This is a genomic window from Pseudomonas sp. GV047 (genome assembly GCF_003058245.1).
Lineage (GTDB): Bacteria > Pseudomonadota > Gammaproteobacteria > Pseudomonadales > Pseudomonadaceae > Aquipseudomonas > Aquipseudomonas marginalis.
The window spans coordinates 110,905-273,015 of record NZ_QCWA01000008.1 but is presented as its reverse complement, the minus strand read 5'-3'; the positions used below and the strand labels follow the sequence as shown (position 1 = coordinate 273,015).

General features: G+C 59.6%; 150 protein-coding genes and 3 pseudogenes (1 of these 153 only partly in view). 80 read left to right on the top strand and 73 right to left on the bottom strand.

Annotation, left to right across the window (positions count from 1 at the left end; genetic code table 11):
* The 9 genes and pseudogenes from C8K58_RS21985 to C8K58_RS21945 all read left to right on the top strand — a co-directional run.
* Positions 1 to 222, top strand: a pseudogene (locus C8K58_RS21985) (pili assembly chaperone); the annotation flags it as partial.
* Complete coding sequence (locus C8K58_RS21980; RefSeq protein ID WP_108574310.1) at positions 219 to 890, top strand: chemotaxis protein; 672 nt, start codon at positions 219 to 221, stop codon at positions 888 to 890. The pseudogene C8K58_RS21985 and the gene C8K58_RS21980, both read left to right, overlap by 4 nt.
* A gap of 9 nt (positions 891 to 899) precedes the next feature.
* Positions 900 to 1,619: a TIGR03759 family integrating conjugative element protein gene (locus tag C8K58_RS21975; protein WP_108574309.1), complete on the top strand. Its 720-nt coding sequence runs from the start codon at positions 900 to 902 to the stop codon at positions 1,617 to 1,619.
* The gene (locus C8K58_RS21970) at positions 1,601 to 2,149 is read left to right on the top strand and encodes a lytic transglycosylase (protein ID WP_108574308.1); all 549 of its coding nucleotides are present in this window, start codon (positions 1,601 to 1,603) and stop codon (positions 2,147 to 2,149) included. Before C8K58_RS21975 ends, C8K58_RS21970 begins: the two co-directional genes overlap by 19 nt.
* Positions 2,146 to 2,661: an integrating conjugative element protein gene (locus C8K58_RS21965; RefSeq protein WP_108574307.1), complete on the top strand. Its 516-nt coding sequence runs from the start codon at positions 2,146 to 2,148 to the stop codon at positions 2,659 to 2,661. Before C8K58_RS21970 ends, C8K58_RS21965 begins: the two co-directional genes overlap by 4 nt.
* An 8-nt stretch (positions 2,662 to 2,669) precedes the next feature.
* A complete protein-coding gene (traD, locus tag C8K58_RS21960; protein ID WP_108574306.1) occupies positions 2,670 to 4,775 on the top strand; it encodes a type IV conjugative transfer system coupling protein TraD in 2,106 nt (701 codons plus the stop codon).
* Between the two features lie 90 nt (positions 4,776 to 4,865).
* Complete coding sequence (locus C8K58_RS21955; protein ID WP_108574305.1) at positions 4,866 to 5,597, top strand: TIGR03747 family integrating conjugative element membrane protein; 732 nt, start codon at positions 4,866 to 4,868, stop codon at positions 5,595 to 5,597.
* Positions 5,598 to 6,019: 422 nt separating this feature from the next.
* Positions 6,020 to 6,289: a hypothetical protein gene (locus C8K58_RS21950; protein WP_108574304.1), complete on the top strand. Its 270-nt coding sequence runs from the start codon at positions 6,020 to 6,022 to the stop codon at positions 6,287 to 6,289.
* Positions 6,290 to 6,414: 125 nt separating this feature from the next.
* On the top strand, positions 6,415 to 7,509 hold the full coding sequence (locus C8K58_RS21945; protein ID WP_108574303.1) for a DUF2971 domain-containing protein: 1,095 nt from the start codon (positions 6,415 to 6,417) through the stop codon (positions 7,507 to 7,509).
* 50 nt (positions 7,510 to 7,559) lie between these two features.
* Here the strand turns inward: C8K58_RS21945 and C8K58_RS33140 are convergent.
* A pseudogene (locus C8K58_RS33140) lies at positions 7,560 to 7,797 on the bottom strand (IS630 family transposase); the annotation flags it as partial.
* A gap of 166 nt (positions 7,798 to 7,963) precedes the next feature.
* Entirely contained in the window at positions 7,964 to 9,718 is a 1,755-nt protein-coding gene (locus C8K58_RS21940) for a hypothetical protein (RefSeq protein ID WP_108574314.1), read from the bottom strand.
* Between the two features lie 136 nt (positions 9,719 to 9,854).
* On the opposite strand from C8K58_RS21940, the gene C8K58_RS21935 reads away from it, so the two are divergent.
* Genes C8K58_RS21935 through C8K58_RS21895 form a run of 9 tightly spaced genes read left to right on the top strand, consistent with a single transcriptional unit; the run spans position 9,855 to position 17,319 of the window.
* On the top strand, positions 9,855 to 10,187 hold the full coding sequence (locus C8K58_RS21935; protein WP_108574302.1) for an RAQPRD family integrative conjugative element protein: 333 nt from the start codon (positions 9,855 to 9,857) through the stop codon (positions 10,185 to 10,187).
* Positions 10,184 to 10,423, top strand: a complete 240-nt coding sequence (locus C8K58_RS21930; RefSeq protein ID WP_108574301.1) for a TIGR03758 family integrating conjugative element protein — start codon at positions 10,184 to 10,186, stop codon at positions 10,421 to 10,423. The genes C8K58_RS21935 and C8K58_RS21930 overlap by 4 nt, the downstream gene beginning before the upstream one ends.
* A 17-nt stretch (positions 10,424 to 10,440) precedes the next feature.
* Entirely contained in the window at positions 10,441 to 10,812 is a 372-nt protein-coding gene (locus C8K58_RS21925; protein ID WP_101270206.1) for a TIGR03745 family integrating conjugative element membrane protein, read from the top strand.
* Between the two features lie 7 nt (positions 10,813 to 10,819).
* On the top strand, positions 10,820 to 11,233 hold the full coding sequence (locus C8K58_RS21920; protein WP_108574300.1) for a TIGR03750 family conjugal transfer protein: 414 nt from the start codon (positions 10,820 to 10,822) through the stop codon (positions 11,231 to 11,233).
* A complete protein-coding gene (locus tag C8K58_RS21915) occupies positions 11,230 to 11,871 on the top strand; it encodes a PFL_4703 family integrating conjugative element protein (protein WP_108574299.1) in 642 nt (213 codons plus the stop codon). The genes C8K58_RS21920 and C8K58_RS21915 overlap by 4 nt, the downstream gene beginning before the upstream one ends.
* Positions 11,868 to 12,680, top strand: a complete 813-nt coding sequence (locus C8K58_RS21910) for a TIGR03749 family integrating conjugative element protein (RefSeq protein WP_108574298.1) — start codon at positions 11,868 to 11,870, stop codon at positions 12,678 to 12,680. The genes C8K58_RS21915 and C8K58_RS21910 overlap by 4 nt, the downstream gene beginning before the upstream one ends.
* Positions 12,670 to 14,187, top strand: coding sequence for a TIGR03752 family integrating conjugative element protein (locus C8K58_RS21905; RefSeq protein ID WP_108574297.1), 1,518 nt, complete (start codon positions 12,670 to 12,672; stop codon positions 14,185 to 14,187). The genes C8K58_RS21910 and C8K58_RS21905 overlap by 11 nt, the downstream gene beginning before the upstream one ends.
* On the top strand, positions 14,150 to 14,566 hold the full coding sequence (locus tag C8K58_RS21900) for a TIGR03751 family conjugal transfer lipoprotein (protein WP_108574296.1): 417 nt from the start codon (positions 14,150 to 14,152) through the stop codon (positions 14,564 to 14,566). Before C8K58_RS21905 ends, C8K58_RS21900 begins: the two co-directional genes overlap by 38 nt.
* A complete protein-coding gene (locus tag C8K58_RS21895) occupies positions 14,566 to 17,319 on the top strand; it encodes a conjugative transfer ATPase (RefSeq protein WP_108574295.1) in 2,754 nt (917 codons plus the stop codon). Before C8K58_RS21900 ends, C8K58_RS21895 begins: the two co-directional genes overlap by 1 nt.
* Positions 17,320 to 17,360: 41 nt before the next feature.
* Here the strand turns inward: C8K58_RS21895 and C8K58_RS21890 are convergent, their stop codons facing one another.
* Positions 17,361 to 17,618, bottom strand: coding sequence for a LasR-specific antiactivator QslA (locus C8K58_RS21890; RefSeq protein WP_108574294.1), 258 nt, complete (start codon positions 17,616 to 17,618; stop codon positions 17,361 to 17,363).
* Positions 17,619 to 17,787: 169 nt separating this feature from the next.
* Between C8K58_RS21890 and C8K58_RS21885 the strand changes: the two genes are divergently transcribed.
* The 5 genes from C8K58_RS21885 (at position 17,788) to C8K58_RS21865 (ending at position 22,364) form a co-directional block, all read left to right on the top strand.
* A complete protein-coding gene (locus tag C8K58_RS21885; RefSeq protein ID WP_108574293.1) occupies positions 17,788 to 18,042 on the top strand; it encodes a helix-turn-helix domain-containing protein in 255 nt (84 codons plus the stop codon).
* 108 nt (positions 18,043 to 18,150) lie between these two features.
* Positions 18,151 to 19,107, top strand: coding sequence for a TIGR03756 family integrating conjugative element protein (locus tag C8K58_RS21880; protein ID WP_108574292.1), 957 nt, complete (start codon positions 18,151 to 18,153; stop codon positions 19,105 to 19,107).
* A 32-nt stretch (positions 19,108 to 19,139) separates the two neighbouring features.
* The gene (locus C8K58_RS21875; protein WP_108574313.1) at positions 19,140 to 20,492 is read left to right on the top strand and encodes an integrating conjugative element protein; all 1,353 of its coding nucleotides are present in this window, start codon (positions 19,140 to 19,142) and stop codon (positions 20,490 to 20,492) included.
* Entirely contained in the window at positions 20,489 to 20,797 is a 309-nt protein-coding gene (locus C8K58_RS21870) for a hypothetical protein (RefSeq protein ID WP_108574291.1), read from the top strand. Before C8K58_RS21875 ends, C8K58_RS21870 begins: the two co-directional genes overlap by 4 nt.
* A gap of 10 nt (positions 20,798 to 20,807) precedes the next feature.
* Positions 20,808 to 22,364, top strand: a complete 1,557-nt coding sequence (locus tag C8K58_RS21865; protein ID WP_108574290.1) for a conjugal transfer protein TraG N-terminal domain-containing protein — start codon at positions 20,808 to 20,810, stop codon at positions 22,362 to 22,364.
* Between the two features lie 8 nt (positions 22,365 to 22,372).
* On the opposite strand, the gene C8K58_RS21860 is transcribed toward C8K58_RS21865, so the two are convergent.
* A complete protein-coding gene (locus C8K58_RS21860) occupies positions 22,373 to 22,738 on the bottom strand; it encodes a DUF3742 family protein (protein ID WP_108574289.1) in 366 nt (121 codons plus the stop codon).
* 455 nt (positions 22,739 to 23,193) lie between these two features.
* Here C8K58_RS21860 and C8K58_RS21855 point away from each other — a divergent pair, with 455 nt between their 5' ends.
* Both C8K58_RS21855 and C8K58_RS21850 read left to right on the top strand, forming a co-directional pair.
* On the top strand, positions 23,194 to 23,523 hold the full coding sequence (locus tag C8K58_RS21855; protein WP_108574288.1) for a hypothetical protein: 330 nt from the start codon (positions 23,194 to 23,196) through the stop codon (positions 23,521 to 23,523).
* 131 nt (positions 23,524 to 23,654) lie between these two features.
* Entirely contained in the window at positions 23,655 to 24,617 is a 963-nt protein-coding gene (locus tag C8K58_RS21850) for an ArdC family protein (protein WP_108574312.1), read from the top strand.
* A gap of 129 nt (positions 24,618 to 24,746) precedes the next feature.
* On the opposite strand, the gene C8K58_RS21845 is transcribed toward C8K58_RS21850, so the two are convergent.
* A complete protein-coding gene (locus C8K58_RS21845; RefSeq protein WP_007901093.1) occupies positions 24,747 to 24,944 on the bottom strand; it encodes a hypothetical protein in 198 nt (65 codons plus the stop codon).
* 222 nt (positions 24,945 to 25,166) lie between these two features.
* Between C8K58_RS21845 and mobH the strand changes: the two genes are divergently transcribed.
* Complete coding sequence (gene mobH / locus C8K58_RS21840) at positions 25,167 to 26,891, top strand: MobH family relaxase (RefSeq protein WP_108574287.1); 1,725 nt, start codon at positions 25,167 to 25,169, stop codon at positions 26,889 to 26,891.
* A 183-nt stretch (positions 26,892 to 27,074) separates the two neighbouring features.
* Here mobH and C8K58_RS32335 read toward each other — a convergent pair whose 3' ends face one another.
* The 3 genes from C8K58_RS32335 to C8K58_RS32330 form a co-directional block, all read right to left on the bottom strand.
* Positions 27,075 to 27,521 carry a hypothetical protein gene (locus tag C8K58_RS32335; RefSeq protein ID WP_133822139.1) on the bottom strand — a complete coding sequence of 149 codons (447 nt, stop codon included), beginning with the start codon at positions 27,519 to 27,521 and terminating at the stop codon, positions 27,075 to 27,077.
* Positions 27,522 to 27,680: 159 nt separating this feature from the next.
* A complete protein-coding gene (locus C8K58_RS21830; protein ID WP_108574285.1) occupies positions 27,681 to 28,898 on the bottom strand; it encodes a DNA phosphorothioation-associated DGQHR protein 1 in 1,218 nt (405 codons plus the stop codon).
* Positions 28,898 to 29,365: a hypothetical protein gene (locus C8K58_RS32330; RefSeq protein WP_133822138.1), complete on the bottom strand. Its 468-nt coding sequence runs from the start codon at positions 29,363 to 29,365 to the stop codon at positions 28,898 to 28,900. The genes C8K58_RS21830 and C8K58_RS32330 overlap by 1 nt, the downstream gene beginning before the upstream one ends.
* A gap of 433 nt (positions 29,366 to 29,798) precedes the next feature.
* Here C8K58_RS32330 and dndB point away from each other — a divergent pair, with 433 nt between their 5' ends.
* Genes dndB through dndE form a run of 4 tightly spaced genes read left to right on the top strand, consistent with a single transcriptional unit; the run spans position 29,799 to position 34,847 of the window.
* Entirely contained in the window at positions 29,799 to 30,884 is a 1,086-nt protein-coding gene (dndB, locus tag C8K58_RS21825; protein ID WP_108574284.1) for a DNA sulfur modification protein DndB, read from the top strand.
* Complete coding sequence (dndC, locus tag C8K58_RS21820) at positions 30,881 to 32,509, top strand: DNA phosphorothioation system sulfurtransferase DndC (protein ID WP_108574283.1); 1,629 nt, start codon at positions 30,881 to 30,883, stop codon at positions 32,507 to 32,509. Before dndB ends, dndC begins: the two co-directional genes overlap by 4 nt.
* Positions 32,506 to 34,500 carry a DNA sulfur modification protein DndD gene (gene dndD / locus C8K58_RS21815; protein ID WP_108574282.1) on the top strand — a complete coding sequence of 665 codons (1,995 nt, stop codon included), beginning with the start codon at positions 32,506 to 32,508 and terminating at the stop codon, positions 34,498 to 34,500. The genes dndC and dndD overlap by 4 nt, the downstream gene beginning before the upstream one ends.
* The gene (gene dndE, locus C8K58_RS21810) at positions 34,500 to 34,847 is read left to right on the top strand and encodes a DNA sulfur modification protein DndE (protein WP_108574281.1); all 348 of its coding nucleotides are present in this window, start codon (positions 34,500 to 34,502) and stop codon (positions 34,845 to 34,847) included. Before dndD ends, dndE begins: the two co-directional genes overlap by 1 nt.
* A 321-nt stretch (positions 34,848 to 35,168) precedes the next feature.
* On the opposite strand, the gene C8K58_RS21805 is transcribed toward dndE, so the two are convergent.
* From C8K58_RS21805 to C8K58_RS21775, 7 genes are all read right to left on the bottom strand, one after another.
* Positions 35,169 to 36,059: a hypothetical protein gene (locus tag C8K58_RS21805; protein WP_108574280.1), complete on the bottom strand. Its 891-nt coding sequence runs from the start codon at positions 36,057 to 36,059 to the stop codon at positions 35,169 to 35,171.
* 3 nt (positions 36,060 to 36,062) lie between these two features.
* Positions 36,063 to 37,193, bottom strand: a complete 1,131-nt coding sequence (locus C8K58_RS21800; protein WP_108574279.1) for an AAA family ATPase — start codon at positions 37,191 to 37,193, stop codon at positions 36,063 to 36,065.
* Entirely contained in the window at positions 37,193 to 38,698 is a 1,506-nt protein-coding gene (locus tag C8K58_RS21795; RefSeq protein ID WP_108574278.1) for an FtsK/SpoIIIE domain-containing protein, read from the bottom strand. Before C8K58_RS21795 ends, C8K58_RS21800 begins: the two co-directional genes overlap by 1 nt.
* The gene (locus C8K58_RS21790) at positions 38,698 to 40,761 is read right to left on the bottom strand and encodes an AAA family ATPase (RefSeq protein ID WP_158277084.1); all 2,064 of its coding nucleotides are present in this window, start codon (positions 40,759 to 40,761) and stop codon (positions 38,698 to 38,700) included. The genes C8K58_RS21795 and C8K58_RS21790 overlap by 1 nt, the downstream gene beginning before the upstream one ends.
* Positions 40,758 to 40,955: a hypothetical protein gene (locus C8K58_RS21785; protein WP_108574276.1), complete on the bottom strand. Its 198-nt coding sequence runs from the start codon at positions 40,953 to 40,955 to the stop codon at positions 40,758 to 40,760. Before C8K58_RS21785 ends, C8K58_RS21790 begins: the two co-directional genes overlap by 4 nt.
* A gap of 206 nt (positions 40,956 to 41,161) precedes the next feature.
* Positions 41,162 to 42,079 (bottom strand): hypothetical protein, encoded by a 918-nt coding sequence (locus tag C8K58_RS21780; protein WP_133822137.1) that lies wholly within the window; start codon positions 42,077 to 42,079, stop codon positions 41,162 to 41,164.
* A 989-nt stretch (positions 42,080 to 43,068) separates the two neighbouring features.
* Positions 43,069 to 44,238, bottom strand: coding sequence for an MFS transporter (locus C8K58_RS21775; RefSeq protein ID WP_108574274.1), 1,170 nt, complete (start codon positions 44,236 to 44,238; stop codon positions 43,069 to 43,071).
* A gap of 210 nt (positions 44,239 to 44,448) precedes the next feature.
* Between C8K58_RS21775 and C8K58_RS33135 the strand changes: the two are divergent.
* The 5 genes and pseudogenes from C8K58_RS33135 to C8K58_RS21750 all read left to right on the top strand — a co-directional run.
* A pseudogene (locus C8K58_RS33135) lies at positions 44,449 to 44,574 on the top strand (DUF6124 family protein); the annotation flags it as partial.
* Positions 44,575 to 44,926: 352 nt separating this feature from the next.
* Positions 44,927 to 45,859, top strand: a complete 933-nt coding sequence (locus C8K58_RS21765; RefSeq protein WP_027605334.1) for a chemotaxis protein CheV — start codon at positions 44,927 to 44,929, stop codon at positions 45,857 to 45,859.
* Between the two features lie 75 nt (positions 45,860 to 45,934).
* The gene (locus C8K58_RS21760) at positions 45,935 to 47,050 is read left to right on the top strand and encodes an HD-GYP domain-containing protein (protein WP_108574273.1); all 1,116 of its coding nucleotides are present in this window, start codon (positions 45,935 to 45,937) and stop codon (positions 47,048 to 47,050) included.
* Between the two features lie 132 nt (positions 47,051 to 47,182).
* Positions 47,183 to 49,345, top strand: a complete 2,163-nt coding sequence (locus tag C8K58_RS21755; RefSeq protein ID WP_027605332.1) for a methyl-accepting chemotaxis protein — start codon at positions 47,183 to 47,185, stop codon at positions 49,343 to 49,345.
* A gap of 150 nt (positions 49,346 to 49,495) precedes the next feature.
* Entirely contained in the window at positions 49,496 to 50,935 is a 1,440-nt protein-coding gene (locus tag C8K58_RS21750; RefSeq protein WP_108574272.1) for a glycosyltransferase family 39 protein, read from the top strand.
* A gap of 15 nt (positions 50,936 to 50,950) precedes the next feature.
* Here the strand turns inward: C8K58_RS21750 and C8K58_RS21745 are convergent, their stop codons facing one another.
* Positions 50,951 to 51,439 carry a TIGR00645 family protein gene (locus tag C8K58_RS21745; protein WP_017253710.1) on the bottom strand — a complete coding sequence of 163 codons (489 nt, stop codon included), beginning with the start codon at positions 51,437 to 51,439 and terminating at the stop codon, positions 50,951 to 50,953.
* Positions 51,440 to 51,603: 164 nt separating this feature from the next.
* Between C8K58_RS21745 and C8K58_RS21740 the strand changes: the two genes are divergently transcribed.
* Positions 51,604 to 53,427 carry a hypothetical protein gene (locus tag C8K58_RS21740; RefSeq protein WP_108574271.1) on the top strand — a complete coding sequence of 608 codons (1,824 nt, stop codon included), beginning with the start codon at positions 51,604 to 51,606 and terminating at the stop codon, positions 53,425 to 53,427.
* 6 nt (positions 53,428 to 53,433) lie between these two features.
* Here C8K58_RS21740 and C8K58_RS21735 read toward each other — a convergent pair whose 3' ends face one another.
* Entirely contained in the window at positions 53,434 to 53,751 is a 318-nt protein-coding gene (locus tag C8K58_RS21735; RefSeq protein ID WP_027605329.1) for a hypothetical protein, read from the bottom strand.
* Between the two features lie 299 nt (positions 53,752 to 54,050).
* Entirely contained in the window at positions 54,051 to 56,489 is a 2,439-nt protein-coding gene (locus tag C8K58_RS21730; protein ID WP_027605328.1) for a Lon protease family protein, read from the bottom strand.
* Between the two features lie 268 nt (positions 56,490 to 56,757).
* On the opposite strand from C8K58_RS21730, the gene C8K58_RS21725 reads away from it, so the two are divergent.
* The 5 genes from C8K58_RS21725 to C8K58_RS21705 all read left to right on the top strand — a co-directional run bounded on the left by C8K58_RS21725 (position 56,758) and on the right by C8K58_RS21705 (position 60,617).
* Positions 56,758 to 57,246, top strand: a complete 489-nt coding sequence (locus C8K58_RS21725) for a DUF3015 domain-containing protein (RefSeq protein ID WP_027605327.1) — start codon at positions 56,758 to 56,760, stop codon at positions 57,244 to 57,246.
* 91 nt (positions 57,247 to 57,337) lie between these two features.
* The gene (locus tag C8K58_RS21720; RefSeq protein ID WP_108574270.1) at positions 57,338 to 59,191 is read left to right on the top strand and encodes a DUF4105 domain-containing protein; all 1,854 of its coding nucleotides are present in this window, start codon (positions 57,338 to 57,340) and stop codon (positions 59,189 to 59,191) included.
* A gap of 48 nt (positions 59,192 to 59,239) precedes the next feature.
* Positions 59,240 to 59,545, top strand: a complete 306-nt coding sequence (locus tag C8K58_RS21715) for a chorismate mutase (RefSeq protein ID WP_098480906.1) — start codon at positions 59,240 to 59,242, stop codon at positions 59,543 to 59,545.
* A gap of 147 nt (positions 59,546 to 59,692) precedes the next feature.
* Positions 59,693 to 60,049 carry a hypothetical protein gene (locus C8K58_RS21710; protein ID WP_065938304.1) on the top strand — a complete coding sequence of 119 codons (357 nt, stop codon included), beginning with the start codon at positions 59,693 to 59,695 and terminating at the stop codon, positions 60,047 to 60,049.
* Positions 60,050 to 60,119: 70 nt separating this feature from the next.
* Positions 60,120 to 60,617: a GreA/GreB family elongation factor gene (locus C8K58_RS21705; RefSeq protein ID WP_027605322.1), complete on the top strand. Its 498-nt coding sequence runs from the start codon at positions 60,120 to 60,122 to the stop codon at positions 60,615 to 60,617.
* On the opposite strand, the gene gdhA is transcribed toward C8K58_RS21705, so the two are convergent.
* Together gdhA and ettA are read right to left on the bottom strand one after the other, a co-directional pair.
* Complete coding sequence (gdhA, locus tag C8K58_RS21700; RefSeq protein WP_065938305.1) at positions 60,614 to 61,951, bottom strand: NADP-specific glutamate dehydrogenase; 1,338 nt, start codon at positions 61,949 to 61,951, stop codon at positions 60,614 to 60,616. The two genes, C8K58_RS21705 and gdhA, sit on opposite strands and share 4 nt — an antisense overlap.
* A 298-nt stretch (positions 61,952 to 62,249) precedes the next feature.
* Complete coding sequence (gene ettA / locus C8K58_RS21695) at positions 62,250 to 63,914, bottom strand: energy-dependent translational throttle protein EttA (protein ID WP_027605320.1); 1,665 nt, start codon at positions 63,912 to 63,914, stop codon at positions 62,250 to 62,252.
* A 285-nt stretch (positions 63,915 to 64,199) separates the two neighbouring features.
* On the opposite strand from ettA, the gene C8K58_RS21690 reads away from it, so the two are divergent.
* Complete coding sequence (locus tag C8K58_RS21690; protein ID WP_098480905.1) at positions 64,200 to 68,051, top strand: bifunctional diguanylate cyclase/phosphodiesterase; 3,852 nt, start codon at positions 64,200 to 64,202, stop codon at positions 68,049 to 68,051.
* 142 nt (positions 68,052 to 68,193) lie between these two features.
* Entirely contained in the window at positions 68,194 to 69,447 is a 1,254-nt protein-coding gene (glyA, locus tag C8K58_RS21685; protein ID WP_027605318.1) for a serine hydroxymethyltransferase, read from the top strand.
* Positions 69,448 to 69,630: 183 nt separating this feature from the next.
* Here glyA and yjiA read toward each other — a convergent pair whose 3' ends face one another.
* From yjiA to C8K58_RS21670, 3 genes are all read right to left on the bottom strand, one after another.
* Complete coding sequence (yjiA, locus tag C8K58_RS21680; protein WP_027605317.1) at positions 69,631 to 70,590, bottom strand: GTPase; 960 nt, start codon at positions 70,588 to 70,590, stop codon at positions 69,631 to 69,633.
* A gap of 136 nt (positions 70,591 to 70,726) precedes the next feature.
* Positions 70,727 to 70,924, bottom strand: coding sequence for a YbdD/YjiX family protein (locus tag C8K58_RS21675; protein WP_003176208.1), 198 nt, complete (start codon positions 70,922 to 70,924; stop codon positions 70,727 to 70,729).
* A gap of 15 nt (positions 70,925 to 70,939) precedes the next feature.
* A complete protein-coding gene (locus C8K58_RS21670; RefSeq protein WP_027605316.1) occupies positions 70,940 to 73,006 on the bottom strand; it encodes a carbon starvation CstA family protein in 2,067 nt (688 codons plus the stop codon).
* Positions 73,007 to 73,180: 174 nt separating this feature from the next.
* Between C8K58_RS21670 and C8K58_RS21665 the strand changes: the two genes are divergently transcribed.
* A complete protein-coding gene (locus C8K58_RS21665) occupies positions 73,181 to 73,549 on the top strand; it encodes a PilZ domain-containing protein (protein ID WP_027605315.1) in 369 nt (122 codons plus the stop codon).
* Between the two features lie 4 nt (positions 73,550 to 73,553).
* Here C8K58_RS21665 and C8K58_RS21660 read toward each other — a convergent pair whose 3' ends face one another.
* From C8K58_RS21660 to katB, 4 genes are read right to left on the bottom strand one after another with little or no spacing between them, the layout of a single operon-like run.
* On the bottom strand, positions 73,554 to 74,279 hold the full coding sequence (locus tag C8K58_RS21660; RefSeq protein WP_027605314.1) for a hypothetical protein: 726 nt from the start codon (positions 74,277 to 74,279) through the stop codon (positions 73,554 to 73,556).
* A gap of 16 nt (positions 74,280 to 74,295) precedes the next feature.
* Positions 74,296 to 75,663 (bottom strand): DNA repair protein RadA, encoded by a 1,368-nt coding sequence (gene radA / locus C8K58_RS21655; RefSeq protein WP_024077502.1) that lies wholly within the window; start codon positions 75,661 to 75,663, stop codon positions 74,296 to 74,298.
* A 35-nt stretch (positions 75,664 to 75,698) separates the two neighbouring features.
* Entirely contained in the window at positions 75,699 to 76,238 is a 540-nt protein-coding gene (locus C8K58_RS21650) for an ankyrin repeat domain-containing protein (protein WP_027605313.1), read from the bottom strand.
* 55 nt (positions 76,239 to 76,293) lie between these two features.
* On the bottom strand, positions 76,294 to 77,835 hold the full coding sequence (gene katB / locus C8K58_RS21645; RefSeq protein ID WP_027605312.1) for a catalase KatB: 1,542 nt from the start codon (positions 77,833 to 77,835) through the stop codon (positions 76,294 to 76,296).
* A gap of 287 nt (positions 77,836 to 78,122) precedes the next feature.
* Between katB and mscL the strand changes: the two genes are divergently transcribed.
* Positions 78,123 to 78,539 (top strand): large-conductance mechanosensitive channel protein MscL, encoded by a 417-nt coding sequence (mscL, locus tag C8K58_RS21640; RefSeq protein WP_053137928.1) that lies wholly within the window; start codon positions 78,123 to 78,125, stop codon positions 78,537 to 78,539.
* Positions 78,540 to 78,585: 46 nt separating this feature from the next.
* Here the strand turns inward: mscL and C8K58_RS21635 are convergent, their stop codons facing one another.
* Positions 78,586 to 79,362, bottom strand: a complete 777-nt coding sequence (locus C8K58_RS21635) for a ferredoxin--NADP reductase (RefSeq protein WP_027605310.1) — start codon at positions 79,360 to 79,362, stop codon at positions 78,586 to 78,588.
* Positions 79,363 to 79,741: 379 nt separating this feature from the next.
* Here C8K58_RS21635 and C8K58_RS21630 point away from each other — a divergent pair, with 379 nt between their 5' ends.
* Positions 79,742 to 80,452, top strand: a complete 711-nt coding sequence (locus C8K58_RS21630; protein ID WP_027605309.1) for a LuxR family transcriptional regulator — start codon at positions 79,742 to 79,744, stop codon at positions 80,450 to 80,452.
* A 161-nt stretch (positions 80,453 to 80,613) separates the two neighbouring features.
* Positions 80,614 to 81,738 (top strand): methyltransferase, encoded by a 1,125-nt coding sequence (locus tag C8K58_RS21625; protein ID WP_027605308.1) that lies wholly within the window; start codon positions 80,614 to 80,616, stop codon positions 81,736 to 81,738.
* A gap of 82 nt (positions 81,739 to 81,820) precedes the next feature.
* Here the strand turns inward: C8K58_RS21625 and C8K58_RS21620 are convergent, their stop codons facing one another.
* From C8K58_RS21620 to C8K58_RS21610, 3 genes are read right to left on the bottom strand one after another with little or no spacing between them, the layout of a single operon-like run.
* A complete protein-coding gene (locus tag C8K58_RS21620; protein ID WP_010562540.1) occupies positions 81,821 to 81,988 on the bottom strand; it encodes a DUF2474 domain-containing protein in 168 nt (55 codons plus the stop codon).
* Positions 81,989 to 82,000: 12 nt separating this feature from the next.
* A complete protein-coding gene (gene cydB / locus C8K58_RS21615; RefSeq protein WP_027605307.1) occupies positions 82,001 to 83,008 on the bottom strand; it encodes a cytochrome d ubiquinol oxidase subunit II in 1,008 nt (335 codons plus the stop codon).
* 1 nt (position 83,009) lies between these two features.
* Entirely contained in the window at positions 83,010 to 84,449 is a 1,440-nt protein-coding gene (locus tag C8K58_RS21610; RefSeq protein ID WP_027605306.1) for a cytochrome ubiquinol oxidase subunit I, read from the bottom strand.
* A 318-nt stretch (positions 84,450 to 84,767) separates the two neighbouring features.
* Here C8K58_RS21610 and C8K58_RS21605 point away from each other — a divergent pair, with 318 nt between their 5' ends.
* The gene (locus C8K58_RS21605) at positions 84,768 to 86,015 is read left to right on the top strand and encodes an MFS transporter (RefSeq protein ID WP_108574269.1); all 1,248 of its coding nucleotides are present in this window, start codon (positions 84,768 to 84,770) and stop codon (positions 86,013 to 86,015) included.
* A gap of 62 nt (positions 86,016 to 86,077) precedes the next feature.
* Here C8K58_RS21605 and C8K58_RS21600 read toward each other — a convergent pair whose 3' ends face one another.
* The 4 genes from C8K58_RS21600 to C8K58_RS21585 form a co-directional block, all read right to left on the bottom strand.
* A complete protein-coding gene (locus C8K58_RS21600) occupies positions 86,078 to 88,261 on the bottom strand; it encodes a xanthine dehydrogenase family protein molybdopterin-binding subunit (protein WP_108574268.1) in 2,184 nt (727 codons plus the stop codon).
* Positions 88,258 to 89,247, bottom strand: coding sequence for a xanthine dehydrogenase family protein subunit M (locus tag C8K58_RS21595; protein WP_027605303.1), 990 nt, complete (start codon positions 89,245 to 89,247; stop codon positions 88,258 to 88,260). Before C8K58_RS21595 ends, C8K58_RS21600 begins: the two co-directional genes overlap by 4 nt.
* Positions 89,244 to 89,768, bottom strand: a complete 525-nt coding sequence (locus C8K58_RS21590) for a (2Fe-2S)-binding protein (RefSeq protein ID WP_027605302.1) — start codon at positions 89,766 to 89,768, stop codon at positions 89,244 to 89,246. Before C8K58_RS21590 ends, C8K58_RS21595 begins: the two co-directional genes overlap by 4 nt.
* Positions 89,769 to 89,864: 96 nt before the next feature.
* Positions 89,865 to 90,311: a DUF4879 domain-containing protein gene (locus tag C8K58_RS21585; protein ID WP_065938392.1), complete on the bottom strand. Its 447-nt coding sequence runs from the start codon at positions 90,309 to 90,311 to the stop codon at positions 89,865 to 89,867.
* A gap of 188 nt (positions 90,312 to 90,499) precedes the next feature.
* Between C8K58_RS21585 and C8K58_RS21580 the strand changes: the two genes are divergently transcribed.
* Complete coding sequence (locus C8K58_RS21580; RefSeq protein ID WP_027605300.1) at positions 90,500 to 91,795, top strand: NCS2 family permease; 1,296 nt, start codon at positions 90,500 to 90,502, stop codon at positions 91,793 to 91,795.
* Positions 91,792 to 92,871, top strand: a complete 1,080-nt coding sequence (trmA, locus tag C8K58_RS21575) for a tRNA (uridine(54)-C5)-methyltransferase TrmA (RefSeq protein WP_027605299.1) — start codon at positions 91,792 to 91,794, stop codon at positions 92,869 to 92,871. The genes C8K58_RS21580 and trmA overlap by 4 nt, the downstream gene beginning before the upstream one ends.
* Here trmA and C8K58_RS21570 read toward each other — a convergent pair.
* The 9 genes from C8K58_RS21570 to C8K58_RS21530 all read right to left on the bottom strand — a co-directional run bounded on the left by C8K58_RS21570 (position 92,854) and on the right by C8K58_RS21530 (position 103,649).
* Positions 92,854 to 93,321 (bottom strand): DUF2442 domain-containing protein, encoded by a 468-nt coding sequence (locus C8K58_RS21570; RefSeq protein WP_027605298.1) that lies wholly within the window; start codon positions 93,319 to 93,321, stop codon positions 92,854 to 92,856. The two genes, trmA and C8K58_RS21570, sit on opposite strands and share 18 nt — an antisense overlap.
* Positions 93,318 to 93,746: a DUF4160 domain-containing protein gene (locus C8K58_RS21565; RefSeq protein WP_098480898.1), complete on the bottom strand. Its 429-nt coding sequence runs from the start codon at positions 93,744 to 93,746 to the stop codon at positions 93,318 to 93,320. Before C8K58_RS21565 ends, C8K58_RS21570 begins: the two co-directional genes overlap by 4 nt.
* A 135-nt stretch (positions 93,747 to 93,881) precedes the next feature.
* Entirely contained in the window at positions 93,882 to 95,210 is a 1,329-nt protein-coding gene (locus tag C8K58_RS21560; RefSeq protein WP_108574267.1) for a TolC family outer membrane protein, read from the bottom strand.
* Positions 95,207 to 96,532 carry an HlyD family type I secretion periplasmic adaptor subunit gene (locus tag C8K58_RS21555; RefSeq protein ID WP_108574266.1) on the bottom strand — a complete coding sequence of 442 codons (1,326 nt, stop codon included), beginning with the start codon at positions 96,530 to 96,532 and terminating at the stop codon, positions 95,207 to 95,209. Before C8K58_RS21555 ends, C8K58_RS21560 begins: the two co-directional genes overlap by 4 nt.
* Entirely contained in the window at positions 96,529 to 98,265 is a 1,737-nt protein-coding gene (locus C8K58_RS21550) for a type I secretion system permease/ATPase (protein WP_108574265.1), read from the bottom strand. Before C8K58_RS21550 ends, C8K58_RS21555 begins: the two co-directional genes overlap by 4 nt.
* Before the next feature lie 174 nt (positions 98,266 to 98,439).
* On the bottom strand, positions 98,440 to 99,060 hold the full coding sequence (locus C8K58_RS21545; RefSeq protein ID WP_027605294.1) for a heme acquisition protein HasA: 621 nt from the start codon (positions 99,058 to 99,060) through the stop codon (positions 98,440 to 98,442).
* 103 nt (positions 99,061 to 99,163) lie between these two features.
* Positions 99,164 to 101,914, bottom strand: a complete 2,751-nt coding sequence (locus tag C8K58_RS21540) for a TonB-dependent receptor (protein ID WP_108574264.1) — start codon at positions 101,912 to 101,914, stop codon at positions 99,164 to 99,166.
* Positions 101,915 to 102,065: 151 nt separating this feature from the next.
* Positions 102,066 to 103,064, bottom strand: a complete 999-nt coding sequence (locus C8K58_RS21535) for a FecR family protein (protein ID WP_108574263.1) — start codon at positions 103,062 to 103,064, stop codon at positions 102,066 to 102,068.
* A gap of 63 nt (positions 103,065 to 103,127) precedes the next feature.
* Positions 103,128 to 103,649: an RNA polymerase sigma factor gene (locus C8K58_RS21530; protein ID WP_098480894.1), complete on the bottom strand. Its 522-nt coding sequence runs from the start codon at positions 103,647 to 103,649 to the stop codon at positions 103,128 to 103,130.
* Positions 103,650 to 103,856: 207 nt separating this feature from the next.
* Between C8K58_RS21530 and aroQ the strand changes: the two genes are divergently transcribed.
* Positions 103,857 to 104,306 (top strand): type II 3-dehydroquinate dehydratase, encoded by a 450-nt coding sequence (aroQ, locus tag C8K58_RS21525; RefSeq protein ID WP_010206717.1) that lies wholly within the window; start codon positions 103,857 to 103,859, stop codon positions 104,304 to 104,306.
* Positions 104,303 to 105,151, top strand: a complete 849-nt coding sequence (locus tag C8K58_RS21520) for a shikimate dehydrogenase (RefSeq protein WP_098480893.1) — start codon at positions 104,303 to 104,305, stop codon at positions 105,149 to 105,151. Before aroQ ends, C8K58_RS21520 begins: the two co-directional genes overlap by 4 nt.
* Before the next feature lie 49 nt (positions 105,152 to 105,200).
* Here C8K58_RS21520 and C8K58_RS21515 read toward each other — a convergent pair whose 3' ends face one another.
* Both C8K58_RS21515 and quiC read right to left on the bottom strand, forming a co-directional pair.
* Positions 105,201 to 105,866: a TetR/AcrR family transcriptional regulator gene (locus C8K58_RS21515; RefSeq protein WP_027605289.1), complete on the bottom strand. Its 666-nt coding sequence runs from the start codon at positions 105,864 to 105,866 to the stop codon at positions 105,201 to 105,203.
* An 80-nt stretch (positions 105,867 to 105,946) separates the two neighbouring features.
* Positions 105,947 to 107,848 carry a 3-dehydroshikimate dehydratase QuiC gene (gene quiC / locus C8K58_RS21510; RefSeq protein WP_027605288.1) on the bottom strand — a complete coding sequence of 634 codons (1,902 nt, stop codon included), beginning with the start codon at positions 107,846 to 107,848 and terminating at the stop codon, positions 105,947 to 105,949.
* Positions 107,849 to 108,071: 223 nt separating this feature from the next.
* Here quiC and C8K58_RS21505 point away from each other — a divergent pair, with 223 nt between their 5' ends.
* Positions 108,072 to 109,406, top strand: a complete 1,335-nt coding sequence (locus C8K58_RS21505) for an MFS transporter (protein WP_027605287.1) — start codon at positions 108,072 to 108,074, stop codon at positions 109,404 to 109,406.
* Here C8K58_RS21505 and C8K58_RS21500 read toward each other — a convergent pair whose 3' ends face one another.
* Complete coding sequence (locus C8K58_RS21500; RefSeq protein ID WP_027605286.1) at positions 109,407 to 110,285, bottom strand: DMT family transporter; 879 nt, start codon at positions 110,283 to 110,285, stop codon at positions 109,407 to 109,409.
* Positions 110,286 to 110,484: 199 nt separating this feature from the next.
* On the opposite strand from C8K58_RS21500, the gene C8K58_RS21495 reads away from it, so the two are divergent.
* Genes C8K58_RS21495 through C8K58_RS21485 form a run of 3 tightly spaced genes read left to right on the top strand, consistent with a single transcriptional unit; the run spans position 110,485 to position 112,808 of the window.
* On the top strand, positions 110,485 to 110,898 hold the full coding sequence (locus C8K58_RS21495; RefSeq protein ID WP_027605285.1) for a membrane lipoprotein lipid attachment site-containing protein: 414 nt from the start codon (positions 110,485 to 110,487) through the stop codon (positions 110,896 to 110,898).
* A 44-nt stretch (positions 110,899 to 110,942) separates the two neighbouring features.
* The gene (locus tag C8K58_RS21490) at positions 110,943 to 111,830 is read left to right on the top strand and encodes a neutral zinc metallopeptidase (protein ID WP_027605284.1); all 888 of its coding nucleotides are present in this window, start codon (positions 110,943 to 110,945) and stop codon (positions 111,828 to 111,830) included.
* Positions 111,831 to 112,808 (top strand): hypothetical protein, encoded by a 978-nt coding sequence (locus C8K58_RS21485; protein WP_108574262.1) that lies wholly within the window; start codon positions 111,831 to 111,833, stop codon positions 112,806 to 112,808. It abuts the gene before it with no gap.
* Here C8K58_RS21485 and C8K58_RS21480 read toward each other — a convergent pair.
* The 3 genes from C8K58_RS21480 to C8K58_RS21470 are packed head-to-tail and all read right to left on the bottom strand — an operon-like array spanning position 112,798 to position 114,904.
* Positions 112,798 to 113,427, bottom strand: a complete 630-nt coding sequence (locus C8K58_RS21480) for an HAD family hydrolase (RefSeq protein ID WP_108574261.1) — start codon at positions 113,425 to 113,427, stop codon at positions 112,798 to 112,800. The two genes, C8K58_RS21485 and C8K58_RS21480, sit on opposite strands and share 11 nt — an antisense overlap.
* Positions 113,424 to 114,293 (bottom strand): acyl-CoA thioesterase II, encoded by an 870-nt coding sequence (tesB, locus tag C8K58_RS21475; protein ID WP_027605282.1) that lies wholly within the window; start codon positions 114,291 to 114,293, stop codon positions 113,424 to 113,426. The genes C8K58_RS21480 and tesB overlap by 4 nt, the downstream gene beginning before the upstream one ends.
* A 41-nt stretch (positions 114,294 to 114,334) precedes the next feature.
* Positions 114,335 to 114,904, bottom strand: coding sequence for a GNAT family N-acetyltransferase (locus C8K58_RS21470; RefSeq protein ID WP_027605281.1), 570 nt, complete (start codon positions 114,902 to 114,904; stop codon positions 114,335 to 114,337).
* Between the two features lie 76 nt (positions 114,905 to 114,980).
* Between C8K58_RS21470 and C8K58_RS21465 the strand changes: the two genes are divergently transcribed.
* Positions 114,981 to 115,901: a histone deacetylase gene (locus C8K58_RS21465; protein WP_027605280.1), complete on the top strand. Its 921-nt coding sequence runs from the start codon at positions 114,981 to 114,983 to the stop codon at positions 115,899 to 115,901.
* A gap of 171 nt (positions 115,902 to 116,072) precedes the next feature.
* Complete coding sequence (locus tag C8K58_RS21460; protein ID WP_108574260.1) at positions 116,073 to 117,299, top strand: TIGR03862 family flavoprotein; 1,227 nt, start codon at positions 116,073 to 116,075, stop codon at positions 117,297 to 117,299.
* Positions 117,300 to 117,422: 123 nt separating this feature from the next.
* Here the strand turns inward: C8K58_RS21460 and C8K58_RS21455 are convergent, their stop codons facing one another.
* Together C8K58_RS21455 and yedA are read right to left on the bottom strand one after the other, a co-directional pair.
* Positions 117,423 to 118,760, bottom strand: coding sequence for a DEAD/DEAH box helicase (locus tag C8K58_RS21455; RefSeq protein WP_108574259.1), 1,338 nt, complete (start codon positions 118,758 to 118,760; stop codon positions 117,423 to 117,425).
* A 48-nt stretch (positions 118,761 to 118,808) separates the two neighbouring features.
* Positions 118,809 to 119,705: a drug/metabolite exporter YedA gene (yedA, locus tag C8K58_RS21450; RefSeq protein ID WP_092358242.1), complete on the bottom strand. Its 897-nt coding sequence runs from the start codon at positions 119,703 to 119,705 to the stop codon at positions 118,809 to 118,811.
* A gap of 161 nt (positions 119,706 to 119,866) precedes the next feature.
* On the opposite strand from yedA, the gene C8K58_RS21445 reads away from it, so the two are divergent.
* Positions 119,867 to 120,328, top strand: a complete 462-nt coding sequence (locus C8K58_RS21445) for an Lrp/AsnC family transcriptional regulator (RefSeq protein ID WP_027605276.1) — start codon at positions 119,867 to 119,869, stop codon at positions 120,326 to 120,328.
* 86 nt (positions 120,329 to 120,414) lie between these two features.
* Here the strand turns inward: C8K58_RS21445 and C8K58_RS32755 are convergent, their stop codons facing one another.
* Together C8K58_RS32755 and C8K58_RS21435 are read right to left on the bottom strand one after the other, a co-directional pair.
* On the bottom strand, positions 120,415 to 120,687 hold the full coding sequence (locus C8K58_RS32755) for an acyl carrier protein (RefSeq protein ID WP_027605275.1): 273 nt from the start codon (positions 120,685 to 120,687) through the stop codon (positions 120,415 to 120,417).
* Positions 120,677 to 121,243 carry a hypothetical protein gene (locus C8K58_RS21435; RefSeq protein WP_027605274.1) on the bottom strand — a complete coding sequence of 189 codons (567 nt, stop codon included), beginning with the start codon at positions 121,241 to 121,243 and terminating at the stop codon, positions 120,677 to 120,679. The genes C8K58_RS32755 and C8K58_RS21435 overlap by 11 nt, the downstream gene beginning before the upstream one ends.
* Before the next feature lie 55 nt (positions 121,244 to 121,298).
* Between C8K58_RS21435 and C8K58_RS21430 the strand changes: the two genes are divergently transcribed.
* Positions 121,299 to 121,589: a DUF6124 family protein gene (locus tag C8K58_RS21430; protein WP_092358240.1), complete on the top strand. Its 291-nt coding sequence runs from the start codon at positions 121,299 to 121,301 to the stop codon at positions 121,587 to 121,589.
* Positions 121,590 to 121,634: 45 nt separating this feature from the next.
* On the opposite strand, the gene C8K58_RS21425 is transcribed toward C8K58_RS21430, so the two are convergent.
* The 3 genes from C8K58_RS21425 to C8K58_RS21415 form a co-directional block, all read right to left on the bottom strand.
* Complete coding sequence (locus C8K58_RS21425) at positions 121,635 to 122,246, bottom strand: PolC-type DNA polymerase III (RefSeq protein ID WP_053138038.1); 612 nt, start codon at positions 122,244 to 122,246, stop codon at positions 121,635 to 121,637.
* A gap of 46 nt (positions 122,247 to 122,292) precedes the next feature.
* A complete protein-coding gene (locus C8K58_RS21420; RefSeq protein WP_024077544.1) occupies positions 122,293 to 122,769 on the bottom strand; it encodes an NYN domain-containing protein in 477 nt (158 codons plus the stop codon).
* Between the two features lie 117 nt (positions 122,770 to 122,886).
* Entirely contained in the window at positions 122,887 to 123,630 is a 744-nt protein-coding gene (locus C8K58_RS21415) for a DUF2076 domain-containing protein (protein WP_027605272.1), read from the bottom strand.
* Between the two features lie 180 nt (positions 123,631 to 123,810).
* Here C8K58_RS21415 and C8K58_RS21410 point away from each other — a divergent pair, with 180 nt between their 5' ends.
* Both C8K58_RS21410 and C8K58_RS21405 read left to right on the top strand, forming a co-directional pair.
* Positions 123,811 to 124,470 (top strand): YciC family protein, encoded by a 660-nt coding sequence (locus C8K58_RS21410; protein WP_065925008.1) that lies wholly within the window; start codon positions 123,811 to 123,813, stop codon positions 124,468 to 124,470.
* Between the two features lie 40 nt (positions 124,471 to 124,510).
* Positions 124,511 to 125,599, top strand: coding sequence for an endonuclease/exonuclease/phosphatase family protein (locus C8K58_RS21405; RefSeq protein ID WP_027605270.1), 1,089 nt, complete (start codon positions 124,511 to 124,513; stop codon positions 125,597 to 125,599).
* Positions 125,600 to 125,675: 76 nt separating this feature from the next.
* Here the strand turns inward: C8K58_RS21405 and hrpB are convergent, their stop codons facing one another.
* Entirely contained in the window at positions 125,676 to 128,186 is a 2,511-nt protein-coding gene (hrpB, locus tag C8K58_RS21400) for an ATP-dependent helicase HrpB (protein ID WP_108574258.1), read from the bottom strand.
* A 110-nt stretch (positions 128,187 to 128,296) separates the two neighbouring features.
* Here hrpB and C8K58_RS21395 point away from each other — a divergent pair, with 110 nt between their 5' ends.
* Together C8K58_RS21395 and C8K58_RS21390 are read left to right on the top strand one after the other, a co-directional pair.
* Positions 128,297 to 128,716: a hypothetical protein gene (locus C8K58_RS21395; RefSeq protein WP_027605268.1), complete on the top strand. Its 420-nt coding sequence runs from the start codon at positions 128,297 to 128,299 to the stop codon at positions 128,714 to 128,716.
* Positions 128,717 to 128,725: 9 nt separating this feature from the next.
* Entirely contained in the window at positions 128,726 to 129,619 is an 894-nt protein-coding gene (locus tag C8K58_RS21390) for a cation diffusion facilitator family transporter (RefSeq protein ID WP_098480884.1), read from the top strand.
* Here C8K58_RS21390 and C8K58_RS21385 read toward each other — a convergent pair.
* On the bottom strand, positions 129,616 to 130,653 hold the full coding sequence (locus C8K58_RS21385) for a DUF6515 family protein (RefSeq protein ID WP_092358234.1): 1,038 nt from the start codon (positions 130,651 to 130,653) through the stop codon (positions 129,616 to 129,618). The genes C8K58_RS21390 and C8K58_RS21385 overlap by 4 nt on opposite strands.
* Positions 130,654 to 131,084: 431 nt before the next feature.
* On the opposite strand from C8K58_RS21385, the gene C8K58_RS21380 reads away from it, so the two are divergent.
* Together C8K58_RS21380 and C8K58_RS21375 are read left to right on the top strand one after the other, a co-directional pair.
* On the top strand, positions 131,085 to 131,564 hold the full coding sequence (locus tag C8K58_RS21380) for an Lrp/AsnC family transcriptional regulator (protein ID WP_003194418.1): 480 nt from the start codon (positions 131,085 to 131,087) through the stop codon (positions 131,562 to 131,564).
* Between the two features lie 228 nt (positions 131,565 to 131,792).
* Entirely contained in the window at positions 131,793 to 132,002 is a 210-nt protein-coding gene (locus C8K58_RS21375) for a DUF2788 domain-containing protein (RefSeq protein ID WP_025999909.1), read from the top strand.
* Here C8K58_RS21375 and C8K58_RS21370 read toward each other — a convergent pair.
* The 4 genes from C8K58_RS21370 to C8K58_RS21355 form a co-directional block, all read right to left on the bottom strand.
* Entirely contained in the window at positions 131,997 to 132,632 is a 636-nt protein-coding gene (locus C8K58_RS21370) for a pseudouridine synthase (RefSeq protein WP_027605265.1), read from the bottom strand. The two genes, C8K58_RS21375 and C8K58_RS21370, sit on opposite strands and share 6 nt — an antisense overlap.
* 71 nt (positions 132,633 to 132,703) lie before the next feature.
* Positions 132,704 to 134,176, bottom strand: coding sequence for an AMP nucleosidase (gene amn / locus C8K58_RS21365; RefSeq protein ID WP_024077553.1), 1,473 nt, complete (start codon positions 134,174 to 134,176; stop codon positions 132,704 to 132,706).
* Between the two features lie 113 nt (positions 134,177 to 134,289).
* A complete protein-coding gene (locus C8K58_RS21360) occupies positions 134,290 to 135,945 on the bottom strand; it encodes an acyl-CoA dehydrogenase family protein (protein WP_108574257.1) in 1,656 nt (551 codons plus the stop codon).
* Positions 135,946 to 136,044: 99 nt separating this feature from the next.
* On the bottom strand, positions 136,045 to 138,435 hold the full coding sequence (locus tag C8K58_RS21355; RefSeq protein WP_108574256.1) for a hybrid sensor histidine kinase/response regulator: 2,391 nt from the start codon (positions 138,433 to 138,435) through the stop codon (positions 136,045 to 136,047).
* 277 nt (positions 138,436 to 138,712) lie between these two features.
* On the opposite strand from C8K58_RS21355, the gene C8K58_RS21350 reads away from it, so the two are divergent.
* From C8K58_RS21350 to C8K58_RS21335, 4 genes are all read left to right on the top strand, one after another.
* Positions 138,713 to 139,510: a hydroxymethylpyrimidine/phosphomethylpyrimidine kinase gene (locus tag C8K58_RS21350; RefSeq protein ID WP_108574255.1), complete on the top strand. Its 798-nt coding sequence runs from the start codon at positions 138,713 to 138,715 to the stop codon at positions 139,508 to 139,510.
* Between the two features lie 32 nt (positions 139,511 to 139,542).
* Positions 139,543 to 140,166 carry a thiamine phosphate synthase gene (thiE, locus tag C8K58_RS21345; protein WP_108574254.1) on the top strand — a complete coding sequence of 208 codons (624 nt, stop codon included), beginning with the start codon at positions 139,543 to 139,545 and terminating at the stop codon, positions 140,164 to 140,166.
* 18 nt (positions 140,167 to 140,184) lie between these two features.
* Positions 140,185 to 141,468 (top strand): glutamate-1-semialdehyde 2,1-aminomutase, encoded by a 1,284-nt coding sequence (hemL, locus tag C8K58_RS21340; protein ID WP_108574253.1) that lies wholly within the window; start codon positions 140,185 to 140,187, stop codon positions 141,466 to 141,468.
* Positions 141,469 to 141,694: 226 nt separating this feature from the next.
* On the top strand, positions 141,695 to 142,249 hold the full coding sequence (locus C8K58_RS21335) for a tetratricopeptide repeat protein (RefSeq protein WP_027605258.1): 555 nt from the start codon (positions 141,695 to 141,697) through the stop codon (positions 142,247 to 142,249).
* An 8-nt stretch (positions 142,250 to 142,257) separates the two neighbouring features.
* Here the strand turns inward: C8K58_RS21335 and C8K58_RS21330 are convergent, their stop codons facing one another.
* The gene (locus C8K58_RS21330; protein ID WP_003215457.1) at positions 142,258 to 142,584 is read right to left on the bottom strand and encodes a DUF1820 family protein; all 327 of its coding nucleotides are present in this window, start codon (positions 142,582 to 142,584) and stop codon (positions 142,258 to 142,260) included.
* A gap of 131 nt (positions 142,585 to 142,715) precedes the next feature.
* On the opposite strand from C8K58_RS21330, the gene miaB reads away from it, so the two are divergent.
* From miaB to lnt, 5 genes are all read left to right on the top strand, one after another.
* A complete protein-coding gene (gene miaB / locus C8K58_RS21325) occupies positions 142,716 to 144,044 on the top strand; it encodes a tRNA (N6-isopentenyl adenosine(37)-C2)-methylthiotransferase MiaB (RefSeq protein ID WP_027605252.1) in 1,329 nt (442 codons plus the stop codon).
* A gap of 133 nt (positions 144,045 to 144,177) precedes the next feature.
* The gene (locus C8K58_RS21320) at positions 144,178 to 145,182 is read left to right on the top strand and encodes a PhoH family protein (RefSeq protein WP_053138073.1); all 1,005 of its coding nucleotides are present in this window, start codon (positions 144,178 to 144,180) and stop codon (positions 145,180 to 145,182) included.
* Positions 145,175 to 145,633, top strand: coding sequence for an rRNA maturation RNase YbeY (ybeY, locus tag C8K58_RS21315; protein ID WP_027605250.1), 459 nt, complete (start codon positions 145,175 to 145,177; stop codon positions 145,631 to 145,633). Before C8K58_RS21320 ends, ybeY begins: the two co-directional genes overlap by 8 nt.
* Before the next feature lie 42 nt (positions 145,634 to 145,675).
* Positions 145,676 to 146,515, top strand: coding sequence for an HlyC/CorC family transporter (locus C8K58_RS21310; protein ID WP_005791724.1), 840 nt, complete (start codon positions 145,676 to 145,678; stop codon positions 146,513 to 146,515).
* Between the two features lie 8 nt (positions 146,516 to 146,523).
* A complete protein-coding gene (lnt, locus tag C8K58_RS21305; RefSeq protein ID WP_027605249.1) occupies positions 146,524 to 148,047 on the top strand; it encodes an apolipoprotein N-acyltransferase in 1,524 nt (507 codons plus the stop codon).
* Between the two features lie 74 nt (positions 148,048 to 148,121).
* Here the strand turns inward: lnt and C8K58_RS21300 are convergent, their stop codons facing one another.
* The gene (locus tag C8K58_RS21300; protein WP_027605248.1) at positions 148,122 to 148,883 is read right to left on the bottom strand and encodes a YdcF family protein; all 762 of its coding nucleotides are present in this window, start codon (positions 148,881 to 148,883) and stop codon (positions 148,122 to 148,124) included.
* 97 nt (positions 148,884 to 148,980) lie between these two features.
* Positions 148,981 to 149,298: a hypothetical protein gene (locus C8K58_RS32750; RefSeq protein ID WP_027605247.1), complete on the bottom strand. Its 318-nt coding sequence runs from the start codon at positions 149,296 to 149,298 to the stop codon at positions 148,981 to 148,983.
* Positions 149,299 to 149,559: 261 nt separating this feature from the next.
* Here C8K58_RS32750 and leuS point away from each other — a divergent pair, with 261 nt between their 5' ends.
* The 5 genes from leuS (at position 149,560) to C8K58_RS21270 (ending at position 155,698) form a co-directional block, all read left to right on the top strand.
* Entirely contained in the window at positions 149,560 to 152,166 is a 2,607-nt protein-coding gene (gene leuS / locus C8K58_RS21290) for a leucine--tRNA ligase (RefSeq protein WP_108574252.1), read from the top strand.
* A gap of 88 nt (positions 152,167 to 152,254) precedes the next feature.
* Entirely contained in the window at positions 152,255 to 152,860 is a 606-nt protein-coding gene (lptE, locus tag C8K58_RS21285) for an LPS assembly lipoprotein LptE (RefSeq protein ID WP_027605245.1), read from the top strand.
* Positions 152,861 to 152,899: 39 nt separating this feature from the next.
* Positions 152,900 to 153,937 carry a DNA polymerase III subunit delta gene (gene holA / locus C8K58_RS21280; protein ID WP_027605244.1) on the top strand — a complete coding sequence of 346 codons (1,038 nt, stop codon included), beginning with the start codon at positions 152,900 to 152,902 and terminating at the stop codon, positions 153,935 to 153,937.
* 209 nt (positions 153,938 to 154,146) lie between these two features.
* Positions 154,147 to 154,311, top strand: a complete 165-nt coding sequence (arfA, locus tag C8K58_RS21275) for an alternative ribosome rescue factor ArfA (protein WP_003176285.1) — start codon at positions 154,147 to 154,149, stop codon at positions 154,309 to 154,311.
* Positions 154,312 to 154,372: 61 nt separating this feature from the next.
* On the top strand, positions 154,373 to 155,698 hold the full coding sequence (locus C8K58_RS21270; RefSeq protein WP_027605243.1) for a lytic murein transglycosylase: 1,326 nt from the start codon (positions 154,373 to 154,375) through the stop codon (positions 155,696 to 155,698).
* 68 nt (positions 155,699 to 155,766) lie between these two features.
* Here the strand turns inward: C8K58_RS21270 and C8K58_RS21265 are convergent, their stop codons facing one another.
* The 7 genes from C8K58_RS21265 to mltB form a co-directional block, all read right to left on the bottom strand.
* The gene (locus C8K58_RS21265; RefSeq protein ID WP_108574251.1) at positions 155,767 to 156,687 is read right to left on the bottom strand and encodes an LD-carboxypeptidase; all 921 of its coding nucleotides are present in this window, start codon (positions 156,685 to 156,687) and stop codon (positions 155,767 to 155,769) included.
* Positions 156,688 to 156,842: 155 nt separating this feature from the next.
* Entirely contained in the window at positions 156,843 to 157,844 is a 1,002-nt protein-coding gene (gene lipA / locus C8K58_RS21260) for a lipoyl synthase (RefSeq protein WP_057444888.1), read from the bottom strand.
* A gap of 26 nt (positions 157,845 to 157,870) precedes the next feature.
* Positions 157,871 to 158,518, bottom strand: coding sequence for a lipoyl(octanoyl) transferase LipB (gene lipB, locus C8K58_RS21255; protein WP_027605241.1), 648 nt, complete (start codon positions 158,516 to 158,518; stop codon positions 157,871 to 157,873).
* A complete protein-coding gene (locus tag C8K58_RS21250; protein ID WP_027605240.1) occupies positions 158,518 to 158,793 on the bottom strand; it encodes a DUF493 domain-containing protein in 276 nt (91 codons plus the stop codon). The genes lipB and C8K58_RS21250 overlap by 1 nt, the downstream gene beginning before the upstream one ends.
* 84 nt (positions 158,794 to 158,877) lie before the next feature.
* Positions 158,878 to 160,035, bottom strand: coding sequence for a D-alanyl-D-alanine carboxypeptidase family protein (locus tag C8K58_RS21245; protein WP_027605239.1), 1,158 nt, complete (start codon positions 160,033 to 160,035; stop codon positions 158,878 to 158,880).
* Positions 160,036 to 160,211: 176 nt separating this feature from the next.
* Positions 160,212 to 161,210 (bottom strand): septal ring lytic transglycosylase RlpA family protein, encoded by a 999-nt coding sequence (locus tag C8K58_RS21240; protein ID WP_027605238.1) that lies wholly within the window; start codon positions 161,208 to 161,210, stop codon positions 160,212 to 160,214.
* On the bottom strand, positions 161,210 to 162,111 hold the 3' portion of the coding sequence (gene mltB / locus C8K58_RS21235) for a lytic murein transglycosylase B (RefSeq protein WP_027605237.1). 109 nt of this gene lie beyond the right edge of the window; only the last 902 of its 1,011 coding nucleotides appear in the window; the start codon falls outside the window, past its right edge; its stop codon occupies positions 161,210 to 161,212. The genes C8K58_RS21240 and mltB overlap by 1 nt, the downstream gene beginning before the upstream one ends.

The window sequence follows — 162,111 nt, the reverse complement described above, 5'->3', positions numbered from 1 at the left end:
ACCGCGTCCGTGAGGGTGCTGTTTACTCGGCCCCTGCCCGCGGCCCATTACCGGCTTGGGCCAATCCCTTTGCGCAACGCCCTACAAGTGCTGGCTGGCCCCGCCTGGCAACTTACGACCGACGAAGTCAGCCGTTCGGTCTGCTTCGAACAGCAGAAAACGGAGGCCGGTGTCGCGCTGATCGCAACCGTCTGGCCCCATCAATTGGAGGCGCGGCCATGAAAGCCTCAACGTTTCAAACCCTTATTGTCGGCTTACTTTGCCTGGCGGTCGCCGGTCTCTGCGGTGGTTTGTATAACCAATATCAGCGCGTGGCCGAACTACAGAGCACGAACACCCAACGCCTACAAACTCTGGACACCCTGCAACATGATTCAAGCGCCCTCAAGGACGCCCAGGAGAAACTGCAGTACGCGCTGAAAGACCTGAAGCAGATGGTCGATACTGGTGAGCAACAGGCCAATACCCTCGATCCGATGTTGGATCAGTGGGCGCAAGAGATACAGGAACTGCGCGATGGTCTCGCAGCCCGCGCCACCCAGGCAGACCTGACAGCGCTGCGCGCACGCCTTGAGCACGTCGAGCAGCAGCTTCTGGACCTCAAGACCCAGCCATCACCCCCATCGCCGAGTTTATCCGCGACCAAGCCGAAAAAAACGGCTCGCCCAAAACCCGCCCCGCTCTCGCCACCGTTCTCGGTGTTGGGTGTCGAGTCCCGCGGGGGTGAGCGCTTTCTGGCGATTGCCCCTCCTGACAGTCGCTCGCTCATGGATGTCCGGCTGCTGCATAGCGGCGAGCAGCTCGGCGCCTGGCACCTAAAAGTACTGGAGCCGAACTCAGCCATCTTCGCGGTGACCGCTCAGCCAGATCAGACCGTGCACCTCCCTTGAGAAGTGATCATGAACAGAGCGCTACTGCCCACCGTTGTCTGTCTCGCTTCGTTACTGGCCATGGGCGCTGCGATGGGCGACCCCATCACGGCACAGTCACGGACCCAGGACACGCAGTCTGCTCCGCTGGGGCGCTCTGACTCTGAACAGGCGGCGAACTGGGGTCTGACGGAGCAGGAGTGGACGCGCTTCGAACAGATCCAAGCCGGCCCGCGCGGTTTCTGGAGCCCGAACCTCGATCCGTTGACCGCACTCGGGGTCGAGGCCCAGACCGACCAAGAGCGCCAGCGCTATGCCGAATTACAGGTAACGCTGGAAGCCAAACGCGCCGAGCGCGAGTTGGCTTACCAAAACGCTTACACCGCGGCCTGGGCCAAGCTGTTTCCCGGGCTACTACCGATCCAGGGCATGGCATCTACGTCCCCTACCAGCTCTTCGGCCATGCCGCGTCCGGCTTTGTTTGTGGAGGACCACTGCCCTGCATGCACCGCTGAAGCACAACGTTTGCAAAACAGTGACACGGCGTTCGATATCTACCTGGTGGGCAGCCAAGGCGAGGATGAACGCGTCCGTCGCTGGGCTCGGCAAGCGGACATCGATCCAGCCAAGGTTCAACGCCGGCAGATCACCCTGAACCATGACCGTGGTCGCTGGTTCAGCCTAGGGGCCTCGGGGCCATTGCCTGCCACATTTCAACAGGTGAATGGACAATGGCAACGCCTCGACTGAGTGGTCTTGCGCTGATGCTGACGGTGCTCGCCGTCCAGGCTGACGAACTTCCGCCTCCTGCCTATCAATTGGCGGCGCATGACGCCAACATCCCTTCTACGGTGCTGTTCGCGATTGCCCTGCAGGAGAGTGGACTCCGCGTCCGTGATCGACTGCTGCCCTGGCCGTGGACCCTGAACATCGCCGGTAGTCCTTACCGCTTCGCCACTCGCCAGGCTGCATGTCACGCCTTGCTTCAGGCGCTCGCCCGACATGACCCCAAGCGGGTCGACGTCGGTCTTGGACAAACTAACCTGGGTTACCACGGGCAACGTTTTTCCAGTCCCTGCGAAGCCCTCGATCCCTACCGAAATCTCGCCGTGACCGCTGCACTGTTGCAGAAACATCACGCCGCCACCGGTGATTGGGTGTCAGCGGCCGGACGCTATCACCGCCCGGCAGGCGGAACGCCAGCCGCGCGTTACCGCGCCGGCTTTTCCCGACAACTCGAACGACTGCAGGTTTCCTTCAAACAGGGCACACCACCATGAAGCGAATATCCCTTATCTGCTATGTCATCCTGCTCTTGGCTTCTTTCGCCCAGCCGGAACTGAGCGTAGCTGGGGATCGGCCTAGCGACTTCAACCGACCCCATTTTCAGGTTGCCAGGCCGCCAATCAACAACAAGATCCGGCCTGATCGGGCCATGCATGCGGACCTGTCCACCTTTGCCGATGAAACCTGGATACTGCCCGTCCGCAGCTCTCACTTGAGCCCCGGCCAAATCACGTCTCGCGCCCTGAACATGCCGGGCTTGCGGCCATTTTTTCTGGTCGGTGACGATCCCCAGTCGCTGGCTTGGTTGCGTCAACGTGCGACTGAACTGCAGGAAATGGGCGCGGCAGGCCTCGCCGTCGAAGTGGCCGATACTGAAGCCCTGGCCCGGATTCGAGCAGCCGCTACGGGCATCACCATCCTGCCGGTCAACGGTAACGACATCGCCACCCGCCTGCAGATTGAGCACTACCCCGTCTTGATCACCGCTACCTCATTGGAACAGTGAGTCAGGTCATGGCCGAGCATGCGATGGAATCCAAGCTCCGGCCAGCGGTGGAGCTGTACACGGTAGCGATCTGCGTCGCTGCCGCAGTGTTGTGCGTGTACTCGCCCTGGGCTGTGGCCCTGTCACCGGAGATCGGTCTGGTTGCGGCGCTGGCCTATACCCTGTTCGGCCTTATCCGGCTGCGACAAGCCTGGGAGGTGCTGCGTTATCGACGCAATATCCGTCGGCTGCCCCGCTACGAGCTGACCAGTCGGCAGATTCCGGTCAGCCGCAAGCGTCTGTTCATGGGCCGCGGCTTTCGCTGGACCCGTCTGCACACTCAGCGCCTGGTCGAGGCCCAGGATCCGGCGGTCGCCCACTATGTCGACCAACCGATCTGTTACCGTCTGGCACGTGGACTCGAACGGCGCCTGGAGCACGCACCGTTTCCACTCTCGACATTGGCCCGTGTCATCGCCTGGGACAGTGCCTTCAATCCGTTGCGCCCTTTGCCCCCGGTAGGTGGCTCGCCGCTGTTGCATGGGGTCGAGCCCAAAGAAACGGAGGTCAGTCTGCCACTGGGCGAACGGGTCGGACACACCCTGGTGTTGGGCACTACTCGCGTCGGCAAGACGCGACTCGCCGAGGTGTACATCACCCAGGACATTCACCGCGTCGAACATGAGGTGGTCATCGTTTTCGATCCGAAGGGCGATGCCGATTTGCTCAAGCGGATGTACGTCGAAGCCAAGCGCGCCGGTCGGGAAAAGGAATTCTATGTGTTCCACCTAGGCTGGCCAGAGATCTCCGCGCGTTACAACGCCGTAGGACGTTTCGGGCGTATTTCGGAAGTGGCGTCGCGCATCGCCGGGCAGCTCAGCGGTGAAGGCAACTCGGCGGCCTTCCGTGAGTTCGCCTGGCGTTTCGTCAACATCATCGCCCGCGCTCTGATCGAGTTGGGCCGGCGTCCGGACTACCTGCAGATCCAGCGACATGTGGTCAACATCGACGCCCTGTTCATCGAGTACGCCCAGCAGTTTTTCGCCAAGACCGACCCGAAGGCGTGGGAAGTAATCGTCCAGCTCGAAGGCAAGCTCACCGAGAAGAACATTCCCCGGCATATGGTAGGACGCGAAAAGCGGGTGGTGGCCATCGAACAATATTTGGCGGCAAAACGGGTATTTGATCCGGTGCTGGACGGACTGCGTTCGGCGGTGCGCTACGACCGTACTTACTTCGACAAAATCGTTGCCTCGCTACTGCCGCTGCTGGAGAAACTCACCACCGGCAAGACCGCGCAGTTACTGGCCCCCAACTACACCGATTTAGATGACCCGCGGCCAATTTTCGACTGGATGCAGATTATCCGGAAACGCGGCATCGTTTATGTCGGCCTGGATGCGCTGACCGACGCCGAGGTGGCGGCCGCGGTGGGCAACTCCATGTTCGCCGACCTGGTCTCGGTCGCCGGACATATCTACAAACACGGTATCGACCATGGCCTGCCCCAATCAGACAGAAGTGCCAGCAAGCTTCCCATCAACCTGCACGCCGATGAGTTCAACGAGTTGATGGGTGATGAGTTCATCCCACTGATCAATAAGGGTGGCGGCGCCGGCATCCAGGTGACCGCCTACACCCAGACTCTCAGCGATATCGAAGCTCGCATTGGCAATCGCGCCAAGGCCGGGCAGGTCATCGGCAACTTCAATACCCTGCAGATGCTGCGGGTGCGTGAAACCGCCACTGCGGAGCTGCTCACCCAGCAGTTGCCCAAGGTCAATGTGCTGAGCAAAACCCTGGTGTCGGGCGCCACCGACACCTCCGATCCTGAGGCCAATACGGACTTCACCTCGTCCTCACAGGACCGCGTCAGCAGCACCAGTGTGCCGCTGATCGAGCCTGCGCACATCGTCAGTTTGCCCAAGGGGCAAATGTTCTCCTTCCAGGCCGGTGGTCAGCTCTGGAAAGTCCGCATGCCCTTACCAAAGCCCTCGAAGGACGACGCCATGCCCCAGGATCTGCAGGAACTCGCCCAGCGAATGCGCGCGACCTACAACAAGCAGGCGGGCCAATGGTGGACTACCAGTGGGGGCGGCCCAACCACAAACTTCGATTGGGATCAGGTGGGGTAGTCCGCACCCGCGGCAGGTTTCGATTCGACAGAAAAAGATCCAGAATGCGTCGTGTCGACGCCAACACTGCAACGCGCAACGGAGTGAAAGATGGCGACCTCCATACAGAATACACCGCCACAGCCGATCCAACACCCAGGACTGATTGTCTCAACGATCACCCTGGTGTTACGTATCATTGGTTTGCTGATTGCCTCGCTGCTGTTCTCGATCCTGATGGAGTTCGCAGGTTTGCTACTATTCTGGGGCGATCAAGGCTGGCGACACAGCCAGGCCATGCTAACCAGTGAGTTAGGTTGGCTCAGCGAACACTTCAAATCCTCATTACTCATTCAACAACCCAGGCAAACGATTGTCCAGGCGCTGGATTTTCTCAATCAGTGGTTGTTGGTCAACACTGGTTTTGCTGGTTTTGCCCAGCAAGCGCGTGTGTCGAGCAATGACAACAGTTTCTGGGGCTGGATCAACTCGCTCTACGTGAGCATCGAGGATTTTGTGTTGGCAGCGGTGTATGTCAGCTTCACCTTCGTCGTGCGCCTGACCATTCTGGTTTTGTCGACACCCTTGTTTCTGATGGCCGTGCTAACGGGTTTGATCGATGGTTTGATGCGCCGCGATCTACGGAAATTTGGAGCAGGACGAGAGAGCAGCTTTGTCTATCACCGCGCTAAACGAGCAGTGATACCCCTGTTGTTTGTACCCTGGGGCATCTACCTGTCCCTGCCTTTTTCAGTCAATCCAATGGCCATTTTTTTGCCCTGTTCAGCAATGGCGTTGATAACAACGGTTATCACAGCAACGACGTTCAAAAAATACATCTAATGTTCTGAGTCAGATAAATCGTTCTCTTTAGCTCAATCCATGCTCAGCTCACCATTAACAGAAACAAAGAGACTAAATAAACGCGCTGAGTTTTCCCCACCCACCTTAGCTAAAAACCAATGATCCTCGCACTATTGTAAGTGCTCGCCTATCTGACCAATTGACTGCAACAATGCTATTAATTTTTATCAATCAATTTGGAAGCTTATTTTGTAGATAACCAGGGTGCCCACGCACCTATTACCTAGACCAAAGTAATTAGCTTGGATTTTTTGGCATTTTAGAATCATCATCTTGACCACGAGCATGAATTAATGCCATAGTTTTCTAAAAGTGCGATACAGTTATTGGCACAGAATCGTCTACTCAATTGAAGGCTTTTTGAGTATTAGTAACCATTTGAGTGAGGTCATGGAGGTACCGTGAGGAATCAGAGCCGAAAAATTGAAATCTATCTTAAAGACGGATTCTTTGTTGATGTCATCAAGGCGCGAGATATAGGGACTGTTTTAAGGGCTCTTGAAGGACGTACGAAACCTTCAGAGGTCAAATTCGAAATAGGAGGCGAGCTCTTGAAGGGGGAGTATTTAGAAGTTACTTCCTTTGCAATCGTGCCTCTGGATGAAAGGCGTCAACAATTTTTCAATGAGGGTCAAATTCTTTTGCTTCACAAAGGAATTAATCTTTTTTGATTTTTCGTTAGTGCTTTTCACCCTCCATAAATCCTTGCAAAGGCCTCTGAAGCTAAAGCGCACGTGCCGTTCGGCTTTTATATAAATAAACACAAAGCATTCAATATTAACCGCCCGGAGTAATTATGCCTATTTTCAAATACTACAGACCTAATGCTTACTTTGAAAAAGCCGTTCGCTATAACGAGATCTACTTTGCTGCCAATCATGAACTGAACGACCCCAATGATCTCAAGGCATCATATTATTTTGAGGATGACCCAGAACTTTGGAAATATCTTCTCTCGTCTAAACCAATTAGTCCCGCATGGAATATTCTTCTTCATCTGTCATGCAACGATGAAGAACTGATACTAAGACTGAATGAAATTTTTAAAGACGTGAAGATTGACTCTTTGACTGGATCGGTACGCGAAGCGGTTAAAATTAAGGAGGTTGAGTTACTAGACTTGTTTGAGCGTTCAATTATCGAGCACTCAGCGCCTCCTGACTCCGGCGTAGCAGAAAGCGCATCGAAAAAAGACCGCGCCAGATTGTGTATTCTTATATTGACTGAACTTATAGCTCGGGCAATCAATCATCAATTCTATAGTGTTTCGTTCTCAAAAAACGCCCTCGATTCGATGATGTGGGCTCATTACGCTGATGGATTCAAAGGTTGCGTGGTGATATATGGCGGCCTAGACGGGCCTGAAATCAAACTTCGACACCATCTTATGTCCGATACATATGAGGTTTACCCGCTGCGCGAAGTTAAATATATTGACTCGGACAAGCTAATACCAATTCTAGAATGCGCAACTAAAGGCAAAGCCAAGGTGGAGGAAGCCTTTCTTCAGAAGAACTCATTCTGGAAGTATGAAGGCGAACTGAGAATGTTTACTACCCAAGAGGGAGAAACTCATTATATGGCCGCGAGCGATATTAAGCTTAAAAGTCCTAGACAAAGAATCATGCATCACGGCACGAACTTCATCACAGGGATTATTTTCGGGCCACGAATCGAAGAATCTTATCAGCGCTACATTGAAGCGACTATCGCCGGCAATAGGGAATACGCTGACGAGAAACTCGGATTTTTCTCATTCAACACCGTATTAGAACCACATGGTAAGGTGAAGGTAAGCGCTGCGACCAAGATCATTGATCGAAATCTTGGCAGGAGAGTTTACCAAGGAGAAGAAATGCAGAAGTTGTTGGCTGATCTCCGTATAACTTAACGCGAGTGTGGTGTTTCAGAAGCGCAACTGAAAAATCACTTGCCCAGTGCTCATACTGCATGAGCGACTGAGGCGAGGATGTCATCGATCCTCTTATGCCACCTGAATAGCTTTTCTGCTTGTAAGTTTTCAGGTAATGCTCAATCGATATTTCTAGATTTTTGAAGCCAATGTGCACTTGTCGCTTGATACATCTCGCTCAGCGTTGAGAAAAAAACGCTCGACCAAACTCAACCAAGAGGCAGAGGTCGGTGTGAAGTCAATGTTGTAGCGTGGAGGTGGCCCCAGAATGCAGCGATTTACATTTCCCGTTTCGTGAAACCCAGTGCAATGCGCGCAAGCATTTAGTGCGCGCAGGCCCCTAACTCAATATAACCACCGCCCCTCCATTTATAAAAGACTACTTCACCGAAACTTACGTCCGAAAAACAATAGAAATGAGCGTTACGCAGCATCACCCTCTTTCCAAGATTCGACCCAATGGGCCATTAATTGCCGAAAACCCGTTGATAACACCATCCAAGACAAAGTCGAGCGCCCGTCCGTATCCTTGATGCATACTCGCAGTATCAAAACCTTGAGCCTGCATTTTATTGAGACTCTCTCCCACCGAATCATGGGCATCCGCAATGCGGAGGTCGTTAGCAACGAAGAGCATAGCAATCCCCGTATTTCTAGCATTCCAGCCTTCTGGGTCCTCATCGCACTTGAATGCATCCGATGCCTCTCCCTGCGCGTCCAAGCGCTCTACGATATTCAGCAAGACCTCCAAGAGTTTCAAGCTTGCAAGATTGGCGATCTTTGCTTTGGGAACCCCGGCAACCTGAAGGACTTGCCTAAGAAAACCATTGGGTAGCTTCTGCCAAATCTCATGAATGGATTTACACCTCGCCAAGAAAGCCTGCTGGGTCATGTCTAACGGTGAGACTTGAGCTAGTTTTGCAAGTTGCGGATAGTGCAGCCAGCCATTGTTCTCTACCTCTTCGCGCGAGAAGCCGACTAACTCGACAGGCGACTTCTGAATGCCCAGGATAGCACCCAACCGGGATAGGCTTTCCCCCAGAGACAGCAACTGGACTAGGAGTCGGTCAGTCTTGGAAACGATGTGTTCTTCGGTGTGGTCGAACTGAGCCACCCTGACAGGATCTAGCGAATAGGTTTGTGCGTGCAATATTTCACGATCTGGCTTGCCTTTATACAACTCCCTCACTGACACCCTGATCAAGTTCCGGCCGACTCTACGGCAGTCCGTGAAATGCCATTGGCCTAAATATGACGGACTGCAATACCAGTGACCATATAGGTTGACCGGAGTGCTGTCATAAAAGCTGCTCTGCTCATAGCGCTCGAGAAAACAGTCGTCGAGATAAACGCTTGTACCATCTACCATCCCATTGGCGATTTGACGCGTGACAGCAACGAGTACGCCCGGCCAATTTAGCCCTTCTGCAGTCTGCCCTGGGCAGAGCACGCATGAAACCGATTCGACCGTTGCCCAAACTTGCAACAGCAAATCGCCACCGTCTTCCCGAAGATCAACATCGAACCAATCCTCTGGCTCGCCAAAGGTAATAGACTTTTCCCCATGCATCATGGCGCGTAATTGTGGAGAGTCTTGTAGCAGAGACTGATAATAGAACTGCCGAACACCACGTGCTCCTCGTAGCCACAGGTACTTTCTCAGGTATTCGTTAGACATGAACCAACGGATATTTCGGGATGCCTTGTAATGATACTGACCCGAGACCTCGCCCTCAGCAACTGCAAACTCCGGCAGCCCCAAATCGTCGTAAATCATTTTCTGCTGTTCATTACCAATGCAACGCGGGGTGAGACCCAGCGCCATCCAAACCTTCTCAGCGAGGCTGTATGTGTAGAAGGAACTATTACTCCAGGAGGCGACAATGTAGTCATATCCACACACATCAGGTTTGAAATCCCGCTGGCTGCCTTTTTCACGCACGTCTGGAACACCGTAAGCTACAACCCCTTGGTCGCTATGGAGAAGAGGTTGCGCTCCCTCTCCAGTGTCAGGAACGACCGCCATCAACATGTGTACCGTCTCGCTGTTCGGCCCGTAATCGGTTTCCGTGAAACTGCTCACTTCTACCTTCAGCATCGGATCCGTGCCAACAGGCTCTAGAAGATCGCGCAACCGCTGCGGCAGTAATTCGGCTGGAATTGGAAACGTTCCTACGTAATCAAACATCATCCCTTCTCCTTGATTGTCGCAAACAGCCTATCAGCCCACTCCATGAAAAAGCGACTGATCACGCCTCAGGTTTCTTACGGAACAATTCGATCTTTGACTTGATTCTGCTCCCAGCTCCATATGGGACAGCATCATGCCGACTACCGTCTTTCGCTGCTTACTACTCTCGCTGGCTATCGTTCACAGCAGCAGCTATGCCGCCTCGGCTCATGAGCAGGATCAACTCAGCCTTTTCCAGCGGCAACTCGACACCATCGAACGCCTTGCAACGCAAGCTGAGGCAGTCAGCAGACCTGAGTCCAAAGAGCGTTATCGCTTCGACTATCCCCGTCTGATTCAGGACCTCCAACGCATTCGTCAAGGCGTTCAGGGCTATCTATCCCCATCTCGCGCTCAACCCCGAGATCCCAGTGAACTGGTTGGTGATTACCGCCTTGACACTGCGCCTGGGGAACCCTCGCCATGAGCATGACTGACACTCAGATCGCTGCCTTCCATAACGCCTCCGGCTTTTCTGCGCAAAGCAGTTCGACGCTGTGGCTGTCATTGGTTGTCGTCTTGGCTCTGCTTTGGTGTGCCTGGGTGATGTGGACGGCTTACCGGGGTTGGGCAGCCGGCAGTGTGCGATTTGGAGCCTTCGGTGGCAGCGCCGCGCGCGTGCTGCTCACCTTGCTGATTTTGATGTTCTTCACCCTGTCCTAACACCGGAGATCACCATCATGCTCAAGTACCTTGTCCCCCTAAAAAATAACCTACGTGATCGCGCCAGTCAGCGCCTGATCGGTCTGTTGTTGGTGCTCGGTCCAAGCCTGGCTTTTGCCGAACTTCCCACCATGGAAGCCCCTTCGCGTGGCGAAGGTTCCGGGTTGATCGAGACGATCAAAAACTACGCCTACGACGGCGGCATCCTGCTCGGTCTGCTGATCGCCCTGCTCGCTTTTTTAGGGGTGGCCTGGCATTCGCTGACGGTGTATGCAGATGTGCAGAACCAGCGCAAGACTTGGAAAGACCTCGGCGCCGTAGTCGGCATTGGAGCCCTGCTGGTGGTGATCATCATCTGGTTCCTTACCAAGGCCGCCGCGATTCTGTGAGGTCGACATGAACGACACTATCGAACGCCTTGCCGACGGCACCTTGGTCTTTCTGCCGGAGCGACTCAATCATGATCCCGCCGTATTGCGTGGTTTGACCAATGATGAGATGTGGGTAGCGCTCGGCACCGGCGCCGTCATTGGCCTGCTGCTGGGCGTTCCTCTGGCGATCGCCACCGCCTCCATTGCCGTGGCGCCAACCAGCATGATCGCAGGCATGGCGGTGGTGCTATTTGCCGGTGGCACGCTACTGCGTCGGGCCAAACGGGCTCGCCCCGAGACCTGGCTGTACCGCAAACTCGAATGGATACTCGCCAGCCGTTGGCGCCTGGGGCGCGGCAGTTTGATTCTCCACTCTGGCGCCTGGACGGTTCGCCGTTCGTGTCGACTGCGCCCTGCCCTGTCCCGGTGGCAACCATGAGTCGATTTCGGAACAAGGTGGACGCCCAACAGGCCCATATCTTCAGCCTGCGTCTGGCGGTAATGATCCTTGCCCTGGCCTGTGCCGGGCTCTGGTACGGCTGGCGCTCGGCACCGACCGATCTGACCGTGCATGTACCACCGGATCTGCGCTCGGGCAGCACGCGCAAGTGGTGGGATATCCCCTCAGAGAATGTGTATGCCTTTGCCCTGTACATCTTTGGTCAGCTCAACCGCTGGCCCTCAGATGGAGAGCAGGACTATCGCCGCGCCATCTATAGCTTGCAGTCCTACCTGACACCCGCCTGCAAGGCCTTCCTCGATGGCGACTACGAGTACCGCAAGGCCGCCGGCGAACTGCGCCAGCGGGTGCGTGGCGTCTACGAAATTCTGGGCCGAGGCTACAGCGAAGATCCGGAACTCAGGGTCAAGCAACTCGATCGCGACAGCTGGCTGGTCAAGCTCGACCTCAACGCCGATGAGTATTACGCCGCAGAACCGGTGAAACGGGTGGTGGTGCGTTATCCATTACGCGTGGTGCGTTTTGATCTGGACCCCGAACGCAATAAGTGGGGGCTGGCACTGGATTGTTATCAGGGCACTCCGCAAAAAATCTCCCTGCCTGGAGTTGAGCCATGAAGCGGATTTCTACCCTGGGACTCACCGTCGCACTGATGCTATGGGGAGCTGCAGCGCAGGCCGTCGAGCTGATGCACTGGGAACGCCTCCCCCTCGCGGTCCCACTGGTGATCAATCAAGAGCGGGTGGTCTTTGTCGATGAGGATGTTCGAGTCGGCGTGCCCTCAACCCTGACCGGCAAGCTGCGCGTGCAATCAACCGGCGGCACGCTATACCTGCGCGCGTCGGAAGCCATTGCACCGTCCCGACTGCAACTGCAATCGGTCGCGACGGGCGAGATCATCCTCCTGGACATCGCGGCCACGCCTGGCGATCAACCGTTGGAGCCCGTGCGTATTCTCAAGAATGCTCTGGTGCAAGCTACCGAGACTGAATCGAGCACCGCCCCTGTTCCAGAACGCACGCCGATCCCGGTCGCGTTGACGCGCTACGCCGCACAGAGCCTGTACGCGCCGTTGCGCACCGTGGAGTCCCTGCCCGGTGTACGCCGCGTCCCGCTCAAGCTGCGCACCGAACTGCCAAACCTGCTGCCGACCGAAAACGTGGCCAGCACACCCATCGCCGCCTGGCGACTCGGTGATTATTGGGTGACGGCGGTGAAGTTGCGCAATCGTGGTTCAGCGACGGTGCCACTCGATCCGCGTCGGCTTCAGGCCATTCTGTTCGCAGCGGCCTTCCAGCATGCTTTTCTCGGGCCGGTCGGCAGTGCAGAAGACACCACGATCGCCTACCTCGTCACTCGCGGTGCCGGCCTCGAACACGCCATGCTGCTCCCGCCCGTTGCGCGAGGTGCTGACGATGAAAGCTAACGCCTTGCTCAAATGGTTGGTACCGGCTGCGCTACTGGCCGTAGTGTTGATCATCCTGAAACCCTGGGTCGTGGGTGGCAGCACGCCCTCTCCAGAGCACCCGGTTGATCAGGGCAACCTTCAGTTATCCGTCGAGCAAGCCAAGTCGCTCGGCATTGCGGGTGATACCCCACGCGACACGGTCGCCACCCTGGTCGGCCAGGTGAAAGCCATGCGCAGCGACATGCTCGGTTTGAAGAAACACAACGATTCGCTGCAGACGGAAAACAACCGCCTGCGCGAGCGAGAAAACAGTGTTGATTCGCGCATCCAGACCGCGCTTGGCAGCGTGACTCAACAGGTCGATGAAGGTCGCCGACAAGCCAATGAGGTTCGGCTCAAAGCGGAACAAGACAGTCGCCAGGCTCGCGGTCTGCTGACGCAATTGCAGGAACAGTTGTCGGGGCTAACCGGCAAAGGCAAGGATATGCCGATCGGATTGGGGCTTGAGCCGGGCGACGGTGCTCAGTTCGAAGGGCAGTATTCTGCCAATGATGCACTGCAGTGGATTGAGCCCTCAGATGCTCCGCCCACCGACGCCCGAAGCAAAACCAAGACATCCCCCGCACTGAGTCTGCCTACCGCCTTCAACTCACTGGAGGGCTTGAAAGATAACGCGATTGATCGCAGCCAGAAACAGCTACGTGCAGTCACCCAGGGTGAGCGTGACCTGACACGATCCGCTGATCGTACCGAAGGCGCGAAGCCGGTCTACACCATTCCCGAAAACGCGACATTGATGGGCTCGGTCGCCATGACCGCGCTGATCGGCCGAGTCCCAGTGGACGGCACCGTGAATGATCCCTATCCCTTCAAGGTGCTGGTCGGTCCGGAGAACCTGACTGCCAACGGCATCGACCTGCCGGACGTCGCAGGAGCCGTGATGAGCGGCACAGCCTCCGGTGACTGGACCCTGTCTTGCGTGCGCGGACAGGTCGAGTCGATCACCTTTGTATTCATAGACGGCACCATCCGCACGGTGCCTCAGCCGAAGGCGGTGGCCAGCCGCAATGCCTCCACCACCCAGAGCTCAAACACCGACAAGATCCGTGGTGGACTCGGTTACCTGTCCGATCCGTATGGCATTCCTTGCATCGCTGGCGAGCGCCGCTCGAACGCCCAGCAATACCTCGGCAGCCAGAGCCTGATCACGGCGGCCGGCGCGGGTGTCGCCGCCTTGCTCGGGGATGAGCAGAACAACAGCAGTGTGATCAGTTCGGGCGGCAGTACCCTCGGTGTCACCAGCAACAGTGGCAATAGCGCACTGAATTCAATTCTCAGTGGTGGGGTCAGCGATATTCGCGAGTGGGTCAACAAGCTGTATGGCGAGGCGTTTGCTGCTGTGTACGTGCCACCTGCCGCCCAAGTCGCCCTGCACCTCGACCATGAGATCACCATTGACTACGAGCCCAAGGGCCGGAGCGTTCGCCATGAGAAAGACCATGTTTCGCTGCCTGACCTGGATTAGCGTGCTCTGCTGGATCCTGACGGGGTGTTCCACCGAAAAGGAGACGCTTCTGCCCCATGGCGAGCAAACCATGCTGGACATCTGGAACGGTGCCGGTTCGCAAGGCACTCAGCAGCAACTGCTGGATGCTCGGAAGCAGTTGCGCCGCCCGCTGGCCCAGGCAGATTTCTCCGTGGCTCTCCAGGAACCGTACACGCGCACCGCGGCGAACGAGATCCACAATTTGTTCCCTCGCCTGCCCAATCCCGATCTGGTGCTGTACGTGTATCCGCATCTGAGTGGTACCGAGCAGGCACCGGTCCCGGGTTACTCGACCGTCTTTCCGTTCTACCAACAGGTGCAGTACGCATTGCCGGGTGAACGTCAGGAAGACTTGTAGTGCGTACCGGCGATTCGGGCAAGCGCACTCCCGCGTGGAAAGCCTGGCGCAGCCCATTGCGCCCTCGCGCCACCTTGGCCGATGAAGCCGCACTGTACGCGCGCAACCCCAGCTTCACCGATCACCTGCCGTGGGTCGAGTACCTCGACACCGAGCAGTGTTTTCTGCTCGATGACAATCGCTCGGTGGGTGCGGTGTTCGAGATACTGCCCATCGGCACTGAAGGGCGCGAACCCGATTGGCTGATGGCGGCCCGCGATGCCCTTGAGGATGCCCTGCAGGATAGCTTTGACGAGCTGGATCAAGCGCCTTGGGTGGCGCAGTTTTTCTGCCAGGACGACAACGACTTCACTCCCTATCTGACCCGGCTCACGGGCTATATTCAGGACCGCGCGCGAGGCACGGTTTTCACCGACACGTACTTGGAACTTACTCGCCGACACCTGAAGGCCATCGCCAAGCCAGGAGGACTGTTCGAGGACAAGGCAGTCACGCGCCTGCCGTGGCGCGGTAACAACCGGCGGGTGCGCCTGGTTGTCTATCGCTGGCTGGAGTCTGGCGCTGAGGAAACGGGACTCACCCCGGTGCAATCCCTGCAACAGACTTGCGAGCGTATCGCGGCTTCGTTGCAGGCGTGCGGAGTGCAATCGATACGAGTCGATGGCCCAGGTCTGTATGCCTGGTTATTGCCCTGGTTCAATCCGGCCCCCAAACTTAGCGATGAAGAGCCTGAGGACTTCTACCGCCACGTGGCCTATCCGGAGTCGGGCGACGATGAGTCGCTGGAACTGCCCTTCGATCATGACTTCGCCGAGCGGCTGTTCTTCAACGAACCGCGTTCGAATGTGCAGCGCGGACTCTGGTTTTTCGACGATCAGCCCCATCGGGTGATGGTGGTGGACAAGCTGCGGCGCGCACCGTCGATTGGCCAACTCACTGGCGAAATCCGCAAGGGCGACGCGGTGAATGCCCTGTTCGACCAGTTACCCGAAGGGACGGTGATGAGTCTGACCTTGGTGGTCAAACCCCAAGATGTGCTCGAGGATCATTTGAACCGCCTGGCGCGCAAAGCCATCGGTGAAAACCTGGCCTCGACCCAGACCCGTCAGGATGTCGAAGAAGCCCGCGCGATCATCGGCCGCCAGCACAAGCTGTACCGCGGCACCCTGGCGTTCTACCTGCACGGTCGCGACGAACAGCAATTGCACCAGCGCTCGGTCAGCCTGGTCAACGCGCTGTTGGGCGCGGGGCTGCAACCAGTACGTGAAGGCGATGAGGTCGCCGCCTGCAACAGCTACCTGCGTTGGTTGCCAATGACCTATAACCCATCTCGCGACACACGCAATTGGTATACCCGCCTGATGTTTGCCCAGCACCTGGCGAATCTGGTTCCGGTGTGGGGCCGCAACACCGGTACCGGCCACCCGGGCATCACCTTGTTCAATCGTGGTGGCTCGCCCTTGAGTTTTGATCCGTTGTCACGTCTAGACCGGGCCATGAACGGCCATCTACTGTTGTTCGGTCCCACCGGCGCCGGCAAGTCGGCCACCCTGGTCACCCTGCTGATGCAGGTCATGGCGGTGTACCGCCCTCGCCTGTTTATCGTCGAGGCCGGTAACTCATTCGGCTTGCAGGGCGACTACTTCGCGACACAGGGTCTGTCGGTCAACAAGGTCCAATTGAAACCTGGCGCCTCGGTCAGTCTTGCGCCGTTCGCCGATGCTTGGCGCCTGGTCGAGCAGCCGGATCAGGTGGCAAATCTGTCGATCGATGAGTGGGACGATGAGGTGGTAACCAGTCGCGAAGACCAGCGCGATGTTCTCGGCGAACTGGAAATCACCGCTCGGCTGATGATCACCGGTGGCGAGGCCAAGGAAGAGGCGCGCCTGAGCCGAGCCGATCGCAGCTTGATCCGCGAATGCATTCTTGATGCGGCACAAATCTGCGTCGCCACCAACCGCCAGGTACTGACCCGCAACGTGCGCGACGCCTTGCTGCGCGTCGCCGCTGACCCGCACTTGCCGGAGAAGCGTCGTGAGCGTGCCCAGGAAATGGGCGAGTCCATCGACCTGTTTTGCCAGGGTTTCGAGGGCGAACTATTTGATCGCGAGGGCACGCCTTGGCCCGAGAGCGATGTGACCATTGTCGATCTGGCCACTTACGCTCGCGAAGGTTACGAAGCCCAGATGTCCATCAGCTACATCAGCCTGATGAACACCGTGAACAACCTCGCCGAGCGCGATCAGTATTTGGGGCGCACGATCATCATGGTCACCGACGAGGGCCATATCATCACCAAAAATCCGCTGCTGGCGCCATTCGTGGTCAAGGGCACGAAGATGTGGCGCAAGCTCGGTGCCTGGTTCTGGATGGCGACGCAAAACCTTGCCGACTTTCCCACTGCTGCGCAGACCATGCTCAACATGATCGAATGGTGGATTTGTTTGAACATGCCGCCCGCGGAGATCGAGGAAATCGCACGCTTCAAGAAGCTCACGCCGGCGCAAAAGACCTTATTGCTCTCCGCCAGTAAGGAGCCGGGTAAGTACACTGAGGGAGTCGTGCTGTCGAAGAAGCTCGAAACGCTGTTTCGGGCTGTACCGCCTAGTCTTTATCTCGCCCTAGCCATGACGGAGCCCGAGGAAAAAGCCGAGCGCTGGACACTGATGCAGGAGAACAGCTGTTCAGAGTTGGAGGCGGCTCACCGCGTAGCTGAACGGATCGATAGAGCGCGAGAAATAGAACCCACATAGGGGAATTTATTCAAGCATCGCGCTCTAAAACGAGCGACAGGTTATTGTGATGCGCCTCGAAGCCGCTGCTGAATCCTCAACAAGAATCCGGCTTCAAAAGCATCTTGGCAGTCGCCGACAGGAAATGTCTTGCGGGTTTGCGCCAGCGCCCACCACAGTGGAGTCTCGCCGGGCGTATCCAGCCAAGCCTGGGCGCATTGCACGCCACGTTCGATCATCGGGGAAAATTCGCTGCCCCAAGGCGTCAGAAGACTTGGGCAACCATCCGCCGCCGGAATTGAAATGTAGTTTTCGTCCATAAACACCCTAGATGTCTGATTTATTGTTAGACGTGGAATCCAAACTCGAAAAGCTTAACGACACCAAATGAACGCTCGATAACAGGCCTGAACACCAAATGGCCTAGCTGAATGCCAATGTAGACTATATCCCGTGGATTGAGAGTCCCTCAAGGCGCAATTTGCGCGCATGACTCAAGACTACGAACAGCTTCGTCTGCATCTGTCGGAAAACATCCGCTGGATGCGGCGCCTGAAAAACCTGACCCAAGAGCAACTGGCGCTCATGGCCGAGGTGGATCGCACCTACGTCAGTCAAATCGAACGATGCACGGGCAATCCGTCGCTGTTGGTCCTGTGCAAACTCGCCAATATTCTCGAAATCACTACAGATCAGTTGCTTACGGAACCCGATCTCCTGCGCAACGCCCTTCACGTCAAATAATAGTCTCACGTCTCACAAAGTCGACACACCCACCTTCATTTTTTCTACTGACAGTCTTCCGCCCGAAACCGAACCTGACCTGGCCATTTACCTTATTGAGCCTGGATCATGCCTGCTGTCTGCTCGTCAATCACGCCCCCAAAGCTTCGGCCCTTGGCGCTGAGCATCCTGCTGGCGTGCGGCCCAAGCATGGCGCTGGATACCGGCAGCATCACCTCCTCTGTGCTTTCGCCAAATTGCCTCGCATACAGGGTCGTCGGTATTTGTTTCTGGCTGCTCTGCACGCCCTTCGGATGCAAGGTCAAAACCTCGACCAAGGTTCGTCATTTCATTCCGGAACTGGTGGTCTCGAGCTACGCCACCACCGGTAACAACCCCTGGACCGAGATGGCTGCCCTCTCTGCTCCCATCAGCGGCGCGGAGGGTGGCGGCAACCTGATCACGCCGAACACCCGCCGCGACAACCTGCCCCGCTTCAAGAACGTCGATGGCATTGGCCACCCCGGTGGCTGGATCGCCACGCAACTGGCTTCGCAATCCGGCTACGCCTGCGCCAGCGGCGCGACTGCGTTCATGCCCTACTACCTGAGCACCCTGGACTCACTGGCCTGGCGCCATGGCATACCGGAAAGTGCCTACCCCGAATCGCTCATGCCGGGGATACGTGAAATTGGTCGTCAGGCCTCGGGAAATATGTGGGGCAACGTTTATCCCCGGCAGGGCTTTCTAGTGCAATCCGATGACTTCAAAGCCGCCGCAGTCATGGCGCAACGGGCCGGCGATGTGATGACCCGCAACTGGCAGCCGCATGCGTACTTACCACTCACGCCCGCCAAACGCGACGGCTACTGGCCACCTGGCCCGATCGTTGAAAACGACGTTTCGACCCACACATGGCAATTGCTCTACCCCCAAGTTCAGTCCACGTGCGCCATCTTCCCAAGCGATCCGGTAGAGAGCGCGGATGGTGGCTACGCCTGGTCGCTGTGGCGTCCCTATAGCTGCTGCAAACGTGAGGGGCAGACCTTTCTGTTCAGCATCGACTTTGAAGGAGGTGCTTCGTGAGTCGGCTTCTCGCACGACCATGCTTGGGCGCGATGAGCCTGTTGTTCTTTGGACTGCTTGTCATGGCCATGCATGCCCACGCCGCCGAAGGCGATTACCGTCTGGGCACTCAGGGCGAAGTGCTCGACGACCGAGTGATGTACACCATCGGTGGCGGCTCGGCAGTGGGCTCACCGAGCTCGCTCTACCGACCCAGTGGTATCGGTGTCGGCGGATCCTGGCGAGCAAACATGATGTGCGGAAACATGAGTCTCACTAATACCCTGCAAAACCAGCTGAACGGCGTCACCGAAGGTTTCCAGCAGATCATGGGCAGCATCGTGCAGAACGCGACCCAAGCGGTGATGTCGCTGCCGGCATTGATCATCCAGCGCGCCAACCCCGGCCTCTATGAGTTACTCAGTAATGGGGTGATGCAGGGGCGTATCGACTTCGACCGCTCCAAGCTGACCTGCCAGGCCATGGCCGAGAAAATGGCCGACAAGGTCGGTCAGGCCGGCTGGGGCGCGCTGGCCAAGAACCAAGAGATGCAGGGTAATCTGGAACAAACCGGCGGTGATGCGGTGGCGGCGGTGAGAAACACCGAGGTCCGGAACGGCAACAATGGGCTGTCCTGGGTCGGCGGTTCGAAGGCGGGTGGTGAGGGGCAGACACCCATTCGGGTGACCGCCGACGTGGTGCGTGCGGGTTATAACCTACTGCATAACCGGTCGGTGGATGACAGTGCCTCGATCAGTAGCAGCGATTGCCTGGGTGGGGCTATTTGCCAGACATGGACCTCGCCTCAAGAGGAATCCGAATGGGCCGTTCGCGTGCTGGGGGAGAGCGAAGTCGCGACCTGCGATAGCTGCGAAACCCTAAGGGTGACCGCGGGCAGCGGATTGACGCCACTGATCCAGGAGGCCTACAGCGAACGCCTCAAGGCCCTGCAAGGGTTGCTATCCGGCTCTCTGCCGCCTACTTCAGACAATCTGGCGAAAGCCTCGAGCCCAATGCTGCCGGTGACCCGTGGCGTGATCGAAGCCTTGCGCGACGATCCCGATCAGGATCTGCTGGCGCGACGCCTGGCCAGCGAGACGGCCCTGTCCAGCGTACTCGATAAGGCGCTCCTACTACTGCGCACCCTGCTGGCAGGCAGTCACGAACCGAACATCGCCTCCGCCGAGCCGGCACAGGTCGCCTTGACGAAAAACATCGACACACTGGAGCGAGAAATTCGCCTGCTGCAAACCGAGCTGCAGGTCCGGCAGATGCTCGCCACCAATACCGCCAGCCTGGTGCTCGATCGACATGCGGGTGGTGCCGATGCTTCGCGTACCGTCGAGCAAGGCGACCCTGAGCCGGGCCGACTCAATGAAGCTGACGCTAGGCCAAGTGAGCCATGAAACGCTCACTGCTACTCACTCTGCTTTCAGGTCTGGGGATTGCCGCGATGATGATCCTGACCGCCGCACTGGTCGCCTGGATCGGCCGCACTGCGTTGGTAAGTTTCGAGGCCTGGCAGCAGGCATTCGAATCCGTACGACCCTATCTGCGGGGGTGGCGTACCCTGCTCTACGGCGTCCTCTTTGCGCTCTGGTGGGATCTGCTTCAGCGCTACCGACATCGACCCAAGGACCGACTGCGCGTGAAACGCATCGGGACATTAGGGCTCATGCTCTTTACCTGCGTCGAGCTCACCCGACTTTGAGGTCACCCCCATGATCATGAGCACCAACAGCTACCTGGAGTTTTACCTCTCCCTGCTGGCCTGGGTCATCAACAACGGCCTCTGGAGTGTCCTGTCCGACACCGGGCTGTTCGCCGCGCCCTTTGGTGCAATCATCTTGCAAGAATGGTTGTCGGCCCGTCAGCAAGGCGCGGACGAAGGTAACAAGGGGCTGCTCTCGGTGCCACGGATAGAGAACCGTTTGTGGCTGGCCTACATCGTCGTCTTGTTCGGTTGCGCGCCTGTGTTTCCGTTGAGCCTCTCATCAATGGCGTTCGATGATGCGGCGAGCCAGCGCTGCGGTGTGAGTGTGGCCAAACCGACGGAAACCGCCTGGGGGACGACCTTCAATACCATCGGCGAACGCTCCGCGAACGTGCCGATCTGGTGGTTTCTGGTGCATGCCTTGAGCAAAGGTGTGACCGCGGCGACCACCGCCTCCATCCCCTGTACACCGGATATCCGGCAGATGCGCATGGAGATCGACAGCTCGCGCATCGATAGTCAGGTCCTGCTGCAGGAAGTCGCCGACTTCACCCGCGACTGCTATGGCTATTCCCGTTCTCGGCTATTCACCAACCGTCCGCAGTTGGACAAGGCACAAAGTCATGACGCAGCGTGGATTGGTTCAAGCTATTTTCTCGACACCCCCGGCTACTACGACACGGATCGTTCACGCACACCGCGAGTCAGCTGGCCGTATGACGAACGCCGCGATGTCTCCTTGCCGCAGCTAGAGAACGGCGCGGGCTACCCCACCTGCAAGCAATGGTGGAGCGACAGCGGTGTTGGATTGCGCGAGCGGTTGATCCAGCAGATTGATCCCTCGCTGCTGACTCAACTGAAAGGTTGGTTGACTGGCCGTTCGAGCAACGAGATCGAGGATGCCACCCTGCGCGAACTGGTCAGTCCGCGCCAGCAATCGATGTCCATGTCGCCCGGACAGGTGTACCAGGATTATGGCTCCAGTGCCCGAGGAGGCTCGATCAATCAGGGGCTCAATAACCTGGCCACCAATACCGGGCTGGCACTGGGTTCCTTCAGCAACTTCCCGGCGATGAATGCGCTACGTGCCGCTCTGCCGATGGTGCAGGCCTTCCTCATCATGGGCGTCATCATCAGCTTGCCGCTGATTCTGCTGGTCAGTACCTACCAGCTGAAGACCGTCATGACGGTGACGTTCGCGCTGTTCACGCTGCACATGTTGAGTTTTTGGTGGGAGTTGGCCCGATGGGTCGACTCCAGCATGCTCGATACCCTGTACAACCAGGTTTCGGCTTCCAATCAGGTGCTGTTGTCGCTGCCCACATCCGGTTTCATGGATGGAACCGTCACGGCACAGGTGATCGAGTATGTGATGGGGGCGATGTTCATCGTGCTGCCGATGCTGTTTCTAGGTGCCATGAGTTGGGCCGGATATAGCGTAGGTTCAGGCGTAGAAGGAATGCTCAGCAGGGGAACCCACGCAGCACAGACAGCGAGTTCTAACGGAACCTCTCAGTTGATGAGCGGTGCAAGAATTGTTTCGGGTAAATCGAGCTCAAAATAACCAAGAGGCTACTTCAGAGAACCCCATTTATCGTACCGCTCAGGCCAAGACGTTCTATGCGTTGGATCATCGAGATCGTTTATACCTGGAGTGTCTGAATCTTGAATTTGGATAGCGGCTAATACGACGATTGTGCACATCAGCACAAACAACCAGAAGCTAACAAAAAGAAATGCTCCAAGCAGAGCAAACTTGGCAGTTAGAAAGCTCCCGCGAACAAGTAATTTACCTGCAGGTATACCTGCCGTTTCCGCACGCTCAACCACGCGGGATTCAATCGCTTTCAACTTACGGTAACCACTCTTCACCAACAGACCACAGCCATACGCCCAGCGGTGGGCACGTGATCTCTGAACAGGCTGCTGAGTCGGCATGGTCTCGCCCTCTTCTGAGCGCTTTCATGGTTGAGACAAGAGTAACAGCCTACTACTGAAAACGGCCCGGGCCTGACCGCTTATCAGTTTTTCTGGCCGAAAAATCTTCATTAGAAGCCAGAAGACAAGACCCGTGAAATAGCGTCTCTACAGTCATTGACTCATACAAATCGTCCGGTTAATTACAAGGTACGGATCGCTGTTATCAACAGCACTTTCCCAGGTAGCCAGAACCTTCAAGGCTACATCACTTCGGTGATGGTTCCCCCCAAGTGCGATTAGCGTTCGGTGGCTCGCACGGTGACCGTTTCTACGGTGATGAACGCCTACTGCTCTTCTGAGCGCTTTTCGAGCTTTGCTCGTGAGGTAAGCCCTCTTGATTTTCTTCAGCCCACTGCGGGGAAATCTTTCCCCCGCACGGGACAGGTTTCTTCGCGTTTCAACGGAGACATACCATGCCCAACTCACTTACACCGCAAACACTGAACACCCTTCGGTTGCCCATCGTGTTCACCCCTGGCGCGTGGCAACGCGCAGTACTGCTCGAGCAATCCGATCACGCTGAGAAGCTGCAGGTCGATCGGTTGAGCCACGTACTGCGCGCAGCCTTCGAAGCCCATCTGGCCTATCCAAACAAGCCCTACGTGCTGTTCGAGATAATCCACATTGAACCAACCGATCACTTATACCACGATCCGTTGCTGCAATTGAGTCTGAGCCTACTCCAAGAACCGGGTCAGCCTGGCGCCTTGCTGATAGCGCTTGCAGGAGAACACCAGCGCTAATCGCAATGGGCGGCGCCCACCTCCACATTCGAACGGCATGCAAGACCTGCATCAATCCGGTAAATCACCCAACCGGGGAACCCTCCCCGACGGGCACGGCGTTCCTCCGTTTTTCTCTCGAGGAAAATGCCATGCGAGATATCTACCAAGACGTGACAGACAAGATCGTTAAAGCTTTGAACCAAGGCGTTACCCCCTGGATCAAACCCTGGTCCTCAAGTGGCTCAGTTGACGTCAGTCGTCATCAACCCTTCCCCATCAATGCCATCACGCATCGTCCCTATTCGGGTATCAATTTACCTTTGCTGTGGGCCGAGGCCAGGTTGCAGGGTTTCACTCAAGATCGTTGGCTGACCTTCAATCAAGCCAAAAAAGCGGGTGGGCACATCCGTAAGGGTGAGCACAGCACCCTGGCGGTGCTCTACAAGCCGATGGAGCGCGAGGAACAGACCGAGTCAGGCCAACCCGTACTTGATGAACATGGTCAGCCCAAGGTCGCTCACTTCGGTATTCTCAGGACGCATTTTCTGTTCAACATCGAGCAAACGGAAGGGCTCGAAATGCTCAATGACACCCTGCTCGAGACGGAGCCGAGTGATCCCTTCCAGCCCAACAGCACCGCGGAAAATCTGCTGTTAAGTTCAGGTGCACGCATCGTTCATCGGCCTGCCGACGAAGCCTTTTACCACCCGTCCAGGGATCTCATCCAACTGCCGACAAAGGCACAATTTCACGATGAAAGCGGGTACTACGCCACCGCACTGCACGAGCTGACGCACTGGACCGGGCATCACGCTCGGTTGCAGCGCGAAGGCGTGACTTCAACTTGTCTGTTCGACTCGCCAGGCTATGCCTTTGAGGAGTTGATCGCCGAGATGGGCGCTGCGTTTTTATGTGCCTACGCCGGTATACAGGGGGAGCTGCGGCACGAGGGCTACATCGACTCCTGGCTCAGACTGCTCAAGGCTGACAAACGCGCGATCTTTCGCGCCAGTGGTTACGCCCGAAGCGCGTCGGAGTATGTGCTCAACCTGGAGCAGCAACTGAAGCAGATGGTAATGGATGACTCACGATGCATGAACGATGGAGTTTGATAGTTATCTCACCGCTGCAATCGCATCACAGGGCCCAACGCAAGTTGGGCCCTTTTTCTGACACCCAGAAAACCCATGCCGCGAGGCTCTGATGCAACGGGGCAGGGATGGGCGCACACCCGCAGCCTGTCATTCCGCATCCAGGTTCTGCGCCAGAAAATCCACCAGCTCGAGCGGACTTCGGCTATCGATTACCTTGTAGATCAGATCACGCTTACTGCGCGGCAACTTCTTGACCACGCTCTTCGCCGAGGCCCGGACGGCTTCGTCGGTCCCATGGATACGTGCCGCGAGCAGCAGCACGAGCGTGGCGTCAGTGAGGTTCATGGCAAGCCCCAAAAAAGATGCCCCGCAGTGTACAGACTCTTTTCTCTTCCGTACCAGGTCCCAACAAAACGATGTGTAGCAGTATCGATATTCAGATTGCCGCACAAAGGGACACGAGCCAAAAGGACGGTTAAGGGTTGGAAGGGAATAGGGACTCAAGGGTAAAAGCTCTATCCGAAAAGGCTAAAAGGCCACTGACCGAGTCACTTCCCGGAGGTCACGATGCTCTGTCTGTTTCGCCACAAAAGGCAGAAGCTCCCCCTGCCACCGACCGTGAGCGTCGCCGAAAGTTACCTGCCCATAGAATCGGCCTGCAGCTTGTTAGCAGTGGAGCACCGACGCCAGTTGCTCGATCGCATCTGGCAGTACACCGCCCTCTCCCACGCGCAGTTCATCCAGCTCTATTTAAATCCGATCCATCGCTACGCTGAACAGGTCCAGCAACTCCCAGCCAGCGAGACGCACCACCATGCATATCTCGGCGGCATGCTCGACCATGGGCTGGAGCTGGTCGCTTGTAGTTTGAAACTGCGTCAGTCTTATCTGCTTCCGACCGGCGCCGCACCCGAAGACCAAGCCGCCCAGACCGATGCCTGGTCGGCTGGCATCGCCTATGGCGCCCTGCTACATGACATCGGCAAGATCGCCGTGGACCTGCTGGTCGAACGCCAGGATGGCCGTGTTTGGCATCCTTGGCAGGGCCCTCTGGATCAGCCCTATCGTTTTCGCTATGTCAAAGGTCGCGACTATTACCTGCACGGCGCCGCGGCAGGTTTGCTCTACACCCAGATTCTCGACCGTCCGATCCTCGATTGGCTCTGTGGATTTCCGTCCCTGTGGGCCAGTTTGCTGTATGTCCTGTCCGGTCAGTACGAACGTGCCGGCGTGCTCGGAGAGTTGGTGAAGCAGGCCGACCGTGTTTCCACCGCGCAGAACATCGGCGGCAATCCAAGCAAGGCACTGCAAGCGCCGATTCATTCGCTGCAACACCACTTGATCAGCGGACTGCGTCATCTGGTTCAGCACGAACTGAAACTCAACCAGCCGGGTGCCGCAGGTTGGTTGACTGAGGACGCCCTGTGGCTGGTCAGCAAGACGGTCACGGACAAGCTGCGAGCCTATCTACTGTCGCAATCGATTGAGGGCATCCCCTCGTCCAATATCGCCGTGTTCGACGAACTGCAATCGCATGGGCTGGTCGAAACTACCCCGGAAGGCAAAGCCATCTGGACCGCGCTCGTTGCGCAGGGAAGCTGGCAGCAGAACTTTACGTTTTTGCGCATTCAACCGGCGCTAATCTGGGGGAACGAAGACCGCCCGGAAGCTTTCAGCGGAACGGTGAGCATTGCAGTCGATGACCACCCGACTGACGCACCGATACCTGCACCAGCCCCCAAGGCAGGCGGAACAGGATCGCATCAAAACCAATCGCTGGAAGATCCTATGGCGATGGAGGATGCCGACTACCTCGGAACATTGCTGGATATGTTCGAAATTGGTGAAACCGACGTGCGTGATACAACGTCACAAAATGCTCTCGAAATATCAAATCCCACTTCGGACAACCCTGGTCAGGTTTTCCTAAATTGGGTCAAGGCAGGCATCCAAAGCCACAATCTGATCATCAACGACAGCAGGGCGAAGGTCCACACGGTGGATGGCACTGTGTTTCTGGTAACCCCAGGTCTCTTCCAGCGCTATGTTCGGGAGTTTCCTGGCATCTCACAGGGGGCCGATCAAGAAATTGAAGATTGGCGCTGGGTGCAGAAGCAGTTTGAGAAACTGAAGGTACACAAAAAGCGTGAGAATGGTCTAAACATATGGACCTGCCAGATCCAAGGCCCCCGTAAGAAGGCGAAACTCAAAGGTTATCTAATAAGAAAACCAGAGCTAATTTTCAAAACTGTACCTACCGATAATCCTTTTCTCGTGCTAAACGCAGAGTAGCAAAACGCAGACGTCGCAAGGCTAGCGCCGTTAGTAGTTGGTGCAGAACAAATCGTAATAACGACAAAGGAAAAATTCAGGATAAACGGAACGCATGTAGCTCCTATTAGCGTCCACCTGTCGTCCTAGGAAATGCATATTAATTTCAAATCAGTATTACTGAAATAAATGGCAAAAAAAACTTCACGAACAACGCTTATTTCCAATAGCCAGGACCGCCGCAATTTTTTGTGCGTATTGGAGTCTCGCCTCTGCATCTGGAACCAATCTAAAGTTGGCCTTAATAACCCTAGAAACCTTGCCTGGATTATTCGTCCGTCCCCCGGGGTCGTAATCAGGCTGCCGTGTGCGCTCGTATTGTGCCTTGGCAACAGCTAGCGCATCCTTCGCAGCAGCAACGTCACCTTGCTTTGCAAGTGTTTCTTCGTAGTACGAAGTAGCAGTTTCGCCTTGATCGATAAAAAATTCGACGTCAGCTTTGCGAGTTTTAACACCGCCTGGGAGATGATATTGCACGAAGAGCTCGCAGCCGGCCGGGCGAAAATACCAGGTCCAAAGCCAGCGCCCATCAAAAAAGCAACGTTCACCCTTATAGTTGAACCCTCCACGCTCATGTAGTTTCGCTACCATGCTCCCTCCAACACTTAGATATTGCGTTTATATTCCATAGTTCGGCTATCAAGCTAATTTGTTTTCGCAAGTTCGCTATCGGTCAGTGGCGCGACAGACTAGGTAAGGACTGATTGCCTGGAGGAGCAAGTTGCGCTCCTCCAGGTCCTGATTACTAGCCTATAGCCCGAGAGTGTCAATCAACTCTCTGCGTATCTCAGAGCGCCCAATACCCGACGCCTGATATTTATCACCGTTGGAATCCATTCCCGCGCTTTTCTCTAACAACTTACTGAGAGATTCAATTGAAAAGCTTTCGGCCGAAATAGGTCGCTTAACTGTCAGTATCCGCAAGACATCAAAAAACGCCTGCACACCTACAGTTTTTCGTAGGTATGATCCTTCTCCGGTATGCTGCCAGATAGTGTTGGAGACTGCGTGAAAGAAATTGAACACTATTTCATATATCCCTTTGTCATTCCCCTCAAGGTAGAGAGTTCTTAAAGGCAAATCCGCATAACCAACTAGAGCTTTTCTACCTAAGTTTGTATTGTCCGCCTTCCGGACGGTATTTCTGTCTTCTTGAGGATTTTTAGAAATGAGGCGAAGAATTCCATCCACAACAGTAGCAATCGATACACTAACTGATCCACGTGCATCTTTTTTAGTAGCAAGTAATTCTTTAGTATCTGCAGTCGAAAAAACCGACTCATAAAAAGGCGATGCGGCATCAGTATTCAGAAGTCGAGTCAAATATACCGCTAGCGTTTCCGGAGACCAAAGACTTACGGGCCGCTCATCGACATCGAACCCAAACAATTCATATGCCAACCCTCTATCCACTTTCTTTTGGTTAAAATTTATAGTCGCGAAAACGTAAGCATGGAACGGCGTAGGCAACTCTAGAAAGACAACACAAAGTAATTCCATTTCGCGCTGAGGTGCGTCATCCGGAAGATGCTCAAACGCATGAAGCCTATGCTGGCCATCGATAATCGATGCCTGCGAAAAAGCACCCTGAGGGATGGACAGCGACCAGAACCCCTCTCCTCGATCTTCCACCCGCCATTGTTGAGACGCTTCCTCTACATACAGCCCCTCTTTCGAATAATTAGCCGCCAGAATAATCGCATTCGGAAAGGTCGCATCGGTGGTTTGGATAAACGAGGCAATTTCTTGAAGCCGAGTCTTTTTTTCAACACGCTGCGAGCCAAATATTGAGTACCCTCCCTTTGAGTCAGCTTGTTCCAGATCCAGCCGTCCTCTGATCTCGGCAGGAAGGGAATAAGTAATCTGGTTCAATATATCCGCGCGCAGGGAAAAGGCGTAAAATGTTCCTAACGGTTGTTCAACACGAATTGCGGGGCGAATTATATTGCATTTTTCAGTGGTATTCATTAGTTCAATCCTCCACCAGTGAGTTTACTAGCCAGAGGATTAGCTCCTCCATCTTCAGTCATTGGTGGATTTTCTGGTTGAAATCGACCCGAAAGGATACAAACGCGGTAGGTTAAATATAAAATAACCAAAGTTCCTAGAATTGCCCAACCCATAGCGTAAGGTTTTTCATTACGAAAAAGCGCTATTAGTGCAAACATACCGCCAAAAACACCCATAGCACAGACTTTCATTCTCTGGAGTCGCGTAATTCTCTTCCAATAATCTTCCGGGAGGAAAATATCAGCAACAAACGGGGATAACATTGCGAGAGCGTAAGTCGATAACGACTCTGAACTTATTGGCTTCTCCATCACCAATGGAAAATAGACCCCAATGCCGCCAATGGCAAAAAGTGCGATCGCGAAATAAAGCAGTACTGTTTTCCGCTCATTGCCACTCACCTTGCGTTTTTCTGTGCGCGACACGTCCTCTCCTTTGGAACCATCCCACTCGATGCATCAAGTAAACCATACCCACATTACCCAAGCCAGCTTGATGCATGCTTACGCCGTCCAGTTCGCTGTAATGAACCAGGGGCTCATTGCGCCGGCCCGTTGCAGCACCTCCGTCTGTAACGGACAACACCGCTGACGCTGGCCCGGTGATGGCGCAGTCATGCGGGTATTGGGATGAAACCGAAGACCTGCGCGTGAGTGCTTCCAGCCTAAATTGCCTCACCCCGCTTCAGGCCGAACCTGTTTAATTATTAGCCCCTGAAGTGGTGCGCGTTCGCCCGGCCCCTACGGGCAGAAGCTTGGTATGTACGTCAAAAAATGACATACACACGGTAAAATACGTTTAAAAGCGCTAAAAAAAACGTCATAATTCGGGGACATTTTTCGCAAACTGTAATGAGCTATGACCTCACTTACCGCTAATTATTGCTATTCTTTCCCCGCTGTAAGGGGCATGCAAGCAGGTCGCCCTTTCTACATTGCGACCTGCCCGTTAAGGATCATTCCTAAAATTTTTAGCTTTGATGAGTCCGAGGTTCCGCCCGAGCTACGAGCTCAGCGCATCATCAACAAAGCACGAATCCCTGAAATGGTACGGTACTTGCTAGACAACCCCAAGGATTACGTCTTCTCAGCGCTAACGGCGTCGATTGCTGTCGACGTGGAATTTGAAGAACATGCCGGCTCTTATAACCTCGGCACCCTTAGGGTTCCTATGGACGCACAGATCCTCATCAATGATGGTCAACATCGCCGAAAAGCCATAGAGGAAGCTCTTGAAGAACGGCCCGAGCTAGGGCAAGACAATATACCGGTACTTTTCTTCGTCGATGAAGGGCTTAGACGTAGCCAGCAAATGTTTGCTGACCTCAATAAATACGCAGTCAAACCCAGTCCGTCACTGGCCACGCTATACGACCATAGAGATCCTGAGTCAGAACTCGCACGCAGTTTAGCAACCACAATATGCCCCTTCATTGGCCTGACGGAGATGGAGAGATCCAATGTAGCTGTCAGATCCAATAAATTGTTCACCTTAAGTAGTATTAAACAGGCCACTCGCGCCCTATTGAGCAAAGGCAACCGTGACAGCTACAGCGCATCAGAGTCGGAGTTAGCCAAAAAGTACTGGGAAGCTTTATACAAGTGCATGCCAGACTGGCAGATGGCCATAAAAAAGGAAGTGTCACCGACTCAACTGCGCTTAGAGTATATTCATGCGCATGGCGTTGGCTTACACGCACTAGGGCTTTTGGGCAAACACTTAATTCTTGCTTGCCCTGACACTTGGGAAAACAAACTCCAGAACCTTAGAGGTATAGACTGGAGTAAAACTAATCCGGAGTGGTTGCGTCGCACTATGTCCCATGGAAAACTAAGCAAATCGACAGCTTCCATTCAATTAACATGCAACGCTCTTAAAAAAGCGTTGCAGCTTCCTCTGACGCCGGATGAAGTCGTGCTCGAACAACAGGTTTTACCGCAATGAGTAACCTTAACCAAAATTTCGACCTTGCTGATTACGAAGAATTTATTAATAACGAGATCTTTGCAGGCAAACCTTTGGCAGATTATGTTGCTGAAGTTCAACGCATCTATTGCTCCGACACTCGCCCATGGATCATTGGATATAGCGGCGGAAAAGATTCCTCGGCTGTAATTACTTTGGTCTATCTGGCATTACTCGGACTAAAGCCAGAAGATCGAAAAAAACACGTATTCTTAGTGTGTTCGGATACCCTCGTAGAAACGCCGGTAGTGGTCGACCTTATCCTTGAAAGCATGCAGTTAATAGAGAAAGGCGCTCGGCGAGACGGGCTACCTATCACTCAACACGCCGTGACACCAAAGACTTCAGAAACATTCTGGGTCAACCTACTAGGCAAAGGTTACCCTGCGCCAAGCAGAAGTTTTCGCTGGTGCACCGAGCGAATGAAAATAAACCCAGTAAGTGAGTTCATTAAGGAAAAAGTCAGTCAATTTGAGGAAGTCGTTGTATTGCTTGGTGCCCGCAGCAGTGAAAGCGCGTCTCGAGCTCAAGTGATCGCTAAGCACAAGATTGACGGTACGAGGCTAGCGCGTCATACCACCTTAGCTAACGCTTTCATCTATACACCGATTGATACTTGGGACACTGAAGACGTATGGAAGCTACTTCGAGGAGCTTTTCGATACGCTGGCCTCGATATTGAGGAGTGGGAAAATCCTTGGGGTGGAAGCAATCGCCAGTTATGGACGCTTTATATGCACTCGTCTGGTCAAGGCGAGTGCCCCCTAGTTATCGACGAAAGCACTCCTTCGTGTGGAAACTCTCGCTTTGGCTGCTGGACATGTACCGTCGTCACCAAAGACCGTGCGATGGAAAGCCTTATCCAAAACGGCGAAGATTGGATGCTACCGCTTTTGAAGTTCAGAGATGTGTTGGCGAATACCAGCGATCCGAATCAAAAAGACGTCTTTCGCAATTACAAGCGGAGAACGGGCAAAGTGACCTATCAGTACGCAAAAGAGGGTGCTGACGTTCATGAAACACGAAAGCATGTACCAGGGCCTTACTGGTTAAAGTATCGAAAAATCTGGCTCCAAGAGTTACTTGAGCTTGAAAGAGATATCAACCAAGGTGGACATACCATAAAGCTCATATCTGAGCCAGAACTCCACATTATTCGTCAACAGTGGCTCAGAGATCCGAACGAGCCTGACTGGAAAGATGAACTTCCCGAAATATACCGCAGGGTATATGGATTCGATTTAGATTGGGTTATTGATGACCAGAGTCGATTTGATGCTTACGATGCCACACTCCTCAACGAGGTGTCTTCGATATACGATGTAGAACCAGAGATGGTGATGAAACTAATTGAGCTGGAAATCTCCATGGAAGGCTTGGGGCGTCGCCAGGGTATTTTTGAAAAAATTAGCACCATCCTTAAACAAGATTGGGGGTCACTTGAAGTAATCGAGCAGCACAATACCGCGCTTCAAAAACGACACGAACGCGATATTCATACTGATACTATTTTACGCTTGGAAAATGATTTAAAAATGATTTCCGAGCAGATTGTTGAAGTCGAAAAAACCAAAAGCTCGCGACATGAAGACCTTGTTCAATGATCATTAAGAAGCTAGTACTCCACAATTTTCGTGTTTTTCATGGCACCCATGAAATTCACCTGACCCCGCAAAACAACTCCCAACATCAGAAACCTATTGTTCTGATTGGGGGTCTTAATGGCGCTGGAAAAACTTCAATCTTAACGGCCATAAGGTTTGCGCTTCATGGCAGGCTGGCATTTGATGGAATTCATCAAACCCGAGATTACCTCGCCCACATATCTGCCCTGATCAACCACCGTGCGGATGGAACCTCTAGCCCCGCTGAAGCCAACGTCGAGCTAACTTTCACATACAATAAAGATGGTGAAGAATCAGAGTTCACTGTCGTCAGAAGCTGGAAGCGTGACGCCGCCGACCGTTTAGCTTTACAGCAAAACGGCGTGCCTTTGAAGGAGCTTAATTACGAGCAGTGTCAAGGTTTTTTGAATGAGCTAATTCCACCCGGCATTGCCGATCTGTTTTTTTTCGATGGCGAAAAAATATCGGCTTTGGCAGAGGACTCATCCGGACAACTTCTCAAAACAGCAGTTAAGCGACTCTTAGGGCTGGATGTCATCGAGCGATTAATCACCGACTTAAGCATATTCATAAAGCGGCAAAATTCACTTCAATTAGAAGAAACCGAACAACTTAAGCTGTCCGAACTTGAGGCCGAATGCGACCGATTGCGTTTGAGTATTGAGCAGTTTCGTTTCTCTGCCGACCTAGCAAAGAACCGTCTAGATTTTATCGCTGGCGACATAAGAAAACTTGAAGGCACCTTAGCAGCCCAAGGGGGGGCTTTCGCGCTGAGCAAAAATCAAGAGCAGTTGGTGATTGAAGAACTCTTGAAAGAGAAAGCTGTACTAGAAAGAAATCTTCGACATGAGTGCGAAGGCTCACTTGCCTACGGCCTTGCTCCCAAAACAATGAGAACCCTGCTACGCCAGTTAGACGGCGAAAGTGAATCAAAGAGCGTTACAAACTTCTCAGAACAGCTCGGACTTTTTTTAGAAAAATTCAAAGAAGGTTTGAAATCATCACCTGAAAAAATACAAACCACTATTAAAGAAATGATGGAGTCGCAGCTAAACAATTATTTTTCTTCTAAACCTTCTACAGAGATACTGCTAGATATATCAGACCGTGAGACAGGCATAATAAATCACGCAATCACTCATGAAGCAAAACAGTCCTGGGATCGATTTCATATCGCTAAAGATCGACTCGCTGAAATTGAGCGAGCTCTTGAAGATGGCGCTAGAAATATTGAGCGTGCGCCCGACGACCAACAACTGCTTAACTTATTTACAAAAATAAGAGATCTTGATAAAAAACGCGCAACCGCATACGACGAATACGAGCATCTCCTAAAAAATATCAAGCTTACAATAGTGAAGCAACTCGATTGCGAGCGAAAAATCCGAAAGCTGCATGACAGCGTACGTTCAAATCATGGCACAACGACTGCAGTCTCCAATGCATCCGTCACGATTTCAATGCTTAAGGATTATGCCGAAGCGCTCACCGCTGCCAGAGTCAAAAAGCTAGAGAAAAACTTTTCTGATGCCTACAGCCGCTTGGCGCGTAAGGATGATCTTAAAATAACGGCGCGCATAAGCCCAGACACCTTCGATGTAGAATTGATCGATCAGCAAAAAAACGTTCTGAACCGTAAAGCGCTCTCTGCCGGTGAAAAACAGATTTATGCAGTGGCGGTCTTAGACGCACTTGCAAAAACATCGGGAAGACAACTACCCGTTATAATTGACACCCCACTAGGCCGCCTAGATTCGGTCCACCGTCAAAATCTTGTAGACAACTACTTCCCGTTTGCGAGCCACCAGGTGATTCTGTTATCAACAGACACCGAAGTGGGAGAAACCTACTTCAGCAAACATCTTTCATCGTATGTGTCACACTCCTATCAAATCGAGTTTGACAGCAACAATCTGTCCACACGCATTTTGCCAGGCTATTTTTGGTCCTACGCAGGAGGCCTGAACTAATGTTACCTAACCGAATGCAGCTTGATCGCCAGACAGAAGATCATCTTAAACGCCTCAAAAGCCAAACTGGTTTGACACCGAACGTTACAGCGAGAATCGCTTTTTTTCGATCTGTTGAGTCAGATTTCCTCTACAAAAATGAAATAAAAAAGTTGGATGGCACGCTAGTGCTAGACAAGGTGACCTGGCTTGGCGACACCGCCTCGATAACGGAGCTAGTGTTGAAAATGAAGTATCCAATACTGGACAGTCGCGACCTTATGAAAGCTTGGGCAGCACATGTCGAAGATGGTATTGCAGCTTTGCGCAACCATAAAAGCTTATTGTCTTTCGCAGCAGCTCTTTAAGACGCTCCTGCCCCTTTGTTAGTCAAAGGGGCAGGCAAAGCAGAACGCTCAGATGCCGTGGAAACACACACTGAAACGCCCTTGAAAATTATTGATTAGTGCTGCTTTAGCGTGTCCGTAAAGTAGCAATTGGTTGGCTTTTAGTCTCTTGCATATTCCGAGGTTCCCCACTCTTCGGGGCTGGCTCACTAAAACGTACACGTTTCAGAAGAGCCGTTTCATCGGCAGACAGCTGGATACTCTGGCGATCTCCAAAAAAAGTCTCTCAGTAAACCTTCACATCAACTCTAAGAGCTTGCCAAGTCTTCAGCCACCATAAACTTAGTAAACCGAAAGGTGGTGCTTAGCTTGCTCCAGTACGTTTTCAAATTCTTGCGGTCGACGCCCAAGCGCTCCCTGAAAAGTAGAAAGCGTCCATTTTGACTCATCCCTCAAAGTAAGGGTATGCGTGAGGCGCTGCAAAAGACGCTTGGTATCCACATAACGCAGGTAGATTGGTAACTGTTCGGCTGGATCAGTAGGTAGGTGCTGCTTGATCAAGTTAATCAATGCAGTGACCTCAGTCGCCACGTTGTGGCTCTCTTGATCCAGTGCCTGCAGCTTTTGCGCGATACCGGCTCGGACAACAGGATCGGCGAGGCTACACATGAATCCTGCCGGGATCTTAACTCCCGCGCGGTGACTGGCGGCAAAAAAGGGAGCGGCTTCAAGTAAAAGATCGCAGTCTGCAAGCGTCTTAGCCAGCGCTGAATCAACCTCAACCTGCGACCCCGGCGGCTTGCGGTGACAGGCCTCAATCCATCGACCGAGCAAATCATGGTCGAGCAGATAAGCCTCAATCTCCCAGCGTGAGGATACATGCACACTCCCGTTGGCCGTATGTTGCGTTAACGCCTCGTTCTCGAACTGATACAGAGCCGCCCAATTATGCTCACGAAAAAAAACGTCGCGATCAACAATGCCAATTGTGGGAACACCATCTACGTTGATGCTGTGGTCCACTGCCGTCTGAACGCTCGTACAGCCACCACCAACGACGATGCTGCGTGCCTCAACAAACTCGAACGAGTCAAGCATCGACACGAACCAGAAACGATAGAATAAATCGACATCATCCCTGCCCTCCAACACTACTCGGATCAGGCAAGATTGATGCGCCTCAATCTGTTCAATGGAATCAAACTCATCAAATGACTGGAGTTCAATAGGCATGCTCTACGCCTTAAGTTTTGGTTTGAGCAGAGCACCGCCCTTAACAAGCCCGGGCTCAACAAGTTTGGGAGCCAAGACTCGCAACGAGTCGACCTGGTGAGAGGTCAGTACGAACGAAAGGCCTGGATGCTCCTGCGCCCACTGCTTTATCAACTTCATCAGCCGACGACGCATGACTAGATGTAGATGCTGTTCGGTTTCATCGATAAGCACAATCGTCGAGCCGGTCATATGACTAGCAATACGAACGATGAGCTGCACTAGTTGGCGTTCGCCACTGCTAAGCTGATCGATGCGGTGCACGCCAGATTCCACTTCCACTGGAACGGACAGCGTGGGCCGATCTACTGCCCCTAGTCTCTTTGCCCCTCTGAAAATCAGCCGGTTGACCAACTCCCGGCACTCTTCTTCCCGACCATCGGCAAGCCAGGCAAACCAGACAAAAAGATTATCAATTGATGCATCCCACCTTTCCCCATCGGCACCAAAACGGTGCGCAGCTCGATATGACAAGCCGCTTGGGCGCGTGACCGCTCTTTCTCCCTCAGGTGGTCTGCGGATGCCGCGATCAGATGGGAAATAAAGTACCGATGGATATCCGTTGGCCGAGTCAAATAGTGCTGCTGGCGGCTCGCCAGCGCGCTCGAGTATCGCCTCAGAAAAGGCTAATGCTTCTGGATCAGATTCCGAGCTACGCTCCAATCCAGGGCCGTTGACGCGATTTTTGAACGACAAGAAAATCTGTTGTTCAACGCCCACCCCTTCTAGAGCTTCGGTCGTCCAGCGCTTCAGCAGCCCGGGGCGACCTACAAAAATTGAAAGGAGATAGATCTTAGATCGCGCACCATCATCGAGCGTAACTCGAGCATCAAGCTGCAATCCTCCATCGTTACGATCAATGTCATCAATCCCTGTACCGACATGTTCACGTGCGTCCAGCAAACGCATTCCGGCATAAATTGACTCTAAGACAGTGGTCTTACCGGCCCCATTGGTGCCCATGATCATGAAAATATTCGTCGCCTGCCCCTGTCCGTCTCTTAATAAGAACGACTTTTGCCCCCGGAGGGCGCCCAGGTCTAGCAGGGTTAATTCCAACAATTCAAATCGGGTGGGTCTCAACTTCATGGCCATTACTTACTCCTTGTCGATAATGCGGCCTTGACCTCCGAAGGGCTGACCTTTACGCCGTGAGCGCGCATGGTGGCGCGTCCGGAAAGTTTGATTAGCATGTCGCCACGCATAAGCAGCTTCTCCGCGCCTCCTTCGTCGAGGATGATGCGCGAATCTGTAGCTTTCTGAACCGTCAGGGCAATGCGCGCAGGAACGTTTGCGCGGAGCAGACCAGAAAAAGTTGCCGCTTCCGGACGCTGAGTAGCCAGCACCAAATGGATGCCTGTCGCACGAGCCTTCTGTGCAAGACGGACCAGCGGTTCTTCAGCACCTGTTCTGCCCAACATAAAGTCAGCTAGTTCATCGATCACCACTACTAGCCGTTCCATGGGAACACCTAGTGCCTGGGCCTCCGTGATGTTCCGGACATTGTTTCGGCGTAGCAGCTCCTGACGCTCTTCCATTTCCACTACAACCCCGCGCAAGGCTTCGATACCTTGCCCCATGTCCGTAATAACCGAGCCTGTTCTCAGGCGGGAATAGCTGTTGAAATCGCTGAAGTCGACGCCCTTGGGATCGATCATCAAAAGTTCGGGGGGGCGAGCAGAAATCACCAGGGAAAGCAAAAGAGCATTCAGACATACACTTTTACCGCTACCAGTAGCTCCGGCAACGAATAGATGCGGCGCCTCTGCGAGATCGAAAATAATCGGCTGCCCCAGTACATCGACGCCCGGCGACACAGGCATGGCTTCGGCGCGATTGACTAGGGCCTTTCCAATGGACTGCCAAGCAACTTCATGCCATAACGCACCTGGTCTGGGAACATCCAGTATCACACGCCGCTCACCGAAGTCCTTGGATAACCCGATCCCTGTATTACCCAAGCCCATTGCAAATGCCAAATCATCTAGGCCACGTTTCAAGCGCTCGTAATCCTCAACTCCGGCCAACGTCAACTGAAAACGCGACAGTCTAGGCCCTTCTTGAACATCGGCAGCCGCTGTAGCAGCAATGCCCAACTGCTTCAATCCCTGCGTCAAGGTTGCAAAATCCAAGACGCTCAGGCCATCAGCTACTTCCGGCGCATGCTCGGCACGCTCGGCATTAACGTATAGCTCGTCTAGAAGATAATCGTAGAAACTGCGAGCTGGCGTCCAAGCACCTCGCATGAACTCTAGGCCACGACGAGCGTGTCGCTGTACAAGCTCGACGTAGCGCCGATTGTTGTCGAACAGCTCTTCATCATGAATCACACCCAAAAGAATCCTGAGCGCATCATCGTAATTTTGGCTTTCTTCTTTTCCCATGCCCGTAATCTGCTCGATACTGAGCTCACTGCCACGATCCCCTTTCTTTGTGGATGGAGGGCCATACCTCTCATCCGGTTCCCCCCCAATCTTCAATGATTGAGCGATCGCGAAACGGACAACCCACCAGTAGTGACCGCTAGGTTGATGTAGCCCGTCACGCAGAACGGTTTCAAAAAAAGACTTTTCATCAGGTGAGAAGTACAGGCTAATCATCAGCTTGAAATCCCGTTATAGCGCGCCCTATCGATCTCTTCGATCCTTGCTCGCGTCCCACCATCATTTTTAATCTCGTAACGACGTCGAATACGCTCGCCTAAGTGACAAAGAACGTCTTCGTCCATTTCACTATTAGTTGGCAGCAGTAAAAGTGGCCTTCCGGCCTTTGGGAAGTACTCGCTCATAAGCAAAGCTCGATTTTCTCGATCAATTCTTCCCAAGGGAGTGTCGATCACCACGGGCAGATCCCGACCCGCCTCGTCCCTTAGAGCCCAAAGCATTCCCATAGCAACTAGCTGTCGCATGCCTGCAGAGATGCTCCTACGTGCTACCTCCTCGAGTTGCTCATCGAAGTATTTCATCGCGAACAAGTCATCGAGAGTTACTGATTTGATCAGTTGACTAGGTGCCAGAAGGATTCCAATCCTTTCATTCAGATGCTCCTCCACCGATTGGCGGATGTATGTCCTTCGCCTATCGCGGTATGCCTCGAGGGCACGCCTGACCTTTACACTCAATTGATAGGCTTGGTTCTCTTTTGTCACTGATTCATACTTTTGTTCGCACTGGCGAATGCGCTGCTTGGCTTGCTCTGCGATTTCCAAAGTCTGCCGCTCCTTAACCCTAAGTTCGGCAAGCCTTTCAGTGAAGTCTCGAATCTGCTGATCGAGGTCTGAGATCGTTTTACTCAACGAATCAAACTGATGCCTGGCTTCATCACTGGTGAGCTCGGCTTCATCCAGATCTCGCTGTGCTTGCTCAGTTTCTTGAGCGAGTTGCCTCAGAAGGCGAAGCTTCTCGACATGAGATGACACCAGGCTTGGACCTCGCTCCGTCCATACTAAGTACCGATCACGAAGGACCTTTGCTTGGCGAGGACTCAACGCAGCAAGCAGGGGGCTCACATGTGCACCGACCGCAAGCCCTCGCCGCACCAGCGCTTCTTTAATATCCAAAGAAAAATTTTCGTATTGTGAATTTGTCAGCATGACCGGAGGACTTAAATGGGCCAAGCTACCTTTTAGGGCTTCCGGCAGCTCTCCATGAAGCTTTGCGGACAAAGATAAATCCGTGCTGGACGAAAACTGATCATCCAACAAGTTATAGGCGTCTCGGACCGCCGAAAGGTTAGTTAGCCACGGAGCCTCTGGTGCAAGCAGTTCGGAGAGTTCCGCATCTAGCTTTTCGCTCTGGGAACTTATAACTTCTATCCTGTTGACCATACGACGACGGTCTGACTCGGATATTCCGGTACGCAATGCGTTGCGTTGATCGTCAAGACGTGTCCGCCTACGATCTAAATCGGAGTACTCGGCTTCAATGTCCACCCGTGAACGTTGAAGCAACTCAATCTGGGCCTCGGCCGAGCGAAGTTCATTCTCTGCTTGTACAACCTGACTTTGAGCATCCGCCGGCAAACCTGAACGGCGTTTGCTTTTACCATACCCCTCCAATTCGCGAAGAATGTCTCCGATGAAGGAAAGCTTCAGCAAGCGCTCTATCTCGGCACGCTCCCGCCCCTCCTCTGCATCTGCAAACGATTGGACTTGCTCGCCGTCAAAGAAGTAGAAAGGCACAATTTCGCTAGGAGCCAAGCCTGAGAGGAATGACTCGGCCTCTTCAGGGGCGAGTTGCTCTGCACCTCGACTGACGATCAGCCGCTCTTCAAATCCTGCGGTTGTGTTGGACCTGGAGAAGATACGTTCGATCTTTACTTTCAGCGTTCCTTGAGTCCAACAAAGCATTGCACGTGCATGATCGTCGGCATCGCGTGCCCCTTTGTTGAATACACCATACCAACGGCCCGGCTGGCCTAGAACAAATTGCTTTGCGCTTAATGGAGCCCCACCAAAGCCTACCCTGCGAATCTCTTCGTTATCAGATCCTAGAAACAAGAGTTTGATCGCATTCAGCAGGCTCGTCTTGCCAGCACCATTGCGTCCGGAAATAACGACCATGTTGCGTTCAGCGGTGCAACCGCTTAAATCAATTTGGCTGAGCCCTTCGTATGCGAAGATATTTTCGACTTCCAGCGAAGTGAACTCAATAGGATCGCTCACGATTTACTCTGCCTTAAGGCTGCCTGGTCAAGGATATGACCAACATGGCGAGAGAATTCTGCCTTCGCACCGTAAGTGGAAAAGGTGGTAAATTTTTCGGCTAGCCCAAGCAGCTCTGCAAGCACATCTGGGTCAACGCCAAACTCCGCAGCCGCTTCAGCGATTAGCTCGCGGTCCTTGCTCTCACCGGTCATCCCGCCCCCCTAATCACCATGTCAGAACTGATGGAAATCCCTTTGAAACGGCGTGACACGTGTTATGAAGTAGAGCCGCCAAAGCATGATGCCAAAAGGCAATCTGCGCATAGGATGAACGGCAACCGACTCTGCTGCAAGTCGCCTGAGTGGTTTCCCACGCATGACGATAACCTTGCGTTCAAACAACAGATCCGTGAAAGGGGCTATCGCATCACAGCTCCATCAAAAACTAACCCCACTGGTGCTGTCGAGGGTGAGATTCCAGACGACCCAAACCTTATTAATGCTGGCGTTTGAGGCGGAAAAATGACCAGAGGCGCATCGAGCCTTTGGCGTATATCCCCAAGAACTCGCTCTAGGGCATCGAGCCGCGATGCATTTTCTCTACCTAGATTGATAAGGTCGTTACGCTGCTGTCGTGTATGGGACGGCTCTGCCGTCACCTTCACTGCCATCGGCCCCTCGCTGGAGAACCCCCACTGTACGGTAGCCAGCAGGATACCGCTGAAACCGACAGTCGCTCCCCACTTGAACACTCCCCGGGACGCGATCCAGATCCAAGAATCGCAAATCCGCCCGTCTACATAGGTCCGCCGGAAATGACGCAGTTTGCCCACCGCCAAGTTGTCCTTGAATGTGGGCGCACCGTCGAGGCAAGTACATTGCATATAAGCCACAAGCAAGCCGAAATAGCGCGAAAGAACAACCTCCTTCGCCAGATCGGCAGGGTCATTGACGACACCGAGCTCAATCGCATCCTCTAAAGACTTCGTGCCCTCTGTCACTGCGGGGTAAAGCAATACATGAACCCGACCGTGATCGTCACGCACAAATTCCATTGTCGCGCCACGTTCGGCGAGCAACTTCACCGCAGGCCTCAGGGAGCTATCAAAACACTCCTGTTGATCGTAGGGGCGAGCGCCAAAAAAAACCTCGAGCTGGCGCGAGTTTTTTCCTCCCGCGCGACCGCCAGGGGCGATACATAAGCTGTAGATATCACGCAACTGCATGGCGGCGTCATGACGATTACAAAGCTCATTGAAGCGTTCGGTAGCCGAGTTCAAGAACGTCTGAAACGCGGCGTAGCGCTGCTGGCGAGCGCTGTTGGCAGGTAATGTCACTTATAAGCCCTTTCGATCGGGTATTGATTCATTGCTGATCATCAATAATGCACTGATCGCCGAACAAAAACTCATATCCTAGCGCTCGTTAAGTTGACGAGCTACGCTAGCTACCGCATATCGGCGTAAGGGTTGCCACCCTGCCCCAACAAAACATTCATGCTGTGAACAATGCCGGTGCGACTTTACACCAAAGCTACCTGGCGCTGCGATGTAAGCCTCGGGCGCGCGCGGCGGAACGTCGACTTCTCTATTGTTTACTCCGGCTCCGAAAACTGCCCTCGACGAATAGCTACATTTGGCCGACTCTGTTGAAAAAATCGGCCTCGGTTCTCCAGAGCGGGAAAGCACGCGCCTGAGATTGAAGTCCTGAATTTTCGCAGAGATTTTCGGGATGAGACTCACGCAGCAGCGCGCTAAAAGGTGCGCTCACCGATCAATTTATCCGGCAGTTTGGGACATCGACTTTTTCAACAAAATTGGCCGTCTTCTACTCTTCAGAGTTAACCAGGAGGTTCAAACTGCAATGTTAGGTAGAACCGCATCGGTCGACAGGGCAAAAAAATTACTTCACCAAGTTTTTCTTCGTGATACAGGCACGTGCAATCCTAAAAACCTGAGCATTGCAGGTTTCAGCTGAACGGTATTCCATTTGGTATTCCAGCTAGAAAATTAAATTTATATTAGTTAACTATTTCAATTGCATACAGCACCAATTCAAATTACCCCGGCCCACCACCTCAACATCTAAAGACGTCCACGGACGTCTTTTTTTGTGCCTGAAATCTAGTAAATACGGGGATTTCAGGGCCACGAGAGGCTTTCTAGGCTTTTTGAGTTCCAGGCAGTTTGGTATTCCCAATGGTATTCACGGCTGCCCAGCACCAGTCTTGGGAAAGCCCCCCTGCCCTTGTGAAGACGACGTTCTCCGAATTTATCTCCAGCAGAGGCCCAACCGGGATACAGCGCTAAAAAGGTACAGACGCAATTCACTCTGATGCAGGAACTCTACGCAACATCAACATTGCAATGAAAACCGCACCGACTGTCCCCACCGAGATCATCAGCCCATGCTCGCTGGCATAGGACACTGTGGCGCCCGTGGCAATGGGACCCAATACGCTACCCAAGGTGTAGAACATCGCAATCGCCGTCATGGCGGTGGACACTTGATGTTCGCCCACCCGGTCTCCCGCCTCGATCACTGCCAGGGTGTTCATGCCGCCAATGGCGCCCCCCCAGAGGAACACGGTAATCGTCGCCAACCAAGGGAGCGGCTGGCTGAACGGAATAGCGAGGGTGCCCAGCAACAGTATCAAGCCGCAGATTAATTGACCGACCTTGTAGGAACTGCGGTCGGCCATCCAGCCGATCGGCAGTTGCAGGACGGTGCCTCCAATGCCGAACACCGATATCAGCAGGGTGGCGGCGGTCAATAGATAACCGGCCGAGAGGCTGTAGCCGGCAAGGAACGATACGGATGAGGTTTCCGAAAAGCCTGCGATAAACGCACCACACAGCGCCGTGGGGATGACGCTGAATAACTTGCCATGGCGTTTTTCCGCCGGGGTTTGCGGTCGCGTATCGTAGCCCTTGAGGGTTAAGGCCAGCGCGCCGGATAACAACACGATCACGGCACAGGCGTAGTAAGGCGCGGTACTCCCGACGCCGAATACCACCAACAGCAGCGGGCCAACGGCAATACCCAGGCCCATCAAGGTCTCATGTACGCCGATCGTCCGGCCGCGCTCGTCTTTCGAGGCGACCGCGAGGATCCACGTATCGCAGGCAATCCAGCGCAGGATCAAGCCAATACCGAGTACGAAGTTCAGCGAAAAAATCAGTACCAAATGGGTAGTCAAGGTCATACCGATCAGCGCGGCAATCGTCAGCGCTGCGCTGAGGATATTCGTCCTGACGAGCCCCAAATGGGCCAGCAAGCGCGGAACCCATTTGTAGAGCAGCAGGATCGCCAACCACGAGGCACTGACAATCACCCCGATCTTTGCCGGCTCGACCCCATGCTGATCCAGCGAAAGCGACAGCAGCGGAGTGACGGTACCTATCTGCACGATCTGTGACAGGGCCGAGAGCGTGTTTATCTTGGTGAGCGCAAACCAGCGTTGTTTGTCGGTGTACTCAATACCGGTATTTTCCATTCGTGACCGACCTTGGCTAGACAGCGCTAAAGTGTTCGAACAACCACGGGCAGAGCTCACCTTCGGGCTTGTGGAACAGCGCACTGATGGTGCCCAGAGGCGTCCAGTCGGCCTGGATGCCTTAGAGACTTTCGAGGAAGGGTAGAGCAATTTCCAGCACCCGACGATGATCCATCTGTTCCGGCTCGACTATCCCGCGGTGAAGCATGTATTACGCACCGGTCCCCCGAGCCCCTGCTGATTCAAGCAAGCGAAACCCTCGCCTCACTCAACGCCATGACCACCGACCAGGCCTTCGGGTTCGAAGGTGCCAACCGTCACAAGCTACTGGCCACCTAACAATTGATCGTGCCAGGTGAACTGATGCTCGAACGAGTGCTGGTACTCACCCAAGACGCGCGCGCATTCCAGTAACAAGAAAGGCCGAGTCGCATTCAGCGTCTCGGCCTTTTGTTGTCATACATCCACCCTGCCATTTTCCAATCTTAATCATTATCAACTCCCAAACCAGCAAGTTAGCCAACTAACTATTTTCAAACATCCGCCTGAATAGCTAATCATCCGCGTCGCTGTTGCTTTAACGATAAACCCCTCGATTATTTTTATTTCACATATATTTTACATTCCCCCACATATGCTAATGTCATTACGACATCAACGCTGTTCCAACCAGAATCAAGGGGTGTGTATGGCAGGTGTAATGGCATCCGTTAACAGCCGTACACAACTGGTCGGTCAGAACAGGCTGGAATTATTGCTATTCCGCTTCAACGACCAACAGCTGTACGGAATCAACGTCTTTAAAGTTCGGGAAGTTATCCGCTGCCCCAAGTTATCTCTACTACCAAAGTCTAATAACAACATTTGTGGCGTTGCCAATATACGCGGCGCTTGCATTCCTATTCTAGACCTCGCGATGGCAACGGGGCTGCCTGGCATCACGGATAAAGAAAGCGCCTTTATTATACTTACGGAGTACAACAACCGCGTTCAGGGCTTCCTGGTGTATGCGGTTGAACACATCGTCAATTTGAACTGGGAAGACATTCATCCGCCCCCCAAGGGCAGCGGCGACAACAATTACCTGACGGCCGTTACCCGTACCGATGATCGTCTGGTCGAAATCATCGACGTGGAAAAGGTGCTGACGGAAATCTCGCCCTCGTCCGAGGAAATATCCGTCGGCGTGGTGGATGACGCGGTCACTCAACAGGCCAGGCATCTGCGTGTGTTGACCGTGGACGACTCGATGGTGGCGCGTAAACAGGTGACCCGCTGCCTGGAGACGGTAGGCGTCGAGGTGGTCGCCTTGAACGATGGGCGCCAGGCGCTGGATTACCTTCGGGCCATGCTCGACGAGGGGCGCAACCCGCATGAGGAATTCCTGATGATGATTTCGGACATCGAAATGCCGGAAATGGACGGTTATACCCTGACCGCCGAAATCCGCGGTGACCCGCGCATGGCCAAGTTGCATATCGTGCTGCACACCTCCCTGTCGGGCGGTTTCAACCAGGCCATGGTCAAGAAAGTCGGAGCCGATGACTTCCTGGCGAAGTTTCGCCCGGATGACCTGGCAGGCCGCGTAGTCGCGCGTATCAAAGCCGCGAGCCCGATCTGAAAGGTAAGACAACACTGCTCAAGCCAGGGAGGCTGATGAGATACATATAAGAAGAACATCAACAGAGGGCATACCATGTTGAAGTGCAATGAACTTAATCTGCAGTCGCCTGACGGCGAGGCAAAGCCCTTCTGGCGGGACGGTGCACCTTCAGAGGGGCCGTGCGCCCTGGGCTGCGGCGCTCCGCCAGCCACCCAGCCCCCAACAGCTGCTCCGGTCATCGCCGTCGTCCCCACCTCCATGCAGGACGAGTTGGTCGCCGCACAGGAAATCTGTAGCCGCGCCAAGACCGCCGTTGTCGAAATGTTCGGCCATGCCCGCATGGGCCGGGCCCTGGAGCTGGAACACATCAGTGCACTGGTGGACGACATTTCGAGCTCGATCGCCCGCCATCCCAATGCCTTTATCAGCCTGGCACGCCTTAAAAGCATCGACGACTACACCTACATGCATTCGGTCGCCGTGTGTGCGTTGATGATTGCCCTGGGCAATCAATTGGGCCTGTCCTCCGCACTGATTCGTCGGGTCGGGATGGCCGGGTTGCTGCACGACATCGGCAAAATGGCCATACCAGGTGCCATCCTCAACAAGCCTGGCCGGTTGAGCAGTGACGAATTGCAGTTGGTGCGCACCCATCCACTGGAGGGGGAGAAAACCCTGCTGGCGGCCTCGCAGATGTGCGAAATGGTCGTGGATGTGTGCCTGCATCACCACGAAAAAGTCGACGGTACCGGCTACCCCCATCAGTTGGCGGGTGACCAGATCAGCCTGGTGGCCCGGATGGCGGCGGTATGCGATGTCTACGATGCAATCACCTCGGACCGTTCCTACAACCAGGGCTGGGACCCCGCCGTCGCCATCCAGCAGATGTCCACATGGGACGGACACTTTGATGACGAGGTATTTCGTGCGTTTTTAAAGTCCGTGGGTATTTACCCGATCGGTTCTATCGTTCAATTGAAAAGTGGCAGTATCGGCGTAGTCATAGAACAACATCCTGATTCTTTATTGACGCCAAAAATAAAAGTGTTTTTCCTGCCCGTTCTGAATATCTATGTAACGCCGAAAATAATAGACCTGAGTGATCCCGCACAACCCGACCGGATTGTCGCGAGGGTGCCGCACCAGCGTTACGGTTTTAAAAACACCGACCGTTTATGGCTCGATGAAGAGACGCCCAAAGAGCACTAAGCAACACCCAGCGCTGTACCGCATGTATATGCCTAAGCAGCCAATGATAAAACACTATGCCTTGTGCAAAGAAAGTACCGGAATGTCGACATTCGATGATGTTGGCGACTATTAGCATGGGCAGGAAATATCATGAAATTCAACTCACTGCAGACTCGAATTTGCTTCACCGCCGGACTCTGCCTGTTTATCTCCTGTGCGAGCCTGGTGCTGTATGGCCTCTATTCCTCGAACGCCAACCAGGCCTATGTAGGTGCTGAAGTTTCAACCCTGATTGAAAGCGCCACTATCCGCGAAGTGCAAAACCTGGCTGAGGCGCGTGCCAATGCCATCCAGGCAAAACTGCAAAACGCCTTGGATTCGGCCCGCACAATGGCTAATACCCTGGGAGCGAGTAAAAGTGCCCAGAGCCCGCTGAGCCTGGGCCGCGAGCAGATCAATGCGATGCTGCTCAGCGTGCTCAAGGACAACCCTGACTTCAACGGCACGTATTCATGTTGGGAGCCCGATGCGCTGGACGGCCAGGATCAAGCCTTTCGTATCAATGAGGGCGGTAACAACCCGCTGACGGGCCGCTTCACGCCTTACTGGACACGCAGTTCAGACGGCCATATCGCCGTGCAACCGCTGGTTGAGTACGATTCCGATGCCCGCCACCCCAACGGTGTGTTGAAGGGCGGCTGGTATTCCGGCCCGCGGGACACCCAGAAAGAAAGCGTGCTCGACCCGCTTCCCTACGTGGTGCAGGGCAAAAATGTATGGCTGACCACGCTGTCGGTACCGATCATCGCCAATGGCAAGTTCTACGGCGTGGTCGGTGCAGACTTCGACATTTCGTTTATCCAGAAACTCAGCGAACAAATGTCCGCCGACCTGTATGGCGGCAAAGGCTCGGTGTCGATCCTGAGCAATCAAGGGTTGGTGGTGGCCGATAGTAAACGCCCGGAGCTCATCGGCCAGTCGCTGAAAGCCTTGCTGCCCGGCACATGGGAAAAAGTGTTGGCCAATGTACAGAAGGGCCAGGGAGACAGTCGGCTCAACCCGGACTCACAGGAAATCGAAGTGCAGATGCCGATCAACCTGGGCCGCACCGGCAAGCCCTGGGCGATCGTGATCCATCTGCCCAAGGCGGTGGTCATGAGCCAGGCCATTGCCCTGGAGCAGGAACTGCAGTCACGCGGCGTCAAGAGCAGCATCTGGCAGGTCTCGGTCGGCGTGGGTATCTCCTTGCTGGCATTGCTGGCGCTGTGGTTCGCCACGGCGAAAATCGTCGGTCCGATTCGTGAAGCCGCAGCCCTGGCCGCCAACATCAGCCTGGGGGATTTCTCGCGCCGGCTGGTGCAAAAATCTGAAGATGAAGTGGGCCAGTTGTCCTTTGCCTTGAACGATATGTCGGAAAGCCTGCAACGCCAGGTGCGCGTAGCCGAGCGAATTTCCGAAGGGGACCTGGATCTGGAAGTGCGCCTGTCCTCGCCCAATGACACCCTGGGCAAGTCGTTGGAAAAAATGGTCGGCAACCTGAACACCTTGATTTCCCAGGTGCAGGCCAGCGCCACGCAAATCACCGGCAGTTCCGCGCAGGTCACCGAGTTGAGCCAGTCGCTGTCCGACGGCGCGTCCAATTCTGCCTCGTCCATCACGGAAATCAGTGCGGTGATGACCCAGATGGCAGCGCAAACCACCGACAACGCCGCCAATGCGAAAAAGGCCGACGAGCAATCCCAGGCCTCCCGCGCCGACGCCGGGGAAAGTGACAAGTTGATGAGTGAATTGATCGCCGCCATGGCGGAAATCGACAACTCGGGCAAAGACATCACGGCCATTATCACCACCATCGACAACATCGCCGCTCAAACCAATCTGCTGGCGCTGAACGCGGCCATCGAGGCCGCCCGTGCCGGCGAACTGGGCCGTGGCTTTGCGGTGGTCGCCGATGAGGTCAGGAGCCTCGCCGCCCGCAGCGCCGAAGCCGCCCAGCAAACCGCCGCGCTGATTGCCGACTCCTCGACCAAGACCCAGCGCGGCATGATCATCGCCGGCCGCACAGCCGACTCGTTGAGAAATATCGTCAGCGGCACCAGCACGGTGTCCAGCCTGGTGTCGTTGATCTACCAAGCCTCCAGTGAACAGGCTTCCGGCCTGCAGCAGGCGAGCATCGGCCTGGAGCAGATCGATGAAGTCACCCAGCAGAATCAGGTCAACTCCCAACAATGCGCGGTGGCGGCCAAGAACCTGTCGGAACGGGCCAGTTCCATGCAACAGGGCCTGAGCCGCTTCAAAGTCAAAGCCTCGTAATGCCTCACGCGAAGCCAGGAGGGAACATCAACCTCCTGGCCCAGCGCTATAAACCCACTCCCATTCATGAAATATTAAGAATCGCCTCCCTATACTCACCGATTGCGAGCCGTTCTCCCGAACGGCCTTCTGCCTCGGTAGCCAGACTCCATGACGCGCCCCGCTCCCCTGCTGCTCCTGCTTGCTGCTCTGTTGTTCTTCTTTGCCCTGGGAAACCACGAACTGCAAGGCTCCACCGAGGCCCGCGTCGCGGGGATCGCCATGGCCATGCACCTGGACAATGACTGGGTCGTGCCGCAACTGTTTCGTGAACCCTTCCTGGAAAAACCACCCCTGAGCCTGTGGCTGGACGCCGGAGCGATTCGCCTGTTCGGCGGCACGCCTGGGGCGGTCCGCCTGGCGTCGGCATTTGCCGGTCTGTTCAGCGTGATGCTGTTCTATGGAATGCTGCGCCGGTTCGGGCGCCCGAAAACATTGGCCTTCAGTGCGGCGCTGATCCTGGCGACCATGGCCAGCTACTGGAGCAATGTGCGCGGCGTGGGGGAAGACTCACTGCTCAGCCTCGGCGTGACCACCGCGCTGCTGGCGTTCTACCAGGCGATGCGGCCTGAGTCCGAGCGCCAAGGCTCGACGACCTGGGCCTGGGCGCTGTTTACCGCCGGCATGGTGATCGCCACCTTGAGCAAAGGCGTACTGGGCCTGGCGATGCCGGGCATCGTGATTTTCGTGTACCTGGCCAGCACCAGCCTGATGGACAGGCGCCTGCGCCTCGCCGACTGGCTCAAGCCGGCGCTGTTCACCCTGCTGGCATTGGTGCCGCTGATGATCTGGTTGTGCTTCCTGTTCCAGCGCGGCGGGATGCAGGCCGTGGGCGAAGTGCTGTGGACCAACAGCGTCGGGCGCTTCAGCGGCTCGTTCGTGGAGGCCGGGCATTACGAGCCGTTCTACTACTACATCGCCAAGCTGCCCGAGGCCTTCCTGCCGTGGAACATCCTGGTGTACCTGGGGCTGTGGCACTTCCGCAGAAGCCTGGTGCGTAACCGCTACCGCCTGTTTTTCAGCGTATGGCTGGTGGCGCAATTCACCCTGCTGACGCTGGCCTCAAGCAAGCGCACGGTTTACCTGATGGCCCTGACACCGGCCGCCGCTGTACTGGCTGCGGAATATGTGCGGGTGCTGCTGAAATGGCTGAAGGATCACAAGCCGGCGTTGTACGCCTATCACCGCCGCGTGATTGGCGGCGTGTTCACCCTGGCCGTCGCCTGCTACCTGATAGCCGCCTTCTGGTTCGCGCCCAAAGCCGACGTGCGCCAGTCGTTCGTGCCGTTGATCAGTCAGATCCAGGCACTGCAAGCCGAAGGCAAGGAGGTGGTGTTGTTTCAGCCCAATGAGCGGATTGCCGGCGCCAGCGTGTTCTACACCCAGGCCTACCTCCCGATCCTGCAGACCGAAGCCGAGCTTCAGCGCTTTTTGACCGCCAAGCCCGGCAACGTCGCACTGCTGGACCATACCAACGACTTGACCACCAAGGTCACGGTGATCAAGGAGATGGCCATCAACCGCCAGCCCTACTACTTCATCGAGCAGTAAGGCCAGCGCGGGGCATCAGTGCTTGGTGACCTTGTCCAGGTAACCCATGGCGAACGCCGAGATCACGAAGGTCATGTGAATGATCACGTACCACATCAGGTGTTGCGGATCGACGTTCTTGGCGTCCATGAAGATGCGCAGCAAATGGATGGAGGAAATCGCCACGATGGAGGCCGCCACTTTCATCTTCAGCGACGAAGAGTCCATGGTGCCCAGCCAGTTGAGCTTTTCCTTGTTTTCATCGATGTCCAGCTGCGAGACGAAGTTCTCGTAGCCGGAAATCATCACCATCACCAGCAAGCCGCCGACCAGGGCCATGTCGATCAACGACAGCAGCACCAGGATCAGCTCGGACTCGGCCATCGAGAACACGCTCGGCAGCAGGTGAATCACTTCCTGGAAGAATTTCAGCGCCAGCGCCAGCAACCCGAGGGACAGGCCGAAATAGATAGGCGCCAGCAGCCAGCGCGAGGCGTACATAGCATTTTCGATAAAGCGTTCCATTGGATCTCACACAGCATGGCTAGAAATGGCGGCGAGTATACCAGCCGCTATAAGACACCTGTAACCACGAGAAAACTGACCTGGGCGGCATCTGTAAGAGAATTTTTCTGCTAGTGTCGAGCCCAATAACTCGGCTCGATGACGTCGGACAGGAAAAAACTCAGATGATGGATGTGCGATCCCCTTTGGCCAGCGTTGGCCTGTGCGCCGCCTTGTTGCTGGCCGGCGGCTGTTCCCCAAGCGATGAGCAGAAACAGGCCACCCTCGAAGAGAAAACCGCGAAGTTCGAGCAGTCCCTCGACAGCATCCAGGATCCGAAACTGCGCGACGCCATTGCCGACCTCGGCGGCTCGCTGCTGCTGCTGGAACGGGCGCGGGTCAAGCTCGCCACCAAGCCCATCGAGGCCGAATACGGCGAGGACACCCTCGCGCTGCTCAAGCACTACCCCACGCCGCAAGGGCTGGTGGACACCTACATCAATGGCTTGTTCGTACTGCGCAAAGCCTCACATTCCGACTACCTGACCGATCTGCAGCCGGTCTTCCCGTTCAACTTCAATGTGCCGGACCAGTTCCCCTTCCCCCACGGCCTGGAATGGCAGTCCGTCACCTTGAGCAACAACAAGGTCGTGCCGTTCCAGCCGGAATGGTCGGAAACCGATCCCGGCATCCAGTTGAGCCCCAGCAGCTCCAACCTGACCAACCCGGATGACCTGACGGTCACCTACCCGTTTATCGATGGCATCGAGACGGAAAACAAAAGCCAGCCGCAACCCGTTCGCCTCAAAGGCGCAGTGGAAGTGATCGCGCCGGGCAAAGTGCTGACCTTCGACTTGTCGAAAAAGGACGTGGGCCACAAACGCACCGAAGGCAATATCACCGTCAACCTGCTGCTCCTGGAAAAGAACTACGCCGAAATCGAACTGACCAACAGCCAACCACTGGCCCCCGAAGTGGGTGACGAATCGCCCAACCCCTTGCTGGTACAGGCACGGGACGGCACCGGACAATTCCTCACACGCTCGGGTTCGATCAACGAAAGCAGCGCGCAAGTCGAGTTCTACCAGAAGCAGTTGGCCGAGATGCAAAAACAGAAGGCCTGGTCCGATGGGTTTGAAAAGCAACTGGTCGATGAGCAGAAAGCCTTCGAACACAAGCAGAGCAGCCATTACGCCAAGGTCTATTTCAATGGCCTGATCGACACCCTGCAGATCAATATGCTGGATTTCTCCACGGCCACGGTCACGCGCAAGGACCTCGACCTGCCGGTCCTGCGCTTCGACAAGAACAGCCTGGAAAAAACCGTACAAGCCTTGCCCATGCCGGTCACCGTGTACGACGACGGCGCCGCCAGCTGGCTCAAGGACGCCTCGTTGACCGAGGAACAACTGAAGAACAGCGTCACCATCAGCCAGTCCGTCGAAGACGCCAGCGCCGCCCATATCGTGTTCGACCACCCATTCACCTTCAATGACGATCTGGTGGGCAGCGAGCGCAACAGCAGCGAATCACCGGTGACGTTCTTCACTGCCGATGAGAAAGGTGAACGCGGCGAGCCCATCGAATTGCCGACCGAGGCGTATGAATTGAACCCGGCCCGCGGCACCCTCACCTACGATCTCAACCTGTTCCCGGAAAACCCGGCGTTTGTGGTGGGTTCGATCCCGCTGTTCCTGGCGACTATCGAGAAAGGCGACATCGATGCGGCCAAGCTGCCCAAGGGTTTATCACTCAAGGACAACGCACTGATCGTCGACCAAAAGGAATTCCCCGCCGACAGCTGGCGCTTCTATGCCAAGGACGCCAGCGGCAACTACCTCAAGGAAATCCTCGGCGTCAGCCACCGCGCCGAGGAATACGGCACGGCCTTGTTTGACGTGCATTACTTCTACGGCCAGCCGACCGCACTGGAAAGCTACCAGCGCACCGACCTCAGTACCGTGCAATACGGCTTTGAGGTCAAGCTGGACAAACCCGAGAGCAAATAACCGCGCCTACAGCGCCAGTTGCTCATGGCTGCCATTGAGCTGCCGCAGATGGGCCTGCATGTGCAGGCACCAGATCTGCGGGTCACCCGCCAGCTCATAGCCGTGCAGGGTCAGGCTGTCGACGATCGATTGCAGCATGCTTTCTGCCACGAAGGGCCCATGAAACGGGCCCTGGGACTTGATTGTGGAAGGCTGTTCACCCGTCATTCCGGCGGCAAACAACAAGGTCCACATCCCGTTATCCCCCGCGAGCGGGCGAACGGAACATTCGATTCGGGTAACCAGGCCGAAGCACTGGCGGGTAAGGCAAAGGTTGCGCGGCATGGCGGCGACCCTCGGTAGATCGGTGTTCAGCCTCAACCTATGGCGAGGCTGTTTCTATCCAGCGACTCCTGTGGATATCCCTAAGGCTCAGAATAGAATAAAAACATGACAAACCAAGGCTGTAGGGACCAACGGGCGTTGGCCCCTCAGAAGGACGTCAATTTAGTGACGCAACCAGATCCAAATGTGGGAGGGGGCTTGCTACCGATGCAGTGTGTCAGTCGACATCTACATGACTGACCCATCGCAATCGGGAGCAAGCCCCCTCCCACATGTTTGATCCGGCCTGGCCTCAGAACTCAGGTGGGCTTGGCTTCGGCCAGCGCCTGCTGCGCCAGTTCCTTCTCCGCGTCCTTCAGGTCTTCCTCGCTGATCATCTCGGCAATCGCGCGCAAGCGCTCGACCACGCGGGCATTGACCGTGCCTTCCGGGAACTGCCCCTCGGCGTCCGGCTCACCGGCATCCTCGCCCACCAGCAGGCTCAATGCCTCGTCGGCCTGACGCACCGCATAGATGTGGAATTGCCCGGCGCGCACGGCCTGCAACACCTTTTCATCCAGCATCAACGTGGCCACGTTCGCCTGGGGAATGATCGCCCCTTGCTCGCCGGTCAAACCGCGGGCTTCGCACAGGCGGAAGAAGCCTTCGATCTTCTCGTTGACCCCGCCCACGGCCTGCACTTCACCAAACTGGTTGATCGAACCGGTGATCGCAAAGCACTGCTTGAGCGGCGTCTTCGACAAGGCCGAGATCAACGTGCAGGCCTCGCCCAGGGACGCGCTGTCACCGTCCACGTAACCGTAGGACTGCTCCAGCGCGATACTCGCCGAGATCGCCAGCGGAAATTCCTGGGCATAGCGGCTGCCCAGGTAACCGGTGAGGATCATCACGCCCTTGGAGTGGATCGGCTGCCCGAGGTTAACTTCACGCTCGATGTCGACGATGCCGCTGCCGCCCGGGTACACCGTGGCGGAAATCCGCGCCGGCACCCCGAACGCCGAGTCACCGACCTCCAGCACCGTCAGCCCATTGCACTTGCCGACCGCCGCGCCGGCGGTGTCGATCAGGATCACCCCGGCGAGCATATCGTCGAGAATCCGCGCCGACACCCGCCCGGTACGCGTGGCCTTGGCCTTCAGCGCACGCTCGATATGGCCCGCATCGGTCATCTCATCGCCCGCCAGGTGCCGGATAAAGTCCGCTTCGCTGACCAGCTGGAACAAATCCCCAATACGTGCCGACAAACGGCCCTGGTGCTCCGCCAGCCGTGCGCTGTAGGTGGCCAGGCGCGCCACCGCGTCCGAAGTCAGCGGCGCCATGCCTTCTTCCGAAGTGCGGGTCTTGAGCAACTGGGCGAACTGCTCCAGGCTCTCGTCCACCATCGGGATGTCTTCGTCGAAATCCACCAGCACCCGGAACATCTCCTGGAAGTCCGGATCGGCGTCCTGCAGCGCGTAATACAACTGGCGCGAACCGATGATGATGACCTTGACCTGCAACGGGATCATCTGCGGGTTAAGGGTCACGGTGGCCAGGCGGCCCAGTTCGCCCAGGGGCGATTCCATCTTCAGCTTGCGCGACTGCAGGGAACGCTTGAGGGCGTCCCACACAAACGGCTCGCTGAGCATCTTCTCGGCTTCAAGAATCAGAAAACCGCCGTTGGCACGGTGCAACGCACCCGGGCGTAACTGCCGATAAGTGGTGTACAGCGCGCCCTGGTCGGTGCTGTATTCGATACGGCCGAACAGGTTGTCGTAGGTCGGGTGCGGTTCAAACACCACCGGCGCGCCACCGTTGACCGCATGGCCCACCACCAGGCTCGGGCAGTATTGCTCTTCGAGCAGCTTGCGGGCCTGGGCGTCGGTCTTGGCGTCGTCCACCAGTTGCTCGACCACGGTTTTCAGCAGGTACACCTGCATGGCCTGCAGATAACCGCAGACACCGGCGTTCTCCGCGTACTTTTCCGACAGCGGTGCGAGCAAAGGCTGCAGGGCCAGGGTGATGGTTTCTTCGTTGAACTGACGCAGTTGGTTATTGGACTCGCGCTTCCACTGGGGCAGGCTGGCCAACTCCTCGTTGAGGCGTTCTTCCAGCTCGGAAATATCCGTGTGGAAACGCTCGCGATCCACTTCCGGCAGCTGGGAGAACTCGGCCTCATCCAGGGCCTTGCCGTCGAGCATCGGGGTGAAGGCGATGTTGGAACTGTCGCGGTACAGCGCCACGTCCTTTTCCAGGGCCAGGCGCTCGATCACGTCCAGGGCCTTGTCATAGCGCTGGTTGAAGGCGCGGTCGATGGCACTCTTGCGCTGTTGATAAGTCGGGTGTTCGAACACCGCCGGGAAGGTCGCGACGAGGTTGTCGACCAGGCCATTGATATCGGCAATGAACGCCGCCGCACCGCCGCCTGGCAATTCCAGGGCGCGGGGTTCGCGAGGCTCGTCAAAATTGTTCACATAGACCCAGTCCGCCGGGGTCTGCAGGCGCTTGCCCTCGGCTTTCAGGTAGCGTTTGACGAACGAAAAGCGGCCGGTGCCCGGCTCGCCCATGACAAATACGTTGTAACCGGGGCGCGGCATGGCCACACCGAACTGCAACGCTTCAACCGCACGTTCCTGGCCAAGCACACCGCGAAAGGGCTCCAAATCATTGGTGGTCGAGAAGCTGAACTGTTCAGCGGAGAAAGGGCGAGTCAGCGCTTCGGGCGCTAGACGCAAGCTGGCAGCAACAGGATCAGGCATCGGGCTTCCTTACATCAGGCGGGGCAGATGACGGCATTCTGGCTCCCTGTTGCGCGCTCTGGCAAGGCGCGCCGTTGGGAAACCCTGGACACGGGAGGCGCCCTGCAAAAAAAATCGCGACATTGCTGATTGTTTTATAAAAACACACGGAACCCTTGGAACGTGCCTAAACTCCAAACTGCGCGGGTTGGACTAATAACCGATCCCTAGGGCGCTATGAAGTGCCTGAACCCTTGTCCATTGGTTTGCACACAAAGAGAACAAAGCTATGAAACGGATCCTTCTCGGTACTCTCTTCACCGTCGTCTCCCTCAATGCAATGGCTGAAGCACCAGGTGGCCCGAACTGCGGTTGGGGCAACATGTTGTTCGAAGGCCAGCGCGGTACTCCAGCTCACTTCCTGGCTTCCACCACCAACGGTACTTCGGGTAACGCCACCTTCGGCATGACCTCGGGCACCAACGGTTGCAGCACCAACAGCGCGCTGACCTACGGCGGCAAGTCCTGGATTGCCATGAATGGCATGATGAACGAGCTGTCCGAAGACATGGCCAAGGGTAATGGCGAAGCACTGACCACCTACGCCGTGGTACTGGGTGTTGCTCCGGAAGATCGCGAGCACTTCGCTGCCGTGGCTCACGAACACTTCCAGCAAATCTTCAGCAAGGCCGATGTGACCGCTGAAGACGTGCACAACAACACCCTGGCTGTACTGAAAGGCGATGCCCGTCTGGCGAAATACGCTACCCAGGCTTAAGCTCGTCCTGCCCGCGCCTACCCAGGCGCGGGTTTTATTTTTGGACCCGCCTCTCCTTGGGTCTCTCTAATTTCCGACTTAAGTTGCCCCTATGCTCAAACGCTTTGCCTGGATGGCACTCTTTGCCTGCGCCCCGCTGTACGCGGCACCGCATCTTGATGATCAACGTTTGCAGCAACTGGCCAATGATCCGTTCTGGCTTTCTCTGGGCCATTACGAAGCCGGCAAAGTCAGTGGCTGGCGCAGCTATGTCAGTGAAAAGAAATTCTTCCTCGCCGCCGATGGCGCCCACCACCCGGATGCAGAACTCAAGGCCACCGTTGAAGCGCTTTACGCTCCGGCCAGCCTGGGTGAAAAACACGCCCAATGCGTTTACCCCGCACGTACCCGCTGGCTCAAGGATCAGTTGCACCTCACTGACCTGCCCGCCGTGGACTGCAAGGAATTCAAGCAATGGTTCAAGGACGTCGCCCCCCATAGCGCGGTGATGATCTTCCCGGCGGCCTACCTCAACAGTCCGTCGTCGATGTTCGGTCACACCCTGCTGCGTATCGACCAGGCCGACGTGCAGAGCAACAAGACCGCACTGCTCAGCTACGCGATCAACTTCGGCGCCTATATCGAAGGCTCGGACAACAGCATCCTGTACGCCTGGAAAGGCCTGATGGGCGGCTACCCCGGCCTGTTCGCCCTGGTGCCCTACCAGGAAAAACTCTCCGAATACCGCAGCCTCGAAAACCGCGACCTGTGGGAATACCGCCTCAACCTCACCCAGGTCGAGACCGAGCGCATGGTCGAGCACGTGTGGGAGCTCAAGCAGATCCAGTTCGACTACTTCTTCTTCGATGAAAACTGCTCCTATCGCCTGCTGGAACTGCTGCAAGTGGCGCGCCCCGGCCTGCGCCTGACCGAGCAATTCCCGCTCACCGCCATCCCCACCGACACGGTCAAGGCCGTGAAGGACGCGGGCCTGGTGGAAAAGATCGACTACCGTCCCTCCCGCGAGCGCGAGTTGCTGGAGCGTGCCAAGCCGCTCGACAGCGACGAGCAACAATGGGTACTGAAAGTCAGCGACGACCAGCAGCAATTGCAGGCGCCAGCCTTCAAAGCATTGCCTCGCGACCGCCAGGCGCTGATCATCGACGCTGCCTACCGCCTGGGCCGCTACCGTGCCAATGGCCTCGAGCGCGACACCGCGCGCTCCCAACGCAGCTTCGAACTGCTGCGCGCGATCAACCAGAACCCCGCGCCCGACCTGGCGATCACGCCCCCCGGCCTGCCCGAAAACGGCCATGAATCGCGCACCTGGCAAGCCGGCATCGGCACCCGTGGCGACAAGGCCTTCGGCGAATACGGCCTGCGCATGGCCTACCACGACCTCAACGACAACGCCGAAGGCTTCCCTCTTGGCGCCCAGATCGAAATCCTGCAGATGAAACTGCGCCAGTACGAAGGCAACCACTGGCAACTGCAGCAACTGGACCTGGCCACCATCCGCTCCCTGACCCCGCGCAACGCCTTGCTGCAGCCGTGGTCCTGGCAAGTCACCGGCGGCCTGGAGCGGGTGCCCGGTAAACACGACGACGAAACCCTGGTCGCCCACGTCAACGGCGGCGCCGGCGGCACCTGGCAACTGCGCGACGACATGCTCGGCTTCGCCCTCGGCACCGTGCGCGTGGAACACAACAACGACTTCAACGAAGCCATCTCCCCCGCGGCCGGGTTCAATACCGGCGTGCTGTGGAAAAACCCGCTGGGCAATTTGAGCCTGGAGGCTAAAGGAGACTTCTTCACCAATGGCGAGGTACGTCGTAGCCTCAGCCTGAACCAGCAGTGGGAACTGTCCCGTAACCTGGGCCTGCGCCTGAGTGCACAGCGCGAGTACAGCCACTTGTCGACGCCGGTGAATGAAGTGATGCTTGAGGTGAAGTGGTATCACTACTGACTAACACCTTTTGTCAGCATTGCCCGCACCATCAGGAGTTCATTCGACATGGCCGTTACCTGCACCACCCTTGAAGAAGTTCGAAACAACATCGACCGCCTCGACCAGCAAATCGTCACCCTGCTGGCCGAACGCGGCCGCTACGTCTCCCAGGCGGCACGCTTCAAAAAAGACACCGATGGCGTCAAGGCCCCGCAGCGGGTCGAGCAGGTGATCGCCAAGGTGCGGGATCTGGCGCAGACCGTGGGCGCCAACCCCGAGGTGACCGAGCAGGTCTATCGCGCAATGATCGCGGCGTTTATCCAGCAGGAATTGGCGGATCATGCGGCTCTGGCGACCAACCAGGCAACCTAGGCCCTTGTGGGGAGGGCGCCAACGGCTTCGGTGCCCACCGCCCGACCTCATCGTGCTCCACACCTTTCTCACACCCCTTTCACACCTCCCCGACAAATCCCTATCTAGACTTCTCCTATCAGCCGTGAAACGGCCAGGGAGCAAGCAATGTGGCGGTATGCAGTAATGCTGTGTGCGGTGGTGTGGCTATCGGGTTGCCAGTCAACCCATCAGGAATTGCTGGCTCGGGGCTATCCGCCCGCCTTTGCCGATGGTTTTGACGATGGGTGCAGCAGCGGCCGCCAGGCGGCGGGGGTGATCACTGGGGTGTTTCGCAAAAACGTGCCGCGTTACCTGAAAGACCGGGTCTACGCCGAAGGCTGGGAGGATGGCTTTCGCCAGTGCAAGGCCATGCGCGAGAACGAGGAGCTGCGCGACTACAAGGACAATCACTGGGATGACCGTGAACGCGCCTGGCAACAGGAGAAGAACCGGGATGCTGCGCGGGCCTATCGCTCGCAATAGGTCGCTTTCAGACATTCATCGAAACTAAAGTGCGGCGAACATGGCCCAAGCTCCATAGAGGGAGTACGTCATGAGCCGAGCTTTTGTAAATGAGGACAACGCCGCCGCCCAGGCCGATCAGCCGGTGGAGCGCCAGGTCAGTGAGCAGCCCAATCGCCTGACCGCCCAGGGGTTGGCGCAATTGCAGGCCAAGGTTGCGCAGCTACAGGCCGCCCACAGCGCCGAGTCCGCCAAGGGCGAACAGGCCGATAAGCAGCGCCAGGCCGACCTTGAGCGGGATTTGCGCTACTTCAACCAGCGCGTGCAGAGCGCCCAGGTGGTGGCACCCGCTACGTCTACCGACAAGGTGCAGATCGGCAGCTGGGTGACGTTCGCCAATGAGCATGACGAACAGCAGCGCATTCAATTGGTCGGGGAAGACCAGGCCGATGCCGGCGCCGGCCTGATCAACTGGGGCTCGCCCCTGGGCCGTGCCTTGCTGGGCGCCCAGGTGGGTGACGAGGTGCTGTGGAAGCGCCCCGTCGGTGACCAGTTGATCGAGGTGCTGCGCATCGAGGCCGAGGCTTAGACGATGCCCTGGGCCAGCATCGCGTCGGCAACCTTGACAAAGCCCGCAATGTTCGCGCCCTTCACGTAGTTGATCCGACCGTTCTCTTCGCCGTAGTGCACACAGGCATGGTGGATCGACTGCATGATGTTGTGCAGCTTGCTGTCCACTTCACCGGCGGTCCACAGCAGGCGCATGGCGTTCTGCGACATCTCCAGGCCACTCACGGCGACGCCGCCGGCATTCGATGCCTTGCCCGGCGCAAACAGAATGCCCGCCTCGATAAAGATATCCACAGCCTCAAGGGTGGTCGGCATGTTGGCGCCTTCGGCCACGCAGATGCAGCCGTTGCGCAGCAGCGTGCGGGCCGCTTCGGCGTCGAGTTCGTTCTGGGTAGCGCATGGCAGGGCAATGTCGCAGGCCAGTTCCCAAGGGGTTTTGCCGGCGCGGAACTCCAGGCCGTAACGGCCGGCCAGTTCGCTGATGCGCCCGCGCTGCACGTTTTTCAGCTCCAGCAGCGCCGACCATTGTTCCTCGGTCAAGCCGCTTTCGGCGTAGAGCGTGCCTTCGGAGTCGGACAGGGAAATCACCTTGCCGCCCAGGTCCATGACCTTGCGCGCCGCGTATTGGGCGACGTTGCCGGAGCCGGAGACCGCCACGCGCTTGCCTTCCACTCGCAGGCCGTCGCGCTTGAGCATTTCTTCGGCGAAGTACACACACCCGAACCCAGTGGCTTCCGGGCGGATCAGGCTGCCGCCGTAGGTCATGCCCTTGCCGGTGAGCACGGAGGTGAATTGGTTGCTCAGGCGCTTGTACTGGCCGAACAGGAAGCCAATCTCACGGGCGCCCACGCCGATGTCGCCGGCCGGCACGTCCACGTCTGCGCCGATATGGCGGTACAGCTCGCTCATGAACGCCTGGCAGAAGCGCATGACTTCGGCATCGCTCTTGCCTTTGGGATCAAAATCCGAGCCGCCCTTGCCGCCGCCCATGGGCAGCGAGGTCAGGGAATTCTTGAAGGTCTGCTCGAAGGCGAGGAACTTCAGCACCCCCAGGTTTACCGACGGATGGAAACGCAGGCCGCCCTTGTAGGGGCCGATGGCGCTGTTCATCTGGATACGAAAGCCGCGGTTGACCTGGACCTTGCCGTGATCATCCACCCACGACACCCGAAAGGTAATCGCACGCTCCGGCTCGCAGATGCGCTCCAGGATGCCCGAGGCCAGGTAATGGGGATTGGCTTCAAGAAACGGCCACAGGCTGCGTAGGACTTCTTCTACGGCCTGGTGGAATTCCGGCTGGTCGGGGTCGCGTTTTTTCAGGCGGGCGAGGAAGGATTCGACGGATTCGATCATGAAAAGTCTCGGCAAATTGATTGTTTTTAAATGAGATTGAGCCGGACTTTATCAATTCATGTCGCACCGCGACAGGGCAAAATGTCGCTTTTGTGAATTTAAATGGTGCATTAGATATAAATAAACCCAGTAAACAGGGATTTATCGCACTTAAAAGGGGATTGCCAAGGCAGGTTATGCACCAGCAGGGAAAAAGCTATCGGGGGCAAGCCCCCTCCCACATTTGATCGGTGTGGGTCAGGAAAAATGTACAAAAAAAACGGAGCCCGAGGGCTCCGCTTTTTTCACACCAGCCGGATCAGGCCAGTTTTTTGTGGCGCACACGGTGCGGCTGGGCAGCCGCTTCGCCCAGGCGTTTTTTACGGTCCGCTTCGTACTCGGTGTAGTTGCCTTCGAAGAACACCGCTTGCGAGTCGTCTTCGTACGCCAGGATGTGGGTCGCGACCCGGTCAAGGAACCACCGATCGTGAGAGATCACAATGGCGGCGCCCGGGAAGTCCAGCAGGGCTTCTTCCAGGGAACGCAGGGTTTCAACGTCGAGGTCGTTGGACGGTTCGTCGAGCAGCAGGACGTTGCCACCCTCTTTCAGGGTCAGGGCCAGGTGCAAGCGACCGCGCTCACCACCGGACAGGTCCTTGACGAACTTCTGCTGGTCGCCGCCCTTGAAGTTGAAACGGCCGACGTAGGTGCGCGACGGGATTTCATAGTTGCCGATGCGGATCTGGTCGGAACCGTCGGAAATTTGCTGGAACACAGTCTTGCTGCCATCCAGGTCTTCGCGGCTCTGGTCCACGCAGGCCAGTTGCACGGTTTCGCCGATTTCGATGCTGCCCGAATCCGGCGTTTCCTTGCCCATCAGCATGCGGAACAGGGTGGATTTACCCGCACCGTTACCACCAATGACGCCGACGATCGCGCCTTTTGGCATGGAGAACGACAGGTTGTCGATCAGCACGCGGTCGCCATAGCCTTTGCACACGTTCTTGAACTCGATGACCTTGTCACCCAGGCGCGGGCCGGCCGGGATGTAGATCTCGTTGGTTTCGCTGCGCTTCTGGAATTCCTGCGACTGCATTTCTTCGAAGCGTTGCAGACGTGCCTTGGATTTGGACTGGCGGGCCTTGGCGCCTTTGCGCACCCACTCCAGTTCTTCCTTCATGGCTTTTTCGTGGGCCGATTGCTGCTTGGATTCGGCGGCCAGACGGTCGGACTTGGCTTCCAGCCAACCGGAGTAGTTGCCCTCGTAAGGGATACCGGCGCCACGGTCAAGCTCGAGGATCCAGCCGGCAACGTTGTCGAGGAAGTAGCGGTCGTGCGTGATCGCAACCACGGTGCCGGGGAAATCGTGCAGGAAGTGCTCCAGCCAGGCGACGGAGTCGGCGTCCAGGTGGTTGGTCGGTTCGTCGAGCAGCAGCATGTCGGGCGCCGACAGCAGCAGGCGGCACAAGGCCACGCGACGTTTTTCACCACCGGACAGATGTTCGACCTTGGCGTCCCACGCCGGCAGGCGCAGTGCATCGGCGGCGACTTCCAGCTGGCGCTCCAGGTTGTGACCGTCGCCGGCCTGCAGGATGGCTTCGAGCTTGGCTTGTTCAGCGGCCAGCTTGTCGAAGTCGGCGTCCGGTTCGGCGTAGGCGGCGTAGACCTCGTCCAGGCGGGCCTGGGCGTCCTTGATCACGCTGACGGCTTCTTCGACCACTTCACGCACGGTCTTGGTCGGGTCCAGGATCGGCTCCTGGGGCAGGTAACCGATGTTCAGTTCCGGCATCGGGCGGGCTTCGCCTTCGAACTCGGTGTCGACGCCGGCCATGATTTTCAGCAGCGTGGACTTACCCGAACCGTTGAGGCCGAGCACGCCGATCTTGGCGCCGGGGAAGAAGGACAGCGAAATATTTTTCAGGATTTCCCGCTTCGGAGGGACAACTTTTCCCAGCCGATGCATGGTGAAGACGTATTGAGCCATGGTGAACCTAGCGTCAGTGACTGATGAATTAAGCGGGCGAAGCCCGTGCCAGGCCATGCGCCGCGCGGGCCGTTGACTATCATCAATGCCAGCGAGCGGAAAAAGCCTGAATGTCTGGGGCTGGAACGCCCCCGCGTAACCGGCAAAGCTACCTGAATGCGCTTGGTCAGTCCAGCCAAGCGGGGCTGGCACTTTGCCACAAGTCAAGGCATGCTAGCCGCCCTTCGGGCGTCCGGCTTATAGTGCACGTCGCGCGCCAGTCCAGCCAAACCGCAGGATCACAGCTTGTCCAAAGTCACGCCGCCAACGCCCTTGCGCGCCGCTCATGTAGCGCCGGGAACGCCCCTGCACGGCACCCTCAAAGGCGCATTGGCGACGCTTGTCCTCCTGCTGCTCGCATTATTGTTCTGGCAACTGCTGGACCAGTTGCAGCAAAACCAGAAAAACCAACAGCAATACACCATCGACTACAGTGCCGACCTGGCTGAACAGATCAGCCTGAACATGGCCCTGAGCGCAAAAATTGCCCTGAACCTGCTACCGATGGTCGAGCCGCCGCGCGACATCGAACAGCAGCAGGCCTTGACGCGCACGTTGCAGCGCTCGCTGCCGGAACTGCGCAGTATCGCCCTGCTGGCGCCCAGCGGCGCGATGATCAGCGACAGCGCCAATGACAGCCAGGACAGCGCCTGGCTGGAAGAATTGGTGCAGCGCAGCCACGGCCAACCCTACTACCTGAGCAATAACAACGACGGCACCCTCATCTATCTGCTGCTGCACCAGCCCAGCGGCGGCTCAAGGATGTACTGGGCGCTGCGCCTGGCACCCGAGTACCTGGTCAACCTGACCCGCCAGGACAGCCAGGGCCAACGGCCGATGTGGGCCATCGAGAACCGCCTGAACCACCGCGTGGTCAGCCGTGACAGCGGCATGCCGGCGCAATGGGGCGACGCCCTGACCCCGGATGACCTGAATAAAAGCGTGCTGGTCACGCCCCTGAGCAAAAGCGACTGGCAATTGCGTGGGATGTTCGACCGCGCAGCCGTGCTGGAACAACTGCTGCCGGCGTTTATCGGTAAATGCCTGCTGGGCCTGGCCTTCTCGCTGATCCCCGTGATCGTGCTGCTGAATATGCGTCGCCGCCAGCGCCAGGTGCATGAAGGCCGGCGTCGGTATCAGGATATTTTCGAAGGCACCGGCGTCGCCCTGTGCGTACTTGACCTGTCGGGCCTGAATGCATTTTTTGGCAAGGTGCACTTGCAGACCCGCGAGCAACTGCACGCCTGGCTGCAAACCTCCCCCGAGGAATGCCGGCAGTTGCTCACCGAACTGCGCATCACCGAGATCAACCAGGTGGCGGTGAGCCTGCTCAGAGTGGGCTCCTGCGAGGAAGCGTGGGAGCGGCTGATCGATGATTGCCCGCGCAATACCACGTCCATCGGGCATCAGATACTCGAAGCGGTCCTGACCCAACAGAATCAGCTTGAGTTGGAAATCCAGCTCAAGGATGTGGCCGGCAACGAACAGTACCTTTGGATGGTGATGCGCCTGCCGGAGCAGCAGGACGACTTCAAGGCGGTGATCCTCAGCATCAGCGACATCACCAGCCGCAAGCTGATCGAACTGTCGCTGGTGGAACGCGAAAGCTTCTGGTCGGACGTGGTGCGTACCGTGCCCGACCACTTGTATGTGCAGGACGTGATCAGCCAGCGCATGATCTTCAGCAACCACCATCTGGGCCACACCCTCGGCTATACCAAGGCCGAACTGCAGCAAATGGGCGAGTATTTCTGGGAAATCCTGCTGCACCCCGAAGACGCCGAGCATTACCACGATTTGCGCCAACAGCAACGCCAGGCCGGCTACGCGACGCAGTTGCACTGCCAGTTGCGCTTTCGCCATCGCAACAATCAATGGCGGCGCTTTGATATCCGCGAGCAGGCCCTGGCGCGGGACAAATCGGCGCAAGTCACGCGTATCATCGGTGTGGCCAAGGACATCACCGACCAGATCGAAGCCAGCGAGTCCCTGCGCGACAGCGAAAAGCGCTACCGCATGCTGGCCGAAAGCATCAGCGACGTGATCTGCTCCACCGACAGCCAACTGGCCCTCAACTACATCAGCCCGTCGGTCAACGCCGTGCTGGGTTACGACGTGGACTGGGTATTCAAGAACGGCTGGCAGTCGATCATCGCCAACCCCCAGCAACTGACCGGCATCTATAGCTTGCTGGAACAGGTCAGCCGGGCGCTGGGCGATCCCGACGCGCTGAACAGACTCCGTGATCAAGTGCAGACCCAATTGTTCCTGTTCGACTGCCTGCGCGCCGACGGCCGCAAGGTGCCGATCGAGCTGCGCCTGGTGCTGGTGTGGGATGAGCACGGCGCCTTCGAAGGCGTCCTCGGCGTGGGCCGCGATATCAGCCAGCAACGCCGCGCGGAAAAAGACCTGCGCATGGCCGCCACCGTATTCGAACACTCCACGTCGGCGATCCTGATCACCGACCCGGCCGGTTATATCGTGCAGGCCAACGAGGCGTTCAGCCGGGTCAGCGGTTATGCAGTGAGTGACGTACTCGACCAGTTGCCGAACATGCTCACCGTCGACGAACAACAGGAAGCCCACCTGCGCTATGTGCTCAAGCAATTGCACCAGCACAGCACCTGGGAAGGCGAAGTGTGGCTCAAGCGCCGTAACGGCGAGCACTACCCGGCCTGGGTCGGCATTACGGCGGTGTTCGACGACGAAGGCGACCTGGCCAGTTATGTGTGTTTCTTCAGTGATATCAGCGAACGCAAGGCCAGCGAACAGCGCATCCACCGCCTGGCCTACTACGACGCCCTGACCCACCTGCCCAACCGCACGCTGTTCCAGGACCGCCTGCACACCGCGCTGCAATCAGCCGAACGGCAGAAGTCGTGGGTGGTGCTGATGTTCCTTGACCTCGACCGTTTCAAGCCGATCAACGACTCCCTGGGCCACGCCGCCGGCGACCGTATGCTCAAGGAAATGGCGACCCGCCTGCTCGGTTGCGTGGCCGAAGACGATACCGTGGCACGCATGGGCGGCGACGAGTTCACGTTGCTGCTGCAACCGCGGGTCAACCGCGAGATGGCGCTGAACCGCGCGATCCATGTGGCCGAGCAGATCCTCGCCAGCCTGGTGAAGCCCTTCGTGCTGGAGGGTCGCGAGTTCTTTGTGACCGCCAGTATCGGCATCGCACTCAGCCCCCAGGACGGCAACGAGCTGAGCCAGTTGATGAAAAACGCCGACACCGCGATGTATCACGCCAAGGAACGCGGCAAGAACAACTTCCAGTTCTACCAGGCCGATATGAACGCCAGCGCCCTGGAACGCCTGGAACTGGAGAGCGACCTGCGCCACGCCCTGGAGCAGGACGAATTCGTGCTCTATTACCAGCCGCAGTTCAGCGGCGACGGCAAACGCCTGACCGGTGCCGAGGCGCTGCTGCGCTGGCGCCACCCACGCCGTGGACTGGTGCCGCCGGGGGACTTCATTCCGGTGCTCGAAGAGCTGGGCCTGGTGGTGGACGTGGGCGACTGGGTGATCAGCGAAGCCTGTCGCCAGCTCAAGACCTGGCACCAGAACAAGGTGCGGGTGCCGAAAGTCTCGGTGAACATCTCTGCGCGGCAGTTCTCCGACGGCCAACTGGGCACGCGCATCGCCACCATCCTCAAGGACACCGGCCTGCCGCCGGCGTGCCTGGAACTGGAGCTGACCGAAAGTATCCTGATGCGCGAAGTCAACGAAGCCATGCACATCCTCGACAGCCTGAAAAACCTGGGCCTGAGCATCGCGGTGGACGACTTCGGTACCGGTTATTCGTCCCTCAACTATCTCAAGCAATTCCCCATCGACGTGCTGAAAATCGACCGCACCTTCGTCGATGGCCTGCCCTCCGGCGAACAGGATGCGCAAATCGCCCGCGCCATTATCGCCATGGCCCACAGCCTCAACCTGGCGGTGATTGCCGAAGGTGTGGAAACCCATGAGCAGCTGGACTTCCTGCGCGAGCATGGTTGCGACGAGGTGCAGGGGTATCTGTTCGGGCGGCCGATGCCGGCGAATCGGTTCGAGGCGCAGTTCAGCAATGATGCGCTGTTCATGTTCGATTGAGCGGTGTGATGAGGCCGGCACAGTCACCGCCCATCCCGAGATGAGCCCCGCTTGTCCGCGACATGATGTCCTTTCATATGCCATCTAAAACCCATTGGGTTAGAATGCCCTCCTTTTCTGCCCCCGATCCTTGAGGACCGCCATGTTCAGCCGTGATTTGACTATTGCCAAGTACGACGCCGATCTCTTCGCCGCCATGGAGCAAGAAGCCGTGCGCCAGGAAGAGCACATTGAGCTGATCGCTTCGGAAAACTACACCAGCCCTGCGGTGATGGAGGCTCAAGGTTCGGTTCTGACCAACAAGTACGCCGAAGGCTACCCAGGCAAGCGCTACTACGGTGGCTGCGAGTACGTCGACGTGGTTGAGCAACTGGCCATCGACCGTGCAAAAGAACTGTTCGGCGCCGATTACGCCAACGTCCAGCCACACGCCGGCTCCCAAGCCAACAGCGCCGTGTACCTGGCCCTGCTGCAGGGCGGCGACACCATCCTGGGCATGAGCCTGGCCCACGGTGGTCACCTGACCCACGGCGCCAGCGTTTCCTCCTCCGGCAAGCTGTACAACGCCGTTCAGTACGGTATCGATGCCAACGGCCTGATCGACTACGACGAAGTCGAGCGCCTGGCGGTCGAGCACAAGCCAAAAATGATCGTGGCCGGTTTCTCTGCCTACTCGCAGATCCTCGACTTCCCACGCTTCCGCGCCATCGCCGACAAGGTGGGCGCCTACCTGTTCGTCGACATGGCTCACGTAGCCGGTCTGGTCGCCGCTGGCGTCTACCCGAACCCTGTGCCTTTCGCTGACGTGGTGACCACCACCACCCACAAGACCCTGCGCGGTCCACGTGGCGGCCTGATCCTGGCGCGCGCCAACGCCGAGATCGAGAAAAAGCTGAACTCCGCCGTATTCCCGGGCGCCCAGGGCGGCCCACTGGAGCACGTGATCGCCGCCAAGGCGATCTGCTTCAAGGAAGCCCTGCAACCTGAGTTCAAGACCTACCAGCAACAAGTGGTGAAAAACGCCCAGGCCATGGCCGGCGTGTTCATCGAGCGCGGTTTTGACGTGGTGTCCGGCGGTACTGAAAACCACCTGTTCCTGCTGTCCCTGATCAAGCAGGACATTTCCGGTAAAGATGCTGACGCTGCCCTGGGCAAAGCCTTCATCACCGTGAACAAAAACTCCGTGCCGAACGACCCACGTTCGCCGTTCGTGACTTCCGGCCTGCGCTTCGGCACCCCGGCTGTGACCACTCGTGGCTTCAAGGAAGCAGAGTGCAAGGAACTGGCCGGCTGGATCTGCGACATCCTGGCGGACCTGAACAACGAAGCCGTGATCGACGCGGTACGTGAGAAGGTCAAGGCCATCTGCAAGAAGCTGCCGGTATACGGCGCTTGATTGCAGTTGCTTGACTAAGAAGCCCGGCTCTTGAGCCGGGCTTTTTTATGCCTGGTCTCCAACTTGAAATGAGATCAACTGTGGGAGGGGGCTTGCCCCGATAGCAGTGTGTCAGTCACATATAGGTTTACTGACCCACCGCCATCGGGGCAAGCCCCCTCCCACATTTGACTGCATTACACGTCAAGGTTGGTAGACCTTGGCAAAGCCTTCGCGGATTTTGTCTTCGGGCAATTCATCGGCAATAAACACGATCACACTCTCCCGCGCCTCACCCTCGGCCCATTCGGTATCCCAGTCGAAACCATAGAGCTTGAGCACGCCCTGGAACACCATGCGACGGTCTTCGCCGGCAATATTGAGTACGCCCTTGTAGCGCAGCAGCTGCTTGCCATGGTCTTCCAGCAGTTCGTTCATGAACTCACTGAGACGGTCGATATCCAGCGGCTGGTCGGTGCGCAGCACCAGGCTGGAAATACGGTCGATGGACGGCGCCTTGCTCACCGGGCGCAGACTCATGCCCGCATTAAGGTTGAAGCCGCGCACATCGAGCAGTTCGGCCAGATCAATCTTGCCGTGCTCGACCACGCGAATCGGCGCGCGGCGGTTGATGCGTGTGAGGCGTTCACTGAGTGCTTCGAAGGCAGCGTCATCCACCAGGTCACGCTTGCTCACCAGCAGCCGGTCGGCAAAACCGATCTGCGCCTGGGCGATGGTCTGGGTCAGGTGATGCTCGGCGTGGGCGGCGTCCACCAGGGTGATGATGCCGTCGAGGATGTAGCGCTCGCGCAGTTCTTCATCGATGAAAAAGGTCTGGGCCACCGGCGCCGGGTCGGCCAGGCCGGTGCACTCGATCACCAGGCGGTCAAAGGCGATCTCACCGCTGTCCAGGCGCTCGAGCAACAGATACAAGGCTTTGGTGAGGTCGGTGTGGATGGTGCAGCACACGCAGCCGTTGGACAGGGTCATGACTTGCACCGGTTCTTCGCCCAGCAATTGGGTGTCGATACCGGCATCGCTGAATTCGTTTTCGATCACGGCAATTTTCAGCCCGTGCTCGGCCTTGAGCAGATGGCGCAGCAAGGTGGTCTTGCCCGCGCCGAGAAAGCCGCTGAGGACGGTGACTGGAATGGGAGAGGACAAAAGAAATTCTCCTTAAAGGAACACAGAAACAAATGTGGGAGGGGGCTTGCCCCCGATAGCAGTGTGTCAGGCACTGATCTGTCACTGACACACCGCTATCGGGGGCAAGCCCCCTCCCACAGGGCGTTGCGTTAAATCAACAGCACTTGGGCCCACCCTTGCCGCCGTAACGGGCCTCCTGGCGTTCCCGGAAGAACGCCTTGTAGTCCATCATCGGCTTGTCCGGGTGCTTGGTTTGCATATGCTCGACGTACGTGTCGTAGTCGGGCATGCCGACCATCAGGCGCGCGGCCTGACCGAGGTATTTACCGAGGCGACTGATGTCATTGAACATGCTTGCAATCCTCGGTTAGGCGTCCGGTACTGCCTGGAACGGGGCTTCTTTATCCGTACGCTCTTTGTTGCCCCAGGCGGCGACACCGACCTTGAGCGCATAGAACAGGATGCTGAACACCACGAACAGGAACAGCACAGTCAGCGTTGCGTTGGTGTAGGCATTCCAGATCACGTGCTGCATCTGGTCCACGCTCTTGGCCGGGGCCAGGATCTGGCCGTTTGCCAGGGCATCACTGTACTTCTTCGCCAGCGACAGGAAGCCGATCGCCGGGTTGGCGTCGAACAGCTTGATGAAGCCCGCGGTGGTGGTGCAGATCAGCAGCCAGACCGCCGGCAGCATGGTCACCCAGATGTAGCGCTGGCGCTTCATTTTGATCAGCACAACGGTGGCGAGCATCAGCGCGATACCGGCCAGCATCTGGTTGGAGATACCGAACAGCGGCCACAAGGTGTTGATGCCGCCCAGCGGGTCGATCACGCCCTGGTACAGCAGGTAACCCCACATGGCGACGCAACCGGCGGTCGCGATCAGGTTGGCGGTCCAGGACTCGGTGCGCTTGAGCGCCGGTACGAAGGAGCCAAGCAAGTCCTGAAGCATGAAGCGACCGGCACGGGTGCCCGCATCGACGGCAGTCAGGATAAACAGCGCTTCGAACAGGATCGCAAAGTGGTACCAGAACGCCATGGTGTTTTCACCCGGCAGCACACTGTGCAGGATCTGCGCGATACCCACCGCCAACGTCGGCGCACCACCGGCACGCGCGAGGATGGTGGTTTCACCGATGTCATGGGCCACCGCCGACAGCGCCTCGGGGGTAATTGCAAAACCCCAGCTGCTGACGGTTTGTGCCACGGTCACCACGTCGGTGCCGACGATTGCCGCCGGGCTGTTCATGGCGAAGTACACGCCTGGCTCGATCACCGAAGCGGCAACCATCGCCATGATCGCCACGAAGGACTCCATCAGCATGCCGCCGTAACCGATGTAACGGGCGTGGCTTTCATTGGCCAGCAGCTTGGGCGTGGTGCCCGAGGAAATCAGCGCGTGGAAGCCCGAGACCGCGCCACAGGCAATGGTGATGAACAGGAACGGGAACAGGCCGCCCTTCCATACCGGGCCGGTACCGTCGATGAACTGGGTCAGCGCCGGCATTTTCAGGTCGGGCATGGTCACCAGGATGCCGATCGCCAGGGCGATGATGGTGCCGATCTTCAAGAAGGTAGAAAGGTAGTCACGTGGCGCGAGGATCAGCCACACCGGCAGTACCGCCGCCACGAAACCGTAGCCGATCAGCATCCAGGTGATCTGGATCCCGGTGAAGGTGAAGGCCTTGGCCCAGACCGGATCAGCGGCGATCTGCCCGCCCAGCCAGATCGAACCGAGCAGCAACAGCACGCCGATGATGGAGATTTCACCGATACGGCCCGGGCGGATGTAGCGCATGTAGATGCCCATGAACATCGCAATCGGGATGGTCGCCATCACCGTGAAGATGCCCCATGGGCTCTCGGCCAGGGCCTTGACCACGATCAGCGCCAGCACCGCGAGGATGATGATCATGATCAGGAAGCAGCCGAACAGCGCGATGGTCCCCGGGATACGCCCCATCTCTTCGCGAACCATGTCGCCCAGGGAACGGCCATTACGACGGGTGGACAGGAACAGGACCATGAAGTCCTGCACCGCACCGGCCAGCACCACGCCGGCAATCAGCCAGAGCGTGCCGGGCAGGTAGCCCATTTGCGCCGCCAGTACCGGGCCGACCAGGGGACCTGCACCGGCAATCGCCGCAAAGTGGTGACCGAAAAGGATGTGTTTGTTGGTCGGCACATAGTCCAGACCGTCATTGTTGAGCACTGCGGGGGTGGCCCGCCGTGGATCGAGTTGCATCACATTATTAGCGATGAACAGGCTGTAGTAGCGATAAGCAACCAGATAGATGGCCACGGCAGCGACCACGATCCACAAGGCGTTGATCGCCTCGCCTCGGCGCAAGGCTACTACGCCCAGGGCGCACGCTCCTACGATTGCCAGCACCAGCCAGGGTAGGTGGCGTAGCAGGCTATTATTATTTTTCATTTTTATATTCCAGCCAGGGTGGACAGAAAGGACAGCCATCCGGAGTTTAGCGCTACTGGCCTTAAAGGCCACCCCCCTACGTTGGTCTAGAGCCTTGCAGAGGCAAAAAAAGCAGAAAAAACCACCCGATGATGGCGCAGGGCTACAATCCTTTTATCCACAGAGGGTTTCACCATGACCGAGCAAGCGTCTGATCGCCGTCGTTTTCGCCGGATCGCCTTTGATGCCAAGACCGAACTTCGGCAAAACGGCAACGAATGGCCGGTGCAATTGGTGGATTTGTCGCTCAAGGGCCTGTTGGTGCAACGGCCTGAAGAGTGGAAGGGAAATAAGGCGCTGCCCTTTGACGTCGATATTCGTCTGGATCCAAAGGCCCATATAAAGATGCAGGTGAAGCTGACCCACGAGGATCCTGGCCAGTTGGGTTTCGTATGCCAATACATCGACCTGGACTCGATCAGCCACTTGCGGCGGCTGATCGAGCTGAACCTAGGCGATCAGGAAGAACTGGATCGGGAGCTGGCGGCGTTGCTGGAAGTGTGATGGCTCAGGGGAACGCGGTACGTGCGGGAAATTCGCTTTCCGTGTCCCAGTAGCCCTTCTTCTGACTTGAGGCGCTGTGCCACTGCCCGTCGACAAACCGATAAGTCTGATAACGGGTGGCAAAGTCATCCTCACCGTCGCCGTCCATAAATGACGACACCTGCAGCAGTTCATCCGCGCCGCCACTGACTGGCGTTGCGATCGTCCACGCAGCCTTGCCGGTATGAGCCAGGGTCAGCACCTGGACTTTGCCGTCGGCGCCCTGGTAACCCAGCGGTTTGAGTTGCTGCTTGCCAGGCAGCAACAGCTGCGTGGCAGGCCCGCTGTAGCTGCCCATGGGGGCGGTCTGGTCGATGGTCAAAAAATACACAGGTTCGGGCAGCCCTTTGAGCGGGGCTTTCTTGACTTCGGCCAACGGGTAGCCGAGGTCTTCGTGGGCTATCACCTCGCCCGAGGCCGATACCCACCGCACCTGGGCTTCGAGCAGCGGGTTGTCGACCAAATCGCCGGGCTCGTCGAACGAGTCTTCATCCAGCCCACTGCCCCAACTGTCCTTGTGCAGTTGGGGGCTGATGCGCTGGTCTTCGAGCACCTGCAGCACACTGCCGTCTGGCGTCACCAGCGTTTGCGCCAGGCGATAGCCCGTTGGCAGCTCAGCCCAGGCCATGGCGGGCAAGCCGGCCAAGGCGACAAACAGGGCGACTACACCCCAGCGATTCGATCGTTGCATGGCGTCCATCCCTGAGTTATTCGAAAAGTGCATCCAACGCCTGTTCCAGGCGCGTGACCCCAATTACCTGCAATCCTGGCGGCATTTCCTTCGGCGCATTGCCCTTGGGCACGATCGCGCGTTTGAAGCCGTGCTTGGCCGCCTCCTTCAAGCGTTCCTGACCGCTCGGCACCGGGCGCACTTCGCCGGACAGCCCCACTTCACCGAATACCAGCAGGTCGTGGGGCAATGGCCGGTTACGCAGGCTGGACATCACCGCCGCCATCAACGCCAGGTCGGACGCGGTTTCCAGCACCTTGACCCCGCCGACCACGTTGAGGAACACGTCCTGGTCGTGGGTCGGGATCCCCCCATGACGGTGCAGCACCGCCAACAGCATCGCCAGGCGGTTTTGATCCAGGCCCAGCGTGACGCGGCGTGGGTTGGCCAGATGGCTGTCATCCACCAGCGCCTGGACTTCCACCAGCATCGGCCGGGTGCCTTCCCACGTCGCCATGACCACGCTGCCTGGGACTTCTTCCTGGGCACGGGTCAGGAAAATCGCCGAGGGATTGGAGACTTCCTTCAGCCCCCGGTCGGTCATGGCGAACACACCCAGTTCGTTCACCGCGCCGAAGCGGTTCTTCACCGCCCGCAGCAAACGCAAGCGGCCATCGGACTCGCCTTCGAAATACAGCACGGTATCGACCATATGCTCCAGCACCCGTGGCCCGGCCAGCGCGCCTTCTTTGGTCACATGGCCGACCAGGAAGATCGCCGTGCCGCTCTGCTTGGCGTAGCGCACCAGCAACGCGGCACTTTCGCGCACCTGGGACACGCCGCCCGGCGCCGATTGCAGCTGCTCGGTGAAAATCGTCTGGATCGAGTCGATCACCATGACCTTGGGCTTTTCGATCCGGGCCGTGGCGATGATGCTTTCGATGCAGGTTTCGGTCATGACCCGCAGTTGGTCCTGGGGCAGGCCCAGGCGGCGGGCGCGCATGGCCACCTGTTGCTGGGATTCTTCGCCGGTGACGTACAGCGCCGGCATGCGGCTGGCGATGCTGCACAGGGTTTGCAGCAGGATCGTCGACTTGCCGATGCCGGGGTCGCCGCCGATCAACACCACCGAACCATCCACCAGGCCGCCTCCCAGGACCCGATCCAGCTCACCGGAGGCCGTCGAGAAACGCGGGATCTCTTCAACACTGACTTCCGCCAGGGTCTTGATCTGCGCCTGCTGCCCGGTCCAGCCGGCGCGGCCGGTGGGGGCCGAGGCGCCGCCACTTTCGATCATGGTTTCAGTCAGGGTATTCCACGCACCACACTCGGTGCATTGGCCGGCCCACTTGGGAAAGGTCGCGCCGCACTCCGTGCAGCCGTACATGCGCTTGGCCTTTGCCATTTGAGAACCTCCAACCGAAAAACCGCGATGATAGCTCAGCGCGACGCCGGGGTCCGGATTTCACCGCTGGCCAATCGTGAAGCACTGTTGCCGACCGGGTCTTGGGCGTTGAGATCGGCGCCCTTGGCCTTGAGTTCGTCGAGCAACTCGAGGCGCTTGAACAGGCCGGCGTACATGGCGGCCGTCTGACCGGCGCCATTACGTTGGTCGGGGTTGCAGTCGGTGGCCAGCAGGCGCTGGGCAATGTTCAACTCACCCTTGAAGATCGCGCCCATCAACGCGGTGTTGCCGCGTTTGTCCTGCACACAGGCGTCGGCACCGGCGGCGAGCAAACGCTCCACATAAGCGCTTTCGCCGTGGTAGGCGGCGAGGATCAGCGCGGTGTAGCCCTTGTCGTCCTGGGTGTTGAGGGGGAAGCCGGCGTCGATGAAGGTGTTGAGCATGTCGAGGTCGCCACGGCGGGCGGCGTCGAAGTAATAGTCCTGGAGCTGCGCCTTGAGCGCGACCGGGTCGGGCGACTCGGCATGGGCGACAAAGGCCAGCATGGTCATCAGTAAACCGATAGAAATACGCATGGGTGCTCTCCTGCCAGAGGTCGACGCCCGGGAGGGGCGTCGACCGAAACCAACGTCAGTCAGTGAGTTTTTCGGCCAGCGCCTTCACGCGTGCCAGATCACCCTTGGCGACCTTGGCCACGCCGGTGCCGTATTCCGGATCGGCCTTGTAGAGGAACGACAGGATGATGTGCTTGCTCTCGTCATCGGTAGTGGCCAGGGAGCCGCCGAAATTGTCGATCAAGTCCTGGCGTTCTTTCGGGCTGTAGGAGCGATACAGATCACCGGCCTGCTTGAAGTTCTGCTCACGCTGGATCTTCGCCTGCTGGGTACTGCCCGACAGCGCCGTCTGGCTATAGCGCGCGGTTTGCGGCTCTTCACGGTTTTCCAGGCGGCTTGGCTGGTAGTTCACGCCGCTGGTGGTCTTGCCGAAGTTCAGCGCGCCGTCCTGGTTACCGTTGTTGACGGTGACCCGAGGGGCGTTGATCGGCAGTTGCAGGGCATTGGCGCCCAGGCGATACATCTGCGTGTCGGCATACGAGAACACCCGGCCTTGCAGCAGGCGGTCTTCCGACGGCTCGATGCCCGGTACCAGGTTGGCCGGAGCCATGGCCACTTGTTCGGTTTCCTGGAAGACATTCGCCGGGTTGCGGTTCAGTACCATCTGCCCGACTTTGCGTTCGGGCACATTCGGCCAGATCTTGGTGGCGTCCAGCGGGTCGAAATCAAACTTGGCCAAGTCTTCCGGCTTGAGTACCTGCACATACAGGTCCCACTTGGGGAAGTCGCCCTTGTTGATATGGGTGACCAAGTCATTGGTCATATGGCTGTAGTCACGCCCCTGCACTTCGGTAACTTGCTTGGGATCGAGATTCTTGATGCCTTGCAGACTCTTCCAGTGGAACTTGACGTAATGCACTTCACCCTTGGCGTTGATCAACTTGTAGGCATGTACGCCATTGCCGTCCATTTCCCGATAACTGGCCGGAGTACCGGAGTCGGAATACAACTCGGTAAGTGTGCGAGTGGCCTCGGGAACATGGGAGAAGAAGTCGAAGCGACGGGAGTCATCATCCAGGTTGGTGCGCGGGTCCGGCTTGAAGGCGTGGACCATGTCGGGGAACTTGATGGCATCGCGGATAAAGAACGTCGGGAAGTTGTTACCCACCAGGTCCCAGTTGCCATCGGCGGTATAGAACTTGGTGGCGAAGCCGCGCGGGTCACGCAGGGTTTCAGGGGAATGATTGCCGTGCACCACGGCCGAGAAGCGCACGAACACCGGGGTCGTTTCGCCAGCAGCGAAGACCTTGGCCTTGGTCAGGTCACTGAGGTTATCGGTGACGGTGAAGGTGCCATGGGCGCCGGTACCGCGGGCATGCACCACGCGCTCAGGGATGCGTTCACGGTCGAAGCGCTGCAGTTTCTGGATCAGTTGCACGTCCTGCAGCAGCACCGGGCCGTTGGCGCCGGCGGTTTGCGAGTTCTGGTTGTCGCCGACGGCGGCACCGTTGTCACGGGTCAGGTTGGCGGCTTGTACGGAGAGGGAAAGCAGGCTGGCGGTCGCCAGTACCAGCACATGACGCGCCAATACCGGGCCGCGATTCATTGGATTCTTCATCAAGGTTTCCTCTGGTTTTTTTAATGCACATTCAGTTGTGCTTGCCAGAGGCTAGTGACCCACGAGTCAGAAGATAAATAGAAAAACACCACCAGGTCGATTAAGAAAATAATGTGGTAAGCCGCTGAAATAGCGGGTATTTCGCGCGCGATTGGTGGCACTTTGCAAACTATTTGCGATTTAATGTGTCGATAAAAACTGACAGTGTTAACGGTTGTGTCGGGCATGCCCGCTGCGACTGATTTACACTGAGCGGCACCCTTCTCATCTGTAACAAGGAATAACCTATGGGCGTGATCAGTGAGTTCAAGGCCTTCGCGGTCAAAGGTAATGTGGTCGACATGGCCGTCGGTATCATCATCGGCGCCGCCTTCGGCAAAATTGTTTCCTCGTTTGTAGGCGACGTAGTGATGCCGCCCATTGGTCTATTGATCGGTGGCGTGGACTTTGGTGACCTGGCGATTACGCTCAAGGCGGCACAGGGCGATGTGCCTGCCGTGGTGCTGGCGTACGGCAAGTTCATCCAGAGCGTGATCGACTTTGTGATCGTCGCGTTTGCGATCTTCATGGGCGTCAAGGCCATCAACCGCCTCAAGCGCGAAGAAGCCGTGGCGCCTAGCCTGCCACCGACACCGAGCAAGGAAGAAGTGCTGCTGGGCGAGATTCGCGACCTGCTCAAGGCACAGAACGACAAGCCGCTTTAACCCGTACCGGCTTGGAAAAAAGGCGCCTCCTTGAGGCGCCTTTTCATTACCAGTAGTTTTCCACTGCCACCTGCCCTGGCCGGCGGCTAAGGCTCAGTTGCATGTCGCGCTGCTTGAGCAACTGGCGAGTGTCATCCACCATCTGCGGGTTGCCGCAAATCAGCACACGGGAATGTTCCGGGGTCAGATCGACGCCGGCAGCACGCTCCAATTCTCCGTTTTCGATCGAGGTGGTAATACGCCCACTCAACGCCCCCGGATAATCCTCTCGGGTCACGATGGGGATGTAGGTCAGTTTGTGCGCATATTCTGCCAGGTACTCCCGCTCGCCCAACCCCTTGATCAGCGACTGGTACGCCAGCTCCCGGGCTTCCCGCGCGCTGTACACCAGGATGATGCGCTCGAATTTCTCCCAGACTTCGAAGTCCTGCAGGATCGACAAAAACGGTGCCACCCCGGTGCCGGTGCCTAACATCCACAAGTCCCGGCCATCGACGAAACGGTTCAGGGTCAGGAACCCGGTAGCCTGGCGCTCCACCATCAAGGTATCGCCCACCCTCAGGCGGCTGAGTTCACTGGTGAATTCGCCGCCTGGGACAACAATCGAGAAGAAGTCCAAGTATTCATCAAACGGCGAGGACACCACGGAATACGCGCGCCATACCGTGCTGCCATCCGCCTTGCTGACCCCCAGGCGCACGAACTGGCCGGCGGTAAACCGGAACCCTGGGTCACGGGTGGTTCGCAGGGTAAACAGGCTGGGGGTCAGGGATTGCACATCGAGCAAGGTTTGGCGGGTAAATTTCTCAGCACTGGCCGTCATGGGGGACTCCGTTCTACAGGTGCCCTAGTGTCCCTCAAACTCGAGCCCGGAAACACCTCTGGTTGGTAGTGGCATTATATAGGCACAAAATAATGGCAACCTAATATCAACTCTGATCAATTTGCTATTAGCCCCTTTATCCGCGCTACAAGCGCGCTCTAAGTTGAGCTGCTACAGGTGCTTCAACTGACTAAAAAATCGAAAAAACAACTAAGCCCCTTAGCTAAGCCCGCCGCGACCTTAGAGAAAGTTTCTTAAACGCTGCCCTGCAAGAGCGAAAATTTCATCTCGCGATGTAGCTCATGTCCTACACTAATTTCCGTGCAGTGGGAGTTCAGGACGTATCCCATGTCATGCGGAAACCCATGGAGAGTTACCAATGGTCAACTGGCGCAATACCCGACTTCCCAAACTGGAAGGCGAGAGCGAGGTTACGACTCTTTTCGAGATGGCTGTTAACCACACCTACGCACTCGGCTTCCAATACTGTTCTTTCACGATGAGCTCTCAACTACCTAACAACCAAACGAAACCTGTTCGCCTCAACAACTATCCAGATGAATGGAACAAACTGTATAACCAGGCCCACTTCTTTGACGCTGACCCCGTGGTGGAACATTGCAAACGTTGTGTACTGCCCCTTGTCTGGGAAGAAAAAATCTTTAAAGACTCACCCAACCTGTGGTCTTTAGCCCGATCCTTTGGTGTGCATTTGGGATGGACCCAAGCCGTGCATGATTTCCAGGGTGTGTTCAGCATGCTGACCCTGGGTCGCAGTGCGGGTGAAGTGACCCCGCAGGAGCTTTATGAAAAAGCCGGCCAGGTCCTGTGGCTGTGCCATGCGATGCATGCGGTAGTCGCGAAGACTTACGCACACAAGCCCAGCATTAACCCTGCAAACAAATTGACCCCGCGCGAAACCGAAATCCTCAAGTGGTCAGCCATGGGCAAGACCGCTGCGGACATTGCCGCCATCCTGTGCCTGTCCGAGCGTACGGTGGGCTTTCATATCTGCAGTTGCTTCAAAAAGCTGGGAGTCAACAACAAGATCGCCGCCGTGCTCTGCGCCTCGAAAGCGGGGTTGTTTTAATCAGCGTTGAAACACCGCATGTAATCCCTCAGGAAAAAAAGTAACATTTACGACCCATTCTGAGTGCTGGGCTGTTCCCACGGGGTGCCGCCCGCTGTTCACTCAGACGGTTCCGCAGCCGACTGCCGAACACCCATCGATGACCCAGAGCCTCCCTCGCCATGCCCCTGCTCGACAGCCCCTTCGCCCAGCTCGATCTGATCCGCCAGCCAGAGCAACATAACGATCCGCTGCAAGCCTTCGACGCCGCCGACGAGTACCTGCTCAGCTACCTGGCTGAACAGCAACCGAGCGCTGCGACCCGCGTGCTGGTGCTCAATGACAGCTTCGGCGCCCTGGCTGCGAGCCTGGAAGGCCGGGTGCAGGTGACCTCCAGCGGCGACTCGTTCCTGGCCGCCCTGGGCCTGGATAAAAACCTGGTGCGCAATGGCAAGGCCTTTGACGCCGTGCCGTTCATCCCCGCCAGCGAGGTGCCCAGCGGGCCGTTCGACCGGGTGCTGATCCGCGTCCCCAAGACCCTGGCATTGCTGGAAGAACAACTGATCCGCCTGCAAGGCCAACTGGCGCCAGGCGCCGAAGTGATTGCCGCAGCGATGGTCAAGCACCTGCCCCGGGCGGCCGGTGAGTTGCTGGAGCGCTATATCGGGCCGATGCACGCCTCCCTGGCGGTGAAGAAGGCGCGGTTGCTGATCGCGACACTGGCCGACCGCCCCACGGCGGTCTCGCCCTACCCGACGCGCTACACCCTGGACGCGCCGGCTATCGAACTGCTCAACCATGCCAACGTGTTCTGCCGTGAAGGCCTGGACATCGGCACCCGCGCCTTCCTGCCGCACCTGCCCGATAACCTGGGCAGTGCCCGCGTGGCGGACCTGGGTTGCGGCAACGGGGTATTGGCGATTGCCAGCGCACTGCAAAACCCCGACGCCCGGTACACCTTGGTGGACGAGTCCTATATGGCCGTGCAATCGGCCCTTGAGAACTGGCAAGCCGCCCTCGGTGATCGGGAGGTGACAGTACGCGCCGGGGACGGCCTCGCAGGCCAGGAGCCGGACTCCCTCGACGTGGTGCTGTGCAACCCGCCGTTCCACCAGCAGCAGGTGGTCGGCGACTTCCTGGCCTGGCGTATGTTCCAGCAGGCGCGGGAGGCGTTGGTGGTCGGCGGCGCGCTGTATATCGTCGGCAACCGTCACCTGGGTTATCACAGCAAGTTGGCGCGCTTGTTCCGTGGCGTAGAGCAGGTCGCTGCCACGCCCAAGTTCGTGATTCTCAAAGCACGCAAATAAAAAAAGCCCTGCCCTTCCAGAAGAAGAGCAGGGCTTGCCCTCAAGTTAACAGGCAGCGGGCCGCGAAGCCCGGATCGGGATGTCAGTGGGTGGTCAGGCCGGCCGCATTCATGAACATGCGCATCAGGCTGGCCACCACGAACAGGGCCAGCACACTGCCGGTCCAGATCATCGCCAGCCAGCCGAGGCGCCGCCACAGCGGCTGTTTCTCGGCCTGTTCGATCTCGTGCAACGTAGGTTTGCCGGACATGCAACGACCCTCCTAGTGATAGCCGTCTTCGTGGGTGACCTTGCCGCGGAACACGTAGTAGCTCCAGAAGGTGTAGCCCAGGATGAACGGGATGATGAACAAGGTGCCCACCAGCATGAAGCCCTGGCTCTGGGGCGGCGCAGCGGCATCCCAGATCGACACGGATGGCGGGATGATGTTCGGCCACAGGCTGATCCCCAGGCCGCTGTAGCCGAGGAAGATCAGCACCAGCGTCAGCAGGAACGGTGTGTAGTGGGCGTTCCGCGCCACGGCGCGGATCAACCCGTACATGGTCACCAGCACCAGGATCGGTACCGGCAGGAACCAGAACAGGTTCGGCAGGGTGAACCAGCGCGAGGCGATTTCCGGGTGCGACAGTGGCGTCCAGAGACTCACGATGCCGATCACGGCCAGCACCACGAAGGCCAATGGCCGCGCCAGGTTGTGCATTTTCTCCTGCAACGGGCCTTCGGTTTTCATGATCAGCCAGGTGCAGCCGAGCAATGCATAGGCCACGATCAGCGCCACGCCGCAGAACATCGTGAACGGCGTGAGCCAGTCCAGCGAGCCGCCGGCAAACTGGCGATTGACCACCGGGATCCCGTCGATAAACGCCCCCAGCGCCACGCCCTGGAAGAACGTGGCCGCCAGCGAACCGCCGATAAACGCCTTGTCCCACAGGTGACGCTTGTGGTCCTTGGCCTTGAAGCGGAACTCGAAGGCCACGCCACGAAAGATCAGCCCCACCAGCATCAGGATCAACGGCAGGTACAGTGCCGACAACACCACCGAATAGGCCAGCGGGAACGCGCCGAACAACGCCGCGCCGCCCAGCACCAGCCAGGTTTCGTTACCGTCCCAGACCGGGGCCACGGTGTTCATCATCACGTCACGGTCGGTCTTGCCCGGAATAAACGGGAAGAGAATGCCGATACCCAGGTCGAAGCCGTCCATGACCACGTACATCATGATGCCGAAGATGATGATCACGGCCCAGATCAGCGGAAGATCAATACCCATCTCAATTCCCCTTGTGCTGGATGTGGGCGTGGTCGTCATCGCTGCCATCATCGGCGGCGGACAACGGACGGGCCGGTGTGCGTTTCTGGCCAGGGCCACCGTGGGTCGGTTCCGTGCCTTCGTGGGTCACCGGGCCTTTGCGCACCAGGCGCATCATGTAGCCCAGGCCGGCGCCGAACAGCGCGAAGTACACCACCACGAACAACACCAGGGTGATCGTCATCTGCGCCAGGCTATGCCCGGAAGAAGCATCCGCAGTGCGCATCAACCCGTAGACCACCCACGGCTGGCGGCCGATCTCGGTGGTGAACCAACCGGCGAGAATCGCGATCAGGCCGGACGGCCCCATCCACAGCGCCAGGTACAGGAACGGCCTGGACGTGTACATCTTGTCGCCCCGGCGCAGCCAGAGGCTGAACAGGCCGGTGAAGATCATCAAGAACCCCAGGCCGACCATGACCCGGAACGACCAGAATACGATGGTCGAATTCGGCCGGTCTTCCGGCGGGAATTCCTTGAGCGCCGGCACCTGTTTGTCCAGGGAGTGGGTCAGGATCAGGCTGCCCAGGTACGGAATCTCCACGGCGTATTTGGTTTTTTCCGCTTTCATGTCCGGCCAGCCAAACAGGATCAGCGGCGTTGGCTCATTGCCTTTGTTTTCCCAGTGGCCTTCAATCGCGGCGATTTTCGCCGGCTGGTGCTCGAGGGTGTTGAGGCCATGGAAGTCGCCGATCACCGCCTGGATAGGCGCCACGATCAGGGCCATCCACATCGCCATCGACAACATCTTGCGGATCGCCGGGTTGTCCTTGCCGCGCAGCAAGTGCCAGGCCGCCGAGGAACCGACGAAGAACGCGGTGGCCACGAACGCCGCCGTCGCCATGTGCATCAGGCGGTAAGGGAACGACGGGTTGAAGATCACCGCCAGCCAATCGGTAGGAATCACGCGGCCGTCGATGATTTCAAAGCCTTGCGGCGTCTGCATCCAGCTGTTGGACGCCAGGATCCAGAAGGTCGAGATCAGCGTACCGACGGCCACCATCACGGTGGAGAAGAAGTGCAGCTTGCGCCCCACCTTGTTCCAGCCGAACAGCATCACGCCGAGGAAACCGGCTTCGAGGAAGAAGGCCGTAAGCACTTCGTACGTCAGGAGCGGCCCGGTGACGGCGCCGGCGAAGTCCGAGAAGCGGCTCCAGTTGGTGCCGAACTGGTAGGCCATGACCAGACCGGAGACCACGCCCATGCCGAAGTTGACGGCAAAGATCTTCGACCAGAAATGGTAGAGGTCACGGTAGGTATCGTTATGGGTCTTGAGCCACAAACCTTCCAGTACCGCGAGGTAACTGGCCAGGCCGATGGTGATCGCCGGGAACAGGATGTGGAATGAGATGGTGAACGCGAACTGAATTCGGGCGAGATCTAGCGCCTCCAAACCGAACATAAGTCTTCCTCTGTCAGGTAATACCGGCTGCTGGCGGGAGCCTGCACCCACTGCCCCCACGGATATGGAGTCTGGCGAATTTCAATTCGTTTCTTTTTTTAACCAGCCACGCAGGGAATCGGGCCTTGCGGCCACCAGAACAAATTCTGAAATGACTTTGATCTGGGTCAATCACAGTGAAAAGAGTAGTCCCATTTTCGCGGCTGGCCTGTGTGGTCTTTTGCCGCGTGACAGCTTGCCTCAGCCTTCTTCTCGCAACTAATTGTTACAGCTTGATGCTAATCTGCCCCTTCCCTCCGGCCTTGACCTGAATTTCCGATGCCCAGTGAACCCACGTTGCTGTTACGTCACCACCGCCCTTTCATCGCGTTCTGGCTGGCACGGATCTTCACCGCCAGCGGCTTCCAGATGCTTACCGTGGCCATTGGCTGGAACCTCTACCAACTCACCGGCAACGTGCTCGACCTGGGGCTGGTCGGCCTGGTGGAGTTCGTGCCGCGCGTGCTGTTCATGCTGCACACCGGGCATGTGGCCGACCGCTATGACCGACGCAAAGTCGCGGCCATCTGCCAGACCGTGCAGGCGCTGATTGCCCTTTCCCTGGCCATTGGCGGCCTCACCGGCAACGTGACCCGCGAGATGATCTTTATCCTCGCCTTCCTGCTCGGCGCCGCGCGCTCGTTTGAAATGCCCACCACCCAGGCCCTGCTGCCAAGCATCGTGCCCAGTGCGCTGTTCCCGCGTGCGGTGGCCTCGTCGCAGTCGGCCCAGCAACTGGCAACCATCGTCGCCCCGGCGCTCGGTGGTTTGCTATACGCCTTCGGCAGCGTCTGGGTGTATGGGCCCACGGTGGCGCTGTACCTGATTGCCTGTGTACTGACCCTCAACCTGCCCGCCCGCCAGACCCCGCTCAACAAAGGCAAGGCCACCCTCGATTCACTGCTGGCCGGCATCCGCTTTATCCGCAGCCGCCCGGACATCCTCGGGGCGATTTCCCTCGACCTGTTCGCCGTGCTGCTGGGCGGCGCCACCGCGTTGCTGCCGGTATTCGCCAAGGACATCCTGCTGACCGGCGCATGGGGCCTGGGCCTGTTGCGCTCGGCGCCGGCGGTGGGCGCGCTGTTGATGTCGTTGTGGCTGGCGCGCTTTTCGGTAGATCGGCAGGTGGGCCGGGTGATGTTCACCGCCGTCGGCGTATTCGGCGTGGCGACCATCGCCTTCGGCCTGTCCACCTCGTTCTGGTTTTCCCTGGCGGTGCTGGTGGTGCTGGGCGCGGCGGACATGATCAGCATGGTGATCCGTGCGTCCTTCGTGCAGTTGGAGACGCCGGATGAAATGCGCGGGCGGGTGAGTGCGGTCAATGGTCTGTTTATCGGTGCGTCCAACCAACTGGGCGAGTTCGAATCGGGGATTACCGCCCATTGGTTCGGCACCGTGCCCGCCGTGGTCATGGGCGGCATCGGTACGCTGGTGGTGACCGGAGTGTGGATCAAACTGTTCCCGACCCTGGCGAATCGGGATCGTATGCATGTGCCGGTAGATGAAAGCATCAAGCCCGCTACATGATCCAATGTGGGAGGGGGCTTGTTCCCTCCCACATTTGGATCTTCAGTGTTTGCTGGACCGCGTCAGAGCACCTTATCCAGGGTGATCGGAAACTCTCGCACCCGCTTGCCGGTGGCATGGTAGACCGCATTCGCCACCGCCGCCGCCACCCCGACAATGCCGATCTCTCCCACGCCCTTGGACCCAAGGGCGTTGACGATCTCGTCATGTTCCTCGACAAACACCACGTCAATCTCGCCGATATCGGCATTTACCGGGATGTGGTACTCGGCCAGGCTGTGGTTCATGTAGCGGCCCAACTGATGGTCGATCTGGGTCTCTTCATGCAGGGCCATGCCGATGCCCCACACCACCCCGCCGAGGATCTGGCTGCGGGCCATCTTCGGGTTGACCACCCGCCCGGCCGCAATGGCGCTGACCACGCGGCTGACCTTGATCGTGCCCAAGTCTTCATCCACCCGCACTTCGACGAACACCGCCGAATGGGTGGCGGTGGCGTAACCCTCGCGTTTCTTGTCCGGCTCGCTGTCGACCTGGACTTCCACGCTCTCTTCACCGCTGTCCTTGACCAGTTGTGCCAACGACACACTCACATCGCCGGTGTGCAGTTGGCCGTCTTCAAAACGCACGGACTCGGCATCCTTGAACACCGGGTAAGTCTGCCGGGCGATGGTCAGCAGCCTCGCGCTCAACGCTTCGCAGGCTTGCTGCACGGCGGTGCCGACGGACGACACGGTGAACGAGCCGCCTTGCAGCGGCGCGGTGGGCAATGAAGAGTCGCCGAGCAGGAACACCACGTCCTCAACCGCCACGCCACTGGCCTGCGCCGCGATCTGGGTCATCACCGTGTAGGTGCCGGTGCCGATGTCCGTGGTCGCACTGCTGACGGTCAGCTTGCCCTCGGCGTCGATGCGCGCCTTGGCGCTGGCCTTCATCTGCATGGCCTCCCACACGCCACCGGCCATGCCCCAGCCGATCAACTGGCAGCCGTCGCGCATGCTGCGCGGTTCCGGGTTGCGCTGGCTCCAGCCGAAGCGCTCGGCACCTTCGCTGTAACACTCGCGCAGGGCCTTGCTCGACCAGGGCTTGTCTTCGTTCTGGTTGCGCTCGGCGTAGTTGACCAGCCGCAGTTGCACCGGGTCCATGCCCAAGGCGCTGGCCAACTCGTCCATGGCGCACTCCAGGCCGATCACGCCCAAGGCAGCGCCGGGCGCGCGCATGTCCAGGGGCGTGAATACATCCAGCGGCACCAGTTTGTAGGTCAGTTGCACGTTGTCGCAGTGATAGAGCATGCCGCTCCACTCCACCACGTGCTCGCTGAAGTCTTCGAAGCGCGAGGTCTGGCCAATCGCCGTATGCCCCAATGCCAGCAGGCGACCATTGGCGGCGGCGCCCATCTGCAAACGCTGCAAGGTGCGCGGGCGGTAGCCGAAGGTGAACATCTGCTGGCGGGTCAGGGTGACGCGCACCGAGCGCTTGAGCGCCAGGGACGCCATCACCGCCAGCGGCAATTGATACTGCGGGCGCAAGCCCGAGCCGAACGCGCCGCCGACGAACGCGGCGAAGATCCGCACCTGGCTTTTATCCAGGCCGAACACCTCTTGCACATAGGCCTGGCAGTTCTGCGGGCCCTGGGTCTTGTCATGGATATGCAGGGTGCCGTCCGGCTGATACAGCACGGTGCTGGCGTGGGGTTCCATGGGGTTGTGGTGTTCGATGGGGGTGCTGTAGTGCAGGTCGAGGCTGACGGCGGCAGCGGCCCACTCGGCCTGGAAATTACCACGCGGCTTGGGCGGCGCCTGTGGTGAGGCATGGGCCTGTTCCTGCTGGGCGAGCAGGTCGGTCTCGAAGTCTTCCCGTGCGTAGTCGATCGCTACCAGCGAGCCGGCATGCCGCGCCAGTTCCAGGTTGCCGGCGATCACCAGGGCCAGGGGTTGGCCGCTGTACAGCACCCGGTCGTTATACAGCGGGCGAAACGGTGAACCGTCCGCCGCATCGTCATCCTGGAAGGCATCGTCGTAACGGGCGATTTTCGGCCGGTTGAGGTGATGGATAACCGCCACCACGCCCGGCAGGGCCAGTGCCCTGGACGCATCGATCGCCAGCACACGGCCCTTGGCGATGGTGCTGGACACCACACTGCCGTGGAGCAGGCCGTCCTCGGGAAACTCACCGGCATAACGCGCCTGGCCGGTGACCTTGAGCAGACCGTCGACACGGTCCAGGGGTTTGCCAATAGCGGTCATGGGCGATCTCCTGCGACGGCGGCGTCGCTCAGGGCACGGATGATTGCGCGGCGCGCCAGCTTGATCTTGAAGCCGTTGTGTTCCAGCGGCTCGGCGTCTTGCAGCACCGCATCGGCGGCATTGCTGAAGGTTTCGCGGCTGACCGCCCGGCCGATCAGCGAGGCTTCCACCGCACGGTCGCGCCAGGGTTTATGGGCCACGCCGCCGAGGACCAGGCGCGCATCGACGATTCGATCGCCGTCCAACTCGAGAGCGGCGGCCACCGACACCAAGGCAAACGCGTAAGACGCGCGGTCGCGGATTTTCAGGTAATGGCTGTGACGGGCCAGGTGGTCAGCGGGCAATTCGATGGCGGTGATCAGCTCATCGTCGGCCAGTTGGTTGTCGCGTTGCGGCGCATCACCGGGCAGGCGGTGGAAGTCGGCAAACTCGATAATCCGCGCGCCGCCTCGGCCTTCGACATGCACCCGCGCCTCCAGCGCCGCCAGGGCCACGCACATGTCCGACGGGTGAGTGGCCACGCACTGTTCGCTGGCACCAAGGATCGCATGGATACGGTTCAAGCCTGTGCGCGCCGGGCAGCCGCTGCCGGGTTCACGCTTATTGCAGGGCATGCTGGCGTCATAGAAGTAGTAGCACCGGGTGCGTTGCAACAGGTTGCCGCCGGTGCTGGCCATATTGCGCAGTTGCGGCGAAGCACCGGCAAGGATCGCCTGGGACAGCAACGGGTAACGCTGTTCGATCAGCGGGTGCCAGGCCAGGTCGGCATTGCTCACCAGCGCGCCGATGCGCAGGCCGCCCTCGGCGGTTTGTTCAATCTCATTGAGCGGCAGGCCGGTGATATCGATCAGGTGCTCGGGGCGGCTGATGTTTTCTTTCATCAAGTCCAGCAGGTTGGTGCCCCCGGCAATAAAGCGCGACGCGGCGCTGCTCAGGTGCACGGCTGCGTGGATATCCGCCGGTTTGCTGTACTGGAAGGGATTCATCGCTCACCTCCCTGGGCGCGGCACGCCGGCAAAGCCTCTTCGATGGCATCGCGGATATTGCTGTAGGCGCCGCAGCGGCACAGGTTGCCGCTCATCAGCTCCTGGATCTGTGCACTGTCGTGGGCACGGCCTTCATTGACCAGGCCGACGGCGGAGCAAATCTGCCCAGGCGTGCAGTAGCCGCACTGGAAGGCGTCGTGCTTGATGAAGGCTTGCTGCATCGGGTGCAGTTGGTCGCCGTCGGCCAGGCCTTCGATGGTGGTCAGCTCGGCGCCGTCGCACATCACCGCCAGGGTCAGGCAGGCATTGATGCGTTTGCCGTCGCGCAATACTGTGCACGCACCGCATTGGCCGTGGTCGCAGCCTTTTTTGCTGCCGACCAGATCCAGTTGCTCGCGCAGCAAATCCAGCAACGTGGTCCAGGGCAATACGTCGAGTTGACGGTCCTGACCATTGAGGGTCAAGCGTATGGAGTGGGCGACGAACGGTTGGGCCGCCGCGCCATTGGGGATCGCGCTCATAAACACCTCACGGGTTGGTGTACATCCGCGGCGTTCAGGAAAGTCGCCGTCTCAGGGGTACGACTTCCCGGGGTATTGAGCGTTCAAGATGATTGATCAGCGGATATTGAGCAGGGTCTTCAAGGTATTCCGCGGGCCGTTGATCGACGAGTTGCTGTATTCGAACCAGCCTTGGGCCTGGACATTCAGGTCAAATACATAGATGTAGCCCATCAGCGTGCCTGCCCCACTGCAGGCCTCGCTGACGCTGCCGACCTGGCACACGGGCGTACGTTGCCCGTTCAGTTCGGCACCATTGAAGCGCCCCATCGGGTTGTTACCCAGGCCGACTTCCATCACCGACACTTGGGTGGGCCCACGGTGTGTGCACATCTGGGTGCTTTGCGCGCGTTCCGGGATGGTTTCCGTGCAGTGCGCCGATTCGACCTTGAACACGCGCACCTCGCTCAAGGGCGGTGCAGTCGCGCCCCACACCGGTGCCGCGCCCAACCACAGGCCGAGACAGGGGATCAGGGCTAGACTCCACGCGTTGGCTTTTTTCATGCTGTCGATGACCCGCTGTTGAACGTCGCCGCAGTATGCCTCAAGGCCATGCGCCACACAGCCTCGGCTGCTGGTATGATGCGCCGCTTTTTCCGATCCTCTCTGGAACCACAGGCGCTTGGCGCAGTTTGTGCTTTGACTTAGAGGTCAACAAATAACGACGCAACATAGCGTCACAGGGAGCAGGCATGCTGGAAAAGCTGTTTCAACTCAAGGCACACAACACCAACGTGCGCACCGAGATCCTCGCGGGCATCACGACATTCCTGGCCATGGCCTACATCCTGTTCGTGAACCCGAGCATCCTCGGCGAGACCGGCATGGACAAGGGCGCGGTATTTGTCGCGACGTGCCTGGCGGCGGCCATCGGTTCGACCGTGATGGGCCTGATCGCCAACTACCCGATCGCGCTGGCACCGGGCATGGGCCTCAACGCCTTCTTTACCTACACCGTGGTGTTGCACATGGGCCACACCTGGCAGGTTGCGCTGGGTGCGGTATTCATTTCGGCGGTGCTGTTCTTCCTGCTGTCGATCTTCCGTATCCGTGAGTGGATCATCAACAGCATTCCCCTGCCCCTGCGTTCGGCGATTGCCGCCGGTATCGGCCTGTTCCTGGCACTGATCGCCCTGCACAACGCCGGGATCGTGGTCGGCAACCCCAACACCCTGGTGGGCATGGGCGACCTGACCAAGCCGGCGCCTATCCTGGCCATCCTCGGCTTCATGCTGATCGTTGCGCTGGAAGCCCTGGCCGTACGCGGCGCGGTGCTGATCGGCATCCTGGCGGTGACCATCGTCTCCATTCTGCTGGGCGTCACCGCGTTTGGCGGCTTGATGTCGATGCCGCCGTCCCTGGCCCCGACCTTCCTGCAGCTGGATATCAAGGGCGCGCTGGACATCGGCCTGGTCAGCGTGATCTTCGCCTTCCTGTTCGTCGACCTGTTCGACAACTCCGGCACCCTGATCGGCGTGGCCAAGCGCGCCGGGCTGATGGGCAAGGACGGCCACATGCCGAAAATGGGCCGTGCGCTGATCGCCGACAGTACCGCCGCCATGGCCGGTTCGCTGCTGGGTACGTCGACCACCACCAGCTACATCGAATCCGCTGCGGGCGTAAGCGCCGGTGGCCGTACCGGCTTGACCGCCATCGTGGTGGCGATCCTGTTCCTGCTGGCGCTGTTCTTCTCGCCGCTGGCCGCCAGCGTACCGGCCTTTGCTACCGCGCCGGCGCTGCTGTTCGTCGCCGTATTGATGACCTCAGGCCTGGCCGAAATCGACTGGGATGACATTACCGTTGCAGCGCCGGTGGTGATCACCGCCCTGGCGATGCCCTTCACTTACTCCATCGCCAACGGCATTGCCTTCGGTTTCATCGCCTGGACCGCCATCAAGCTGCTTTCGGGCCGCTACCGTGAGCTCAACCCGGCACTGGTGATTCTGTCGATTCTGTTTGTGATCAAGCTGGGCTGGTTCAACGCATGACTTTTGACGCCACACGCTACACCGCTCAACTGCAAGACAAGGTCACGCGCTTGCGTGACCTGTTGGCACCGTTCGACGCACCCGAGCCGCAGGTCTTCGAGTCGCCGCTGCAGAACTTCCGCCTGCGGGCGGAGTTCCGCCTGTGGCGCGAAGGCGGTGAACGCCACTACGCGATGTTTTCCCAGGACGACAAGCGCACGCCGATCCTGATCGAAGCGTTCCCCATCGCCAGCCAGCGCATCAACCAGTTGATGCCCCAGCTCAAGGCCGCCTGGCAAGCCAGCGCTGCCCTGAGCCACAAGCTGTTCCAGGTGGAGTTCCTCACCACCCTGGCCGGCGACGCGATGATCACCCTGTGTTATCACCGCCCGCTGGACGAGCACTGGCACACGGCGGCGAATAAGCTGGCGACTGAATTGAATGTGAGCATCATCGGCCGCTCCAAGGGCAAGCGCGATGTGATCGGCCACGACTACGTGGTGGAAAAACTCGACGTCGGCGGCCGCACTTTCAGTTACCGCCAACCCGAAGGCGCCTTTACCCAGCCCAACGGCACGGTGAACCAGAAGATGCTCAACTGGGCATACGAAGCCTTGGGCGATCGCCCGGATGACTTGCTGGAGCTGTATTGCGGCAACGGCAACTTCACCCTGCCCCTGGCCACCCGTGTGCGTAAAGTGCTGGCTACCGAGATCAGCAAGACCTCGGTGAATGCGGCCCTGAGCAACCTCGATGAAAACGCGGTGGGTAACGTCACCCTGGTGCGCCTCTCCGCCGAAGAGCTCACCGAAGCGCTGAATGAAGTACGCCCTTTCCGCCGCCTGCACGGCATCGACCTGAAGAGCTATGAATTCGGTAGCGTATTCGTCGACCCGCCCCGCGCCGGCATGGACCCGGACACCTGCGAACTGACCCGACGCTTCGACAATATCCTGTACATCTCCTGCAACCCGGAGACGCTGGCGGCGAACATTGCGCAACTGCATGACAGCCACCGCATTACCCGGTGTGCGATGTTTGACCAGTTCCCCTGGACGCACCATATGGAATCCGGGGTGTTATTGACCCGGCGGTAATTCAGCGTCCTCAGGCTCCTTCTTGCGTGGCCGGCCGCCCTTCTTGCCATTGGCTCGGGCGGCGGCGGATTTGGCGGCGCTGCTCTTGCGACCGTTGCGTGACGCTACCAGGCTGGTGGCCAGGTCCATCAGCGGCTGGCTTGTGGCGATCAGGCCCGTGATCGAAACATCCAGATCCCGGGCCTCACAGCTAATAGCCTTGCCACCGAAACTGACTTCCAACTGCTGGAAATCTTCCTCTGAAAACCCTTCGAACTCCGGCAGCCCTGCCACCGGCAGCATGACGCGACTGCCGTCGCTGAAACCGATGGAAATGCAGTCGTCTACATAACGCACATTGCTGGCGTTGGCGTACAGGCGCTTTAGCCTACGGCCACGGGCGATTGCCTTGTCGATGTCGGCGTCAGTGAGAGGTACATAAGGTATGACTTTGGCTTTTACGATTTTCATAAATTAATCCCCACGCAATCTGGCGCTCTTACCAGATTCAAAATAGTCCGTTGCGCTACAGCGTCATGCCAGGCGCTTGCGATGACGTAGACACCACGTCGAATGACTAACCCTGGAACCAATTCACTGGTGTCCCAGTTCCAGGAATGATTCTCCAGGCAAACCGTTTGCAGTTTTTCCCACCAAATCCTGCGTGCCCGTGCCAGATAATGTCGCTGCATGATTACCTCGCGTATGTCCTTCAGAACCGCCGTGGGTGGCCGCCTCCGTTCAGGCTCTACGTCCCACAATTCAACGTCCCCATCCAAAAAACTGAAACGAAACCGCGCATCCCATTCCCTGCCCCTGACATGTACATGAGGCGGACAATGCTCGTCCCTGATAAACACCGAGATGACATATCCCTTATAAACACCTACTTTCATCGTAACCCATCCGTTAGGTTATTTTCCGTCAGGTAACAATTTCCCTCTGCCACCCGACAACCGGCTCCCTATTCCCGAAGCTGTTTCACAGATTAGTAACCACAAAAAACCCGACGAATGCCGGGTTGTAACCACTCATGCCGAAGGCTGGAAGTACCCCGCCAACGCCCGCAAGTCCTGCTCGCTCAGCAACCCCGCGTAATACTTCAACTGAATCCTGGCCAGCAGATACGCATGCCGCGCATTGGCCAGGTCGCGGCGAGCGGTGAAGAGTTGTTGTTCGGCGTCGAGTACGTCGAGGTTGACCCGCTCACCGCCGCTGACGCTCTTTCTGGTCGCAGTAACCAGTGCGGTGGCTGAGCTGACGGCCATCTCGTAGGCACGCACTTTCGCCGCACCACTGGTGTTGAGGTTGAACTGCTTGCGCAGCTCCACCAGCGTCGCCGAGGTGTGTGCGTCCAGCTCGTATTGGGCCTGGGACAGTTGATTGGCCGCCTGGCGCGTAGAGGCCGACACCGAGCCGCCGGCAAACAACGGCAGGCTGACCTGGATGCCGACGCTGTTGGTGTCGTACTTCTGGTTGTAGCTGCTTTCCGAATCGGAGCTGGTCTGGCGGCTGCTGGCGTACAGGCTGACCTTGGGCATGTGCCCGGCGCGTTTGCGCTCCACTTCGTAGGACGCCACGTCCAGCGCGTGGTGCTGGGACTTGAGTTCGGGGTTGTTGGCCATGGCCAGTTCGCGCCAGGTTTCGAAGCGGTTGGGCTCCAGGGGCGGGATGTCGAATGGGCGGGCCAGGGGTGCCAGCGCTTCGATCTGCAACGGTTGGCCGACAATCGCTTCCAGCTCGCGCAAGGCGCTGTCCTGGGCGTCCAGCGCCTCGATTTCCTCCGCCTGGGCCAAGCTCAAGCGTGCCTGGGTTTCGAGTACATCGGTGCGCGTGCCTTCGCCACCTTTGAGCAGGCGATCATTGAGTTGCAGGCGTTCGGCATACGCACGTTTCTGCGCACGGCTCAACTCGATGCGTTCCTGCGCCAGCAGCGCCTGGCTGTAGGCACTGAGCACGCGCACGGCCAACTCCTGACTCTTACTGCGAAAACGCTCATCGGCCATAAGCGCCTGGGCGGTGCCTTGGCGAAAGCGCGCGTAGGCTTCGTAGTCCAGCAACGGTTGCTGCAAAGTCAGGGTCGAGGCATAGCTGCGGTAATCACGGTCGCTGGTGACATCGCCGACGGCGGTGCTTTGGGTAACTTCGGATTCGTTGCGCGAGTTGTTATAGCTCCAGGACAGGTTCGGCAATAACGCCGCTCGGCCGATCACGCGGTTCTCTTCACCGGCCTCGCGCTCCTGGATGGCGGCCTGGAAGGTCGGGTCATTGCGCAGGGCGAGGTCGTAGGCGTCGAGCAAACCCAAGGCATGTGCCGCCGGTGTAACGCTCAGGCACAGGGTCAAAAACAGCGCCTTCATTCTTCCACCAGGGCCATGTGGGTACGGTCCAGCAAGGGTTTGAACAGGTAGTTGAGCATCGAACGCTCACCGGTCTTGATGAAGGTTTCCACCGGCATGCCCGGACGAATCCGCACGCCGTCCAGTTGTTGCATGCCCCCCGCACTGACCTGGGCGCGCACGGTGTAATAAGGCTCATCGGTGCGCTCATCGACCTGGCGGTCGGCGGAGACCAGCGTCACCTCACCGGCCACCCGTGGGGTGGTGGCCTGGTTGAACGCCGAGAACAGCAACTCCACCGGTAGGCCCGGATGCACCTTGTCGATCATTTGCACCGGCACCCGCGCTTCCACCCACAGCGGTTCGCCCTGGGGCACGATGTCCATCAGGGCCTGGCCGGGCTTGATCACGCCGCCTTCGGTGTACACCTCCAACCCGACCACCACCCCCGAGGCCGGCGCCCGCACCAGGCTGTTGGCCAGTTCGAACTCGGCCGACGCCAGGCGGTTACGCAGGTCATCGCTGCGGGTACGGGTCTCGGCCAACTGGCCGCGCAGGTCTTTCTGGAACTCTTCGCCGAGCTGGCGGATGCGCAGGCGCAGTTCCACAACCTGGCGCTGCAACTGGCCGATGCGTCCGTAGTCTTCGGCAATCGCGCCGTCGACCTGGGCGTACAGGCGCTCGCTGTCGAGCATGCGATTGCGCGGGATATAGCCATCGCGCGCCAACTCGCGCAGCCCTTGCAGTTGCTCGTTCAATGCCGCGCGTTGCTGCAGCTTGCTCGCCTGGGAATCCCGCGTGCCGCGCAACTGCGCCTCGGCGCCGGCGATGGTTTCGCGCAGGCCTTGCTGCTCGGTGGCCAGCGCCTGGGCGCGGCTGGTGAACAGTTGCCGTTGCAGGTTCAGGGTGTTGGCCGCCTCCGGCTCGTTGAGCAATTCAGGACCGAAGGTGATGGCGGGCAGCCCTTCGCTTTCCGCACTCAAGCGCGCCTCACTGGCCAGGGACGCCAGGTACTGGCTGCGCAGCGACTGCATCTGCCCGCGCAAGGGCGTCTCCTTCAAGCGCAACAGCACCTGGCCGGCGTTGACCACATCACCGTCACGCACCTCGATACGCTCGACGATGCCCCCGGCAGGATGCTGCACGGTCTTGCGATGGCCAGAGACCATGACCTTGCCCGACACCGCCACGCCCTTGTCCAGCGGCGCCAACGCGGCCCAGCCGATAAATCCGGCAAAGCCGCCAAGCACCAACAACCAGCCCAGGCGCGAATATTTTTTGTCATCCAGCGCCAACACCGTGTGAGGGCGGTCGCTGACCAGCACCGGCTTACTCATGCTCATGCCTGTTTTCCTTCGCCGAGGCGGTAGCTCATGCTCAGGGTCGACACCGGTTTGGAGGCTGCCGGTTTCTGCCGTGCCTCCAGCACCCGCGCCGTCGGACCAAAGGCCTGCAACTGGCCGTCCTTGAGGATCAGCAACTGGTCGGTCAGGCTCAGCACATTGGCTTTGTGGGTAATCAGGATCACCGTGCGGCGCTGCTGCTTAAGCTGGGTGATGGCCTGGAGCAGCGCCTGCTCGCCCACTTCGTCGAGGTTGGCGTTGGGCTCATCCAGCACGATCAACGCCGGCAGGCCGTACAGCGCACGGGCCAGGGCCACGCGTTGCTTTTGCCCACCGGACAACCCCGCGCCGCCCTCCCCCAATTGCGTGTCATAGCCTTGGGGCAGTTGCAGGATCAGTTCATGTACGCCGGCCATTTTCGCGGCGGCCAGGACGTTGTCGCTATCCAGTTCGGCAAACCGTGCGATGTTGTCGGCGATGCTGCCGGCGAACAATTGAATGTCCTGGGGCAGGTAGCCGATGTGCGGGCCGAGTTGCTGTTTGTCCCACTGGGCCAGGTCGGCGCCGTCCAGCCGCACCTTGCCGGCCAGCGGTGCCCAGGCGCCCACCAGCACCCGCGCCAGGGTGGATTTGCCGCAGCCGGAAGGTCCGATCACGCCGAGCACGTCCCCCGCTGGCAGGTTGAACCCCAGATTGGCCAGCGCCGGTCGACGGCTGCCGGGGGCGCAGGCGCTGATGTACTCGACGCTCAACTGGCCCTTGGGCACCGGCAGGCTCATGCGCGGCGGTCGCGCCGGGTTGGCCGCCAGCAGTTGCGACAAGCGCTCGTAGGCCAGGCGCGCCGAGCCCCATTGTTTCCAGACGCCGATCAGTTGGTCGATGGGGCTCAGCACCCGCCCCATCAGGATCGAGCCGGCAATCATCATCCCCGGCGTGATATCGCCCTGCACCGCCAGCAACGCGCCCAGGCCGAGTACCAGCGATTGCAAGGCCAGGCGTACGCCCTTGGACCAGGCGGTGACGGCGGCGGTCTTTTCACTGGCCAGGTTTTGCTGGGCGAGGAACGCCTGGTGCTGATTGAACCAACGCCCGCGCAAGGTGGCGAGCATGCCCATGGCTTCGATGCTGTCGGCATTGCGCAGGTTGGCCGTGGCCTGCTGGCAGGCGTGGATGGACAGTTGGCTGGCCTGGGCCATCGGCGTCTGGCTGACATGGTGGTTGATCCACGCCAACGCGATCAGTATCGCTGCGCCGCCCAGCGCCAGCAGGCCAAGCCAGGGGTGGAACAGGAAGATCACCAGCAGGTACACCGGAAACCACGGCGCATCGAAAAACGCGAACAGCGCCTGGCCGGTGGCGAACTGGCGCAAGGTGGTCAGGTCATGCAACGCCTGGCCCGCCGCCTGGGTGCCGCCCTTGAGTTGCGCTTCGAACGCGGCGTCGTAGACCCGTTGGTTCAGGCCCATGTCCATCTGCGTGCCGAGGCGGATCACCACCTGGCTGCGCACCCACTCCAACGCCCCCATCAGGCCGAACAGGCCGAGGATCATCAGCGTCAGCATCAACAGGGTCATCTGATTGCCCGAGGCCAGCACCCGGTCATATACCTGCAGCATGTACAGCGCCGGAGCCAGCATCAGCAGGTTGATCACCGCCGAGAACAGGCCGATGTTGAAGAAGCCACTTTTATAGGCCGTGAGGGCGGCCAGGGTTTCGTTGCCGACGTGGCGCATCTGGGGATTCTCGTGGGGTTGAACGTGCAGCGTCGCCGCGTTGACAGCCGATACGGCGCTGCGCAGAATTCGGCACCGCCGTCGCCGGAAGAGTTAGAAGGCTTGGGCGACGGCGGTGTAGTACGGCGAATGGGAGAGCGATCTTCCATTCGCTTTTTTCAGGCGGCAGCAGGTTCAGGCAGCGAGTGCCCAGTCCTGTGCCACGTCCTGCACGCCCACCAGGGCAACGTCGGTGGACACTGCGCTGGCGTGTGCCGCCAGGCCCGCAGACACTTCGTCGAAGGTGCTGGCAGTGGACAGGCCAAAGTCGTCGAGCAGGTTGTTGAGCACGGTTTCCAGCGCGGCGGTGTTGCCCTGCATCAAACCGTAGATAACGCTTTGTACGTCGTTGCCAGCCCGGCCGGCGCCCTCGGCGGCGCTCAGGTCGAGGCCGTTGAACGCGACCTTGAAGTCGCTCAGGGAGAAGTCGCTGCCATTGCCGCCGCCCAGGCCTGTGCCCAGTTGCACGTTATCCAGGTCGCCCCACAGGTAGTGGTTCAGGTTGCTGCTGGCGGGCAACGACGGGTTGAACACATAGTGCAGGCCATTGCTGGTGTCGCTGTCGGCGATGAACGCGTACTCGGAGTTGTTGGCGCCGTGGGTCGAATACTGGTCGCCGCTGAGGGTGCCGTTGCTGAAGCCGCCGGTGTTGCTGGTGCCGTGCCCTGCGGTGTTGAACCCCACTGCCCACGAGCTCAGGTAGTCCGATACCGACAGAGAACCCAGGCCCGAATCGTAGCTAACAGAAATAGTCATCGCTAAACCTCGTTAAACAACGTTGTTGATGAGCACGCCGGTGCGGCGCGCCTTTTTGCCCACCCATGGGCAAAACCGTTGATCAAGTGCCTGCGCACGCTGATCAGAATTTGTATTCCAACATGCCGCTCAGGGTTCGCCCGCGCGCCAGGCTGAGGTTGTTGGCGTCGCCCATGGCGACGAAATAGGCTTCATCAGTGGCGTTTTCCAACGCCAGTGCAATGTTCAGTTGATCCGTCATCCAGTAACTGGCGTACAGGTCGTAGAGCGTGTACTTGGGCCACATCGCCTGATCCATCAGCTCGTAGCCCTGCTGATTGAGGTTTTCGCCGTTACCCGAGCTGTAGCGCACACGCACACCCGTATCCAGGCGTTTTTCCAGGAAGCGCGTACCCAGGGTCAGCGAGCCGCGATCGGCCGGCATGTACGTGGCGTTCCCCATGATTCGTCCGCAGCTTTCCTTGTTGTTGGCGACGTCGTCATCCAACACCTCATAGGTGGTGACCGGCCGTATGCCGATGCGCCCATCCGGCAGGGTGAAACGCTCCAGGCGAGTAGTCCTTGGCCCGGTGGTCTTGGCACCGCCCATGTAATAGTTCTTCGAGCAGAACTCATTGCTGCCGATCATGTGGGTGTAGCTGAGGTTGGCGTACGCGCGGCCCATGTCGTAATTGAGCTGGTATTCGACCCCGCGAAAACGCGTCGGGTTGGTGTTATTGACGTAAGCCATGGTCCCGAGGAATCCACCCACCTGGGTTTCCGGCAAGCTGACGCTGGTGTTGAGGAAAGAGAAGTTTTCAATCCGGGTATCGAAGTACGCCACTTTCATGCCGAGGCGATCGTCACTGAAAAACAAGCCTTCCTTGAAGACATTCATGCCCACTTCCCAATCCCGTGACTCTTCAGGCTTGAGGTAGGGGTTGGGAAATACGCGCTCTCCCGAACCGCCACCGTGGGGTCGGCCGGTCATGAAGGTTTCGGTCACCGCCGGTGGCCGCCAGCCCTTGCCCCACCGGGTATAGAGCTGCAGCCAGTCCACGCCCGGTTTCACCGCGAGACCGAAGGTGGGGGAAAACTGGCCTTCTTCACGGTCGACCTCCATCACTTCCGAGACACGCCTGGCACCGACAAGGCTGTTGTAGAAGCGATCACGCCGGTACAGGGTCATGCCGGTTTCGCCTTCGAGCCGATAGCGGTCATAACGCAAGCCCGCATCCAGGGTCAGCCAGCCGCCATATTCGTACTGCGCGTTGTTGAACAGGCTGGCGATGGTGCGCTTGCCCCCTGGGGTGCTGCCCTCTGCGTAAGGCAACAAGCCCAGGTTGTTGGTGGCTTCAACTTTGTTGGTGCGGGGCTTGAACTCGTCCTGATACAGCTCCACCCCGTAGTTCCAGGTGACATGCCCCTGGTCGCCAAAATCGAACCGCGAGCTGTTGTCCCCCTGCAGGCCCCAGGTGTCGGTCTGGAAGTGATCGGTGTAGGCGCCGACGTAGTTACCGGTACCTGGCGACGACAGGTTGGGGGCGTTGCTGCGATCCATCTGGGTGGTGACGTAATAGAGCTTGGCCTTGAGATCGATCAACGGGTTGTCCGGGCTGTAGCTGTAGTCCAGCGCGACGTTTTTGGCGTTGAGATTGTTTTTGCTGGTGCGTACGTAGTAGGTGCTCTGAAGGTCGTTGGCGATATAGCCCCAGGCATCGTTACTGTCGGTGTCGGTTTCCAGGTAGCTCAACTGCACGCGTTGGTCGTTGGGCAGGTTCAGGCCGAACTTGACGATCTGCGAGCGGGTCACGCTGCCGGTGTCGCCGACTTCGCTGTTCAACCAGTCGTCGAAGGCCGCAGGGGCAGATGACCTGGCGCGCAGGTTGGTGCCCAGGTTGTCGTCGTTGTGCCGGCCGGCGCGGTAGTTACCGAAATGCCGCTCGCTGTAGCCCAGCACGACATCGCCGCGCTCATCACCAAAGGCGAACACGCCGCTGCCGTTGAAGTCGGTGCCGTTACCCAGTTCACCGATGCCGCTGCCGGCGCGAAGGCGGCCGCCGTAGTCCTTGCCGTCCGTGAGGAACTCACTGGCATCCAGGGTCTTGAACGAAGCAATGCCGCCCAGCACGGCCGCACCGCCCTGCCCCGACTGGCTGCCTTTGTCGATCTCGATGCTGGAGATGAACTCCGGGTCGATCAGCATGGTGCCGTTGCGCTGCTGGTGGCCGTTGACGTTGAAGTTCTGGCGCATGCCGTCGATGTTCATGTTCACCCGGCCATAGTCCTGCACACCGCGAATATTCACCGACAGGCCGGGGTCGCGCTGGTTGACGGCGGTGTAGACGCCGGCGGTTTCTTCGAGCATGTCGGCGGCGTGACGGGGCGGACGTTTATCGATCATGTCGCGGCTGATCACCGCCACGGACTTTGGGGTCTGGTACACCCAGTCGCTGGCCTGGCCGTTGGTGTTGCCGGTGATGGTGGTGGTGCCCACGGTCATGGCGCCGTCGGGGTCGTCACTGACACGGTTGAGGGTGACCTGGCGCTCACCGGTAAAGCGGTACTCCACCGGCGTGGCACCGAGCAAACGGCCAAGCCCTTCCTGCACGCTGAAGCTGCCTTTGAGCGCGGTGCTGCGCAAGCCTTGCAGGCGCGGGCTGTCAAATAGCACCTGCAGACCGGCCTGGTCGGCAAAGGCCAATACGGCACTGCCCAAGGATTGCGCCGGGACATCGAACACCCGCACCGCCGACTGGGCAGCGTCCGCCTGAGGTTGCACCGCATACACGGGAGCGGCCGCGGCGAACAGACCCAAGTGGATGGCCAGGGCTAACCGGCTACCGGTGATACGCCCCTTGGTGAGTGCTGACATTTCTGGTTTCCCTGCGCTGATCGTATGTTTGTTTATGCGAATGCTTCTCACCTAGCAAGACGTACGAGGCACAGGAAGTCAGTAAGGTTTTTTAAAAAGTTTTTGCGAAGGGGGGTTTTAAGCGGGTGAGAGCAGGCCTCCCACCGGGTCATCAATAGATCAGGCTGAGGCCTGCCAGGTCCAAGCGTTGCACTTGAAGTTCCTGGGTGAGCGTTCCGAGGGCGCTGTCGAGCATGTCGAGACGGAAGACGCCGCTGACTTCGCGCTCGCCCAAATCGGAATGGGTCAACACCACCCGCCCCGGACGGTAGCGATTGAGCTGCTCAATGACCTTGGCCAGGGGCTGGCGATCAAAGATCAGCACGCCGCGTCGCCAACTGGTGGCACGGTCTACATCGAATTGATCCAGGGGCACCACCCCCTCCTGGGCGTTGTAGCGCGCAGCCTGGCCCTCCTGGAGCACCCGATCGCTCGGGCCTTTTTTCGGCGAGGCGTGCAAAGACACTTCGACGCTGTGCTGCAACACGCCCACCCAAGCACGGCGGTCGGCCTCGCGCTCCACCACAAACCGCGTGCCCAACGCCCGCGTCTGCCCGCCGGCGCTCTGCACCACGAACGGACGGGTCTCCTGACCCGACATCGGCGCCACATCAAAAATCGCCGAGCCCTGGATCAGGCTGATACGCCGCTGCACGCCGTCGTAATCCAGGCGGATGGCACTGGCGGAATCCAGCTCCACCGTGCTGCCATCGGCCAAGTGCACGGTGCGTACCTCGCCCTTTTGGGTGACATAGTCGGCCTGCATGCGCAGCCAGGCGTCCGGCCCGCGCAGCCAGCCGACGCCGGCCACCACCACGACCAGCGCGACCGCCGCCGCACGCTGCCAGGGCCTGCGCCGCAGGGAGCGACGCACAGGCAGCGCTGCGGTCGCGGGGCGCTGGCGGTGAACGCTCTCGTCCTTATGCACCTCACCCAACGCCGCCCAGGTCTGTTCGGCAAAGCGCAGCGCCGCTTCGTGGCGGCTGTCGCAGGCGATCCACTGGCGCAGCTCGGCCTGCTCCTGGTCGGTCAGGGCACCGGCGTGCAGGCGCACCGCCCACTCGGCGGCCTCCTCGGTAATGCTGTGCTGTTGCGGACCCTGGCTATTCACGTGTGAATCTCGAATTTTTCGTTATATGACGCTGTGACGTCTGAGCTGAGGTTTTTCCGTAATTCATTCGTCGGCTTGCCCCACCTCGCCGTCCTGCAAGCGCTGCATCACATACGCCAGCGCCTTGGCCAGGTGCTTTTGCACGGAGCTGTCGGAGATATCCAAATGCCGGGCGACCTGGGCGTGGGTCATGCCCTCTATACGGTTCAGACGGAAGATCTGCTGGGTGCGTTCCGGCAATTCCGCCAACGCCTGCTTCAATGCCTGTCGCTGTTGCTGCGCCATTGCCTGAGCCTCCAACCCGGCCACTTCATCTTCAATCTCGGCCAGCGCCTCATGGGGCACGGAGTCTGTCTTGCGCCGCGCTTCCTGGCGAATATGGTCGATCAGCAGATTGCTCGCCGTTCGATAGAGATAGCCCTGGGAGTTGTCGATACGCTCGCCGGCAGGTTTTTCCGCCAGGCGCAGGAAGCTCTCCTGCACCAGGTCGGCCGCCAACTGCGGGTCCCGTACCTTGCGCGCCAGATACCCGCGCAGGGTATCGGCGTGCTTGAGAAACAGGCCTTTGAGATCCACGTCCGACAAACCGACTCCCTGGAATGTAAAGGAAACAGGCGGGCATCTTAAGCGTTGTCGAGAATGATTTTCAATTGATATCTAATCTGATTCGAGCGCCGGACACGTTTGATTAACGGTTCGGTAATCGAACACATCTGCCGTCATCAATTGACCAAATTAACTAACCAGTACATTTTATCCCCACAACCAACAAGAACTGTGGAGATCCCCCGTATGCCGCCCATCGTGCTGGTGCTCAACGGCCCCAACCTCAACCTGCTCGGCACCCGCGAACCCGCGACCTACGGCCATGAAACCCTGGCCGACGTCGCTGCCCTGTGCGGCCGCAGCGCCGAACAACTGGGGCTTAAAATCGAATTCCGCCAGACCAACCACGAAGGCGAACTGCTCGACTGGATCCACGGCGCCCGCGCCCGCTGCGCCGGTATCGTGATCAACCCGGCAGCCTGGACCCACACCTCGGTGGCCATTCGCGACGCCTTGGTGGCCAGTGAAGTGCCGGTGATCGAGGTGCACTTATCCAACGTGCATGCGCGCGAGGCGTTTCGGCATCACTCGTTTGTGTCACCCATCGCCAAGGCGGTGCTCGCGGGCTTTGGCAGCCATGGCTACCACTTGGCCCTGGAACATTTCAGCCAGTTGTTGAAGGGGTCGGCCCGATGAAACCGCGCATCCTCGCCGGCCTGATCGGCGCCGGCATCCAGGCTTCCCGCACCCCCGCGTTGCATGAGCAGGAAGGCGACGCCCAAGGCTTGCGCTACCTGTATCGCCTGATTGACCTCGAGCCCCTGCACCTGGACATCAACGCCCTGCCCGACCTGCTGGAGGCTGCCGAGTTGATGCACTTCACCGGGTTGAACATTACCTACCCGTGCAAACAGGCAATCCTGCCGTTGCTCGATGATTTGTCCGACGAGGCCCGAGGCATCGGCGCGGTCAACACCGTGGTCTTCAAGGACGGCAAGCGTATCGGCCATAACACCGACTGCCTGGGATTTGCCGAAGGCTTTCGCCGCAACCTCAACGATGTGCCGCGCCAACGCGTGGTGCAGATGGGCGCGGGTGGCGCCGGTGCCGCAGTGGCGCATGCGCTATTGGCGGAAGGTGTCGAACACTTGAGTATTTTCGATGTGGAACCCAGCCGCGCCCGCGACCTTGTGGATAACCTCGCCCAGCGTTTCGGCGCCGGTCGCGCCCAGGTCGGCACCCACCTGGAGAACGCCATGGCCGAGGCGGATGGCCTGGTCAACACCACGCCCATGGGCATGGCCAAGCTGCCCGGCACACCGGTGCCCGCGGCCCTGCTGAGAGCCGAACTGTGGGTGGCTGAAATTGTGTATTTCCCGCTGGAAACCGAACTGCTGCGCGATGCCCGCGCCTTGGGCTGCCGCACCCTGGATGGCGGCAACATGGCGGTGTTCCAGGCGGTGAAGGCGTTTGAGTTGTTCAGTGGCGAGGTGCCGGATGCGCAGCGGATGCTCGCGCACTTCAAGAGCATGAACATCTGAAAGTTGGGAGGGAGCCAAGCGCCCTCCCACATGGGGTCAGGCGGTGTACTCAGGCCTGCAGGTAGCGCAGCACCGATTCGCAAATCATCTCGCGATGCCGCTGTTTAACCGCCTCATCCGACAGGTCGATCTGAAAGATCTCACTGAACGTATGGCGGTTGGACACCCGGTAAAAGCTGAATGAGTTGATCAGCAGGTGCACGTCTAACGGTTCCAGCCCTTCACGGAACAGCCCCATCTCGGCGCCCCGACGCAAGGTCACGCCCAGCCCCTCGAGGATTTTGCTGTTCATCGCCTTGATGGTTTCGGTGCGCTTCACGTACTCGGCATTGTGGATATTTTCGATGCTGACAATACGCACGAAATCGACGTTCTGATCGTGGTGATCGAAGGTGAACTCCACCAGCCGCCGGATCGCCTCACGCGGTTCCAGGGCGGTGAGGTTCATCCGCGTTTCGGTGTTGCGAATATCGCCGTAGAGCTTCTCCAGCACCTCGACGTACAACTGCTCCTTGCTGCCGAAGTAGTAATAGATCATGCGTTTGGAGGTATGGATGCGCTCGGCGATGGCATCCACGCGAGCGCCGGACAGGCCCTGCTGAACAAACTCGACGATGGCTTCCTGGAGAATGTTCTCGCGGGTCTTTTCCGGGTTGTTCTTACGACTCTTGCGCGGTGCGTCTGACACCGCGGGGAGTTCGGGACTTGAGGTCATGGTGCGCTCACGGCCATTTTTGTTGTGCAGGCCGCGATTATGGGCCGAGGCGTCCTACGAAGGAAGCACCAGGCCCACCGTTATAAACGCGCCTGGCGCACCGCGCCGCTGCGGGATTTGGCCATCGCCGCCAAGCGCACCGCCACGTTGGCTGCGCCGTAGCCGGCGTAACCGTTCTTGCGTTGGATGATCTCGAAGAAAAACCGTCCCTCGAAGGGCTCGGTGTACACATGAAACAACTCACCGCCCTGGGCGTCACGGTCGTACAACACGTTGTAGTACGCCAGTTCGCTGAGGAACTCATCATCGAAATCAAAGCGCGCGGCCAGGTCATCGTAGTAGTTGAGCGGAATATCCAGCAGCGGCACCCCGGCCTCCTTGGCACGGCGCACTTCGGCAAAAATATCCGCGCAGTCAAAGGCAATGTGATGCACACCCGAGCCGCGATAGCTCGACAGCGCGTGGGAAATCGCGGTGTTGCGGTTCTCGGAAATATTCAGCGGCAAGCGAATCGAGCTGCAACGGCTGCGCAGCGCACGGCTTTTCACCAGGCCGTAGGGGTCGGGCAGTACCACTTCGTCATCGGCTTCGAAATCCAGCAGGCTCTTGTAGAACAGCACCCAGCTGTCGAGGCTGTCGGCCGGCAAGGCCATGGCCATGTGGTCGATGCGCAGCAAACCACCGCCGGCCGCGCTGGACGCTTGCAGATTGAAGTCGGTGTCGTAGATCCCGCCCTCACTCTGATCCACCAGGTAGATCAGGCTGCCGTCCGGCGCACGCACCGCCGCCAGCTCCAGCTCGTTGGGCCCGACCAGGCCGCGGTAGGGCTGGCCTTTGTAGGCCACCGCCCGTTCCAGGGCCTTGGCGCTGTCCTTGACCCGAATCGCCGTGGCGCACAACGATGGCCCATGGGCCTCGAAAAAGTTATGCGCAAAGGAATAGGGTTCGCAGTTGAGGATCAGGTTGATGTCGCCCTGGCGCAGCAGGCTAACGCTCTTGGAGCGGTGCTGGCCGGCCTTGACGAAACCCAGGCGTTCCAGCCAATGGGTGAGCTTGGCGCCGAGGTTTTCATCCACGGCGAATTCGAGGAACTCGATACCGTCGTATTCGCTGGCCGCCGGGGTATCAAACAGAATCTCGACAGGTTGCGCGGGCGCCTCCTGTTGCAGGCGCTCGCGGGTTTTCTCTTCCAGGTACAGCAGGGAGCGCAGGCCATCCGCCGCATTCGCGCGGGTTGGCGCGGCGCGGAAGCCATCGTTGAAAATTTCCAGGGACAACGGCCCGGTGTAGCCGCTCTTGATGATCGGCGCGAGGAACCCCGCCAGGTCGAATTCACCCTGGCCGGGGAAGCAGCGAAAATGCCGGCTCCACTCCAGCACATCCATGGCCAGGATCGGCGCGTCGGCCATCTGCACGAAGAAGATCTTGTCGCCGGGGATCTGCGCGATGGCGCTCGGGTCGCCCTTGAGCGACAGCGTGTGGAAGCTGTCGAGCAACACCCCAAGGCTCGGGTGATCGACCTGGCGCACCAGGTTCCACACCTGCTGCCAGGTGTTTACATGCTTGCCCCAGGCCAACGCTTCATAACCAATGCGCAGGCCGCGACGGCCGGCGTGTTCGGCCAACAGGCCGAGGTCGTCGAGCAGGATGCGTTCATCCCCGACGCAATCGGCCGAGGCATTGCTGCACACCAGCACCAGGTCGGTGCCCAGTTCCTGCATCAGGTCGAACTTGCGCTCGGCGCGCTCCAGGTTGCGCGCCAGGCGATCGCGGCGGCAGCCTTCAAAGTCGCGAAACGGCTGGAACAAGGTGATGGCGATGCCGAGGTCGGCGCACATCTGCCTGACCTCACGGGGGCTGCCGTCGTAATACAACAAGTCGTTTTCGAAGATCTCGACCCCATCGAACCCGGCGGCAGCAATGGCTTCGAGCTTTTCCGGCAGGGTACCGCTCAAGGACACGGTGGCGATGGAACGTTGCATGGGCGACTCCCGGCAATTGTTGTTTGTGGCAAATTATTCGCCCCCAGACTACCCGCAGCAATTAAAATGTACGAACCGGTTAGTTTTTGGTGCGATTATCGAACACTAAGCCTCTTTGGCGAATTGACGATTTTTTAGCCACTGCGCACCATCAATCACGCAGCGACACCCAAAAGAAGACCCACAACACCTCATAAAAATTTCAAAAAACGGGTACAACCACATGCCTTCGCAAAACTCCGCCCTGGCCGCGCGCCCGGGCACCCCGCACGCCGGCATCGGCGACAAGATCCGCGGCGCCCTCGCCGTGGGTAAAACCCGCTGGGGCATGCTGGCCCTGGTGTTCTTTGCCACCACCCTCAACTACATCGACCGCGCAGCCCTGGGCGTGATGCAACCGATCCTGGCCAAGGAAATGAGCTGGACGGCGATGGACTACGCCAACATCAATTTCTGGTTCCAGGTCGGCTACGCCGTCGGCTTTGTGCTGCAAGGCCGGCTGATCGACCGCGTGGGCGTCAAGCGCGTGTTCTTCTGCGCCGTACTGTTGTGGAGCCTGGCCACCGGTGCCCATGGCCTGGCCACTTCGGCGGTCGGCTTTATGGTCTGCCGCTTTATCCTCGGGCTGACCGAAGCCGCCAACTACCCGGCCTGCGTGAAGACCACGCGCCTGTGGTTCCCCGCCGGTGAGCGCGCGGTGGCCACCGGTATCTTCAATGCCGGTACCAACGTTGGCGCGATGATGACGCCGATGCTGCTGCCGCTGATCCTGCATGTGTGGGGCTGGCAGGCGGCGTTCCTGTGCATGGCGTCGCTGGGCGCGATCTGGCTGGTGTTCTGGGGTTTGAAGTACTACAACCCGGAAGACCACCCAACCGTCAAACAATCCGAACTGGACTACGTGCAACAGCAAGTCGAACCGGAACAACCCGGCGTACCCTTCAGCCGCATCCTGCGCATGCGCGGCACCTGGGCCTTCGCCATCGCCTATGCACTCACTGCACCGGTGTTCTGGTTCTACCTGTATTGGCTGCCGCCGTTCCTGAACCAGCAATACAACCTGGGCATCAACGTGACCCAGATGGGTATCCCGCTGATCATCATCTATCTGACCGCCGACTTCGGCAGCGTGGGCGGGGGGATTCTGTCGTCGTTCCTGATCGGCCGTGGGATGAACTCAATCAAGGCGCGGTTGCTGTCGATGTTGCTGTTTGCCTGCTGCATCGTCGGCGTGATCATGGCGGCCGGCTCCAGCCAGTTGTGGGTCGCGGTGTTTGCCATTTCCCTGGCCATCGGTGCGCACCAGGCGTGGACCGCCAACATCTGGAGCCTGGTGATGGACTACACGCCCAAGCACATGATGAGCACGGTGTTCGGTTTCGGCGGCATGTGCGCGGCCATCGGCGGCATGTTCATGACCCAGATCGTCGGCCACATCCTCACCGTCACCAACAACAACTACACCGTGTTGTTCACCCTGATCCCGGCGATGTACTTCATTGCGCTGACCTGGATGTACTTCATGGCACCGCGCAAGATTCCGACCGTAGACGCCTGATCACCTGCGCCGCTGCTGCCAGGCAGCGGCCAGACCGCTCATGCAGATCACCCCGATGCCGACCACCGTGGTTACATCGGGGGTATGGTTGAACACCAGCCAGCCCAACAACCCCGCGAAGACGATCTGGCAATAGCCGAACGGCGCCAGCAAGGCCGGTGCGGCAAAGCGGAATGCCTGGGTCAGCATCAAGTGCGCAGTCATCCCACAGGTGCCCAGCGCCAGCATCAGCACCCCGTGCCACAGCGTGGGCACCTGCCAGAAGAACGGCACCATCGCACTCATCACCAAGGTATTGCACAGCCCGGCGAAGAAGTTGCTGGTGGTGGGCGTGTCGTATTGGCTGAGGATGCGCGTGAGCAGTTGGTAGAAGCAGAAGAACAGCGCCGAACACAGCGGCAGCAACACCGCCGGCGTAAACAACTCACCGCCTGGGTGAATGATCACCAGCACGCCGACAAACCCGCAGATCACCGCCAGCCATTGGCCGCGTGTCACGTGTTCGCCGAGCAGCGGCACCGACAGTGCCGTCACCAGGATTGGCGCAAGGAAGTTCACCGCCGTGGCTTCCGCCAACGGGATGTAATGCAACGCCGTGGTGAAAAACAGGCTGGTGCCCAACAGGCACAAGGCCCGCACCACCTGCATCCCCGGTCGTTTACTGCGCAGCACCCGCAAACCCGATTGCGGCAGGAAAATCCCGGCCATCAGCAAGGTGTGCACCACGTAGCGCGCCCACACCACCATCACGATCGGGTAAAACCCGGCCAGGTACTTGGACAAGGCATCGTGGCTGGAGAACAGGAATGTCGCCAACACGATCAGCAAAATGCCTTTGAAGGGATGGTTGACGCCGGATAGGGGGGTGCTGACAGTCATGGAAATCTCTTGCGTGGCGAGCGGAACGCTGAGCACTGAACGAAGCAGCGCTCAACCCGGTAATCTAGCAGCCGGGCTGGAGCCTGCCCCAAGAGCATAACCAAACACCGGGCGAACAGCGCACTAAATCACCGGATTCGAGTCCAACGCAGCACCTTAGCCTGCGCATTGCATACTTTTTAACCAAGGCCTCGTTGCTATGAAAAAATTCCTCTTTGTTCTTTCTGCCCTTGCCCTGCTGACCGCCTGCGACCAGGCGTCCAAGCAAGCGCCCAAACCTGCGCCGCCTTCCGTGCAGGCCGCCCTGGTACCCGAAACCCCGCCCACGGATAAATGGGTCGGCAAATGGATCGGCGTCGAAGGCCTGCACCTGACCATCGCCAAGGACGACAGCGTCGGCCGTGGCCATTACCTCCTGACCATGCAATACGGCCTCGACGCCGACGACTCGGGCACCTTCAAGGGTGAAGCGGCCGAAGACGGCATCGCCTTCACCCGTCCGGACGGCCCGCAACTCCTACGCGCCGGCGACGGAGAAGCGACCGGGCTGAAATGGCTGGCGGACAAAAAAGACTGCCTGATCGTCGCCACCGGCGAAGGCTATTGCCGTTAATACCGACCATACTCAATCACGGTTAGCACACAGAGGATTGCCCCATGCTATGGAAAAAAGGCCGACGCAGCGACAACGTGGTGGATGCCCGCGATGACAGTGGCGGCGGCGGTGGCGGGATGCGCTTTGGCGGCGGCAAGGGCCTGAGCCTGACCGCGATTGTGCTGATCGTCGGCATCGGCTGGCTGACCGGCCAGGACCCGATGCAGATCCTCGGCCAGTTGACCGGCCAGATGGAACAGGCGCCCTCGGTGAGCACGCAGTCGCGCCAGGCACCGCCGGCCAACGATGAGCAGGCCGACTTCGTACGCGCGGTGCTGGGCGATACCGAAGACACCTGGGGCCAGGTGTTCCAGGAAAACGGCCTGGCCTACAAGAACCCGAAGCTGATTCTGTTCCGTGGCCGGGTCAATTCCGCCTGCGGTGGCGCCACCTCGGCCAGCGGCCCGTTCTATTGCCCGGCTGATCAGCAGGTCTATCTGGACCTGGATTTCTTCCGGGAAATGTCCCAACGCTTCCAGGCGGCCGGCGATTTCGCCCAGGCCTATGTGATCGCCCACGAAGTCGGGCACCACGTACAAACATTGCTGGGCATTTCGTCGAAGATCCAGGCCGCACGCCAGCAAGGCCGACAAATGCAAGGTGACGGTGGCCTGCTGGTGCGCCAGGAGCTGCAAGCCGACTGCTTCGCCGGTGTGTGGGCCAACCGTGCGCAAAAGCGCCTGAACTGGCTGGAGCCTGGCGATATTGAAGAAGCACTGAACGCCGCCAACGCCATCGGCGATGACCGTTTGCAGCAGCAGGGCCAGGGGCGCGTGGTGCCGGATTCGTTTACCCACGGCACCTCGGCACAGCGGGTGCGCTGGTTCAAGACAGGCTTCGCCCAGGGCCAGATCACTCAATGCGACACGTTCGCTGCCAAGAGCCTATAAATGAATCAACGATTGGGACTGCTGTTGGGCCTGTTGCTCATCTCGTCATCCGCCTGGGCCGCCGAGCAGGGCGTCAAGGTGGTCAGCCCCGAGCGTTTTCATCTGGAGGCCGGCGATCTCAGCCTCGGGCTGAGCCAGGACTGGCGCCAGCCACTGCCCGACGTCACCCGCGCGTTGATCATCGTGCACGGGCGCCTGCGTAATGCGCAGACCTACCTGCAAAGCGGAATGGATGCCGCCGAACACGCAGGCGTTGGCCCCACCACATTGGTAATCGCACCGCAGTTTCTCAATGGGGCCGACGTGAAGCGCAACCATCTGGACAATCAGTTGCTGCGCTGGAAGGGCAATGACTGGATGGCCGGCGATGCCTCCACCGGCCCAGGCCAGATCAGCTCTTTCGGCGCCCTCGACCAGATCATCAAGCACCTGGGAAACCGCACGCTGTTCCCGGCGCTGAAGGAAATCGTGGTCGCCGGTCACTCCGGCGGTGGCCAGGTGGTGCAGCGCTTCGCCCTCACCGGCCACGCGCACACGGCCCTGCAAACCGAGGGTATCCGCCTGCGCTATGTAGTGGCCAACCCCTCGTCCTATGCCTACTTCAGCCCACAGCGGCCGGTGAAGTTCGAGACCGCCAGTTGCCCGGGCTTCAACACCTGGAAGTACGGCATGCAGCACCTGCCGGCCTACGCCAACGGCCAAAGCGCCGAGCAGCTGGAACAAGCCTACGTATCACGCACCATCACTTACCTGCTGGGCCAGCAGGACACCGACCCGAACCACCCGGCGCTGGATAAAAGCTGCGAAGCCGAGACCCAGGGCGCGTATCGGCTGATTCGCGGGCACAACTACTTTGACTACCTCAAGCAGCGCCATCCGCAGTTGCGCCAGACGCTGGTGGAAGTGCCGGGGGTGGGGCATGACGGGGATGGGATGTTTACGTCGCCCGAGGGCCAGAAGGTACTGTTCACTCAGTAATACCTGACGAAACAGTCTCAACATGTGGGAGCTGGATCATCCGGCGCAATGCAGCGCAGTCTGCAGCATGCCAATCCGCCAGCTCCGGCCACGGGTTCTCCGGCAGGTTGACCAACACCGTCCGCGCCCCTGCCGCCCGGCCGCAGTCCAGGTCAAAACGGTAATCGCCGACCATCACCATCTCGCTCGGCGATACATCCCACGCCGCCGCCAATTTCAACAACCCACCCGGATCGGGCTTGGGCGGCGCATCGTCGCGCCCCAGCACATCGTCCACGGAAAAGCAGTCCGCCAGGCCAATCGCGTCCAGGGTGATATGCGCCAACTCCCGCGCATTGCGGGTCAAAATGCCCAGGCGATAACCGCGCCCGGCCAGCTCGCGCACCAGTTCCACCGCACCGTCCGCCGCGACGGAGCCCAGCGCCAGCTCGCGCTCATGTTCCAGCAACCAGGCGTGCTTGGCCGCTGCGATGTCCGCCGGTAATGCGGCAAGGTGAGTGAGGATGTCGTCCTCGGGGGGAATGTCCAGGGCCACGCGAATCGCCGCAAAGTCATGCACCGCCACCGTCAGCGTGCCGTCCATGTCGAACACCCAGTGCTTAACGTCCGTCAGGCTCATGCCCAATCCTTGCGATGGCGGATCAAGCCTTCCTGGGTCACCGACGCCACCAGTTGCCCGGCGCGGTTGTACACGCTGCCGCGGGAGAACCCACGGGAGTTTCCGGCCCATGGGCTGTCCATGGCGTACAGCAACCAGTCATCGGCACGCAGGTCGGCGTGGAACCACAACGCGTGGTCGAGGCTGGCGACCTGCATGTCTTTCTGCCACACGGTCTTGCCGTGGGGCAGCAACGAGGTGGTCAGCAGGCCGAAGTCCGAGGCGTAGGCCAGCAGGTATTTGTGCAGCGCCGGCGTATCCGCCAGGGCACCATCGGCGCGAAACCACACGTACTTGACCGGGTCGGACGGCTGCGGGTTGAACGGGTCTTTTTCGGTGACCGGGCGCACTTCAATCGGCTTGGGGCACAGCAGCTTGTCGCGCATATGCTCGGGAATCAGGTGCGCGCGCTGCTGGGTCAGCTCCAGCTCCGACGGCAGGTTTTCCGGGCCGACCACCACGGGCATGGTGGTCTGGTGCTCGAAGCCGGCCTCGTCGTACTGGAACGAAGCGCTGCAGGTGAAGATCGGGTGGCCCTTCTGGATCGCCGTCACGCGGCGCGTGCTGAAACTGCCGCCATCGCGTACACGGTCCACCGAATACACCACCGGCAACTTCGCATCGCCGGGGCGCAGGAAATAGCCATGCAGGGAATGCACATGTCGCGCTTCTTCGACGGTCTGGCTGGCGGCCGACAGCGACTGGCCGAGCACCTGGCCACCGAACAGTTGGCGAAAACCCAGGTCCTGGCTGCGGCCGCGAAAGAGGTTTTCCTCGATCGGCTCCAGGGTCAGCAAGTCCACCAGATCTTCCAATACTTGGCTCATAGAGCAACTCCTACAACAATCGAGAGGGCATTCCGGGCTGCTTATCCGTGCAGCGTGTCCAACCATTGGGCGCGGGTGATGCGGTACAAAACGTGGGGGCGCAGCGGGTCATCGGCTGCGACCTTGGGGTGTGCAAAATCTGCCTGGGGATCGTAATGCATACCGATGGCCTGCATGACTTTTTGTGATGGCAGATTGGCTTGAGTGGTGAAAGCGACGATTTCGTCCAACTGCAAACGGTCGAAACCACAGCGCAGCGCGGTCCAGGCCGCCTCGCTGGCATAACCCAGGCCCCAATGCTCACGGGCCAGGCGCCAGCAGATTTCCACCGCCGGGGTAAAGTCCGCTTCGAAGCTGACGTTCTGCAACCCGGTCAGGCCGATAAACTCACCGGTGTCCTTGCGTTGCAGGGCCCACTGGCCAAAACCGTATTCGGCGAAGTGGCCGCGAATCCGGCCGATCAGGGCGGCACTTTCCAGGTGACTCAATCTGGCCGGGAAATAGCGCATCACCTGCGGGTCGGCGCACATGCGCGCAAATTCCGTCAGGTCGGCATCGCGCCATTGGCGCATGACCAGGCGCGCGCTTTCCAATTGCAATATCTCCTCCATGGGTCCCCTCCCCTTGCCATGTGCGTGAGTGTACAGCGCTGTTAAGATCCTTCGCAGATCCCCGTCAGAAAATCCCATGCCTTTGCCATTGATCTACCACGATGACTACAGCCCTGAGTTCCCGGCAGACCACCGGTTCCCCATGGACAAGTTCCGCCTGCTGCGTGACCACCTGGTGGCCAGCGGCCTGACCGAAGACAGCCAATTGCTGCGCCCGTCGCTGTGCCCGGCGGAGATTCTGGCCCTCGCCCATGAACCTGGGTATATCGAACGCTACATGAGCGGCGAGTTGTCCCGCGAAGACCAACGGCGTCTTGGCCTGCCCTGGAGCGAAGCCCTGGCCCGGCGCACCGTGCGCGCGGTCGGCGGCTCGATCCTGGCGGCGGAGCAGGCGCTGGAACATGGCCTGGCCTGCCACCTGGCGGGCGGTACCCACCACGCCCACTACGACTACCCGGCGGGCTTTTGCATCTTCAATGACCTGGCGGTGATCAGCCATTACCTGCTGGCCAGCGGCCGGGTCAACCGCGTGCTGATCTTCGACTGCGACGTGCACCAGGGCGACGGCACCGCGCGCATCCTCCACGACACGCCGGAGGCGATCACTGTGTCCCTGCACTGCGAAAAGAACTTCCCTGCGCGCAAAGCCCAGAGCGATTGGGACATCCCGCTGCCCATGGGCATGGGCGATGCCGACTACCTCACGGTGGTGGACGACGCCCTCAACTACCTGCTGCCGCTCTACCAACCGGACCTGGTGCTGTACGACGCCGGCGTCGATGTGCACAAGGATGACGCCCTCGGTTACCTCAAGCTGACAGACGCAGGCGTGGCCGCCCGCGATGAAAGCGTGATGCGCCATTGCCTGGGCCGCGACATCCCGGTGATGGGCGTGATCGGTGGCGGCTACAGCAAGGATCGCCAGGCCCTGGCCCGCCGCCACGGCATCCTGCACCACAGCGCGCAGCGGGTGTGGACGTCATCAGGGTGTCATTGAAGTGTGGGCGTTACCCACAATGCCTGTGGAACGGCCTGTGGATAACTTGAGCGTAAGCGTCTAAGAGCCCGTAGCTGTCTAGCCTGTAGGAAGCTGTACATTTTTTGATCAGGCAACGCCGCGCGCCTCGGGTAGAATGCTCGGCTTATTTCCGCGATCGTAGCCCTGCCCATGTCCGATATTTCCTCTCGACACGTCACCATCATCGGCGGCGGCCCTGCCGGGCTGATGGCCGCCGAAGTCTTGAGCCTGGCCGGGGTGCGGGTAGACCTGTACGACGGCATGCCGTCGGTGGGGCGCAAATTCCTGCTGGCCGGCGTGGGCGGCATGAACATCACCCATTCCGAAGCGTACCCGGCGTTCCTGTCGCGCTACGCCGAGCGAGCCCCGCAAATAGCACCGTTGCTGCGTGGGTTTGGTGCCGAAGCGTTGTGCGAATGGATTCATGGCCTGGGTATTCAAACCTTTGTCGGCACCTCCGGTCGCGTGTTTCCCACGGATATGAAAGCCGCCCCACTGCTGCGTGCCTGGCTCAAGCGCCTGCGCGACCAGGGCGTGGTTATCCACACCCGGCACCGTTGGGTGGGCTGGAATGCCGAGGGTGATTTACTTATCCACAGCCCGGACGGCGAAAAAGTTGTCCACAGCGATGCCGTGCTCTTGGCCTTGGGCGGCGGCAGTTGGTCGCGCCTGGGCTCCGACGGCGCCTGGCTCAAGCTGCTGGAGGATAAAGGCGTGCCTTGCGTGGCCCTGCAACCCAGCAATTGCGGCTTCGAGGTGTCGGCCTGGAGCGACTTGATGGTCAGCAAATTCGCCGGCGCACCGCTGAAAAACGTCGCCATTGGGCTGGGGGATGACAAGCCGCGACTCGGCGAATGCGTGATCACCGCCACCGGTATCGAGGGCAGTTTGATCTACGCGCTGTCGGCGCCGATTCGTGCGGCGATCAACCGTAATGGCTCGGCGACGGTGCATATCGATTTGCTGCCGAGCAAGCCATTGGACAAGGTCCAGGCCGCCTTGACCAAGCCGCGAGGTTCGCGCTCGATGAGCAAGCATTTGCACAGCCAATTGAGTTTGGATGGGGTCAAGGCGGCGCTGTTGCGAGAGTTGGCACCCGCCGAACACTTCAATGACCCGGCGCAATTGGCGGTGGCTATCAAGGCGTTGCCGCTGACAGTGGTGAAGACACGGCCGATGGATGAAGCCATCAGCACCGCAGGCGGCGTGCCCTTTGAAGCGTTGGATGAGCGGCTGATGCTCAAGCAATTGCCGGGGGTGTTTTGTGCGGGGGAGATGCTGGACTGGGAAGCGCCGACCGGCGGGTATTTGCTGACGGGGTGTTTTGCCAGTGGCAGAGCGGCTGGGCGGGGGATGTTGGAGTGGCTCAACCGCTGAGATCTGCGGTGGATTCAAAGCCGCCATCGGGGGCAAGCCCCCTCCCACAGTTTGAATGTATTCACAGATCAAAAATGTGGGAGGGGGCTTGCCCCCGATTAGGCCATCAGCCACCCCGCAAAATCACTTCTTCTTACGCGGCCCGGTATTAAACACCGGCACCTTGCGCACCGGCTTGATCGAAGGCTCCACCGGCGCCACGTCACCACTGTCCACCCACTTGCCGAGGTTGCGCTTGCCACCGCCGCCACCGGACGCCTTGGGCTTCTTCGGTTTTTTCGGCTTCTTCACCACCTGACCGCTGGCATCGGTATCCGGCACGCGGTGTTCCGGCTCGAAGTCCTGTTCCATCTTGCGGGTCAAGGTCTGGCGGGTCAGCATCTCGATGGCCGACAGCATGTTGACTTCATCGGCACACACCAGGGAAATCGCCTCACCGGTGTTGCCTGCGCGACCGGTCCGGCCGATGCGGTGGATGTAGTCTTCGGCCACGATCGGCAGGTCGAAGTTGATCACCAGCGGCAAGTCTTCAATGTCCAGGCCGCGGGCGGCGACGTCAGTGGCCACCAGGATCTGCACTTCGCTCGACTTGAAACGGTCCAGCGCACGCTGGCGAGTGGCTTGCGGCTTGTCGCCGTGGATGCCATCGGCGTTGATGCCCAGGCCCTGCAACTTATCCACCAGCGCATCCACGCCGTTACGGGTCTTGGCGAACACCAGCACCTGCTTCCAGCGGCCTTTGCGCATCAGGTGCACAAACAGCTCCGCCTTGCGCTTCTTGTCCACCGGTACTACCCATTGCTTGACGGTGTTGGCGGCGACGTTACGCGGGCTGACTTCGATGGTCAGCGGGTCGTTGAGCATCTGCCCGGCCAGCAGGCGAATGTCATCGGAGAAGGTCGCGGAGAACAGTAACGTCTGGCGCTTTTTCGGCAGCATGCGATAGATGTTCGCCAGTTCTTCGGAGAAGCCCAGGTCGAGCATGCGGTCGGCTTCGTCCAGCACCAGGGTTTGCAGCTGGTTGAGTTTCAGCGCGTTCTGGCGGAACAGGTCGATCAGGCGGCCCGGCGTGGCGACCAGGATATCGACGCCCTTGCGCAGCTTCATCATCTGCGGGTTGATGCTCACGCCGCCGTACACCGCGTAGGTGGTGAGCGGCAGGTGCTGGGCGTATTCCGCAACGCTGGCGTGAACCTGCTCGGCCAGCTCGCGGGTCGGGCACAGGATCAGCGCGCGCGCCGAGTTGGCGGCGACTTTCGGCCCTTCCAGGGTCAGCAGTTGCAGCAGCGGCACGGCGAAACCGGCGGTCTTGCCGGTGCCGGTCTGGGCCGCGGCCATCAGGTCGCGACCGGCGAGCACCGCCGGAATGGCTTGCGCCTGCACCGGCGTCGGGGTCTGGTAGCCGAGCGTCTCAAGGGCGCGCAGCAAGGGTTCGATCAGGCCAAGTGTGGCGAAAGTCATGTAGTTACCGTAGGAAAAATTCAGCGCAAGGGCGTAATGCGCGGCAGTTTACCTTATTTCCGGCTTGGGCTTTCGCCACTGGGGCAGGCTGATCAACAGCACGGCGCTGATAATCACCAGCATGGCCAGGGCCTCTTCCACACCGATGGTCTCGCCGATGAACACAATCCCCAGCAAGACTGCGACGGCGGGGTTGACGTAGGCATAGCTGGTCGCAGCTGCCGGGCGTACGTGCTTGAGCAGGTACATATAGGCGTTGAAGGCGATGATCGAGCCGAACACGGCCAGGTAAGCCAGGGCCAGCCAGCCTTCCAGCGGCGGCATGGCTTGCAGGCGCTCACCGGTCAGCGCGCTGGCGATCAACAGTGTCACCCCGGCCACCAGCATTTCTGCGGCACTGGCCATAGCGCCCGGCGGCAACGGCAGGCGCCGGCTCCACACCGAACCAAACGCCCACGACGCCGCTGCAAACAACAATAAAGCGGCGCCCATGGGGCTAGACTGCAACGTGCTGCCCATGTTGAGCATGGCGATACCGATCATGCCCAGGATCACCCCGGCCCATTCCAGCCGGGTATTGCGCGCGCCCCAGAAATACCCGCACAGCAAGGTGAACAACGGCACGGTCGCCACCGCCAGCGCCGCCACGCCGGACGACACCCCAGTGTGCTCGGCCACACTCACCGCGCCATTGCCGAAGGTCAGCAGCAAAATACCGATCTTGGCAGCAGCCTTCCACTGCTCCCAGGTCGGCGCCGGCGCCCCACGCCAACGCAAAAATCCATACATCGCCGCACCCGCCAACAAAAAGCGAATACCGCCCAGCATCAGCGGTGGCCAGTATTCAACGCCGATGCGAATCACCAGGTAGGTGGAACCCCAGATCACATACAGTGCAAAAAAGGCGGCGATCAACGGTAGGGGAAAGCGACGTGTGCCAGGCATTGGGCGGCTCGAAGGCAGAGATAAGAGAGGCTTATTCTAAAAAGGCAGGCCGTTAAACATAAGTTACAAAACCTGTTTAAACCGCCAGTACACTTTCCAAAGCATGGTTATGAGGGCTATAAATCGTGTTTTCGAAAGCCATCCCCGAGTAGAGCCTTATCATGGACAAATACGACCGCATGCTCCTCAGCGCCCTGCTCGAAGACGGCCGCGCCTCCTACGCGCAACTGGCCCGCACGGTCAACCTCTCCGCCCCCGCCGTGGCCGAACGCGTGGCCAAGCTGGAAGCCAGCGGGGTGATCACCGGGTACCAGGCCAAGGTGGATTTTTCGAAAGTGGGCTTGCCGATTCAGTGCGTGATCGAACTGCGGCTGACCAACCACGGCAACCAGAAGGTCTATGACGCACTGGCCGAAATCCCGGAGTTGACCGAATGCCACCGGGTAACGGGCGATCCGTGCGTGATCATGCAAGCGGCGGTGGGCTCGATGCCGGAGTTGGAGAGTTTGATCAATCGGCTGGCGAAGTTCGGGTTCAGCAAGACCTCGATTATTTTGTCGAGCGCGATAGAGCGACGGGTGCCGTTGGGGCAGTTGGAAACCAATGGCAAAAGTGGTGGCTGATCTACCGCCATCGGGAGCAAGCCCCCTCCCACAGTTTGATTTGTGAATACATTCAAAATGTGGGAGGGGGCTTGCTCCCGATGGCGTCAGTGGCCGCACTGCAAATTCGAGCGTTCAACGATCAAGTCAACTATCTGCTGGATGGTAGTGATGTGATCCCAATCTTCCTGGGTCGCTTGCAAGTTGAATTGCCACTTGATCTGCATGACAAAGCAGGTCAAATCATCATCAATAATCTTGAAGTCATGGATGAAGTCCGTTTGCTCCGTGACCTGGCTTCGGTCGATGAAACCGATGATATCGACGAATAGCTGAATCACCTTTTCGCTGATCTCGGCTCTAGTCGGGCTACCTTCCATTTCTTGCCTCATAGGCGCACTTACCAATACTGATTAGATCAAAGACAGCCAACCCCGCAGCAACGAAAGGAATGCCCCGTCCAATAATGCCAAATACCCGGACGGTGCCAAACGTTGCTTTCGCCATTCTGGCCACCGTGGGTTGCCTGATCAATGTACGAGGGAAAAAGCGCATTCCAATGAGACTCGCCAAGTTCGTCGTTTTGCTGGAGCCAACATGAACCCAAGTGCCCACGGCAATTTTGCTTATAGGTATGCCCGCGGCGCCAGTGAGAACCGTTGCGGCCGTCAAGCCATAGTGTTGCTGTGTACATTTCCAGAGTTCGTCAAACGTGGTGCTCGGCACCGAGGAGTCAGCATGAACGGGCTTGAGTAACTGGTAACTGGCGCCGTGGGTCCAGCCTGGCGAATTAGGTAAAACCATGACTGCCGGGCAACTTGTCATCGTGTTTCCCAAATGAAACGCCATGCTTGAAGTTGAGCCGAAATCAATGCCGTTGCCTTGGAGCTCAAACTGGCTTCGCACGATTGCTGTGTGAAGATCGCTTTCCTGCATGACGTAGTCCCTGTACGTAAATGACAGCCGGGATCTTAGGTCGCAGCGAAGGGCTATAGACGGGAGAAGGGAAAATCCAGAAAGGTCCGACAGGACAGCAAGGCTAAGCCTACCGACTATTCAGAAAGCAGATAAACGCCCTCAAGATGCCCCGCCCTTCATCCTGAATGACAACCTGAGCCTCGAAGACGCCCTCGCCCATGCGGCGGATTTGCTGCATTGCGCGGTGGGCACTGCGCACTTGTCGGGTGAGGGGATTGATGTGCAGCAGCGGGCGGTGATGCATTTGGTGGAGATGGCGAAGGGGGTGGTGGATCGGGCGTTGGAGTGTGTGCAGCCTCGATGAACGACAGATAACCGCCCCTCCCACATTTTGAACGGCGTTGTTCTGTCAGAACCCGCGATGTTTCTTCAAATGCTCATTGATCTTCGCCGCCGGCACTTTCTGCAGGGTGCACAGCAGGTCGTGGGACAGTTCGCGCAAGCCATGGGTACGCCGCAGTTCCTGGGCCAGGTGCGCCGTGAGGTTGGCGGCCATTTCCGCATCCGCCAGCGCGCGGTGGGCCTGGCCGGTGTGGGGCAGTTTCGCGTAGGTGTTGAGGGTGCCGAGCTTGTGGTTGGGCGCAGCCGGCATCAGGCGGCGGGCCAGCAGCAGGGAGCAGGCGAATTTTTGCAGGCGGGTGCGGCGGATCAGGCCGAGTTCGAAATCCCAGAACTTCTGGTCGAACGCGGCGTTGTGCGCCATCAGCGGCGTGGTGCCGACGAATTCGTTGACTTCGTTCATCACCCGCTCGGCCGGCGGGGCGCTGCGCAGCATGGCGTTGCTGATGCCGGTGAGTTGCTCGATAAAACCGGGCACGCGCACACCGGCGTTCATCAGGCTCTGGTAGCGGTCCACGATCTGGCCGCGTTCGAGGATAACCACCGCGATTTCCGTGGCCCGGCAGTGGCTGCTCGGGGTGATGCCGGTGGTTTCAAAGTCGATGACCGCTATACGTTCCAAACCTGTTCCAACTCCGTCTAACCCTTTATTTATTAAGCCGCCGTGCTTATTTGAGCAGCAACGCGCCTTCGATCGGCACGTAGCGGCTGGCGGCACGTATCAGTGAGTTGGCCGTCAGCCCCGGTACGCCGTAGGCCACGGCTTCGACGCCGTGCTTGTGGATGATGCGGTCGAGCAGCATGTCGAAATCGCCGTCACCGGAGGCCAGCACAATTTCGTCAACGTGGTCGGCGGCGTCCATGATGTCGATGGTGATGCCCACGTCCCAGTCACCCTTGGCCGAGCCGTCGCTGCGCTGGATATACGGCTTGAGTTTTACCGTGAACCCCAGGTTACGCAGGATCTGCTGGAACTGCTGCTGCTTGCTGTCACCGCGGTCGATGGCATACGCATAGGCCTCGACGATTTGCCCACGCGAGCTGATATCAGCCCACAGGGCGGCGTAGTTGAAATGGCAGCCATAGGCCTGGCGGACGGTGTAGTAGAGGTTTTGTACATCGGCGAACACTGCAATTTTCTTCACCGCACTTCCCCATGACAGCCAGGCGCCAGGGCCCGGAAAGGGTGCCAGTATGCCAGCCGCGAGAAGGTTGCCGGGAAAAATCAGACCGGGGCGGCTCAGCGCCCCGGGCCGGGAGGGTCAGACGAAGGAATCGTCGTCGCCGAAGGAAGAGGAATCGTCTGAATAGTCGCTGTCGGCAAAGCTGTCCGAGGCGTTGTCGCTGCCCCAGCTGTCATTGCCGGCGAACTTCTGGTCATCGTTGCCCCAGTTGCCGTTGTCACTGGCGGGCGCCGGCTCTTCACGGATGATTTCTTCCACCACCTGCGGCTGTTGCGAGTTGTGGTTGAACAGGCTGCTGATGCCTTCGGCCAGCAACACACCGCCGGCCACGCCGGCGGCGGTTTTCATCGCTCCACCCAAGAACCCGCTGCCAATGGGGGCGGCGGCCGGTTGCTGCGGCTGTTGATAGTTCTGTTGCGGCGCTGGCTGGCCAAAGGACGGCCGCGCCGGTTCACGCCAGCCGCCGCCGGAAGAGGCCGGAGCGCTCTGGGCCGGTTGCGGGTCACGGGAACCGCCGCCAAAGATGCTCGACAGGAAACCACCGCTGCTCGCCGGGGCCGCTTGTGCGGACTTGGCCCGCTGCAACTCATCCTGCAATTGCTGGATCTGCTGCGCCTGTTGCTTGTTCTGCGCGTCGAGACTCTTGAGCGCGTGTTCCTGAACAAGGATCGACTGGGTCATGTAGTACCCGGCGGCCGGTTGGCGAGTCATATGCTCCTTGATCCGCGCTTCGGCCTGGGCGTCGCGGGGGGCTGAGTCCGTTTCGGCTTGCTGCAACCGTGAAAACAGTCCATCGATCAGGGTTTGCTCTTCGCTGTTCATGGCGACCTCGTTAGATTGCCGGTAGAAATCGTGGCCTTGCCTGTGATCAGGCCAGGTGCTTAACCGTTATGGGGGTGTTACGAGTTGTTTCAATGGTCTTTACTCAAGGTTTACATTTGCTTACCGCTGGCCATCATCGGTTAAAGTGTTGCCCTTGCTTTCAGGCCTGCGATGAACCCGATGAATCCGTTAGACGTATTGCGTGACTCCTTCCGTTTTACCCGAGGCAACCTGGGCGCAATCGTCCAACTGTGCCTGCCATTGGTGATCCTCGAAGCCCTGTTGCAACAGCTGCTCGACCATACGCTCGGCGCGGATGCGTTCCCCGGCTACAGCGTGGTGGTGGGTTTGCTGGTGTACCCGCTGTACACCGGTGCCTTGATCCTGTTTCTCGACGCCCGCACCCGTGGCGAGTCGCCGCGCACCAAGGACATCTGGGCCATGGCCCTGACCCTGTGGCCGCGCTTCGCCCTGCTGACCGCCATGAGTACCCTCCTGATTCTGCTGGGCCTGTCGCTGTATTTCCTGCCGGGCCTGTGGCTGATGGTGGTGTTGGCGTTCGCCGAGTACCTGCTGGTATTGCGCGGCATGCCGGCACTGGAGGCGATGAAGGAGAGTTTGCGCCTGACCCGTGGGCATTTCTGGCGAATCCTGGTGTGCCTGCTGTGTGTCATGACGCCCCTGTGGCTGCTCAAGGGCGCCAGCGTCGCGGCCTATCCCAACCCCGCGCCGCTGCTGGGGCTGTTGATGGACAGCGCCCACAGCTTCCTGCAACTGTTCACCAGCGTGGTGCTGTTCCGTTTATTCATGCTGATCGGTGGCGATGCCGACGCACGGTGATATGCTCCACGCCACTCCTGAAACGCCATAAGCCGAGCCGATGACCCGTTTATTGCGCATCACCCTGCTGGGCCTGCTGATCGTCGCAGGCCTGCTGACGGCCCTGATCTACAGCCTGACCTGGCGCCCCGCCGCCAAGGAAACCCTGCCCGTCAGCTGCGTCGCGCCCCGTGCGCCAACCCTGTTGCCCGGGCAGGCGCTCAAGGTCATGACCTGGAACGTGCAATACCTGGCCGGCAAGAACTACGTGTTCTGGTACGACACCGCCGACGGCAGCGGCCCGGACGACCGCCCCACCGTAGAGGACATGGCCGCCAGCCTCGACGAAGTGGCGCGGGTGGTTCGCGATGAACAACCCGACATCCTGCTGTTGCAGGAACTCGACGAAAACGCCAAGCCTTCCCACTACCAGGACCAGCTGACGCTTTTGCAGGAGCGCCTGGTCGACCTCTACCCGTGCAGCGCCCAGGCCTTCGACTGGAAAGCCGACTTCGTGCCCGACCGGCATATCTTCGGCAGCGTCGGCCGCAAGCTGGCGACCCTGAGCCGCTACCAGATCGAACACGCCGAACGCCTGCAATTGCCGGCGCCCGAGGCCAATATCATCAGCCGCCAGTTCCAACCCAAGCCGGCCTTGCTGTTGACCTACCTGCCCCTGAGCGATGGCGGCCAACTGGCGGTGCTCAACACCCGCCTGGACGGCGACGCGCCGGGGCGCAGTGCGGTGCAGGAACAGGTGCAAACGACGGTGAAGCTGCTGGACAAGTTCGAAGGCCGTGGCACGCCCTGGCTGATCGGCGGGGATTTCAACCTGCTGCCCCTGGGGCAGTTCCTGCGTTTGGAGGCGGGTAAGCGCGGGCAGTATTCGCCGGACAGTGAGCTGCATTTACTGTGGGACAAGTACCCGATGATCCCGAGCAACAGCCAATCCAGCGGGATTGATCGTGAGAAATGGCTGACGTACTTTCCCAATGACCCGAGCATCGATGGCCCGGATCGCACCGTCGATTACCTGTTCTACAGCCCACGGATCAAGCGGGTGGAGGCGAATGTACGGCAGGAGGATACGTTGCGTATTTCCAACCATCTGCCGGTGATTGCACGGTTCCTGCTGCCCGCCGCGCAATAACCCACACAACAAGATTAATGTGGGAGGGGCGGTGCGACGATTCGACTTGCTCCCTCCCACATTTGGATCTTTGGCGTTACGACTTCCGGGGTTTGATCCGCGCGGTCGGCTCGGCTATCAGCGGATCATCCGGCCAGTAATGCTTGGGATACCTGCCCTTCAGATCCTTCTTCACTTCGGCGTAGGTACTGCGCCAGAAGTTCGCAAGATCCTGGGTCACCTGCACCGGCCGCCGTGCCGGGGACAACAGGTGCAACTTCACCACCTGGCGCCCGCCGGCAATGCGCGGGGTGTCGGCCAGGCCGAACAGTTCCTGCAAGCGCACCGCCAGGATCGGCGGCTGTTCGCTGTAGTCCAACCGCACCGATGAACCCGATGGCACCTTCACATGCTGCGGCGCCAGCTCGTCCAGGCGCTGGGGCAGCGGCCAGGGCAGCAGGTTGTGCAAGTAGCTGGAAATATCCAGGTTGGCGAAGTGACTCAGCCGCGAGACTTTGCCCAGGTAGGGCATCAGCCAGTGCTCCAGGCTGGCGAGCAAGGCGCTGTCGCTGACGTCGGGCCATTCGCTGGTGTTGCCGGCGTCCAACTGGCGCAGCAGCAGGACGCGAGATTGCCATTGGCGCAGCTCCGGGGTCCAGGGCAGCAGCTCCAGGCCTTTGCGCCGCACCAGGTTGACCAGCGCCTGGCCGCGCGCGGCTTCGTCGAGGCCGGTGAGCGGTTCGCGGCTGAGCACCAGTTCACCGACTTTGCGCTGGCGTTCGGCGCGCAGCACGCCTTCGCGCTCATCCCAGTCCAGTTGATCGACGTTGCGCACTTGTTCGGCGAGGACCGTGTCGAACAGCGCCGGATCGAAGTCCGCCGCCAGATAAATACGTTCTTCACGCTGGCCCTGGCGGCTGCCGAGGTCGGCGATCACCAGCCATGGCTGTTTCATCAGGCTGTCGGCCTCGGCGAATAATGCCGCGCGGCCATTGGCCAGGCGATATTCGGCACTTCCGGGGCGACGTTGCTGGGCGACACGGTCCGGGTAGGCCAGCGCCAGCAAGGCGCCGAGCCAGCGCGGGTGGTCGGGGTCGGCCACCGGCCGGGTCGCCTGGCCTCTCAAATAGCCACGGTATTGCCGCGCCAGTTGCTTGGCGCGTTGCACGCCGCCTTGAGTACCGCGCGCACGCTCTTCACCGGACATCAGCGCCAGGCGGCTGTGCAAATCCGCGCCGCCGCCGCGCAAAATATCGCGCTCGCCCAACAGTGCCGCGACATCACAGGCCGTGGCCGCCAGCCCCAGGTCCTGCCCGCGCAGCAACAAATGGGCGATACGTGGATGGGCCGGCAGCTCGGCCATCTTCTGGCCATGTGCCGTGAGTTTTTCGTCATTCAAGGCCCCGAGGCGCACCAGCAAATCCTGGGCCTGGGCATAGGCGGCGGTGGGTGGCACATCGAGCCACACGAGCTGTGGGGGCGTGACGCCCCAGCGTGCCAGTTGCAAGGCCAGGCCGGCGAGGTCGGCGGCGAGGATTTCCGCACTGCCATACGCGGCCAGCCCTTCATGCTGGTCTTCGGACCACAACCGATAACATACCCCCGGCTCCAAGCGCCCGGCCCGGCCCGCACGCTGGGTAGCGCTGGCGCGGGAGATGCGCTGAGTATCGAGGCGGGTCATGCCGCTGCCGGGGTCGAAACGCGGCACCCGCGCCAACCCGGCATCGATCACCACACGCACGCCGTTGATGGTCAGGCTGGTCTCGGCGATGTTGGTGGCGAGCACCACTTTGCGTTTACCGGCCGGTGCCGGATCGATGGCCGCACGCTGGGCGTTGAGGTCCAGCTCGCCATGCAGCGGGCAGAGCAACACGTCAGGGCTGTGCCCCAGGGCGTCGGCCAGTTGCTGGTTGACCCGGCGAATTTCCGCCTGGCCCGGCAGGAACACCAGCACGCTGCCGGTTTCATCGTGCAGGGCTTCGAGAATGGTTTGCACCACGCGCGGCTCGATGAATTCACCGGCCTGGTACGGCCGCCCCCAGCGCATCTGCACCGGGAACATGCGCCCCTCGCTGCGCAGGATCGGCGCGTCATCCAGCAGGCTGGCGAGGCGCTCGCCTTCGAGGGTGGCGGACATCAGCAGGATTTTCAGCGGTTGCTCGTCGCGAAACAGGTCGCGGCCGTTCAGGCTCAGGGCCAGTGCCAGGTCGGCGTCGAGGCTGCGCTCGTGGAATTCGTCGAAGATCAGCAGACCGACACCGTCCAGTGCCGGATCGTCCTGCAAACGACGGGTGAGGATGCCTTCGGTGACCACTTCGATGCGCGTGTTGGGCCCGACCTTGCTGTCGAGACGGATGCGATAGCCGACGGTTTCACCGACTTTCTCCCCCAGTTCGCTGGCCAGGCGTTCCGCGGCGGCGCGGGCGGCCAGGCGCCGGGGTTCGAGCATCAGGATGGTCTGCCCGGCCAGCCAGGGCTCATTCAACAAGGCCAAGGGCACGCGGGTGGTTTTACCGGCGCCGGGCGGCGCTTCCAGCACGGCTTCATGGCGATTCGCCAAGGCGTCACGCAGGGCGGGTAAAACATCATCGATCGGCAACGAATTCATACTGGCTCCAAAGCAGAGCGGCGAGTATAACGGCGAACTGCCGGATGCCGACGCTGGTCTCAATGGCAGTGCTATATAGTCCCGTATCAACCGTGTTCAGGAGAGTCTCCATGCGTATCGCTTCCCGTGTCATCGGCGGTGTCCTCGCCGTCACCCTGCTGAGCCAACTCACCGCCTGCGGGTCGATTTTCTACCCCGACCGCCGTGGCCAGATCGATGGCAAGATCGACCCGACCATTGCCGTGCTCGATGCCGTGGGCCTGTTGTTCTACGTGATCCCTGGCCTGATCGCGTTCGGCGTCGACTTCGCCACGGGCGCGATCTATTTCGAACCCGGCAAGACTGCCCAGGTTGACCCGGAAAAACTCCACGAAGCCATCGGCGCCGACGGCAAGGTCGACAACGCCAAGCTGCAAAGCATCATCCAGAAGGAAACCGGCCGCACCCTGCCGCTGGACGACCCACGCATGATCCAGTTCAAGGGCAGCGTGCAACAACTTGCGCTCCTGGGCCTGCAACCCGCCGCCTAAGGATCGTTTATGACCAGCAGTCCCGAACACGCCCGGCTATTGCGCCTGGCCACCCGCGCCTCGGTGGGTGTGGCCTGTGCGCTGATCGTTACAAAGGCCATCGCCTGGTGGCTCAGCGGCTCGGTGAGCATGCTCGCCGGGTTGACCGATTCACTGCTCGATGGCGTGACCTCGCTGCTGAACCTGCTGGCCGTGCATTACGCCCTGCGCCCTGCCGATGACGATCACCGTTACGGCCATGGCAAGGCGGAGTCGCTGGCGGGCATGGCCCAGGCGTTGTTCATTGGTGGCAGTGCGGTGTTGATCGCCTTGCAGGCCTACGAGCGCCTGCAGCATCCGGAACCGGTCGGCGCGCCGTGGCTGAGCATTGGGGTGATCGTGTTTTCCCTGGCACTGACCGTGGCGCTGCTGATGCTGCAACACCGGGTTGTGCGCGAAACCGGCTCCAATGCCGTGCGGGCGGACTCGTTGCACTACCGCTCGGACCTGCTGCTCAACGGCAGCATCCTGGTGGCGCTGGTGCTGGCGGGCATGGGCTTTCATCAGGTCGACGCCTGGTTCGGCCTGGGCATCGCCGCCTACATTTTGTGGAGCGCGATCCAGATCGCCAGGGAAAGCTTTGCGGTGTTGATGGACGAGGAACTGCCGCCGGACGTCAGCCAGCACATGCTAGAACTGGCGCGAAGCGTACCGGGGGTGTTGGGTGCCCATGACCTGCGCACGCGCATCTCCGGCAACCACTGGTTCGTGCAGTTGCACCTGGAACTGCCGGGGGAGCTGACGCTGTCAGTGGCCCACGGCATCAGCGACCAGGCCGCCGATGCCATTCACGCAGCCTACCCGCGCGCCGAAGTGCTGGTGCACGCCGACCCACGGGAAGTGGTCACGGGCGCCAAGGCCTAGTACTGCACCTGATACCCGCGACTGCTCAGGCAGTTGCCCTGGGCCTGGCGGTAGGTTTGCACCACCGCCGGGTCAGGCGCGTAGGTGACCGCCTGCGGGTCGAAGCCGCTTTGTTGCACCGCCCAGCGATAACAGTCGTAACCGTCCTGCTGCACTTGCGCCGGTGACTGCCCGTTGGCGGGATAGGCCACCACGTCATAGCCATTGCCTTGGGGTGCTGGCTGCGGTGCCGGCACTTGCGTCGGCGGTTGTACCACTACGTATTGCTGGGTGCTTTGTTCGTAGGCGTAGTAGGCGCCAGCGGCCAGGAACAGCAGCGAGCCACCTACCCACACTTCGCGCGCATAGTCCGGCAGGTAATGCACGCGGATGCCATACGGCGGCGCCACGACCACATAGCGCGGGCCTTGGGGGCGGTACCAGTAGCCGCCAGAGAAGAAGTAATCCTGGCCACGGTACGGCACCCGGTAGTTGCGGTCGGGGAAGCGGTCGACGACATAGCCAGGCCGATACTGGGGGCCGGGGCCCCAGCCGTTGCCATGGCCGTCGGGGCGACCTGGCCAGCGGTTATCGTTGGGATGCCCGTTGTAGCCAGGCCGCGAACCTGGGCCGCCGGCCTCCCAATTGCGGTTGTCGTCGTTGCGTCGAGGAATGTCACGATAGTAACCCTGACGCGGTTCCTGGGTCTGGCGCACGGTATCGGGGCGACTCTGGATCGGCAGGTTGTTCGCAGGCTGCGGGGCTGGCCGAGGCTGTTCGGCACCTTGCGGGCGACCTTGCCACTGCCCGCCACCGTGGGGCGGTTGCTCGGCGCGATCAAAATGCGGGTTCTGTGGACGTGGCTGATTATTTTCCGGCCGGGGTTGATTGTTCTGTGGACGCGGCTGGTTATTCTGCGGGCGCGGCTGTTCGTTACCCTCCGGCCCTCTTTCATGCTGGCCGCCACCCTCAGGGCGCGGCTCGTCGGCCATCACTTGCGTGCCGACGGTGACCATCAGCAAACCTACACCTGCCATATGCCAGATGCGCTTCATGCTATTCCTCACTGCGGATAAGGGCCTGGAAGGTCCGGCCTCATAGATGAGACTGGAAAAGCCCCGCCCGGTTCTGAGACAGGTTATCAGTCACAGGAACAATTTTCTTAAGGCAAAAGAAAAGGGGTGACCCGTCGGCCACCCCTTGAGAACTTCGTCCATGCTCAACGCTTTTGACGTTGGCTCACCTCACGCCGTCTTGTGGACAGTGTGCAGCCTGGAGGCCGGCTCGACCCTGCTGGGGTGGCGGCCGCAGCCAGCCTGATTGGGCGAGCTGCTGTGGACTGTTGTCCAGGCGGTGATTCTGTTGATAACGATACAGGCCAGCGCCGGGCAGATGATTGCGAAGATTGCGTCAATAAACAGTGCTTGCGCAATTTTTAACCCTTCATGGATAATTCACCGCAATAGTTACGACAAAGGCCAACCCAATGAGCAAGCTTGACCGATACGACCTGAGTATTTTGGCGGAATTGCAGCGCGACGCGAGGATCTCCAACCAGGAGTTGGCCGAGCGTATCGGCCTGTCGCCTTCGCCCTGCTCGCGCCGGGTCAAGCAGTTGGAGGACGACGGCTACATCGCACGCCAGGTCGCCCTGCTCGACCGCAAGATGCTCGGCCTGAGCCTCACCGCCTATGTGCTGATCGGCATGGACCGCCACACCCCCGAGCGTTTCGAGAACTTCGAAGCAGCCATCCGCACCCTGCCCCAGGTGCTGGAATGCAGCTTGGTGACGGGGATGGATGCGGACTATCAGTTGAAAGTGGTGGTGCCGGACATGGACCACTATCAGAAACTGCTGCTGGGCCACCTCACCCGGATCGAAGGCGTGACCAGCGTGCGCTCGAGCTTTGTGCTCAACCAGGTGCTCAACAGCACCGAGCTGCCGCTGACCCACCTGCGCACCTGATCTCCTGAACAATGAAGATCAAATGTCGGAGGGGGCTTGCCCCCGATGGAGTATCAGTCACCAGATACACAGCCTGACACACCGCTATCGGGGGGCAAGCCCCCTCCCACATTTGGCCTGTGTTTCAACAGTGAAGTCTGCGTGCGACGCACCGACGCAGGTCAATGTTGCGCCTGTAACGCTGCCGTATACTTGCCGCCTGCCCCGTTGGAAGAGCCCATGAACAACATCGACCCCGCCCTGTTCGAAGAATGGATGATGACCGGCCTGGTCACTATCCTGATCATTTTCATGGGCTTTATCGTCTGGGACCTGGCGAAAAAATCCAAGGCCGGGCGCTTTGGTTCGTTCATCCTGTTTTTCGTACTGGGCCTGGGCGTGGCCGCGTTCATCATCAAGAGCGTGGTGATCGGCCTGATCGAATCCGGCGCTTTATAAACGCGCCGGCACTTCCTTCCATTGGCCTTGGTCCAGGCCGTCGATTGTCCAATCGCCAATACGCACCCGCACCAGGCGCAAGGTCGGCAGGCCCACGGCGGCGGTCATGCGCCGAACCTGGCGGTTACGCCCCTCTCGAATCACCAGTTCAAGCCAGTACGTCGGTAGGTTTTTGCGAAAGCGCACCGGCGGGTTGCGCGGCCATAACGCCGGTTCATCCAGACGCCGGGCCTCGGCGGGCAAGGTTTTGCCGTCGTTGAGTTCCACCCCGTCACGCAGGCGTTGCAGCAATGCTTCGGTGGGTTCGCCTTCCACCTGCACCCAGTAGGTTTTCGCCAGCTTGTGCTTGGGATCGGCAATACGCGCCTGCAACTGGCCGTCGTTGGTCAGCAGCAACAGGCCTTCGCTGTCACGGTCCAGGCGGCCTGCCGGGTAGATGCCGGGGATGTCGATAAAGTCCTTGAGCGTCGCGCGCCCGCCTTCGTCGCTGAACTGGGTCAGCACATCGAAGGGTTTATTGAACAGCACCAACTTCGGCTCGGCCGGCGGCGCCTTGGCGACACGGCGCGCGGCAGAATACGGAGGTTTCACGCCAGGGCGGCGCGAATCGGGACGGGTGGGACGGGACATGGCAAAGGAACATCTAACGGTCAGGACCGACAATGCTAGTGGCCTGACCGCTAAATGACCATCCCAACCGCTTAGCGGAACGGCGGCTCGTCGAAGCTGCGCAGTTTGCGCGAGTGCAACGAGTTGAGTTCGGTGCGCAACAGGTCCACCGCCTCGATGCCGATCTTCAAGTGCTGGCTGACCGCACGTTCGTAGAACGCGTTGGCCGAACCCGGCAGCTTGATCTCGCTGTGCAGCGGCTTGTCCGACACACACAGCAAGGTGCCGTAGGGTACGCGCAAGCGGTAGCCCTGGGCGGCGATGGTGCCGCTTTCCATGTCCACCGCCACGGCGCGGGACAGGTTGATCAACGGCCGCTCCTGGGCCCAGCGCAGTTCCCAGTTGCGGTCGTCGTAGGTCAGCACGGTGCCGGTACGCAGGCGTTTTTTCAGTTCTTCGCCTTTCTCACCGGTGACATTCGCCGCCGCCTGCTGCAAGGCCATCTGCACTTCGGCCAGGGCGGGGATCGGGATGTTCGGCGGTACCACCCGGTCGAGAATCCCATCGCGGCGCATATAGGCGTGGGCCAGTACGTAGTCGCCGATGGTCTGGGATTGGCGCAGGCCGCCACAGTGGCCAATCATCAGCCAGCAATGCGGACGCAGCACCGCCAGGTGGTCGGTGATGTTCTTGGCGTTGGACGGGCCGACACCGATGTTCACCAGAGTCACGCCGTGGCCATCGCTGGCCTGCAGGTGATAGGCCGGCATCTGGTAGCGGTGCCACACTACGCCGGCGGCAATCGCCGAGGCTTCGCCGTGGTCCATGCTCTTGTCGATGATGACGTTGCCCGGCAGCACCATGCGGATAAAACGCGGGTCGCTGCGCAGTTGTTCCAGGCCATGCAGGATGAACTGGTCGACATAGCGGTGGTAGTTGGTCAGCAGGATCCACGGCTGCACATGGCGCCAGTCGCTGCCGGTGTAATGCACCAGCCGACGCAGGGAAAAGTCCACGCGCGCCGCATCGAACAGCGCCAGGGGCAGCGGGTCGGTGTTTTCCCAGTCGTAGAGGCCATCGGCGATGCCATCGGTGGCGGCCGACAGGTCGGTGCTGGGGAACACGCGCGCCAAGGTCGCTGCGGTCACTCCGGAGCCGGCCAGTTCGTCGCCCTGCTCCACCACGTACGGATAAGGAATGTTCTGCTGGCTGACGCCCACTTCCACGGTCACGGTGAAGTCGTGCATCAGCGGCACCAGTTGTTCCAGCAAATACTTACGGAACGCCGCCGGATGCGTGACGGTTACGCTGTAGGTCCCGGGTAACTGGACCTTGGCATACGCCCGGGTAGTCTGTGGGACTTCGCCGTGGCAGTGGTAAGTCAGGCGCAGTTCCGGGTAGCGAAACAGCGCGCGTTGTTCGGCGTCGGGTTCGACGCGGTCCTTGAGGTATTGCTTGAGGGCTTGATTGAGCGCGCCGGTAGCCCGCTCATGCAGGGCCGCCAGCCGATCCACGGCCTCTTCGGCGGTTTGAACGACAACAAAAGCTTCGGTCACGGTAAGCATCCTGTGTTCTGACTTGCAGGCCTTTATCTTGCCTGTATCCCTGTCAGACGCAAACCTTGAATTGGAGTGCCTCTCAAGATGGCTGCAAGCCCCCTCCCACATGTGGACCGTGTTTATTCAGAGACATTGGGACTTGAGCGCGCGACGATGGCCCCGACATCGACGCCACGCGGCAAGGTGCCGTAGACGCGGCCAGACGACTGGCCCAAACGGCTGGCGATAAAACCATCGCTGACCGCCGCATGACCGGCCTCCAGCAGCAACTTGGCCTGTAGCGCCACGGCAATATCCTCGGTCAACTGCCGTGCGCGGTACTGGATGTCCTGGGTGTCCATGAACGCCGACTTCAGGTGTTCGATATGCCGTGCCAGCTGCTTATCGCCATGCCCGTCACCGAGTTCGACAAACAGCGCTTCCAGCACGCCGAGCTCCTTGGAGAGTGCGCGCAGCACGTCCAGGCATTGCACATTGCCGGAACCTTCCCATGTCGAATTCACCGGCGCTTCACGGTACAGGCGCGGCAGGATGCTGTCCTCCACGTAGCCCGCGCCGCCCATGCATTCGGCGGCTTCGTTGATCATCGCCGGGGCGCGCTTGCAGATCCAATACTTGCCCACCGCCGTCACCAGCCGAGCGAACTTGGCTTCCCGCTCATCGCCCAGGTTGTCCAGGGCGCAGCCCATGCGCATGCTCAAGGCCAGCGAGGCTTCGCTTTCCAGGGCGAGGTCGGCCAGCACGTTTTGCATCAGCGGCTGCTCGCTGAGCACACGGCCACCGACCCGGCGATGAGCACAGTGATGGCTGGCCTGGGTCAGCGCCTGGCGCATCAAGGCACTGGAACCCACCATGCAATCGAAGCGGGTCATGGCAACCATCTCGATAATGGTGGGCACGCCACGCCCCTCTTCACCGATCATCCAGGCCAGGGCCCCACGAAACTCCACTTCACTGGACGCATTGGAGCAGTTGCCCAATTTGTTTTTCAGGCGCTGGATATAGAACTCGTTGCGGGTGTCATCCGGGCGGTGCCGGGGCAGCAGGAAACAGGTCAGGCCTTTGTCGGTCTGGGCCAGGGTCAGGAAGGCATCGCACATCGGCGCGGAGCAGAACCACTTGTGACCGACCAGTTCATAGGCTTGCCCGGGCCCGCCGGCGCCCACCGGATAGGCGCGGGTGGTGTTGGCACGCACGTCGGTGCCACCCTGCTTCTCGGTCATGGCCATGCCGATGGTTGCACCGGCCTTGTGGGCAATGCCGACATTGCGCGGGTCATAGTGGGTGCTGAGGATTTTCGGCAGCCAGGTCTGCGCCAGGTCCGGTTGCAAGCGCAGGGCCGGGACGCAAGCGAAGGTCATGGTCAGTGGGCAGCCGGTGCCGGCCTCAGCCTGGCTGTGCAGGTAGGTCATGGCCGCACGCGCCACATGGGCACCGGACTGTGGATGGGCCCACGGCAGCGACGGCAGGCCATGCTCGACCGCGGTGCCCATCAGCTCGTGGTAGGCCGGGTGAAACTCCACCAGGTCGATGCGATGCCCATACCGGTCATGGCTGCTGAACACCGGTTTGTTCTGGTTGGCCAGGAACCCGGCCGCCATCAGCGGCCCGCCGGCCAACGCCCCGTACGCATCGATGCGCGCCTGCGCCCAGCCGGCGCCAAAGCGTCGCGACCAGTCTTGCAGGGGCGCGTCGATGCGGTACAGGTTGGTGCCGTCCAGGGAGGGCGGCTGGTTGGTGACGTCGTGGGTTTCGGCGAACTGATGCAGGTTCATGACAGGCCTCCTGGAAAAAGGCCCTGTCGAATGCGCACCTACCCATAAAGGCGCAGATCGATTGAGGCCGGTTTTTTCAGTTAAGCACCGTCATCCAGGTTAAAAAAGTGGCATACCCGCCGAATGCCCGGCGCTTTCGCCCTCGAGCGCGCTCAACAGGTGGCGCTCCAGTACCGCCTGCAGCGCCTCGAAGCGCACCGGCTTGGCCAGGCGATCGGTGATGCCGATGCCATGGCTGCGCTCGCGCTCGGACGTGTGCAGCGACGTACTCAAGGCGATCACCGGCAATTCACCGCAGCCCGGCAGTGCACGAATCTGACAACACAACGAGAAGCCGCCTTCGGGCACATCCAGCAAGACCGCGTCGAAGCTTTGCCCCTGCAAGGCCGCCAACGCCGCCGGGCCACTGTCCACGGTTTTCACCCGGTAACCCAGCTTGAGCAACATGCCGCGCACCGCCAACTGGCCGACGCTGTTGTCATCCACCAGCAATACCGCGCAATCCTGGGGCGCGCGTTGCCGGCCGGGCGCCGGTTTTGCCTCGATCGGCACCGGGCTGACGTTCACGTCCAGCTGGAAGCGGCTGCCCTTGTGCGGCTCGGAATGATGGGTAAGGCGCCCGCCCAACAGCTCGATCAATTGCCGGCAGATGGCCAGGCCGATGCCCAGGCCGCCGTATTCGCGGGTCATGGAGCCATCGAGTTGGAAAAAGCGCTGGTACAAGGTCGCCTCGTCAAGGAAGGCGAAGCCAATACCGGTGTCGGTCACAATGAAGCTCAGGCGCACGTCGCCATCACTGTGAGGCACACCCACCACCCGCAGGCGCACGGAACCTTCGCGGGTGAACTTGAACGCATTGTCCAACAGGCAATCCAGGCACTGGAGCAGTTTGTCGGCGTCGCCCACCACACGGTCCGGCAGCTCATCGGCCACATCGATGGAAAATGCCAGGCCTTTGCCTTGGGCGCTGGTGTTGAATTGCTGGCGCAAGGTGTCGAGCACGCCGCGCAGGCTGAACACCCGAGGCTGGGCACTCAGGCGCCCGGCCTGCAATTCGGTGAGGGTGAGGATGCCGTTGACCATGCGCATCATGTCCCGTGCCGAACCGGCGGCCGTTTGCTGGTACTGCGCCAGGTCGTCGTCCAGCGGCACCGTTTGCATCAGCTCAAGGGAGCCGATCACACCGTTCATGGGCGTGCGCAGTTCGTGGGTCAGCGTCGCGAGGAATTCATCCTTGAGACGGTTGCTGCGGGCCAGTTGCTGGTTGAGCACTTCGAGCTTCTGGCTGGCATCGAACAGGATCTGTGCCTGCTGCTCACGCATGGCATTGATACGGTCGGCGAGGGCCAGGGATAACAGCGCCACTTCAATTGCCGAGCCGATCTGGCTGGCGTACATGGTGAGGAACACATTGGGCAAGTAGCCCAGCACCATCAGCGTGTTCACCACGCCACCCAGCAGGAACGCCGACCAGGCGATGATGAAATACCGCGCCACCCGCTGGCCGCAGTACCAGGCCTTGATGGCGGCGACGAAGATGGTCACGGTGAATACCAGCGCCAGGCCGGTCGCCAGGCGCAAGGCCAGGGCATAGCTGGTCAGCAGCGCCAGCGCCATCACTGCGCCGCCGCACACCGCCAGTGCCAGCAAGAGCCGGTTGAGCCAGCGGCTGTGCTGCGCGGTATGCAGGAAGCTGCGGGCGAACAGGCTGCCGAACAGCGCCGCCGAACCGATCAGCAACGGCACCGCCGCATTCGCCCACCACGGGTTGTTCGGCCAGAAGTACTGCACCGCCACGCCATTGACCGACAGTTGGTACAGGCCAAACGAGGCGATGTAGAGGATGTAGTACAGGTAGCTGGTGTCGCGCACGCTCAGGTAGATGAACAGGTTGTAGACCAGCATCCCCAGCAATACGCCATAGATCACCCCCAGCACCGACAGGCGCAGCGGTTGTTGCTCCAGGTAAGCGGTGCCGGCCCAGAGCGTCAACGGCGCCTGGATCGAGCCCTCGCTTTGCAGGCGCAGGTAGAGCGTTTGCTGCTGGTCGGGCACGAAATTGAGCTTGAACAGGTAGTTGCTCTGGCTGACCTCACGGCTGGAAAAAGGCAGCGCACTGCCGGTACGGCCGGCCAGCCGATAGTTGCCGGTGCCATCGTTCTGGTACAGGTCCAGATGATTCAGCGGCGGGTAAGCCAACTCCAGGAACCAGGTGCGGGGGGCACGGGGGTCCCTGGCCACGTAATGCAGGTCGACCTTGAGCCAGAACACCGAGCGCGAATAGCCGGCGTTGAGGGTGGCTTTGTCATGGTGCTTGAATTGAGCAGCGTAGGCGGGAGAACTTACTTCGGCGATGGTGAGGGCATCGGTGGGGTCTTCGAGCACTTGCATGGCTCGGCCCAGCGGCAGGCTTCGGGTGTCCTGGTTGAACTCGATGGCGCTGGCGAGCATCGGTAGCCCGCACAACAATAAGATCAGCAAATAGCGCATGCGAGCCCCAGCGTGGCCTGTCCGGTTATGTCAAAAGCCCCCCATTCCTTTTGAGAAGACGTACACCGGCGGTACAGTTAAGTTGTTTGAATCCACTTTAGCATAGCCGCCAAAGGCCATTGGACACCATTGAAATAATTTTTTGAAAGGCTCTAGAACAAGGCTTTCAGAGCGTTTTCACAGCCGAGCACACGCCAAAAAAGCGGCGTTCGCGCGACAACATTCAACCATCGCCCGAAGGCCCCGCCAAAAGCGTTTGGTGGTAAGCTCGCGCACCATGAATATCTACAGCTCTCGCCCCGTTGTCCTCTGTCTCTCCGGCCATGATCCCAGTGGTGGCGCCGGCTTGCAGGCAGATATCGAAGCCCTCCTCGCCCAAGGCTGCCATGCGGCCCCGGCCGTCACTGCCCTGACCGTGCAGAACACCGTCAATGTCAGCGATTTCCGCGTACTGGACCGTGAGTGGGTACTGGCCCAGGCCAATGCCGTCCTCGGTGACTCCGACGTGGCGGCGGTCAAGCTGGGCATGCTCGGCTCCACCGCGATGGTCGACACCGTGGTCGAACTGCTGCAGGCGCACCCGCACCTGCCGGTGGTGTGCGACCCGGTGCTGCGCGCCGGCGGCGGTGGCAGCCTGGGCAAGGACGAAGTCGGCTACGCCATGCGCGAGCGGCTGCTGCCGTTGTCGCTGATCGCCACGCCGAACCTGCCTGAAGCCCGCATCCTCGCCGAACTGCCCGAGGGCACCGCCGACGAATGCGCCGCGAAGCTGTTGCCGTTTATCAAGCACCTGTTGATCACCGGCGGCCATGGCGATGAGCACGAAGTGCACAACCGCCTCTACAGCCGCGATGGCACGCGCCAGACCTTTACCTGCCAGCGCCTGCCCGGCAGCTATCACGGTTCGGGCTGCACCCTGGCCAGCGCCCTGGCCGGACGGATCGCCCAGGGCGAAGGGCTGGTGAGTGCGGTGCAGTCGGCACTTAACTACACTTGGCGCACCCTGCGTGACGCCGAACAACTCGGCCAGGGCCAGTTCGTACCGCGCCGGCTGCCGCTGGATTTCTGCTCGTAACTATCTGCTCTTAACAGCAAGGGGCCTGCCCGATGAAACTACGTGGCCTTTACGCCATTACCGACAGCCAACTGTTGGCCGGCAAGTTCCTCGCCTACGTCGAAGCGGCATTGGACGGTGGCGTGACCCTGCTGCAGTACCGCGACAAAAGCAGCGACGAAGCCCGGCGCCTGCGCGAAGCGGAAAAACTGCGGGAGCTGTGCTCGCGCTACAAGACCCAGCTTATTATCAATGATGACTTCGACCTGGCCGCCCGCCTGGGCGTCGGCGTGCATCTGGGCCAGACCGACGGCCCACTGACGCCGGCCCGTGCGCTGCTCGGCTCCAAGGCGATCATCGGCGCCACCTGCCACGGCCAGATCGAACTGGCCGAACAGGCGGCGAAGGAAGGCGCCAGTTATGTCGCCTTCGGCCGCTTCTTCAATTCCAACACCAAGCCGGGTGCTCCGGCCGCCACCCTTGAAATGCTCGCCGAGGCCCGCAAGCGCCTGCATGTGCCGATCTGCGTGATCGGCGGCATCACCCTGGAAAACGCCGCACCGCTGGTGGCCCAGGGTGCCGACCTGCTGGCCGTGGTCCACGGCCTGTTCGGTGCCGACAGTACCCAGGAAGTCACGCGCCGCGCCCGCGCCTTCAACGAACTCATCAAATCCTGAATTCAGAGAGCCCTCACCATGTCTCGTTCCGAAACCCTGTTTGCCAATGCCCAGAAACACATCCCCGGCGGTGTGAATTCCCCCGTGCGTGCGTTCAAAAGCGTGGGCGGCACGCCGTTGTTCTTCAAGCATGCCGAAGGCGCCTACGTCACCGACGAAGATGACAAGCGCTACGTGGATTACGTCGGCTCCTGGGGCCCGATGATCCTCGGCCACAGCCACCCCGACGTGCTGGACGCCGTGCGCAGGCAGCTGGAACACGGCCTGTCCTACGGCGCACCGACCGCCATGGAAACCGAGATGGCCGATCTGGTCTGCAGCATCGTGCCGTCGATGGAGATGGTGCGCATGGTCAGCTCCGGCACCGAAGCCACCATGAGTGCGATTCGCCTGGCCCGTGGTTTCACCGGCCGCGACAGCATCATCAAGTTCGAAGGCTGCTACCACGGCCATTCCGATAGCCTGCTGGTCAAAGCCGGTTCCGGCGCGCTGACCCAAGGCGTACCCAGCTCGGCCGGCGTACCGGCAGCGTTCGCCAAACACACCCTGACCCTGCCGTTCAACGACATCGGCGCCGTCGAGCAGATGCTCAGCGAAGTCGGCCAGGATGTGGCGTGCATCATCGTCGAGCCGGTGGCCGGCAACATGAACTGCGTGCCGCCCGCCCCAGGATTTCTGGAAGGCCTGCGCGAACAGTGCGACAAGCACGGCGTGGTGCTGATTTTCGACGAAGTGATGACCGGCTTCCGCGTTGCCCTCGGCGGTGCCCAGGCGCACTACGGCGTCACGCCGGACCTGAGCACGTTCGGCAAGATCATCGGTGGCGGCATGCCCGTGGGCTGCTTCGGCGGCAAGCGCGAGATCATGCAGCACATCGCGCCGCTGGGCCCGGTGTACCAGGCCGGCACACTCTCGGGTAACCCGCTGGCCATGGCGGCCGGCCTGACCACCCTGCGCCTGATCAGCCGCCCGGGCTTCCACGCCGAGCTGACCGACTACACCACCCGCCTGCTGGACGGCCTGCAACAGCGCGCCGATGCCGCCGGTATCCCGTTCGTGACCACGCAAGCAGGCGGCATGTTTGGCCTGTACTTCAGCGGTGCCGATGACATCGTCACCTTTGATGATGTGATGGGCAGCGATGCCGACCTGTTCAAGCGCTTCTTCCACCTGATGCTGGAGGGCGGCGTGTACCTGGCGCCGAGTGCCTTCGAAGCCGGCTTCACCTCGATCGCCCATGGCGATGCCGAGCTGAAACTGACTCTGGATGCCGCCGAGCGCGCCTTCGCCGCCCTGAAATAAGCCGGAGCAAAAACCTGACGTCGCTGTGGGCGGCGTCAGATTTGCTACTTTGCCTACAGGGATTTCCTTATTTTTCCGAGAATTTACCTGCAATCCGGCAGATAACTTGCCCAAGCAGCAGAAAAACGAGTAAAGACTTTGTAAGCAGAGGCCTGCTTATTTCATAATGCGCGCTTATTGGATCCCGAGAGGATCCGCGCGCCCCGTCAGAGGTAAGTCGATTCCCATGAAACGCACCGGCCGCACCCTGGTACTGGGCTGCCTGTTGCTCCTTCAGCCGCTGCTGGCACAAGCCCAGGCAGGCGGCAACTCGTTGTTAATCCCAGCGATGGGTCGTTGCACCCTCAATACCCAGCCGGACAGCCAGGCCGAAGCCCTGAGCGCGTGTCAGAAACAGGCCGACGATGGGGATGCGCAGGCGCAATACGAGTTGGGCGAGTACTACCACGACAGCAAGAACCCGGCCCGTGACCTCAACAAAGCCTTGAGCTACTTCGAGAAAGCCTCGCTGCAGGGCCACGCCCAGGCGCAATTCCAGTTGGGCACCATGTTCTTCAAAGGCGAAGGCGTGCCGGCCAATAACGTCCAGGCCTATATCGTGCTGAAAATGGCCGCGGTCAACGGCGCCGAAGACGCGCTGGACACCGCCGACGAAGTCGCCGAGCACATGCAACGCGATGAATTGGAAGTGGCCACCCAGGTCCTGGGGCAGATTTTCCGCAACTACCTGCTGGAGCTGCAGAGTGCCGATGGGCGCTCGCCCTTCTCACCCCTGCCCTGACACCCAGCCTATTTCTCAGGCATCGGCATCGGAAACGGCATGACATTGCTCATGCCCCGGGCTTCGCTGATTTTCGGCGTGCCCAGGCGCTCGACTTCGTCGATGCGCACGATCGAATGCATCGGCACAAAACTGCGCACCACGCCTTCGAACTGGGCCTTGAGCTTTTCCTCGCCCGGGTCGACGACCAGCTGTGTGCGCTCGCCAAAGACGAACTCTTCCACTTCCAGGAAACCCCACAGATCACTTTGATAGATCTGCTTGGCGTACATTTCGAACACCTGGCCCTGGTTGAGGAAAATCACCTTATAGATTGGAGCTTCACGTTTGGTCATGGTGGGTGAGGAACACATGGGGGATATAAAAGAGGGCGCGAACTATAGCATGGCACCCGATGCACAGTGCTAGGAACCGATGGGCATGACCCCTATAATGCGCGGTTCTTTACCACCAGTTGACGATTCCCATGGCCAAGAAGCTTTATATCGAAACCCACGGTTGCCAGATGAACGAGTACGACAGCTCGCGCATGGTCGACCTGCTGGGTGAACACCAGGCCCTGGAAGTCACCGCCCGCGCCGAAGATGCCGACGTGATCCTGCTCAATACCTGCTCGATCCGCGAGCGGGCCCAGGACCGTGTGTACTCGCAGCTGGGCCGCTGGCGCGAATTGAAGCTGGCCAACCCGGACATGGTGATCGCCGTCGGCGGTTGCGTGGCCAGCCAGGAAGGCGCCGCGATCCGCGACCGTGCGCCGTATGTCGACGTGGTCTTCGGCCCACAGACCCTGCACCGCCTGCCGGAAATGATCGACGCCGCGCGCATCACCAAGCTGCCCCAGGTCGACGTCTCGTTCCCGGAAATCGAAAAATTCGACCACCTGCCCGAACCGCGCATCGATGGGCCGAGCGCCTACGTGTCGGTGATGGAAGGCTGCAGCAAGTACTGCACCTTCTGTGTGGTGCCCTACACCCGTGGTGAAGAAGTCAGCCGGCCGTTTGACGACGTGCTCGCAGAAATCATCCACCTGGCCGAAAACGGCGTCCGCGAGGTGACCCTGCTGGGCCAGAACGTCAACGGCTATCGCGGCCTGACCCACGACGGGCGCCTGGCTGACCTGGCGGAGTTGATCCGCGTGGTCGCCGCGGTGGATGGCATCGAGCGCATTCGCTACACCACTTCGCACCCGCTGGAATTCTCCGACAGCCTGATCCAGGCCCATGCCGACGTGCCGGAACTGGTCAAGCACCTGCACTTGCCGGTGCAGTCGGGCTCGGACCGCATCCTCTCGGCGATGAAACGCAACCACACCGCCCTGGAATACAAATCCAAACTGCGCAAATTGCGTGCAGCGGTGCCGGGCATCTGCATCAGTTCGGACTTTATCGTCGGCTTCCCCGGCGAAACCGAGAAAGACTTCCAGCAGACCATGAAGCTGATCGAAGACGTCGGTTTCGACTTCTCCTACTCGTTCGTCTACAGCCAGCGCCCCGGCACCCCGGCGGCGGACCTGCTGGACGAAACCCCGGAAGCGCTGAAAAAAGAGCGCTTGAACGCGCTGCAACATCGCCTCAACCAGCAGGGTTTTGAGATCAGCCGACAAATGGTCGGTTCGATCCAGCGCATCCTGGTCACCGACTACTCGAAAAAAGACCCTGGTGAATTGCAGGGCCGTACCGAGAACAACCGGATCGTCAACTTCCGTTGCGATAATCCGACATTGATCGGTCAGTTTGCCGACGTGCATATCGATGCGGCGCAACCGCACTCGCTGCGCGGCTCGCTGGTGCAATAAAGGTGAGAGGGGGACAAGCCCCCTCCCACATTGGAACCGTGCAACATTCCAATGACGTAAGTGCTTTCGTACCCGCGTCACTGGCGTTATCCTCTCTTTCACCTAAACAGCCAAAGGGCGGCTAAAAGCAACCTTGAACGCACCCATAGCAGAACCCCATCGTTTTCTCCTCGAGCCCTTTGAGGCTCGCCGTTTCGCCAACCTGTGCGGACAGTTCGACGAGCACCTGCGCCTGATCGAGCAACGCCTGAGCATCGAGATCCGCAATCGCGGCAATCAGTTCGAGCTTATTGGTGAACCCCAACACACCACGTCTGCAGAAAACCTGCTGCGCCGCCTCTACCGTGAAACCAAGGGTAGCGAGCTGTCGCCGGAAACGGTGCACCTGTACCTGCAGGAATCCGCCGTGGAAGACCTGGCCAACAACCCGGTGGCCGAAGCCAGCGTGGCCCTGCGCACCAAAAAAGGCATGATTCGCCCGCGCGGCTTGAATCAGCAGCGCTACGTCAAGGAAATCCTCGGCAACGACATCAACTTCGGCATCGGCCCCGCCGGTACCGGCAAGACCTACCTGGCCGTGGCCTGTGCGGTCGACGCCCTGGAGCGTGAGCAAGTACGCCGTATCCTGCTGGTGCGCCCAGCGGTCGAGGCCGGTGAAAAACTCGGCTTCCTGCCCGGCGACCTGGCCCAGAAGATCGACCCGTACCTGCGCCCGCTCTACGACGCGCTGTACGAGATGCTCGGCTTTGAATACGTGGCCAAGCTGATCGAGCGCCAGGTGATCGAGATCGCCCCGCTGGCCTACATGCGCGGCCGCACCTTGAACAACAGCTTCATCATCCTCGACGAAAGCCAGAACACCACCGTCGAGCAGATGAAGATGTTCCTCACCCGGATCGGTTTCGGCTCCACCGCCGTGATCACCGGTGACGTCACCCAGGTCGACCTGCCCAAGGGCACCAAGTCCGGCCTGGCCCAGGTGATTGAGGTGCTCAAGGACGTGCCGGGTATCAGCTTCACGCACTTCATGCCCAAGGACGTGGTCCGCCATCCGCTGGTGCAGCGCATTGTCGAAGCCTACGAGCGCTTCGACCACCGCGATGACGCACCAGCCAAGGACGTTCGCCGCGATGCTTGAGCTTGACCTGCAACTGGCCACCGAAGCGCCCGCCCCCAGCGAAGAACAGTTCCGTCAATGGTGCGCCCTGGCCCTGCGCCAGCGCAGCGCCGACTCGGAACTGACCATCCGCCTGGTGGACGAGCCCGAGGGCCGCGAGCTGAACCACACCTGGCGCCAGAAGGACTACGCGACCAACGTGCTGTCGTTTCCCGCCGACGTACCCGATGAGTTGCTGGATATCCCCCTGCTGGGCGACCTGGTGATCTGCGTCGAGGTGGTCGAGCGTGAAGCGAAGGAACAAGGCAAGGAACTTGAGGCTCACTGGGCCCATCTAGTCATCCACGGCTGCTTGCATCTCTTGGGTTACGACCATATAGACGATGAAGAAGCCGAGGAAATGGAAGCACTGGAACGAACGTTGCTTGCAGAATTGGGTCACCCGGATCCATATGCAGACGACGAAAACTGATCAACACTCAACTGTCACATCAAAGGATTTAGAGTAATCGCTATGAGCGAAGACCGATCGAGCAACGGGCAAAAGTCATGGCTGGGTAAACTGACCCAGGCTTTTGCCCACGAGCCGAAAAACCGCCAGGAGCTGCTGGAGCTGCTGCGCGAGGCCCACCAGAACAAGTTGCTGGACAGCGAAGCGCTGGCCATCGTCGAAGGCGCCATCCAGGTGGCTGACCTGCAGGTTCGGGACATCATGGTCCCACGCTCGCAGATGATCAGCATCAAGGCGACCCAGACCCCACGGGAATTCCTCCCGGCCGTGATCGACTCGGCGCACTCGCGCTACCCGGTGATCGGCGAAAGCCATGACGACGTCATGGGTGTCCTGCTGGCCAAGGACCTGCTGCCGCTGATCCTCAAGGAGAACGGTGACAGCTTCAACATCAAGGACTTGCTGCGTCCGGCCACCTTCGTGCCTGAATCCAAGCGCCTGAATGTGCTGCTGCGCGAATTTCGCGCCAACCACAATCACATGGCCATTGTGATCGACGAATACGGCGGCGTGGCGGGCCTGGTGACCATCGAAGACGTGCTGGAACAGATCGTCGGCGACATCGAAGACGAACACGACGTCGAAGAAGACAGCTATATCAAGCCGCTGCCCAGCGGTGACTTCCTGGTCAAGGCGCTGACGCCGATCGAGAACTTCAACGAGTTCTTCGACAGCGAATTCTCCGACGACGAGTTCGACACCGTCGGTGGCCTGGTGATGAGTGCGTTCGGGCACCTGCCCAAGCGTAACGAAACCACCGAGATCGGCGCCTATCGCTTCCGCATCCTGAATGCCGACAGCCGCCGCATCCACTTGATCCGCCTGACACCTATTGCCCGCTAAGGATTGATATGCGCCGTCTGACCCGCCCCGGCTGGCCCGGTAATCTGCTGGCCGTGGTGGCCGGCGCCATCACCACCCTGGCGCTGGCGCCGTTCGACCTGTGGCCATTTGCACTGGTTGCGGTCGGATTGTTCTATGTCGGGCTGCGGGAGCTGACGCCGCGCCAGGCCCTGGGCCGTGGCTGGTGCTTCGGGTTCGGCCTGTTTGGCGCCGGCACCAGCTGGATCTACTACAGCATCCACCACTTCGGCGGCGCTTCGGTGCTGCTGGCGGGGTTCCTGATGCTGCTGTTCACCGCCGCCATTGCCTGGTTCTTCGCACTGCCCGCCTGGCTGTGGGCGCGCTGGTTGCGCCGCAATGAAGCGCCGTTGGCGGATGCGCTCACGTTTGCCGCGTTGTGGGTCGGCCAGGAAGCCTTTCGCGGCTGGTTCCTCACCGGATTCCCATGGTTGTATTCCGGTTACAGCCAGCTCGACGGCCCGCTAACCGGCCTGGCGCCAGTGGGCGGGATGTGGCTGATTTCCTTTGCCCTGGCGCTGACGGCCGCCCTGCTGTGCAACCTGCCGCGCCTGCTGGCCGGCAAACGCAATGGGTTTATCGGCGCCGGCCTGGTGTTGCTGGTAGCGCCCTGGGCCATCGGCCTGGCGCTCAAGCATCATGCCTGGACCACGCCGTCCGGCGCGCCGCTGAGCGTTGCCGCGATTCAGGGTAACGTCGAACAAAGCATGAAGTGGGACCCCGAGCAGCTCAATGCGCAGCTCGCGCTGTACCGCGACATGAGCTTCAGCTCCAAGCCGGTCGACCTGCTAGTGTGGCCGGAAACGGCGGTGCCGGTGCTCAAGGAGTCCGTCGAGGGCTACCTGGGAATGATGGGCAAGTTTGCGGCCGACCGGCACACCGCGTTGATCACTGGCGTGCCGATACGCCAGGAAGTGCATCACCAGAAGCGCTACTTCAACGGCATCACCGTGGTGGGTGAAGGTGACGGCACCTACCTCAAGCAGAAACTGGTGCCGTTTGGCGAGTACGTGCCGCTGCAGGACATGCTGCGCGGCCTGATTGCCTTCTTCGACCTGCCCATGTCGGACTTCGCCCGGGGCCCTGCCGACCAGCCGATGCTGCAAGCCAAGGGCTATCAGATTGCGCCGTTCATTTGCTACGAAGTGGTATACCCGGAGTTCGCCGCCGGCCTTTCAGCCCAGAGCGACCTGCTGCTGACCATCAGCAATGACACCTGGTTCGGCCGCTCCATCGGCCCCTTGCAGCACCTGCAAATGGCGCAGATGCGTGCGCTGGAGGCTGGCCGCTGGATGATCCGCGCCACCAATAATGGCGTGACCGGGTTGATCAACCCGTTTGGGCAGATCACCGTGCAGATCCCGCAGTTCGAACGCGGCATTCTCTACGGCGAAGTGGTGCCGATGCACAACCTGACGCCGTACCTGCAATGGCGCTCGTGGCCGCTGATCATCGTGTGCCTGGCGCTGTTTGGTTGGGCGTTGCTGGCAGGCCGGATGGCCAAAACCGTTTAACAGCCAACGCGAAACAAAATGTGGGAGGGGGCTGGCCCCCTCCCACACTTTGATCTGCATTTTAATCAGCAGGGTTATCGATAGAACAACCGGTAGCCTAGCTGCCCCACCGCTTCATTGATCAACTGCCCGCTCTGCCACACCGACTTGAACTCCGGCATCCAACCGCCCAGCGGCCGAGCGTTGTCCACGCCAAGGAACCCCACCGGCGCCGGCACCACGGTGAAGCCGGCCTTTTCAAAACTCCACACCGACCGCGGCATGTGCCAGGCCTGGGTCACGACCACCACACGCTTGATGCCCTCGGGCAATAGAATCCCGGCACTCATCTGCGCGTTTTCCCAGGTGGTGCGGCTGCGTTCTTCCTTCCAGCGCACAGCAACGCCGAAGTCATCCTGCATCGACACCGCCATCAACTGCGCCTCGCTGGGCGGCGTGCCGTAATGCAGGCCACCGGTGGTCAGCACCGGCAGCCCGGAGGCCTTGGCCAGTCGCGCGGCATACCGCTGGCGCTCCAGGCCGATACCGGTCGGCTGATCAGAACCCCAGGCGGGGTCGCCGCGCTCGCGTCCCGAGCCCAGCACCACAATGGCATCGGCGCGCTGGGCCAGGGTCGACCAGTCTTCACGGGCCAACGGTGGTTCGGTCTCCAGGGCACGTGCGCCCCACTCCACCGCCACCGGCAGGCTGATCAACCACATGCCGCCAAACCCGAGGGCAAAGCAGCAGCCGGCCAAACGGGGGCGGCTGCGACGAAACCACCAGGCAAGGGCCAGCAGCAGCAAGAGAATGCCGGGTGGCAGGAGCAGTTGTTTGATGAAATAACGAATAGGCATCGGGCATCTCCATAGATGCCCGAAGCCTAAGGTGTAACGGGGTTTAGCGACAATCTTTACAGTGACATGGCACGATGATGTGTTCCTGGGGAGTGAACTACTTGAAGCGGGCGGACCGGAGCCTTTCCGGGCCACGACCGGCCGACAAGTCCTTGAGCCACACCACCTTGGCTGAGTGCGTAGGTTCTCTGGCTGGCGGGGTTGCCACCCAAGGAGGCGCACTGCGCCTATTACGTTCCAGGTAAGCTTTGATCAGTTCCAGCTCCGCACGGCTCAAGCCGCGCAGTTCCAACTCGACGGGCCGTTCATCACGCAATCGGCCCGCGGTCCTCGCTGCATCCAATGCACGACCCAATCGGTCGATCAGTCCTTCGTAGATTTCCGGTTTCGTTGCGATTCGCTGCGATTCAACCATCCCCTCACCTCATTGAAGAAAGAACTGCTCCCCAATAAACAGCGTAGTCCCCGTGTGTGCGCCTGCCCGGCGCCGCGACAGACGGCCCTTGCCGCGCAATCAGGGTTTCCCTCGATAGAGTGGGGTCATGTATGCTACGGCGCTTCCTGTAACTCCACTTCCCGCAGGGTTTGGGCACGGACGCGCCGCTTTTTGGTGTCGAACAACCTGAACGTTGCACCGAAGAGGATTAGGCCACCCCTATTCAGTTCAAAAGTAGCCATGCACGAACAATATCAGCCCCGTGAAATAGAAAATGCCGCCCAAACCTTCTGGGACGAGCAAAAGTCCTTTGAAGTCAGTGAACAGCCAGGCAAGGAGACGTTCTACTGCCTGTCGATGTTCCCTTACCCCAGCGGCAAGCTACACATGGGGCATGTGCGTAACTACACCATCGGCGACGTCATCTCCCGCTACCAGCGCATGCAAGGCAAGAACGTCCTGCAACCCATGGGTTGGGACGCCTTCGGCATGCCGGCGGAAAACGCCGCGATGAAAAACAACGTGGCCCCCGCCAAGTGGACCTACGAAAACATCGCCTACATGAAGACCCAGCTGCGCAGCCTGGGCCTGGCGGTGGACTGGTCCCGCGAAGTCACCACCTGCAAGCCGGATTACTACCGTTGGGAGCAGTGGCTGTTCACCCGCCTGTTCGAAAAAGGGGTGATCTACAAAAAAAGCGGCACCGTGAACTGGGACCCTGTCGACCAGACCGTCCTCGCCAACGAACAGGTGATCGACGGTCGCGGCTGGCGCTCCGGCGCGCTGATCGAAAAGCGCGAAATCCCGATGTACTACTTCAAGATCACCGCCTACGCGGATGAACTGTTGTCGAGCCTCGACGATTTGCCGGGCTGGCCTGAACAGGTCAAGACCATGCAGCGCAACTGGATCGGCAAGTCCAAGGGCATGGAAGTGCAGTTCCCGTACAACGTCGACTCCATCGGCGAAGCGGGCGCACTCAAAGTCTTCACCACCCGTCCGGACACCCTGATGGGCGCGACCTACGTCGCCGTGGCCGCCGAGCACCCGCTGGCTACCCAGGCCGCACAGAACAATCCTGAGCTGCAGGCGTTCATCGCCGAATGCAAAGGCGGCAGCGTGGCCGAAGCCGACGTCGCCACCCAGGAGAAAAAAGGCCTGCCGACCGGCCTGTTCGTCGAGCACCCGCTGACCGGCGAGAAGTTGCCGGTATGGGTCGCCAACTACGTGCTGATGCACTACGGCGATGGCGCAGTAATGGCTGTGCCGGCCCACGACGAGCGCGATTTTGAATTTGCGGTCAAATACAACCTGCCGATCAAATCCGTGGTCCGGACCAGTTCGGGCGACACCAACCCGGCCCCATGGCAGGACGCTTACAACGAGCACGGCACGCTGATCAACTCCGGTGAGTTCGACGGCCTGGACTTCGCCGGCGCCTTCGACGCCATCGAAGTGGCACTGATCAAGAAGAACCTCGGCGCCTCGCGCACCCAGTTCCGCCTGCGCGACTGGGGCATCAGCCGCCAGCGCTACTGGGGCTGCCCGATCCCGATCATCCACTGCCAGACCTGCGGTGACGTACCGGTGCCGGAAGACCAGTTGCCGGTCGTCCTGCCGGAAGACGTGGTGCCGGACGGCGCCGGTTCGCCATTGGCGCGCATGCCCGAGTTCTACGAATGCAGCTGCCCGAAATGCGGCGCGCCGGCCAAGCGTGAAACCGACACCATGGACACCTTCGTCGAGTCCTCCTGGTACTACGCCCGCTACGCCTCGCCGCACTATGAAGGCGGCCTGGTGGAAAAATCCGCAGCCGACCACTGGTTGCCGGTGGATCAGTACATCGGCGGTATCGAACACGCCATCCTTCACCTGCTGTACGCGCGCTTCTTCCACAAGCTGATGCGCGACGAAGGCCTGGTGAGTTCCAACGAACCGTTCAAGAACCTGCTGACCCAGGGCATGGTGATCGCCGAGACCTACTATCGTCGCGAAGCCAATGGCGCCTACACCTGGTTCAACCCGGCGGACGTCGAGCTCGAGCGCGACAGCAAGGCCAAGGTCATCAGCGCCAAACTGATCGCCGACGGCCTGCCGGTGGAAATCGGCGGCACCGAGAAGATGGCCAAGTCGAAGAACAACGGCGTCGACCCTCAGTCGATGATCGACCAGTTCGGCGCCGACACCTGCCGCCTGTTCATGATGTTCGCCTCGCCGCCTGACATGAGCGCCGAATGGTCCGATTCCGGCGTCGAAGGTTCGCACCGTTTCCTCAAGCGCGTCTGGCGCCTGGCGCACGCCCATGTCAGCCAGGGCCTGCCGGCCAAGCTGGACGTAGCGTCCTTGAGCGACGAGCAGAAACTCATTCGCCGCAGCACCCACCTGGCCATCAAGCAGGCCAGTCAGGACGTGGGCCAGAACCACAAGTTCAACACCGCCATCGCCCAAGTGATGACGCTGATGAACGTGCTGGAAAAAGCCCCGCAAGCCACCGCACAGGATCGCGCACTGGTACAGGAAGGCCTGGAAACGGTCACCCTGCTGCTGGCGCCGATCACACCGCACATCAGCCACGAACTGTGGAGCCGCCTGGGCCATAGCGACGCGGTCATCGATGCGCGCTGGCCGGTACAGGATGACAGCGCCCTGGTACAGGACACGCTGCAACTGGTGATCCAGGTCAACGGTAAACTGCGCGGCCAGATCGACATGCCGGCCAGTGCCAGCCGTGAAGAAGTCGAAGCGGCCGCACGGGTCAACGAGAACGTGCTGCGCTTTACCGAAGGCCTGACGATCCGCAAAGTGATCGTGGTGCCTGGCAAACTGGTCAATATCGTCGCTAGCTAATCGGATCGGGCGTGGGGCTCAAGCCCTGCGCCGAACAAAGCCTTCAGGGCCTCGATAAGGCCCACATGGTTTCAAGGGGAGCAACAAAATGATCAAACGCAATCTGCTGGTTATGGGCCTTGCCGTACTGCTGAGCGCTTGCGGCTTCCAGCTGCGCGGCACCGGCACCAATGACCTGACGATCAAGGAACTGGACGTCAGCGCTCGCGACGCCTACAGCGAGACAGTGACCCAGCTGCGCCAGGTCCTGGAAAACAGCGGCGTGCACGTCTACACCGGCGCGACCTACAAACTGTTCCTGGCTAACGAGAAAGAAACCCAGCGCAACCTGAGCTACGCCAGCGCCGGACGTGCGTCCGATATCGAACTGAGTACCGTGCTCAGCTTTGAAATCCAGGGCCGCGATCACCTGCCGTTGATGAATGACAACATCCAGGTGCAGAAGATTGTCAGCCACGATGGTAACAACCTGGTGGGTTCGGACTCCGAAATCATCCAGGTGCGCAAGGAGATGCGTCGCGAGCTGGTGCAACGCATGGTCCTGCGCCTGTCGCTGCTGACTCCGCAACAACTCGAAACCTTGCAGCAACGTGCTGATGACAAGGCCAAGGCCGATGCCGACGCGCTGAAAGCCGCGAAAGAGTACGAAGACAACACGCCGAAACAATCGCCTGTTGAAGTCCCTGTCGAGTAAGCCAGACGGGGCGCCCCAGGCGCCCCGTTCACCCTGCCTATGAAACTCGCCCCCGCCCAACTCGCCAAACACCTGCAAGGTGGCCTCGCGCCTGTCTACATCGTCAGCGGTGATGACCCGCTGTTGTGCCAGGAAGCCGCCGACGCCATCCGTAGCGCCGCACGCCAGCAGGGCTTCGATGAACGCCAGGTATTCAGCGCCGACGCCAGTTTCGACTGGGGCACGCTGCTGCAAGCCGGCGCAAGCATGTCGCTGTTCGCCGAAAAACGCCTGCTGGAGCTGCGCCTGCCTTCGGGCAAGCCCGGTGATAAAGGCGCGGCTGCACTGATGGAATACTGCTCGCGGCCCGCCGAAGACACGGTGTTGCTGATCAGCTTGCCCAAGCTCGACGGCAGCGCGCAGAAGACCAAGTGGGGCAAGGCCCTGGTGGAAGGGGCGCAGACCCAGTTCATCCAGATCTGGCCAGTGGACAGCAATCAGTTGCCGCAATGGATTCGCCAGCGCCTGTCCCAGGCGGGGCTGTCCGCGACCCAGGATGCAGTGGAGCTGATCGCCGCGCGGGTCGAAGGCAACTTGCTTGCCGCCGCACAGGAGATCGAAAAGCTCAAGCTGATGGCCGAAGACGGGCAGATTACCGTCGAGACCGTCCAGGGCGCCGTGGCAGACAGTGCACGTTTTGACGTGTTCGGGCTGGTGGATGCGATCCTCAACGGCGAGCCCGCCCATGCCCTGCGCATGCTCGAAGGCCTGCGTGGCGAAGGTGTGGAGCCACCGGTGATTCTCTGGGCCCTGGCCCGGGAGCTACGGGTATTGGCCAATATTGCCCTGCAATACAGCCAGGGCACGCCGCTGGACAAGTGCTTCAGCCAGGCGCGACCACCGGTGTGGGACAAGCGCAAACCCCTGATGAGCAAAGCCCTGCAACGGCACTCGGCGCAACGCTGGGCGCAGCTGTTGCTGGAAGCGCAGCGCATTGATGCACAGATCAAGGGCCAGGCGGCGGGTTCGCCGTGGATGAGCCTGAGCCGTTTATCGCTGTTGATGGCCGGACAACGCCTGGCACTTCCCGCCGAATAACCCCTCTCTTAAAAACACTGCAAAACCAATGTGGGAGGGGGCTTGCCCCGATAGCGGCGTGTCAGCCACTGCATTGTTGGCTGAGCCACAGCTATCGGGAGCAAGCCCCCTCCCACATTTTTGACTGGGTTTACAATTCATGGGCTTTACAGCGACCTGACTTCGGCAGATTATTTGCGCCGCACCTCTCCCTATCAAGAGCATCGACCATGAGCAAAAAGCCATCCAAGCATGGCCCCAACAAGGCCAAATCCATCATCGCTCAGCCACTGTTCCGCAGCCGTCAGGAACGCGCCGGCAAGGGCAAAGGCAGCTACCGCCGCGAAGCCTTCCAGTCTAATAGCTGGGAGGCTTCTTACTTTCTGGCTGCCTGAAGGCAAGCGCCCCTCTGGCATGATAAGGTCTGTGCCTGATTTGTAATTCCTGGACCTGTGCATGCCCTCTTGTCTTTCCCGTCGTTGGCACCTTCGCCAATTGATCGCTGCCTCCAGCCTCATTCTGCTTGTCGCCTGCGCGGAAAAACCCACCGCCGCCGATGCCCAACCCTTGCCGAAGCTCCAGACCGCCCCCGTAGTGGCCCCTGCCGTCGTGGCCCCGCTGGCCGTGGACAATCTCGACATCCAACCGACCCAGACCTTTGCTGAATGGCAGGCCGGTTTTCGCGCGCAAGCCCTGCAAGCCGGCATCACGGCCGACGTTTTCGACACCGCATTCGCCAATGTCACCCCCGATATGGCGGTGATCCGCGCCGACCGCAGCCAGCCGGAGTTTTCCCGCCCTGTGTGGGAATACCTCGACGGCGCCCTGTCGCCTGTGCGCGTACGCAATGGCCAGGCGCTGCTGATCAAGTACGCTGACATCCTGCAAAGCATCGAGCAGCGTTATGGCGTCGACCGCCAGGCGCTGGTCTCGGTATGGGGCATGGAGAGTAACTTCGGCCAGTTCCAGGGCAATAATTCGGTGATCCGCTCCCTGGCGACCCTGGCCTATGAAGGCCGCCGCCCGGCCTTTGCCCAGGCGCAATTACTGGCGGCATTGCAGATCATCCAGCACGGCGACATCGCCGCCGACCAGATGAAGGGCTCCTGGGCCGGGGCCATGGGCCAGACCCAGTTCATTCCGACCACTTACAACACCCACGCGGTGGACTTCGATGGCGACGGTCGCCGCGACATCTGGAACAGCCCGGCCGACGCCCTCGCATCGACCGCGCACTACCTGCAAAGCTCCGGCTGGCAGAAAGGCCAGCCGTGGGGCTTTGAAGTCAAGCAATTGCCGGCGAACTTCGACTATGCCCTGGCTGACGGCGGCGTGCGCAAGAGCATTGCCGAGTGGATGAAACTGGGCATTCAACTGCCACCGGGCGCGAGCATGCCGCCGAATGTCGACCAACTGTCCGCCGCCCTGCTGCTGCCGGCAGGCTACCGTGGCCCGGCGTTCCTGGTGCTGGATAACTTCCGCGCGATCCTCAAGTACAACAACTCGTCGTCCTACGCACTGGCGGTGGGCCTGTTGTCGGAGCGCTTTGGCGGCGGCGGTGTGATCCGTGGTGACTGGCCCAAGGATGAGCTGCCGCTGAGTCGCTCCCAGCGCATTGATCTGCAGACGGCGTTGAGCGCCAACGGTTATGACGCGGGCAACCCGGATGGGATTATCGGCGCCAATACGCGCAAGGCGATTCGGGCCGCACAGCAGGCGCTGGGCTGGCCGGCGGATGGGTATCCGACGGTGAAGTTGCTGGAGTCGCTGCAAAACCGATAGATCCGCCTATGGCGACTGCCGCAATCGGGGGCAAGCCCCCGATTGCGGTGTAGCAAACGCCAGCAGATTCAGGACCTGAAGACTACATCCTGCTCCAACACCACACGCTGCTCCCCCGCATCCAGCCGTACCAAGGCGCCCATGGGCAGCGTCAGGTTCGGATCGCAATGCCCGCTGCGCCAGCCGGCCAGCACCGGTATGCGCAATGGCTCGAACGTCTGCGTCAGCAAGCGCTCCAGCGCCACGTTATCCACACCCGCCACATCCCCGACCAGTACACCCGCGACCTGGGCCAACTTGCCTGCCAGACGCAGATGGGTCAACAGGCGGTCGATGCGGTAGATCGGTTCGTTGACGTCTTCGATAAACAGGATGATGCCTTCAGCGTCGATTTCGTAAGGCGTGCCCATGACCGACGCAATCATCGACAGGTTACCCCCCAGCAAGCGCCCACGGGCAATGCCAGGCTCGATCGTGGTCAGCGGGTACGCCACCGGGTGCGCAAGCACGCTGCCGGCGCCCAACTGGCCGCGCAGAAGGCTGAACAATGAAGACTCGGTAGGTTGTTGCTTGCCGCCGAGCAGGTCGGCATTGAGCATCGGGCCGTGGAAGGTCACGAAACCGGCGTAACGGTTGATTGCCAGGTGCAGGGCGGTGATGTCGCTATAGCCGACGAACGGCTTGGGATTGGCGCGCAGCAGGTCGAAATCCAGCGCGTCGAGCAGCCGTGGCGTGCCGTAACCACCGCGCAGACAGAAGATAGCGTCGATGTGCGGATCGGCAAAAGCCGCGTGCAGGTCACGCAGGCGCACGGCATCGCTGCCGGCGAGGTAGCCGTCGCGTTCATAGACACCGGGGAAAATTCGCAGATCGTAGCCGCGCGTGCGCATCCATTGGCCGGCCTTTTCAACGTCCAGCACGGCGGGGCCGGCGGGGGCGATCAGGGCGATGGTGCCTTCAGAGCGAAGGGCTGGAACGGCGGCGGTCATCTGAGAATCTCCCTCTCTAACGCTGAAACCAATGTGGGAGGGGGCTTGCCCCCGATAGCGGTGGATCAGCCAGCACATGTAGCGACTGACATACCGCAATCGGGGGCAAGCCCCCTCCCACATAAGCCCACTCCCACACCGGCTCTGAACCCCGATCAGGAAACCAGGCTAGCCTTGACCAGCTTGGCCTGTTCGTCGGCGTGGTACGAAGAGCGTACCAGCGGGCCCGAGGCGACGTTCTTGAAGCCCATCTTGTAGCCTTCCTCGGCGAACCAGGCGAAGGTGTCCGGGTGCACGAAACGCTGCACCGGCAAGTGGCTGCGCGACGGTTGCAGGTATTGGCCCAGGGTCAGCATGTCGATGTCGTGTTCGCGCATGCGCTTCATGACTTCGATCACTTCTTCATCGGTCTCGCCCAGGCCGAGCATCAAGCCGGATTTGGTCGGGATGTGCGGCATCATCTGCTTGAATTTCTGCAGCAGGGTCAGCGACCACTGGTAGTCCGAACCTGGACGCGCAGCCTTGTACAGGCGAGGCACGGTTTCCAGGTTGTGGTTGAACACATCCGGCGGCTCGGCAGCGGTGATTTCCAGCGCGACGTCCATGCGGCCACGGTAGTCAGGCACCAGGGTCTCGAGCATCACGTTCGGCGACAGCTTGCGGATTTCGCGGATGCAGTCGGCAAAGTGCTGGGCACCGCCGTCGCGCAGGTCATCACGGTCAACCGAGGTGATCACAACGTATTTGAGTTTCAGGTCGGCAATGGCGATGGCCAGGCTTTCCGGTTCGTTGACGTCCAGTGGCTTCGGCCGGCCATGGCCGACGTCGCAGAACGGGCAACGACGGGTGCAGATGTCACCCATGATCATGAAGGTGGCGGTGCCGCCGGAGAAGCATTCGCCCAGGTTCGGGCAGGACGCCTCTTCGCACACGCTGTGCAGCTTGTGCTTGCGCAGCAGGGCCTTGATACGGTCGACTTCCGGCGAAACCGGGATGCGCACGCGGATCCAGTCGGGCTTCTTCGGCAACTCGGTGGTCGGGATGATCTTGACCGGGATGCGTGCAACCTTCTCGGCGCCGCGCAGCTTGACGCCGGCTTCCACCTTGGCACGCGGGGCCGGGGCCGGACGCTCGGTGATGTCCAGCGTCGGGATCATGGTTTGCACTGCATCAGTAGTCATAATCAGTCGATTCCGCCCGTGAGGGTCGTCTGCTCAGCATAGTCGAGGTGTTTGACGAGCTGCGCACGCAGCCGGGCACTTACCTCGGCAAATTTAATCGGTGTGGCGTGGTCGCTCAGTTGGGTCATCGCCAGCCCGGCATAACCGCACGGGTTGATGCGCCGGAACGGTGCCAGGTCCATGTCCACGTTCAGGGCCAGGCCATGAAAGGAACAACCGTGGCGAATGCGCAAACCGAGGGAGGCGATTTTCGCGCCGTCCACATACACACCGGGTGCATCGGGCTTGGCCGCGGCGCTCACGCCATAACTGGCCAACAGCTCGATCAGGCAAGCCTCCATACGGCTCACCAGGTCGCGCACGCCAAAACCCAGCTTGCGCACGTCCAGCAGCAGGTACGCCACCAGTTGACCGGGCCCATGGTAAGTCACTTGGCCACCTCGGTCGACCTGCACCACCGGAATATCCCCCGGCAGCAGCAGATGTTCGGCCTTGCCGGCCTGGCCCTGGGTGAACACCGGTGGATGTTCCACCAACCAGATTTCGTCGGGCGCCGAAGTACCGCGTTCATTCGTGAACCGCTGCATGGCGTGCCAGACGGGCTCGTAGTCCATCCGGCCGAGCTCGCGAAAGCCCAGGACCTGTGACATCACAGCACCATGTGCACGAAGCCGGTGGCCCGCAGTTCGCTATTGATGTCGTAGAGCTGGTCTTGACCGGTCGCAACGATGTGCAACTGGATCGTGGTGTACTTACCGTTGGTGCTCGAACGCTCGTCCACCCGGTTGTCATTGATCGTCGCGTGTTTACGCACGATATCCAGGATTCTGTCTTTGTTGCCTACACCGGTATCGCTGATCACCTTGACGGGATAATCCGTCACCGGGAATTCGATCTTTGGCGCCTTTACTTCTTTATCGGTCATGGCAGAACGGCCTCGTAAGCGGTAAGCCGTGGCGACGGCAAAGCCCCGCGTCGGATCAACGCGGGGCTTTGCAGGTGCACACAATCAGTTGAACAAGCCGTAGAAGAATAGACGGATGCTATCCCACACGCGGCGGAAGATACCACCTTCGTCGACGGCGTCCAGCGCGATCAGGTCGGCGCTGTGCACCACCTTGTCGTCCAGCTTGACTTCGACTTTACCGATCACGTCGCCCTTGGCGATTGGCGCAACCAATTGCGGGTTCATGGTCATGCTGGCAGCGAGCTTTTTCAGCTGGCCTTTAGGCATGGTCAGGGTCAGGTCTTCAGCCAGGCCGGCCTTGACCTGTGAGGTCGCGCCTTTCCATACCGGCGCGGTCGCCAGTTCAGCACCCTTCTGGTAGAAGGTCTGGGTTTCGAAGAAGCGGAAACCGTAGGTCAGCAATTTTTGCGTCTCGGCCGCACGGGCCTGCTCGCTGTTGGTGCCGAAGACCACCGCGATCAGGCGCTGGCCATCACGTACCGCGGACGACACCATGCAGTAGCCGGCTTCGTCGGTGTGGCCGGTTTTCAAGCCATCGACGGTCTTGTCGCGCCACAGCAACAGGTTGCGGTTAGGCTGCTTGATGTTGTTCCAGAAGAATTCCTTCTGGGAGTAGATCGCGTAGTGCACCGGGTCGACACGAATGATCGCGCGCGCCAGGATCGCCATGTCGTGAGCCGACGAGTAGTGCTCAGGGTTTGGCAGGCCGGTCGGGTTCATGAAGTGGCTGTTGGTCATGCCCAGGTCGGCCACGGTTTTGTTCATCATGTCGGCGAATGCGTCTTCGCTGCCGGCGATGTGCTCGGCCAGGGCGACGCTGGCGTCGTTACCGGACTGGATGATGATGCCGTGCAGCAGGTCGCTCACAGTGACTTGCGAGCCGACCTTGATGAACATCCGCGAACCGCCGGTACGCCAGGCGTTTTCGCTGACGGTCACCGGGTCGTTTTCGCCGATCTGGCCGCGACGGATTTCCAGGGTCGCGATGTAGGCGGTCATCAGCTTGGTCAGGCTGGCCGGTGGCAGGCGCTGGTCACCGTTGCTCTCGACCAGCACGTTGCCACTGGCGGCATCCATGAGGACCCAGGACTTGGCGGCCAGTTGCGGTGAAGCCGGTACCATTTCAACCGCCCAGGCGGCCGGGGTGATGATCAGCGAAAGAAGCAGGCACGTGCGTTTGGCTAAGGTGGTGATGTTCATCCGTCTCTCGAAATTGCTTATGGAAACTTGCCCTCGCGGGCAAAACTTATTCAGACAGCCCGCTACCAGACTGTCACGTGTTCGGTTGCCCGCTCACCCCTTGCCCCTGGGTTTTATTGTTCAACGAGCCAACAACCAGGGTCCAGGCCCGCATGCGAGCCTCAACCATCAATTTATTATTCGGCAGTGACCACGCTGGGTTGCCCCAGGTTGGCCAGGCGCACGCTGTTCTGCACTTGCGCAACCTCGCTCGGCGAACCGATCGGGCCCATGCGCACACGGTGCAACGTTTGCTGGTTACGCACGATGGAGCTGATGAATACCGGCGCGCTGACCATGCTGCTGAGCTTGGACCTTAACAGTTCTGCCGCATCCGGGTTGGCGAAAGCACCTACTTGCAGGTATTGCCCGCCCGCGACCGCGGCGCCCGGTGCCGCATGGGGCACGACCACGGTATCCGGTGCGTGCTGCTGCGGTGGCGGTGTCCATTGTTCGATCTTGCCGGTAGATGCCGTCACTTGCGGCTGCGCACTCTGCGGCTCGTTGAGCATCAACGGCGCGGGCTTGCCACGCTGGGCCCAGTACTGCGCCGGATCGATGCCTTCGACCTTGACCCGCGCGGTACCGGTTTCGGCATAGCCGAGTTTTTTTGCGGCGGCGTAGGACAAGTCGATAATGCGATCCGAATAGAACGGCCCACGGTCGTTGACCCGCAGGATCACCGTGCGGTTGTTGTCCAGGTTGGTCACGCGGACATAGCTGGGCAGCGGCAGGGTCTTGTGGGCCGCGCTCATGCCGTACAGGTCATAGACTTCGCCGTTGGCGGTGTTCTGGCCGTGGAACTTGGTGCCATACCAGGACGCCGTGCCCGATTGCACGTAGGTCTTGGAGTCCTGCAGCGGGAAGTAGGACTTGCCCAGCACCGTATAGGGGTTGGCCTTGTACGGGCCGGTGTGCAGGGTCGGCGTGGCGTCCGGGATCTTCGACACGTCGACATCCCACCACGGCGCGCCATCTTTGTGCGCGCGGTTGATGTCCAGCCCTGGCTGGGAACGCACCGCAGTGCCGCCGGACTTCGGTACCGGGCCACGGCTGGTGGAACAACTGACGACGAGCAGGGACAACGCGGCGAACGCCACCAGCTTGAGCGGTTGATTGAACGGCGATGCCCGCATTACTTGTTGCCCCGTGCTTGGACCAGCATGTCTGACAGCTGATGCACGGCCATGGCGTACATCACACTGCGGTTATAACGCGTGATTGCGTAAAAATTCTTCAGGCCCATCCAGTATTCAGGGCCGTTTTCACCTTCGAGGCGGAATGCCGTCACCGGCATATCGTCGCGTGGCGCATTCTGACTCGACCAGCCCAGCGCCCGCAACTCCCCGACGGTCTTGGCCGGCTCGATACCCTGGGTCAGGCCTTCATCGGCACGCTCCCCGCTGACATCGGCGCGGATCACCACCGGCTCGCCACCGACCCAGCCGTGGCGCTTGAAGTAGCTGGCCACACTGCCGATGGCATCGTCCGGGTTGCTCCAGATATTGATGTGCCCGTCGCCGTCGAAATCCACCGCGTAGGCGCGAAAACTGCTCGGCATGAACTGCGGCAAGCCCATCGCCCCGGCGTAGGAGCCCTTGAGGGTCAGCGGGTCGACCTGCTCTTCACGGGCCAACAGCAGGAACTCACGCAGTTCCTTGCGGAAGAAGTCGGCGCGCGGCGGGTAATCGAAGCCCAGGGTCGACAAAGCGTCGATTACCCGGTAACTGCCGGTATTGCGCCCGTAGAAGGTTTCAATGCCAATGATCGCAACGATGACCTGGGCCGGCACGCCGTATTCCTGCTCGGCCCGGGCCAAAACGGCCTCGTGCTGGCGCCAGAAGTCCACCCCCCGGGCCACCCGGGCGTCGGTGAGGAACATCGGACGGTATTCCTTCCACTGCTTCACGCGCTCGGCGGGGCGAGAAATCGCGTCGAGGATCGCCTGCTTGCGCTGGGCTTCGCGGAACACGCCCATCAGCTGTTCACCGGCGAAGCCGTAGTCGCGGGTCATTTCACCGACGAATTCGGCGACCT

Bases quoted from the DNA above. Each gene is read 5' to 3' on its own strand.
- C8K58_RS21635 (WP_027605310.1), bottom strand. From the start codon at position 79,362: ATGACGGCCAGTGCTGAGAAATTTACCCGCCAAACCTTGCTCGATGTG.
- C8K58_RS21775 (WP_108574274.1), bottom strand. From the start codon at position 44,238: ATGGAAAATACCGGTATTGAGTACACCGACAAACAACGCTGGTTTGCG.
- C8K58_RS21555 (WP_108574266.1), bottom strand. From the start codon at position 96,532: ATGAGCATGAGTAAGCCGGTGCTGGTCAGCGACCGCCCTCACACGGTG.
- C8K58_RS21500 (WP_027605286.1), bottom strand. From the start codon at position 110,285: ATGACTGTCAGCACCCCCCTATCCGGCGTCAACCATCCCTTCAAAGGC.
- C8K58_RS21445 (WP_027605276.1), top strand. From the start codon at position 119,867: ATGGACAAATACGACCGCATGCTCCTCAGCGCCCTGCTCGAAGACGGC.
- C8K58_RS21560 (WP_108574267.1), bottom strand. From the start codon at position 95,210: ATGAAGGCGCTGTTTTTGACCCTGTGCCTGAGCGTTACACCGGCGGCA.
- lnt (WP_027605249.1), top strand. From the start codon at position 146,524: ATGCGCCGTCTGACCCGCCCCGGCTGGCCCGGTAATCTGCTGGCCGTG.
- hemL (WP_108574253.1), top strand. From the start codon at position 140,185: ATGTCTCGTTCCGAAACCCTGTTTGCCAATGCCCAGAAACACATCCCC.
- C8K58_RS21940 (WP_108574314.1), bottom strand. From the start codon at position 9,718: ATGTTTGATTACGTAGGAACGTTTCCAATTCCAGCCGAATTACTGCCG.
- C8K58_RS21755 (WP_027605332.1), top strand. From the start codon at position 47,183: ATGAAATTCAACTCACTGCAGACTCGAATTTGCTTCACCGCCGGACTC.
- C8K58_RS21745 (WP_017253710.1), bottom strand. From the start codon at position 51,439: ATGGAACGCTTTATCGAAAATGCTATGTACGCCTCGCGCTGGCTGCTG.
- aroQ (WP_010206717.1), top strand. From the start codon at position 103,857: ATGCCGCCCATCGTGCTGGTGCTCAACGGCCCCAACCTCAACCTGCTC.
- C8K58_RS21600 (WP_108574268.1), bottom strand. From the start codon at position 88,261: ATGACCGCTATTGGCAAACCCCTGGACCGTGTCGACGGTCTGCTCAAG.
- dndC (WP_108574283.1), top strand. From the start codon at position 30,881: ATGAGTAACCTTAACCAAAATTTCGACCTTGCTGATTACGAAGAATTT.
- C8K58_RS21875 (WP_108574313.1), top strand. From the start codon at position 19,140: ATGAGCCTGTTGTTCTTTGGACTGCTTGTCATGGCCATGCATGCCCAC.
- C8K58_RS21595 (WP_027605303.1), bottom strand. From the start codon at position 89,247: ATGAATCCCTTCCAGTACAGCAAACCGGCGGATATCCACGCAGCCGTG.
- lipB (WP_027605241.1), bottom strand. From the start codon at position 158,518: ATGTCACAGGTCCTGGGCTTTCGCGAGCTCGGCCGGATGGACTACGAG.
- C8K58_RS21250 (WP_027605240.1), bottom strand. From the start codon at position 158,793: ATGACCGATAAAGAAGTAAAGGCGCCAAAGATCGAATTCCCGGTGACG.
- gdhA (WP_065938305.1), bottom strand. From the start codon at position 61,951: ATGATCGAATCCGTCGAATCCTTCCTCGCCCGCCTGAAAAAACGCGAC.
- C8K58_RS21455 (WP_108574259.1), bottom strand. From the start codon at position 118,760: ATGACTTTCGCCACACTTGGCCTGATCGAACCCTTGCTGCGCGCCCTT.
- C8K58_RS21360 (WP_108574257.1), bottom strand. From the start codon at position 135,945: ATGAACCTGCATCAGTTCGCCGAAACCCACGACGTCACCAACCAGCCG.
- C8K58_RS21270 (WP_027605243.1), top strand. From the start codon at position 154,373: ATGCCCTCTTGTCTTTCCCGTCGTTGGCACCTTCGCCAATTGATCGCT.
- quiC (WP_027605288.1), bottom strand. From the start codon at position 107,848: ATGCAACGTTCCATCGCCACCGTGTCCTTGAGCGGTACCCTGCCGGAA.
- lipA (WP_057444888.1), bottom strand. From the start codon at position 157,844: ATGATCCCGACGCTGGACATCACCGAGCGTCCGGCCCCGGCCCCGCGT.
- holA (WP_027605244.1), top strand. From the start codon at position 152,900: ATGAAACTCGCCCCCGCCCAACTCGCCAAACACCTGCAAGGTGGCCTC.
- C8K58_RS21845 (WP_007901093.1), bottom strand. From the start codon at position 24,944: ATGAACCTCACTGACGCCACGCTCGTGCTGCTGCTCGCGGCACGTATC.
- C8K58_RS21760 (WP_108574273.1), top strand. From the start codon at position 45,935: ATGTTGAAGTGCAATGAACTTAATCTGCAGTCGCCTGACGGCGAGGCA.
- thiE (WP_108574254.1), top strand. From the start codon at position 139,543: ATGAAACTACGTGGCCTTTACGCCATTACCGACAGCCAACTGTTGGCC.
- C8K58_RS21800 (WP_108574279.1), bottom strand. From the start codon at position 37,193: ATGGCCATGAAGTTGAGACCCACCCGATTTGAATTGTTGGAATTAACC.
- C8K58_RS21330 (WP_003215457.1), bottom strand. From the start codon at position 142,584: ATGACCAAACGTGAAGCTCCAATCTATAAGGTGATTTTCCTCAACCAG.
- C8K58_RS21890 (WP_108574294.1), bottom strand. From the start codon at position 17,618: ATGGACGAAAACTACATTTCAATTCCGGCGGCGGATGGTTGCCCAAGT.
- C8K58_RS21625 (WP_027605308.1), top strand. From the start codon at position 80,614: ATGCCCCTGCTCGACAGCCCCTTCGCCCAGCTCGATCTGATCCGCCAG.
- C8K58_RS21630 (WP_027605309.1), top strand. From the start codon at position 79,742: ATGGTCAACTGGCGCAATACCCGACTTCCCAAACTGGAAGGCGAGAGC.
- C8K58_RS21830 (WP_108574285.1), bottom strand. From the start codon at position 28,898: ATGAATACCACTGAAAAATGCAATATAATTCGCCCCGCAATTCGTGTT.
- ybeY (WP_027605250.1), top strand. From the start codon at position 145,175: ATGCTTGAGCTTGACCTGCAACTGGCCACCGAAGCGCCCGCCCCCAGC.
- C8K58_RS21540 (WP_108574264.1), bottom strand. From the start codon at position 101,914: ATGTCAGCACTCACCAAGGGGCGTATCACCGGTAGCCGGTTAGCCCTG.
- C8K58_RS21570 (WP_027605298.1), bottom strand. From the start codon at position 93,321: ATGAAAATCGTAAAAGCCAAAGTCATACCTTATGTACCTCTCACTGAC.
- C8K58_RS21590 (WP_027605302.1), bottom strand. From the start codon at position 89,768: ATGAGCGCGATCCCCAATGGCGCGGCGGCCCAACCGTTCGTCGCCCAC.
- C8K58_RS21410 (WP_065925008.1), top strand. From the start codon at position 123,811: ATGAATCCGTTAGACGTATTGCGTGACTCCTTCCGTTTTACCCGAGGC.
- C8K58_RS21675 (WP_003176208.1), bottom strand. From the start codon at position 70,924: ATGTTCAATGACATCAGTCGCCTCGGTAAATACCTCGGTCAGGCCGCG.
- C8K58_RS21865 (WP_108574290.1), top strand. From the start codon at position 20,808: ATGATCATGAGCACCAACAGCTACCTGGAGTTTTACCTCTCCCTGCTG.
- C8K58_RS32750 (WP_027605247.1), bottom strand. From the start codon at position 149,298: ATGGTTGAATCGCAGCGAATCGCAACGAAACCGGAAATCTACGAAGGA.
- C8K58_RS21665 (WP_027605315.1), top strand. From the start codon at position 73,181: ATGACCGAGCAAGCGTCTGATCGCCGTCGTTTTCGCCGGATCGCCTTT.
- C8K58_RS21955 (WP_108574305.1), top strand. From the start codon at position 4,866: ATGGCGACCTCCATACAGAATACACCGCCACAGCCGATCCAACACCCA.
- C8K58_RS21480 (WP_108574261.1), bottom strand. From the start codon at position 113,427: ATGAGCCTGACGGACGTTAAGCACTGGGTGTTCGACATGGACGGCACG.
- cydB (WP_027605307.1), bottom strand. From the start codon at position 83,008: ATGGGTATTGATCTTCCGCTGATCTGGGCCGTGATCATCATCTTCGGC.
- C8K58_RS21860 (WP_108574289.1), bottom strand. From the start codon at position 22,738: ATGCCGACTCAGCAGCCTGTTCAGAGATCACGTGCCCACCGCTGGGCG.
- C8K58_RS21485 (WP_108574262.1), top strand. From the start codon at position 111,831: ATGAATCAACGATTGGGACTGCTGTTGGGCCTGTTGCTCATCTCGTCA.
- C8K58_RS21970 (WP_108574308.1), top strand. From the start codon at position 1,601: ATGGCAACGCCTCGACTGAGTGGTCTTGCGCTGATGCTGACGGTGCTC.
- lptE (WP_027605245.1), top strand. From the start codon at position 152,255: ATGATCAAACGCAATCTGCTGGTTATGGGCCTTGCCGTACTGCTGAGC.
- C8K58_RS21435 (WP_027605274.1), bottom strand. From the start codon at position 121,243: ATGCAGGAAAGCGATCTTCACACAGCAATCGTGCGAAGCCAGTTTGAG.
- C8K58_RS21795 (WP_108574278.1), bottom strand. From the start codon at position 38,698: ATGATTAGCCTGTACTTCTCACCTGATGAAAAGTCTTTTTTTGAAACC.
- C8K58_RS21850 (WP_108574312.1), top strand. From the start codon at position 23,655: ATGCGAGATATCTACCAAGACGTGACAGACAAGATCGTTAAAGCTTTG.
- C8K58_RS21650 (WP_027605313.1), bottom strand. From the start codon at position 76,238: ATGCGTATTTCTATCGGTTTACTGATGACCATGCTGGCCTTTGTCGCC.
- C8K58_RS21300 (WP_027605248.1), bottom strand. From the start codon at position 148,883: ATGCCTATTCGTTATTTCATCAAACAACTGCTCCTGCCACCCGGCATT.
- C8K58_RS21605 (WP_108574269.1), top strand. From the start codon at position 84,768: ATGCCCAGTGAACCCACGTTGCTGTTACGTCACCACCGCCCTTTCATC.
- C8K58_RS21550 (WP_108574265.1), bottom strand. From the start codon at position 98,265: ATGCGCCACGTCGGCAACGAAACCCTGGCCGCCCTCACGGCCTATAAA.
- C8K58_RS32335 (WP_133822139.1), bottom strand. From the start codon at position 27,521: ATGGTAGCGAAACTACATGAGCGTGGAGGGTTCAACTATAAGGGTGAA.
- C8K58_RS21520 (WP_098480893.1), top strand. From the start codon at position 104,303: ATGAAACCGCGCATCCTCGCCGGCCTGATCGGCGCCGGCATCCAGGCT.
- C8K58_RS21370 (WP_027605265.1), bottom strand. From the start codon at position 132,632: ATGTCCCGTCCCACCCGTCCCGATTCGCGCCGCCCTGGCGTGAAACCT.
- leuS (WP_108574252.1), top strand. From the start codon at position 149,560: ATGCACGAACAATATCAGCCCCGTGAAATAGAAAATGCCGCCCAAACC.
- C8K58_RS21870 (WP_108574291.1), top strand. From the start codon at position 20,489: ATGAAACGCTCACTGCTACTCACTCTGCTTTCAGGTCTGGGGATTGCC.
- miaB (WP_027605252.1), top strand. From the start codon at position 142,716: ATGGCCAAGAAGCTTTATATCGAAACCCACGGTTGCCAGATGAACGAG.
- C8K58_RS21980 (WP_108574310.1), top strand. From the start codon at position 219: ATGAAAGCCTCAACGTTTCAAACCCTTATTGTCGGCTTACTTTGCCTG.
- C8K58_RS21885 (WP_108574293.1), top strand. From the start codon at position 17,788: ATGACTCAAGACTACGAACAGCTTCGTCTGCATCTGTCGGAAAACATC.
- C8K58_RS21390 (WP_098480884.1), top strand. From the start codon at position 128,726: ATGACCAGCAGTCCCGAACACGCCCGGCTATTGCGCCTGGCCACCCGC.
- C8K58_RS21905 (WP_108574297.1), top strand. From the start codon at position 12,670: ATGAAAGCTAACGCCTTGCTCAAATGGTTGGTACCGGCTGCGCTACTG.
- C8K58_RS21565 (WP_098480898.1), bottom strand. From the start codon at position 93,746: ATGAAAGTAGGTGTTTATAAGGGATATGTCATCTCGGTGTTTATCAGG.
- C8K58_RS21490 (WP_027605284.1), top strand. From the start codon at position 110,943: ATGCTATGGAAAAAAGGCCGACGCAGCGACAACGTGGTGGATGCCCGC.
- C8K58_RS21610 (WP_027605306.1), bottom strand. From the start codon at position 84,449: ATGTTCGGTTTGGAGGCGCTAGATCTCGCCCGAATTCAGTTCGCGTTC.
- glyA (WP_027605318.1), top strand. From the start codon at position 68,194: ATGTTCAGCCGTGATTTGACTATTGCCAAGTACGACGCCGATCTCTTC.
- dndB (WP_108574284.1), top strand. From the start codon at position 29,799: ATGACCTCACTTACCGCTAATTATTGCTATTCTTTCCCCGCTGTAAGG.
- C8K58_RS21975 (WP_108574309.1), top strand. From the start codon at position 900: ATGAACAGAGCGCTACTGCCCACCGTTGTCTGTCTCGCTTCGTTACTG.
- C8K58_RS21670 (WP_027605316.1), bottom strand. From the start codon at position 73,006: ATGAAAAATAATAATAGCCTGCTACGCCACCTACCCTGGCTGGTGCTG.
- C8K58_RS21620 (WP_010562540.1), bottom strand. From the start codon at position 81,988: ATGTCCGGCAAACCTACGTTGCACGAGATCGAACAGGCCGAGAAACAG.
- C8K58_RS21715 (WP_098480906.1), top strand. From the start codon at position 59,240: ATGGCCGTTACCTGCACCACCCTTGAAGAAGTTCGAAACAACATCGAC.
- C8K58_RS21900 (WP_108574296.1), top strand. From the start codon at position 14,150: ATGAGAAAGACCATGTTTCGCTGCCTGACCTGGATTAGCGTGCTCTGC.
- C8K58_RS21805 (WP_108574280.1), bottom strand. From the start codon at position 36,059: ATGCCTATTGAACTCCAGTCATTTGATGAGTTTGATTCCATTGAACAG.
- C8K58_RS21930 (WP_108574301.1), top strand. From the start codon at position 10,184: ATGAGCATGACTGACACTCAGATCGCTGCCTTCCATAACGCCTCCGGC.
- C8K58_RS21465 (WP_027605280.1), top strand. From the start codon at position 114,981: ATGCCTTTGCCATTGATCTACCACGATGACTACAGCCCTGAGTTCCCG.
- C8K58_RS21765 (WP_027605334.1), top strand. From the start codon at position 44,927: ATGGCAGGTGTAATGGCATCCGTTAACAGCCGTACACAACTGGTCGGT.
- C8K58_RS21730 (WP_027605328.1), bottom strand. From the start codon at position 56,489: ATGCCTGATCCTGTTGCTGCCAGCTTGCGTCTAGCGCCCGAAGCGCTG.
- dndD (WP_108574282.1), top strand. From the start codon at position 32,506: ATGATCATTAAGAAGCTAGTACTCCACAATTTTCGTGTTTTTCATGGC.
- C8K58_RS21725 (WP_027605327.1), top strand. From the start codon at position 56,758: ATGAAACGGATCCTTCTCGGTACTCTCTTCACCGTCGTCTCCCTCAAT.
- C8K58_RS21915 (WP_108574299.1), top strand. From the start codon at position 11,230: ATGAGTCGATTTCGGAACAAGGTGGACGCCCAACAGGCCCATATCTTC.
- C8K58_RS21945 (WP_108574303.1), top strand. From the start codon at position 6,415: ATGCCTATTTTCAAATACTACAGACCTAATGCTTACTTTGAAAAAGCC.
- C8K58_RS21735 (WP_027605329.1), bottom strand. From the start codon at position 53,751: ATGCCGCGCAACCTTTGCCTTACCCGCCAGTGCTTCGGCCTGGTTACC.
- trmA (WP_027605299.1), top strand. From the start codon at position 91,792: ATGACTTTTGACGCCACACGCTACACCGCTCAACTGCAAGACAAGGTC.
- C8K58_RS21395 (WP_027605268.1), top strand. From the start codon at position 128,297: ATGCGTATCGCTTCCCGTGTCATCGGCGGTGTCCTCGCCGTCACCCTG.
- C8K58_RS21935 (WP_108574302.1), top strand. From the start codon at position 9,855: ATGCCGACTACCGTCTTTCGCTGCTTACTACTCTCGCTGGCTATCGTT.
- C8K58_RS21380 (WP_003194418.1), top strand. From the start codon at position 131,085: ATGAGCAAGCTTGACCGATACGACCTGAGTATTTTGGCGGAATTGCAG.
- C8K58_RS21355 (WP_108574256.1), bottom strand. From the start codon at position 138,435: ATGCGCTATTTGCTGATCTTATTGTTGTGCGGGCTACCGATGCTCGCC.
- C8K58_RS21925 (WP_101270206.1), top strand. From the start codon at position 10,441: ATGCTCAAGTACCTTGTCCCCCTAAAAAATAACCTACGTGATCGCGCC.
- C8K58_RS32755 (WP_027605275.1), bottom strand. From the start codon at position 120,687: ATGGAAGGTAGCCCGACTAGAGCCGAGATCAGCGAAAAGGTGATTCAG.
- C8K58_RS21785 (WP_108574276.1), bottom strand. From the start codon at position 40,955: ATGACCGGTGAGAGCAAGGACCGCGAGCTAATCGCTGAAGCGGCTGCG.
- C8K58_RS21705 (WP_027605322.1), top strand. From the start codon at position 60,120: ATGAGCCGAGCTTTTGTAAATGAGGACAACGCCGCCGCCCAGGCCGAT.
- C8K58_RS21505 (WP_027605287.1), top strand. From the start codon at position 108,072: ATGCCTTCGCAAAACTCCGCCCTGGCCGCGCGCCCGGGCACCCCGCAC.
- C8K58_RS21710 (WP_065938304.1), top strand. From the start codon at position 59,693: ATGTGGCGGTATGCAGTAATGCTGTGTGCGGTGGTGTGGCTATCGGGT.
- katB (WP_027605312.1), bottom strand. From the start codon at position 77,835: ATGAAGAATCCAATGAATCGCGGCCCGGTATTGGCGCGTCATGTGCTG.
- C8K58_RS21245 (WP_027605239.1), bottom strand. From the start codon at position 160,035: ATGAACATCACCACCTTAGCCAAACGCACGTGCCTGCTTCTTTCGCTG.
- C8K58_RS21965 (WP_108574307.1), top strand. From the start codon at position 2,146: ATGAAGCGAATATCCCTTATCTGCTATGTCATCCTGCTCTTGGCTTCT.
- C8K58_RS21335 (WP_027605258.1), top strand. From the start codon at position 141,695: ATGAAACGCACCGGCCGCACCCTGGTACTGGGCTGCCTGTTGCTCCTT.
- arfA (WP_003176285.1), top strand. From the start codon at position 154,147: ATGAGCAAAAAGCCATCCAAGCATGGCCCCAACAAGGCCAAATCCATC.
- C8K58_RS21910 (WP_108574298.1), top strand. From the start codon at position 11,868: ATGAAGCGGATTTCTACCCTGGGACTCACCGTCGCACTGATGCTATGG.
- C8K58_RS21385 (WP_092358234.1), bottom strand. From the start codon at position 130,653: ATGAAGCGCATCTGGCATATGGCAGGTGTAGGTTTGCTGATGGTCACC.
- traD (WP_108574306.1), top strand. From the start codon at position 2,670: ATGGCCGAGCATGCGATGGAATCCAAGCTCCGGCCAGCGGTGGAGCTG.
- C8K58_RS21920 (WP_108574300.1), top strand. From the start codon at position 10,820: ATGAACGACACTATCGAACGCCTTGCCGACGGCACCTTGGTCTTTCTG.
- C8K58_RS21350 (WP_108574255.1), top strand. From the start codon at position 138,713: ATGAATATCTACAGCTCTCGCCCCGTTGTCCTCTGTCTCTCCGGCCAT.
- C8K58_RS21515 (WP_027605289.1), bottom strand. From the start codon at position 105,866: ATGACCTCAAGTCCCGAACTCCCCGCGGTGTCAGACGCACCGCGCAAG.
- C8K58_RS21405 (WP_027605270.1), top strand. From the start codon at position 124,511: ATGACCCGTTTATTGCGCATCACCCTGCTGGGCCTGCTGATCGTCGCA.
- C8K58_RS21880 (WP_108574292.1), top strand. From the start codon at position 18,151: ATGCCTGCTGTCTGCTCGTCAATCACGCCCCCAAAGCTTCGGCCCTTG.
- C8K58_RS21265 (WP_108574251.1), bottom strand. From the start codon at position 156,687: ATGACCGCCGCCGTTCCAGCCCTTCGCTCTGAAGGCACCATCGCCCTG.
- C8K58_RS21415 (WP_027605272.1), bottom strand. From the start codon at position 123,630: ATGAACAGCGAAGAGCAAACCCTGATCGATGGACTGTTTTCACGGTTG.
- radA (WP_024077502.1), bottom strand. From the start codon at position 75,663: ATGGCAAAGGCCAAGCGCATGTACGGCTGCACGGAGTGCGGCGCGACC.
- C8K58_RS21585 (WP_065938392.1), bottom strand. From the start codon at position 90,311: ATGAAAAAAGCCAACGCGTGGAGTCTAGCCCTGATCCCCTGTCTCGGC.
- C8K58_RS21855 (WP_108574288.1), top strand. From the start codon at position 23,194: ATGCCCAACTCACTTACACCGCAAACACTGAACACCCTTCGGTTGCCC.
- C8K58_RS21660 (WP_027605314.1), bottom strand. From the start codon at position 74,279: ATGCAACGATCGAATCGCTGGGGTGTAGTCGCCCTGTTTGTCGCCTTG.
- dndE (WP_108574281.1), top strand. From the start codon at position 34,500: ATGTTACCTAACCGAATGCAGCTTGATCGCCAGACAGAAGATCATCTT.
- C8K58_RS21495 (WP_027605285.1), top strand. From the start codon at position 110,485: ATGAAAAAATTCCTCTTTGTTCTTTCTGCCCTTGCCCTGCTGACCGCC.
- C8K58_RS21460 (WP_108574260.1), top strand. From the start codon at position 116,073: ATGTCCGATATTTCCTCTCGACACGTCACCATCATCGGCGGCGGCCCT.
- C8K58_RS21750 (WP_108574272.1), top strand. From the start codon at position 49,496: ATGACGCGCCCCGCTCCCCTGCTGCTCCTGCTTGCTGCTCTGTTGTTC.
- C8K58_RS21720 (WP_108574270.1), top strand. From the start codon at position 57,338: ATGCTCAAACGCTTTGCCTGGATGGCACTCTTTGCCTGCGCCCCGCTG.
- hrpB (WP_108574258.1), bottom strand. From the start codon at position 128,186: ATGAATTCGTTGCCGATCGATGATGTTTTACCCGCCCTGCGTGACGCC.
- C8K58_RS21470 (WP_027605281.1), bottom strand. From the start codon at position 114,904: ATGGAGGAGATATTGCAATTGGAAAGCGCGCGCCTGGTCATGCGCCAA.
- yedA (WP_092358242.1), bottom strand. From the start codon at position 119,705: ATGCCTGGCACACGTCGCTTTCCCCTACCGTTGATCGCCGCCTTTTTT.
- amn (WP_024077553.1), bottom strand. From the start codon at position 134,176: ATGCTTACCGTGACCGAAGCTTTTGTTGTCGTTCAAACCGCCGAAGAG.
- C8K58_RS21310 (WP_005791724.1), top strand. From the start codon at position 145,676: ATGAGCGAAGACCGATCGAGCAACGGGCAAAAGTCATGGCTGGGTAAA.
- C8K58_RS21240 (WP_027605238.1), bottom strand. From the start codon at position 161,210: ATGCGGGCATCGCCGTTCAATCAACCGCTCAAGCTGGTGGCGTTCGCC.
- tesB (WP_027605282.1), bottom strand. From the start codon at position 114,293: ATGAGCCAAGTATTGGAAGATCTGGTGGACTTGCTGACCCTGGAGCCG.
- C8K58_RS21740 (WP_108574271.1), top strand. From the start codon at position 51,604: ATGATGGATGTGCGATCCCCTTTGGCCAGCGTTGGCCTGTGCGCCGCC.
- mscL (WP_053137928.1), top strand. From the start codon at position 78,123: ATGGGCGTGATCAGTGAGTTCAAGGCCTTCGCGGTCAAAGGTAATGTG.
- C8K58_RS21545 (WP_027605294.1), bottom strand. From the start codon at position 99,060: ATGACTATTTCTGTTAGCTACGATTCGGGCCTGGGTTCTCTGTCGGTA.
- ettA (WP_027605320.1), bottom strand. From the start codon at position 63,914: ATGGCTCAATACGTCTTCACCATGCATCGGCTGGGAAAAGTTGTCCCT.
- C8K58_RS21580 (WP_027605300.1), top strand. From the start codon at position 90,500: ATGCTGGAAAAGCTGTTTCAACTCAAGGCACACAACACCAACGTGCGC.
- mobH (WP_108574287.1), top strand. From the start codon at position 25,167: ATGCTCTGTCTGTTTCGCCACAAAAGGCAGAAGCTCCCCCTGCCACCG.